We start from the raw sequence: 230,686 nt of genomic DNA, 5'->3' as shown, positions 1-230,686 counted from the left end.
CGGGCGCTTCTCCCATTACGCGGTCAGCGACCTGGTTGCCGGAATGGCGATGGACGTGATGATCCCACAGGGAACGTTTGGCTATCAGCCGCAGCCTGAAACCCAGGGCAATTATCTGGCCCTGGCGGTGGGCTCCGGCATAACGCCAATGCTGGCGATTATCAGCTCCACGCTCGCCACCGAGCCGCAAAGCACAGTGACGCTGGTCTACGGCAACCGCAGCAGCCGCAGCATGATGTTCCGCCAGGCGCTGGCCGACCTTAAAGACCGCTACCCGCAGCGTTTACAGCTTATCTGGCTGTTCAGCCAGGAAACTCAGGAGAGCGATCTGCTCAGCGGGCGGCTTGACGGCGCGAAGCTAAAAGCGCTGGGCGATCAGCTGCTGGATCTGAAAGGTTTCGACCGCACCTTTATCTGCGGCCCGCAAAGCATGATGCAGGAGTCCGAGGCAACGCTGCTGGCGCTGGGCGTTGCGCAGCAGAACATCTTCATCGAGCATTTCAATACGCCGGGCACCGCGCCGAGCCTGCGCCGTCGCGAACAGGCGGCGGGCAAAGTCGTCACGCTGCGCCAGGACGGACGCGACCGCAAAATCACCCTCGACGCCCACGACGAAAGCATTCTTGATGCGGCATTGCGGCAGGGCGCGGATCTGCCTTACGCCTGCAAAGGCGGCGTCTGCGCCACCTGCCGCTGTAAGGTGGTGAGCGGTGAGGTCGAGATGGGCATCAACTACAGTCTTGAACCCGATCAGCTGGCGGCGGGCTACGTCCTGAGCTGCCAGACGCTGCCGAAAGGCGATGACGTGGTGCTCGACTTTGACACGCAGGGGTTGTGATGAGCGAACTTCTTAGCAGCCGGAACGACCGGATTTTAACCCTGACGCTGAACCGTCCGCAGGCCCGCAATGCGCTGAATAACGCGCTGCTGGAGCAGCTTGCGGATGCGCTGGAAGCGGCACAAAACGATACCAGCACTGGCGCGGTGGTGATTACCGGCAGCGAGCGCTGCTTCGCAGCAGGCGCCGATCTTAATGAGATGGCGAGCCGCGATATGCCCGCCACGCTGAACGACCCGCGCCCGCAGCTGTGGGCACGCATCGAACGATTCCCCAAACCGCTGCTGACGGCGGTAAACGGCTATGCGCTGGGCGCAGGCTGTGAACTTGCCATGCTGAGCGACATCGTGCTGGCGGGGGACAACGCCCGCTTTGGCCTGCCGGAAATCACGCTGGGCATTATGCCCGGCGCGGGCGGCACCCAGCGGCTGATCCGAGCCGTCGGTAAAGCGCTGGCTTACCGCATGGTGCTGACGGGGGAGGCTATCACCGCAGACCAGGCGCTACAGGCGGGTCTGATTGCCGAAGTTTGTCCCTCAGCGCTGACGCTGGAATATGCGCAGAAGCTCGCAGCCCGCATTGCTCAACATGCTCCACTTGCGTTACAGGCCGCAAAAACTGCTCTGCGCCAGGCGCACGAACTTTCGCTGACTCAGGGGCTACAGCAGGAGCGCCAGCTGTTCACGCTGCTTGCCGCCACCTCCGACCGTCAGGAAGGCATCGCCGCGTTCCTGGAAAAACGCCCCGCCGCGTTCAAAGGACGATAGCCATGACTTTTATTCTCAGCGATGTGCAAAACGGCGTGATGACGCTGACCTTAAATCGCCCGGAACGCCTGAACAGTTTTAACGATGAAATGCACCGCCAGCTGGCAGAGGCGCTGACCCAGGCCGAGCGTGATGACGCTATCCGCTGCCTTTTGATTACCGGCGAGGGCCGTGCGTTTTGTGCCGGTCAGGATCTTAACGATCGTAATGTCGACCCAAGCGGGGCCGCGCCGGATCTTGGGGCCTCCGTCGAAAACTTCTATAACCCGCTGGTCAGGCGGCTGGCCAGGCTGCCGAAGCCGGTGATAGCTGCTGTAAACGGCGTTACCGCCGGAGCCGGAGCTACGCTGGCGCTGGGCTGCGATATGGTCATCGCCGCGCGCTCCGTTAATTTCATTATGTCTTTCAGCAGGCTGGGCCTGGTGCCCGACTGCGGCGGCACCTGGTTCCTGCCGCGAGTCGCCGGGCGTGCCCGTGCGATGGGCCTTGCGCTGCTGGGTGAGAAGCTCAGCGCGGAGCAGGCGCACCAGTGGGGAATGATCTGGCAGGTGGTGGATGACGAAGCGCTGATTGATACCGGCCGTGCGCTTGCCGCGCATTTCGCCAGCCAGCCTACGTTGGGCCTGGGGCTGGTGAAGAAGGCGCTGCTCGCCTCGGAAAACAACACGCTGGACGCACAGCTGGATCTGGAGCGGGACTACCAGCGCATTGCCGGACGCAGCGACGACTACCGCGAAGGCGTGGCGGCTTTCCTGGCCAAACGTCCGCCGGTCTTTAAGGGGAAATAATCATGCTGACTCCTCACTCCATTATTGCGGTCATCGGCAGCGGCACCATGGGCGCAGGTATTGCCCAGGTGGCGGCACAGGCCGGTCACGCCGTGAAGCTATACGATATTCAGCCCGATGCGGCCCGTCGGGCAATTGACGGCATCGCCACCGCCTTAAGCGCACGTGTCACGAAAGGTAAACTCAGTGAAGACGACAGAAACGCCGCCGTTGCCAGAATTTCCGTCGCACAAACGCTTAGCGAGCTGGCGCAGGCCGATCTGGTTATCGAAGCCGCTGCGGAACAAATATATATTAAGCAGGCCATTTTCCGCGAGCTGGCGGAGGCCTGCTCAGCAGAGGTGATTTTTGCCAGCAACACCTCATCGATTTCCATCACCGCGATTGCCAGCGGCATTCCGCACCCGGAGCGCGTGGTCGGGCTGCATTTCTTTAACCCGGCTCCGGTGATGAGGCTGGTTGAGGTGGTCAGCGGGCTGGAAACCGCGCCAGCCGTGCTGGACAGCCTGACCGGGCTGGCGATGCGCTGGGGGAAACAGCCGGTGCGCTGTCACTCAACGCCTGGTTTTATCGTTAACCGCGTTGCTCGTCCTTTCTATTCTGAAGCCTGGCGCGCGCTGGAAGAGCAGGTCGCTCCGGCCGCCGTGATTGATGCGGCGCTGCGCGACTGCGGAGGTTTCCCGATGGGGCCGCTGGCGCTGACCGACCTGATTGGCCAGGACGTGAACTTCGCCGTCACCTGTTCGGTGTTCAACGGCTTCTGGCAGGAGCGCCGCTTTTTACCTTCGCTGATTCAGCAGGAGCTGGTGCTCGGCAGGCGCCTTGGCAAGAAAACCGGGCAGGGGGTCTACCGCTGGCCGCTCGATGAATCACTGACTTACGAATTCGGTCAGATTTCTGACGCTGATAATGACGTTGTAACCTTTTCCGGCGTGGAACTTGACGATCTTCTGGTTCAGGTTACTCAAGGGGAAACCGCGTCGCAGCTGGCGCTTCGCCTTAAACGCCCTGTAGTGCTGGTCGATTTGATCAACGACTGGCGCAAAGCCGGGCTGGTCGTGCTGGCCGCTGCGGCTGGCAATACGGCTGAGCAAACCGCAAAGGCCGTCCGCTTCTTCCAGCGGCAGGGCAAGCAGGTTCTGCTGATTAAGGATTATCCGGGCATGCTGGTCTGGCGCACGGTGGCAATGCTGGCGAACGAAGCGCTGGACGCGCTGCAAAAGGGCGTTGCCAGCGAGCAGGACATCGATACCGCGATGCGCCTTGGCGTCAATTATCCCCACGGGCCGCTGGCCTGGGGCGCTGAGCTTGGCTGGCAGCGGGTGCTGACCCTGCTGGAAAATCTGCAACAACACTACGGCGAAGAACGCTATCGCCCGACATCGCTGCTGCGCCAGCGCGCGCTGCTGGAGACGCAACATGAACACTGATGCCTGGGCCAACGCCCGCGAGATGTACGCCCACGATAACTGCGCCCACCAGATGGGCATTGAGATTGTGGAGATGGGAGAAGGCTTCGCAAAGCTGACCATGACGGTGACCGAAGCGATGCTCAACGGCCATCAGACCTGCCACGGAGGGCAGCTTTTCACCCTGGCGGACACTGCTTTTGCCTACGCCTGCAACAGCCAGGGGCTGGCGGCGGTGGCTTCCGGTTGCAGCATTGACTTCGTTCGCCCGGCCCATGCGGGCGACACATTAACGGCCCTGGCGCAGGTGCGCACCCAGGGACGGCAGACCGGCGTTTACGACATTGAAATCATCAATCAGCACGAGAAAACCGTCGCCCTGTTCCGTGGGCGCTCTCACCGTATCGGCACCCCTGTCTCTGGAGCAAAGCTATGAATGACGCATTTATCTGTGACGGCGTGAGAACCCCCATTGGCCGCTACGGCGGGGCGCTGTCGTCCGTAAGGGCGGACGATCTCGCCGCCGTTCCTCTGAAAGAGCTGATGACGCGCTACCCGTCCGTGGACTGGAGCGCGGTGGACGACGTGATTATGGGCTGCGCCAACCAGGCGGGGGAAGATAACCGCAACGTGGCGCGCATGGCTACGCTGCTGGCAGGGCTGCCGCAGACGATTTCCGGCACGACAATCAACCGCCTTTGCGGCTCCGGGCTGGATGCGCTCGGCATGGCTGCCCGGGCTATTAAGGCGGGGGATGCGCAGCTGATGATGGCGGGCGGCGTGGAATCCATGTCCCGGGCGCCTTTTGTGATGGGTAAGGCGACCGCGCCTTTCCAGCGCCAGGCAGAGATGTTCGATACCACCATTGGCTGGCGTTTTGTGAACCCGCTCATGGCTGAGCATTTTGGTACTGACAGCATGCCCGAAACGGCAGAGAATGTAGCCGAGTTGTTAAATATAAGCCGTGAAGACCAGGATGCCTTCGCCTGGCGCAGCCAGCAGCGTACCGAAGAGGCGCAGAAAAATGGCGTGCTGGCGCAGGAAATCGTGTCGGTTATGGTGAAAGGTAAGAAGGGAACGCTGACAGAAGTTCGCGACGACGAACATCCTCGCCCTGAAACAACTCTGCAACAGCTTAACGCCCTGAAAGCGCCGTTCCGTAAAAACGGCGTCATTACGGCCGGGAACGCGTCCGGGGTAAACGACGGGGCGGCGGCGCTGATCGTGGCCAGCGCAGAAGCGGCTAAGCGCCACGGCCTGACGCCAAAGACCCGCATCGTCGCAATGGCTACCGCAGGTGTAGAACCGCGCTATATGGGCCTCGGCCCGGTACCCGCAACGCGCAGGGTGCTGGAGCTGGCGGGACTCTCCATCAACGACATGGACGTAATAGAACTGAATGAAGCCTTTGCCGCGCAGGCGCTGGGCGTATTACGACAGCTGGGGCTGCCTGACGATGCCCCCCATGTTAACCCCAACGGAGGCGCCATCGCTTTAGGCCATCCGCTGGGCATGAGTGGAGCCCGACTGGCGCTGGCCGCCAGCCACGAACTGCATCGCCGGAAGGGCCGCTATGCCCTTTGTACGATGTGTATCGGCGTTGGCCAGGGCATTGCCCTGATCCTTGAGCGTGTGAGCTAATCAAACCTGCGAGTACCTTATAATGATAACCTCTACTACAAAGCTGGAACCGATTGAAACCGCGTCAAAAGACGAGCTGCAGGCCCTGCAGACGCAGCGCCTGAAGTGGACGCTTAACCACGCCTACGCCAACGTGCCGATGTACAAACGCAAGTTTGACGCGGTGGGTGTACACCCTGACGATTTTAAAGAGCTGAAGGACATTCAGCTTTTCCCCTGCACCACCAAACAGGATCTGCGCGACAACTATCCGTTCGACACCTTCGCGGTGCCGATGGAGCAGATTGTACGTATTCATGCCTCATCGGGTACGACCGGCAAGCCAACGGTGGTGGGCTACACCCAAAAAGATATTGATACCTGGGCCGATATCGTTGCCCGTTCGCTGCGCGCCGCGGGCGGCACGCCAAAAGACAAAATCCACGTCGCTTACGGCTACGGTTTGTTTACCGGCGGGCTGGGCGCGCACTACGGTGCAGAACGCCTTGGCGCGACGGTTATCCCCATGTCCGGCGGCCAGACGGAGAAGCAGGCGCAGCTGATCCGCGACTTCCAGCCGGATATGATTATGGTGACGCCGTCCTGGTGCCTGAACCTGATTGAAGAGCTGGAGCGCCAGATGGGCGGTGATGCGCGCAACTGTTCGCTGCGCGTTGGCGTATTCGGTGCCGAGCCGTGGACGCACGCCATGCGTCGCGAAATCGAACGCCGCCTGGGCATTACCGCGCTGGATATCTACGGCCTGTCGGAGGTGATGGGGCCGGGAGTGGCGATGGAGTGTCTGGAAACCACCGACGGGCCAACCATCTGGGAAGATCATTTCTACCCGGAAATTGTTAACCCGATTAGCGGCACGCCGCTGGATGACGGTGAGCAGGGGGAGCTGCTGTTTACCACGCTGACCAAAGAGGCGCTGCCGGTGATCCGCTATCGCACCCGCGACCTGACGCGCCTGCTGCCGGGAACGGCGCGCACCATGCGCCGCATGGACAGAATCACCGGGCGCTCGGACGACATGCTGATCATCCGGGGCGTGAACGTCTTCCCGTCGCAGCTGGAAGAGGAGATCGTCAAGTTCGAGCACCTGGCCCCGCACTACCAGCTGGAGGTTCATCGCGACGGCCACCTGGACACGCTGTCGGTCAAGGTGGAGCTGAAAGAGAGCAGCCTCTATTTAAGCCACGAACAGCGCTGTTCCGTCTGTCACCAGCTGCGCCACCGCATTAAATCGATGGTCGGCATCTCCACGGACATCAGCATCGTCAACTGCGGCAGCCTGCCGCGTTCGGAAGGCAAAGCCATTCGCGTAAGCGATCTGCGCACGGCGGCGAACCAGTAAACAAACGGCGGATGACACTCCGTTTATTCGCCCTACGCTGCAACCTGTAGGGCGGGTAACGCAGTTTAACCTGTTGTTCAGGCGGCGTTGATGCGGGCTTCTAAGGCGCTGTCGATAATGATTTCAAAGTCAGTATACAACGCGATTGGTTTGACTTTCCGACCTGTTCGAACTAACTCAACAAAGCCGCGAGCGCTCAGCGTTTGTAAGGTAACTGACAGGTTACTGATCTGTCGGTTGGAAAGAGCAGCAAGCTCCGAGATGGTTTCCGGCTGGTGCTCAATAATAAGTCTCAACAGGACGAGATTTTCAGGGCTGAGTATCTGACCCAGGGCGTTAAGAGAAGTGAACCATATCTTCGGCTCGTTTGGTTCCCGTCTGTATTTACCGGACACAACGGCAAGCATATGTTTTCTTATTAACGCTTCTTCCATGATACCAATTCTGACCTTCATCGCTTTGTCCTTCTCTTGATGATCTCTTCGCTATTTTTAAAAAAGTCTTCCAGCAGCTGCGTTGTGGAGGAAAACTCATAGGGATGCCCCTTATCTGTAGAAGTCAGATGCACGTGATCCCTGACGATCCGGCCCGCAAATTTTCCTTTGCTGGCCGTTTTGATGCCGTGGGCATTGTCGTAGCCGAATATCCGCGTGTTGTGTTCATTGTGCAGCGTTAATGAATAACGAACACCGTGCGGGCAAAGCACTGAAGGAGGGACCAGCCAGGCTTCAGCCTTCCACCAGTAGCCATGATCCAGGTTGATGATGTAACCATGTAGTTCAAGCAGCCACTGCAATCCAAAATCTTCTCTTTCCATAGAGCGTCACCCTTACTTATGACCCAATCATAATGTTTGTTTGTTTTTAAAGCAAAGAAAGAATGGAGTGATAGATGCGGACAAACAATACAGCCGGCTAAAACCGTGGAAGCGTCTCGCAAAAGTAAAAATAATCAGCAAATTATGGCGAGCGCTTACTGCTGGAAAGCCTAAATACTTCAGTTATTTCAATTTTTATTATAATTGTGAATCGCATAGCTAATGAACTGATTTAAGGCATCTTTTTTGTGCTATGTTTTAGGCTGTTATGGACTTTAACGACATTTCTGGCGGCTAATGAGCAACAAACTGGAACAGTTTATCGGGCAGGCGGTGAGCGCGGTGCCCATCAGTGGGACGTCGCTGATTGTCTCTTTATACGGCGACGCGCTGGCGCACCGCGGCGGTGAAATCTGGCTGGGGAGCCTGGCGACCATGCTGGAGTCGTTGGGTTTTGGCGAACGCTTTGTTCGTACCTCTCTGTTCCGCCTGAATAAAGAAGGCTGGCTTGACGTGGAGCGCGTCGGACGGCGCAGTTTTTATCGCCTGACGGAGATGGGGCAGCGCATGACGCGGCGGGCGGAGGCCAAAATTTACCGGGCAGGGCAGCCGGAATGGGACGGGAAATGGCTGCTGCTGCTTTCCGAAGGGCTTGAGAAAAACACCCTCGCGCAGGTCAAGAAACAGCTGATCTGGCAGGGCTTTGGCACGTTAGCCCCCAGCCTGATGGCGTCGCCTTCCCAGAATCTCAACGATGTTCAGAATCTGCTGCACGAAGCGGGCGTGGCGGATAACGTGATGTGCTTCGAGGCGACTTCGCCGCTGCAAACCTCCCGAACCGCGCTCAAGGCGCGGGTGGAAGAGTGCTGGCTGCTGACGGACAAAAACGAGCGCTACGGCGAATTTATCCAGTCGTTCCGGCCTTTGCTGCCACTGCTGCGCGAAGCCGACGACAGCGAGCTTACCCCGCTGCGCTGCTTCCAGATCCAGCTGCTGCTCATTCATTTCTACCGCCGCGTGGTGCTTAAGGATCCGCTGCTGCCGGATGAGCTTTTACCGCCGCACTGGCAGGGGCAGAGCGCCCGCCAGCTGTGCATCAATATTTATCAACGCGTTGCTCCCGGCGCGCTGGCGTTCGTCAGCGAGCACGGTGAAACCTCGGTAGGGGAACTCCCGCAGCCGGGGAGCGGCTATTTCCAGCGCTTCGGGGGACTGACCCCGAACCTGTAAGGAGAAAATATGCCTGTATACCAGATAGACGGCCTGACCCCGGTCGTGCCGGAAGACAGCTATGTGCACCCGATGGCGGTGCTGATTGGCGATGTGATTATCGGCCATCGCGTCTATATCGGGCCGGGTGCTTGCCTGCGCGGGGATTTTGGGCGCATCATCGTCAAAGATGGCGCAAACGTGCAGGATAACTGCGTGATGCACGGTTTCCCGGAGCAGGATACCGTCGTTGAAGAAGACGGGCACATCGGCCACGGGGCGATACTTCACGGCTGTGTGGTGGGCAGAAACGCGCTGATCGGCATGAATGCGGTGATCCTCGACGGGGCGCAGATTGGCGAAAACAGCATAGTTGGCGCGGCGGCGTTTATTAAAGCCAAAGCGGAGTTTGCGGCCAATAAGCTCATCGTCGGCAGCCCGGCAAAGGCTATTCGTGAACTGAGTCCTGAAGAGATCGAATGGAAGAAGAAAGGGACGCGGGAGTATCAGGATTTAGTGATCCGCTGCCAGCAGACCATGCATCAGGTGGAGCCGCTGCGCGAGGTTGAGGAGCATCGCCGTAAGATAACGTTCGACGATGCCCATAAAGTGAAGCAGGGCGGATAATTTTGTAGGGTGGATAAGCGCAGGCGCCATCCACCTTTTAACCTTAAAGCTTAAGCGGTAACGATGCTGTCGATAGCGGCTTTAGCATCGGTCTGTGCTTTGGTCGCCACTTCCGGACCATAGGCGATACCTTCTGCGAACACGTAGTTCACGTCGGTAATACCGATGAAGCCCAGGAACAGGTTCAGGTAAGGCACCAGCAGATCGGTAGGGGTATCTTTATGGATACCGCCACGGCTGGTCAGTACCACGGCGCGCTTACCGGTGATCAGACCTTCAGGGCCTTTTTCGGTGTAGCGGAACGTGACGCCTGCGCGGGCAACCAGGTCAAAATAGTTCTTCAGCTGGGTTGGGATGTTGAAGTTGTACATTGGCGCAGCGATAACCACCACGTCATGAGCTTTCAGCTCGGCAATCAGTTCGTCGGACAGGGCCAGCGCTTCCTGCTGACGCGGGCTGAGCGGCGCATCGGATGGGCGCAGCGCGCCAACTAATTCTCCGTCCAGAACCGGAACCGGGTTGGCCGCCAGGTCGCGCACGGTGATCTGGTCCGCAGAGTGCTCTTCACGCCATTGTTCAACAAAATAGTCGGAAAGCTGATTAGACTGAGAGTAACCTGCCAGGATGCTGGACTTAAGAACTAATACTTTGCTCATGGGTGATTCCTTTGTTTTTGGTCATTCGGACAGATTGCCCGTTCGCTGAGACTTACTTTATTCACAATCCGATTGCAGTGATAGCGCAATATATCGAACCCTACGTTCATTTTTTTTGAACAAGGCGCGGATAACCGCGATGTGATAATCTAGCGAGAATTCTCGTACAAGACTTTTCCGGCAGTGCGCTGCCATGATGATGACGCTATGCAAAATACAAAACCTTCAGTCTCCTCGTTATCTTCCCGTTTAGAAGCCCTTATGCTGCGCGACCGCCAGCGCTTCTCCCGTCGTATCCACGGCGTGAAGAAGGTGAAAAATCCTGAATCCCAGCAGGCGGTGTTAGATGGCCTGGCACAGGAGATCGAAGCGGCAGCCGGTAAAGTCCTGCTGCGTGAAGCCTCACGTCCGGCGATTACCTATCCGGAAAACCTGCCGGTCAGCCAGAAAAAGCAGGACATTCTCGAAGCCATTCGCGACCACCAGGTTGTTATCGTGGCCGGGGAAACCGGCTCGGGCAAAACAACCCAGCTGCCAAAAATTTGTATGGAGCTGGGCCGCGGTGTGAAAGGGCTGATTGGCCACACGCAGCCTCGTCGCCTTGCGGCACGCACGGTGGCTAACCGTATTGCGGAAGAGCTGCAAACGGAGCCGGGCGGCTGCGTTGGCTACAAGGTGCGTTTCACCGACCACGTCGGCGATAACACCATGGTCAAGCTGATGACCGACGGTATTCTGCTGGCGGAGATCCAGCAGGACAGGCTGCTGATGCAGTACGACACCATCATTATCGATGAGGCCCACGAGCGCAGCCTGAACATCGACTTCCTGCTCGGCTACCTGCGCGAGCTGCTGCCGCGGCGTCCCGACCTGAAAATCATTATTACCTCGGCCACCATCGACCCGGAGCGCTTCTCGCGCCACTTTAACAACGCGCCAATTATTGAAGTCTCTGGCCGTACCTACCCGGTGGAAGTGCGCTATCGCCCGATTGTCGAAGACGCGGACGACACCGACCGCGACCAGCTGCAGGCGATTTTTGACGCGGTTGATGAGCTGGGCCACGAAAGCGCGGGGGATATTCTGATCTTTATGAGCGGCGAGCGCGAAATCCGCGATACCGCCGATGCGCTGAATAAGCTGAATCTGCCGCATACCGAGGTGCTGCCTTTATATGCGCGCCTGTCGAACAGCGAGCAGAACCGCGTGTTCCAGTCACACGCGGGCCGCCGCATCGTGCTGGCTACCAACGTGGCGGAAACCTCGCTGACCGTGCCGGGCATTAAATACGTTATCGATCCTGGTACGGCGCGTATCAGCCGCTACAGCTACCGCACCAAGGTCCAGCGCTTGCCGATTGAGCCGGTTTCCCAGGCTTCGGCCAACCAGCGTAAAGGGCGCTGCGGCCGCGTGTCGGAAGGGATCTGCATCCGGCTTTACTCTGAAGATGACTTCCTGTCGCGCCCGGAGTTTACCGACCCGGAAATTCTGCGCACCAACCTGGCGTCCGTTATCCTGCAAATGACCTCGCTGGGCCTCGGCGATATCGCCGCCTTCCCGTTTGTGGAAGCGCCGGATAAGCGCAATATCCAGGACGGCGTGCGCCTGCTCGAAGAGCTGGGAGCTATCACCAGCGAACAGGATCACAGCGTCTACAAATTAACGCCGTCCGGCCGCCAGCTTGCGCAGCTGCCGGTGGATCCGCGCCTGGCGCGCATGGTGCTCGAAGCGCAGAAGTTTGGCTGCGTGCGTGAAGTAATGATTATTACTTCCGCGCTTTCCATTCAGGATCCGCGTGAGCGCCCGATGGACAAACAGCAGGCGTCGGATGAAAAGCATCGTCGTTTCCACGATAAAGAGTCCGACTTCCTGGCCTATGTGAACCTGTGGAACTATTTGGGCGAACAGCAAAAAGAGCTGTCGTCTAACCAGTTCCGCCGCCAGTGCAAGGTGGACTACCTCAACTACCTGCGCGTGCGCGAGTGGCAGGATATCTACACCCAGCTGCGCCAGGTGGTCAAAGAGCTTGGCCTGTCGATTAACAGCGAGCCGTCGGATTTCCGCTCGGTTCACTGCGCGCTGCTGACGGGGCTGCTGTCGCATATCGGCCAGAAAGATGCCGATAAGCAGGAGTACACCGGGGCGCGCAACGCCCGTTTCTCCATCTTCCCCGGCTCCGGCCTGTTTAAAAAGCCGCCAAAGTGGACGATGGTCGCTGAACTGGTGGAAACCAGCCGCCTGTGGGGGCGCATTGCCGCCCGAATCGACCCGGAATGGGTGGAGCCGCTGGCCCAGCACCTGCTCAAACGCTCCTACAGCGAGCCGCACTGGGAGAAAGCACAGGGCGCGGTGATGGCAACCGAAAAAGTGACGCTGTACGGCCTGCCGATTGTTGCTGCCCGCAGCGTGAACTACAGCCAGATCGATCCGGCGCTGTGCCGCGAACTGTTCATCCGCCACGCGCTGGTTGAAGGGGACTGGCAGACGCGCCACGCGTTCTTCCGGGAAAACCTTAAATTACGCAACGAAATTGAAGAGCTTGAGCATAAGTCCCGCCGCCGCGACATCCTCGTCGACGACGACACGCTGTTCGAGTTTTACGACCAGCGCATTGCCCACGATGTGATCTCCGCCCGCCACTTCGACAACTGGTGGAAAAAGGTCGCTAAAGAGACGCCGGATCTGCTCAACTTCGAAAAGAGCATGCTCATAAAAGAAGGCGCGGAGCAGGTCAGCAAGCTGGACTACCCGAACTTCTGGCATCAGGGCAACCTCAAGCTGCGCCTGACGTATCAGTTTGAGCCGGGCGCGGACGCCGATGGCGTAACCGTCCACATCCCGCTGCCGCTGCTCAACCAGGTGGAAGACGCGGGCTTTGAATGGCAGATCCCGGGCGTGCGCCGGGAGCTGGTTATTGCGCTGATTAAATCGCTGCCCAAGCCGGTGCGCCGCAACTTTGTGCCCGCGCCGAACTACGCCGAGGCATTCCTGGGCCGCGCCACGCCGCTGGAACTGCCGCTGCTGGAAAGCTTAGAGCGCGAGTTCCGCCGCATGTCGGGCGTGACCATCGACCGGGAGGACTGGCACTGGGATCAGGTGCCCGATCACCTGAAAATGACCTTCCGGGTCGTGGATGAGAACAACAAAAAGCTCAAAGAAGGTAAGGATCTGAGCGAGCTGCGCGGCGGCCTGAAGGATAAAGTTCAGCAAACGCTTTCCGCCGTTGCCGATGACGGCATCGAGCAGAGCGGCCTGCACATCTGGAGCTTTGGCGCGCTGCCGGAAAGCTACGAGCAGAAACGCGGTAACTACCGCATGAAGGCTTTCCCGGCGCTGGTGGATGAAAAAGAGAGCGTGGGGATCAGGCTGTTTGATAACCAGCTTGAACAACAGCAGGCCATGTGGCGCGGCCTGCGCCGCCTGCTGCTGCTGAATATCCCGTCGCCGATTAAGTATCTGCACGAGAAGCTGCCGAACAAGGCCAAGCTGGGGCTCTACTTCAACCCGTACGGCAAGGTGATGGATTTAATCGACGACTGCATTTCCTGTGGCGTAGATAAGCTGATTGCCCAGGCGGGCGGCCCGGTATGGACGGAGGAGGGCTTTGCGAAGCTGCATGAGAAGGTGCGCGCAGAACTCAACGAAACCGTGGTGGAAATTGCGAAGCAGGTCGAACAAATTCTTACTGCCGTATTCAATATCAACAAGCGGCTGAAAGGGCGAGTGGATATGACCATGGCGCTGGGGCTGTCGGATGTGAAAGCGCAGATGGCGGGGCTGGTTTATCGCGGTTTCGTTACGGGCAACGGCTATAAGCGGCTGGGCGACACGCTGCGCTACCTGCAGGCTATTGAGAAACGCCTCGAGAAAATGGCTATCGATCCGCATCGTGACCGCGTGCAAATGCTGAAAGTGGAAAGCGTACAGCAGGCCTGGCAGCAGTGGCTCAACAAGCTGCCGCCAAAACGCCGTGAAGACGATGACGTGAAGGAGATCCGCTGGATGATCGAAGAGCTGCGCGTCAGCTTCTTCGCCCAGCAGCTCGGCACGCCTTATCCGATTTCCGACAAGCGCGTGTTGCAGGCGATGGAAGCCATCACCGGCTAATTACTGGAGGAAGAAACTTTTCCAGGCCGGTTTCGTAGGTCGGATAGGCGCCAGCGCCGTCCGACAAATCCAGTCCAAAACTAAAAATGCAATAATCTCCCGCCGGTACCATACTCCTGAGGCGGTCAATTTTTGACCGCCTCACCGGAGTTTCCTCATGAATCGTTTAGCTGACAAAGTTGCCATCGTTACGGGTGCCAGTTCCGGCATTGGTTATGCCACCGCGAAGCTGTTTGCGGCGCAGGGTGCAAAAGTGGTTGTGGGGGCAAGGCGTGAAGCGGAGCTTGCGCGGCTGGTGGATGAAATCAAAGCCGCCGGAGGCGAAGCCGTGTCGCTGGCGGGCGACGTGAGCGATGAGGCTTACGGTAAAGCGCTGGTTGCGAAGGCAGTGGACACCTGGGGGCGGCTGGATATCGCTTTCAACAATGCGGGCACGCTGGGGGAAGCAGGGCCAAGCACCGACGTTTCCGCCGAAGGGTTTGCTAATGCCGTTGCGGTGAATTTAACCGGCTCTTTCCTGGGCGCTAAACATCAGATTGCGGAGATGCTCAAGCACGGCGGCGGCTCGGTGATTTTTACCTCGACGCTGGTCGGCTACACGGTCGCCTTTCCCCAGATGGCCTCTTACGCGGCCAGCAAGGCGGGGCTGATCGGGCTGACCCAGGCGCTGGCCACCGAGTTTGGGCCGAAAAACATTCGCGTCAACGCGCTGCTGCCCGGCGCGGTGGAGACGGATATGTACCGCGAAGCGAATAATACCGCAGAGTCGCAGAACGCCATTGCCAGCCTGCATGCTCTCAAGCGCGTCGGCAAACCGGACGAGATTGCTTATGCCGCGCTGTGGCTCGCCTCGGACGAATCTTCGTTTGTGACGGGCACCGCCTCACTGGTGGATGGCGGCGCGTCGATTAACGGCGGCTGAGAGACAATTTCGGTGGATGACGCTGACGCTTATCCACCCTTTACTTCAATGGGTTACGTAGGTCGGGTACGCGTTGCGTCACCCGACATTCCAGGCCGCTACATTTTGTTTTAGCTCAGGCGGTAATAAGCGTTCGGCAGCATTTTTGCCGGCAGTTCGCTCTCGCCGTTCATATCCCGCAGATCGCGTTCGATGGTATTGCAGATGGCGTCCAGCGCCAGGTCGTTATCCTCCGTCCCAAAAGGATCTTCCAGCTCTTCGGCAAGGCAGTCCAGCGAAATAAAGGTGTAGGAGATAAACACCGACAGAAACGGCGTCATGTAATGCAGGTCGGTCACCAGCGCGAAGGGCAGCATGATGCAGAACAGATAAACCGTGCGGTGCAGGATCAGCGTGTAGGCAAACGGCAGCGGCGTGCTGGCAATGCGCTCGCATCCCCCGGCGATGGCGGAATATTCATTAAGATGGTTATCCAGGCTGCGCCACAGCACATCTGAGATCACGCCCTCCGCCCGCTGCTTCGCCAGCCAGTTCCCCATCAGCAGCAGGATACGGTTACAGGGCGCATGGCTCTGCATCACCCAGGCCAGTTCATCCTCACGCAGCCAGGGCTTCAGAACGGCGTCGATCGGCTTTTTACGCAGCGTCAGCCGCAGGCAGTTGCAGAACGCAACCTGAAGATTCACAAAATAATTGATGTCGTCATCCGTTGCGGCGGGCAGGCTTTTCACCTCGCGCAGCAGCGATCGTGAAGTTATCGCAAGTTGCCCCCACAGCAGGCGCGCCTCGTTGAAACGGGCGTAGCAGGCGCTGTTACGGAAGCCGAGGAAGATGGCAATCGCCACGCCCAGGATGCTGAAGGGTGCCATGGTGAGCTTAATACCCAGCGCTTCATACCACGGCAGGAAGAAGATCACGCAGATGGACAGGACAAGGTTAAGCAGCAGGCGGGAGTAGATCTTTTCCAGCACGGAGCCGTGCCAGACGAACAGGCGGGTAAACCAGTGTTGATGCGGACGAACAATCATAGTGAGGAAGCTCTGAAACAGGACGCCATATTTAACGGCAGAGTGTGAGCCAGATCAATATTTTGTTTCACATGATTTTAACAACATGAATTATTTTCAATAACCATGAATTTTCCTCGTTTGCCGCGCCGCCCGGCGCGTGGCATGCTCGCCTTACAAACAGACGTCCAGACGTCTAAAAATTCAAATAATGAACTATCACCCTGCTAAATTAGTTAGCCGGGCTATCAGGAGAATTCACATGCCGCACGCCACCCGTCACCACGCCCCGTTCCGCGCAGATATCGTCGGCAGCTTTTTACGCCCGGATGCCATTAAAGAAGCACGCCTGCAGTTTGCTGCGGGTGAAATTGATGCGCTTCAGCTGCGTAAAGTTGAAGATGAAGCGATACGCGCATCGGTTGAACAGCAGTGCGCATGCGGCCTGCATGTCGTGACGGACGGCGAATTCCGCCGCGCCTGGTGGCACTTCGATTTCTTCGACGGCCTGCAGGGCGTGGAGCGTTACGAATCAGAAAAGGGGATTCAGTTCAACGGCGTGCAGACTAAAACGCACAGCGTGCGCGTGGTGGGCGAAGTGGCATTTGGTGACCATCCGATGCTGGAGGATTTCCGCTACCTGAAAAGCATCAGCGGTAATGCGGTGCCGAAGATGACCATTCCAAGCCCGAGCGTGCTGCACTTCCGCGGCGGCCGTAACGCCATCGACAGTACAGTTTATCCCGATCTGAACGAGTATTTTGATGACCTGGCCACTACCTGGCGTGATGCGATTCAGGCGTTTTACGCTGCGGGTTGCCGCTATCTGCAGCTGGATGACACCGTATGGGCCTATTTATGTTCCGACGCCCAGCGTAAAGAGATCCGCGAGCGTGGCGATAACCCGGACGAGCTGGCAAAAATCTATGCCCGCGTGCTGAACAAAGCGCTGGAAGGCAAGCCGGAAGACCTGACTGTCGGGCTGCACGTGTGCCGTGGCAATTTCCGCTCCACATGGATCTCCGAAGGTGGCTACGAGCCGGTGGCTGAAGTGCTGTTCGGCAGCGTGAATGTCGATGCGTTCTTCCTGGAATACGACAACGATCGTTCCGGTGATTTCGCACCGCTGCGCTTTGTGCGTCCGGGCAAACAGCAGGTTGTGTTGGGCCTTATCACCACAAAAAATGGCGAGCTGGAGAACCCGGAGCAAATTCAGGCGCGTATTAAGGAAGCCGCGCAGTTTGTGGATATCAGCCAGATTTGCCTCAGCCCGCAGTGCGGTTTCGCCTCCACGGAAGAGGGCAACAGCCTGACGCCCGCGCAGCAGTGGGAGAAGGTGCGCCTGGTGACGGCTATTGCCGATAAGGTCTGGTAAAGGTGTCGGATGACGCTTCGCTTATCCGACCTACGAAAGAGCCAGGTAGGGCGGATAAGCGCGAGCGCCATCCGCCGTTTGTTTTACGAAAGCAGGGCGTTCAACGCTTCAATCTCCGCCCGCCACGCCTGTTGTAACGCTGGTTTCTGGTGCTTCTCCTTACGCGCCAGATCCTCTGCCAGCCTGTCTTCCAGCTCTATCAACCTTTCCAGCAGCGCGTCTGTCTCAGGAGCCACAGCTACGGTTGTGGAAACAGGTTTAACTCCTGTCTCGCCCGTTTCCTCCGCCGTCAGCAGCTCGTACATCCGATCCAGATCGTGCCATTCGCTCAGCTCACCGTTATCCACCAGCCAGAAGCGGTTGCAGCTTTTCGCGATCAGCGTTCTGTCGTGGGTGACCAGCAGCACGCCGCCCTCAAAGGTTTGCAGCGTTTCAGCCAGCGCCTCTTTGCCCTCCATATCAAGGTGGTTCGTTGGCTCATCGAGCATAAGCAGCGAGTAGCGTGCCAGCGTCAGGCCGACGAACAGCAGGCGAGAGCGTTCGCCGCCGCTTAAGGTACTGACCGTCTGCTGATGGCGCAGCCACGGGAAACCCGCGCCGATCAGCGCCATTTTCCTGTCCTGTTCGGTTAAAGGAGCAAAGGGTTCAAGCGCTTCCAGCAGGGAATCCTCATCCCGCAGCTGGTGCAGCGTCTGGTCGTAATAACCCATCTGCGCACGCGGATGAAGGCGGATACCTTCTTCCCGTTCCGGCTGCTGATATTGCTGCCACAGCAGGCGCAGCAGAGAGGATTTACCGCAGCCGTTGCGGCCAATAATCGCCACCCGGTCACCGCTCTTCACGCGCTGTAACGGCAGGCGGAAAAGCGGTTCGGCGTCTGGCGCAGGGCTGACGTACAGGTCTTCCATTTCCAGCAGCCGGTCAGCCTGGAGCCGCTCCCCTCGCAGGATAAGCTGCCACTGATTTCCGGCGCTCAGCTCGGTCTGCTCGTCCTTAAGCTTATCGACGCGTTTTTCCATCTGTTTGGCTTTGCGCGCCAGGTCTTCGTTGTCATACACGCGGCCCCAGACGGCCAGCCGTTTAGCGCTGGCCGCTATGCGGTCAATCTCTTTCTGCTCCGCCAGGTGGCGGTGGGCATCCGTTCGATCCCGCTCTTCTAAGGCCTGCCTGGCCTGTGAACAGGGAAGCTGGAAGAAGCTCAGAGTTTTATCACGCAGGATGCAGGTGCCGTTGGTGACGGCATCCAGCAGATGCTGGTCGTGGGACACCAGCACGAAGCTGCCGCTCCAGCTCTTCAGAAACTGTTCCAGCCACAGCAGGGTGGGCAGATCGAGGTGGTTGCTGGGTTCATCCAGCAGCATGAGATCCGGCTCACTTATCAGCGCACGCGCCAGCAGCAGTCGGGTATGCTGCCCGCCGCTCAGCGTACCGGCGGTGAGATGCCAGTCCTCTTCGCTAAAGCCCATGCCAGCCAGCAGCGCTTCGGCCCGCCAGCTTTCTTCGTGGTGTTCGCAGGCGGGTAGCTGCGCCAGAACCGCCTCGAGCATTGTCAGCGGATGGAGAGATTCCGGCAGATGCTGTTCGACGCGTGCCATCAGGCAGTGGTTTGCGCGGGTTACGCTGCCGCTGTTAGGCGCAAGGGTGCCGTCCAGCAGCTTCAGCAGGGTGCTTTTGCCGCAGCCGTTATGGCCGATAAGACCCAGGCGGTCGCCTTTTTTAAGCGTAAAAGTGATGTCAGCCAGCAGGGGGCCGAAGGCCGTGTCGAGGCTAAGGGATTGTGCGGTTAGTAATGTGCTCATTGTGCTTACTCAAGAGTTGGGCATAGGAATGCCTCGTCATACAAAACTGACGATAACTCAGTAAGCCTGAGGGAAGGATTTAGATTGGGGTGTCTTCGCTCAAGCCGAAGTTATCGCAGCACGGTATCGATAACGCTTGAGCAACGGCGATCGCCAAAAGTATGCAAAACGATAAGCGTTTTACAGTACAGCATGGGGATCCTCCTTATATTCAGCTGGTTGATGAGTGAGTGGATTGTAGCCATGAAACGCACGTTCTGCCAGCGATGAATGATTTGTTAATGATAATCGTTTACTTCTTGTTTTAGATAATGATAATCATTACCACATTCATCAGCCCATCAGGGAGAGTTATGTTTACCGTAACGGATTCAAAACGCCGCGTTTTACCAGTGCTTGCACTTTCAACCCTTCTGTTCTCATCGGCGCTTTTCGCCAACGACAATTTCACCCTTGAGCGCAAGCCGGTAGGCAAGGGCGCCTACGAAATGGCGTTGACCGGCGAGCCAGCCGCGCTGTATGTCGCCACTTCCCAGAGCCGCAAGCTCGATAAGGGCGGCATTGTTTATCGCCTGGATCCGGGCACGCTTGCGGTTAACCAGGTGATCCACAATAACCTTAAACCGTTTGGCGTGGCCGTCAATCACGCGACCGGGACGTTATTCCTGGGCAATACGGTCAACAGCGCGGTTACCGCTGTTGATGTGAAAACGGGTGAGGTGAAGAAGACGCTGGTTCTGGATGCCCGTAAGCGCACGGAAGATATCCGCCCGTTCGCGCCGCGTGAGCTGGTGGTCAACGAAGCGACCGATACCGTTTATGTTGGCGGGCTGGGTAAATCCAGCGTGCTGTGGGTTGTAGACGGCAAAGATTTAACGCTGCGCACCACCATTGAAGGGCTGGGCAAGTCCGCGACCGGTCTGGCCATCGATGCCAAAGCATCGCGCATCTATATGACCAACGCCGATAACGAATTTATCGTGATTGATACCACGACCAACAAGGTGATCGGCCGCACCAAGCTCGACCAGGACGGCGAACACTTTTATCTGAACGTGGCGCTGGATACGGCGAACCATCGAGCGTTTATTACCGATTCCAAATCCCCGCAGCTGCTGGTGGTGGATACCGAAACCAGCAAAGTGATTAAGAAAATCGACCTGCCGGTTTCCCTTGCCGTGCTGTACAACGAGAAGCGTAATGAAGTGTACGTTACGCATCGCGTTGCAGGTCAAGTCAGCGTGATTGACGCGAAAAACCTGAGCGTGGTGGACACCATCGATACGCCTACGCACCCGAACAGCATGGCGCTGTCTGCCGATGGGCAAACGCTGTTCGTGAGCGTCAAGCAGGCGGGTTCCCGTGAAAAAGAGCCGACCAGCCCGGATGAGGTGATCCGTATTAGTTTTAAATAGTCTGCCCGGGTAGGCTAACAAAGCGTCAGCGTCATCCAATGACACTGCCGGATGACGCTGCGCTTATCCGGCCTACGAAACCGTCTCGCCAAATCCCTGAGCGAAGGCGGCTTTCAGATCGTTCATAAATGCCTGCTCGTCCTGGCCTTCGCAGATAAGTTCAATCGTGGTGTTTCCCTTCACGCCCGCGCCGAGAATACTCATCATGCCTTTAATGGGGATCTCCTTGCCGTTATTAACCAGCGTAAGTGACGCCTGATATTGTTTAACGATCTTTGCAAGCGCAGCTGCCGGGCGGGCGTGTAAGCCGGTGCTGTTTACCACGCGTACGGATTGTTTAATCATCTTCTTCTCCTTAAGACGCCTGTCGCAATGCAGGATGCTGTTTATTCATCATCTGAATTTTGGCAAAAACATCCTCTTCCACGGCCTGCTTAGCATTAGCCATGACGCGCGCCAGATTCGCCTCGTTATTATTATTGACCCAGGCTTTGCCTACCGTGGTAATAAATGCTTTGCGCAGGTCGCTTGCGATATTAACTTTGGCTACCTTGTAATTAACGAAGCTGCGCAGTATTTCGGCGTCAATGCCTGAGCCGCCGTGAATAACCAGCGGAATATCAGAAACCTCAGCAATTCGTTGTAATAATGGAATATCAATGCGGGGAATATCTTCCAGGCCGTGCACGTTGCCGATAGAGACTGCCAGCATGTCGCATCCGGTTTCCGCCACGAAGCGGCGAACCTTTTCAGGTTCAGTTTTGCAGTCCGCTTCGCTAACGTGGTCATCCTCTTTGCCCAGAATAGCGCCCAGCTCGGCCTCCACGGGTACGCCAAAGGATTTACAGAAATCAACCGCTTCACGGGTGAAGGCGATGTTCTCTTCGAAGGGCAGCGCGGCACCGTCGATCATCACCGACGTGAAACCGGCCCGCACCGCCTGTTTAACATCCTCCAGCGTTTTACCGTGGTCCAGATGCAGGCTCACCGGCACGTCCATTTTGTCCGCGTGGCGTTTTACTATTTCAAAAATATAGTCATAGCCGGAGAGCTGGGCGTTGGTCGGCGCTATCTGAATAAAATTAGGTAATCCCGACCGTTCAATAGCATTCAGAATTGAAATTGTTGTTTCCAGGTTAGTGGTATTAAATGCGCCTGCGAGCACACGTTTCTCTTTAATACGATCGAGTAAGATCCTGCCGTTGACTAAGGGCATATAAACTCCTGGTAGTTAATTTAGGTTTAAAGGATTAACTGCTTAAACTTCAGCGTTTATGCATAAGGGCCTATACCCTCCTGTCGTAATTTAAAACGATAATATTCCAGCCAGCGCTGCTGATATTCCTTAAGCATTCTGAAGCGAGAAGGATCGGGAAGATACCGTTGCGAAACCACCGCTTCAGGTGGAGGGATGTCAGGGCACGCTATCAGTAACGCGCCCACCGAAACCGTTTCGTCGAAGGCTATCGCCTCAACGGGGCATTGCAGGGCATCCGCTTTGAGCTGTAGCCACAGCGGGTTATGGATTGCCGGACCAATGACCTTCATGGTGGTGCCCGCAGGAATATCAAAGCAGGCATGGCAGTGAAGCAGTTCCATTGTCAGCCCGATAAATACGCTTTCCAGCAGCGTTTCTGCGTCCAGCGTATCGCCAAGTCCGTACAGCAGGCCACGCGTGTTGCGGTTTTTATTGGGCGACCCCGATCCCCGCAGATGTGGAATAAATACGGGTACTTCATTCGGGGACCATTCCGGCTGCCGGTAACGCTGCCGGAGTATTTCCAGCGCCGTTTTAATCTCTCCCTCCGTCAGGCGGAAGGTTCGCTGTACCCATTCCAGCGCGTAGCCGCCCACGGGGAGAGAGGCGAAAAGGGTATAAAACTCCCTGTCCGAATAGCAGCCGTTAGCCAGCTTGTCCCGGCGGGCCTTCTCGTCGAGCTTTGGCTGCTGGTTGAGCAGCAAGATACCCTCGCTTGTACCGGTGGAGTTGAGCACTTCCCCTGGTTTCATCCCTAACGCTCTGGCCCCGACCATGTGATCGTGTCCGGCCAGCACAACGGCAACTTCCTCGGCCAGACCAAGCTCCTGCCTGAGTTCCGCCGTGACCCACCCTGCAACCTCACCGGGGCTAAGCAGGGGAGCCAGGGCGTCAAAGGGGATTTCAAGGATAGCCGCGGCTTCCCTCGACCAGGTCTGCGTGGTGATATCCAGGCACAGCGTCCTGCTTGCCAGCGTGATTTCGGTACGCTGCTGCCCGGTCAGCCACCACAACAGCACCTCGGGGGTATGCAGCCAGCAGATATCGCGTTTTCCACGCAGAGGATAGTTATCCAGCAGCCAGCGCATCTTGAAGGCCGAGTAGTTGCTGTGCGCGGGCAGCCCGGTAATCTCGTAAAGCTTACGGGACTCCGCCTCGCTTAAGCTGGCAAGATAAGCTTCGCCGCGCCGGTCGTACCAGGCCAGCATTGGCGTCAGTATTTCACCGCCGTTATCCACAAACACCCCGGACTCACCAAAGCTGGCAATGCTGATACGAGTAACCGGCAGGGGTGAGAGGGCGACAAGCTCCTGCATCGTGCTCTTTAATGCCTGCCACAGTGCCGCAATATCGAAATCGACATACCCTTCCTGCGACACCAGCTTAGGCGTCGGGAACTTGCGCACGTCCTGTACTGATACGTCACGACAGGCATAACTGCTGACTTTGCAATTGGTGGTGCCGATATCGATGACGAGCGCTGCGCCGTAATCAGGCATACACCGTTCCTTTTGTCAGACGAAACACACCGTAAATCACCAGCGCCATCACCGGTACCAGCCCAATGGCCAGCAGGTTGCCGTTGAAGATTTCCAGCAGCCAGTAGCGGAAGGGGTTGCCGCCGTCAAGGAAGCTGGAGACCTGGCCGCTCGACCCTTCGGCGAGCTTGAAATTGACGTCTTTAGCCATTCCCGTAATAAACGGCGCGATTTTGGAGGCGATCCACAGATCCGCGATAATTACCGGTATGGCCGTAATCACCGCCCGGAAAATGTTTCCCCGACAGGCAAGAACAATCATCGATGCCATCACCGCAAGATTAGCCAGATCCCCCAGCGGTAACACCTGGTTGCCAGGCAGAATGAAGGCGATGAACACGGAGATTGGCGTCAGGATCAGAGCTGTAGAGATGATTGCCGGATTACCGACCGCCACGGCGATATCGAGCCCGATATAGAGATCGTCGCGGCCCGGGTATTTCGCATTAAGGTACTTTTTAATCGCCTCGGATAGCGGAAGCAGCCCCTCCATCAGAATGCGCACCATGCGCGGCAGGATAAACATCACGCCGCCGATGCTGATCCCAAGCAGCAGGATATGCTTGAAGTCATAGCCCGCAATAATCCCCAGCAGCACGCCAAGAATAGTGCCGACCATCATCGGCTCGCCGAAGATGCCGAGCTTTTTCTGAACGTTTTCCGGATCGATATGAATGCGGTTGAGGCCCGGAATATTCTCGATGATTTTGTCGAACAGCAGGCCAATCGGGAAGAAGACCACGGATGACAGCGTGGGCAGGGAAATCCCCTCCAGGCCGAAGTATTTACTGACCAGCGGCGCGGACCAGTCTGCCAGCTTGAGCACAACAATTGCCGCCACTGCCGCCGCGGTCAGGCCCAGAACAAAGCTGCCCGTGCTGTAGTAGACCAGCGTTCCGGCCAGCGCAAAGTGCCAGTAGTTCCACATGTCCACGTCCACCGTGCGCGTTTTATTCAGCGCCAGCATCGCGACGTTAATCAGTATGGTGAGGGGGATCACGAAGGGAGCAATAGGCGATCCCCAGGTAATTGCCGCCAGCGGCGGCCAGCCGAGGTCAACCACCGGCAGGCTGATGCCGGTACGCTCAACCATCGCCTGCGCGGCCGGCCCGACGTTACTGGTGAGGATATCGAAAATCGCGTAGATACCCACGAAGCCAATCCCGACAATTAAAGAAGAGCGCAGCGCCTTCGCCGGTTTGACTTTGAAAAACAAAGCCAGAAAAAACAGCACCAGCGGCAATAAGACCGTCGGGCCAAAGCCCAGCACGTATTGCACTATGGTGTACAGGGTGTGTGCTAAATCATTCATGGCAGACCTCTTTTTCAGGTATAGCCAGACCTCGCGTTAGCGCCTGGATTACTGTGCTGAAGTTTTATTATTTATAGGGTTAAGCGTTTTCCCTGAGAATACTCACTATTTTCTCGAGGACTTTTTCCTCGCCAATACCGGTAATTATCGGCAGGCCGTTGACTACGGGAATATCGAGTTCATAGGGGACTTTGGTCGTTGAGACAATTAGCGTGGCGCCATCCGTATTATTAGGTAAAGAGGCGACGTTAGTTTGTGAATAATCAACTTTTAAACCGTGCTCTTTACAATATTCCATGACCTTTTCGGTAACGGCGGTGGATGTGGCAATACCCGTGGCGCAAACAAACAGGATCATCTGGCTCATACTTCACTCCTCGCTGAAATTTTGTCTAAAATGGACTGGTAGATTTCCTCGTCATTCATGACGAGAAGCTGCTGCATAAATTGCTCATCCTGAATGACATCCATGATCCAGCCCAGGACGTTGAGCTGTTTGTTACTTTCTCCCAGCGCCAGCATAAAGATGACCCGCACGGGGACAGGCTCTGGCTCGCCGCCCATCTCTTCAAACAGCACTGTCTCAGGCAGAATGCCAATACTTATCGCATTCTGACGCACGTGCTTGTGGTCGGTATGGGGGATAGCAACACCCACCGGCTCCACCGGCAGCCCTGTGGGAAACGTCTGCTCGCGGGTAATAACATGGTCGGCGAAATCAGCCGCTACCATTTCATCCCCAATCAGCGGTGCCGCAATTTTTCGAATGAGTTCATGCTGACTCAGCCCCGGCGGAGTGTGCTGCACATAATGACGACGGAAATTAATGCCCTGCATGCTTTATCCTCTTTATTAGTTAACGTCCCGGCGCTGTAATATTGTCCCAAGATAATATTTATTGCCTTTCAACCAGACGTTGCCAAATTCAACGGGCGATCCTCTTTTGAAAAATACCAGCTGTTCAAGATGTAAAACCGGTGCATCTTCACTGATATCGAGATAGTGGCCGCGATCGTTACCAATTAATCGTGCTGCGTAACGGCTTTCTGAATACTGAATTTTATTGTTCGATAATCTTTCTATCGTCGGGAATAAGTTTTCCTTTGTGAAATCGACCTCTGTAATACCGGGGCAGAGCTCAATATTAATTCTGTTCTCAATGAGCATGACTTTCTCGTCGCCAATGGAACGCAGGCGCTCAAGAAACAGGATGTCCTGACCGGGCTTGATCCCCAGCTTTTCTGCTACAAGCCTGTTGGCCGGTTCAATCCTTGAGGTAATCACGCTGGTGGAAAAGTTAATCTTCTGGCTTTGCAGCGCCTCAGCGAAAGATAACAGGCCTTCTCCAAGCGGGTAGGCCAGGTTCTCTTTCTTAACGAAGGTTCCTTTTCCCTGCACCTGCACCAGCAGGCCTTCGCGGACCAACTGGTTGACCGCCTTTTTCACCGTACCCCGGCTGACGTCCAGCATATCCATGATCTGGAATTCGGACGGAATGCGGTCGTCTTCGGCCAGATCGCCACTATAGATATTTTCCCTGATCCACTCCACTACCTGCTGGTAGAGGGGTATCTGTGAACTCTTACTCAACGTTTTCATGGTGCGCACCTGAACATTAAGAGTTGTCTATGGACAATCATGTACAACTTCGAGTTTATGATAGGGAATTCTTACGCGGAGGGGATGCGGGGGAGTCACAGTTTGGGGAACGCATTCGTGATCAATTTTCTGTGATGTATATCACGCCATGGTATTGGGCATTTCAACAAGCAGTGGCGAATAAACGAAAGCGCAAGTTTTCGGTTAGCTAAATTTCTGCATAGCTTTGCCAGGCGAAAAGTCTATTGATATAAATATCGATTCTTTTAAGTGTTAATTTTCTGTTTCTATACTGCGGATCCATTTCACAATAAGGGTCTGCCGCTATGACAACCATTTCTGTTGATACTGATTTTCCTGATCTGACCATTCGCCGCGTGGCCGGTAATATCGGCGCTGAAATTCTGGATATTAAAATTTCGCCGGATATCGACGCGGCTATCTTTGCCCAGATCGAAGCCGCGCTGGTGAAATATAAAGTTCTCTTTTTCCGTAACCAGACGCAGCTTACCGATGAAAGCCACCAGGCCTTTGGCGCGCGCTTCGGCAAAATTGTCGCGCATCCGACCGTTCCTGCACCGACCGGCACCAAACTCTTCGAGCTGGATGCTTCTAAAGGCGGCGGCAGGGCGGACTCCTGGCATACCGACGTTACGTTTGTGGAAGCCTTCCCCAAAATCTCCATTCTGCGCGGCGTAAAAATCCCCGAGTACGGCGGCGATACCGTCTGGGCGAATACCGCCACCGCCTACGAAAAACTGCCTGAAGAGTTGAAGCGTTTCGCCGAGAGCCTGCGTGCCGTGCACAGCAACGACTACGACTACGGCGCAGAGCGCATTGTCGCCGAACAGCAGCGATTGGATCACCATCGCAAAGTGTTTGTTTCCGCAGTGTATGAAGCCGAGCATCCGGTTGTTCACGTTCATCCAGTTAGCGGCGAAAAAGCTCTGCTGCTGGGCCATTTCTTTAAGCGCCTGTCCGGTTTCAGCAGCCGCGAGTCCGCACGCCTGTTCGAACTGCTGCAAAACCGCGTCATCCAGCTGGAAAATACCGTGCGCTGGCGCTGGCAGCAGGACGATGTGGTCATCTGGGATAACCGCGCAACCCAGCATTATGCGGTTAACGACTACGGCAATCAGCCGCGCCTGGTGCGCCGCGTAACCATTGAAGGCGATGCCGCCGTTGCCGTTGACGGCACGCGCAGCCGCACGGTTTCCCATCCTGCACAGCAGTCGCCGGTTAGCGCCGTAGCCTGACAGCCGATAATAAAAAGGATAATGATGATGCAACGTCGAGATTTATTGAAGGCGATGGCTGCCTTTGGGGTATACGCCATGGTGCCCGCGTTCGCCCGCGGGGCCAACGGCGCGAAAAAATACGAGGGCGTAACGCTGAATGTCTCGACGTTTAGCACCGCTTATCCAACCCTGCTGCGCCAGTGGCTGCCGGAGTTCGAGGCGCTGACCGGCGCAAAGGTCAACTTCGACACGCCGTCCTTCCCGGTGTACAACCAGCGGGCGGATCTGGAGCTGTCCACCCGAGGCTCGGCCTATGACGTGGTGAACGTCACCTTTATCTACACCAGCCGCTGGATTAACTCCGGCTGGCTGACGCCGCTCGACGAGTTTATCGCCAACCCGAACCTGACCAGCGCCGAGTGGGACGTGCATGACTTCCTGCAGGGCGGCCTGGTGCCGGAAACGGGGCGCGACGGCAAGCTGTATGGCATTCCGTGGGTGGTAGAAGGAATGCTGGCAGGCTCTTCGCGCTTTGACCTGGTGACCGAGGCGGGCTTCAAATTCCCGGATACCACTGACGATCTGCTTAAAGTTTTACAGGCGGTCAACAAGAAGCAGCGCGTGGCGGGTTACGTAACGGATAACCACTACGGCTGGACGTTTATTCCCTATCTACAGGCCTTCGGCGGCAACGTATTCCGCAATCCGCCTGACGATCTGTTCCCGACGCTGGATACGCCGGAAGCCGTTGCCGCCGCGGATTATTTTGCCCGTCTGATCCGCGAGTTCGGCCCGAACGGCGGCCTGACCTATACCGCCGATCAGTCCACCCAGGCGCTGAAACTTGGCCGGGTTAACTTCTCCGACTCCAGCCAGGCCTATCTGGCCCAGCTTGGCGATCCGGCGTCCTCGCGCACCCTGAAAACGGTGAACTTCGGCCAGATGGTGCAGGGACCAGCGGGGCGCTTCCCCGGCATGGCGGTTCATGCGCTGGGCATTCCGGCAGGTTCGAAGAACAAAGAGGCCGCGTGGGCGTTTATCCAGTGGGCGCTTTCGAAGCAGAACACCCAACGGGCGGTGGCGGCGGGCTACGGGTCGCCTACAAGGCGCAGCGATATCGATTCGCAGGCGTTCCGCAGCAGGCAGATCATCAACGGCGTTGACCTGGCGCAGCTCTCCCTGAGCGCGGTCGACCGCGCGGCCCAGGGCGGCTACATGAAATACCGCACGGTGGACGTATTCCCGCAGGTCGACCAGCAGCTCAATAAGGCTATCGCCCTGATTGTCTCCGGCCAGCTTTCGGCAAAACAGGCGATGCAGCAGGCACAGAGCGCGTCGATTGCCGATCTCAAACGCTCCGGCGCGAAGATCTGAGGAGCGACTATGCACGCGAAATCCAACTGGCAGCGCCAGCAAAAAATGGCGTATCTGGCGGGGCTGGTGCCGTCCATCGTCGTGCTGGCGATAATCACGCTGTTGCCCGCCGCGGCGCTGATTGTCACCAGCCTGACGCCGCTGAGCCTGACGAACCCGCAGGCGACGTTTACCTTCAGCGACCCGCTTATTAACTATCGCCAGCTGCTGGATGACCCAAGATTCCTGAATTCTGTGGTCACGCAGCTAAAGCTCTCGCTGGTTAGCGTGTTATTTCAGGTGATCATCGGGCTGGGGCTGGCCTTATTGCTCAACGGCGCATCGAAATGGCTGCACACCGCCCGGACGCTGTTTCTGATCCCGATGGTGCTGCCGCCGATTATCGTGGCGCTGATCTGGAAAATCATCTACACGCCGGATATCAGCCCGCTGCACCAGGTGCTGGACATGTGGGGGATCACGCTGCCGTCGCTGATTGCCAACCCGGCGACGGCGCTGTGGGCGATTGCCGTAGCGGATATCTGGCAGTGGTTTCCCTTCACCATGCTGATGGTGCTGGCGGCGCTACAGATGATCCCCAAAGATCCGCTGGAGGCGGCAAGCCTGGACGGCGCCAGCCCCGGTAAAATCTTCCGCTACATTGTGCTGCCGTATATCAAGCCGGTGCTGGTGGTTTGCGCGCTGTTCCGGCTTATCGACAGCTTCAAAGCCTTTCCGCTGATCTACGTGTTAACCGACGGCGGGCCGGGCTCGGTCACCGAAGTCACTAACTACTACGGCTTTATTCAGGCCTTTAACTTCTCGTACTGGGGCTACGGCAGCGCCATCGCCGTGGTGATCCTCGTCGGGGTCTTTGTGTTGAGCTATATCGTGGGCAAAGCGGGGTGGAGCGATGAGCGAAAAGCTGACGCTTGAAACTATTCATGCCTTACCGGCGCGCAGAGGCAGGCCGTTCCGGCTGCCGGGCGGGCGGGCCTTTGCAGCCTGGCTGATTCTGCTGGCGATGCTTGCGCCGTTCCTGTGGATGGTGATCATGGCGTTTCGCCCGGCCATGGAGGCCTTTGATTTAACGCTGTGGTTTACGCCAACGCTGGACGCGTTCCGTTCGCTGTGGCAGGGCAATTTCCTGCATTCGTTTGGTAACAGCCTGCTGGTCAGCACGCTCTCTACCGGCCTGTCGCTGATTATCGGGGTTCCGGCGGCGTGGGTATTAACGCGCTGGCAGTTTCCGGGGCGCAGGCACGTGGCGCTGTGGATCCTCGTGACCCGCATGGCTCCGCCGATTGCCTTCACCATCCCGTTTTATCTGGCCTGGCGCTGGCTCGGGCTGCAGGACACGGTGATCGGCCTTGCGATAGTGTATCTGACGTTTAACCTGGCGATCGTCATCTGGCTGATGCAGACCTTTTTTGCCGCCGTGCCGCCCGCGCTTGAGGAGGCGGCCTGGCTCGACGGCTGTTCCATCTGGCGGACCTTCTGGACGATTACGCTGCCGCTGGTGGCGCCGGGGCTGGCCGCAACAGCCATCCTCTGCTTTATCTTTTCGTGGAACGACTTCTTCTATGCCCTGATCCTGACGCGCACCCAGGCCGTCACGGCGCCAGTGGCGATCGTTAACTTTCTCCAGTACGAAGGGTGGGAGTGGAGCAAGATAGCGGCCAGCGGCACGCTGGTGATGCTGCCGGTAGTGGCGTTTACGCTGCTGGTGCGGCGCTATCTGGTCCACGGCCTGACCGCTGGCGGCCTGAAAGACTGAAGGATTGAATTATGGCGACTATTACCTTACGCAACATCCACAAGCGTTATGAAGATAACGTGATTATTAAAGGGCTGGATCTGACCATCCGCGAAGGGGAGTTTGTGGCGCTGGTCGGGCCGTCCGGCTGCGGAAAATCGACCCTGCTGCGCATGATTGCCGGGCTGGAGAGCATCACCGACGGGGAAATAGCGCTCGATGGCGAAGTCATCAACGACATTTCGCCTCAGGCGCGCAATATCGCGATGGTGTTCCAGAATTACGCGCTGTATCCGCATATGACGGTGGAGGATAACCTGGGCTTCTCGCTGAAAATGCAGAGCGTGAGGAAAGCTGAAATAGACGAGCGGGTAGCGAAAGTTGCCGCCACGCTCGGGCTGAGCAATCTGCTGAAACGCAAGCCGGGCCAGCTCTCCGGTGGGCAAAGGCAGCGCGTGGCGATGGGAAGGGCCATTCTGCGCAGCCCGCGCGTCTTTTTATTCGACGAGCCGCTCTCAAACCTGGATGCAAAACTGCGCGTTGAGATGCGTACCGAAATCAAAGCGCTGCACCAGCGGCTGAACGCCACCATGGTCTACGTCACCCACGACCAGGTGGAGGCGATGACCATGGCGGACAGAATAGTAGTGCTGAAAGACGGGGTTATCGAGCAGGTTGGTACGCCTCTGGAGCTGTACGATCGCCCGCGCAATGCCTTTGTCGCCGGGTTTATCGGCTCGCCGTCCATGAACCTGCTGAGCGGTACGCTCGACCGTGAATCGTTTATTACCGATGACGGCCTGCGCCTGCCGCTGAACAATGTCCCGGCGGCAAACCATGGCAAACGCGTGCTCTACGGCGTGCGCCCGGAGCACTTCACCCAGGTTAATCAGGGCGGGGTAGTCGCGGAGGTGAACGTGGTGGAGCCGACGGGAGCGGAAACGCAAATCGCCCTTAATATCGGCAAACAAAAGGCCATCGCCGTGTTTCGCGACAGGGTTCAGACGACGCCGGGCAGCGCCATGCACCTACAGCCGGACGTGCTGCAGACGCATCTGTTTGATGAGCAGAGCGGGGTGCGGATTAACTAGCTCAGGCTTCCCGCATGCCGTGACCGTGGCGCTGGCAGATAGGGCATAGGCTTGCGTCCTCGCGCCAGCTGGCGAATGGCTGCCGGCATGAAGAGCACGTTGCCCTGAAAACGACATGACGGACAGGGAAAGCAGAGGGCGAGGGCTGAATGGCTATCGCCTGCGGAAAGCAGACGTTTTCACAGGCTTTGCAGCCGTTGCAGCGGAGCGGGTCAAGCATCAGCTCGTTTTCCGTTAGCGAAATGGCCTGCTGCGGGCAAATTTTCACGCACGCGCCGCAAAGATAGCAGCGGCTGGTGTCCAGCCCGATAGCCAGGTTTGTTCCCGCAGGGGCGACAGCGGGTGACACCGCAGCGGTGCAGGCCATTGCCTGGCTGATTTGCAGCCAGCGGCGGCGTCCGCTATTAACGCTGTTTTGCGGCGGCGAAACTAACGTCCACGCAGGTTTACCAAGCCGGGCCAGGCGCAGGTTGAGTTCGGCAAGGGACAGCAGCCAGCCGGGATGCTCATCGGCATCCATCTCTACCGCGCGAATGCTGAACTCGTCATGCCAGAGCAGCAGCTCTTCCGGCGTGGGAGGGATATGGCTGAAAGGGGCGATCAGCACGCCGTCCCGATAAGCGCGCTGTGGGGGAGTCAGATCCGTTATAGCGGTGGTGGGACAAACGAACAGGCATCGCGCGCAGCTAACGCAGGTATCTGCATCAATATCCGCCAGCCCTTTACTGAAATTAATTGCCCCGAGCGGGCAGACATCCTGACAGGCCTGACACCGGCTGCGGCGAAGCTGGCTTCTTAAACAGGCCCGCCCCACGGAGGGGCGAGCCTTGAGGGACAGAAAATCCATCAGCTAAGCGTGAAGAACACGACGCGCAGCAGGACTTCCGCAGCTATCACCGCGCAGCCTCCCAGCACTACCATCGAGCGGCATTTGCAGGCGCGAACCGACCGGCCCATCAGCGCAATGCCCACCAGCAGCAGCACCCAGGAAGCGATATACAAGGTGCGCAGCTGGTCAAAAGCAGCGAGCGGCTGATGCGGGAAGGTCACAACCTGGCTGAGCTTTGCCTGGGTCAGGTAGCTGAAATAGCTCATCTGCTCCAGCAGGCGCAGCAGGACGCCGACCGCAATCACCGCCAGCGCAGAAGCCGCAACCTGCCTGCGAAGCTTGTCGCCCACTCCGGCAGAAAGCCAGATCCCCGCCGTTGCGCCGATGCTCAGCACGGCACCGAAGAACATGAACCAGGTGTTGATGTGGGTCCAGGTCGCGATGGTGGTATGGGTATAAATCGACCCCATACAGTACACGTCAATCAGGCCCAAAACGGAACCGAGCAGCAGCAGCGGCAGACAAACTTTGCGCAGGAACAGCGCCAGTACGGCTGCGATACCCACGGCTGCCAGGTAGAGGCTGGCAAAGATAATTTCCCTGCTCAGCCACGAGCTGCTGAAGTGACGAAGCGCGTTAAAAGCGTTGAGCGGATAGCCAAGGTGAAGGGTGGAGGCGATCAGCCCACAGCCCCCAGCCACAACGGCGACAATCAGCGGTGCCAGCAGGAACCGGCGGCGTTGTGCCCCGTCCAGCGAGTTACCGGCAAACAGCAGAATTAACGACAGCAGCACGGTCGTGCCAATGGAGCCCTGTACCAGCAGCGTAAAGACAATCAGCGGCCATTCTTGCACGATCATTTACCTCCCTGTTCTGCACCCTGGTGCGGTTTGATCACCAGATTAGGATGCGTAATGGACGAGTCCGGCAGGCCCTGAACGTCGCAGACGCTGCCGTACTTCGCGCGAAGCTCGTCAATCGGCCCAAATTTAATTGCCCCTAACGGGCAGGTTGCGACGCACATTGGCTGTTCGCCCTTTGACTGAAGATCGACACAAAAATCGCACTTCGACATTTGCCCCGTTTCTTTATTCATCTGCGGCGCGCCGTAAGGGCAGGACCAGGCGCAGTAGCCGCAGCCGACGCATTTGTTGGTATCAACCAGCACGATACCGTCACCGGGACGTTTATGCATCGCCGTGGTCGGGCAGTTTTTAGTGCAGATCGGATCGCTGCAGTGGTTGCAGGAGATAGAAAGCGTATAGGCGTAGACGTTGTTAAGCATCCCGCCGCTGCCGGTCGGCGTGAATCCGCCGCCTTTCACTTCATAAACGCGACGGAAGCGGCGGCCCACCTCAAGGTTATTTTTGTCCTTGCAGGCCACCTGGCACGCCTTGCAGCCGGAGCAGCGGGAAGAGTCGATAAAGAAACCGAGTTGCTTCGTGCTTACCGGCGGCAGTTCTGTAAATTTACTCATGCTTTTGCTACCTCAACCAGCATAGTCTGATGTGAATTCCCTTTTGCCAGGGCCGTGATGCGCGACGAGCTCAGCACGTTGGCGCAGCCGCCGTGGTCGACACCGTTGGCATCCGGCTGCCACCAGGCCCCGGCCTGCATGGCTACAACGCCCGGTAAAATGCGCTGGGTGACTTCCGCCGGGACCAGGCTGATACCGCGATCGTTGTGGATCTTCACCGTGTCGCCCTGGGCGATGCCGCGTTTTTCAGCATCCAGCGGGTTGATCCACAGCTTCTGGATCTGCACTTCCTGCAGCCACGGGTTGGCGTACTGCGTGGAGTTAGCGCGGTTTTTGCCTTTCCAGGTGATCAGCTGCAGAGGATATTTAGCGGCAAGAGCATCTTCCGGGCCTTCGTGGGCCGGAACGTAGTGGGAAAGCGCCGGGATTTCCGGGTGATGCATGTCGTAAAGACGCTTAGAGAAAATCTCGATTTTCCCCGACGGCGTGGCGAACGGATGGTTATCCGGGTCACGAATGTTGTCTTCGAATGCAACGTACGGCTTACTCTTAAACAGATGACGACGCTGGATCTGCAACTCCGCAAAGGTCGGCAGATTTTCATCCGGCATCGACAGCCTTGTGGCTTCCCAGATGTGTTCAATCCACTGCTTTTCGTCGCGGCCAAGGCTGAATTCCGCCTCAACGCCCAGCTTAGCGGCGACTTCACGCAGCCAGTTGTAGTCGGTGCGGGCCTCAAACGGCGGCTCGACAAGCTTGTCCGACAGCACCAGATAGTTGCCGGTGCCCCAGGTTTCGCCGATGTTCCAGCGTTCCATAAAGCTGGTTTCCGGCAGCAGCAGGTCGGCGTATTTTGCGCTCGGGGTAAGATAAAGATCGGTTGCCACGATGAATTCGATTTTTGATTCATCCTGCAGAACGCCGATGGTTTTGTTGATGTCCGGGTTCTGGTTTGCCAGGTAGTTACCGGCGTGCGAGAACAAAATACGAATATTGTTGCTGAGCTTCTCCGCCCCGGTCAGACCGTCCTGCGGCGTGACTTTGCTGGCATCGTCCGCCGCCTGAACCCAGTTCATGACGGAGATTTTTTCTTTCACCGGGTTGTCCGGCATTTCCGGCCCGGTGGTGAATTTACGGTTGCCGATGCCGCCGTAGCCCGCCGCCCAGCCGCCTTTCACGCCGACGTTTCCGGTCAGAGTAGCCAACAGCGTTGAGCCGCGCGCGGTACGTTCGCCGCAGTTATGTCTTTGCGGGCCCCAGCCCTGGATCAGCGCGGCAGGTTTGGTCGTCGCGTAGTCCCGTGCCAGCTGGCGAATAGTCTGTGCCGGAACGTGAGTTATCGGTTCCGCCCACTCGGGTGTTTTCGCGATGCCGTCTTTGGCGCCGGTAAGATAAGCCATTAGCGACTCGTTTTCCGGCACGCCTTCAGGCATTGAGCTTTCGTCGAAGCCGAGGGTATAGCGATCAATAAACGCTTTATCGTGCAGGTTTTCGGTGACGATGACGTACATCATCGCGTCCATCAGCGCGTTATCCGTGGAGGGACGCAGCGGGATCCATTCATCGGCAAGGGAGGAAGCGGTGTCCGAATAGCGAGGATCGACCACGACAAACCGCGTGCCGTTTTGCTTCATCTGCTGAAAATAGTGGTTGCTGTGGCCAAAGATCGTTTCGGTGGTGTTGTGGCCCCAGAGAATGACCAGCTTAGTATCGGCAAGCGTATCCAGGCTGCTGCCGCTGGCGGCGGCTCCGTAGGTGTAAGGCGTGGCGGCCGCGGTGTTACCCATGCTGACGGAGTGATAATACTGAAGATGGCCGCCGGTGAGGTTCAGCAGGCGGCGCACCATTGCATCGCCGCTGAAGGTGCCGCCGCTGACGGCGGTGCCAACGTGCACGTAGCGGGAGGAGGGGCCATATTTTTCCGTGATGCGCTTAAGGTTGTCGGCAATCAGCGTGGTTGCTTCATCCCAGCTGATACGCTCGAATTTGCCTTCACCGCGTTTACCTACGCGCTTCATCGGGTATTTCAGGCGGTCAGGGTGATAGACGAATTTGCGATAGCCGCGTCCGCGAACGCAGGCGCGCATGATCGGCATCTCTTCATCCAGCTCGTTATCGGGGCGCGTGGTGATGCGAGTTACCACACCATCTGCAACGTGTGCGCGAATGTCGCATTTCCCGCCGCAGTCGAAGGTGCTGCAGGTCGGGACTACGCGCTCTTCGGGTGCAGAAGAAACCGTGCCGGGGCTGGTCTGTGGATTGGCGGCAAAAGCGCTGCGGTTGATGAACAGCGGCGTTGCGGCAAGGGCAGAACTCGCTTTTACAAAATGTCGACGAGAGATCCCTGATAGCGTTTTATCTTTATCGGTCATGACATAGGCTCAAAAAAAGAAAGCCATGCTAACAGTATGGCTTTTAAGTTCGTTGCGTTATATCAATGCCCCGGAGGTATAAAATTACACTCCTTTAGGAGTAGGTGCTGTTTTACTCTTTCGCTACCGCATCCAGCACGCGAACCAGCTGCGTGACAAACCCGTATTCGTTGTCGTACCAGGCAACGGTCTTCACCAGCTGCAGATCGCCGACCTCGGTAACCTCGGTTTGCGTGGCATCGAACACCGAGCCGAAACTGGTGCCAACGATATCGGACGAGACGATCTCTTCATCCGTATAGCCGAACGATTCATTGCCCTCGGTGGCCTTTTTCAGCGCGGCGTTGATTTCATCGACCGTGACTTTTTTCTCTAAAATCGATACCAGTTCGGTGACCGAACCGGTCAGCGTCGGCACGCGCTGGGCATGACCTTTAAGCTTGCCCTGAAGTTCCGGAATAACCAGCCCGATGGCCTTGGCCGCCCCGGTAGTGTGGGGAATTATGTTCTGCGCTGCGGCGCGCGAAGCGCGTAAATCTTTACCGCGTGGACCATCGACCAAAGACTGCGTGCCGGTATAGGCGTGAATGGTAGTCATGGTGCCGAGCTTAATACCAAAGTTGTCGTGCAGGGCTTTCGCCATGGGGGCCAGGCAGTTGGTGGTGCAGGAGGCAACAGAGAGGATCTTATCTTCCGGCGTAATAGTGTTGCAGTTGACGTTAAAGACGATGGTTTTCATGTCGCCCGCCGGGGCGGAGATCAGCACTTTTTTAGCTCCCGCATCCAGGTGCGCGCTGGCTTTCTCTTCGGAGGTGTAGAACCCGGTGCATTCAATGACGATCTCCACGCCATCGTTACCCCAGGGGATATTCTTCGCGTCTTTCTCGGCGTAAACCTTAATCGTTTTGCCATTGACCACCAGCGAATCGTCGGTATGTTCCACGGTGCCGTCAAAGTTGCGGTAGCTGGAGTCGTGTTTCAGCAGGTAGGCCAGCACTTTCGGGGAGGTTAGGTCGTTAATAGCAACGATTTCCACGTCGCTTTTCGTTTCCAGAACACGGCGCAGCACCAGGCGTCCAATGCGGCCAAAGCCATTAATACCAATTTTTTTCATGACTGGATCCTCATTATTTACAGTTGGAAGTAGCAAAAACCGTAATCATCACTAGTGATAGCTCATAATGTGAGGAGCCGCAAACCGGGCAGGCGGAGGTTATTAGTAGGCTAATTTCGTCAGATGTTAATGATTTTTTAAGATGTTGCCGCTATCGTGGTGCCATTAGCGATTCGGGTCAGGGCTTTTTAATGCGCAGCAAATACACCTCGTTACAGATAACCCTCCACTGGCTGGTTTTTCTTTTGATCGTCACGGCCTACTGCGCCATGGAACTGAAAGGCTTCTTCCCGCGCAGCTATCGTCCGGCGATCAACGCCACCCACGTAACCTGTGGGCTAAGCGTGCTGGTGCTGATGGTTTTACGCCTGCTGGTCAGAATCAAATACCGCGCGCCGGCCATCACGCCAAAACCCCATCCTGCCATCATCGGCGTTTCCCATCTGGTGCACACCATCATCTACCTGATGTTTCTCGTGCTGCCGGTTATGGGGTTCCTCACCGTCTACTATAAGGGCAGCGACTGGTCGGTGCTGGGTATTCCCATGCCGCACGCGCCGGAACTGGATGAAGATCGCCAGTTCACCATGAAGGAAATCCATGAGCTGATTGCCAATACGGGCTATTTCGTGATTGGTATTCATGCCTTCGCGGCGCTGTTTCATCACTACGTCTGGAAGGACAACACGCTGGTGCGCATGCTGCCGGGTAAGCGGGAGTAATTTCTACGGCAGGCAGAAGTAGCACGATAGCCGCAACTGGCAACGTCAGCTGGTTGCCTGGCTTCGAGCCTGCAGGTGCACCTAAAGGTTTATCACTGAATTGGTTAAATAATGCCCGTTGAGTAGTATGGCAGCGGGTGCCTGATACTTTCTGTTTCAGGCATGTTAAGAAGCAGAAAGAGAAAAGCCCCGAGTAATTTTTTCAAATTAACCCGAGGCCCCTCGTATGCTCGACACATATAAGGTTAGCCTCTTACAGACCGCAAGGTCAAGGAGTAGCTGCCATGAAGCCGCAAAGGACTGTTATCTGGTGCCTGCTTATCGTCTGTATGACGATACTGGTATTCACCTTGTTGACCCGCCATTCGCTTTACGAACTGCGTTTTCGGGACGGTAACAGAGAGGTTGCGGCCGTAATGGCTTACGAATCCAATCGGTAAGGGCAACCGGCGGGGAGTCATCCCCGCCACCGTTGCGTTGAGCTGAGGCGTTCTCAGGCACCCAAACTTATGTATATCGCTATTCTTATCTGTCCTCACCGCCACGCATTTACTCACCGCGTAATAAAAAGTTAAAAGATAATTTTTACCTGAGCCCTAAATTACATGTACCATACCCCCCCATAGTATCAGGAGGCCGCTATGCCCCATTCACCGGAAGACAAAAAACGTATTCTGACCCGCGTGCGCCGCATTCGCGGTCAGACGGAGGCGATTGAGCGCGCGCTGGAAAACGGCGATCCCTGCATCGCTATTCTGCAGCAGATCGCCGCCGTTCGCGGTGCCGCTAACGGCCTGATGGGCGAGATGATGGAAATTCACCTGAAGGATGAGCTGGTCGCGGGCGAAACGTCCGAGGAGCAGCGCGCCGTGCGCATGGCGGAAGTCGGTAATCTGCTCCGCTCTTATCTAAAATAAATACATTCCCACCTGACGACGGAAGAAGACAATGAAATCACGTGCAGCAGTAGCATTCGGTCCGGGCAAGCCTCTGGAAATCGTAGAAATTGACGTCGCACCGCCGAAAAAAGGCGAAGTGCTGGTCAAAATTACCCATACCGGCGTGTGCCATACCGATGCTTTCACCTTGTCCGGCGACGATCCGGAAGGCGTATTCCCGGCGGTGCTGGGCCATGAAGGCGGCGGTATCGTGGTGGAAGTGGGCGCGGGCGTTACCAGCCTGAAGCCGGGCGACCATGTTATCCCGCTTTACACCGCTGAGTGCGGCGAGTGTAAATTCTGTAAATCTGGTAAAACCAACTTGTGCCAGGCCGTTCGCGCCACACAGGGGAAAGGCCTGATGCCAGACGGCACCACGCGTTTCTCATACAACGGCGAGCCGATCTACCACTATATGGGCACCAGCACCTTCAGTGAATACACCGTTGTGGCTGAAATCTCACTGGCTAAAGTAAACGAACAGGCTCCGCTGGATAAAGTCTGCCTGCTGGGCTGCGGCGTGACGACCGGCATCGGGGCGGTTCATAACACCGCAAAAGTTAAAGAAGGCGACACCGTAGCGGTATTTGGCTTAGGCGGTATTGGCCTGGCAGTTATTCAGGGGGCCGTTCAGGCGAAAGCCGGGCGTATCCTGGCCGTCGATACCAACCCGGAGAAGTTTAAGCTCGCCACGGAGATGGGCGCGACCGACTGCATCAACCCAAAAGATTACGATAAGCCGATTCAGGACGTCATCGTCGAGATGACCGACGGCGGGGTGGACTTCAGCTTTGAGTGTATCGGCAACGTGAACGTGATGCGCTCCGCGCTGGAATGCTGCCATAAAGGCTGGGGCGAAAGCGTGATTATCGGCGTGGCCGGTGCGGGCCAGGAGATCAAAACTCGTCCGTTCCAGCTGGTGACCGGCCGCGTATGGCGTGGCTCCGCATTCGGCGGCGTAAAAGGCCGTACGCAGTTACCGGGCATGGTAGAGGACGCGATGGCTGGAAAGATCAATCTCGATCCGTTTATCACCCACCGTCTGCCGCTGGAGCAGATTAACGAAGCGTTTGACCTGATGCACGAAGGGAAATCGATTCGTACCGTGATTCATTTCGGCGAGAAGTAAACTCATGCGGCGGATGGCATACGTGCTACTCCGCCCGTTTTTTAGCCAATGGTCGTTGGCGCTTTCTTTATTTGTACGTGGTGGTAACGCTCACGAAAATCGGCTGCGGCTTCCTCCGCGCTCTGGCGGATCTCATCGCTGTCGGCCTGATGGCGCAGCAGCATATCTGCACTTTTTACCACCAGAAACAGATGCCCGTGCGACTCCGCCATCGTCTGGCCGGAGAGGAGTGCGGCGCTCATCAGCAGCAAAATCATTCCCAGCCTTGCGCGCAGTTTATTAACCATTTTCCCAAACCTCATTAACGTGACGGCCACACTGTATAGATAATTCCGGTAAGTGACTATTTGAATATTCAAAAGAGCGTTAAAGATTTGTCAGCAGTGTAAAAGAGGAGGGAGACTGGGTTTTGTTGATGAAAGGTTAAGTATTTGTAGGGTGGATAAGCGCGAGCGTCATCCACCGCAGACAATCAGTGCGCGACAGATTTCGAAAATAGATTTATCACCAGCACGCCAATAATAATCAGCGCCATACCGGCGACTGCGGGCCAGTCCAGCTTTTGGCCTAAGAAAATCCAGCCGACTGCACCAATCAACACAATGCCCGCGCCGGACCAGATAGCGTAAATCACGCCCGTGGGGATGGTGCGCATGGTCAGCGACAGGCAATAAAAAGCCACGGCGTAAAACAGCACGGTGGCGACGCTCGGCCACAGGCGGCTGAAGCCTTCGGAGAGTTTCAGGGAAGTCGTGGCAATCACTTCCGCCACAATGGCAATAATCAGCCAGGTATAGGTCATTTCAGTTATCCGTTTCAGTCAGGTCCAGCATGGAGCCGGGGAATGTAGCGAGATTTGGTTTATCGGGCAAGCGCTGCCGCGCGATAAAGCGGTTTCTTCCCGGCATCCTAATATTCCGAAAGCCCCGCAAGGGCCCGCTCTCCGGCATCATCCACCGGCAGGTAAACCAGCAGGCGTGCGCCGTCTCGCGGGGTAGAAAACCAGTTGGCCTGCTGCATCTGAACGGTGCCTATCTGCGGGTGGATAAAATCTTTGAGATGGTTTTCAATTCCTTTCACTTCATAACGCTGTTGCCACAGGGTCTTAAACTCTGCAGAGACGCTGGTAAATTGCTCAAGCGCCTTAACTACTTTAGCTATAACAGTTGTTGGAAATGGCGTATTTTTAACAGACTGATATAGACACGGAGAGCGGCATCGACATGAAAAAGTATCAGCAGCTGGCGCAGCAGATAAAAGACCAGATAGCCCTTGGCGTCTGGCTGCCGGGGGACAGACTACCGTCTCTGCGCGAGCAGGTGTCCCACAGCGGAATGAGTTTTATGACCGTTGGCCATGCGTATCAGGTGCTGGAAAGCCAGGGCGTGATTGTGGCTCGTCCGCAGTCCGGCTACTACGTCGCGCCGCGGCAGGTCGCCCGGACAGCGCCAGCACCAGCACCAGCGAAGGTAATGAGCGACGAAACGGTGGATATCAACACCTATATTTTCGACGTTCTCCAGGCCAGCTGCGACGCTTCGGTGGTGCCGTTTGGCTCCGCTTTCCCCGATCCGCGCCTGTTTCCGCTTCAGCAGCTAAACCGCTCCCTTGCCACGGTGGGGCGAACCGTCGCGGCAATGAGCGTGATTGAAAATCTCCCACCAGGCAACGAGGCGCTGCGTCACGCCATCGCCCGGCGCTATGCCCAGCAGGGGATGCAGGTTTCGCCAGATGAAATCGTTATTACCGCGGGGGCGCTGGAGGCGCTGAATTTAAGCCTCCAGGCAGTCACCGAGCCGGGAGACTGGGTGATAGTCGAAAACCCCTGTTTTTACGGTGCGCTTCAGGCGCTGGAGCGTTTACGGCTCAAGGCGGTTTCTGTGGCAACCGATCCACAGCACGGCATCGATATGGCGGCGCTGAAACAGGCGCTGAACGACTATCCGGTTAAGGCCTGCTGGCTGATGACCAACAGCCAGAACCCGCTTGGTGTAACGCTGAGCCCTGAGAAAAAGCAGCAGCTGATCGCATTGCTGCAGGAGCATAACGTTAGCCTCATTGAGGACGACGTTTACAGCGAGCTTTATTTTGGTCGCGAACGCCCTCTGCCGGCACGAGCCTATGACGAACAGGGCATGACGCTCCATTGCTCGTCGTTTTCTAAATGTCTGGTGGCCGGTTTCCGTATTGGCTGGGTGGCGGCAGGGAAACATGCAAGGCGCATCCAGCAATTACAGTTAATGAGCACGTTATCCACCAGCACCCCGATGCAGCTGGCGCTGGTGGACTATCTGGCGACCAAACGTTACGACACGCACCTGCGCCGCCTGCGGCGGGTGCTTGCCGAACGCAAACAGCATGCCTGGCAGGCGCTGCATGCCGTCATGCCTGCGGACGTGAAAATTCATCACAGCGAGAGCGGTTATTTTTTATGGCTTGAGCTGCCGGAGGGAATGGATGCCGGCGAGCTTAGCAAACTGGCTATCGCCCAAAAAATCAGTATCGCGCCGGGGAAGATGTTCACAACAGGAAACGCGTGGGCCAACTATTTTCGCCTCAACGCTTCATGGTTATGGGGCGACAGAGAACAGCAGGCTATTGTGACGTTGTCACGTTTAATCTCACAGCTCAGGGAGTCTTAATGGTGTACGAGACAGAGCGTTTAATCCTCCGCCCATGGAGGCAAAGCGACAGACAGCCCTTTGCGGCGATGAACGCAAACCCTCAGGTGATGCGCTATTTCCCGTCACGGCTGACGGCAGAATTAAGCAATTTACTTGCCGATATCCTCGAAGAAAAAATGAAGGTGAACGGCTGGGGATTCTGGGCCGTGGAAGAGAAATACAGTGGAGCATTCACAGGATTCGTCGGGCTTAACATCCCGTCGTATCCACTGCCATTTTCCCCCTGCGTAGAGATCGGCTGGCGGCTTGATAACACCTTCTGGGGCAAGGGCTATGCGCCGGAAGCCGCCCGTAAAGCCCTGGAGATTGGCTTTCAAATGTATGGCATGTCGGAAATCGTCTCCTTCACGGCTCTGGTGAATACCCCTTCTCAGCGCGTGATGGAAAAAATCGGCATGGTGCGCGGTGAGGAGTTCGATCATCCAGCGCTTGAGGCAGGCCATCCGCTGCGGCGGCACGTGGTTTACCGGATAAAAAAGAGCTGAATCACAGCGGCGAAATTTAATTCTGGAAGACGTCTCGCATCTGTGCGACATTTTGTCGCGCATAGCGCTTTATTGCGCTTTACTCTTTTTAACTGAAGGTCACAAGGAGGTGATGGAGCATGAACATGGCTATTAGCATACGGTTAGATGACCAGTTTGTAGCGGATGTCAAAATTCACGCCGACGCCTGCAGCCGAAGCGTGCCGAAGCAGATCGAATACTGGGCAAAGATTGGGCAAATCGTTGAGGATAACCCGGATCTTCCGTTCAGCTTTATCAAAGAGACGATGCTGGCACAAAGCGAAATGGAAAATGGCAGAGTGCAGAAATATGTCCGCAGAACGAAAAAGCAGCCCCCTGAAAGTCTATGAAACAGCCCGCTTCGGCAAGGCGCTGGCAAAGTTGCCGTCCCCGCTGTTGACGCAAGTTGAAGATGAAATTGAGAAAGTCATTGCTCATCCTGAAATAGGTGAGCCTAAAAAAGGCGATCTAGCCTACCTGCGCGTCCATAAATTTCATCTGAACAACCAGCTCGCGCTGCTGGGCTACAGCTGGGTTGATACGCGCCTGGAGCTTTACCTGTTAAGCCTCGGCGCACATGAAAACTTCTACCAGATGCTAAAGCGTCAGCGTAAAGCCGATCTGCTGTTAATGAAAAAATAAAGGCGATGGCGGATGATGCTAAAACTTATCCACCCTACGGTTAGGTAGCCTATAGGGCGGATAAGCCTGCGTCATCCGCCAGCACTCAGGAGGTAATTTCAATTAAATTGCCATCCGGGTCTGCAATAACGGCTTCGTAAAAACCATCCCCGGTCTAGCGGGCGGCGTGTACCAGTGCGCCAGTCGGTTCCAGGGCAGCGACCATTTTGTCCACGGCCTCGACGGTTCCCAGACTGATTGCAATATGCGCCCAGCCGGTGCGGTTATCCTCGCGGGGAGGTTTATCTGCCAGGCCCGGCAGCGTCATCAGCTCCAGCGCCGGGCCGCTTTCCAGCGTCACAAAATGTGAAATAAAGCCCTCGCGTCGCTTCGAGTGGTATGCCTCACCGACGGAAGCACGGAAATGCTCGCGCCAGAAGGCCGCCGCCCGGTCAAGATCGTTGGTCCACAGTGCAATATGCGCAATCTGCATTCACCACCTCCATCCATATGAAATTTTGATAATTAGCAATAAGCGGGCTGCCCGGAAGCGCAGCGGTGACCCGCTGTCTACACTTAAAAAACGTCGGATTATGTTAACCCGCGTTGGCGATCCTGCGTGCGGGTTTACTGCGCGGTCTATCACAGGCTGACGAAATTTTTCACCTGGTGCATACAGGATATATTGGCTCAGGCTATGGTTTTTGGATGGGGAATAACTTCAGGGGTATCACTATGCAAAGCCAGCTGTTGATAGGCGGCCAGTTAGTGGATGGGCTGGGCGAGAAGCTGCCGGTTTATAATCCGGCGACCGGAAAAGTGCTGCTGGAGATAGCCGAGGCGACGGTTGAACAGGTTAACGAGGCGGTGCTGGCTGCAGAGGCTGCTTTTGCAACATGGGGCCAGACAACGCCTAAAGAACGTGCGGAGCATTTGCTCAGGCTGGCAGATGTTATCGAGCAAAACGGTGAGACTTTCGCTCGTCTGGAATCACAGAACTGCGGTAAGCCTTACCACTGCGTACTGAATGATGAAATTCCTGCCGTGGTAGATGTTTTCCGTTTCTTCGCCGGTGCGAGCCGCTGCCTGAATGGCTTGGCCGCCGGGGAGTACCTCAGCGGACACACCTCCATGATCCGCCGTGACCCGGTGGGCGTGGTGGCGTCGATTGCGCCGTGGAACTATCCACTGATGATGGCGGCCTGGAAGCTGGCCCCGGCGCTGGCGGCGGGGAACTGCGTCGTCATTAAGCCTTCGGAAATCACGCCTCTTACCGCGTTTAAACTTGCAGAGCTGGCAAAAGAGGTGTTCCCGGCCGGCGTGCTGAACGTGCTTTTTGGGCGTGGGCAAACGGTGGGAGATGCGCTGACCGGCCACAATAAAGTCAGGATGGTATCGCTGACTGGCTCTATCGCGACGGGGGAGCACATCATCAGCCATACTGCGCCTTCGATTAAGCGCACCCACATGGAGCTGGGCGGCAAAGCGCCGGTGATTGTGTTTGACGACGCGGATCTGGATGCCGTGGTGGAAGGTGTCCGTACCTTTGGCTACTACAATGCAGGGCAGGACTGCACCGCCGCATGCCGCATTTACGCGCAAAAGGGCATTTACGACAGGCTGGTCGAAAAGCTCGGGGAGGCGGTTGCCAGTCTGAAGTATGGCTCACCGGATGACGAATCCACCGAGCTCGGGCCGCTCAGCTCACAGGCGCATCTTGAAAGAGTGAGCAAAGCCGTCGAGGCCGCGAAAGCTTTGCCGCATGTGGAAGTGGTCACCGGTGGCTCAAAGGTCGATGGCCCGGGCTACTATTTCCAGCCAACGCTGCTCGCCGGGGCGAAGCAGGAAGATGACATCGTGCAGAAAGAGGTCTTTGGCCCGGTGGTGAGCGTGACGTCGTTCAGCGATGAAGCGGAAGTGCTGGGCTGGGCAAACGACTCCGACTACGGGCTGGCATCGTCCGTCTGGACGCAGGATGTAGGCCGCGCACACCGGATGAGCGCCCGGTTACAGTACGGCTGTACCTGGGTTAACACGCACTTTATGCTGGTCAGCGAAATGCCGCACGGCGGGCAGAAGCTGTCGGGCTACGGCAAGGATATGTCGCTGTTCGGGCTGGAGGATTACACGGTTGTCCGGCACGTAATGATAAAGCATTAGTGAGCGGGGGATGACGCTGCGTTTTTCCGCCTTAACCAGGCGGAGCGTCATCCAGCGATCTCAAAAACTTGATCTGCATCATACAAAAAGAGCATAATTTGCCAAATTTCTTTATCAATTATTAAAAATTAGAATGACGCTTTATCAACATATGTTGGTTTTTTACGCTGTAATGTCGGGCATCTCTGCGGTGATTACCTGGTTTTTGTCTCACGAATCTAAACGAATCAAACTGTTAAGTTCCGTGCTGGTTGGGGCGACCTGGCCGATGAGTTTCCCCGTGGCGCTGATGTTTTCCCTGTTCTGAGCGGCAAATAGCTCTCCAGGCCAAAAGTGTGAGTCAGGTTTTGTTTCTGCCTCGCGGGAAGGAGTATGTTGGTTCCAGTAACAGCGGAACGGAGGTAACTAATAGTTTGAAACGGACTCATACAAAGTAACTTCAGTTGAAACGCTAAAGGCCGGTCTTGATGATCGGCCTTTTTTATTCAGCAGCCCGCGGTGATGTAATCTCCGTTAGCGCTCACCGGTATCACCGTCAGAAACAGCACGCAGGCGAAGAGAACGAGTAAAATTCCGCCGACGACCTTAAGGGCGAGCGCCATAATGCGAAGGTGCTGCGGCGAGCGGGTCAGGTAAAGCTTACCAATACTGTCGCGAGCCCAGGTCACGGCTACAGACAGCGTCATAATCGACAGCGCGGTTCCCAGCGCCATCGTCATCACCGCCATTATTCCCCACGTGATAAACCCCAGGGCGTTGGAAAACAGCAGGATCATGATTGCGCCGCTGCACGGTCGTGCGCCAATGGCCAGAATCACTCCCAGGTGCGTCATCCAGCTACCGTCACGGCCGCTATAGCCCACGCCGTGATTATGTCCACAGCCGCACTGGTCATCATGCTGATGGCTGGCCCGCTCGGCGGGTACGAGGCTTTTTATCTGCATCTGCGCTGGCCGATAGCCACGGAATGCGCGCCAGATAACAAATGCACCGAAGGCCCCGATCAGCAGCGCGCTTAGCTTCTCAACGTACCAGCGGCTCTGGCTTAGATCGCCGCCAGAAAGATTAAGCACCACCGACAGCACAAAAACAAAGGCAATGGCGGTAACGCCCTGCATCAGGCTGCCCAAAAACGGCACCAGGCGGCTGACCAGCGGCGTTTCCTGATTAGTGCTCAGGTAAGTGGTGACGATAAATTTTCCGTGTCCCGGGCCTATGGCATGCAGCACGCCATAGATAAAACTGCCGGTCAGCAGCCAGATGCCGCCGCTGTACTGGGCGTTATTAATCTGCAACAGATAGAGCACCAGATAGCGATGCAGGGTGATCTGCACGCTCAGGCACCACTGAATAAAGGCGCTCCAGTGTTGGGAGGCGGTGATGATGGCAAGCGCGGCCAGCACCAGCAGGATCATCCCACCGGAGAGACTCATTGTGCGGTTCAGGGCTTTGGCTGTCATGGCAGATTCATTCTGGTAATAAACAGGCAAAGTATAAGTAGCGATCTATCGATAAAACAAATGAATAAGGTAACAGCATTTCATCTTGTTCCCCGCAGCGCGATCTTATAGTCTCGGAACTCCTTGTTTTCTCTGCCTCAGGAAGCCTATGTCTGGCCAGCCATCTCTGCTAACCGTTAATTCACTGGCGATTTCAACGTCGGATGACTCTCCGCTGGTAAAGGGCATTTCGTTTGCCGTTGAAAAGGGCGAAATCGTTGCGCTGGTTGGCGAGTCAGGGTCGGGAAAAACCCTGAGTTCGCTCGCGGTAATGGGCCTGCTGCCTGAGGGTGTCCGGCTAACGGGCGGAGAGGTTTGTTTTAACGGCGATGTTGTGGCAACCCCTGGAAAACCCTTTGTAAAAGGCCTGCGCGGCAGGCAAATCGGGATGATTTTTCAGGAGCCGATGAGCAGCATGAATCCGGTGCTGAAGGTGGGCGAGCAAATTGCCGAAGTACTGGTTCGCCACCGAAATATGGGCTGGAAGCAGGCCCACCGTGAGGCGGTCGCGCTGCTTGAACGGGTGGGCATTGTGGACCCGGCGGCACGGGCAAAGCAGTATATCCATCAGCTGTCCGGCGGAATGCGTCAGCGGGTGATGATTGCCAGCGCTATCTGCTGCCGGCCCTCATTGTTGATAGCCGATGAACCCACCACGGCGCTCGACGTCACGATTCAGGCGCAGATCCTGACGCTGTTACAGGAGCTCCAGCGCGATATGGGAATGGGGATACTGTTTATCACTCACGACCTGAGCGTGGTCGCTCGCTATGCTGACCGGGCGTACGTCATGCATCAGGGGAATATTGTTGAGCAGGGCGATGTGCCGGACCTGCTGACGGCGCCGCAGGCAGAATACACCCGCAAACTGATCGCCGCTTCTGAAGCCGTTATTGTACCCAATGAGCGCATCAGCCCGCAGCGCCTGCCGCTGATTCAGCTTTGCAGGGTGACAAAAAGTTACCCTGTCACGTCAAAACTGCCTTTTGTGCCCCGGAAACGCGATACGGTGCTCCATCCCACCACGCTTGATATAGGCAGAGGCGAAATCGTGGGGTTAATTGGGGAGTCCGGTTCGGGAAAAACCACGCTGGGCCGGACGACTATTGGGCTTGTTGCAGCAGACAGCGGCAGCGTTATTTTCGACGGGCTGGATTTAACGCGGGCCAGGCAAAGGGAGCTACAGCAAATGCGGCGCAGGGCGCAAATTATTTTTCAGGATCCCTACGCCAGTCTCGATCCGAAAATGCCCGTGGGCGAGCAAATTGCCGAGCCGCTGCGGGTGCACAAGCTGCGAACGGCTTCGCAAATTCCCGGGCGAGTAGCAGAATTACTTGAATTAGTTGGTCTGGATGCCGCTTGCGCGACACGCATGCCCGCGGCGTTTTCCGGCGGCCAGCGTCAGCGTATCGCTATCGCCCGGGCGTTAGCGCTGGAGCCGGATTTACTGGTGGCAGATGAAGCCGTTTCCGCGCTGGATCTTTCCGTGCGCGGGCAAATTCTGGCGCTGCTTGCGGAACTGCGGGATAAACTGAGCTTGACCGTGCTGTTTATCAGCCACGACTTAGGCGCGGTTCGTCAGGTCTGCGACCGGGTGGTGGTTCTGTACCGTGGTAATGTCGTTGAGAGTGGCGAGACAGACCGGGTGCTGAAAAGTCCACAGCACGATTACACCCGGCAACTCCTGGCCGCCGCGCCAGATATCAGCCAGGCGCTGCTGCTAAGAGAGGGCGAACTCAAGCGGTAACGCAGTACCGACGTCCTGTCGCTCTGCCTCCTGCGCCACGCGGGCGGCAAGGGCGATATCAAACACGTTCAGCCCAAACGAAGAGAAATAGACGCTGTCGCCAGGGGCGGCTCGCCAGTTATCTACCACCAGGTTTGCTAGATCTGCCGCCATTTTCGCCTGTGTAAATCCCCCGGCGCGGTACATCTGAAACAGGCTTTTGGCGCTCGTAGCGCAGTAATCGCCCCAGCCATCCACCACCACCTTGTCAGCCCTGGCAATCGCCTCAAAGCTCACCTCATGGTAGCCAATCTGCATCACCATTCGCCCAGGCTGGATAAACTGCGGGCCGATGAACGGCTGGCTGGCGCTGGTGCAGGTGATCAGTGTATCCCATGACTGGGCAAGGGCATGTTCGATGCTGGTTAGCTTCTGCGTTGGCCAGGGTAACGAGCCAGCCCGGTCGAGCATGGCCTCAAGATGTGAAGGCGTGCGGTTCCAGCAGTCAACCTGTTCAAGCTCCGGGAACTGAGCCGCAAGCATTTTAAGATGCGCGCAGGCCTGCACACCGGCACCAAGCAGCAAAATGCGCCGGGGCGGTACAGGACTGGCGTACTTCAGGGCCAGCGCGGAAACGGCGGCGGTGCGGGTGGCGGTAAGCGATCCGCTTTGCAGTAATGCGACGGGCAGACCGTTATCCGCCCGGTTAAGCAGCGTCATGGCCATCGCCATCGGATAGCCGTCCTGTGCCTGCGGACGGTGAGCCGTCCACTTCACGCCCGTTGCATTAAAGTCACCGCCAACACGTGCCTGCAGGGCGTAGACTTTCCCCTGCGGCGCGGCGAGGTTCACATGCGTTTCAGCGGGCATGCTCGCCTCTCCCTTGCGCATTAGCTTCACCGTTTCCACCACGTTATCGAAGGCCAGTTGCGGGTCGGTCCCCCCCAGGGCGGCAACCTGAGATTGCGTTAAGTAGCGCAGTGCAGACATGATAATTCCCTTTAAAAAGCCAGAAGCCAGTCGCGAATGGACTGCTGATAACGAGCCAAACCACGCAGCGTCACGAATTCGTTAATGCCGTGGGCGTTGCCGCCTTCACCAAGTCCGCCGATCAAAAAGGCCGGGGCGACGGGAGCGAAGGCGTAGGCAGGGGCGCAGCCTGGCGCCCACGGCCAAATCTGCGGTCTGGCCTGCTGCTGGTGGTAGCTGGTCATCAGCTCCAGCACGCCTGCGTCATGCAGATTGAAACGGTGTCCGGGATAGCTGTCGTCCAGCTGCAGCTCAACGCCCTCCAGGGAGGGATTTTGCAGCTGCTGACGGATGCGATTAAGCAGGGCATCGGCGTCGATACCGGGCGGGGTACGCAGCGCTAACTCCGCGCTGGCCTGCCAGGGGATCACGCCTCGTCCCCCCGTCGGGCTGCTGTTGATATCCGAAATGTTCAGCACGGCGCTGCCCAGCAGCCAGGAAAGGCAGCCAGAAGTATCGCCGGCGATCGACAGTTTTTCGCTGCGTCTGAAGCGCAGCTCATCCTGCAGGTTAAACGTCTGGGCCAGCTCGTCCAGCAGCTGGCCGGCTTCTTCATCCAGCGACTGAGTTTGCAGCACGCCGTTGGCCTGAGCGGGGGCAATAGTGCCAAGAGCCTGCACCAGCCGCCAGACAGGGTTTGCGATCCACGCCGCATTGCTGGCGTGAATGGCCGCCGTTGGGCCACCCCAGCTTCCACCTTTGGCGCACAGGCGTCCTGCACTCATCCCCGTAAAGCCCAGGTAGAGACGAGGCGCACCGCCGCCATATTCACAAAGTGAAGGAAACAGTACCGCCTCGGCGGGTTTAACAGGGCACGGTATGCGGGCGAGATAACGACGCAGATGGCCGCTACCTGTTTCTTCTTCGCCTTCGAGGAGGATGTCGATATTGGTATGCAGCCGCCCCGAATGGTAGAGATCCCTGACCACCATCAGCATGCCGGCCAGCGGGCCTTTATTGTTTTCCGCTCCGCGGGCGATAAAGACGTCGCCCTTATCCGGCCAGTGCGCAATATCACCGACGAAGGGATCGACTTCCCAGCCTTCTGACGTGGCGGGCATGACGTCGTACATGTTGTACAGCACAACGGTTTCAGGCGAGCCGATATCGACACGGACATGTACCAGCGGCGGGGCGCTTTCAGCCAGCTGTTGGCGCACCGGATAAATGACCGTGGCATCCACCTCGCTAACCAGCCACTCTTCCAGCCACAGAGCCAGCGCCTGAAGCTGTGCCGGATTGCCCGCCACGCTTTCAAACGGCGTGAGCTGCCGGAGCAGAGCCAGGGTAGCGTCGAGTTGAGTCATAACCTGATCCTCGGGTTCAGCACGACATAAAGTAAATCAATCAGCAAGTTAACCACCACAAAAACCAGGGCTGCCAGCAGGACGATGGCCTGCACCAGCGGGAAGTCGCGATTCTGAATGGCCTGCACGGCAAGCCGCCCGATGCCCGGCCAGGCAAAAATGATCTCGGTGACCAGCGCGCCGCCAAGCAGCGAGGCGAAATACATGCCCTGAACGGTCACCACAGGGATCAGCGCGTTGCGTAGCCCATGGCGGATCAGGATGCGCCACTGGCTCAACCCTTTGGCCTGTGCGGTGCGGATATAATCCAAGTGTAGCACATCAATCAGGCTTGCGCGGACCAGGCGGGCAATTGCGCTCATATAATAAGCGCCGAGGCTGATAGCCGGCATGATAAGCTGGCTGGCGCTGCCGTAGCCGCTGGAGGGCAGCCAGCGCAGCTGCAGGCTGAACAGTAATATCATCAGCAGACCAAGCCAGAACACCGGTATCGCCTGACCGCTGAAGGCGAGCAGACGAGCGAGTAAATCTATGAAGCTGTTACGCCAGATGGCGCTGACCAGCCCGAGTAAGACGCCCACAATGGTACTCCAGGCCAGCGCAGTCACGGCCAGCAGCAGGGTGGCGGGAACCCGCTGGGCGATGAGTTCAGTCACCGGCTGGTCATAGCGCAGGGACTGGCCTAAGTCGCCGTGTAGCACCGCATTCAGATAATGGCCATACTGCCACAGCAGCGGTTGGTCGAAGCCCATAGCCTGCCGGAAATGGTCTATTTCTGCCTGGCTTGAGCCGGGCGGCATCATCACCGCAGCCGGGTCGCCGGTGAGATGCAGGCTGTAGAAGATGAGGAGAGAGACGCCGAACATGACCAGCACGGACTGCCCGAGACGCGAGAGAATATAGCGCAGCATGTTAGTCGAGCCTCGTGTGGGTTTTGCGCAGCAGGCTGTCGCCAAGCAGGTTACAGCCGATAACCAGCGCGGCTATCACAAGCCCTGGGTAAAGCACCAGCCACTGCGCCAGCAGCATGTAAGAACGGCCTTCACCAATCAGGTTACCCAGGGTCGGCGTCGGCGGCTGGATCCCCATTCCCAGAAAGCCGATGGAGGCTTCCAGCACAATCAGCCGCGGAATGTCGAGCGTAAGCAGGACTATCAGCGGCGTCGCCAGATTCGGGAGGATGTGGCGCAGGAGGATGCGGGGGGTTGAGAAACCCATTGCCCGAACGGCCTCAACAAACTCCAGCTCCCGTAGCTCAAGGGTTTTAGCCCGGGCCACGCGGGCATAAATTGCCCAGCTGGTGACGCCCATGATAATAATGATGTTCTCAAGCGTGGTGCCAAACAGCGCCATCACCAGCAGGATCAGCAGGATAAACGGCACGGCGAGCTGAATATCCATCAGGCGCATGATGGTGGCATCCACCCAGCCGCCAGCGTAGCCTGCGACCATCCCCAGCAGCGTACCGATGACGGCGGCAATTGCCGCCGCCAGCAGGACGACCATCAGCGAGAGCCTTGTACCGGAAAGGATGCGGGCCAGCAGATCTCGTCCCAGCTGATCGGTTCCCAGCCAGTGGGTTCCGTCTGCTGTCGTCGTGCCCGGCGGCATGAAAATATCCGCCAGGCTATTGGTCAACGGGTCGGGAAGGGGCAGCCAGGGTGAAACCAACGCGATGAGTATGACTGCCGCCAGCAGCCCCCCCCCTACAACGCCGTCGCCGGAAAATCTTTTCCGCGGACGGCGGGATAACAGTTTTGTCGGGAAGATCATTTCACTCTCAGGTCAAACAGCGGAATACGCGCGTCGGCGCGCCCTTTAAAGGTCACGCTGTCGCCGTTCGCGTAAAGCGAATCTTCACGATACAGCGGGATAAGGGGCTGCTCTTTGGCGACGTCCTGCTGGATTTGCTGCAACAGCTTCTCGCGTTTTTTGCTGTCCACGGTGCTGCGGCTGGCGTTGAGGAGTTTATCCAGTTCAGGCGAGCTGACCGTGGAATACGGTTCGCCGGAATGCAGGATAGGGTACAGCGCGGCATCTGCGTCCAGCGTCTGGGTGGAACCCCAGGCCAGCATGTACATCTCTGCCTGCTTGCCGGAAGCCACCTGCTGAGTGTAAACGGACCATTCAGGCACTTCGAGCTGGGCTTTCACACCGATCGCCGCCAGATCCTGAACGATCGCCTGTGCCACTTCGGCGCTGGCAATGTAGCGGCGTGGTGCCTGGAACTTCAGGGTGAACCCGTCCGCATAGCCGGCCTCTTTCAGCAGTGCTTTCGCTTTGGCAATGTCCTGTGCCGGGGCGGGGACGTTCAGATAACCGAAATCTTTTGCGCCAGCCATGGTCCCCGTTGGCGTACCAAAACCATGCAGCAGCTGGCTGGTGTAAGCCTGACGGTTCAGGGCCAGCGATAACGCCTGCCGCACGCGGACGTCATTCAGCGGTTTTTGATTATTTTTAAGGCCCAGATAAATCGTCAGCCCGCCGCCTTTAACCTGCTCCAGCTGGATACCCGGTTTGTTTTTCAGGGCGCTGACCAGATCGGCCGGAACGCTGTCTACCAGCTGCACTTCACCGGTCAGCAGGGCGGTGATACGGGCCGTAGCTTCCGGGATGGGGCGCCAGGTCACGGTGTCGATTGACGGTTTGCCACGCCAGTAATCTGGATTAGCCTGCATCACCACGCGTTCGTCTGGTATAAATTCTTTTAATGTATAAGCGCCACTTCCGACAGGTTTTCGTGCAAATTCCGCAGCACCGACTTTACTTACATAGGCTGGTGGAACGATATAGGTCGGGTATCGGCTCATGCGGGTAGGTAAAAGCGGGTCCGGGCCATCTGTATGAATGCGGACCTGGTTCTCACCCGTTACTTCAACAGACTTAATGGTTCTGATGTAGGAGATGGTAGGGGCATGATTAGCCGGATCGAGAATACGGTCGATGGAAAATTTAACTGCCGCGGCGTTGACCGGCTCGCCGTTGGTAAATTTAACGCCGGGCCGAAGATCGAACTGCCAGGTGGTGTCATCCAGCGCTTTCCAGGAGGTAGCGAGGCCTGGCTGTAGCTTCATTGCGCTGTCGCGCAGGATCAGCGTATCGAAAATGTTGTCGACAAGCGTGGCGGCTTCCTTCAGAAAACCGGGATCCATGGCGGTTGCCGAAGCAGGCTGTGCGATTGTCAGTTCGCTTGCATAACTAACCGGGGAGGATAAAGCTAACAGGACAGCGAGTGCGGCAAATTTAAAGCCCAGTCGATTCATTTCTAGTCAATCCTATGCGTTATTGGCAGTTAAAAACAGAGGGAAAGTTATCATAAAAAGAGTACTCATTACTGAAAAGGGAAGGATAAAATTATTCTGTGTTTTACCATTGCTCTTTATGGCAAACCCGATATCAAACTACAATGACAAAATAATATTATTGCTATAGGAAATAAACATGTTCGATTTGGAAAAAGCGCAAAGAATGAGTTTAACCCTGCAGGTGGAAGCCCGGCTTAAAAGTGCATTAATTGTAGGGGCATTAAAACCCGGCGCCCGGCTGGTGACCAAAGACATTGCCGAACAATTAGGCACCAGTATTACCCCAGTGCGAGAGGCATTATTACGGCTGGTCTCTTCCGGTGCGCTGGACGCCACGCCGGCGCAGGCCTTCCTGGTACCGGAGATCTCATTGAGCCGTTATCACGAAATCATTACGATTCGTAAGAGTCTGGAGGTGATGGCGGTGACGGAAGCGGTACGCTACATGGACGAAGAAAAGCTCACGAGGCTGCATCAGCTCTACGATGAGTTCCGCGCAGCCAAGCTATCTGCCAACGTTGAACGTGCATTGCAGGCCAACCGTGCGTTTCGGTTCCAGCTGTATGATTACGCCGGGATGCCAACGCTTTGCGTGCTGATCGAACAGCTCTGGGTGCGGATTGGTCCCTGCTTCAATTATCTCTATCCGCAGTCGGAAGCGGCCGCACAGGGCCACCATAATTATGATGATTTACTGGAAGGCTTAGCCCAAAGAGATGAAAAGCGCTGCGTCAGAGCGATATTGAAATCTATTGATGATGGGGCGACGATTTTAATGAATCAATATTTTGGTTAGCCGCCTGCTGCGCATAAATTAATAACCCGCAATAATAAAGTGGCCTTTATTCTGCTCGGCGGAAGATTCTCGCGCGGCATGAAAGGCCATATTTGTACATAAAAACAGCTGGAATAGACATACTGTGATTCATTCATAATAAACCAGGTTAATTAATGGCCGTTTATTTAAGTGTGGGTGAATTCCATTTAAGTATCACTTAAATAAAATTCACTGGCGACGCTTATCCCGGATCCAGTCCTGCACTTCGACGACAAACTCATCCGGTGCTTTGCGGTAAACCCGGCGGGCTAAATCCAGAATGGTGTGCTGGGAGAGGGCTTCTTCCATTCGCTGCTGAGCGGTGTTCATCACGGCGCGAATACCGCAGATGCCTTCACAGGCCCAGGCTGGAGGAGCTTCATCAAATACCGCCATACGCTGGCGGATCTCTTTGCAGTCGAAAATGGATTTATCGCCATCAATGGCGCCCACGATATCCAGTACGCTTATTTGTTCCGGCAGACGGGCCAGCGTAAAGCCGCCGCCTTTGCCTTCGCTGCTTGTCACAAGGCCTGCGCGGGAGAGTTTGGTAAAGATTTTGGCGAGATAGTCATAGGGGACGCCCTGAAGCTCGGCGATTTCACGCACGCTCATCTCCACGCCGTTCCCTTTACTGTCTACCATACATACCAGGCTGTGAATGCCATATTCCACCCCTGCACTGTAAAAAGCCATGCAAACCCCCACCATAATTATTCCGAGTAATGTAGGCATATTTCAGACGTCCTGCAATCAAAAGCCACGTTTAACGGGAAATAAAATTTAACGACGAAACAACTTGTCGGCGTTAACTGCGACAAGTATAGTCGCAGTCAGTGGCCCGTCGGTGGCATTTACTTCTTGAAGGAAGATCCAATGAAACAAAAGATCCTGATTCTCGGTGCTGGTTTTGCAGGTATGTGGGCAGCCCTCAGCGCCGCTCGTCTGACGTCTATGCATCAGCGCAGCGACATTGACATCGTGGTGCTTGCTCCTCAGCCTGAACTGCGCGTTCGCCCACGTTTTTATGAGCAGAAAGTAGAAACGCTGGTGTCTCCGCTGCTGCCGCTGTTTAACGTCACCGGCGTAAAGTTTGTGCAGGGCGAGGCCCAGCGAATCGATGCGGAAGCGAAATGCGTCTGGTATCGCAATGCACAAAACGAAAGCACCGTCGAACATTACGATCGTCTGGTACTGGCAACGGGCAGCCATCTACGTCGTGATTTGGTGAAAGGGGCTGCAGAACACGCTTTCGATCTCGACCAGCTGGAAACTGCGCTGCGGCTTGAACAGCACATCAATCAGCTCGGCCAGCAGCCGGACGGCCCGGCTCGCGACACCGTGGTTGTCTGCGGCGGCGGTTTCACCGGCATAGAAGTGGCGACCGAGCTACCGCACCGCCTGCGCCAGATTCTGGGGGAAGGCAGTGCGCCTCGTGTGATTGTTGTTGAGCGCGGCGACGTGATTGGTGGGCGCTGGAGTGAAGAACTGCGCGATGTTATCCGACAGGCCTGTGATGAACTGGGCGTTGAATGGCGTCTGGGCGCCGAGATTGCTGAAGTTAACGAGCAGGGCATCCTGCTGGCCGAAGGGGAGCTCATTGAGTCGAACACGGTTATCTGGACGGTGGGCGTACAGGCAAACGGATTAACCGAGCAGCTTGCCGCGCAGCGTGACGCTCAGGGACGTCTGCACGTTAATGAGTTCCTGCAGGTGCCGGGGTATGACGATATTTTTGCCACTGGCGATGTTGCCCGCGCGGCAACGGATGACAAAGGTAACGTGGCGCTGATGACATGCCAGCATGCAATTATGCTGGGCCGCTTCGTCGGACATAACGCGGCCTGTTCGCTGCTGAACCTGGAGCCGCTGACCTACCGTCAGGTGAATTACGTCACCTGTCTGGACCTGGGCAACTGGGGCGCTGTCTATAGCGAAGGCTGGGAGCAGGAGGTCAAGCTGACGCGAGGGGAGGCGAAGAAGCTGAAGCTCTCTATCACCAGTGAACTTATCTATCCTCCAAAAGCGGACCGTCAGATTGCGTTTGAAACCGCAGATCCTCTTGCCGCATTTGTCTGAGTAAGCGTAGACGGTATGATGTGCGCCTTTGCCTGGTTACAGAGGATGCACATCATGAACGACATGACCTTCTTTGCGCGTTTTGAAACCGATATCGTCGCCGGACGTAAAACCATTACGCTGCGCGATGAAGCCGAATCCCACTTTCAGGTTGGGCAACGGCTGCGTGTCGGACGCTACGAAGATGATGTTTACTTTTGTACTATTGAGGTGAACAGCGTAGCGCCCGTGCGGCTGGATGCACTGTCGGAAGAGCATGCACGCCAGGAAAATATGACGCTGTCAGAGCTTAAGCAGGTGATTGGTGATATTTACCCGGGGCTGGAAGAACTGTACGTCATTTCTTTTAAATTAATCGAATAATGTCAGTAACATGAAGATTAAGAGCAAACGCTGCCGGATTAATTCCGGCAGCGCTGTTAAGAAGAAATGCGCGTTGATGTTTCGTAATGTGCGGCCCAGTATTGATTGGCCAGTCGTGAAATAGTCACGCCTTTTTTCCTTGAGGCATGCATAAATTTGCCGTTACCAATATAAATACCAACGTGGCGCTGATGGCGGGATGTTCTGAAGAATACCAGATCGCCGAACTGTAATTTGGCTTTAGGAATGCGCTTTCCACGAGCAAGCTGCCCACCCGTTGTTCTCGGAATGCGGATATTCATTTTTTTAAATGCGCGCTGCGTCAATGCGGAACAGTCAATGCCCTTTTTGGTTGTGCCGCCAAGACGATAGCGCACGCCTTTCCAGTTACTGTAAAAACGCGAGATACCCACTTCAGAAACCCGACGACTGGATTTAGCTATCTTGCCAAAGGAGTTAGACGTCTTACGGCTGGACTTAGCCATGTTGTGATGAGACCTGGTGGCCTTATGACTGGACTTAGCCGTCTGGTGATGAGACTTAGCTGTCTTGTGGTGAGGTTTTATCGCCTTGTGGCTGGACTTAGCTGTCTTGTGATGAGGTTTTGTCGCTTTGTGGCTGGACTTAGTGGTTTTGTGATGGGGCTTTGTCGCCTTGTGCTGGGACTTAGTGGTTTTGTGATGGGAATCGCTCGTGCGCGCCGCTGAGGCGTGGGGCGCAAAAAAAGGTGAAATGATAAAAGCAACCAGCAACAATATTTTCAGTAAGAACTTCGACACAATTAATACTCTGCTTCCCTGGCACTTCATCTCATTCGTCTGTGATTTCGATGAAATCCTGTATTACATTAGCCCTTGCGCTAGTGAGATAATTCACCGCAGAGGCACAAATCCTGAGTACGCATACTAACCATAAGGAGAATGAATTTCTATCCCTGTATATTCCTAAAATGCACAAATTTACGGTAACTAATTCATATTCATTTTCATCGTAATATGAATAACAGCGCGAAATACCTTTTACTGTGACATGTTAAATATTTGATCGCGTGAATTGAGTGCGATCTTTAGATTGATTTGAGCGTTTTTTACCGCTGGAGAAGGAAGGGGCTGGCCCTTCCTCGTTTAGAGATTACTGGCTGGCGTTTTTTAACATCTGATAAAGCTCATCTTTAAGCCGCAATTTCTCTTTCTTCAACTGCATGACCTTCTCGCAATAGCCATTACCCTGTGGGCCCTCCCTTCGCAGGATCTCATCATCGAGCTTATTGTGCTTATCGAACAGGCTGAGAAAACGTGGGTTTGCGGATTTTAACTCGGTGATAAGTTCGCGATATTCAGGAAACATATCAAACCTCCCTTAGACGTGTGTCGGTGAATGGGGTGTTACCGGGCATGAGTCTTAACTGCCAGAGTCAGTGTAGTGGCGAGACGGCCACTAAGGAAGCATGGAATCGTATGGGTTTGTCAATTTGCGATCGGCGTAGCGCACAACCCCTGTCAGCACGGCAAGGTGGGAGAAAATTAATGCCGTAAAATGCGAAAGACAGCCCTTTGGTGACGTGATAAAACAGCTCTATGATATATCTTACAGAACAAGAGAGCGCACGATGACCGTACAACACAACAAAGAAAAATTACCCAGCCGCCTAAAAAATGAGCTGAGATTTCGTGAGCTGATCGTTAAAGAAAAGCAACGCGTTGCTGGCTGTTTCGACCGCATTGTCTTTACCAGCGAACAGTTAAGCGGCTTTAACTCACAGGGCTTTGATGACCACATTAAACTCTTCTTCCCGGCTGAAAGCGGCGAGGTTCAGCTTCCACAAATCACCAACGAAGGAATTGTCTGGGGTGACGGGCCGCGTCCACAGGCACGAGATTACACTCCGCTGGCCTTTAATGCGGATAGTAATGAACTGACCATAGACTTCTATATTCACGATGCAGGGGTGGCCAGCGCATGGGCTGAAGGCGCGATGCCCGGAGATACCCTGATGATCGGTGGGCCGCGTGGCTCGCTGGTGTACCCAACTGATTATGCTTTTCAGCTGTATGTCTGCGACGAGACTGGTCTACCCGCAGTGCGTCGTCGTTTGTTGACGCTCCCGGAAAACGTAACCGTGCAGGTTTTGGTGAACAGTCATCATAGTGAGGTTCATCAGTACCTCAGCGATTTCACGCACGTGGCCCTTGAATATCTGGACGAGACAGCGCTTGCGGAGCGGTTAAAGGCGCTGAGTATCCCGGCCGAGGATTATTTTGTGTGGATCACTGGCGAAGGTGAGGCGGTGAAGCGCATGAGTGATGAGCTAAAGACATCCAGGAACCTTGATAGTGACTACGTTCGTGCCGTAGCTTACTGGCACCGTAAATAGAGGGCGCAACATGCGAATGCAAAATGACGGCCACGGTATCCCTGAAGGCAAGGCGCGTCATCGGCGTGAAAAACTGTTTGATGCTCAGGATATTCGCCTGCTGATTCTGAACTGTCTGGCTACCCGCCAGGCCCATGGCTATGAGCTGATCAAAACTATCGAGGCGCAGGCTTCGGGCGAGTATGTGCCCAGCCCGGGTATTATCTATCCGAACCTGACGTTACTTGAGGAAATGGGGGCTATCTCAGCCGCGGTGGAGCCTGGCGGCAAGAAAGTCTGGGCCTTGACCCCGGAAGGTACGGCCTCCCTTGAACAGCAGAGAGAAGAGGTGACTGCGATACTCAGACGTCTCGAAACGCTGGGCGTGCTGGGCGATAACCGTCGCATACCGGAAATGCAGTGCGCTATTCATAATTTTAAAATGGCGCTTAATACAAGGCTTGGGAAAGGAGATTTACCCCGGGAGACGCTCTATCGGATTATCGATACCCTCGATCAGGCGGCGAAAGATATCGAGCGCAGCTGAGCGTTTTTTTGAAAATTAAGATAATGTCGGTTGATTTACGATTAAGTATAAAGTTTTCCCCCAACGTGCCGAAACCCTATGCATCTGTTGGAATGAGAATGGGAAAGCATGTTAAATCGTATAAAAGTTGTCACCAGCCTGCTGATTGTGCTGGCGTTGTTCGGAATGCTGCAATTAACCTCTGGCGGGCTGTTCTTCAATGCCCTCAAAAGTGATAAGGAAAACTTCACCGTCCTGCAAACCATCCGTCAGCAGCAGTCTACGCTGAACGGAAGCTGGGTTGCACTGCTGCAAACCCGTAACACCCTTAACCGCGCCGGTATCCGTTACATGATGGATACCACCAGCACCGGCAGCGGTTCCACCGTGACTGAACTGATGCAAATCGCCAGCACTTCTCTGAAGCGTGCCGAAGAGCAGTGGGCGATTTATGAAGATCTGCCGCGGGATCCTCGCCAAAGCAGCGAAGCCAGCAGTGAGATTAAACGCAACTACGAGATTTACCATGGGGCGCTGGCACAGCTGATTCAGCTGCTGGGGTCAGGGAAGATCAATGAGTTCTTCGACCAGCCGACGCAGAAATATCAGGACGACTTTGAACAGCAGTATGTCCGCTACCTTGAACAAAATGACCGCCTGTATCAGCTGGCCGTGGAGGACAACAATAGCTCTTACCATCTGGCTATAGGGATCCTGATAACCATTCTGATCGCTGTTCTGGTGGTCATTATTTGCGTCTGGCTGGGTATTCAGCGTGCATTGATAGCGCCGCTGAACAGCCTGATCGCCAGCATTCGCCATATTGCCGGGGGTGATTTGGTGCGCAGAATCGAGGTTGAAGGCTCTAACGAGATGGGACAACTGGCCGACAGCCTGAGAAACATGCAGTCTGAGCTGGTCAGCACCGTTGGCAACGTGCGTAACGGCGCGAATGCGATTTACAGCGGTGCAAGTGAAATCTCAGCTGGAAATAACGACCTTTCTTCCCGCACCGAAGAGCAGGCGGCCTCCCTTGAGGAAACGGCTGCCAGCATGGAAGAGCTGACCGCTACCGTGAAGCAAAACGCGGAAAATGCCCGTCAGGCAAGCCAGCTGGCCCTTAGCGCATCGGAAACGGCCCAGCGCGGGGGCAAAGTGGTGGATAACGTGGTGCGTACCATGAACGACATCGCCGGCAGCTCCAAGAAAATTGCTGATATTACCAGCGTTATCGACGGCATTGCCTTCCAGACCAACATTCTGGCGCTGAACGCGGCGGTTGAAGCGGCTCGTGCAGGTGAGCAGGGGCGCGGATTTGCTGTGGTTGCAGGTGAAGTGCGTAACCTGGCGCAGCGTAGCGCCCAGGCGGCGAAAGAGATCAAAGGTCTGATTGAGGACTCGGTCAGCAAAGTGGATACCGGCTCGACCCTGGTAGAGAGCGCCGGCGAAACGATGGGGGAAATCGTCAGTGCCGTGACCCGAGTCACCGACATCATGGGCGAAATCGCCTCTGCTTCCGATGAGCAAAGTAAGGGGATTGACCAGGTAGGTCTTGCGGTGGCTGAAATGGACCGCGTCACCCAGCAAAATGCTGCGTTAGTGGAGGAATCCGCCGCTGCCGCCGCTGCGCTCGAAGAGCAGGCCAGCCGTCTGACCCATGCCGTTTCTGTTTTCCGCATCAGCCGAAATACGGTGAAAGAAACCACGGAGGCCAAAGAAGTGAGAGGCATGAAAGTCGTCAAGAGCGTGAAGGCTCCTAAACCTTCTGCTGCGCCTGCCGCAGCTCCGCGTAAAGCTGCCCCCGTGACTTCCCCGGATGAAAACTGGGAAACCTTCTGATTCTTTAAGACGGGATCAGCAACAAATAAGCGCTTCCGGCGAAGCGCTTAACCCAGATACATCGTTAAGGGCTCACGTCTGAGCCCTTCTTCCATTCAGTTTCCCTTACAGCACAAGCTTTACGAAAGCCTGAATATCATCCAGCACCTGCTCGCGTGCCAGCGGAGCGCTGTCGATGATCAGCTGATCGGAATAGCCGTTCAGCAGGGCGCTAATCTGCCTTGTCACGCGCGGAATGTTAATTTCGCGGAAGACGCCGCTGCGAACGCCTCTGTCAATAATCCCCGCCAGCAGGGCATCCCACTTTTCTGTCATTTCGAGAGCAAGGTCGGCATACGCTTTGTTATGCACCGCCAGCCGCCAGAGAGAGCCATAAAGCTCCCAAATGGCATCAGCGCGATCGGGCAGATAATCTTCAATGAATACGGTCATGGCCTGTTCAGGAGGAAGGGGGGCGGTTTTACGAGCGTAGGCTTCCAGCTCGGTACCCATAAAGCGGCTTAAAGCGTTGAGGCACAATGTCTGCCAGTCGGGGAAGTAGTGATAAATATGGCTGCGGGCAATGCCGACCAGCTCGGTCACATCGCGGGTCGTGACTTTCTCGATGCCTTTTTCGGTAAACAGCGTAATGGCCGCGTCGAGAATTTTGACTTTAAGTTCGGCACCTTTTTCTTTCATCCCGGCTTCTTCATAGACGTTGAGCAGACGCGAAAGATAACAATCTGGCGCGGCTTTGTCATTGTCGAAGAGAGCCGGGGAGTTCTGTGGTTGGCTTAGCCCACTTCCGGCAGTGCGCCTGCAGCAATCAGCGCCTGAATCACAATCACGGCAATTCCGCAGGCAAATACCAGGATCAGTAATGGTTTGCCACCCACCACGCGGTAGCCGGACAAGTTTTGATCCTGGCGGCTTTTCCAGACCAAAAGCGACGGAATAATCAGCGCGAGGATCGCCAGGGCTACACCCGCGTAGCCCAGCGCCATCACAAACCCCTGCGGATAAAAGAGCGCAAAAATAAGCGGCGGGACAAAGGTCATCAGGCCCGTCTGTAAACGGCCAGAGGCTTTGCGGCTGCGCTGACAAAGGTCGCCCAGATAATCAAACAGCCCGAGGGAGACGCCCAGGAAAGAGGTGGCCAGCGCGAGATCGGCAAACAGATGAACGGCCAGCTCAACGTGTGGTGTGGCAACAACCTGACGCACAGCCTGCAGCAGGCCGTTCAGGCCCGAGTGTTCGGCCAACAGCGTGCTAAATACGCCTGAATCAATAGCGCCGAGCGTCGCGAGCTGCCAGAAGAGATAAGCCACCAGCGGAATGGCACTGCCGATGATAAAGACCCAGCGCAGCTTGCGCATATCGCCGTTCAGATAGCTGACGATGCTTGGCACGCTGCCGTGAAAACCAAAAGAGGTAAAGATGACCGGAATAGCCGAAAGGGCTAGCCCTTGCTCAAGGGGAAGGGTGAGCAGATTGGTGTGGTGAATATGCGGCATCATCAGCGTCAGCATAACAACCAGCAGAATAATTTTGGCGCTGAACAATACGCGGTTGAACATATCCACCATGTGCGTGCCGACACAGACAATGCCCCCGGCAACGACGGTGAACAGCAGCACGCCCGTTGTGGCAGGCACATTGCTGGATAGCCACTGGCTCAGGCTTGCGGCCAGCAGTTCGCCCGCCCCGCTGATGTAAGCGGCCGTCAGGGCGTACATCAGGAAAAGCATACTGAATCCGGTCAGCCACTGGCCAGGGCGGCCAAGATAGCGGCGGGCAAGGGTGCCAAGCCCGGTATCAGCCGAGACATGCTGGTAAACCTCAACCAGCAGCAGTGCGGTATAACACATCAGCCCCCACAGCCCCAGCAGCAACAGCAGGGTCACACCAAACCCCACGCCGGCGGACGCCAGCGGCATAGCCAGCATTCCTGCGCCAATAGTGGTTCCGGCAACGATAAAAATACTACCAAGAGTGCGGTTCTTCACGCTTTCCTCTGCATTTATTCTTTTACTGGCGATATTGTGCCGCGCAGGGTAAGGGAAATTGCTTAATGCGTCAAATCAGGATTACGGTATGTGTAATGAAATAATTACACAGCGCCTGCGTGACTACCTGCTGAGGATGAAAAAGCGGCCTGACAATATCCAGCCGCACAGACTGATGACAAACCTAAAGCGAATGCGTTTCGCAAAGGACTCACCGAATAAATAACCAGGAAAATCAATTCATTGGTTTTCGCCTGTTTATCACAAAGAAGGAAAAATCACGCTTTTTCCTTCTTTGTCAGCAATCTAAGCGGCCTGACAATGTCAGGCCGCACCTTAGTAAAAGATCAGCCCGATAACCGGACCCTCGTAAAGGCTTTGCGATATTCGCCAGGCGGCAGGTTAAATCGGCGGGTAAAAACGCGGGTAAAAGTTTGCTGTGACTCATAGCCGTACTTCATGCCAATGTCGCAGACTCTTTCCTTTGTTTCTCGCAGATCCTGCGCAGCCCGAAAAATTTTCCTTTCACGAATATATCGTCCTAAGGTAACACCTGTGTGTTGAACAAACAGACGTTGCAGATGCCACTTTGAGTAGCCTGAGCGGCGAGCAATATCGTCTATGCGTAGCGGTTGGTGGAGGTTGTCATCAATCCATTCGACAACAACTTCTATAACTTGTACTGCTATCGTCATCGGTATCCCCCTTCTTTACACGACCCGGATACAGAAGAGGTCGCTGTAATACGGGTAAACTGACGCCAAAAAATTGCCAGATTCATTACTTAAAAAGCAACAAATACACAGGCATGAGCTATCACAGCACCAGTTCATGCGGTGTCGAATCTAATAAATGTCAGCATCGGCATTTATCTCTTTTGCCGTAAACAGGCAAATAAGAATGATTCTTATCTGTTTTATCGCATCCCTCTTTTTGATGCCACCGCGAAGGAACGTAAATGAGAACCTGCATTTCCTGAAATTAGGTCAAAAACAGTCCAAATACTTTCTAAAACAACTGATTAACAGTCCGCCTGCCAGAACAAACCATTCACCGTGTTTATGCATATATATTGATTTAGATCATTTTTTCTCTGGTTGCAGGTAGTTTAATAAACCGTTAAATGATGTTATTAACTGCGATTTTAGCGTGTTAACAAAATATTAAGGTGAATTATGCTGCTAATGGTTAGCGTCAGCATTACTCGCAGGCTTATAGACTTCAGCACCTTGCAGTGAATCATCTGTAGGATGGGGTAACAGACAACCAGGTTCCCATTGTTCACCATAAGAGGTCCTTATGACGCAGCTATGTTTTCTCTCTCATCAGTTTGGTAAATATCTGAGAAGAGTGACTTACCCGGTAGCCCTCACGGCTATGAAAATGCTGACGGGCCCAATCGACTTTGGGAGGTCAGAATTTGCACCGCGCTGTGAAAAATAACAATATCCATTTTATTCAACTAGTTATCTTGGAATGATAACCAGAACGGGTCGCCTAAACGTTTACCCACGCGACGGGCGGCATCCCGAACCGCCGTTCCCCAGCGGGTCACTAGCGTGTCGTTTAACTCTTCGCAGGGGATAGCCAGCCCAAACCCGTAACGCTGCCCATTGTTGGGATCTTTTACCGCGGCAGAAATACCGGCGATGCCGTTGACGTACTCGCCCCGGGACAATGCCCAGCCGGAAGTTTTTATCTGTGCAATGCGGGTCGTTAACTCCTCCAGTGATTGCGGTTCGGTGCCCAGAGGATCGCTAAAATTGACGGGCAGATAAGCCGCGCGTTCCTGCTCGGGCAAACTTGCCAGAACAGCCCTGCCTGCGGCGCTTGCCCAGGCGGGAGCACGGGAGCCGGGTGGAGTATAGACCTGTAGCGAACGGGTGCCCGTACGCATATGAATAACGATCACGTCAGACCCTTCCAGCACGTTCACGTAGCCGGTGTAACCGGAGCCACGCACCAGCAGCTCCAGCTCCTCTTCGACCAGAGACGCCGTTGTGTGGGCGGCCCGAAATTGCCAGGAGGCTTCCATGACAACCGGCCCCGGACGGTAGGCCCGCGTCGTGACATCCCGCTCAAGAAAACCGTATTCCGCCATCATGCTCAATGTGCGTGAGGCAGAGCTTTTCGCTAACCCCAATTCGATAGTCACATCCGTGACCGTGACGCCCCTCTGTAAGCGAGCAATCAACTGCAGAACATCTTTTGCATTTGCAAGCGTACTCATTATTTCCCCGTTTCAGCGCTTCCATCAGCCGGCGTACAGTGTGCTTGACAACGCTACATAAGGGCAACATATTAATGTTCCAAATATAACAACTAGGTTCCATAAAATGGAACCAAAACACAACAACAAACACAGCGCAGGGGGAAATGGAGTTTGACCTGTCTGCCGGAGCGATACCATGACTCATCCATTAACCACGCCTGCCGAAGAGAGTGGCGGGGCGGAAGTACGCTACACCCATCCCCGTGCGCTGGCACCCTCCAATCTGATACTGGTCATTTTGCTGAGTATTTTCGGGGCCATCGTCGGTATTCAGATGCTGGCAAGCCTTGGCATCACGCCGAGCACGTCGCTGATTGGCGCGCTGGCCGCTATGTCACTTTCACGTCTGCCGCTGCGTTTGTTTAAAGGATTCCGATCGATCCATGTTCAAAACCTCGCGCAGACCAGTATCTCTTCAGCCACCTTTGGCGCGGCAAACAGCCTGTTTTTGCCGATAGGTATTCCCTGGCTGTTCGGCCTGCCGGAGATGGTGGCGCCGATGCTGGTCGGCATCAGTCTGGCGATGCTACTCGACGGCTGGCTGCTCTACCGAATGTACGATACCCCCGCCTTTCCGGCGAGCAATCCCTGGCCTCCGGGCGTCGCGGCGGCAGAAGCCATTCGCGCCGGTGACAAGGGCGGCAAACAGGCGTGGACTCTGCTTGTTGGCTTGCTGACCGGCGCCGCCGGCGCGCTTCTCCATCTGCCAATGTCGGCGTTTGGTGTCGCGTTGATTGGTGGCTTCGGGGCGATGGCAGCCTTCGGGGTTGGCCTGGTTATTCGTGGCTATTCTGAGGCCTGGTTTGGTCTGAATATCTCCGCTATGTATCTGCCGCACGGCATGATGATCGGCGCAGGTTTGGTGGCGCTCTTTCAGGTATCACGCATCATTTTTCGTCAGGGTTCGCCACGACGAAGCTCAACAACCGCAGCGGATAAAGACAGCGCGCGCCTGAGTAAGGCGATGCGTCTGGGGGCGTTAGGGTATCTGGGAATAATGATTTTGCTGTGTATCGGCACAGGGCTGTATACGCAGATGACGCCGACCATGCTGCTGTGTTTTGTGCTGTACGGTGCTTTTGTTGCCTTTGTTCACGAGCTGATCGTCGGCATTGCGGCCATGCACTCCGGCTGGTTTCCCGCTTTTGCCGTTGCGCTTATTACCCTGTTGATTGGCATGCTGCTTGGATTCCCCCCCGTGGCGCTGGTTGTGCTGGCCGGATTTTCGACGGCGACAGGCCCGGCTTTTGCGGATATGGGGTTCGATTTAAAAACCGGTACGATTCTGCGCGCCGGAGAAGGTGAGGCTTTCGACCTCGCGGGACGTAAAGAGCAGCTTATCGCTGCGATGATCGGCTTCGCCGTGGCGATTGTCGTTGTCGCCCTCAGCTATCACCTCTATTTCAGCCGCGGTGAATTCGCGCCAATTAATGCGGCTTATGTCGCAACGATCAAAGCGGGGATCTCCACGGATGTCGCGTGGAAACTGGTCATGTGGGCCATTCCAGGGGCAATTCTGCAGTTTATTGGCGGCTCCCGCCAGCAGCTTGGCGTGCTGTTCGCCACCGGTTTACTCATCGCCAGCCCGCTTGCGGGATGGCTGGTATTGAGCGGCATTCTGGTTCGCATGCTGGTCAACCGCTTTGTCGCTCCAGCACGGCGTAAAGGCCTGGAAGTATTTGCGGGCGGAGTCATCGCTGGCGACGCGCTGCTCAGTTTCTTCAGCAGCGCCATTGGTGCGCTGCGTAAATAATCCTGTACCCGATAAAAGAGAAAATAAAATGAAACGCAAACTGACAACGGACGATATCCAGGCCGCCATTTACGGCGGGGCAATTCTTGGCGGCGGCGGCGGGGGCATGATCGCTGCCGGAGAAAAGGCGGCTACGCTTGCCCTGGCCGTCGGCGACGTCTCTCTGTGGAGCGCAGATGAATTTCCCTCCGACGGATTGACGGCTACCGTCGCGCTGGTGGGGGCACCTGCCGCACCGAACCCCTGCCTGAAACCAGCACATTTGATCAGAACCATCGATCTCCTGCGTGACGCGCTACCGAAAGACCAGCAGATAGTCGCGCTTAATACGAATGAAAATGGGGCGGAAACAACATCTAACGGCTGGTTCCACGCGGCCATGTGCGGCCTGCCAGTCATGGATTTAGCCTGTAACGGTCGGGCACACCCAACCGGAATGATGGGGGCGCTGGGGCTGCATCGTGAGAAAGATTACCGCTCGGTCCAGGCGTGGGCGGGCGGAGATGCCGGGCATTATGTTGAAGGTCTTACCCAGGGCGGGCTGGAACAGGCTTCCGGCGTCGTTCGTCGGGCATCCGTTGAAGCAGGCGGCATGGTCGCCGTGGCGCGTAACCCCGTAACCGTGGAATACGCCTGTCGCCACGGAGCACCTGGCGCGATTAGCCAGGCGATCGCGCTGGGTCATGCATGGCTGAACGAAGGCTACGAGGGCGCTCTGCGCTGCTTACAGGGTAAAGAAATTGCCCGTGGCATCGTTAAACATTACAGCTGCGAACAGGTTGGCGGCCTGGACGTGGGCAACGTTGAGCTGGCCGATCAGGCGGCGACCGTGCTGCGATTTGTTAATGAATACATGATCCTGGAACAGAACGATCGTTCCGTGGCTAACTTCCCGGACCTGCTGATGACCTTTACCGCCGAGGGGAAACCTGTGGTTTCGGCGCATGTGCGTGAGGGGATGGATATTCGGGTTGTGCTCGTCCCGGCGCAGCATTTGTTGCTGTCCAGAACCATGTTCATGCAGGAGCTGTATCAGCCGCTCGAAGCGCTGCTCGGTAAAACTTTTTCACCCGCATAACATTCTGCGGCAGGGAGATTTCATGTTGTTTGTACGTAAGTGCATGCTGGTGCCGGGCGTTTTGCCGGTTACCAGCATGGCAACAAATTCCATGGCCGAAGAGTTAGTCCGGGTTTTCCGGGCCGACATTAACTGCCCCAGCGGCTTCTGAGATAGCTAACCGCATCCTGCGTCTGTGGCTGATTGAGGTAATTCTCTCTGAACAGAATCGTGCCGCTAACGCCAGGCAATGACTCGTTCAAATCGAGCTGCTTTTTAAGCTCGGGCACGCCGCCGCTGACGGTCCAGTCAGGCTCATTTTTCGAAGGCTCACCGACTTTGTAGAGCGCAACACCGATATACAGGCGGGTGTGGGTGGGCTTCACGACATCCGCCCACCATTTTGCCAGCACGTCATAACGAGCGGCTTTGCGGGAGAAGGGCCAGTAAACCTGCGGAGCGATGTAATCCAGTAATCCCTGTTGCACCCAGCGCCGGGTATCCGCAAAGGCCTCATCGTAGGCTGCCGCACCGCGCGTATCGGAGCCTGCAGCATCCTGTGAGCGATTGCGCCAGACGCCTGCGGGACTCACCCCGAACTCAACGCCTGGTTTTAGCTGCTTAATAGCGCGGGAGACCTGTTCGATCAGCTGCTGGGTGTTATGGCGTCGCCAGTCTGCTTTCGAACTAAATCCCTGGCCATATTTTTTAAATGTCTGGCTGTCGTTAAGCGCGGAACCCGGGGATTCGGCATAGAAATAGTCATCAAACTGAACGCCATCTACCGGATAGTTGGCAACAACTTCAGCGACGATGCTGGTTATCCAGTCCCGCGCCTCGGGGATACCAGGGTCGAGTACAAAACGGTCGCTGGCAGTGCGGATCCAGTCGCGATGCAGAACAAAGACGCTGGCCGGGTCCAGCGATAGCGTGCGGTTTAGCTCATTCACCGTTGAAGGTCTGGTATTCAACGAAACGCGATAGGGGTTAAACCAGGCGTGAACTTTTATCCCGCGCTTGTGCGCTTCGTCGAGCATAAACTGGAGCGGGTCGTAACCGGGATACTCACCAATTTTTCCGGTCATCATATCTGACCACGGCAGGATTTTTGACGCCCAGAGGGCGGTGCCATCCGGTTTCACCTGGAAAAACACCGTGTTAATCCCGAGACTTTTGAGATTATCCAGCTTTAAGCGCAGAGCCTGCTGCTGCTGGCTGATTCGCTGCGCTGAACTGCTGGCGTTAACCGAGGCTATCGGCGGCCAGTCAAGACGCGAAACCGTCGTCAGCCAGACACCGCGCATTTCCGTATTTTGCTGAGGATGACCAGCTAAAGGCTGTTTTACCCCCGCCGGGGTGACCAGCGATTTCGGCGGCTCGGAAGAGCAGCTGGCGAGTAACAACGCTCCGGCAATAAGCGCACCAGATTTAGTGACAGAGTAAAGGCTGCGTGAACGGGCGATGGTGTGCTCCAGAGTGCTGGTCGTCGCTGATGGGATGCATCATTCTCATATGCTGCGGATTTAAGTCAATGGCTTAGCAGTTTAAAGATACATTCTTATGGTTCGTCCGGCAGGCCATACACTTTGAGTTTGTAGCCCCCGCGTTCAAAATTAATACATTTATCGGTTTTCAGCGAAGAGATAATATTCAAAATGCTACTGCGTGATAACCCCGTCCGCTCCTGGATATAGCTCAGGATGTTCACCCGTTCTTTAGTTGCCTCAGGTAAGCGGTCAAGCTCAAGCAGGTAGTAACAGACGATAGGGTAAGTCCGCTGGTTGACGATTTGCATATCGCGGTAAAGCATACTGTTGTTATGAAAAGAAAGTAATTCAGCGACGTCGCGCCACAGGCCGAAACGTTCTATGGTTTGCTCCGCTCTGGCATTATCCACGCTGAGCATCAGACAATTCGTTTCTGCCCGGAGAATATTGCCTCTCAAAGAGGAAAACATCTCGGAAAAGCCGAAAATGTGCGGTTCTGTCACTGTCGCGACCAGAATACCGTCGGTAATACGGGAGACGGAAATTTCGCCGTCAAGAAAAAGAAAGACCGAGGGTCTGCCGCCATTATCCCATGTCAGCCTTTTTCGGGGCCCGACATTAAGCGTTTGAGCATGAGGCGTTAATGCATTTAGCAGCCGATCAATAGCGGCGGCTGGTCTTGTCGGAGCTTGAACCATTGTTGACCTGATAATAAATAATCACTTGCAGCATTCTAGAATAAAAAGCCCTTCTCGCATAAAAAAAGAAGGGCTTAACACTCAGGGCAGTGACAGGAGATGACAGATAATGATTATTTCACCACTTCCAGAACAGGCATCGGGTACTTACCTTCGATAATTTGTTTGTCCGGCCCGTAGAGACGCATAATGATGTAGGTATCTTTTTCCGGGATCGGCAGCCAGTTAGGATTATTGGCATCCCCTTTGGTGCTTAAATCGATGGTGTACATACCGTCCGGGCCTGGCTTAAGGGTCCGATCGCCGCGGCTGTGGCGGTTGATTTCATTATGGGCCATTAGCATGTTATCCGTGCCGTAGACGGTAAAGGACCAGAACTGGCTGACGTTCGGTGCTTTGAAATGCATGCGGTATTTCTTCCCGTTGGAACCGTTAATATTTTGTCCGTCAGATCCTTTTAGAGCCTGAAGATACATAGATTCTTCCGGCGGCAGGCCCCATTGACCAATCAGCGTTCCTTCAGAAAACAGATCGCGCTTTTGATTCTGCAGCTCCGCGCGGGTGCCGAGCAGGCCGTTGGATGACTTTATTTTTTGAAGAAGCGCTTTCAGATGGGCAGCACCCAGCTCTTCACCTTTTTTAGCGGCGGTAAGTTGCTCGCTGGTGAAGTCGGTTTTACAAGGAACAACACCCACTTCTTTATATTGATCCAGCCACTTTTTGTCGGCCGTACCCATGTCACCTTCACACAGAACAAAGTTAACGCGCTGTAACCAGTTGGTTTTCGCCGGATCTGGCCACTGATGTTCGGTCGCTTTGGGACCTGGTTCACCCAGGTAGGCGGACAGCGTACGGATATTCCAGTCATCCATATAGTTCAGGGCAGTTTTGGTGTCTTCCTGACTGGTGGCCATAATCCGACCCATCAGCTTCAGGATGTCCGAGTCCACGCGAATGACTTCTGTCACGCTGGCCGGGACTTCACCTTTCCAGGTGCGGGAGGCAAACATAAAGTGGCCACCTTTGGTGCCACGTGTCCGTGAGCCAATCATCGAGGTGGTATAGTGGCCCATATCCATCGTGTGCAGGATCCAGTAACGACCTTTATCCATGTCAGGAACGCTGACGATCACCGGTTCTGCGCTAACGTCCAGCCAGCCCTGAAGGTGCAGGGTATCGTTATTGATAGTCGGGTGATCCGTATAAGTATCATCGGCAAGATGGCGGATGTTCTGAAAACGGTTCATCGGCGTGTTGGTTTTCACGGCCGTCTCATAAAAGAATTTATAAGCCTCATCCATGGAGTAGCCATAGACGTAGGCATCCTGCGCCATTTTATCGGTAATTTGTGCCATCGCAGGCAGCGCAACGGTAGTCAACACCGCGGCCAGTAAGAGTTTTTTCATAACAATCCTATTATTAGTGCTGCAGTTAAACTCGCTCGAAGTCTGCAAGTTTGAATGATTTGTGATTCAGGTCGTCGGTTGGGCCATAAAAACGCATTGCGGGAAGCGGCCGTTTGCCGCTGGTAGGGATCCAGTTATTTTCCAGGCCAGCTGGTGCCGTCGGGCCCACATACAGGGTGACGCCGCCGTCGGCGTTTTTGGTCATCGTGTCAAGATCGTAAGAGGAAAGGGTGGTACGCCCGGATTTGCTATAGATAAACGACATGGTATCGCGGTTATAGACCGTCAGCGCCCAGAACTGTTTGACAGGCATCTGCGGCGGGAGAGTGATTTTATAGAGCTGGCCTGCTTCTAGCAGCCTGCCTTTACTGTCAGCCATACTCATCAGATACTGCGTTGCTGGCTCATCGCTAAGCACCTTCGGCATATAGGTACACCAGAAGTACTCTGCAGCGCGATTAATCAGATCGATACGGTCTTCATAGATAAAAGTGAATTTCTTATTGTCATCCGCCTGAAGCAAGGATGCATAGTGGCGATCCGGCCAGTAAAGTTTCTCTTTAGGGAAATTGTCATACCAGTACTGCATATAAAACCAGGCGTCTATGGCAGCCTGGCGCATCGCTTTGGTGGTCTTCTCATCTGGCGTAAACGGTTTTCCTCTTTCAATCCCAAGTGATGCAAGCATTCCCATCATGACTTTGTCCTGCTCACGCACCGGCTCAATGCTGGCTACCGCATGCAGATCATGGAAATGGCGTTCGTCATAGTAGGGAAGAGTGGGATAACGGCTGGTGCCAGGATCCACAAAACGCTGCTCAGGAGGATTATTCGCGGCAGAGAGATAATACATCTGCAGGCGTCTGGAGTAATGGTAAGCATCTTCCGTCGTCTTGCCCGGCGCCTGAACGGAGCGGAAGGCAAACGCTACCCGGTAGTTAGGTGAAGGAACATGCAAATAGCCTTCGGGGATCGGGTCCGTGTAGCCTGGCGGGGTAAGCAGGAATTTGCCGCCTTTGCCTTTATCGAGACCGGCTGGCCCCACGTCGGCGATGGTGAACTGCCACGCATCAACGATCTGCCCATACAAACTGCCCTCGGCACCAGCAGCCGGAACCTCAAGCACCACCGGCCCTTTTTGTAGATCGGTGAAGGCGGTGATGTAGGGCGTCGTACTGTTGGCCGTGATGGCTTCAAGATGCGCCGTCGCCGGCTTTGAATAGGCAATGATATCGTTATCTTTCAGACCCAGATTTTCAAAAGCCGCGCGGCGGAAGCTGTAAATAGCGACCGCTGGCATATTCCACAATACCGCTTCAAAAGCACGCTGATATTTAATCTGGTAATCAAAATCTTCCACGGAGCTTGCAACGCCTGCTGGTGGCAGACCACCTGCGGTTTCACCTTGTTGTCCCGCGCCATGCTTCAAGACTGCTTTCGGTGATTTCTCCTGCGCGAAGGCCGGTGAAGATGTTTTAAGCACCGCAAGGCCAGCGGCTGAACCCAGCGCAAACTTATAGAACTCTCTGCGTGTCATTGACATAGCAAAACTCCATGAATATTTCGATTTAGTTATCTAATTGAACTATACAGTAAAATTGATATTTCGCTGATGATCGGCGGGTTATCTTCGAATACTGTTCGAGACGCTGGCAACGACGCAGATATTTATTAATGAACTTTGCGTTTCCCTTCATTTTCATTCAGAAAGTGGCGTGGCTGGCCTTCATCTTCTCTCCCCCCGTAGTCATCACCCGTGGATTTGTTAAAAACATTGAAGTTAATGTGGCTATGGCCGATAAGCCTTACGTCGTTTTTTGATGGACCCCATCGACAACTATCAATTGCTTAAAAATCATCAAGGATGACGTGTGGATTGCTGCCAACAACAAAAGATTCATTCCAATCATAAGGCTCCCGGCCTGCCTCATTCTTATTATCTCCGCCATTATTTTTTTCTGAGTAAATCACTATGAATACAGTATATCGTCTGGTCTGGAGCCATGCGGCCAATGGCTTCGTTGCGGTGCCAGAAACCGCCCGCGCCGGTAAGAAAAGAAAAACGCGTGGGCGTTCCATGCTTCTGGCTACGGCTTTGGCAGCTGGCGTGCTTCCAGCAAGCTCACTGGCCGACGAGGTAGACTGGTCGGAAAAATATCCGACCTACCTGTTTGCGGATGATAGTAGCGTTAATTATGACAGCGTGATTAACACCGGCACCGCATTTGCGATTGATGGCGGTGGCGGCAGCGATGGGACGACCCAGCATTTTGACTTTGGTACAACGTTAGACATTACCGGTGCCATGCCTGTGGTTGATGCCGGCAATGGCCCAACCAGCCGTGGTGTGAAAGCATCGAGGGCCCTGGGCGACTCCTTTGGGGCGGATAAAGGACGCCTTGTTTCTGCCTTTGCCAAAGATGCGCAGGGCAATCAGACAGCGATTACCTTAGACAATATCGACCAGTTCACCTATTCACCCAGCCCGGCCAACCCGCAGCAAAACCAGGAGATGAATCTTGAAGTGCCCGGGCTGGAAGGCTCATATCAGGTGATCAGCGTTTATGATTCCGGCACCTTTTCCTCTGCCTCCGACCAGGCCGTCGGGGAGATGGAAATGCCGGTTTATAATCCCGAATCCGTACACATCTATAACGAATTTGGTATTGCCAGCGTCGGCGGCGGCGGCGGCACGGTCAATGTGGACATTGGCGCAGACACCAACACGGCCGTTCCGATCCGATCCGCTGCGAATAACCTGGCGTTAATGGCGAAAAACTCCATTCTGATTAAAACCGACGGCACGGGTTCAGCTGGCAGTGACGCCAACTGGAAATCCGATAACTATATCCATTTCATGCCAGCGCCGGTTATCTCCAGAGATATTCAGAGTCTTTCTGCCCAAAGTACCCAGTTTGATTTCACGGTTAAAATCCCGCAGTACATGCAAACGGAGTCAGGCAGGATCATTGGCCTTGCGCCAAAACAGTTTCATATTACCTCGTCGGCGGATATTGCCGACGTGAATGACTATCTGCTGGGCCAGGGGAAATATGAAGGGCAGCCGCAGATGCAGTTCTGGCTGAGCAAAGGGGTAGAAGTGCGGGGGGAGGTCATTGACTCCACCGCAGAAGTGCAGGCGATTTATAACCTCATCATTTCTGAAATGATGAAGCAAAAAGAGACCACGACCATCGATTTCAGCTGGCACGTCTGGGAGGACATGGGCGCACATACCAACAACGCCACTCTGGGCACCGGCGATCTGAATGTGATTTACGCCACGGGGGCGAACGCTACCGGCACCGTGACCAGCGAAGGCAGTCTGGCGGTTGATGGGGCCTCCGCCGTGATGCGCGGCGACCGCGGCGCAATACTGACCAACGACGGAGCGATTAACGCCTGGCGAAGCAGCGGCAGCAGCCCGACGCCGGTCGGCATGCGCATCACTGACGGCACCGCCATCAACAACGGCACCCTGAATGCCGGTCTTTTCCTTGAAAAAGACGGGACCGATCAGAAGGAACATAACGCCGGGAGCATCGCTATTAAGGGCGATGGCGACAGCCATATCACCAATAACGGTCATATCAACGTCGCTATTACCGACGGTTCCACCCACAGCGCTGTTGGCATTGCGGCCAGCGATACCACGGAGGCGTTGAACAATGCGGGCGCCACCATTGCCCTGACGGGTAACGCAAACAATACTGACGGTCGCGCCGGGGGAAATGCGGTAGAGGTCAGCGATGCGGCCACCTTTAGTAACGACGGTGAAATTTATATTGGCACCACGCCAGTCACGGATACAGCAACCGCGTCCGCGGTAAATCTTGTGGGGAGCGGGGATTTAACCGCAGGCATTTACTCCACGGGTACCGGCGATATCACCAATAACGGCACCATTTCGCTACTGGACAAGACCCGTAACGCCGCGGGCATCCAGATTGACGGCGGCACCGGGACGGTGGTTAACAACGGCACCATAAACGTTCTCGGCAACTTAACCGCCAGCGCCGCTGCCGCTAACTATGGGCTGTATGTGAAAGACAGCGCAGGCCACGTCACCAACAACGGCGATATTAACGTTGACGGTGATAACAACATGGCGATTAACGTACAGGCTTACGGCAGCGACGCATCGATGAGCTCAACCGCCACCAGCACCATCACGGTGGGTACTACAGGCGACCAGGGAGGCAGCGATAACAACCCGTACACCTATCGTAACTATGCGGTGTATGCCGAGGGGTTGCAGAACAACGACGCTAATGTGGATCTGGATTCCACCATCAATCTGTTATCCGCCGGGGCGATCGGCGTCCACGCGCGTGGCAACGCGACCATCAATCTTGGTGACGATGCGGCCCTGAATTTCCAGAATGCCCAGCAGATAGGCTATTACGCCTGGGGGGAAAACGCCCGCATCAACGTCAGCAAAGCTGATATTACTGACAGCGGACAAAGCCAGTCCATTCTGTTCGCGGTCGATCATGGTGCAGAATTCAATGGCGACAACGGCAGTGGTACCGCCTATCAGCTGACGGTTGACGGAGAGGGGTCCGTAGGCGTCATGGCCAACGGCATTAACGACCAGAAAGACAGCGATCCGTCTAACGATAAAAGAACGTCGATGACGACCGGCAACGCGAAAATTAGCGTCAGCGGTAAGGACGCTATCGGCGTGAAAGTCACCGGCGGCGCGGCAGGGATCATTAACGATGGTGCTATCGCCCTGGAGGGGGATGACACCACCGCGGTAGCGGTTGATGGTCGTACTTTTTCTATCGATGGAACCAATGATGGCACGCCGGTGGCGACGCACGTGGATTCCAGCGCAAAAATTGGTTCTACCGCTGTGCAGACGGGGATCACCGGCTATGACGTAGGGCATGCCGGCGATATTGCTCTGGATAGCAATGCGGACATTGATTTGCAGGGCAATGACAGTACCGGGATTCGCCTGCACGACAACGGCTCGGCGGATGTCCTTTCCGGGGTGACGCTTGCTGGCTCCTACAACACCGGCGTCGATATCCAGAACGGCGGCTCGCTGAACATCAGCGGCGATATAACCAATAACGGCGGCACCAACAACACCGGCATCAACATCAACAACGGTGGGACGGTAAGCACTTCCGGCTCGATGGTAGTTAACGGCGATACGGGCAATATCGGGATCAACATCCAGAACGGCGGCACCGTCACCAATACCGGTGATTTGCTGATCAGCGGAAACAGCAACAATACCGGGATCAATATTCAGAGCGGCGGCAGCGTGACTAACTCTGGCGATATCACGGTTAACGCAGTGGCCGACAGTATCGGCGTTGATATCCACGATGGCGGCACGTTCAGCAACGGCAAGGCTATTACCATCAACGGCGCTGACGACAGCGGCAACATTGGTCTGCGTATCCAGGGCGGCGGGGCAACGGTCAGCCAGCTGGGCTCAGTCACCGCCAACGGCGGTCTGGCCGCCGTGCAGCTGACGGGGAACGGGGCAACGCTGGCGATTAAGGGCAGCGGTAACCATATTACCGCGGACGGCAGTGCGGACGGCGTGCTTATCGACAGCACAGGCGCATCATCGTTTAGCGCCAGCAACACGGTGATTGACGTTCTGGGCAGCGGAGCCGGGATCAACAACAACGCCGACGCCAGTAACGTCAATCTGAACAACGTTGAGATTAACGCGACGGATGGTCCGGCAATTCGCACCGCAAAAACCTTCAGCGCAGAAGGCAGCGGCAACGTGCTGAACGTTGACGGAAGCGGGATCGGTTTTGCCTTTATGGATGCGTCCGGCAATACCACCGGCGGCGACCTGACCATTGGGCGTGGTTATACGATCAACGGCACCGGTGCGGGCAGTACAGGTATTCTGGCGAAAACAACGGGATCGGTAAATTCCGGTACCGATATCACCATGAGCAAAGATGCCGGGGCCGCGATTGATGCCGCGCTGGCAAAGGCCGTCACCAACAGCGGTACGATAAAATACGGTAGCGATACGGGCAGCGCCATTCTTGCCGGTTCCTCGCTCGGTTTCACCAATACCGGCAGCGTGGTTTCTGACAGCACCTCAAATACCAGCGCCTTGATTGCATTGAATAATAGCGTTGGGAACAGAAGCATCAGCAATACCGGTACGCTGTCCACAAAGAGCGAAAATGCCATTCTGATTGACGCCACGGGCACGACAAACAACACCCTGACCAACAGCGGAAACCTGAGCGCAGCCAGCGCCGAAGCTGTAGCCGTTGCGATGGGCAGCGGTAACGACACCGTTACGCAGAGCGGCGGATCCATCAGCGGACAAATCAATCTTGCGGACGGTAATAACACCCTGAATCTGAACGGTGGCACACAGGCCGGACGGATGACGATGGGCGACGGCAACGATGCTGTCTCCATCCGGGGCGCAAGCAGCACCGGTGATATCCAGATGGGAAGCGGGGCGGATAGCTTCACCTGGGCTGGCGGAAGCTATAAAGGCAACGTGGACTTCACCGGCGGTGACGGGCAGGACAGCGCGACCTTTGGCGCGGTTAACATGGCTAACGTTGCCCATGTGCTCAGCGAAGGCGGCAGCAACAGCAGCCTGACCTTCAACAACACCACCGCAAAAATCGGTGAATTTAGCGCCGACGATCTGGCTAAAGGCACCAACATCGGCAGCGGCTGGAGCACGTTGACGCTGGACGGTGCGAATACCGATATTACCGTTGTCGACGATCTGCTGCTTTCCGGCACGCCGGAAATTAACGTTAACAACGGCGCGACGTTGCGCAGCGGCAACAGCGTCAGCGATGCTGGAGACGCCACCCTTCACGATTATGATATTTCCACTACCGGTAACAGCCTGATCTCCTTTGACGGCAGCAACACCCAGGAGTACGGCGGTGTTATCAGCGGTTCTGGCGGCATGGAGCGCATCGGCGGCGGCACGACTTATTTAGTCAAAGATAATACTTACACCGGCGACACGCTGATCGGCAGCGGCAGCACCCTGAGTCTTGGCCACGGCGGCGAGGCAGGTAGCCTGTCAGAGGTGACCAATATTACCGATAACGGCGTGCTGGCGGTGAATCGTTCCGCTTCGTCAGATGATGTGTCGCTTAACGGCGCGATCTCAGGCAGCGGGGCGTTCGAGCAAAACGGCGCGGGCACGACCCGTCTCGGCGCAAACAACACTTACACCGGGACGACTACCGTTAATGGCGGTACGCTATTGATTAACGGCAATCAGGTTGGGCGCGGTACAACCACCGTTCACAATTCTGGCGCGCTCGGCGGCTACGGTACGCTTGGCGGCGACGTCTGGTTTGACAACGGCACCACGCTGACCCCCGGTGATAACGGCGCAGGCACGCTGACCGTCAACGGTGATTTGCGTCTGGATGCCGGCACCAATAGCAGCTGGCAGCTTGGCCAGCACTATACTCCCGGCGGCTCGTTCAACGATCTGGTCATCGTGAAGGGCGATCTGACGCTGGACGGTGACCTGAACGTGGCGTTAAGCGAAGACGGCAGTTTCCTGCCGGGGGTTTATCGCCTGTTCAGCTATGACGGTAACCTGACCGATAACACTATGGATATCGTGACGTTACCGGACCACGACGCTGATTCAGCCTACCGCATCCAGACCGACGTCGACGGGCAGGTCAACCTGGTCCTTAATTTCGTCAACCCGGCGCAGGAGCTGCAGTGGTGGGACGGCGACGTTGCCCACGACAACAGCAAAATCGACGGCGGCGACGGCACATGGCGTTCGACCGAAGTCACGCCGTCCAACAACTGGACCAAATTTGTCGACGGGGGAAATGCCCCGTGGGCACCGACGGCCTTTGCGATATTTGCAGGGACGGGGGGCGAGGTCAACATTGATGGCAGCAGCGGGCGCGTCATTGAATCCGGCATGCAGTTCGCCGTCGATGGCTATAAATTCAGCACCGATAACGACTCTTCGCTCTACTTCATGGGGACGGTAACGGATGCCTATCCATCTTCCGTCCCTTTGCCAAAAAATAGCTGGGCGGCAGAAGGCGAAACCACCGCTGATACCTACCACGTAATCCGTGTTGGGCTGGGGGAATTAATCCCTGGGGAAAATATCACCGCCTCCATTGATGTCAACTTACTGCAGGACGAGCTGGACAGCCGCACCATCCGCTTACTGAAAGCAGACGGTGGCCGCCTGATCCTCAACGGCGACAACCACATCAGCGGCGGTATCGAGGTCTGGGATGGCACGCTCCAGGTGTCGAAAGACAGCAGCCTTGGCGACGCGGGAACCTCACTGACGCTGGCTAACGGCGCGGTGTTCCAGGCCGGGGACGATTTGGCCTTCAGTCGCAAGCTGTTCCTCGACGGCGAGCGGCAGGGAACGGAAGTCCCCGACGGCCCGGAGGCCAAATATGGCGGCGTGCTGGATGTGTTCGGCCATACGTTAAGGCTGGGCAACTCGCTCGCCCGGGCGAATGATTCGATCATCGGCGGTAACGGCCCGCTGACCATCGTCGACACCTCCACGGGAAGCGGCGTTGACGGCGATACGGGCGACGGTAACGGGGTTCTGGAGATGAACACCCGCAACACCTGGCTGGGCGATACGGGGATCTTTGGTAAAGACGGAAACGGGACTTTAACGGTTAACGCCAATGTGACCGGCGCGTTGGGGAAAGTGGATTCCGGCATTTATACCACTCAGGATGCGACCCTGAGCTTTAACAACAGCGCCAGTGCCGAACAGCACGAGCTGCTGGTGGACGGCGCGATGCTTAAATTCCGCAACGTTGCGGATGCGGCAGGCAGTACGATCAAGCTGGTTAACGCGGGCCAGGCGGAGTTTAGCGGCAACAGTCACGGCGGAAAGGCGGCAATTGATATTGCGGATAGCGATGCTGAACTGGCAATGCGCGAAAACGCCGATGCTGGCGCAGCAAATATTAACAACGGCGGGCTGGTTACTTTTGCCGATGATGCGCAGGCCCGTAGCGCTATTATTGCCAACAATGTCGATGCGCTTGTCGATCTCAGCGCTTCAGACGGGTATACCGCCATCGGTTCTCTCGCGGGCGCGGGTAACGTCGAGCTGGGTTCGGCGACGCTTGAAGAAGGCGCGCTCGGTCATATCGACGCTATCTCCGGTCTTATCAGCGGTAACGGCGGCAGCCTGGTGAAAACCGGCACCGGTTCGCTGATCCTCAGCGGCAACAACAGCTGGACGGGGACAACTTCGGTTAAGCAGGGTTCGCTGTTTATCAACGGCAATCAGCAGTCAGCCACCGGCAACGCGACGGTCGATGCTAACGCAACCCTGGGGGGAATGGGCGTGATTGGCGGCGATGTCCTCGTGGCGAACAACGGCCACATCACCGCCGGCGATAGCATGACCGGCGTCGGCGAGCTGACCATTAACGGCGATCTGACGCTGAATGACAATTCGCAGGTTGATTTCCAGCTCGGCCAGGCCTACCACGCCGGCGGCCTGATGAATGACCTGATCACCGTTAAAGGCGATCTGAATCTGGACGGCAAACTGAATATCACTGAAACCGACGGCGGCAATTTTGACGTCGGTATCTACCGCGTCTTTAACTACGAGGGCGAGTTGACCAATGGCCTGATGGATATTGGTGCAGCGCCGGAAGCGGCGGACGATCTTTATGTTCAGACCTCTATCGATAGCCAGGTCAACCTGATCAACCGCACCGGCTACACCCTGCGTTTCTGGGACGGTGCGGGTGGCGACAACGGCGAGCTGAAGAACAACAGCCAGATGGATGGCGGTGACGGTCTCTGGCAGAACAGCCACGGTAACGACAACTGGACAACCGACCAGACCGACCCGGACGGCCGAATAAACGCCCCGTACAGCGACGGTTCATACGCAATCTTTGGCGGCGAGGCGGGTAACGTCACCGTTGATAACAGCCTGGGCGAAGTCTTCATGGGCGGCGCGCAGTTCCTCGTTGACGGCTATGTGATCAACGATGGCGTGCTGACCATCCACAACGCGGATACGCAGCTGCGCGTCGGGGACGGCTCAAGCGAAGGTATTAATTACACCACCACCATCAATTCGGTTATCACCAGCGAAGGCGGCCTGCGCAAAACCGATGCCGGTACGCTCATCCTGAACGGTGATAATACCTACGCAGGCGGCACGGCGGTCAGCGGTGGCGTGCTGCAAGTTTCCAGCGATAAAAACCTGGGGGCGGCGGACAGCGCCATTACGCTGCGCGGCGGGGTGCTGCGTTACGCCGAAGCTTTTAATACCTCTCGTGAAGTGAAGCTGGCAGACGGCGGTGGGGCAATTGATACCTATGGCCACGATATTTCGCTTATCCATAGCGTCACCGGCGAGGGCGACCTGCACAAATTTGGCGACGGAAATCTGACGCTGACGCAGGACAGCACCTTTAGCGGAACCACCTGGATTGAACAAGGCGTATTGCAGCTGGGTAACGGCGGCACCGGCGGCAGCGTGACCGGTCATATTGTTGATGACTCGATGCTGGCGCTGGATCGCCGCGACAGCTTCACGCTGAACGGTGATATCTCCGGTGAAGGTCAGGTGTGGCAGAAAGGCACTGGCACCACTTATCTTAACGGGGAAAATAGCTGGAGCGGCATAACGTTAGTGGAGAACGGCACGCTAAAAGCGGCATCTGCAAACAGCTTCAGCGCCGCCTCAGACCATGTGGTGAGCATGAACGGCACGCTGGCAACCGGCGGCTTTAACCAGCACGTCGCGAACCTCAGCAACCAGGGCAACATCGACCTGCGCGGTGGGCAAATTGGCAACGCTCTGACCGTCCACGGTGACTATACCGGTCTGGATGGCACTATCGCCCTGAACGCACAGCGCCAGAGCGTGGGACTATCTGACCGCCTGGTGATCGATGGCGGCGAAGTTTCAGGTGTGACCTGGCTCGATATCGACGCCAGCCGCCTGGGCGAGCCCACCGTTGGCGACGGTATTAAGGTCGTTGAGGCGGAAAATGGCGCGACGACGACGGCGCAAACAACCAAAGACGGCTTCACCCTCGGGGCCGATGCGGTGGTCGCGGGCGCATGGGAATATCAGCTGTACGCGGGCGATGCGCAAGGCCTGGGAGAAGACTGGTATCTGCGTGCGGGCTACCGTCCCGACGTGCCAGGTTTTGACACCATCGCCACGACGATACGTCAGGCCGATCTCGCGGTTCTCGGCACCCTGCATCTGCGGGTGGGTGATGAACTGGATGCGGGTAAAACCAAACCTGTAAGCGATGAAGAACGCTTCTGGGCGCGTTACATTGTTAAGTCGGTGAATCAAAAGCTGGACGACGCAACGGGCACCACGACCAGCGCGAACTATAACGGCATGCAGATGGGCTTTGACCTGTGGCATAACGAAAAATGGCGCGCCGGTTTCTATACCACCTTTATGGATACGGATGCGCAGATGGACGGCTTTACCGGCATGCGCGGCGGGGCCGGTTACAACTCGACCTTCTCAACATATTTAGGGGGCTATGCCACCTGGACTGACGATAGCGGTCTTTACGTGGATAACGTGCTGCAATACGGCTACCACTCCGTTGATTTGCGTAATAACGCAGATAACGAAACCACCCATCCTGACGGCAGCAGCTTTACCGGCTCCGTTGAAGTGGGTAAACCGTGGTATCTCGGCAACAGTCGTTGGCTGCTGGAGCCGCAGGCGCAGCTGATTTATCAGTACAGTCAGTTCGATACGGTTACGCTTAGCGACAGCGCGAAATCCCGTGTGAAGCTCGACAGCGACCTGTCGTTGATCGGACGCGTGGGGGGCCGACTGGCCGTTGATGTTAAAACCGATCACGGCAACATCAGGCCTTATGCGAGAGTGAACTACTGGCAGGGACTTGGCGGCGGTCAGGACACCGTGACCTGGAGTAACGGAGCGAAGGGTTCCAGCAAAACAGAGATGAAAACCAGCCAAAACTACAGTGCGGTTGAAGCCGGTATGGGGGCGACCTGGGCGTTTACGCCGGATGTTTCAGCGTATACCGAAGTGAGCAAAACCTGGAGCACCGGCGGCGATATCGAACTTGATTCTGATATGTCTGCCTCTGTCGGCATGAAAATCCGCTTCTGATCCTGCAATCTAAGCAGGCGAAAATCAATAAATTGATTTTCCTTGTTATTTATTCGGTGAGACCTTTGCGAAATTCATTCGCTTTAGGTTTGTCATCTGTCTGAAGCGGCCTGTAAAACAGGCCGCTATTTTCACAAAATGGGCTATTTCGCCCGCTGCTTCAGCGCGTAAACCAACACCACGGCGAAACACACCATCGGCAGCGCGTAGGAAACCGCAGTGCTGTAGCGATCGGCAATCGCCCCCATCAGATACGGCATGATAGCGCCGCCAACAATCGCCATGATCATCACCGAACTGGCGCGTTTAGTTTGTTTACCCATGTTCTTGACGCCCATGGCGAAAAGGGTCGGAAACATGATCGACATGAAGAAGAAGATAGCGACCAGCGCAATCACCGAGACGTTATCAATCCCCGCAACGACCACGCCGCACAGCACGATATTAATGATGGCGTAGACCACCAACAGCGTGGCAGGGCGGACAAACCCCATCAGCCAGGTACTGAAGAAACGGCCAACCATGAAGCTTATCATACCGACGGACAGGAGATAGGACGCGTTCTGGTTCGACAGCGTATGCCAGTGCTCCGTAGTGTAGTTGATGAAGAAGGCCCCGACGCCTACCTGCGCCGCCACATAGAAGAACTGCGCAATGACGCCGCCGGTGAAATGGCCATGCTGCCACAATCCTTTCTCGATGCCGTGCTCCTCGGACGTGCTTTGCTCGCGAATGTCCGGCAGTTTTGTGCGCCCGAACAGGAAGGCAATCAGCAGCACTAAGACCGCGATGGCGACGTAGGTCGTTTTTACCGATGACAAGCCGTCAGCCGTGGTGCCCTGCGTGGCGGAGAAGAACAGCGAGCCGCCGATGATAGGGCCAATAAACTGGCCCAGGCCGTTAAAAGACTGTGAGAGATTCAGCCGACGCTCTGCACCAGCCGGATCGCCCAGCACGGTGGCGAACGGGTTAGCGGCAGTTTCCAGACATCCCAGACCGAGGGCGATGACAAACAGCGCGAACAGGAACATGGCAAAGCTGCCTGCGGAAGCGGCAGGGACGAACAGCAGCGCCCCAAGCGCATACAGACAAAGCCCGACCAGGATCCCGGCTTTATAGCCGAACCTGTCCATGAAGAAACCGGCGGGCAGGGCGATGATAAAATACGCCCCGAAATAGGCGGCCTGTAACAGGCCAGACTGGGCTTTATTGACGTGCAGCACTTCCTGGAAATGCTTATTCAGGACATCCAGCAACCCGTAGGATAAACCCCACAGGAAAAACAGCGTGGTGACCAGAACGAACGCCAGTCGGTAACCGGACGTTGTTTTGCGCTGCGCATAAGCAGGTGCGGCAGTTTTGTCGGCGAGCATAGTGTATTCCTCAGTATCTGGTAACGCATGTAGGGGGTCAGCTCAAACGGCTGATTTTTTTATGTCAGATAACATGAAAAACGCGATCGGCTCCCTCAATAGCAGGGAGCCGATCTATTTCTGGTCGGCAAGCGAAAAAATTTGCTCCATTGCCACCCACTTTTCACCGGCGGGCGTCCACGGCGTGGGGCGCTGATATTTCCACATCAGGGCTTCCCACTCACAGATTTTCGGATCGGCAAGACTGCGGCGTTCAAACAGCCCACTGTCGAACTCTTCCGTGGTTTCCATCACCATTATCAGCCGGTTACCCAGCCGGTAAATTTCCATCTCCGCGATGCCGTAACGGCGTAGATGCGCGGTGACTTCCGGCCAGATTTCACGGTGATAGCGCTGATATTCTTCGATAAGCGCCGGATCGTCCGCGAGATCCAGCGCCTGACAATAGCGGCGCTTCATGTCAGCGCCCGGTCGAGATGCCTATAGCCGCCGTCCACGGTCAACCACTGGCCGGTCGTGTGGGAGGCGCGGGAGGAGAGCAGAAACACGACCGTATTGGCAATTTCCTGCGGCGTGGTCATGCGCTGGCCCAGCGGAATATGCGAGGTAATTTGCTGCAGCTTTTCTTCGGGACGATCGAAGCTTTTTATCCAGCGTTCGTACAGCGGCGTCATGACTTCCGCCGGGATCACCGCGTTGACCCGGATACCGTCGCCGAGCAGCGCTGCCGCCCATTCGCGGGTCAGCGCCAGAATGCCGCCTTTCGCCGAAGCGTAACCGCTGGTATTGCCTTGCCCGGTCAACGCAGTTTTTGAACTGATATTAACGATGGCACCCCGGCTGGCGCGCAGGGCGCTCAGGCTCAGATGCGCCATCAGGTAATAGTGAACCAGGTTTTGCTCAAGCGATTGAACAAAGGCTTCCCGACCGGCGTCCAGCCCCACGCTGTCGTTGGCTCCGGCGTTATTGACCAGCCCGTCGATGCAGCCATAGCGCGCGAGAATATCTTCCACGCAGGCCTTGCAGCTGGCTTCGTCGCGAAGTTCGGTCAGCACAAAACCGGCCCGCGGTGAAAGCCGCTGCAGATTATCCATCAGTTCATTGGCGGGTTTGGTATTGCCGATAATCACCGGAATGGCACCTTCTTCGGCAAGCGTTAGCGAAATCGCCGCGCCAATGCCGGATCCGCCGCCGGTCACCATCACCACCTTATTTTGCAGATGCAGATTCATTACTCGTTTCCTGTAGTCGGTAAACTGTGTGGGCATTGCCGCCATAAATGGCGGCCTGTTCGTCGTCGCTTAGCGCTGCGGTAGCCTGTTCAATGAAAGCCCACGGATTTTCATCCTCGCCGGCCAGCAGGCACACCGGCCAGTCGGAGCCAAACATCAGACGCTCGCTGCCAAAGATGTCCAGCGCGGCGTCGAAATAGGGCAGCAAATCGCGGGGTGACATGCCCGGCGGTCGCGGCTCGGTCAGCAGCCCGGAGATTTTGCAGCTGACGTGTTTTAACGCGGCCAGAGGCGCAATCTGTTTCTTCCAGTGCGCGGCCCCCCGGCTTAAATCGGGCTTGCCGCAGTGATCGAGCACCAGAAAATAGTTGTCATGCCGCCCGGCAAACTGCACCGCCTCTGCCAGATGGCGGTGCGTGACCAGAATTTCATAGACATATTCCTGCTGCTGAAGCTGGCGGAGTCCGTTATTAATTGCCGTATCCGCCAGCCACTGCGCAGGGGATGGTTCGTCCTGAACCTGATGCCGAAAACCGCGCAGCAGCGGGTGCGAAGCTGCCTCCAGCTTTTTTGGCAGCGCCTGTGAAGAGAGATCCACCCAGCCGGTCACGGCGCGCACGAAGTCGGTCTTTTCTGCTATATCCAGCAGCCAGCGCGTTTCATTTGGGCAGGATCGGGCCTGAACGAGGATCGTGCCCTGAATAACGTGACGTTGTAACGATGGTCGTAACCTTTCCGGCAGTAAATCCTGCTTCAGTACCCCCATATCATCACTCATCCAGGGGTGATCCTGCGGCGTATAGCGCCAAAAATGCTGATGGCTGTCGATTCGCGTCATCGGCGTTCTCCTCGCTGCTTAGCCGTTAAGATCCGTCGCGATGGCGATACTTCTCCACCGAGGCCTGATGCATTTCGATGGAAAAGCCCGCGGCAAGCGGTGGCATATACGCCGCGTCACGAATGTCGCACGGGTGTACAAAATGCTCGTGAAGATGGTCAACGTATTCGATCACGCGGCCTTCATGCGTGCCGGCAATGCAGAGATAATCAATCATCGACAAATGCTGCACGTATTCACACAGCCCGACGCCGCCCGCATGAGGACAGACCGGCAGATTGTATTTTGCCGCCATCAGCATCACCGCCAGCACTTCATTCACACCGCCCATGCGGCAGGCGTCAATCTGTACCACGTCAATGGCTTCGCGCATGATGAACTGCTTAAACATGATGCGGTTCTGACACATTTCACCGGTGGCAACTTTAACCGGCGCGACGCCCTGGCGGATTTTTCGGTGGCCTTCAATGTCATCCGGGCTGGTGGGTTCTTCGATAAACCACGGGCTGGCAAAGGCGAGGGCGTTAACCCACGGAATCGCTTCGTTGGTTTCCCATACCTGATTGGCGTCAATCATCAGTTTGCGGTCCGGCCCGATAACTTCGCGGGCAATGCGCACGCGGCGGATGTCATCCTCCAGGTCGCGCCCGACTTTCAGCTTCAGATAATCGAATCCGGCATCGACGGCTTCCTGACACAAACGGCGTAATTTATCGTCGGGATAGCCCAGCCAGCCTGCCGACGTGGTGTAACAGGGATAGCCTTCCGCCAGCAGCTTCTCCATGCGCTGCGCCTTGTTATCGGCTCGCTGCTGCAATAAGGTCAGCGCTTCCTGCGGCGTTATACAGTCGGTGATGTAGCGGAAATCGATACAGCGCACCAGCTCTTCCGGTGACATGTCGGCAACCAGTTTCCACACGGGCTTTCCGGCGGCTTTGCTCCATAAATCCCATACCGCATTCACTACCGCACCGGTCGCCAGATGGATCGCTCCTTTGTCAGGGCCAATCCAGCGCAGCTGGCTGTCGCTGGTAAATTCGCGCCAGAACTTGCCCATATCGGCGGTGATGTCTGCCAGTACGCGACCGATAATCAGATGTTCCAGCGCCTTAATCGCCGCACAACAGATTTCGTTGCCGCGTCCGATAGTAAAAGTCAGGCCGTGCCCGCGCAGCGCCGGATCGTCAGTTTCCAGAATCACATAGGCGGCGGAGTAATCCGGGTCCGGGTTCATCGCATCCGAGCCGTCCAGCGCCTGCGAGGTCGGGAAGCGAACATCTTCAACACGTAAAGCCGTAATCGTTGTCATCGCAAAGTTCCTTCAGCTAAAAGCGCTATGCCTGTACCGTCTTCTGACGCTGCTCACCCAAACCTTCTATCCCCAGACGCATCACCTGGCCGGCCTTCAGGTAGACCGGCGGTTTTTGCCCAAGCCCGACGCCTGGCGGCGTACCGGTGGAGATAATGTCGCCCGGTTGCAGGCTCATGAAGCGACTGAGGTAACTGATGATCTCGGGGATTTGGAAAATCATCGTGCGCGTGTTGCCGTTCTGATAGCGCTTACCGTCCACCTCAAGCCACAGATTTAGCTGGTGAGGGTCGGGGATTTCATCGGCCGTGACCAGCCACGGGCCAGTTGGGCCGAACGTGTCGCAGCCTTTGCCTTTGTCCCAGGTGCCGCCGCGTTCAATCTGGAATTCGCGCTCGGAGACATCGTTAATCACGCAGTAACCGGCGACGTGCGACATGGCGTCGGCTTTGCTGATATAGCGTCCGCCGGTGCCGATGACCACGCCGAGTTCCACTTCCCAGTCGGTTTTGACCGAATCACGCGGAATTTCTACGTCATCGTTGGGGCCGACTATCGCGCTGGTCCATTTATTGAAGATCACCGGTTCTTTGGGGATCTCAGCGCCAGTTTCAGCCGCGTGATCGGCGTAATTAAGGCCGATACAGATAAATTTCCCCACCTTGCCAACGCATGCGCCAAGGCGCGGTTCGCCACTGACCAGCGGCAGGCTTTGCGGGTCGAGCTTGCGTAAAGCCTCCAGCGTTTCTGGCCGTAAAAATTCGCCGCTGATGTCATCGACATGCGCACTCAGATCGCGCAGTTTGCCATTGTTGTCCAGCAGGCCGGGGCGCTCCGAACCTGCGTTACCGTAACGGAGTAATTTCATGGGGCAGTGTCCTTGTTTGAAAATAAAATCTATGAAAATCAGATGGCTAAATTTACGGTGCGTCAGTTGCTCCAGCCGCCGTCAATTATTTGTACGGTGCCGGTCGTGTATGAGCTGGCATCCGAGGCCAGATACAGCGCCAGCTGGGCGATTTCTTCAGTTTTGCCGATGCGGCCGATCGGCTGGCGGGCAACAAACGCCGCGTAAACTTCGGCTTCGCTGCGGCCTTCAGCCTGCGCCTGGGCGGCAATGCGCTGATGCAGGGAGGGCGATTCCACCGTACCTGGACAGATGGCGTTGCAGCGGATCCCGCGGGTGACATAATCCGCCGCAACAGAGCGCGTCAGGCCAATAACGGCGGCTTTCGAGGCACTGTAGGCAAAGCGATTTGGCACGCCTTTGATACTTGAGGCGACCGACGACATATTGATAATCGACCCACGGTTGCGTTCAAGCATGGCGGGTAAAAAGGCGCGGATGGTGCGGAACATGGCCGTCACGTTGAGATCCAACGCAAACTGCCATTCGCGTTCCGTGCAGGTCAGGATATCACCGCTGTGAACCACGCCGGCACAGTTGAAAAGTACGTCGATCGCGCCAGTTTCTTCCGCTATGGCGGCAATGGCCTGAGAGTCGGTCACGTCCAACAGGCGAGGGGTAATCCCCTGAATACCGCGCAGCCCGTCGATGTTGATATCGGTAGCGATCACCTGTGCGCCTTCACGGGCAAACAGCGTGGCGGTAGTAAAGCCGATGCCTTGTCCAGCGGCGGTAATCAGAACTTTTTTCCCTGCCAGGTTCATAGCAACTCCTGTTAAAAGGTCAGTTAAAGGCCTAATGGTCAGGCCATTGAGGGTAAAAAAAATGCGTGATGAGCAGCGCTTTTTGTTAAGATGTCGGGCAAGTCTTTCCCTAAAACGCCATTTTGTTTAACTAATTTTTTACATGCATAAAACAAATCAGCAAGATTTTTGTCCGAGAAATGCTAGCTGAATCACTTAATAAGCGTTGACATCAGGTGCCCGATGCCGATAAAAAAATTAGAAAATCCCAGAATTTACAGACAGATAGCAGACCAGCTAAAGACGCTGATTGACAACAAAGAATTTCCGCCGGGCAGCCGCCTTCCCGCAGAGCGCGATCTGGCCAGTCAGTTTCAGGTTAGCAGGGCGTCCGTGCGAGAGGCGCTGATCGCGCTGGAAGTCATCGGGCTGGTGAGCGTTCGTGTGGGTAACGGCGTTATTGTCTGCCAGCCACCGGCGGCACCGGTGACGTTGTCACAGGAGCCGGTCATGTCCCAGGCGGGGCGCAATCAGTGGGCGGATGTGGATGATGAACTGAATATCGAGCTGGATTTCACCGCCGAGCTGCCGCCGTTCTCGCTGCTGCAAACCCGACGGCTGATAGAGCCTGAGACCGCTGCGCTGGCGGCAACAAACGCCACCGACGATGAGCTTGCGGCGATCAGGCAGGCGTATGAGCAAAACTGTCGCGATAACCGAAACGGCTCGGCAACGCATCCGGGTGACCGTTTATTTCATATCCGTATTGCTCAGGCCAGCGGGAATCCGGCCTATGCCTTTATCATTGCGCATCTGCTGGGGCACCGCTACGGCACCATGTTCCGCAATCTGCAGCTTCATTACACCCCGCAGGATATGCCGCACCGATCTGAAACAGAGCATCTCGAGATCCTGGCCGCGCTGGAAGCCCGCGACGGCCGTGCAGCAAAAAAAGCGATGAAGGCTCATCTGGATGCCGTGATTAAGATTTTCGGACAAGAGTGAGAATGGTTGCGGGGATAGTGTCAACGTTCAGAAATTAGAAATGCACCGCGCGCGGCACATCAGCCTCGGCATAAGTCGTGCGGTACGATTGACCAGCAAGAAGCAATCGGGTTGTCGCGCATGGGCATCAAAGCCTGACTGAATAACGAATCTCAAGCTTCATAATGAAACGCTCATCATTCACCCAATAAAATTTCAAAGATGTAGCTGAAACTATTATCAGCCAGGGTCATCAATAAACCCCTTCAATATGGCTAGTTAGTCATGACCAATTCAATTATTCAAAAAATACAATTCAATATTTTAGATATTATTTTTACCGTTGTTTTGAGGCGCCGGAAGGTTTAATGTGAAATTAAACTGTAGGATATTGTAGATTCTGCATTAAGTCGAACTAACAAAGCCGGAGTTAAAACATGACAAGAACGGTTGTTATTACAGGTGCTTTATCAGGAATTGGCACTGAGTGTGTCAGGTGTTTTGCAAGGGAAGGGTACAGAGTTATTTTCTCAGGCCGTAATCCAGAAAATGGCGCGAAATTATTAAATGAGTTTCATTCCATTCATACTGATATTTACTTTATCAAGGCCGATATAGCCATAGAAGAGCAGGTGTCCGAACTGGTTAATGAGGCGACAAAAATTTCGGGTAATATCGATGCCGTTCTGAATGTTGCCGGGACCGAAGGCAAACCCTCCCTCATTGAAAATACCACTGTCGAAGACTTCCACACTGTGTTCAATACGAATGTCCTTGGGACACAATTAGTTATGAAACATTTCCTGCCCGTTATGCTGCAGCAAGGGGCAGGGAGCTTTATTAATTTTTCATCGGTCGCGGGACTGGTAGGTATGCCTGGCGGCAGTATTTATGCTGCCAGCAAACATGCTGTCAATGGTTTAACCCGTTCAGCCGCGCTGGAAGTTGCTGGCTCAGGTGTACGGGTTAATGCTATTGCACCTGGACCTGTTGCAACAGAGATGTTCGATCGATTTGTTGGCCACGATGAAATGGCAAAAAAAGAGTTTCTCAGCAAACTACCTAGTGGGCGAATAGTCACGACGGAAGAAATCGCAGGAACAGCTCTGTTTCTGGCTTCTGATGCGGCTAAATCTATTGTCGGGCAGATAATAACGGTTGATGGTGGTTACGCTGCTGGCTAAATGTGGTTATAGCAGTCAGGGAGCCTAAAAATATCAACGCTAAGCTTTTTTAACTATCGCAGTATGAACGAGCTCCCGGCTGCCCATTAAATAAGGATATTCTATGAACGAAAATGAAGTTTATTCCGCGGGAAGATATCTCTGGCGCCTCATTTCTGTTTTGCTGGGCATCGTCATGATTTGGTTTGGCCTGATGCGGTTCTTGCCATTTATGGCCGACTCGATGGCGGCTTTACTGGTGCAGTATGCCTGGCTGCCTGCAGCCTCTATGGCCAGCACCGTGAGTATCATTGTTGGTACAGTTGAGGTGGTGATTGGTTTATTGCTGCTGTTCCCACAGGTAACGATCCGCCGCTATGCCGGGCTGGCGGCAGCGATATTCTGGTTTTTCGGGTTATTGTTGCTCATCGGCAAACCTATGTACCAGCATACCGATGTGTATTCCGGCTTCCCGGTGATTGGGGGTGGGCAAACACTGTTAAAACATTTAGGTATTGCCGCGTTAGGGCTGGGGATTTTTGCCTTCCAGCATCGTGAGCGTCTATATCGAGCTGCTGTGATCGGTCTGTGGTTAGGGCAACTACTGGTGCTTATCTGGATTGGGGGCATGAAGTTTACGATGGTGGAAGCGACGGGCATCAGCCATCTGATGAAAACGAGCCCGTTCTTCTCCTGGCTTTATGACTTCTGCACGATCCAACAGGCATCAATTGTTATCGGAGTGACAGAGCTCGGCACGGCGGCGCTGATGCTTTTCTGGCCATGGCATCAGAATATTGCACGCCTGGGTTTCCTTGCTGCGATTTGCACTTACTTGTTAACCAACTCTTTTTTGTTCAGCTTACCTGGCTGGCAATCAGGCTTCGGTTTTCCGTTTATTGGCCGTACCGGACAATTTCTTATCAAGGATGAGTTATTGCTGCTTGGAGCACTGGTATTGTTTCTCACGCCTTATACAAAAATATGCCACAAACAATTGCCACAGCGGACGTGATGAACTGATCTGATTGAGCTTTACTCTTCTCAGCATGAAGTGAAGCGCAGTACGTTGTCAACGAACGATACGACGCCGGGAAAGGAACGCCCAAAAAGGGCGTTCCTTTATTCATCATGCTGAAATGAAAATGTAAATCAGTTTATCAATGACAAATGAATAATCATCCTAAAAACCTGCCGGTTAATAGTCTGAAGATTGACCGCGCCTTTATCTCTGGTTTGCCACATGACCAGGTTGATGTGGCCATTATCAAAACGATTGTTAATTTAGGCCATGCATTGGGCTACAAACTAGTCGCTAGCCCGATGGAGCATCTGTTTTGGACTCGCCGGACTGACTATCGTCTAACATTTTATCGAAGATACCATCCTCGCTTAACTATCAGCTGTTGGCCCGTCGTCCGGACCTACAGGCTGATCACTGGTATGTGTAATCTTCGATGAAGCAAATAGATGCGGCAAAAGCGGCGTTCTATCCGAAGTTAGAATAAAGGTAGTTTTCGGGGAGTAAATTGTAGTTATTCTTCTTTAACAACCGTCATAGAGTTTTTTACTCGTGAAATGGTTGATCTGCCACAGTTTTCCATTTTTTGAATCTTACTGTAACTTTCCCCCGCTAATAACCGTAAGGAGATGCGATGATGCAAATCCTTATCAACAGGCCTGCCAGCAAGACTCCCCGTTGGGGTTTTTTTCTGTGCAAACAGAGGGTTTGTCTGTACATATTTAATGGCTTTCCCGGTCAACTCTAACAAGGTTGCCGTGGATGCGCGGCTTGCTATGCGCTCACTCTCATTGGAAATATGCAACCCCTGTAATGTCGAATTTAGGTTTAAAGCAACAACGTTCATTCCTTTCTCTGCGGTTTTACAAAGATTTATCCACTCCTCTTCCGGCATTCTTGCCAAAACAATGAGTTTCGCGACGACGAGCACATCACCAGAATTTGCTGTTGTAAGTATCTGTTTTAACACAGCAAGATCATCCTCTTTTTCCTCAAAAAAGTGCGTCATACCAGCATCCAACTGCTGGGTCGCAGCTACTAAAGCAGATTTCGATTCTGCGTATTCTTCATCAACAGGTAAGTAAACAAATATTTTTTTCATAGGGTGGCATTATGATTTTCAGGGAGTCCCAATATTATATATTGAGACTCCCTGCGTTTCAAATATTTTTCATATTTAATATCAATGCGTTACCTGTTCAGTCTCGTCAGCTCTTGATTGTTAAAGATAAGGAATGGCACGAATAGCTAATAATGTCAGGACTAGTCACGTTATTGTTCGTGTATTAACTGAGACCTAAGGTTGTTTTATTAAATCTGAATTTCAGTCACGTCATTAATTTTCTGTGATATATGATTTTATCGCAGATCTTAACTATTCCCGTCATTAATATCGCTAATTTTAGTGATATTTTGCGGCCTGTATTTTCAAATTACTGTTAAGCTGGTAAGGAAAACCTTCGCATGTTATTCAAAGAAAATCTTTCGCCAATTGCCAAATGTATTTTGGCAAGCATTTCTCCCATCCTTATTTTTTCATCTAGTGTCAGCGCCGGGGTGCAAGCAGCAGCATGTGGGTCGTCACCCACCACGACTTGTGGTGTCACGCCATATCAGAATAAAGATCTGTATTTTATTGACAGCACCGGAACTGCATTCATCAATGACCCTTCATCAAATGCAAACGTTTATATGAATAAGCGTAAACAGGATGATGTCCAGTCGCTAACAGTTTCAGGAACTGACATGTCTGGTAAGTATATTCAGGCGAGCTATACAGGCACTGCAAATATTACGTTAGAAAAGGGGGCTACCGCGGACATGATTGAAGTGGGAGCCACAGGCCGTACGACTAATACCAATATCGTCATTGATAATGCTAACCTGAATGGGGAGCAGGATAACGTTCAGTACAACAAATCGGTGGGTGATAAAGCCTATATGATGGGCGCTGCTATTTATATCGATCCATTAGATAATGGCGTTCACAGCGTAAGTGTTAAGAATAACAGCCAATTACATGGGAGTATTATTACCGGTGGTGCGGCCACGCAAACCATTAGCATGGATAAGAGTTCTCTCGAACACGGTGGCATTTATTCAGTGAGCCTGAAATCGGATAATATCGTTTCATTAAATAATGCCACACTGGATGCCTCACAAAGTGAAGTTGCCGGTAATATTGATCTTATCGCTCAACAGATTAGTCAGACTACAGGTAAGCCCATACCGCAGAATTTGAGTCAACTTGACGATATAGGTATTGCGCTTATAGGAACGACGAATAACCAACTTACCATGAATCAATCCACCGTTACCGGGGATATCGCGCTACAGAATGAGACAGGTACCAACCAGATCAATATGCAAGGCTCCACTGTAAATGGCAATGTCATCATGGAAAATAAGACGGGAGATACAGAATTCGCTGCAGTGAAGAGCACCGTCAATGGGAATGTGAACCTACAAAGCCAAAACGGAAAGATGGAAGCCTCCCTTGCCGATGATACGGTGATTGAGGGGGATTTGGTCCTCAATAATACAAATAGCCCAGCAGTTTTGAATAGTGTGGCAGGAGCCACCACCACCCAGCCGCTCACTCAGCTCTCGCTTTCTGCAAGTACCGTTCAGGGAGATGTGAATGTCTCAAACAGTAGCGGCCAGGTGAATGTCGTACTGGACAATAGTTCTGTTGAAGGCGGGCTTGCTATCGCTGCCGGGAGTGGTAATACCGATTTGACAGTGCAGAGTAATAGTCAGGTCGCTGGCGATGTTACATTGTCAGGTACGGGTAATGCACAAATTATGCTCACCAATAGCCAGATGAGCGGCAATATTGATACCTCTGCCAGTTCGGGAAATTCCTCCATTATTATCAGCGATGCAACCACGGTGGCGGGGGATGTGAAAACGGGTTCGGGTAATGACAGTATTGTCGTTGTGAGTGGATCTTCGGTGAACGGGAACATTGATGGCGGTGCTGGCAGCAACGCCATGGTTATGGACAGTAGCAGCGCATTCAATGGGCAATTAACAAATGTGAACGCGGTTTATGCCACCCAGGATAATGCAATAACCACCCCCGAGATAAATGGCAGTACTGTTTATAATCTGACGAGCAAATCGATGCTGGTTGGCCAAACTATGTCTGATGCAACGATAAATATGAGCACGGACAGTTCAGTTCTGGTGACAGGCGCAGTGACAGGTGTGAACTCGCTGACGATTAATCAGATGGCAAAAACGTCTCAGGAAGGGCAATCAATCATTGCTTCGTTTGATGATGTCAGCCAGGGAACGATTAATTACCAGTTTGCCAATGGCAAACACGATGTCGCTGCGCGTTCCGGGGCCTGGAACTATGATGTCACCGCCTCGTCGGTTCCAATGAATAACGGACTATCCGGCAGTGAGATCATGATTACGCAAACGCATTCAGGTTTAGCCAATGATGTTAAAGGTGCCATTGCCGGATTAGACGGTGCAAAACAGTCCGGACTAGCCGTGGTCGCTGATATTGCCAATCGCATGGACAATTTGCACAGTAGCTTCCTGATGAACGGGATTAGCGAAGGGGCGCATTTATGGGGGGATTACCTCTATCAAAACGGTGATTACACCGATGATGTCGATTATCACAGCAATTTGCAGGGCATGCAGGGTGGGGTGGACTGGAGTAAAAAACTGACCAACGGAGACAGCCTTACAGGTGGTATTGCGCTGGCGTATACACGCAACCGCGTCAACAATAGTGATGCTAACGGCAACTTCAACAATACCGTATACGGTAATTTCTACAGCCTGTATGGCGGTTGGCAGCAACATCTGCACGATAATCGTTGGGGTATGTTTGTTGATGGAAGTTTCAGCCTCGGCGATATTCGCTACTCCATGTCTGCCAATAATGTTCAGAGTTCCACCACGGGCATGCAGGAAGCGTTGAACGGTTCCTACGATGGCGATATGTACGACATTGAAACCCGGACCGGGGTCAATATTAAAGCCAGTCCTAATGTCTTGATCCAACCTTATGCCGTTTTAGGCTGGAATAAAGTCGACAGTGACGAATTTTCTGATGCTCAAATTAGCTTTGGAAAAAATCAGGTTTCTTCTTGGCACACTGGAGGGGGCTTACGAATTACCGGTAATATCAAGACCGCTAAACTGGATCTCATGCCGTGGATTGATGCGCGATACATTACCGAATTTAGCGATAACTCAGCTATTCAGGCAGCAGATTACCGGGAAAATTCTGGCCATAACCAGAAAATGGGGATTGTTGGAGCAGGGATAAATGCGGCCATTACAAAAAATCTGCATTTCACCAGTGGCATTTATGCCGGAATGGGTGATGTCGACAACAGCGTCAGCGTACAAGCCGGTTTAAATTATAACTTCTGAGCCGGTTCCTTCCTTACCTCGTGGGTAGGGAAGGCAACTCAAAAGTATGGAGAGTTGTTGTCCGCTGTAAGAAAAGTGTCCGTAGTGTAGATGAATCAGAAAGGGCTTAGATACTTTTTATCTAAGCCCTTGTTTTATTTGGTGGCACTGTTGGGTTTGAACCCACGATCAAGCTGAACGTATCGGTGTCGCTTCGGCCGTTTGAACTGTATTGATTTATCAGCTAGTGGGAGAGTCTTATGAACTTAGTTATCACTGTATGCGATTTAACATAATATACATTATGCGCACCAAAGTAAGATAAGGTAGAATTCAGCAATCCTTTGTCCAGATTGATGGTCGATCAGGCGATCTCTGCAACAATAACTGGAATGATTTCGGAAGAAACATCCTGTCATACCAGTCTGAGGGTTTCATGCGCCCTTCGTCATCAAATTCCTGCCACGCTTTCGGTACAGACGACTGTCAAGAAATAAGGACTGCAATGGCTCAGCATGATGTTCTGGAAAATCACGTCAAACATTTGCAGGATGAATGTTGTTCAATGATGGTGAAAATCGCTGACCGCCAATTACCCCGTCAAAAAATAACTATTCTCAAGGGAGCGCTTTGTGTCCCCTTGAGTTTTCCCGCCGGTAACGGTAAGTAACGGCGTCAGAAACATGCAAAAAAAAACCGCAAGTCTGAACCTGCGGCATTGTTAAGCAAACAGGAACATCAGAAGTTAGCTTTCACACCCAGGACACCAAGCGTATCGCTGTATCCTTTATCTCCCATCTGCTGGCTGATACTGGCCCACATATTAACCGTATTATTGACCCTGGCTTCCACTCCGGTTTTGAGTTCACCAATGTTACGCGTCCCGGACCGATCGATTCGCACCTCATCCAGCGATGCGCCAAAGTTGCGGGTGTTGTGCAGCCAGTTCGCTTCAACGAAAGGCTCAAAGGTGCGCCCTTTTCCGTCATCGAGAGCATGATGCCCTTTCAGAAAAGTACGTACGCCAAGGCGGCTCTGAATATTGCCATCCCCCTCGGAAATCACTTTCGTCCCGTTGCTTTCGCGGTGGTCATCTGCCCTGACCCCCATGTATGTGAGCTGTGCCTGAGGCTGAATATACCAGCTACTGCGTGCGCTTAACTGTGTCAGTTTCAGGGTATAACCCGTCTCAACCGAAGAAGTGATGCCTTTGGATTGATAATTCTCGGTCAGGTTGTCCTGCCCACTGACGCTGTTATCAAACCAGTTGTACAGTATCCAGCTGTCAACATAGGCACCTGTTTTCTCAACATTATCCTGAAACCAGGTGGCATAAAAGCCGGCGCTGTAGCCATCGATGCTGCTATCGGCACTGTATCCTGTATGTTGATTACGGGTATTGCCGTGTTGATTGGCATATCCACCCATGACTCCCAGGTGAAACCGATTAGCCCCGTCTGTGCTCAGAGAGGCCAGATCGCCACCAATCTGAATAACGTAACGATTCGACTGCGTTTTATTCTGACCGCTACTGTCTGTAGCACGGTTATGTCCACCCGCATTACGCATCCAGAGACTCGTTACCTGATCCTGCCCAAGAGCATCTACATAATGAGTTTCACCCATCCGGTCATGCAGCGAGGTAGAAAACAGCGTATTTGCTGCTGCGATATTCGCGCCGTACGCTGCCGCTTCTGGACGTATATTATTCTCTGCGGGGGCTGGAGTGGGATCTGGTTTTGGGTCCGGTGTGGGATCTGGTTGTGGATCCGGAGTGGGATCTGGTTCTGGTTCAGGATCCGGAGTTGGGGTCGGTTCTGGGGTGGTATCAGTGCTGGAAAGGTACCAGTTTGCAGTATTCTCACCGCTGCCACGAACCAGCTTGTAGTCATAAGCACCTGCTACAATTCGGCCATCCTGGGTAAACTCGCCGTCCGAAGCTGCTCCTACAGAAATCAATTCAATACCATTTAGCGTCTGCGCACCGCTTCCTCCGGCATTTTTCACGCGAACGGCCGTTGAACCGCTTGTCGATCCACTGATAGCAATGCGATCGGTTGCTGATTCATCACCATTCAGTTCTGTATCAAGAGCGATTGTGCCCCCATTCCCGATATAATCGCCGTCGATATAGAGTGCGTCGCCCGCAATATTATTGGCAAGGTTAAGGGTGCCACTGTTGTTCACTGTTGAAGCAGATAAACGAGAAGTGCCGTTAACCGAGAGGACTGCCGGAGTTTCAATCGTCACGGGACCCGTTGTAAGCAGCGTTGCATTATCGAGATTCAGTCCGCCCTGCTGCAGCGTGACACGATTAAATTCCCCTGCACTCTGCTTCCCCTGCAGTGTCCACATTGAATCACCTGACTTCACAAGGTCATCAAAGCCAATCAGATCAGTCCCTATACGTGTCAGATCGAGCGTGGAAGCCTTTGCGCCGGTCAGTTCAAGCGTATCGTTAGTTCCTGTGGTGGAAGCCAGGGCCTGGCCAGTTAACTGCCAGTTTTCTGAGAGCCGTAACGTGGCACCATTTTGGGCGTTGCGAACATCTACTGCCGTACCATTTCCACCGGATACCGCCCCCTGAACGTCAACGTTAGCCGTTCCCTGCGTGGCAACAATAATACCGGTGCCTGTTCGCGATTCAACGTTACCACTTGTCTGGATATCAAAATTACTTACCGTAGAATCAACTGTATCAATACCGACAACGGCAATACCCGCCCCGTCTGAAATAATGCTACCGGTATTTGATACGAGGGTATTACCTCCGCCGGCAGTGATTATGCCATAGTCATCGGCGGTGATAGTGCCACTGTTACTGATATTCACAGCACCGCTGCCCGCGATGGATAAGATCCCCCCGGACTCACTTAACGCATAGGAGGTTCCATCAGGGAGCTTAATAGAGTAGATGCTTGAACCGCTTGCGCTAATATCTCCGGTGTTATTTATTGTTATATCGCTACTGTGTAAACTGGCATCAGAATCCTGGGTGGTTGCAATAATACCGTAGGCTCCTTTCAATGAACCATTATTTGTTATACCAATCCCATCAGATTCATTACTAACCTGTTTAACCTGAATACCAATGTTGCCGGCACTAATTTCACCGTTGTTAATAATATTAACAGCGCCCCGGCCATAATTATCCACACGAAGGCCATATCCATAAGTATGCCCGACGCCAGCATTAACCACTCCGTTAAATTCCGCATTGAGATTTCCGGACGAATCCGCACCGCCATAGTAGAATAAGGCATTAGTTCGCTCTGAAGTTATGACTGAACCTTTTTCCTGAATGAGAGTGACATTACCTGTCCCCGTAGCCTCAATCTCGCCTGCATTGCCCAGGAATGAGTATTCAAAAGATTTATCAAACGTCACACTACCTGATGTATCGCCGATGCTGACTTGCACCCCTCCAGCTTCAGGTGTTCCCGAGCAGATCCAGTCGTTACTGCCTGTCTGTTTTTCGCATCCATCTGCCGCCTGCGCCGACATTGAGGCACCGCTGACAATAAATAATATATTAAGAGTGATTGTTTTCATTTTCATAGCTTTACTCTTTCCGGACACTTTACAAATTAATAAGCTAATGCATGTATTAACGCCGTAAACAATTAGCCTGAGAACTAACTAGCTCATTCGCGGCGATAAAAATAGATATTAAAGAAGCAACGTGTTTTTTAATTAAGTGTGATATGGATCATGTTTTCGCAACGTCTTGAATGACATAAATAAACGGTTCATGGATGGCTGTGCAAAATAATAAAATTGAATAAAGCAGAGTGCTTAGGCCCCTTCTCTTGCCGCAATGCATTTAACATACGTTAAAGTTTTTACAAACTCAAATATCAAAAACAAGATTATTCCTAAATTATTTTCATCCGTTAAATTCAATGACCAGCCTCACAGGCTTATCGGGGCACAGTCCAACACAGGCATGTTGTAGCGCTTGCTATAAATACTGTATAAAAATAGGCTGTCAAAGAGAATGTTTGTTAGATGAAATATCTATAGCAGCAAAGTACAATTATTCCATTTTAATTTGTTAAATTCACAAACTGGGAAAATAAAACATCCTCGAACAGCACCGTTTTCATTGGTCACTGAATTGCATTAATTAATGATGTCATTCATCCATACATCATTATCTTGTGGTTGATGATTGCTGAAAACGCTATATATTGTATGTGGTTTATTTGGTTGATGATAGCGCTCTATTTACAATAATGATGTATACCGTTGGTTTTCGTATTGTATTGTCTGTGATCAGAGTAAGCACAAAATTAACTGGTTGATATATTTAACAGTCTTGACGTAGGCTAATAACGTGACTGCCCACCAATATAACTGGAGAAAAATATGGATTTTCTTATAAATATATTTGCCCGCCTTGGTTTTCTGAAGCGCGATCTCGATTACCACCTGCTCCGTACCGCAATGATTGTCATATTTGTCTGGTTTGGTTACGACAAATGGTTTGAAGCTGAAATAAGAGGTTTGATCCCCCTTATCAAAAGTGGCCCTCTCATATTCTGGACAATTCCAGTCTTAGGTATAAAGGGGACCGGGATTTTTCTGGGAACGACAGAATGGACCTGCGCCACGCTCCTGTTTTTAGGATTCTGGAATAAAAAAATAGGTTTTCTTGGTGCACTTATCGCATGTGCCACCTTTGTAGGCACTTTCACCATCCTTCCCTTCGTCCCGGGCGCATGGGACCAGGAGGCCGGAGGCTTCCCGGCTATGACTATCGTATCGTCGTTTTTGTTAAAAGATCTTGTATTACTCACCGTCTCCTTCTACTTACTCAAGCAAGATGCTGGACGGGTAATTGAGGCTCGCAATTCCTCACCTGTTAGCCAATGAAGCTGTGCTGACCTCGCATGACTTGCGCTGGGTGAAGATCTCTGCGCATCTTATGTTGGCATTCTCAAACAGATAATCCCGGCTGTGGGATTATCTGTTATATCCAGGAGCCGTTCTCATCCCCTTCTCTGTCATCCCCCCAATCCTCCGATAATCACTAAAATTGATTAATAGGTAAAATTTATCTATTTGTCTCTGGCGCTGAGCAAGGTGACACTGAACGCCATTTTCTTCTGGAGAAACATTCATGCAACATTATTCTGCAACGGTTCACAACGAAGGTGCTGAGCTCGCTTATGACGTCGAAGGCCAGGGCCCGCTTCTGCTGCTGGTTGCCGGGGGAAATGGTGACAGCCGCCGTTTCGCCGCCCTGTCCGCACAGCTTTCAGACCGCTATACAGTGGTACGGTATGACCGCCGGGCTAACTTCCGCAGTACTGGCGATACTCAGGCTGAAATGGATATGGCGCAACAAGGCCGTGATGCAGCCGCCGTTATTCGTGCTTTCGGCACCGAAAAAGCGTTCGTGTTCGGCAACAGTGCCGGTGCGAACATTGCGCTTAAGCTGACGCAGGATCACCCGCAGCTCGTTCGGGGGCTGGTTGATCACGAGCCGCCGATCACTGACTTCTTGCCCGAGCCTGAATCCACGTCGTGGCGCAAATTTTTCGATCGCGTGTATGACACCTATAAAGCAGACGGCGGCGGCGAGGCGATGAAGCTGTTCAACACATCCTTCGTCGGGCTGGACCTGAACGGCGGGGCTCCGGGCGATCAGGGCAGTGCGTATGCGCGTTTTCTTGCTTATGAATTCAACACCATTAATCGCTTTGTCCCTGACCTGGCGGCGCTGCGTAAAGGTGCTGTGCCGATGGTGACCGCAAGGGGGCGTGAAAGCGGCGACGCGTTTTATGCCCTGACAGCCCGTGAGCTGGCGCGACAGTTGCCCTGCCCGTGTATTGAGGTTAGCGGCCATCATCTTAGCTATGCCACGGACCCGGCGTTGTTTGCCAGGGAACTGCATGAGATTCTGGTTTCTCTGAAAAAATAATTAATTAAAACAATAAGTTATTCAGATTGTAAATAAGCCATGTTGGCGTGTGTGGTGGAGGTAGGCAAGCACGGCGGCGCTGGGTTCGTTTCTTCGACTGACCATCATCAGGTTCGCCGCTAACGCCTTTGAATTAAGAACCCGATACACTACACCCGGGATCGTTACCTGCGCTAACGGTGCGGGAACCAGCGCAATCCCTAACCCGGCACCGGCCATCGCCAGGACACTCAGAGAGCTGGAGATGCGCAAGGCGATATTTAACGAATCGCCAAGCAGCTCCCGCAGCTGCGTGTCCAGCTGTGAATCTGCATCGTTGATGGAATACATAATCAAAGGTTCATTCGCCAGCATCTCGACCGTCAGACTTTCGTAATCCGCGAGAGGATGTTCGCTGGACATCACAACAACCCTTCCCCATTCCCCCACGGTTTCATAGGCCAGGGACGAGTTATGATCCGGACAATAATCAGGCATATAACCCACATCCAGCGTTCCGTTCTGGATAGCTTCATGTTGAAGCTGCGGAGCCAGTTCCTGACAAATTAATTCGGCATCCGGGAAGGCATGGTGAAAGGATCGGACATCCTGCATCAGCCTCCCGCTGAAGACAGCATTGCCGGCAAACCCTATCCGCACCCTCCCTGTTTCACCGCGAAGAGATCGTTCAACGGCAAGGCGGGTGTGCTCGACCTGCTCCAGCGTGCGCGAGGCTTCCGCCTGCAAAAGCTTCCCGGCTTCGGTTAGCTCGACACGGCGACTGGTACGTATCAGCAGGGGCCCACCCAGCTCAGCCTCAAGGGCTTTAATCTGCATGCTCAACGCGGGTTGAACAATGTTGAGTCGTTCTGCCGCCCGGCCAAAATGCCGTTCTTCGGCAACGGCCAAAAAATATTTCAGGTGACGAAGATCCATATACGCCCTATTAATCATTAAATTTGATTAATCAGTAAAATCAATATGTCTGAGTTTAGCTGTTTGCCGAGCTAAATTGAATGCTGTTGCCTGTTATTTCCGACGTTATTCGACGCCCTGCCCAATCACGTTCGCCAGCATGTCGACAATATTCGCAGGAAAAACGACATCATCCGTGACACTCAGCTCTTCAGCGCTCCACCAGCGACACTCGCTGATGATTTGTTTTTCACTGCAGCTCCAGCTCTCTCTGCTGAGCTCGTTATCGTCCACCCGAACGACGTAGTATCTTTCCTGTGCCTTAACGGTTTCGCCATCAGGCAGCTTCATCACAAACTTTCTTACTGCGACAGAGACGCCGACGTCTTCACGCACGATGCCGGTTTCTTCCTGTAACTCTCGGATGGCGGCCTGCTCGTATGACTCGTCTTTTTCAACGCCGCCACCCGGCGTTGCCCAATATGACCTGCCTGTCAGCGCATCTGCACTGTGCGTGTATCTAAATAACAGTAAGCGTCCTGCATTATCGACTATCAATAATCTTGCGGATGGCCGCGTCCTCATTGCTATCTCCCGTTTGTCTCAGCCTGCTGCTCGTTAACTTCTGATTCAGCATTGTCATTTAAATCAGGCGTATCGACCATCATTTCCTGAATCGCTTCTTCATCCAGCGTGGGATTCAGGGCGGCGGCAAGAGGAGACGTAGCGAGGCTGTCCGGCATGACCACATGCGGCAAGGGGGCGTCGACAACAATCTCCGGCTGTCTTTTTCTGATCCAGACGATCAGCGCGATGAGCGATCCGCAGAGGCTGAAGAAAAGGTAGAGCACATTGCCCCCGAATGGCTGCATCGCCGCCCCGGTAGCAAGCGGCCCGATGCTGGCCCCTACCCCAAATGCCATTAGCAAGCTGGCGGTGAGCGACACCCTACGCTCTGGCGCAACCACATCATTAGCGATTGCAACGCCTAACGGATACAGCGAGAACAGCGCCATGCTGGCGATGAAGGTCATCACCAGGATCCAGTTAAAAGCAAGATGGGGCAAAAGTGACAGCGGAAGCGAGGTCAGAGCCAGCAGGAGCGCAGTAAAGAACAGGAGTCGCTGACGATCGTAGCGGTCGGACAGCCAGCTTAATGGGAACTGAGAAACCATCCCGGCAAAAATCGAAATCCCCATATATATCCCGGTCTGGCTTGTTGTTAGCCCTTGCGAGCTGGCATAGACAGGGGCAAGACCGTAAAACGCCCCGACGGCCATCCCCATCACCAGCACGACCGCCAGCAGCTTCGGTATCGCCGTCATGAAGTACCCTAACCCCATGGGAGCCGGTGACATGGGCTGCGCCGTTGTACGCGTTGTCAGCGCAATCGGTACCAGACAAAGGGAAAAACAGAGGGCAACGATAAGCAGCATCGACACGTCAAGCCCGGCTGTCAGGACGAGTATCACCTGCCCGCCACATAAACCAAGATAGGTCGCCACCATATAGAAACCAAAGATCGTACCGCGCTGGGATGATTCCGCCCGGTCGTTGAGCCAGCTTTCCAGCACCATATACTGGCACATCATGCACAGCCCGATGATTAAGCGCAGAAATATCCACAGAGGAATCGCGCTGCTCAGCCCGTGACCGACTACGGATGCGGTAATGATGCCGGCGCACGCGACATAGGCGCGGATATGGCCAACGCGTGCAATAAGGTTATGGCCGACTTTTCCGCCAATCACCAGGCCTAAATAATTCGCCGCCGTTATTGCACCGATCAGCGTACCGCTAACCTGTTCACCGGCAAGGCGCAGTGAGATATAGGTGGTGAGCAGCCCGGAACCGAGCAGCATTAGCAACGTGGTGGTGTACAGAGGCAAAAAAGTGTTGAGGATTTTTTTCATTCGTTTCCCTACGCTAAGCGGTTATTACGATCCATACATCCTGATTATGAATAACCATCATAGAGAGATTGTTTTGCTTTAAACAATCTCTCTTGCTCTTAATTCTCAGTCGAACTGCGGATGGCGTGGTAAAACCGTGATTCATGCTGGTACGGAAGGGAAAGTCAGCCTTTGCTGTACCTTGCAAAGACTGGCCAGGGCGGGAGCCGCCCCAGCTAATCTGCTTAACGCATTTGCAGAATGATGACGTTACTGCTTGCCGGATCGGTACGCTCGCGAAGCTCAGTAACGCTCTCCTGCTTCACTTTTTCGCCCGTGTTGCCCCAGGAAGAGCGAACAAAGTTAAGCACATCGGTCATCTCTTTATCAGACAACTGTTTGCGGAAAGGAGGCATGCGATAAGCATCTGGTTTGCCTCCGGCCACTATGCGGTCGGAACCGTTAAGGGTAATGTTAATGGCTGAGGCCTCATTCACCAGCATTGATGTCGCGCCTGCAAGCGGCGGTATCCACGGTGCCTTGCCACGTCCATCAACGCCATGACAGCTGCTACAGCGCGCAATGAATGTTTGTGCGCCAGGGTGCTTTGACCTCTCCGAAACCGTAAGCTTGCTGGCCGTTGAGCTGTCATACTTCCAGCTATCATCGGTACTGTTAACGCCCGGAGGCAGCGATTTCAAATAGAGTGCAATGGCGCGCAGATCGTCATCACTCATGTATTGCGTCGAGTTATTGAACGCTTCGGTCATCGAGCCAAAGACAACGCTGTGCTGATTGCGGCCCGTTTTCAGGAAGCTATAAATATCCTCCTCGCTCCAGCGCCCTAAGCCAGTATTGGTATCCCCCCTCAGGCTCGGTGCATACCAACCATCAAGCAGTGCGCCAGCCAGGTAATACTTACTGTCGGCGCTAAGCCCCTTCTCATTAAACGCGAGTCCTCTTGGGGTGTGACAGCTGCCGCAGTGGCCCGGGCCTTCAACAATGTATGCGCCTCGGTTCCAGGCGGCATTCTCCCCAGGCCTGGATGTGCTCGGCGCAGGATCTACAAAGAACAGGTTCCAGAATGCCATTGGCCAGCGCATATTCAGCGGCCAGGGGATTTCGCTTTCCCGGTTAGGTTGTTTAACCGGTTTGACGCTATGCATGAAGTAAGCATACAGCGCCCGGACGTCATCATCATTGAGCTTGATATAGGACGGATACGGCATGGCCGGATAAAGCCGATGACCGTCTTTTGCAACTCCGTGGCGAACGGCTTTGTCAAAATCGGCCAGCGTGTAGTTTCCGATACCCGTCTCTTTATCGGGGGTGATATTAGTGGCATAAATATCCCCTACCGGCGTGGCAAACTTAAGTCCACCCGCGAACGGGGCACTGTCTGGCGTGCTGTGGCAGGCCACACAGTCACTGACCCGCGCTGCGTATTCACCTTTGCCAATCAGCTCTGCTGAGGCCGTATCCCCGGAGAAGGGCTGTTCAAACGCAGACTGAGGCGAACGCAGCACAAACCACATTACCGCCGCAGCTATCAGCATTATGAGCAGGACAGCGGCAGCGAATTTTCTCTTTGTCATTTAATATTCCCTTAAATTCGTTGCCTCAGGTGAAATCATGTCGCGACAGCGGCATGCTGCGAACGCGTTTGCCGGTCAGCCTTGCGACCGCGTTAGCCACGGCGGGAGGGATAGCAGGCAGCGGAGGTTCACCGATACCCCCCATCTTTGCTCCACTTTCAACGATGCGAACATGTACACGTGCCATGCGTGACGGCGGAAGGATTGGATACAAATCGTAATTACGGGCAACAGGTTGGCCTTTTTCATAAAGGCTTTCTTCAATCAGAACCTGAGAAAGCCCAAGCGCCACAGCGCTGTTCACCTGCGCTTCAATGATGGCCGGATTAACAATATTACCGGGGTCGATCGCTTCCCAGATCTGGTGCACCCTGACCTGCCCATTTTCAATAGAGACTTCTGCGATGGCCGCCGCCTGCGTGCCAAAAGGTGATGCCATGGCGACCCCACGCGCACGACGCGATCCGTCAGCGGCGGTATACGGGCCAGCTTTCCAGCCACCGGATAGCTCTTCGACGGCACGCAATAAGGTTGTCAGCCGCGAATTGCCTTTCAGCAACCGCATGCGCAGTTCGAACGGATCTTTGCCGCCCTTATCGGCGATTTCATCAAGGAACGATTCATACAAAAAATCATTCATTGAGTTGCCGACGGAACGCCAGTACCCGACCATGACCGGCCCTTTTTTATAAAGTTGGGCAATACGCACATTGGGGATGGCGTAAGCTTTACCCGCCAGGCCTTCCACCGAGGTTTCATCGATCTTGTCGTCTTTTTTACCCGCGATCCCTTCAGCCGCGCCTTCACAGGTGCTGATAGCCTGAATAGCGATGGGATATCCCTCAGCGTCAAGCCCTGCGCTGAACCGCACTGCCGCCATCGGACGATGCGTATCGCGCAAAAACTCTTCTTCTCTGCTCCAGATCAGTTTGACTGGACGCCCCACCGCCCGCGCCAGCTGGATAGCCTGAGGGTAAGCCATTGCAGAGCGATCATAGTTAAAGTGTCGCCCAAAGAACCCGCCCATCAGAGGCGAATGAATGAAGACCTTTGAGATATCCAGACCGGTCAGAGCGGCCACATCGGCCTGGAATAGTTCCGGCTCCTGGTTTGGGATCCAGAGTTCCAGCGTACCGTCATCGTTAAACCGCGCCAGCGCTGTAGGGGGCTCCAGCTGGGCATGGTTCAGATGCTGGCTATGATACTGTGCCGTCAGGGTGGTTTTCGCTTCCTTCATCGCCTGGGCGAAATGCCCTTTGACCTCTACGTCCTCCCCCTCACCCTGGGCGTTTGTCAGCTCTTCGACGAACGCTGCAGAAGAGAAATCTGCGGGCATATAACGGAATTTTTCTGATTCGTCAGGCTCCAGCCAGTCAATTTGCAGGGCTTCAGCGGCTTGTTTCGCATTCCACCAACGCTCGGCGACAACGGCAACGGCTCCGGGCAGCTTATGAACGGAATGTATACCTTTCATCGATTGCACCTGGGCTTCATTACGAATGGTGCCGACTTGCAGTCCCAATCTCGGCGCATGCTGGACGGCGGCGTGCAGCATGCCCTCAACGCTGCAGTCGATGGTGTATACCGCCTTGCCAGTTGATTTTTCATAAACATCGAGCCGCTTAACAGGTTTACCTATCCAGCGGAAATCTGAGGGATGTTTCAGTTTTACAGATGCAACGTCCGGGACGGGCATATCAAGCGCACGCGCGGCAAGCTGCCCGTATGGCAGGGACCGGCCGCTGGCCTCATGGATAACCTTTCCAGGTTCGGTTTTCAGCGACGCAACGGGGACCTGCAAAACTTCTGCCGCAGCCTGCAATAGCATTTGGCGCGCCAGGGCACCAAGGCGACGCATGGTGAAGTAGCTGGAACGTACCGACTCACTGCCGCCGGTGCTTCTGATACCGCCTTCCATAATCAGGTAGTCAGCGCCTGCGGGGGCATTTTCCACAAGGAAGGTCGACGGGTCCGCATCCAGTTCTTCACCCACAATTTGCGCCATGGCTGTAAAGATTCCCTGCCCGCCTTCAGCAAACGGACACTGGAAACGAATAACATTATCCGGGCGGATCTCAAGAAATGCCGGTACTCGCGTGCCGGGTGCTAAGGTTGCCGGGCTGCCCTTCGCGCGAGCCTGTTTGACTGGAAAGCCAAAGCCCAGCACGAGCGCGCCAGCTGTCACACCGGCTGTAGCCAGCAGCAGGCGTCGACGAGAGATATTGACGGGCTCTTCTTGTGTAGGGAATTTTTCATTTTTGCCATTCTGGCGTGGAGGATAATCAGTCATTTTTTACCTCCACGCCCGCCACTTCATGAATCGCTGCGCTGATGGCGTTGTAGGTACCACAGCGGCAAAGATTGATCATGGCCGCATGTATTTCTTCTTCAGAGGGATTAGGCGTCTGTTTCAGTAATGCGGTAGCAGCCATGACCTGTCCTGACTGGCAGTACCCGCATTGTGGAACCTGATGTCTGACCCAGGCTTCCACGAGCTGTTTACCGACGTCATCCGCTTCAATGGCTTCAATTGTCATTATCTTTTTGCCCGCGGCAGTTTCCACGGGGGTCACACAGGAACGGACGATCTGACCGTCAATCATGACGGAACATGCACCGCATTGCGCCAGACCACAGCCATACTTGGTTCCCGTCATGCCCAGATTGTCGCGGATAACCCATAACAGCGGGGTATCCCCCTCAACGTCCACTTCGAATGTTTCGTTATTAATTTGAATGTCCATAACTCTCCAGTACGCCGCCTAAATTATCCAACAACCATATTTTCTGTTGAAAAATGGCATAACAACATTCCGCAAAACTGAATTTAAAACAGCAGTGTTTATTGTCGTGATTGTGAAAATCATCAGGATAACATCGAAATTATCATAAATTCATGCTGATAAGATCTCATAAATTAGCAAATCGAAATTTTAATACTTTGACATTAATAGGAATTGAGCCTTCTTGCCATTTCAATGTATTAAAAACAATTTTCGAAAATATCATTATTCCTGCAAATCACCACGTAAACTTAATTTTCGTATAAAATTAGCGGAACACCTCCTGCGCGAAAACCTACCCGATTTAGCTTTTATTTCTTACCTGCGTACGGGAATGCTTTCAACAACATACGGGCGGCAATCTGGCATGACCAGAGACGACTACACCGTGCTGTGCTGAAGTGCATCTTTAAGGCTTGCAGACGGCGATAACGCACTCATTGTCATTTTATCTCTATGTATCAGTGCATTGATTAAGAGAATATAAACAAATTTCATTTTTTCCCTATTTTTTAGTTATCGCTAAAAAACATTTGCATCTGGTCACCCGCCAGGCTATATATTTTAGCGAGCACTAAACAATAGAGGAACCTGCCATGAAAAAAGTCTTATTTGCTGCTGTTCTTGCGCTGAGCGCTTTACCGCTAGTATCACAAGCTTCCACCGAGATCACACGCTCGCATCAATGCGAACTTATGAGAGTTGGTACCATCAGCGCCGGTGGTGGAACTATTAATGAACTTACAGAGCACCTCGCGAGTCAGGCGCAATTATCCGGGGCTGATTTCTTTCGCGTTACCCACCTGAGCACCGACAAATTAGGTTATGCGACCGCAACGCTGTATGACAATGCGGAGGGTAATTCATGACGAGTAAATAGGTCTGAAGCGTTAACGTGTGGCCACACATATTTATTGTTCGTTCTGTTGGACAGACGCTGAAAACTTACTGCGCTAATTATTGCTGATATGCCATTACCTTTAATGCGAAGGAGAAAAATATGTTCTTACACTCATGGAAACAAAACCTGCGTCGTCACGGCGTAAGCACGCTGATGGGTATGACTTTGACTGCGGTTTCAGGCCTCGCGTCTGCCGCCGGTATCGTGCCATTTACCCAAAATACCTACGACACGCTGATGAGCGAAGGCAAACCAGTGATTGTCGATGTTCATGCCACCTGGTGCCCGGTCTGTAAACAGCAGGGAAATATCATTGCGCCGCTGGTCAAACAGCCGAAATACCAGCAACTTACTGTACTGAAGCTGGATTTTGATGCGCAAAAAGCCGAATTACGTCAGTTCAATGTCAGCACCCAAAGCACGTTGATTGCTTTTAACAAGGGTAAAGAAGTGACCCGGACGATTGGCGATACCAGCCCGACGGGTATCACCGCCCTTTTTGACAAGGTAGCTGAATAATGGATCTTGGGTTGTCATCGTATGGTTTTGGCTTTATCGCCGGACTGCTGACAACGCTTTCCCCCTGCGTGCTGCCGATACTGCCGATCATCATTGGGTCGGCGAGTACCGCACACCGCAGAGCGCCGCTGGTACTTGCGTTGGGGTTAGCGTTGTCCTATGCGGTAATTGGCACCAGCATCGCCTGGCTAAGCGGCAGCCTGGGCATTGATGCCGCTATTTTCCGCAAGGCAGGCGCGGTGATTTTAGGCCTTCTGGGGCTGGTGATGATGTCCAGCTTTTTGCAACAGCGTTTCGCGAATGCCACCTCCGGGATTGGCAACGCCGGAAACTCATTTCTCGATCGCCTGAACCCGCAGGGTCTTAAAGGGCAATTTATTACCGGCCTGGTCCTGGGCGTCATCTGGAGCCCCTGCGTCGGACCAACGTTAGGCAGCGCAATCTTACTGGCCAGCCAGGGAACACATTTACCGCAGGTTATGCTGCTGATGGGAATTTTTGGTTTTGGCGCGGCACTGCCGGTTCTGGCCCTCTCCTGGATTTCGCGGCCTTTGTTTATGAAAATTCGCGATCGCCTGCTTAGCGCCGGCAAAACAGGAAAGATGATCCTCGGTAGCATGATGGTGTTGATTGCCGTCCTGATTCTGACGGGGCTGGATAAGGCACTGGAGACCTGGCTAATTCGTATTTCACCTGACTGGTTAACGTCGCTGACAACCGCATTTTAAGCGAGCGTGCGTCAGCCAATAACCCGGAGAAAGACTATGAAACTGAGCGCTCGAATACCTGCTATCACGATTCCAGATATCATGATCATAAGAATTACCGTGGTGTTGCTTTACCTCGTTTCCGGCAACCTGAAATGGTTTTCAGCAGAGATGCAGTGGGTCGATGCGTTGACCAGTGAGACATGGCTCGCTTTTCTGCCTTCCTGGCTGGGACATGACGGCGCGAGTTATTTTCTGGCTGTCATCGAGGCTGCGGTTGCTATCGCTTTACTGGCCGGGGTCATCTTTCCTGTCCTGGGTGTTGTCGCCGCCGCGGGATTGATTCTCTCTTCCACTGTTATGCTAACGCTGCTGCCGGAGATCATGAGCATCAGCCTCAGCGGACTTATCCTGAAAGAGATTGTGCTGCTGGTTGCGGGATTAGTTTTGCTCCGGCACGATATCCGGCGGGTAAAAAGACAGGCTCCCTGTCAGCGGCGCTTATCATAACCACGGGCGTCGCGCGCCGCCAGGAATGCGGCGCACCACGCTAATAACAGAGAGTTATGCAAATAACGGCGCGGTTTTGTTGCGCCCTTCACGCTTAGCCAGGTACAAGTTTTCATCAGCATGGCTAATTAACCGATCGATGGACTGGCGTACCGACGAACTCTTAGTGATTTCCGGATACATTCCGCTGGTAGCAAAGCCAATGCTGACAGTCACATCAAGATCGCGGTCGGCGGCGCGGAATGGCGTATTGCAGATTTGCAGTCGAATCTCTTCTGCCAGGCGATAACACTGCGCCTGAGTTTTTTCATTAAAGGAGACGATGAGGAACTCCTCGCCACCCGCACGACAAATAATATTTCTGTCGTTCATATAGTGCCTCAGGCGATCTGAAAACTCTCTTAACACCTCATCTCCTGCCAGGTGCCCATAGCTGTCATTAATATGCTTAAAATAATCCAAATCGAGCAGCATAATACTGATGCTATTTTTCGAACTGATTTCTTTATTCTTAAATTGTTCAAGGCGGGCAAATAATCCGCTTCGTGAATAAAGTTTGGTCAGGGTATCAAAATTTGCCCGAACGGTGACTTTTTCAAAACGCTCGGTCAGGCCCAGCAGTTTGCAGGCGCAGATTAACGGGCTAATTTCCATGGCGGCAACCGCCACGCGCGTGACGGTCATGCTATCAACAAAAGAAAGCAAATGAGAACTGTCTATAGAGAAGAGATCGACGCTGACTAAAATAATCTGTGACAACCCGAGCAGCCCTGAAATCAAAACCGTCATCAGCAGGCTGTAACTCATCGCACACCAGATAAGCGCCGGGAGCGTAAAGGTAAGGCTGGCACCTCCTCCGACATAAAACGCACAGGTTGCAGATAACAGCAGTGCCAACACGGGAAGACAGTTTTTCAGCTCGCGCAGCGAAAATTGACTGCCGGAGGCCAGAATGACGGGGATAATCAGCATTCCCGTCGATAATTGTTCGCTAAACCAGGCAAGCCAGGCAACGTGAAAAACATCGCCAAAATAATGGACGCTGGCAGGTGCGCCAGCGGTGGCACAGAGCAATGAGGCTAAAAACACGCCGGGGAACAGTCGTGTCATCATCGGAAGTGTCAGCCTTTCATCGTGTCGGTCATAAATATACCAGGCAGCAACGATGACAAATGAAATGTTGGCGACATTCATGAGCAGAGCACCTGAAATACTCAGCCCATTGTAGTGATCCAGTACGGCCATCGTCATCCAGGCAAGGAAGACATGACGGCCTGTAAACATATTACGATATCGGATAAAGATACCGGTTAATACGGCATTGACCGGCCAGAAAGAGGCCAGCATAAGATGTGGGCGCAGCAGTTCACCTACATAATAGAAGACTATTGTTATCAGAATGATAATTAAAGCTGCACGGATATTATTGTTCCGATCAAAACTGGAGAATAAATGTTTACCGATCATGAAAATACTTTTCTCTGTCCATCAATAAAAACGCTAACGTTATCTCTTTGAGAGTGCAGTCGATTTGCTTAATAAATTGTTCATGCCTGCACGGTGCAAATGGTATGCCCGTAAATACAACCTGACTTTTCATTGTCTCACAATGAAAAGCTCCAGTATGAAGGTTGTTGTTTTAAATTAAATTACGGCTTGCCTGCCGTACAGAATGTCGATCGGGCGCGAAAATTCAGGGCGGCGTGTCCCCCGGAGCCAGGTGGTGTATGACCTCGACTTCCGACTGCAGTTGGATCTCCGGGTCTGATGCTCAGTGGAACGGAAACTCACGTTAAGCGACGTTTTCTGCCTCTGACATTGCTTCATTAAACGCCGGGCCGCTGATGGTGACCGGGCCTTTCTTCAGTGATTCCAGCAAAGACAGACGGCCGGAATCAACGGGTCCCAGCAGCGTCTCAAGCTGTGAACGCTGCACGGCTGACGGTATCATTGCCAGCCTGTCCCACAGGCGCAGCGTTGCTTTTTCCCTTACCTCTGAAATCAACCGGGTCAGCGTGGTGGCACCGGGGAGAATAACCCTGTGCTGCATCAGCCACCCTGTCGCCAGATCGAAAAGCAGACCGGGACGTTCGTTGCTTACCCAGCTCCGGGTATATAAAAGACGGGTAAGGCGAAATGTCCAAGGCCAGGCAAATTCACGATACTGATAGTGCTGACGTATCAGTGCTGCATGCTCACGGCGGGTATTTTCCCTCTGACCGTATTCTGCAAGAACGGTGATATCACGAATCTCGAGCTGTCTGGCGGTAAAATGCTGGACGCCGGAAGGAATATGATTCATATCAGTAAGAAAAGTGCCCAGAAAACGCACGCACCCGATTTGCAGGGCAATACCAAGCCGATTGTGATCACCCCGGCTTTTCCCGATAAATTCTTTATCCGCTTCATCAAGATGAAAATAACGCGCCAGCTGAAGTTCATCCGGTTCGCCGGTGAATCTGCCATAACTCTCAGCCTGCTCATTGGTCAAAAAATCAACGGGCATATCGGCCTCCCTGCTTGACGGTTATTTATTAACAATTTTTCAACCGTCCGAAATATTATAAATTGTCAGACATGTGAAAACAGTGTCGTTTTTATGTCTATTAAATCGATTTTTTGTTATAACAGGCACCAGTTGTCCGATATTTGATTTAGGATACATTTTTATGCGACTTTTTGGTTACGCACGGGTCTCAACCAGTCAGCAGTCTCTCGATATTCAGATCAGAGCGCTCAAAGATGCAGGGGTAAAAGCTAACCGCATCTTTACCGACAAGGCATCCGGTAGTTCAACCGATCGGGAAGGACTGGATCTACTGCGTATGAAAGTGGAGGAAGGCGACGTCATTCTGGTGAAAAAACTGGACCGTCTTGGCCGGGATACCGCCGATATGATCCAGCTCATAAAGGAATTCGATGCCCAGGGAGTTGCCATTCGTTTCATTGACGATGGGATCAGCACCGTTGGAGATATGGGCAAACTGGTGGTCACTATACTGTCCGCTGTCGCTCAGGCTGAGCGAAGTAGAATTTTGGAACGGACCCAGGAAGCGAAGCTGAAAGGCATCAGGTTTGGCCGCAGGCGCACTATCGACAGAAACAGCGTGCTGGCGCTTCATCACGGCGGAACGGGGGCCACGGCGATAGCCCGGCAGCTCGGCATTGCCCGTTCCACGGTGTATAAAATTCTTGAGGACGGGAAGTCTGCTTAGAGCATCAGGAAGTCACCATTAAATTTTGGTTAAGTTATGCCATCTGGTTACTATAGGTAATTAACCACAGAAAACAGAGGGATTTGAGTACATGACCGCCGCGGCAGACAATACCACCGTGACCTGTCTCGGTCACAAAATGAAATACAAAGAAGTCGCCTGTGGTAAACAGCTGAAGCACTGGCTGGAGCTGCAGTTTGTGGACGAGGACAACAATGCGGTATCCGGCCTGAAGGTTCAGCTGGAATACCATCCGCTGGCCACAGCGGCGGAGCTGGCGCTGTGGGCCAGGGGCGGGCACACTCGGTTTGACCCCACGCCGCCGCCGAATCCGCCCGCCGGCGTCACCGACAGTCAGGGACTGGTACGGTTCGATGACCTGTACTGGATAGCGGTAGACGTGAAAACTGATGGACAGAAGCTGGCCGACATCATGGAACAGCGTCCGTTGGGCATCCGGCGTAACCCGAACAGCCAGCCGGTGAGTGGAAACGCCTTTCGCCGGGAGACGCGGGACAAAAACTGGCGCACAGACGTGCAGGAGAAAGCGGAAGCCGTCGGTTACCGGCATCACTATGTGACCATCGGGGAGCTGTGCGATCGGCTGCCTGATATGCCTGGATGGGACTCGCCTGAACCGCCGGTGTTTCATTTTCCGCCGGGAAAGGCGTTGAAAGGGACGGAAATCACGCGGGATGCACTGGAGCAGCGACACGTTATCGAAATCTGTCCGTTCCGGGCGTGGGTGCTGCCCCTGCACGACACCAGGGACTATGACCTGGCGAACGCACTGAACCTCGGCATCATGGCCGATCTGGTGTATGCCGCCGAGGCGAATAATCCTACCATCGATTATTTTTTCCGGCAGAAGTGTCAGGATCTGTCCTGCCTCCCGCAGCTTGCGGAATACCCGAATTATTTTCACACACTGGCGGTGGATGTGCCGTTCCGCGACCGCTACCAGCCACCTGTCTACATGAACACCGGAGAGGGGGACACGGGAGAAGGTGATACCCGCCTGTTTACGGTGGAATGTGCCTCGCACGTGCTGGTCGCCTGGTGTGGTACCGACAGTCTGCTGAATGTCCTGACTGATTTGTCCTTTGCTCCGAAGCAGTGTCTGCCGGAGCTGGCCGGAGCGGGAAGCGTTCACGGCGGTTTTCTGGAGGCCTATCAGCTGGCAAATAGGAAGTTTGGGGATAAGTTGGATGCAGTTAATAAATCTCTGGAAGAAAGTGGCGGCGCGAAAAAACTATTTGTCTGCGGCCACAGTCTGGGCGGGGCGCTGGCTCTGCTTTATTCCGCCGAAATGAAAGCCTTTAACCCCGTGCTGTACACCTACGGGATGCCCCGAACCTTCACCCGCGCGGCGATCGCATCTCTGGGTAGCATCACACACTATCGGCATGTCAACGACAATGACACGATCACGCAGATCCCGCCGGATGCCGATCTCGATAATGAGTTTTACAGAACGTGGGGGCCTCTGGGCGACAAGCTGGGATTTGACTGGTCACTGACCACTGCTGCAGGGCTCAGTGTGGCCGTGCGGGACCTGACGTACCAGTCAACCGGGCTTGCGGAGAAAAAAGCCCCGTACTGGCATCACGGCAGCACGGTGATATTTTTCCGGGCGCAGCAGTGCGCGCTGCGTACCGCCAGCCCGTACCAGAAAAGCCTGGTCGACGGGCAGGCCTACATCCGGCATTTTGTGGCCACCAAGCTGTATGTGGTGCCGTCCCTGAATGAGGAGTGCCTGAAAGCCACCGGTGAACATCAGGCCTCGTTTATCCAGTGCCTGAACCCGGCCAGCCTGGCAAATACCTTTCCGCAGAATACTAACCCGGCGCTGAACGGCATCGGAACTGACCCCCGCAGCCACTCGATGGCGCACCGCTACCTGCCTTATATTCACAATCAGGTGCTGGAACTGGCCGATCCGGCCCGCGATATGAACCGGAAAGAGATGCGGGTCATGTTCCGGGAAGAGGTTGAGAAAGGCGCAGCCTACAGCAACCAGGATGAGGTTGAGCGTAACCGTGAGTTTCTGGCGCTGCAGGACATGCTGCCGGTGGCGCTGAGGCGAACACAGGCGGAAGAAACAGGAAAAAATGCCCTGCTGCGTTTTGCGGCGGTAACGGAGGAAGAAGTTGAACTCTCTCAGTAAAACCGTCGTCATTGCATGTGCTGTGACGCTGCTTTTCGGGTGTGATAACCGCCCTGATAAGACACTTTCTCCTCCGGAGAGGGCAAAGTGGGTGGACGTCACTTTCCGTGTCCCTGAGGGGATCTCGCTGCAGCCCGCTGATCTGCTGTACCGTTCGGCGCAGTGCAAATCTGTCCGCTATAACTCAAGTAATGAACCGCATGATATACCGGGCTATAACGATGTTGAGCGGTCATTCGGTGTGCCTGATGGCAATAATGTCCGGCGTCTGCGAGTTGCAGTGGATGGCGGCGGTCCGTGCCAGTGGCAGCTGAATTCGCTGATGGTGAGCTTTAGGATCGCGGACGATATTCCTCTAGTGAAGGGGAAAGAGGTTATCGATACCAGTTATATCTTCGATTTCGGGGATTACGGCCTCAGTGACGGTTACGGGACTGGGCGAGCTAGGGCATTCAGCGGGGAGAGACTGGAACTTAAGACAGACTTTTTCCCTATGACATATATTAGTCACATGCTTAACAAGACTACGCTGAAACTTTTTGGTGGGGATACGGATTCCGAAAAGTGGAGTCGACGTTATCAACTCAAAAATACGGAATTTATAACAATAGATCCGATGTTTCATGCCCAAAAAAGCGTGTCAATTGAGGCTGATAAAAAAAGAGGGTTCGGGATGATTATAACCTATCCGGGAGGAGATGAAGAGCATGTTCGGAAGGTTAATCCCGATTATCAAAGATTATTGTTGTTGAAATAAACAATCAGCTGAAAGGATCTTCTTGAGATCCTTTTTTTGGCGCGTAGTCTTTTGTAATCGCATTACCAAAATCCCTTAACGTGAGTTTTCGTTCCACTGAGCATCAGACCCCATCTCCGGGTAATGTTCTCGCATACCCTGAAGGAGAACGGCGTCGGGCCATTCTGCGGTTTTACCGAGATAATTCGCCACCGCGTCCAGCGGCATAGTTTCGACTTTCGTCACCCATACGCTAAGCGTGTCAGATGCATCTTCCGCATTCACATACCTCATCAGGCCTGGGACAATGCTTCGCTCTCGCCAGCGGATGGTGTGACGCTTGCTTCCTGAACGGACTTCAGGAAGCAAGCGTGGAACAATCTCAAGACTCTGCACCGCTATTTATCCTTTTCCACAGGACGGTAAAGCAATCGGCCAACAACCCCGCCGCTGCTGCCGTCACTCGGATGATGAACACCATCGGTCACATCAACGCTCGCAAAATCAAAGGGCGAGATACCCTCGATACATGCCACGTTAACACCGTATTGTTCCGGGTTGGATCGCCGCTGGTGAAACGTATAGATCCCGCAAACGGAACAAAAGAAATGTACCGCCTGCTGCGTATTAAACCGATACTCCGTCAGGCGCTCTTGCCCTTCCAGCACCGTAATCCCCGTCAGAGGCGCAGAGACGACAACTGCACCTCTCATCCGACAAAATGAGCAGTTACAGCGCCTGATGGTATCAAAGCCGCCTTCACTCAGCTCAACCGTAAATTTGACGCTGCCGCAATGACAGCTCGCTGCTAATTTTTGACTCATTATTACCTCCGCACAACCAGTGATTCATATGTAGTGTGAGCAACAGAACTGCTCAGCGCGCGCTTTACTTTATCCTCGTCTTAATTAAAATAGCCCACTCACTCCCTCTTTAAAGGTATTCGTCCAATGCGCCATTGATGCTGCCGTCCGTCTGACGGCCACTGATTTGTCCCGACCCGCTCGGGCAGTTCTGGCATCTATGGAGTTAATTTATGACGAATACGCATATCGCGCTGGAAAGCGTTGCATTTATCCTGCCTGACGGCACACCGCTGTTCTCACAGCTTAATGAAACCTTCGACGCTCGCCCTACGGGCCTGGTTGGTCGCAATGGGGTGGGTAAAAGCATCCTTTCGCAAATCCTTGCAGGAAAATGCCCACCGACATTCGGGCATTGTTCACGTTCAGGAAGCGTGCATTACCTTGCGCAGCAGGTTATTCCCCAACCAGACGCTACCGTCGCTGAACTCGCCGGTGCCAAAACCATCATTGACGCGCTGAGCCGCATCGAGATGGGCAGCGTCTCAGCGCTGGATTTTGATACTGTCGGCAACCGGTGGGATATCCATCAACGGTTGCAGCTCGAACTCGACCATTGCGGGCTGGGTTATCTTGATGCCTCGACCCCCGCCAGACGGTTAAGCGGTGGAGAGGCAATGCGTGTGTCTCTCATTGGCGCTTCGTTGTCCGATGCGGATTTTTTGATCCTGGATGAACCCAGCAACCATCTCGATCGCGCCAGCCGCAAGGCGCTGATTGCACAGCTGACCCGCTGGACAGGCGGTTTGATTGTGGTGAGCCATGACCGGGATTTACTGGAATCCATGCAGCGTATTGTTGAACTGTCTTCACACGGTTTGAGAAACTACGGCGGGAACTATTCCTTTTACGCGCAGCTTAAAGAGCTGGAAACTCAGCACGCGTTGCAACTGCTCAGCCAGAGAAAACAGGAGCGCAGTCGGGAACAAAAAGCGCTTAGTACCCAGAAGGCGCGTCTCGAAAAGCGGCAGTCCCGGGGAAGCCGTCAGGGGAAAGAGGCCAATCAGGCCAACATTTTGCTCGGTGGGCAAAAGCAACGCAGCGAAGCGTCAGCAGGGAAACTAAACCAGCTCCATCAGGCAGCGCGGCAGGAGCTGGATCTACGCGTACGCGAAGCGGCCGGCAAAATCGATGAGAATGCGAAAATCGTCGTGCATACGCCTGTTCTCAGATCCCCTTCCAGACGTCAGGTAGCCGCAATGATTGACGTGCAGCTTCCCTTTGTTGCGGAATGCATCTCGCCGCTGAACCTGACAATAACGGCCAGCCAGCGTATCGGCGTGGTCGGTGATAACGGCTGTGGCAAGTCAACATTGTTAAACACGCTCGCCGGTAAGCACCAGCCATCGAGTGGAGAATGCCGGGTGGCCAGGCGTCCGTGCATGCTCGATCAGCATTTTTCCAGCCTTGATACCCGCCGTACTCTTCTTGAGCAGCTCCTTGAAGCAAACCGATCCGCGGGGGAAGCCGAACTACGCATGCTGCTGGCACAGCTCGGCCTTGACGCAGATAAAATCCAGATCCCCTGCGGATCGCTAAGCGGTGGTGAGCGTCTGAAAGCTGCCCTCGCCTGCGTGTTATATGCCGATCCCGTGCCGGAGCTGTTGTTGCTTGACGAACCCAGCAACCATCTTGATTTACCCTCTCTTCAGGCGCTGGAGATGATGCTTTGTGGTTATCAGGGCGCGCTGGTTGTCGTCTCACACGATGACGTGTTCCTCAACAGCCTGAATTTAACCGACAGGTTATCCGTTCGGGCTGGTGGCTGGCAACTTGATGCCTGGTAGCAAGGGAGCGTTACCAGGCCTCTGGCTCTCTTATCATATGAACAATATTACAGGGATTCATAATCCATCCACCTTTAAAGCCTTCCGGTAAAGGTTCGACGGCATCACAGCGCACAACGCCCTGCCCCGCGATATGCTGCTCAGTCAGCCTGAAATCAGGGGTAAACAGCTCGAGCCACACCTCCGCCTGGCTCAGCCCTGGTGCTTCATCGATCCATAACCGGTTAGGGCCAAGAATAAATCCAGTGGCCGGCGGTTTATCGGTGATTTCCGTGAGCTTTATGACATGGCGATAAAAATCAATCGTTTGTTGAAACTGGTGCGGAGGAACTTTCATTGCGATATCAATACCACCTGTGATTTTGGTATCCATTAGCGGTTTCCTTCTTCATGTTAGTGTGGGTTAGCCAAACACGTAGATAAATTCCGATCCCTTACAGTATGAAAGCTCCTGCAGAATTTACCTGTGAACTTAGCGCTTTCCTCCATTGTTAGAGCAAACCACAACACGTTCACGAATAGACAAAACCCACTACGCGACGAAGCCTCCTTATTTTTCCAGCGATTGCTATCGCTCGAATTCAGGTCATTAATAAAACGCAACCCCCTGTTTGTTTATAAAAAAACAAACACAAAATCGATGCGTGAATAATTATTATTGATCTATATCAATAGCTTGTGATTATTTTCAGCAAGGCAAGAGGTCGTTTGTCTAAATTTAAATGTGGTTGCACTTCAAACATATCTTTCGTTCAATTTTAATGATGCAAATCAATTTTCGGACTGATTTTTGTTGTACAGAACGGCAAAACAAGAGAGAAAAAAACAATGCGCACATTATTTGAACGGATCAGGGAAGACCATAAATCCTTCCTTGCGGGGATTAACCTCTCGAAATTTCATGAGCATGGTGAAACGGTGTACCTTAAAAAGGGACAGGTTATCTCCGACATGCAAGGTGAAATTATTATTGCAATAAATGGTGGGCTTAGCCTGACAATGGATCCTGAGTTAAAAACAACCCGCAGAGGCAGTATCACAACAGAATCATTGCTATTCTTTACGGTTATGCCTTAAACCATTCTTGGCTATACGGGCATTTATGCTACAAAAATACCACTCTATTATTATGTCGAGCAGGATATTGCGATAGTCAGAATGACCAGACGAGAATTTGAAGCGCACTTCCTGCACAAAGATATTCAAACCACGACAGAGACACTTACTATGCTGTCTTTTTCAACGGCTTATATGCTCGATATTATAAATGAAAGAACCGGAACACAAGGGTATGATATCGTTCGCTCACTGATTTACCGCTATAATGCTGTGGCACATGAAACCAGCATCAACAAACACAGTCTTTCGTCTTACATTATCAAGAGGTCAAAGCTGTCGCGGAGTTATGTGTTTAAAATTTTGTCAGAGCTCAAGATCGGTGGCTATATAAGTATGTTGAATGGTGCCCTCCTTTCAATTGATGTGGATCTTCCTATGAAGTTTTAAACCCTACAATATCAGTCAGACATTCAAGCAGGACAGCAAATACGTTAACCGCATTAATATTTAACGGGGATTGTTTTATTAATGCTCAACATTTTACCTTTATTAATGGTAATGTATCCACCGTCTCGCAGACCAGACAAGATCTGGAAAACATAGCTTCTTGATAATCCCGTTCTTTTTAGTATAAAAGCCGACACGCTTTCTGCGCTTTTCACCTCACCCGCATAGAGATACTGGTATCGGTACAACAGGCTTCTGATGGTGTAATATCTCTCGCCGGCATTGCGCTCGTGATTGATGTAAACCAAAGCTGAAATCATGTAAGCCATGACTTTATTCAGATACAAAGAACCGATTGAAGATGCATGAATAGCCTCATCGAAATCCTCATAGCTCAAGGATATGACCCGGGCCTCTTTCTGCACATCATATCTCAAAGGCACAGCGCTATTATAGCGTTCTATCAACCCTATTGGCATATACTCAAAAGCATGCCCCAGCGCACAACCGCCTTCGATATTCGGTGAAATCAAAATTTCGCCCGAGACGCATATCAGAATTTCATTACTGCTCAGTGTTATCGATGTCCCAGCCTTATAGCTTACGCTGACCCCTTTATCCATGAAACTCAACAGATCGTTAAGCTGGCTGGAATCGATAAAATATGAATCAATTTTTTTTAGAGTCGCTATGTTTTTGCCAGGCATATCAAACCACCAGATAAAATAACGTAAAAGAACCAGCGTGACTGATTTTGATATTAATACCGACCAATCATTTTAAAAAACTTACGCCTGAAGGTGTACGGCAGTAGCATCTTGTTTTTCTTTAACATTTCCCCGCAGCGTCCAAGCTTATACCTGAGCAACCTTCCATAGATGACATGGCCAACATCGCCATAGCTAGCCACCGAACCTTCAATGTCTGAAGTATAAAGAAGATCGCGTAACCCCTTAATTTCACTTTCATAGGCAATGCGCTCAATCGTCATTTGTTCGACGATTAATTTAATATATTCGTCAGCAGAGACCCCGCAATTCCATGTCTCACTCATTGCTGAGAATGGCCTACTCTTATTCATTAGCCGCCTTGTTATTTTTCTGAATATTAAGATTTTGCGAAGTATATATATGTTTTACTGGGGCTAACAGTCTATTAATGGACCACGCTGAAAGCGGCGTATATTATGCGAGTTCATTAAAAAGTATCAGTAAATGTAAGTATTTATATTTATCCTCCCACCGTGCTTTTTTTTGATTATCAGTCCAGTATCGGACTGGACGCTGTTTATTCACAAACGTAATATTCGCCAACTTTTCAAGTTAACCAAAAAATGATGTTCATCCATCCCGCTTGTTGAATACTTCACGAGCGGCATTTTTCATCGTTTTAAACTGATAAGTCTTACTATTCTTGTTTAATTTAATCTCCGGTAAGGGAAAGAAATGAAGTTCACCAAAGTTGGCGCAGCAATCTTCTTCACTATTTGTGGCGTTAACGCTGCCATGGCGTCTAATACCATCACCTTCAACGGCACTGTTCTTGATAAAGGCTGCGACATCACCGTCGACGGCGGCACCGCAACAGCAACGGTTGATTTGGGCTCCACGGCCGCAACTGACCTGGTAAAAATGGGTGACCTGGGTGCTCCGAAGCAGTTTGTTTTTGATCTCGCCAACTGTCCTACGGCCTCATCTGCAAATATTGTTTTCTCAGGCCAGGTCGACGCCGATGCGAATAACCCGTCCTATTTCAAAAACACCGCAGAGGTCGGCGCTGCGACTATGGTCGCCGTGCAGCTGAAACAAGGGGGCTCTAACGGCACCATCGTTGAAAATAACGCTGATAACGATGAAATTGATCTCAGCTCAGGTGCCGCCACTGAAACTTATACCGCCCAGATGATTGCCACTGGTCAAGCCGTGGCCGGTAGTGTGAAGTCAGTTCTGACTTATAACGTCCGCTACAATTAATCCTTATGGAGGGGAAACCCTCCATTTTTTGCGAGCAAAACATGAAACCAATTACTTCACTCCTCCTTTGTGCCAGCGCTGCAATGAGTATGAGTGCCTCAGCAAGTATTGTCGTCGGTGGAACACGAGTGATATTCGACGGCACCCATAACGCCGCCACTTTATCTGTACAAAATTCAGATAAGGTCACCAATCTGGTTCAGTCCTGGCTCAGCCCGGCTGAGAGTGGATCGATAAAAAAAGAAAGTATGATTATTACCCCCCCGCTGTTCCGTCTGGAGTCAGGAAAAAAAGCATCGATTCGAATTGTCCGCTCCGGCACGCCGCTGCCTGGCGATCGTGAATCTATGTTGTGGCTGAATGTTAAAGGGATCCCGGCAACCGACGGGCCAGATCAAAATAACACCATGCAAATCGCCATCAATTCAAAAATAAAACTCATTTATCGTCCAGAGGCGTTAAAAGGGGCGTTGCCAGAACAAAGCGCGCAGAAGCTGGAGTGGGCGTTTGCCGGTCATGGTATTCGGGTCACTAACCCTACCCCGTTTTATATGAACTTCTCACATATAAAAATTAATAACCACAGCCTGACATCGCAATACTTTGCTGCGCCCTTTTCGACTTTAGATATCTCTGAAACAGGAATCGCGCCTCACGGTAAAATCACCTGGTCCCTTATTAATGACTACGGCGTTAAAGGCCAGGACAAAGTCACATCATATTAATCAGCATTAAAAAGTATCTGCGTCAGATACAGGGTCAAAATGGAAAAAGTTAAGCATACCAACGTCCTTTTTTTAGGGCTGGGGTTAAGTATCGCCGCCAGTATCTCCTGTGCATCTGCAAAGGAATATTTCAACCCTCATCTTTTGGAAACGGACAACGCCAGCGCCCCGGGCATGGATTTAAGTCTGTTTGCCAAAGATGAGGTGCCGCCAGGTCATTACAACGTTGATATTTATATCAATGGCAATCTGGTCGATACAAAAACAATTTCATTTCGCCAACAGACTCATTATCGCAATGGCGCACCGCAGAAGGATGTTGGTGCATGCTTAAGTGCAGCGCAGCTTAAAATCTGGAATGTCCGGGTTGAGAACTACTTCTCGAAAAAAGATAAAGACGCCGAGTGTGTCGATCTCTATACCATTCCTGATTTACAACAGAAGATTGATATCAGCCAGCAGCGCTTTGATTTAAGTATCCCGCAAGTCTCGCTTTTTAATACGTCCCGTGGCTTTGTCTCCCCGGACCGCTGGGATGAAGGTATTACCGCCGGGCTCCTCAACTATACGGTTTCCGGCCAGCAGGATTTACATCAGCACAACGGCAACGACAGCAGTAACCAGTTTGTCTCTTTACAGCCAGGACTGAATATTGGCCCGTGGCGCCTGCGCAATTATTCAACTTACACCCACTCCCAGACGGAAAATGACTGGGACTCGGTATACACCTACGTCTCACGGGATATTAAGTCATTAAAAAGTCAGTTGATGCTGGGTCAGGGTACGACTCAAGGCGGCATTTTCGACAGCATTGGTTTTACCGGTCTGCAAATGTATACCGACAATGATATGAAGCCAGACAGCATGCAGGGCTTTGCTCCGGTTGTCAGAGGCGTGGCGAGGAGCAACGCCGAGGTGACCGTTTATCAGAATGGCCACAGCATTTATAAAACGACGGTTCCACCCGGTCCGTTTGAATTCACAGATATGTATCCCACGGGGAGTTCCGGGGATCTGCGCGTTGTCGTTAAAGAGTCTGATGGTTCGCAAACGAGTTTTATTATTCCCTATGCCACGCTGCCGGTACTCCAGCGTGAGGGTCAGGTGCAGTACGGCTTTGTTGCAGGTAAGACCCGCGAAGAGGGTTCGAAAAACAAAGACTTTAACTTTGTGCAGGGCTCTGCCGCCTGGGGCGTCGGCAACGGCGTCACGCTGTATGGCGGCTATATACAGGCCGAAGATAAATATACCAATGTGATCGTTGGTACGGGATTTAATATGGGAGAGGCAGGCGCCCTCTCCCTGGATGCCTCACAATCGAGCGCGGATGTGCCGCAGCCCAATAATTATCATCAGCAAGAACATCATAACGGCCAGTCTTATCGCGCCCGCTACAGTAAGACATTGCAGCAGACAAATACTGATATTTCCGTCTCGGGGTATAAATTCTCCACCAGCGGTTATCTGTCGTTTCAGGATTTTATGAATGACTGGGATGCGGGCAATAGTTCCATAGAAAACGGCCGGGAGCGTAACCGCTTCGATATCACTGTTTCTCAAAATGTTTCTTTCGGAACGTTGTCTTTGAGTATGTATGACCAATCGTACTGGAACAGCGAGCACGCCAGCTCTGTGAATGTTGGCTTCAGCTCTTCATGGGGGCCGGTTTCTTATTCGGTTAACTATGCCCACAGTAAAAATGCCTCAGGGTACAGTGAATCGGACGAATATGATGACGACCGAATTTTATCGGTCAATCTCAGCCTGCCGTTCAGCGCATTGAGCAACCATGAGGATGTACAGTCGATTTCAGCTAACTACTCGCTCAATAGCAGTAAAAACGGCGATACCACCCACACCGTTGGTCTGTCAGGCTCTGCACTCCAGGACCATCAACTTAACTGGCAGGTATCGGAAGGCTACGACGCCGATGCCAAAGCAACGAATGGTAACGTGACCGTGGGTTACCAAAGCAGCTATGCAGATGTCTCTGCCGGGTACAGTTACGATGATTACAGCCGTCGTCTGAACTATAGCTTGCGTGGCGGTATGGTGGCGCATAGCAACGGTGTGACTTTAACGCGCCAGTTAAATGACAGTGTGGCTCTGGTTGAAACCCCGGGAGTCGCAGGAATGCCCGTCAGCGGGCAGACGAACGTCAGTACGGATATATTTGGAAACGCCGTCGTTCCCTACGTGCGGCCCTATCATGCAAACCAGATTGCCTTAAACACGATAGATAGCAAAACAGAAAACGCGGCAATAGATAACGTCAATAAAACGGTTGTGCCGACGAAGGGCGCGGTGGTTCGCGTCAGGTATAACACGTGGATTGGTCGTAAGGCGATGATGACGATCGCCTTCAACGGTAAGCCAGTGCCTTTTGGTGCGGTAGTCACGCAGTCAAGTGACAATACTGACGTTAAACGTAACAGCATTGTCGGCGATGCCGGAGAAGTTTACCTCGTGGGGCTGGCAGATAAAGGGCAGCTGTCGGTCAAATGGGGTGATGCTAAAAATAAGCGCTGTACTGTGGATTACGCTCTCGACAATACCGATACACGTGCCGACATCGTATTTCTTAACGGCATCTGTAAACCTGCAATGCAATAACCAGGGTGTGTTTAATGAAGTGCTTAAAGAAAATCAACGTTCACTCTGTGCAGGCGTTATTGCTGTGCTTACTGATGCAGCCTGCCTTTATTGAGAGTGCTCAGGCCTATAGCGATCGGGACGTTATCCAGCTGAACGTGACGGGGAATATCATCGATGGCACCTGTAATGTGACGAAACCCGAATCGATAGATCTGGGTAAATACTACTGGAAGGATTTTGCGGTTGCCGGGGGGAATACGGCAAACGTTCCTGTCACCATCGCCTTCGAAGGTTGTACCGCAGGACTCACGCAGGCAAACGTCAATTTTTCAGGCTCCCCCTATTCGGAGGATCCGGCCTATGGCACCGTCATTTACGCTAACCAGATTGCGCCCGATGCCGGCGGCACGACAGATGTTGGGCTACAGCTGTTTATCAGGGACGCCGGTCACCCGATAAGCGGCATAGCTCTGGCCAACGGGACAAACTACCCGGTGGAGATAGACGAAAATCACAGTGGTTCCATGACATTTAATTCAAGAATGTACACGCCACACGGTACGCCCACGCCCGGTGCGTTCAGCAGTGTCATTACCTTAAATGTCACTTACAATTAATCTTGTTATTCAGGACAATACAGTGTCGAGATTTCTCTTTTTCATTATCCTGCTTGCGGGTGTGACCCCCTTGATATCACAGGCAACGTGCCATCGGGACAATAGCGATGACACGCCAACAATCAGTACTATTTCACTGCCGTCGCAAATTCTGGTGAGCAGCAAAAACTACAGCGGTGGCGAAGTGCTTTATGATTCAGGTTACATTGCTGGCAATGACAGCGAGCTGCAGATCAAAGGGTGCAGCAACGATTATTATGTCGGCTTTCATTATAAACCCAGCAGCCTGCAAAATGCCTCTCCCGTTCTTGATGGCGTCTATCCAACCGGAATACCAGGTATCGGTATCAGGACCTATACATTGAATCAGGCGGGCCCTTTTGATCAGGAGCGAGTGATTGATAACACCTGGCAACAAGGCAATGGAGATAACGACCATACATTACGCAACTCGTCATACCGCATTCAACTGATTGCTACCGGCGGGCAGATTTCCGGTGGATCCCTGAACGAAATAGGCCAAATCGCGACGGTAGAATTCCGCGAGGGTCAAAGCAGTAGCGACACGGGCGACAATGCATCCGAATTATTTCTGACGAGCAGCAACGTTGAGGTGGTCGCTATGGGATGCAGTGCCACTGTTTCAGAAGTGAATATCCCGATGGGAGATATCGATATTTCTGCCTTCGAGAGCTCCCCTGTTGTTGAAGGCCCTCCACAAAACGTCGGGCTAAACTGCGCGGCAGGAACGAATGTCACGCTGAATCTCTCTGCCGTAAACCCCGTCACCAGTGGCGACACCCAGGACGGGACGGTCATTAGCCTGACAAAGGATAGCTCCGGCACAACCGCGACGGGCGTTGGCGTTCAGTTCAGCGTTTCCACTGCGGCTTTACCCCGGACCTATATGAAACCCAATACGACCATTACGCTCTTTCAGTCAAACCGAATCGCCGCTGCCGACTGGTCTGATGGTGCGGCGGCCGACGGCAGCGCCATTAGCGACCAGGGTGACGCCAGCAGCTTTGCTGATGCCGCCAATCCCGGAGGGACGGCAGAGAGTGAGAACCTGACGTTCTATGCTAATTATTATAAAACTGATGCAACAGTGACGCCCGGCACGGCTAATGCATCGGGAACGCTGACCCTGCAATATAACTAACGCTCATACTTGATGTCTCTTGTTGCAGGGACAGGCCAGATACCCGGCTATGTCCCTGCTCTTTCACTACGAAAGGCCGATAAAGAATCCTGCAATAGTGGCGCTCATCAAGTTTGAAAGCGTAGCGGCTGCCAGCGCCCTCAATCCCAGCTGCGCAATTTCGGAGGCACGCTGCGGCGCGATAGCAGAAAATGCGCCGACTACCACGCCGATGGAACCAAAGTTGGCAAAGCCACACAGTGCAAATGAGATAATCGCGACGGTTTTTTGATCGAGCGTACCCGCCACCTGGAGATAAGGTGAAAAGTTGAGGTAGGCGACGAACTCGTTGATCGCAAGCTTCTGGCCAATCAGACTACCGGCAAGGCTGGCATCGCTCCAGTCCACGCCCATCAGCCAGGCTAACGGCGCCAGAAGATATCCGAAGATCCCCTCAAGGGTAGCGTGTCCGTAGCCAAACCAACCGCCAATGCCGCCAATAATCCCGTTAATCAACGCTATAATCGCCACAAAGGCCATGACGACAGTCGCCACCCCGACCGCTATTTTCAGCCCCGCCATCGCGCCGCTGGCCGTGGCTTCAATAACGCTTTTCGCGGGAACGTCAGAGAAAGACAATTTATCAAATGAGATTTGTGAGGCTTCCGTCGCGGGACTTAACATCCTCGCAAACAGAATGCCGCCGGGGATAGCCATTAACGAGGCGGCCAGAAGATAATCGATGGGCACGCCGAGGCCGGCATAGCCAATCATCGTTGAACCCGCGATCGACGCCATGCCGCTACAGATAGCGGTAAACAGTTCGTTGCGGTTCAGGCGGTCGATGAAAGGTTTTACGATGGCGGGGATTTCATTTTGCCCCAGGAAGATGGTGGTGACCGCGACAAAGGACTCGATCTTACTGATATTTAATGCTTTCTGGAAAATACCACCCAGAATGCGAATCAGCCCGCCCATGACGCCAACATAGTAAAGCAGGCTAACCAGCGCAGTGATAAAGATAATTGCCGGCAGAACCCGAAAGGCAAAAATAAATCCTGCGCCATCGAAGAGTACATCCATTTTTGGCCCGACTAAGGATCCAAAAATAAATGCGCTGCCGGCATCGCTATAAGTAATGACTTTATGTACGCCCTGCGCCACTTGTTCAGCAATCCATTTTCCCGGCGGTAAATAAAGCATGATGCCGCCGATAACTATCTGCAACGCCAGCGCTGCGCCAACGGTACGCAGGCTTATTTTTCTTTTGTTGACTGACAATATCAATGCGATTGCCAGTAATACCACAACACCCAGAACGCTTCTCATTATATCCATAATGATTTTTCCTTCAGGCCAGGTTTGGTATATCTGTGATTTATGGGCAACCGCAAAATACCCATTATGACAGGCAATGCGCTAATGATTAAATTAGCGCAGGCCATTAAACGTTAGCGGTACATTCGTACACACTCTTCCACCAGCCCCCAGAACCAGTCGGTATCAATAGTGATACCAACTTTTGTATTAGGAGGATTGCCGGTAACACCCAGTTCATCGCAAACGGTTCGCCCATAGCATGGACCGCTATTAACATCGATCTCAACATGCATGTGCTGAGTTTTAATCCCTTCAGGATGAATCAGATAGCCGATGCAGGTCGCGTCGTGAACCGGGCCACCCGCAAGGCCATAGTTTTCATATTGTGTTTTAAGCGTAAAGTTCATGATATCGCTGAACAGCTGGCCCGCAGGGCCACCCGCCTTTTCCATTCTGGCGATCACGTCAGCGGTGCAGACGGTCTGGTTAGTCAGATCAAGTCCCATCATGACCAGCGGCGCGCCTGAGGTAAACACGACGCGGGCCGCTTCGGGATCGGCATAGATATTAAACTCCGCCGACGGCGTAAAGTTTCCGGTGCCGTACGCGCCGCCCATTAACACAATTTCACGTATTTTTGGCACAATAGCCGGTTGCATGCGCATGGCCACGGCAATATTTGTAAGTGGCCCGACAGGAACCAGAGTAATATCGCCGTCGCTGTCCATTAACGTATCAATAATATACTGCACCGCATGTTTTTTCTCTGCGCTGCGTTTTAATGGCCCAAAGACAGGGCCATCAAGCCCTGTTTCACCATGAATATTATCTGCAACAATTTGTTGACGCATAATAGGTTTTGGCATGCCCGCATAGACAGGAATATTAATATCAAGGTGCTGGCAGACATTAAGACCGTTGACTAACGTTTTGTCCAGCGTCTGGTTGCCGGCAACAATGGTAATACCCAGTAAATCCAGCGATGGATGTTTTGCTGCCATCATCATTGCAATAGCATCATCGTGACCGGGATCGCAATCTAATATAATTTTTCTTCTTTCCATTATTTATTTCCTCTTGCAGGGACAGGTAAGATATTTATTTCTATGAAGGGTCATTAAGGCCTTCGCGCTTAATATTTGAATCATATCTTCGGGAAATGTATGCTGGGTATGAGAAATCTCACACCAAGAATCGATTATGAAAGAAATACACAATGAGCACCTCAAGCGGCAGCTCATGGATGATTCAGGTTATGAACGGCAGTTCTCTGGCACAGTGTTTAGCGATACGCGGTTATTCCACGTCATGGCCGGGGATTTTATCGTCCGCGAAGGCAGCCAGCCGCTGTATCTGTTTTACCTGGTTCGCGGCCGTGCCAAACTGTATGCCACCCAACCTAACGGCAGGGTTTCGCTGATCGATTTTTTCTCCGCGCCCTGCTTCGTGGGTGAGATAGAACTGGTGAATCAGGAGCATGAGCCAAGGGACGTGCAGGCAATTGAAGAGTGCTGGTGTCTGGCGCTACCGATGAAGTCATACAGGCCGCTGCTGTTAGGCGATACGCTGTTTCTGCGCAACCTTTGCGTGGCGCTGAGCCAGAAAAACTACCGCAATATCGTCTCTCTGACCCAGAACCAGTCTTTCCCTCTGGTTAATCGCCTCGCGGCGTTTATCCTGCTGACGCAAAGCGGTGACGTGTACGATGAAAAACACACTCAGGCGGCGGAGTATATGGGCGTTACCTATCGACACCTGCTGTTCGTCATCGCGCAGTTTACCCGTGAAGGGCTGCTGCAAAAGCAAAAGACGGGATACGGCATTCGTAACAGAAAGGCGCTGGTCGCGCTGGCAGAAGAGATGGAGCCTAAGCACTAGCGGCGGGCGAAAAAAAGCCCCGACGGACGCCAGGGCTTCGTAAACTGCGGGGGATTAGTCAAATACGCCGTTAATAATGGTGGTTACGATAGCCGTACCGAGCGCAACCAGCACCAGATCGTCCCCGATAGCCTGCCATTCATAGCCGGGATAATACGGCAGCTGGTCAAGCATCGAGCGAGGCACGGCCTTTTTGGCAATCCCTGGGGGAAGCGGCTTGCCTCTCGCAAGGTTTTTGGCGATGCCGGGAGGCAGAGACTTATAGCCGGTCAGGCCATAGTTAACCGCCAGGCTGCGTGCATCTTTAAAGCTGATGTCCGAATCCACGTGGTCCGGCTTGCCGTAGTTCTTACGGCTGCCGTGGTCGGCGGAAGAATTCCCCTTACCCTGCTCCCCTTTATTGCTATGGGCATTCCCCTTTCCATTTCCATGGTTTGCTCCCTTACTACTACCACCGTTTCCGTTTCCGTTTCCGGGATTAGCAAACACGGGTGCAGTAAACAGCGCCAGTGAAACAACAACGGTTACAGCTGAAAGTAATCCTCGACGCTTAAACATAAATCACTCCGTAACATATGGGCGTTCTGTTCAATCTATGTGCACACGATCCCTCCAGCAACCGTATTAATCTTATTTTGCAACGCTGCCGGTTACCGATCGCATCTTTGAGATCTTCCTGGCAGCATCGGTAGAAGCTTGTCTCCCGTAAACGGCAAAGCATTTTCCCTCATCATTCCTATACTGAGATGACTTCGCAGTCAGCCCGGCGAAATCATACAACAGGTAAGCTGACCCGGCGCTCCACAATCAGATCACACTCCTTTAAGGAATGCATTGATGAAATCCTGCCGCAAATTTTGGATAAAAGCCTGCTGCATGGGCATTGTTATTATCGCGTCGACAAACGTCAACGCAGCCGAACAAGCGTCACAGGTGAAATATGAGGCGGGAACGCTACCGGCCAAATGGCATACCGGCGGCCCGGAATGCGCCACTTTCCGCGATGATTTCCAGGTGCACCAATACAACGACAATTTTTATATTCTGCGTGAATCAGGCTGCGTACATACCGAGAAACCTTTCCTTTATCTTTTGTTCGGAAAAGACCGGGCGATTCTCTTTGATACAGGCGCGGGGAAAGACACCGACCCGGCTACCGGCCGGGTGCCTGACGTTGTGGGGGCCGTCGACGGCGTCATCAATCAATGGCTGAAAAAAAACCATCGCCAGTCTGTTCCTTTAGTCGTCACGCACCTGCATTCGCACTTTGATCATATCTGGGGCGACGCGCAGTTTATAAAGCGTCCTGATACCACCTTCGTTAAGCCGGGCGACGTAGAGACGCTGAAGCAATTCTTTGGCATTCATAAGTGGCCGGAGGAGACGGGACGTTACGATCTTGGCGGGCGAGTTCTGGATATTATTCCAACGCCGGGACATGACGCGACCAGCATCGCCGTTTATGACCGACAGACGGCGGTGCTGTTGACTGGCGATGTGCTGTATCCCGGACGGCTGTATATCAATGAACGCAACCCAGACCTGATGCAGGCAAGCGTACAGCGCCTGGTTGATTTTACCGCGACCCGTCCGGTTGCGCAGATACTTGGCACGCATGTTGAACGTCGCGCGCCCTACTATGATTACCCAAGGGGGACGCACTATGCCCCGGAAGAGTTCCCGCTGCAGATGGGCAGAGCCAGTTTACTGGAACTACTGGAAGCGACGAAGCTGCGTAGCGGGCAAGGCAGCCACAGCCACATCACCCAGAAGGCCTATCGCGATTTTACACTGTGCGGCGTTTACCCCGTCTGTGAGCCGGTAAACGCGCCGGCCAGTACGGAGCAGATAAACGATCTTAGCCAGCCGTTGCCCTGACCGAACATTTTTTGCCCTATCTCGTTGATAATTAAATTACCGCGATGAAATTGAGAGACAGAGATAGGGTAAACTACCCGATGACTGCGAGGCAAAGATGCCAAAAAATATGACCGACTCACCACTTCTGGAACAATGATGAGACTCAATCCACTTACTTTTTCGGCACTCTGTTCAGTGTTGTTACTTTCTGGCTATGCTCGCGCCGAAATCGATCTGGGCTCGATTGATCTATTCTCAAAGGACAGCGCGAGCAGCCCAATCCCTAAAGGGCTGGTCGTTGGTGGCGCCGCCGTGACGGGCACTCACCGCTATAAAGCGGAGGATACCAAAACCTATTTTATCCCCGGCGCGCTCTATTTCGGCGACCAGTTCATGTATCTCGGCGATCGCGGTCGCTACTATTTTGCGCTGAACGACACTTTCGCCGCCTATGGCTACGGCCGATATCGCTTTGGAAATCTGGACCCGGACGATCATCATGAATTTGCCGGTATGCACAAGCGCAGAGGCGAGTTTGAGGCAGGTGTCGGAGGCACGATTATTACTCCATACGCCCTGTTGAGCGCCCGAATCAGCTCCGATGTCACAGGACAGAGTAACGGTCAGGAGCTGTTGCTGTGGGCTGACTTTCCTGTCGTTCGCGGCAGGCTGCTGATTATGCCCGGCGTGGGCATGATGATCCGCAGTGATAAAATGGCTAATTATTACTTCGGCGGCGTCTCGTCCGGCGAAGCCACCGCGCAGCGTAAAGAGTGGGATACGGGGACGACGTTCTCACCTATGACGGCGATCATTACCAGCTACCGCTTCAACGATAAGTGGATGGCGATGTTTGCGGCAAACTACGAGTTTTACGACAAGAGTATTGCCGACAGCCCTCTCGTGCAGCATGACGGAGAGCTGTATACCATCGCCGCCGTCGGCTACACCTGGTAGAAATAGCTGTGAACGGGGAAGCCGTTACTTCCCTGTTTTCCCCCCGCCCAGCGCTTTATTCAGCACAATATCGCTGCTGACAATGCTGCTGTTCAGCGTCAGCTGCTTTATCTTCTCTGCCACTAACTGGCTGCCTGCCGTGGAGGCGGCCTCTTTGCTGATCAGGCCCCGTCTGAAACGTGCCGCGGCGTTGTTGGCGGTAAACGAAGCGGCCGTTATTTTCTGCTGTTGCAGCTCGGCTTCTTCATTCAGAGATTGCATCTCGCTGCCGACGACGGCGACATCCCTGACGGCGGTTAACACGGCCTGGTTATACTGCGAAATCATGATGTCACGCTGACGGCGCGTTTTATCCAGGTTTGCTTCCAGCTGGCCGCCGGAGAAGATGGGCAGATACAGACCCGGAACGATATTAATCTGCTGGCTGGCGTGGTTAAAGAGATCGTCAAGATGCAGCGCATCAAAGCCAAAGAACGCTTTGATATCAAACTTTGGATAAAAGGCGGCTTTTGCGGCATCGATCTGACTCATCGACGATTTTACGTACCAGTGTGCCGCCTGCAAATCGGGGCGTCGGGCCAGCAGCTGGTAGTTCAGCGACGCAGGCAGCCTGGTTGAAGGCACCGGCAGCGAAACCGGCTTCAGCTCGGGCAGTTCTCCCCCTCCGACAATCAGACGCAGCGATTCGCGATACTTCACCCGCTGCTGTTTAGCCGAAGAGATTTGCTGTTCAACCGTCAGCAAATGCGCCTTCGCCGCTTCGGCGTCAGCTCGCGATTCCAGCCCCCGGGCAGCACGGGCTTCGTGGGACTGCAAGGCGTATGATTCTATCGCTTTCTGCTCTTCCAGCAGCGCAATCAGCTGGCCTGCAGTCTGCATCGCGTAATAAAGCTGAGCCGTGTCGGCGGATATTTCCAGGCTAACCGCGGACGCCTCGAGCTTACGCGCATTCTGTACGCCCATCCCCGCTTCAAGCTGTGAACGGTGTTCCCCCCAGATATCGATATCCAGTGTGGCGCCTAGCCCCACGATGCCCTCGGTGTACCAGGGCCCCGTCAGCCCAAGAGCAGGACGGTCGTTGGCAAATGGCCCAAGGTAGCCATTCGATGAGACGTGCGCCCGATCGATACTGGCGGTACCGAAAATTTTAAGGTTTGATCCTGACTCAATCAGCTGTACATCCGATCTGGCCTGCTGCACTTTCGCATGGGCCAGCGCCATCGACGGCGAGTTTTTAATTGCCCGGTCGATTAACGCATCGAGCTGCGGATCGCGATAGGTTTTCCACCACTGCTCCTGCGGCCAGCTGGCGTTGGTTAGCTGTAAATCAGCCGGCAACACCACATCGCTTCCCTGAATTTGCTTAAGCGGCGTGTCGTCATTGTTCATTAAGGCGCAGGAAGTCAGAAGCATGCACAGCAGCACGCTCAGAGGTTTGTATTTATGCAGCATCATCGAATTTTTCATAGGTCAAACTCACGGTCCTCGGCCAGCCTTTTTTTCTGGCTCGCCAGTAACTCAGCAATTTCGTAAAAGAGGTGCTGCACTTTTCTGTCCAGCGCAGACTGCGGTTGAAAATCGGCAGGCGTCGTCTCACTCTGCCAGCCTGCCAGCACCGCAGGTTCGCTCACCGCCCTGGCGCTTAACGCCAGCAGCTCGCTCGCCCGTTCACGAAGTGGTGCATAGACAGCATCTGCCGTCTGGTCAGCTTCCACGGCCATGCTGTCCATGATGTACAGCACCTCCCGGACATGCCCAAGAACGGCCTGCGTCGTGTAGATATCGTATTCAGACTGATCGTCTCCCGGCGCTCCGCCCGGCTCAAGGGCCACGCGCGCGGCAATGTTTTCGCAGTTTGCCAGCTCCTGCCAGAGCTGTAGCGAAACCAGACTATTGCCCGCGTGCTGTTTAATTCGCTGCGAGGCATTCTGCAAAATACGTGAAATGCTTTTCCACAGCTGTTCCCCTTCGACTTCTGGCCATAACAGGACGTGGGTGAGCGTCGCTATGCCCACGCCGAGCAGGATGCCGATGATCCTGTCACGGATCTCAACCAGCTCGAAGGTCGGGCCAAATGCCTCAAGCAGCGCCAGGGCAAACGTAAACATCAGCTGAATGCCTGCATAGCTCATCTTCTCGCTGCCGGCGTACACCCATGCGCCCAGTGCCACCACGGGCAGCGTCATCAGCAGTAAGCCCACGATGGTGTCAATATGGGGCATCACCAGCACAACCATTAGCAGCGCGATCAGGCTACCGATCACCGCCCCGATAACACGCAGCAAAGCACGCTGGGTGGTCGTGCCAAGGCTCGACTGCGCCACGATAACGCAGCTGAGCATGATGGTGTGGATCCCCTGCCAGTCAGTTGCGACGTAGATGAGATAACAGATGAAGCTGGAAAGCGCCGTCTTTAAGGCGAATTTTAGATAGGTGGGATTGAGCTGAAAGGGCTTCTTCTCCGGTGCGGGCTGCGTCACCGGTGCCTGGACATCATGGTGATGGGAAAAGGCAACCAGCGTATCCAGCATTTTAAGCAGGACCGGGGATGTGCCTGACGAAGGCTGCCATTCAGGCCCCTCAGGCATCACAAACTGGCTGTCGTTTGCCATCGATGCTTGCAGCGCGAGACAGGCTTCACGTACCTGCAAAAGCAGTCCAGTGTCCGCCACGGGTTGCAGGTGCTGAGCCGCCAGATACAAGGTCGAAATCGTGTTCAGGCGCGCAAGCTGGAAGGCTTTGGTATTTTTGTACTGACGGTTATGCATCACCGCGAAAGCCAGCAAATGTTGCAGCGACAGGATTTTTCCCTGAAGAACCTCGGCGCTGACGGCTTCCGGCAGCGGCGTCTTATTTATCAGACATTCCAGGCGCTGCAGCGTCTCGTTGTTCTGCGCGAGCATGACCTGCCGGAACTGCTGCACGGGATCCTGAGGAATGAACAGCAGGTTGGTGATAAGCGTCAGCAGAATTGAATAATTGATCGCTACCCATAGCCACATCATCAGCCTGACGACCAAATCGGCATTGTCCGTGACGTCTGCAAAGGTGTGGGTGTAAATAATGATAACGCTGGTCAGAAAGAAGACGATCCCGGCTTTGCTGGCCCGCATCATATAAACGCTGCCAAAAAACAGGACGTAGGCCAGCAGGATACGCAGCATCGGATAGCTGTAGGTAAATTTCAGCGTCAGTATTGAAAGGCCAATCGCAAGCGTCGTGCCGGAAAAGAACAGTATCGCCGTCATTTTCGACAGCACGACGTTTTTCTGCGTGACGTAAAACACAGCAATCAGCGACAGGGCCAGGAAAGGGATTTGCAGGGTCATTGAAATCATGATGACCAGCGCACTGGTGATGAGGCAGCGCATCATCACGCTGCTTCGACCAGGATAATCCGACAGCATTTCGAGCAGCGCGCTCGTTTTCTCAGCCAGGGATCTTGTCGGCTTAATACTCATATCACCCCGTTATGGCCTGGTTTTCAAAGTCGCTACGGCAGATGCCCCTACGCGAAAGAGATTTTCATCAGGATTAGCGATGCGAATTTTGACCGGGAAGCGCTGGGAAACATGAACCCAGTTAATGGTGCGTTTGACGTTTGGCAACCCGGAACCGAGGGTGGCACCGTCGTCAGGCGTAATACCGTAGCTGATGGAGTCGACATGGCCGGAGAATTTAATCCCGGTATTGCTCATCAGATAAACCTGCGCCTGTGTCCCCTCTTTAATATCTTTCAGCTCAGTTTCCCGGAAGTTGGCAATCACGTACCAGTGCGAAGTGTCGATCAGCGTAAAGATAGGTTTTCCGGCGCTGGCAAACTGGCCAACGGCCGTTTTCAGCGAGGCGATGCGTCCGTCAAACGGCGCTCTGACTTCGGTAAATTCAAGATTGAGTTTCGCCAGCTGAATCAGCGCGCTGGCCTCAGCCCGCTGTGCCACCAGAGCTTCTACTCCGCTCACCCCTGCCTTTGCCTGTTTAGCCTGCAGTTTCAGGGTGTCCAGTTTTGAAATAGCGCTTAATTTCGCCGTACGGGCCTGATCCACCTCTTCAGCCGAAGCAAACCCCTGGGCCAGGAGCGGCTCCAGACGACGCAGCGTGGCGGTAGCTTGTTTTGCTGCTGCACTGGCGCTGGCAATCGAGGCCTGGGCTGAGTCAGCACTGAATTTTTGTGCATTGACCGAGCGCTGTGTTAATTCAATTTGCTGATTGAGTCCGTCGAGCTTCGCCTGGGCCTGCTGCAAAGCGGCCTCATAAGGACGCGGATCTATGCGGAACAGCAGGTCGCCTTTATGCACCCGCTGATTATCTTTCACCGGTTGGGCAATGATCCTGCCATTCACTTCCGGTGAAATCGCGATAGTATCGGCATACACATAGGCATCATCGGTGCGTGGGCTGGTCTGCATCCGCCAGATAACAACCAACAGCACTATCGCTGTCGCCATCAACAAGATGAGCAGTGAGAATGATTTTTTCGTTTTTAGCATGATAATCGTTCCGGTTGCCTGATTAAAAAATCAGTAGCCAGACCACCATCGCGATGAGAGCAGTCAGCAGCGGGTAACCAATAATATGGGGTGCAAAGTAACGCTTATTCTTTTTGACAAGAATAAGATGCAGACACCAGGTCGCCATCACCCCGGCAATCAGACAAAACAACCAGTCCGGGAATGAGGCTCCGAACACCGGTAACGAAGGCGAAACGGAACAGGCTGACAGTAAACATGCAGCAATTGCAGTCACCAGCTGAAAGATATATTTTTGCATATTATGATTCTTTTCAGGCAAATGCGTACTCTTTACTATAGTTCATCACTAAGCTGTACAGCTTGTCAGAACAATAAAAAAGAGCGGTGAAGATAAAGTTATCAAAGCTTAACACCTGAAAAAATGATTCCTTTAGTTATTGTTGCTCTGCTAAGCAGTTAGCTTGCTTTATTATAAATTATTGCCATCGTCGCCGATGTTTAAATTTAAAATTAAACTCACGTTGCTAAATATATTATTCTGTAAAATCGGCTACGATAGCATCTTTCGTAACCAAATTTTCTTTCTGAAATGCTATTTATAGCCATAACACGAGCATTTTTGATGCAAAACACACACTTCAATCCAGGGCATACATTAGCACAGACATGCTAATGTCAGCGTAATTCGTTAATAATAAATAGTTAAATGACCGTTCCCGCTTGCCCGGATTAAATTTATAAATAAATTTACCATGAATTTAAAATCTAATATTACCCGCTACCTCTATATCTCAACTGCCGGTACGCTCGCCCTCACCTCTCTTTTTTCATGGTGGCTGGCTTCTGATTCTATCGATGCCTGGAATAAGGCCCGAAATAATCTCGTGCAGTTTGACGACTTCAATAAAGTTTTACTGGTTTCCAATGACCTGGCCAGTGAACGGGCTTTTGCGAATGAGCTTATCCTGAGTCATGCGAACAATAAGCAAGAGGCCTGGGCTAATTTACTGAAAAGTCGACAGGTTACCGACACCGATCTCGGCAGGATACCGCATAAGTTCCTGACGTCCTCCCTGCTTAACGCCACGAAAATACAGCTCATCAACTCGCGCAAAACGGTAGACCGCTATAAAAACCTGGAGGCCAACAACCCTTTAGATGCGCAATATGCGATTGATGAAATGGTTGAGGCAACGAATTTCTATCACCAGGCTTTATTCCGTAAGACCTCTGAGTTTATCCGTCTGGAACCGGCGGAACTTGGACCGGTGCTGCGAGCCCAGGCGCTGGGGGAGCTGCGTGACGCCACGGGGTTGCTGGGTGCCGCCGTGCTGGTTCCTCTGCACAGCAAAAAACCTCTCTCAAAGGAACAGATGAATAAGCTAAGCAGAGGTTTTGAACGCATCAACATGCAGTGGTGGATCCTTGAAACGCATGGCAAGGAAATTGACCAGCGCTCAGAATTTAAAACCCTGCTGTCGCAAACACGCCGGCAATTCGAAAGAAATGGCATGACGCTGATTCAGCAGCTGCAGGAGCAAAGTGAGAACGGGGCTAATTACAGCATCGGCGCAGACACCTTCGCGGTGAGATACCATGACAGTCTGAAACTCTTCAATCACCTGCTGAACGTCTATCTTACCGATTTGAAAGCTAACTATACCGCAAATGAGAACAAGGCGATGGTTCACCTCGTGGCGGTGTTCTGCATTCTGCTGGCGCTTTATATTCTGGTGATCGGTGCCGTTTATTACATCCGCACGCGCGTACTGAAGCCTATCATCAAATTAAATGAGATCACCCACGGTTTAATTTCAGGCGATCGCAAAACCATCGAGCTACTGGCAAACAACAGCGCCGGAGAAGTGCAGCAGCTTTGGTCATCCCTTGGTGCCCTGGGGCATAAGCTGAGTGAACAGCAGCAGATGAGTGAGACATTTAAAAAACATTCAGAAGAAGACCCTTTGACGTCATTGCTTAACCGTCGGGCGTTCGAAAAGCTGGCGGGCGACCTTGCCGTTCAGGCAAATGAAACGCAGCCCCTCTGGGTTGTACTGATTGATATCGATCACTTCAAAAAGATCAACGATACCTGGGGCCATCCGGCCGGTGATGCCGTGCTGGTTGCCTTTTCTGCCATGCTGAAAAATGTCTGCCGCGGCGGAGATGTGGTCGCCAGGATCGGTGGAGAAGAGTTTGCCGTTGTCTTCCAGCATGGCGACAGCGATGCCGCACTGAAATATGCTTTCCGCATCATTGAGCAAATACGCCATCTGGACATTGCCATCGGGGGTCATGAGACGCTGCGTCTCACCGCAAGCCTGGGGATTGCCTCGGGCTTTCATAAGTCATTACCGGAGCTACTGTCGGAAGCCGACCTGGAACTTTACAAGGCAAAAAACAGCGGCAGAGATCGTATCTGCTACCAGACGACGCAGTGAGTTGCGCCCTGCTGCCCGTCATTCTGCATCTCTTTCCAGCTAGCGTATCTGTCACGGCCATTCCGCTTGGCGTAATAAAGCGCTTCATCCGCTCTGGAGATCAGGCTCAGTTCTTCATGATGATGGTGCGAGAAATACATCCCCAGGCTGACGGTCAATTGCTGAGAGAAGTCATGGTTTGATACCGGAGGCCGGTTGCGCACTTTTTCAAGAATACAGGCCGCCAGCTGTCTTGCTTCTTCTTCGCTGATTTCCGGTAGCATGACGGCAAACTCTTCCCCACCGATTCGTGCAGCGACGCCTCTGTCGCCGATGTGAGCGGTCAGTTCGCTGGCAATAAGCTTAATCACGTTATCACCCGTTCCGTGGCCAAAGTGATCGTTGATAGATTTGAAGTAATCGATATCGATGATAAATAAAGCCAGCGTTCTGTTCTTATACTCGCTGATAGACTCCCGTAGTTTTTCAATGAAGAACCCTCGGTTGTAGATCCCGGTTAAAGGGTCGGTGATGGATTTTTCATAAATTATCTCACTGTAATTAATGGACACCTTCAGGCGATCATAGACATTCTTCAGGAAGAACAGAATGGCGAAGAAATAGCCAATGGTCTGCACCGACAGCATCGTATTCCAGTAGCGATCTTCAAAATGGATGCCGTGGCTACCGTACTGCAGTGAGGTCAGCATCAGCAGGCTAAACAGCATCAATCCCGACCAGAAGCTATCATTAAAACCAATGTAATAACAGATTGATAATATAAATAACAAGCAACAAACATTTGCAACGTTGTAATAAATCACCCGCGGATGCAAATGGAGCGCATGGGCTATATCTGTACTCTGCCCATGAAATAAGAATACGGCGCAGATGACCAGGCCGGGTATAAAGGCCAGCAGGTGTTTAAATTTGAATACCCGGTAATGCTTAATTTTCAATGCCGCAGCAATCAGCATGAAGTAGCATAGCACTGCGATTCTGAACAGATACAAAATGACGATCATCTCTTTGTTTTCATAGATGAAATCATTGTTACCGTTGAAAACAGGATGGTAAAAAAGAATGACAACGTCAGTCATCGTCGAGAAAAGAAATCCGGCCAGTAAAAACAGCAGACACAGGGAATTTCTCCGGGTCAGATAGCGGAAGAAGCAAAATACGATGATGATCAGATCAAAGACCAGGTTAAAAAGGAACAAATACGTTGAATATAAAGGCGGGAAGTTTGCATATTTAAAGCTCAGCGTGGGGGCCGCAATAAATATAAGGCCTATAATTGGCATCAGCAGCAGGCAGAGCTTCCACCCTGTCGATGCGCTATTCCTTTTTTCAACTGATTCAAATTTCATCATGTATTGATATTTTGCACTGTCAGCCGTGCCTTTGTTTACTGTAAGAATTTATGCGGGCAATACTCTCAACTTGCGGCTGTGATGTCACACCGGAAATTATTAACAAATGCGTCTACGCACAAATCAACCCATATTTAAACACCAGCCCCATGTTATTTAACAACTCTGGCGGGCGCTAATTTAATATTAAACTAATTGTTTTTATAAGGCATCATATGTTACTTGCACCACTTTGTGGCTTTGGCAAAATAAGCGATTACCTTTAACCTGATTGCTGCCACTCTGCTAAAGTGTTGAGCGATCGCTGGAAGCCATGAAAAAACTAAAAAAATATCCAGTTTCATTGACCAAAGCGCTGGTCATACTGATGATTATCTCCTCAGTAGTTGTCGTCATGTCACTGAATAGCTACCTCGATCGGGCGGTAAAGAATATTTTTGCCGACATGAACGAAAAGCTGCTGAAAAATGACAGCGAGCTTCTCGCTCAGCGCATGCGCGCTTACCTCAACCAGCCACACGCGGCTGGCAAGTTAATGTCATTACTCGCTAAAGATCAAAACTCAGCGTCTTCAGAGGTTATCGAGCAGCAGCTTCAACAACTTGTGTCTCTGGATTTAACGCAAGGTCAGCCGCTCAGCAGTATCAGCTTTGCCTCCGCAAACGGGAGTTATACTGCCCTTCAGCGCGACCCTCAGGACGGGAAGTTTTACCCCATGACTTCCACCGTTCCGACGAGCCAGGACGTTTTGAAAAGACTGTGGTTTGTCCATGCCCGGGAAACCAGCCAGCCCTTCTGGACAGAACACGGCCACCATGCCTCTGCTGAAAAGGGTATGGCGATCACGTGGCGACAGCCCATTAGAGACCCGCAGGGTAATTTCGTGGGTGTTATCTCCGCCGGGATCCTTCCGGCAGATATGTCACAGTGGCTACATTCTCTGGATTCGACCCACTCCCATCGTTTGATGTTGCTGAATGAAAAAGGCCGCCTGATTGCCGCCTCTGCTCCCGTCTCGGCGGATGAAATGACTAATGCCAGCCAGCATATGCCCACGTCGGCTCAGGATGGCGGTATTCTGTACCCCGCAATCGGCCACAATCTGATGTTAAACAGACCCATCACCGATGAAGACGGCTTGCTGAAATGGACGTTGGTTATGCTGACGCCGGACAACCAGTGGCAGTCCAGCATCAGCCGATACCATCAGCATAATTTTATGGGCCTGAGTATTATTATTACGCTGTCCCTGCTGGTCATCACTTTCCTGATGATTCGCTTCTCTCGTCCGCTGGTGTCACTGATTGACCGCGTACATCTGCTCGGCACCCCACTGTGGACAACCGCCGCCCGCGGAACGCTTTTCCCGGAAGTAGCCAGTCTCGCCAACGCCCTGGACAATAAGTCCAGGCTGATAATGGATATGCTGGAAGCACGGCAGGATCAGATTGAGCGCGATAAGGAAACTGGGCTGCTGACGTTTGCCGGCCTGTGTAATCACCCAGAACTGTATCGTGGCCGAAACATGATCGCGTTGCTGCACCTGAGCAACCACTCTTCGCTGACCAACCTGCTGGGTAAAGAGTATGGTGAATCGCTGCTGGCCCACCTCCAGTCTTTGCTGAAAACCCTGCTGCCGGCGGATACGATTCTGTGCCGGGAACGCACGGACAAAATCCTGATGATCTTCCCTGAAATTGCCGATTCCGACCAGGCCGCCCTTATCCAGCAGCAGCTGGAAACGCTTTTTTTGAGCCATCAGGCTACCTCTGAGGGTCGCCACGAACTGCTTATTGCGGGTAACGCCGGGATCGTTGAAGAACCCCTGACGTCGGAGCGCCTGAAAGCTTTGGTGCTGAACGCGGGGATCGCGCTTCACCATGCCCGTAAAGAAGGCAACGGCGTCGTTACACGGTTCGCACCAGAGATGCATGAGCTTGGCCTGCGCAACGTCGAGCTGCATGAAGAGCTTAGTCACGCACTGGAGAGAAACGAATTTCATCTGGTCATGCAGCCCATTGTCAGTCTCGCCGCCGAAGGCGAATGTCTGGAGGGGGAATGTCTGGTGCGCTGGAACAGCCCGACGCTCGGCTTTGTGCCGCCGGATCGGTTTATCGCCCTCGCAGAGCAGACGGGACTTATCATCCCGCTCGGATACTGGATTATTGAAACGGCATGCGGCGAGCTGGCGGATTTTATTGCCCGCGGCGCACCGGCTAATTTCAAACTGCACATTAATATCTCCCCGCTGCAGCTGCAGCAGGATGATTTTGCGCAGGAGCTGCTTGGCTGCCTGCAACGCTATCATCTGCAAGGTGCCAACATCTGTATAGAGCTAACCGAAGGGGTATTGCTTGATGACGCAAACTCCGTCCTGCCCCAGCTCAACACGCTTCGCGAGGCAGGAGTGACAGTGTCACTTGATGATTTCGGATCGGGCTACTCCAGTCTCTCCTACCTCCACTCCCTGCCCTTTGACCAGCTCAAAATTGACAGGCAGTTCGTCAGCGATATTCTGGAAGATCGGCGCAGTGAGTCCGTTATCGCCTCGGTACTAAGCCTGGCAAACAGCTTTAAGGTGCCGCTGGTCGCAGAGGGAATCGAAGATGAGGAGACGGGTGAAAAGCTTCGTAACATGGGCTGCCTGCTTGCACAGGGTTATCATTATGGCCGGCCACAGCCCTTCAAAAACTGGACCGTCAAGCTCGGCGTTTTCAAACTGACCCTGATCTAGCGGCCTCGTGCCGCTTTTGCCATCCCTTTTCCTGCCAATGTGCAGCGTAGCCCTCTCTTTGTCTTAACGTGGCACCACAAACATCGATTTGCATTTTGGACAGAGCAGCGTCTGCCCCTGACGGATTTTACTGGCGGGATGTGATGATTTACTGCCACAGACGGGACAGGTCGCAGAGGTGTTGCCCGAACTGCCAAAGCGCTTCATTGCGTAATCTAAGAGAGACATGATGCTAACCTTTCCATGAGCGAGGTTCATCGTAACATGGCTCCGTTTGCTTAACGGTAAATATTATACGGAAAGGTGATTTTTTGTACTGGATGTATGAGTGTGGGGAATACTGAAAGTTCGTATCACGCCGTGATCGGGGGTATGAATACCCAGGATAAGTTTAACCAGCGTCGATTTTCCACAGCTGGACTTCCCTGTAATGGCAACTATTTCACCCTGATTCAGAGTCAGGGAAAGATCTTTGATAACCTGAACGTTTCCACCCTTATGACGGGGTTTGACGGCCAAAGATGTAAAAAACCATGATAAGAATTTAATTTATTGATATTTAACTATAAAACAATTAATTTCCTTTAGCGATGGTGATGATTCAGTTTTGTCAGTTTGTTACGTATACTCGTAATGAGGAATCTATAATTTTATGGATAAAAGGTGGAAACACTGTGAAAATAAGTGAATCGGCGCTATTCAAATCAGGATTAAACCGTGCAGAGCTACAAAAATTGAAGAACAAGTGTAAAATTGATTAGATAAGGAAGTTAAGGAAGTTGATGAAATGACAATGGATTTCAGTAAAAATCGTCTTCTGGCATCGGGTTTTACGGTGAAGGAATTACAGAAACTTCAGAATAATATCGATAACTTTGGCGGTACATTTGAGGAAGTTATCAGAGATTTAGCCAAAAGGTTTGAAATTTTTCTGTGGGTTTTTTGTTGTTGCATTACGTGTTTTTTATTTATTATTTATTCAAAGATTGATGACGTCGGATATATTTTTGGTGGTGGTATATCGTTACTTGTTGCTGTGTTTATAATTGGATTTTCTCAACCGCCAATCATTTCATTTAAATGCTGGCGGTTTTGTCGGATGAATAAAAATTAGTTATTATCTGTGCTGATAAGGTCAAATATCACTTTGGCCTTAACCCCATATCCGGCTATCTTCATGGTTAGTTTTGGTTTACTTATAGTATTTACTTTCCTGTAAAAGTCACCTGGCAGGTAACGGAAAAGCCTCCATGCCTCTTACTCTGCCCTGCACTCTTCACGCACAAGTCTCTCTCCTCGACGCCAGACCTGCATTATTTCCTGCTCCTGCTTGATCTTTACTATCGTAAGATATATACCTACAACAATCGTACGATACAGTCGTAAGATACAGTCACCTTATCAGGAGTCATTATGTTTCATTCTATGTTTAAAAATCCTCGCGGCAGCCACCACCGTCATCATGGCCATTGCGATGACCGCCGCAGCGAATGCTGCCACGAAGCCGACAGCCGCGAAGAAGGGCTGGAGATGATGTTTGCGCAGTGGCGTCGTGCCATGCGCGATGAACGCATGAGCCGTCACTTTGACCCACGCGGTGAGCATCATCACCACCATCATCATGCCGACCGTCGCGGTGGGCCGGGCGGTGGTCATCGCGGTCATTTTCGCGGTGGTGACGATGCGGGCCATCGCGATCGCCCTTCCTTCCTGCGCGGCCGTAAATTTAGTGCCGATGAGCTTCAGCTTTTGCTGCTCAGCCTGCTTAAGGATCAGGCCAGCTACGGCTATGAGCTGATCAAAATCCTCTCCGAGAAAAGCGGTGGTTTTTATACGCCAAGCCCAGGCGTTATCTACCCTGCGCTGACCTATATGGAAGATGTCGGTTATGTGAATGTTCAACAGGAAGGTAACCGCAAGCGCTACGCCATTAATGAGCAAGGCGAAGCCTACCTGGCTGAAAACAAGGCGACTGCCGATGCGCTACTGGCGAAGCTTGAAATGTTTGCGCGTCAGAGTGACTCCGTGAGCCAGGCCATGTTTGAACACCGCCAGCCATTCACGCTCGCGCTGACCACTGCTATTCATGAGCTGCGCAGCCAGCTGCATAACTATCACGGCAGCAGTGAAGAGACTCAGGCGCAGGTTGCGGAGATCGTCAACCAGGCCGTCAACCAGCTACGTTCCGTTAAATGAGCTTAACCACCGTGGGTGTGGCCACACCTGCGGTGCTTTTGTACCCCTCTGTATCAGCCTCCCGGCTTCATCATCTTCTGAGGCGGTGGGTTGAACTCACAGCCAGAAACGGACAGTCGAACAAAAAAATCCAACTGTTTTTGATACGCGCCTTAAAACTGATATTTACTAGCAAAAACTTCGGAAAACCAGTCTATGAATGCCCGCACGGTGGGTGAAAGATAGCGTCGATCAGGGTACAAAATAGAAACAGGCTTAGTAACCGTTACATAATCAGTCAGTAATTCCGTTAGCCTGCCTGAGTGAATATGCGGCTCCAGTGCCGTCCTTAATGCATGGAGTATGCCCATACCCGCCAACCCGCAAGATAGAAGCACGTCTGAATTATTTACCAGCATGTTGCTTCCAGGGCGGCGTGAGACGACTTTCCCGTCCATTACAAACTTCCAATCCATCACTTCACGACTATTTCCACTGAAGAAGTTAACGGCTTTGTGATGTGCGAGATCATCTGGCGTCAGCGGTATACCGTATTTTTCCAGATAGGACGGCGTTGCGCAGGTTGCCATCTGCACTTCACCAATACGGCGAGAGATAAAGTTTGAATCATTAAGTTCTCCCAGGCGAATAACACAATCAATGCCTTCTGAAATCAAATCTGTCAGCCGATCTGAAGCGGTAAGTACGATTTCGATTTGAGGATAGAGAGCCTGAAACTCACTCAATGAGGGAATCAGGATTGTATGCGAAAGTGCAAGTGGGACACTTATACGAAGACGCCCGTGAGGCGCCTGGCTTGGGGAAAACGCTGCTATCATATCGCTGACATCATTCAGTAGCGCTTTAGCTCGTTGATAAACTTCTTCCCCTTCGACAGTGATACTTAGGCTACGCGTCGTGCGGTGTAGCAATTTGACGCCTAAGTCATCTTCAAGTTGCTGTATAAATTTACTGACTGCAGGACGATGCAGTTGCAGGACATCTGCGGCCTTAGTGAAACTACGCTGCTCGACGACTTGAACAAAAATACTCATTAACTCAAGCAGGTTAGAGCGCATAGTTTTTCCTCCAGGATTAAATCAACCTTAAATGACTAACGTTGTGAATTATACCCTAATCGGATTGTTTCTCCTGCAATAACACTGAAGTCCTTTTCTATGCCTTTTTCCTACAACCTCAGCTGCTTATCATTGCCGTATCTTTTCCAGACAAAGTGGACGCAAGAGAAATGAAAGCATGGTTACTGAAAGATTTTGGCCTTGAAAATTTGCAGTTGGGAGAGGTTGAGACTCCTGCACCAGGGCCTGGTGAATTATTAGTGAAGGTGGGCGCGGTTTCTCTAAACTTCAGGGACAAAGCGATAGTTGAAGGTTTTTACGAACCTAATCTTGTTCCAAAGCCACTTATTCCTGTCTCTGACGCAGCAGGCACGATTATCGCCGTGGGTGAAGGTGTAACACGCTTTAACACAGGCGAACGCATTAACTCACACCTTTATTCGCGTTGGTTAGATGGTGAACCTGCTGCCGACGAACCCTCCTGGTGTATGGGTATGCCGCTTCCAGGTGGTCTGGCTGAATATATGATTATTCATGAAGACAGCGCGGTTAAAGCTCCTGAAAATATGACTGATGAAGAAGCATCTACACTACCTATCGCCGCACTAACGGCCTGGTATTCCCTGATGGATATCGGCAATCTACAACCGGGACAAACAGTTCTGGTGCAGGGAACAGGTGGCGTATCTGTCTTTGCTGCGCAAATTGCTCATGCACATGGTGCACGTGTCATTGCGACATCCAGTAGTGACACCAATCTGGAGCGTATTAAGGCACTGGGTGCCGACGAAGGGATCAACTATAAAAAATATCCTGACTGGGAAAACAAAGTTCTTGAATTAACTGGAGGTAAGGGAGCTGATATTACCGTTGAAGTTGCCGGGGGTAACGGTATTAACCAGTCGGTTACTGCAACAAAAGTTGCCGGGACTATTGCGCAGGTAGGATTTTTGACCGGCCAGACATCACAGCTCGATCTGATGCCGCTGATTTTCCGTCAAATGACTATTCGCGGTATTGCTGTTGCACCTCGCTCATCCTTTGATCGTATGAATCCTTTCCTCAGTAAGCATAATATCAAACCAGTCATTGAGCAGGTTTACAGCTTCAACGATGCAGTAGAAGCGTTTAAACACCTTTCCCGTGGCGCATTCGGTAAAATCGTCATCAAGATTGGCAGCTAATCATAAAGATGTGACCATATCGAAAATCTGGCAGATTATCTCTGACTGCCAGATTAATTCATTAACATCTAAACAAATAATTTATGCAATCCTGGAGAGTTACTCTCCAAAATTAACCTGAAATGTCCGTTTTTCGCTCACAGCGGACTTCATGATCGTGCTTCCAGTCCGCTCCGTGCCAGGAGCGGAGGTTCCTAACATCGCCGCATATTTTTGAGAACATCATAAGGAATTGGTAACCTTTTGGGACTTAATCTGTGATGAGTTATCCAGCAGCCTAATTGCAGGAACCATACTGGCAGCTATAGTGGCGATGACTACCGCCATCGCTGAAACTAAGAGCACATTGCTGCTCCCAAAATGTATTGCAAGCGGTCCGGCGACCAGCTCACCGAAAGGAATAGCCACAAACGAACCCACTGCATCATAGGCGTATACGCGAGCCAATTTCTCCTGCGGAATATGCGTTTGTAGCGAATGAGTCCAGGACACGCCGAACAGGCCAAAAGCGACACCGGCAATAAAAAAAGCGACTGTAAGCCACAATGCTGAAGCAAGCTGGCTGAGCATAAAAATCGGCACTGCGCAAAGTGATATCAACATGACGCCTATAAAGAGATCTCGCCGTGGACGCCATCGCAGGGCAAGGAACGAACCTGCAATCAGGCCAACACTTTGCGCAGCAACGATAATCCCCCAATTAGTTCGTCCAAAAGAGCTATCAGCAATCACTGGCCCGAGTACCATAACAACACCACTAAAAGCAGCATTAATAATAGTAAACTGGACAACAATCGACCAGACCCAAGCTCGACTGGCGAATTCTTTCCACCCCTCTTTTAAATCTTGCAAGATATTATCCTGGGGTGGACATGTGTCAATTGATGTAACGCGAATGAAGAAATAAAGTGGTGCAGAGACCGCGAAACCCAGCGCATCAATTGCGAGTCCCCAACCCGGACCGACTGTACTAGTCAACATTCCACCTAGCGAAGCGCCGATTACGGTACCGCTATAAATACCGAGCTGGATTAATGCGTTGGCTTCCCGCAAATTCTGTCCTGGAACAGTCTGAGGAACCAGCGCAGAGGACGCAGGTAATGCGATACCGGCAGCCGCTCCGTTCAACGCACCGAGTAATGCCAGACTCATCACAGTGGCTGAACCATCCAGCACCGACCATGCAACGATAGCTTGTGAAACGGCGGCTATTACTGAAGAAGAGACTAAAACGAGGCTACGTGAATAGCGGTCCGCCAGTACTCCACCAATTAACAAGAATGCAACGTTAAAAATGGAACGTGATGCGACGACGATACCTAAATCAGTGACGGCTCCGCCAATATCGAGGACTGCGAACGCAAGTGCGATCGGTGCAATACCATTACCCAGCACGGTAAACAGGCGTGCAACAAATAGATGACGAAAGGCTTTGAAGTGATAGGCTCGAACTCTTTTGTTACACGAATTCATTGGGGTAATGGCTTCCAGGATAGAGGATGTTTTTAGAATACCTGCATTTCAACAATATTTGAGCATAAACTGAATATTGCACAATAATATGTATTTTCAATATAGAAAGACATAGGGGCAGCTCTTCGCTCACAGCGGACTTCATGATCGAGCCTCCAGTCCGCTCCGTGCCAGGAGCGGACATGATAATCATCACAGCGAACAATTCGATGGGAATAAGTTACTTTACCCACTTTGTAAAGCCAAAACTACTCAAGTTTTTAGGTTATTCTGATCCGTATTATCTTGTTAAGGGTAGAGCTGATATGAAGGTATTTGAAAGTGGTATTCGTGATGTAGAACAAGGCAAAAATGTTAAAATAGTTATGCCTGTGAATCTTTATGAATGCTGGCTAGGTAATGATGTTTTTGTCGGACCATTTGTTGAGATACAGAAGGGATGCGTCATAGGCGACAGAACTAAAGTGCAATCCCATAGTTTTATCTGTGAGAACGTTACTTTAGGCGAGGACTGCTTTATTGGTCACGGCGTAACCTTTGCTAACGATCTTTTCAAAAGCGGAAAACCAGATGCCTCTGCAGAAAATTGGATAACTATTGTATTAGGTAACGCTGTATCGGTGGGCAGTGGAGCAACAATTTTAACAACGGAAATATGCAGTGGTTCTGTGATTGGTGCAGGCAGCGTGGTTACAAAGCCTGTGCTGATAAAAGGAGTGTATGCTGGCAACCCAGCCAAACTTTTGAGAAAACTTTAATCATTACCTTTTTCAAATTCGTGACCTAAATTAGGGTTCCCTCAGGCCATTCACGTCCGTTCCTCGCTCAAAGCTGACCGTCATCCCCGCTTAAGAAACTGGCTTGGCGCAGGATATTTTCTTTTTTTCAGGCGGACCCCAGTGCTGGCCCGCTCATTACTATTTTGATCTCCACGGTGAAGACAATTACGCGAAACAGGTGCGGGTTATTTACCTGAAATATCGCTGTACGCTTACCTGCGACCATTTTTCCCCGCTAACACCCTCCTCAATTGCCAGAAATGTGAATCCACCTGCGAAAATTTAACTGATTTCTGAAAATATTTGACGCTTCGTTCATACGCTGTACTTTTACCTTTGAGTTACATAAATGAAACATATATTCCACTATTATGAAACAAAGGTAACTGCACATGTCCCGTATCCTACGCTTTTCCCTTGCCGCAACTCTGGCGCTGAGCTTTACCAGCATGTCGGTTGCGCAAGCTGAACCAGAGAGAGGCGGCGTGATCAATGTCGCTATGATTGGCGAACCGCCTACCCTCGATCCTATGGTTTCCACTGCCGATATGGTGGGGACAATCACGCAGCATATTTTTGAAACGCTTTATACCTTCGATAGCAAATGGCAGCTCGTTCCGCTGCTTGCCAGCGCCATGCCCACGCTTTCCGCCGACGGGAAAACTTACGTGATCCCGTTGCGTCAGGACGTTACTTTTCAGAACGGGCAGCCGATGACCGCTAAAGATGTGCTGGCATCGCTGCAGCGCTGGGAAAAAGTGGCCAGCCGCGGTCGCCAGACGGCAGAGAAAATTGTTGAAATCTCTTCCCCAGATGAACACAGCATTAAGATCGTTCTCAACCAGCCTTACGTCCCTCTGCTGTCCCTGCTTTCGCTGAATAATTCTGCCGCCATCATCATGCCTGAGGCCCAGACGAAGCAGACACCGCTGACCGAGTTCGTCGGCACTGGCCCGTACCAGCTGAAGTCTCACCAGCCGGACCGTTTTATCCAGCTGACACGCTTTGCAGGATATAAAAGCCCTGAGGGTGACGCTAACGGCTACGGTGGCGCGCGGAAGCAATACCTGGATGAGATCCGTTTTGTTCCGGTTCCCGATCCGAATACCCGCGTTGAAGGAGCCGCTTCCGGGCAATTCGACTACGTGGATTCTTTACCGGTGGAATCCTATGAAAAAATCAAAAGCGGCAAAGACAAGCCGGTGATGATCAAATCGTTTGGCTGGCCGACTCTGGTCATGAACACCAGGCAGGGCATTGCATCCAACCCACTGATTCGAAAAGCCATTCAGGCTGCATTAGCGCCGCAGGATATGATGACCGCCGCTTTTGGATCCCCTGAGTTTTTCACCGTTGATGGGGCGATGTATCCGAAAGGCAGTATCTGGTACACGGAAGCGGGAACCAGCGCTTATAAACCGATGGGCGATACTGCTAAAGCCCAGCAGCTCCTGAAGCAGGCCAACTATCAGGGGCAGCCCATCCGCATCCTGACTAGCCGCCAGTATGAGTTCCATTACAAGATTGCCCAGGTTGCCGAGGCTTACCTTGAGGCCGCTGGTTTTAAAGTTACCCTCGATGTTCAGGAGCGTGCCTCCCTGACCAAAAACCGCACCGATCCAAAGCTGTGGGACATGTATGTCAGCCACAGCCCTTTCCTGCCGGAACCTACGCTGATTGGCGTGATGTCTGACACGCTGCCCGGCTGGTGGGTGTCCGATAAGAAGCATGCTGCCGTGCAGGCATTTAACAGCGAAACCGATCCACAGAAGCGTATCGCGCTGTGGGCCAACGTGCAGAAAGCCATTTATGAGGATGTGCCGCTGTACAAGATTGGCAACTTCAACGCACTCGCCGCCCAGTCGCCGAAACTGCAGGGGGTTGAACCCTCGCCGTGGCCTTATTTCTGGAATGCTTATCTCACCAAATAACCGCCGGAGTGGAGAATGTTACGTTCAACGTTAAATCGTCTGTTTGGCATGGTTGTGGTGATGGCGATTGTTATCACACTGGTTTTCCTGATTGTTCGTCTGACGCCAGGCGATCCCGCGGCGGTGATGCTCGGGCCGGATGCATCGGCAGGTGACATTGCCGCCCTGCGCGAACAGATGGGGCTGAACGCACCGCTCTGGCAGCAATTCTTTCACTATATCGGCAGCGTGCTGCGGGGAGATTTAGGGCGCTCCATTTTCCTGAACATTCCGGTGACGGAAGCGCTGTGGCAGCGTGCCGAGCCAACCTTTTTCCTGACGCTGATGGCGTTACTGGTAGCGACGCTGATTGCCCTGCCGGTCGGCATTTTGTCGGCTTACTACCGCGGATCGCTGTTTGATCAGGTTGCGACTGCGGTTGCCATGTTGTCAGCCAGTATTCCTTCTTTCTGGCTCGGCCTGCTGTTTATCCAGTTTTTCGCCGTCAGGCTCGGCTGGTTTGATACCTCAGGCTACGGCGGTCCGTCGGCAACTTTTGGTGAGCGCATGAGTCATCTTGTGCTGCCAGCCCTCTCGCTGGGCGCAGTCTGTTCCGCGCTGATCATGCGTTTTACCCGTGCCAGCATGCTGGATGTGCTCAATGACGACTATGTCCGTACCGCGCGGGCAAAAGGAATGACGGAATATCGCGTGGTGGTCAAGCATGCTTTCAAAAACGCGCTGATCCCGGTGGTGACCGTCATCGGCCTGACCGCGGCCCTGCTGATTTCCGGAGCCATTGTCACCGAGACGGTCTTTGGGATTCCCGGCGTGGGTAGCCTCACGGTATCAGCGGTGCTCCGCCGGGATTACCCGGTTATTCAGGGCACGCTGTTAGTGATTTCCGGGCTGTATGTGTTGATGAACTTTGCGGTGGATATGCTCTATCTGCTGGTCGATCCGAGGGTACGCTTCTGATGTCTATCTCACTCACTGTTCCTGTTCGCTCTCGCCAGGATTCCTTTTTCTGGCAGCTCATGTCGCGACCCACCACGGCAATGGCGGCAGCTGTGCTTGCCGTGGTGATTATCAGCGCGGCTCTCGCGCCGTGGCTGGCGCCTTTCTCCCCGAGCCAGCTGTCAATTATGCAGCGGCTACACGCCCCGGGCACCGTGCATTTTCTCGGTACGGACGAGCTGGGCCGCGACATCTTATCCCGCATGCTGTTTGCCGGTCAGACTTCGCTAAGCGTGGGTATCGCCGTAGTGCTCTTTACGTCGGTAACGGGGGTGTTGCTGGGCCTGCTGGCTGGGTATTTTCGCGCGCTGGATGCCCCGCTATCAAGGCTGATTGACGCGATGATGGCCTTCCCTGACATTCTGCTGGCCATTGCTTTGGTGGCCGCGCTTGGTCCGTCTGCCACTAACGTTGTGATTGCGCTGGGGATCGTCTACACGCCGCGCATGGCGAGGGTGATTCGCGCTTCAACGCTTGTCATCCGTGAATTGCCCTATGTTGAGGCCGCCAAAGCGCTGGCGGTGCCTACCCCGGTCATTTTGTATCGCCATATTCTGCGCAACCTGACTTCGCCGCTGCTGGTGCAATGCACATTTATCTTTGCCAACGCCATTCTCGCCGAGGCCGGCCTGTCGTTTCTTGGCGTCGGGATATCACCAGATATTCCAACCTGGGGAACCATGATTAGCCAGGGGCGGCAGTATATGGACCAGGCAAGCTGGATCATGCTGTTTCCCGGCATCGCCATTGTGATTACCGTTCTTTCCTTACAGTTGCTGGGCGATGGCCTGCGCGACTTACTCGATCCCAGACTAGCTAAAGGTGCCTGATGAATATGCAAACAAGCCAAACCACCGAAACCTTGTTGATTAAAACGGTGAAGCCTATCGGTTTTAACGCCGATCTGCCGCCAACGGCAAACGGCTGTGTGGATATTTTGATTGGCAGCGACGGGCTGGTTTTAGAGGTTGCCGCCGAGATCCGTCCCACTGCCGGGGTAAAAGTCATTGAAGGGAATCGATGCTGGCTGTCGCCTGGCTGGACGGATTTACACACCCATATCTGGTACGGCGGCACGGACATTTCGATCAAACCAGAGATTTGCGGCCTGTCGCGCGGAGTCACTACTCTGGTGGATGCTGGTTCCGCTGGCGAAGCGAATTTTCATGGTCTGCGCGAGTTGATTATCGACCACGCCAGGGAAGATATTTTCGCCTTCCTGAACCTTGGGTCGATTGGTCTGGTCGCCTGTAACCGGGTCAGTGAACTGACGGGGCTGGCCTCTGTCGATATCGACCGGATTGCCGCCACGGTAGAAGCGAACCGCGATCTCATCGTCGGGCTGAAAGTGCGTGCCAGCGGCACGATTACCGCCGGCTGGGACATTGCGCCGGTGAAGCTGGCCAAAAAGCTGGGCCGCATTTTCAAACTGCCGATCATGGTGCACGTGGGTGAACCGCTGCCGCTCTATGATGACGTGCTGAGAACGCTGGGCGAAGGCGACATTATTACCCACTGTTTTAACGGCAAGATCGGCGGCTCCATTCTTGAGGATGAAGAGCTTTATCAGCTTGTTGAAGAGTCGCAGCGGCGCGGGATCGTGCTGGATGTCGGCCACGGCGGCGCCTCGTTTTCATTTGATGTGGCCAGGGCTGCCTTAAGCAATAAGCTGCTGCCGGACACCATTTCTACGGATATCCACAAGCGTTCCATGCCGGGTTCCGTCTGGGATATGTCCACCACGATGTCCAAACTTCTTTCATTAGGCATGCCGCTGGAAGACGTTATTGCGGCCTCCAGCACCACGCCGCGCAGAGTGATAAACCGTCCTCATGCTGAAAAACTTCAGTCGGGCATTCGCGCTAACTTCACCGCTTTCGAACTTAACGACTCCGATCTGATCGTCAAAGATTCAAAAGGCATTCCAAGCGCGCTGAAGCAGGTCTTTGATCCACGCTTCACCGTTCTCGGCGCGCATTTTCAGGAGGCCTCTCGTTATCAACCAGCGCAAGCGACGCAGCGCTGCACCTGTGGAGCGCATCCATGAAGCCAAAGCTTGCAGAAGATGTCATTTTGTCGGTCAGAAATTTACAGACGCGGTTCACCAGCAAACGGCAGAGCGTCACCCCTGTTGATGGCGTGACCTTCGATCTGAAACGTGGGCAGACGCTGGCCGTGGTAGGTGAGTCTGGCTCGGGAAAATCGGTGACCAGCCTGTCAATTATGGGCCTGCTGGGAAAGAATGGTCATATTTCGGGCGGAGAGATCCTCTATCGCACCAGCCGGAACGATATTCAGCGCATTGACCAGTTTACGCCCTCTCAATATCAGAAAATCCGCGGCAAAGAGATTGCGATGATTTTTCAGGAGCCGATGACCAGCCTTAATCCGCTGTTTACCGTCGGCGAGCAGATTATGGAGATGATTCTGCTCCACGAGCCTATGTCTAAAGCCCAGGCGCGTCTGAAAGCTATTGAGATGCTGGAAAAGGTGGAAATCCCCGAGCCCGCCACACGGGTTGATGACTACCCGCACAGCATGTCAGGCGGCATGCGTCAACGCGTGATGATTGCTCTTGCCCTCTCCTGCAATCCCGCGCTGCTGATTGCCGATGAACCGACGACCGCGCTGGATGTCACCATCCAGGCACAAATTCTCGATCTGCTAAAGCGTCTGCAAAGTGAGATGGGGATGAGCATCATCTTCATTACGCATAATCTCGGCGTCGTGGCGGAGATAGCCCAGGATGTGGTGGTGATGTACGCCGGGCGGGTTGTGGAACATGCGCCTGTCGCCACGCTATTTGCCCATCCCAGCCATCCTTATACCAAAGGATTACTGGCCTGCACGCCTAATAATCACACCAGCACGGAGACGGAACGTGGGCAGTTATACGCCATTCCCGGCTCAGTACCGGCCCTGAGCGCGCTACCGGCAGGATGTGCCTTCTCGCCGCGCTGTAGCTTCGTCAATAACCAGTGCCTCACTACCCGCCCCGAGCTACGCGCCATCGGCAATAACACCTGGTCACGCTGCATCTGGAGTGAAAGATTATGAGCGAAATTACCGCCGCCCAGCCTGCGCCGCTGCTACAAATTGCCGGGCTGTGCCAGTACTTTAAAACCCAGGACGGACGTACGGTGCACGCCGTGGAAGACCTGACCTTTGATATTAAGCGTGGTCACACCGTCGGGCTGGTTGGCGAATCCGGCTCGGGTAAGACGACCGCAGGGCGCGCCATCTTGCGTCTGCTTGAACCGAGTAAGGGCAAGGTCTTTTTTGACGGCACCGACGTGCTTAGCCTGTCTGCGAAAGAGATGAAGCGCTATCGACAAAAAATGCAGATCATTTTCCAGGATCCTTTTTCCAGTCTGAATCCTCGCATGCGCGTCTCGCAAATCATCGGTGAGGCTCTGAATACCTGCGGCTTCCCAAAAGGCGAAGTCAGAAAAAAACGTATTGCAGAACTGCTGCATCAGGTTGGCTTACAGCCGGAACATGCAGATCGCTACCCTCACGAGTTTTCCGGCGGTCAGCGTCAGCGAATCGGCATTGCCAGAGCCATCGCCGTTGAGCCCAGCTTTATTGTTGCGGATGAGTCCGTATCGGCATTAGACGTTTCCGTGCAGGCCCAGGTTCTCAATCTGCTCGGTGAGCTGCAAAAGTCGCTGGGCTTAACGCTGCTGTTTATCGCCCACGATCTCAGCGTAGTGGAATACCTTTGCGATGAAGTCATCGTTATGTATCTGGGACGGGTTATGGAAAGCGGGCCATGCAGGGAGGTTTATTCAAATCCCCGTCATCCTTACACACAGGCACTTCTGTCAGCAGCCCCTGCTCCCGACCCGACCAGAAAGAAACGGCGCATCGTACTAAAAGGGGATATTCCCAGCCCAATCTCCCCACCGTCAGGCTGCGTCTTCCGCACCCGATGTCCCAGCGCCACCAGCGACTGTGCGAAGGATGTTCCCGCAGCCCGACAGGTCAGTGACGGGCACTGGGTCAGCTGCATTCGTCTTGCTGAACTCACTCACCAGGCTTAATCAGGTAAAGGAAAAAAGATGTCTGACACCACTTTGAACGAAACGCCCTATCACCGTCTTGCTGATTTGGGGATCACGCTGCCGGCCTCTCCCGCGCCCGTGGCCAATTTCAGCTCGCACGTTATTGCCGGCAACTTATTGTTCTTGTCAGGACAGGGGCCTGTACATCCCGATAATACGAAACACCGTGGCAAGGTCGGTCGAGAGGTCACCACTGAAGAGGCCTATCAACACGCAAGGTTAACCGGAATAAATCTTCTCGCCGTGATCCACGAAGCGCTGGGCGATTTAGGCCGCGTGAAGCAGGTGGTGAAACTGCTGGGGATGGTCAATGCGGATCATGAATTTAAAGATCACCCTAAGGTGATCAATGGCTGTTCGGATTTGATGGTCAACGTTTTTGGTAAACAGGGTGTGCATGCCCGCTCGGCCGTCGGGTTTTCCTCATTACCCGATCAGATCACCGTCGAAATAGAAGCGATTGTCGCGTTCGAATAACCCGGAGAAGCAATCAATGAGAGATACCGAACTTGCTCGTGATTTTCACCTCACGCCGGTTATCAACGTTGCAGGCACTATGACCTATCTGGGCGCGTCGATCGTCGTCCCCGAAGCGATTGCGGCAATGCAGCGCATTCTGCCTGAGTTTGTGAAAATGGAGGAGCTGCAACGCTACGCCAGCGGTGTTATCGCGCAGCTTACCGGTGCCGAAGCTGGCTTTATTACCGCATCGAGCGCATCTGCTATTTCTATGGTCGTTGCGGGCTGTCTCACTAAAGATAATCTTCTCGCGGTTGAGAAACTGCCTGATGATTCGCTTACCCGGAACGAAGTTCTTGTTCAGGCAGGCCATCTGGTCAGCTACGGAGCACCGGTTGAGCAGGCTATTCGCCTGACCGGCGCGAAATGCGTCAGCATCGGACAAGCCACGCAGTGTGCCCCCTATCATCTGGAAAACAGTATCAATGAGCGTACGGTGGCTGCGGTGTATGTGGTTTCCCACCACGTGGTGGATCATGGGCAAATTCCGTTAAGCCTTTTCTGCCAGATAGCCCACGCGCGCGGCGTGCCGGTCATCGTGGATGCCGCATCTGAATATGATTTGCAGCGCTTCCTGCGTGAAGGAGCCGATATCGTTATCTATTCGGGACATAAATTCCTCGGCGGTCCGACTTCCGGCATTGTGGCAGGGAGGAAATCGCTGATTCGCCACGCCTGGCTGCAGAACCGCGGTATCGCTCGCGGTATGAAAGTCGGAAAGGAAAGCATTTGCGGCGCAATTGCCGCTTTGCAGGCCTGGCAAACCCGGGATCATCATGCCGTCCGCGAGCGTGAAACCAACATCCTGCGTTTATGGGCCGAGGGGCTTCAGGATCTGCCGGGAATCCACGTCTCGCTCGAAGCCGACCCAACCGACAACCCTCTTGAACGCTGCAAAGTTACCGTTTACCCCGATCGCGCCAGAACTACAGCATGGGATTTAAGCCAGGCGCTTGGCGCCGGCACGCCGTCGGTGATTGTGCGTGACCATATGGCAGAAAAAGGCTACTTTTATCTCGATCCCTGTAATCTTCACCACGGACAGGAGGTTACGGTGCTGAAACGCATAATTGAAGAACTAAACGCTGCCCTGTCGGGGGACAAGCCAGCGATTACCCGGTTTGAGGATCGCCTGATGCAGCGCCAACAAGCGGCCCTGCTTTGGCCAGACTGAGTCACAGCCGCCAGAGAGAGAAGATGAATGAGCGAACAAATGGAAGACCTTTCGCCTAAAAAACGGCCACGCACCAGCGGCATCGATCGCGCGTTACAGGTGCTGGATCTCCTGCAGGAGAAGCAGCAGCCGTTAACCTGCTACGAAATGGCTAAGGCCGCCAAAGCCCCTCTGTCGACTATCTACTCCGTCGTCGAAGATATGGTCAGTAAGCTGATGCTTGAGCGCCAAAAGAATGGCCAGGTCTGGTTCGGGCCGCGCCTCTATTATTACGGCCTCTCCTACAGCCGCCATCTGGATTTACTGACCGTAGCGACGCGGGAGATGGAAAATTTGAGCGAACAGTGCGGAGAGATTATTCAGATCTGCGGGCGGGACGAAGATAAGATGGTGGTGCTGGCGATGGCGGAAGGTCATGACCATTTTCATGTCGCTTCCCGGGTTGGCACCCGGATTCCGTTAAACTGGTCGGCATCCGGACGGTTACTGGTGGGCCATCTCAGTGAGGCTGAGCGGCTGGCGCTGTTTACAGCTTTTGCGCCACCTTCACCAACCGGCCGGGCAGAAACGGACCCGCAGCTGCTGACGCAGAGTGCCAGAACGGCGCTGGAGCAGCGATTATCCATCCAGGCTGGCGAATCTGATTTCTCGGTCGCCTGCATCGCTTCCCCCATTTGTGATACCAGCGGGGCCTGTCAGGCTACGATTTCCATTGTCGTGCCGGCCAGTAAAGTCGATCAAACGGTGCCCGACCTGCGGGCACTGGTACAGCAAAGTGCGACAACCATCGAAATGCGTCTTGGCTGGCAGCCAAAGTGATGCCGCCAGCCCGTCGTGTTACTTGCCGTTCAGCTCGTCGTCCGGCCAGTATTTGTAGCCGTTAACCATGGCCTGGGCCGCAAGGCCTTTTTCGGTTAGCTCGTAAACGGTGACAGGTTTCGGTGCGGTAACGCTGCTCGGTGCCACTGCGCTTGCGGAAGCCCCAACCGCTGGCAGACCTTTATCATCATATTTCGCCGCGGCGTTTGCATCGGCGCCGACAATGTAGCCGTTAGTGATAAAGTCGCTCAACGCTTTGCTGTCGTTGAAGATCAGCACGGTACGCAACTGCTTAACGCCGATACCCAGGCCTGCACCGCCCTGCGCCATCTTCATGTAGGTATTTTTACCCGAACGGAAGTCTTTCACGATCCCGTAGCCGCTGCCAAAACCAAACACAAAAATTTTGCTGCTGTTGCTGGCGAAGACGGCATAGCCCTGAGATTTTTTAATTTCGGCCTGGGCTTCCGGGTGAACCTGATACAGCTTGCTGAGCGTGTCATTACGCATATGCTGAATAGAGGTACGTTGCTGGCTGGCTGTGTCACCTTCGGCACTACAACCAGAGATAGCCAGAACGGCTGCGGCAATAAGAAGTAATTTTTTTAAGCGCATGTGCATCCCATGTCAATAAAATAGCCCGAAAATAAAGCCGGGCTATGAATGATGTAAAAAAGAACGCGCATGCTAGTGGCAAAAGAATTTTGCCGCTGCGTTTATCGTGCTGACCAGGGGATTATTTCATTTAAAATTAAATCAGCGAGCGGTAAGGGACTGTTGGCACAGCCCCTTTTCAGATCAGACCCGCACGTCAATTGCGGAGGACTTTGTTTGCGTATTTACCGGGTCAACGCTATCGAGCTGCTGGGCACGCTGAGCCTCTCGCGCCTGCTTCTGTATCAGATCGGCAAGCTGCTGCTGAAGCATGGCCATTTGCTCCTGCACGCTCTGCTGCTCTTCCTTGCTCATACCTGCGGCATTTTTCTGAATATATTGCGACAGCTCAGCGATCTTGTTAGTGACGATCTTAATTTGTGCCGCAATATTTTCACCGCCGCCAGACGGCGCTGAGAGCTGCCCTATTTTCGCCACGGCGGCGGCGTTACCGGCTGAGCCTACATTCATTTTTTCTCCTTATGTACGGGTGTACGGATCGTTTCCCTGTCTTTATCGGCACGGGATGAGAAAAAATGAGTCTTTCTTCTTCGTCAGTTAGTCCGTTTTCTTACTGCGCCAGTTTGCCCATGGGCTGTCCGCTGATGCCTCCTGCTGCTTTGCGGCCTGCTCTTCTAACGAATCGAGATAAAGCTCTTCCACTTCTTTGCGGGCCCAGGGAGTACGACGCAAAAACTTGAGGCTCGATTTCACGCTTGGGTCGCTTTTGAAGCAGTTGATATTGATTCGCTTTGCCAGCTCCTCCCAGCCATATTGCGCCACCAAAGCATTCAGCAGGGCTTCCAGCGTAACGCCGTGGAGGGGGTCTTTTGAAGAGTGCGTGTTCATTGCGCAGGTCCTGAATTCAGTAAAAATGACGGGCGCCATAGTGAGCGAAATCAACTAACTCCGCAACCCATTCACCGCACTGTTGATTCAGCTGACAAACAGGCTTAGGGTAGCCTTCGGATTCAATTTAAGATAAATGCTGGCGTAAGCAGAGGAAAAGTAATGAAAGCGATAGTCCTTGAGCAGGTGGAAGGTCAAACCCAGGCGACGATAAAACAAGCCGACCTCCCTGCCGCCGCCGCGGGTGAAGTACTGGTTGATGTGGCCTGGTCGAGCCTGAACTATAAAGATGCGCTGGCCATCACCGGCAATGGCAAAATCATTCGCAATTTCCCGATGGTGCCCGGCATCGATTTTGCTGGCGTCGTGAAGCATAGCAACGATGCCCGCTACACCGCAGGACAGGAAGTTGTCTTGACCGGCTGGGGCGTTGGCGAGAACCATTGGGGCGGCCTTGCCGAACAGGCGCAGGTCAAAAGCGACTGGCTGGTTCCTCTGCCGGCAGGGATGAGCTCCCGCAGCGCGATGATTATCGGCACGGCTGGCCTGACCGCTATGCTTTGCGTCATGGCGCTTGAAGACGCGGGTATAACGCCGGAAAGCGGCGAAGTTGTTGTGACCGGAGCCAGCGGCGGCGTGGGGAGTACAGCGGTCGCCCTGCTACACGCCCTTGGCTACAAAGTTGCCGCAGTGACTGGTCGCGAAAGTACCCATGATTATCTGCTGAAACTCGGCGCGTCGCGCATTGTGCCACGCAGCGAGTTTGCCGAAACTCGCCCGCTGGAAAAGCAGATTTGGGCAGGCGCGATAGATACCGTAGGTGGAAACGTGCTGGCTAAGGTTCTTGCTCAAACTAACTATTCCGGCTGTGTCGCGGCCTGTGGCCTTGCCGGTGGTTTCGATCTGCCTACCACCGTGATGCCGTTTATCCTGCGCAATGTGCGTTTGCAGGGTGTGGATTCCGTCAACGCGCCATTCGCGCGCCGCACCGCAGCATGGGAGCGTCTGGCAAACGACCTGCCTGAAAGCTTCTATCAAACTGCCACTACCGAAATCGCGCTGGAAGAGGCTCCAAAAGTTGCCGCTGATTTTCTGAATAACGCCATTCAGGGCAGAACGCTGGTAAAAATTCGCTAAACCATAAAGGATGACAGATGAAAATTGCATCAAGCTGGCTCCTCTCGCTGTCGCTTATTGCCAGCGGCAGCGTGCTGGCCGCTGAGACGAAACTTCCCGCCCCGTTAGAGGCGCTGCAAAAGCAGGGTTTTGTGCTGAAAGGTGAGTTTAAAGCGCCGGGCGACCTTCAGGGCTATGCCATGGAGTACCAGGGGCAAGGGACCACCGTATATCTGACCCCGGACAAGCAGCATGCCATCATGGGGAATATGGTGGATGCGGGCGGCAAGAATCTTAGCGATGCTCAGGTCGAGAAGTGGGTCTACGCGCCGATGGCCAAAGAGATGTGGCAGAAGCTTGAGAAAAATCACTGGATAGCCGCCGGGAGAGCCGACGCACCGCGGATTGTTTATGCCTTTGCCGATCCCTACTGCCCGTACTGTACGCAGTTCTGGCAAAACGCCCAGCCGTGGCTTAAGTCCGGCAAGGTGCAGCTGCGGGTGCTGATGGTTGGAATGCTGCGCCCGGACAGCGCGCAGAAAGCAGCGGCGATCATGATGGCGAAAGATCCGGCCAAAACGCTGGCGGATTATGAAAACAGCCAGGGGAAGCTGGCGCTGAAAAAACCGGATGCCATCACGCCGGAAATCAATGAGGCGCTGAAAAGCAATCTGGCTCTGATGGATGAATTAGGAGGCAGCGCGACGCCATCTATCTATTATCTGAATGATAACGGCCGTCTTCAGCAGCATCAGGGGCTGCCTGACGCCGAAACGCTGCAAACGATTATGGGCGGCAAGCCGTAATTGTAGCTCTGATGACGCTGCGGACTTGTCGTATCGGGTGGATAAGCGCAGCGTCAGCCACTCTTTAGCTTCAGAGATTCAGAAGACGAAAACAGGTTTGCAGCGTCTGCCCGGCGCTGCAAACTCCCGCAAGGCTTCACGCCACTCCTCCAGCGCAAACAAACTGACTTCCGGCAGCTGACTTTTGGCTAGTAATGACCATAGCTCTACAAACCACCGTTGCCAGATTTCCGGGGCCGTCATCGCCAGAGTATCGCGTAGATGAAAGTGCTGGGGGTTAATGAGGCTGGTCTTCAGCTGATAAGGCTGCCCGCTCAGCAATCCATAGGAAATAAACGCAGCATTTACCGACAGATGCTGCAACAGCGTTGTCGCCAGCTCGCCGCCCACGGCATCAAAAATAACATCCGCATGACGCGCCGTCTCTTTCAGAACGGAAACCTCATTAATGCTTACTGGGGTAACGCCGTTCTGCTCCAGTGCTGCTATCTGATTTTGCGAGCGATGCACGCCAAAAATCCTTTGCGCCCCCTGCCCTCTGGCCCACTGTGCCAGCAGACCAGCACAGGAAGAATTTGCCGCGGTCAGCAGCACCGTTTTCCCCCGCACCGGCCACTTCTTTAACATGACGTAGGCAGCCAGCGGATTGATATAGCCACGAGCAGCAAGTAAATCAGGCGTTTCATCAGGCACGGGCACCGCTAACGCTGGCTCACAGTCTACAAACTGCTGCCAGGTTCCCTCTCCCCGCAAGGGCAAAACGCGTTGCCCAATAAGCGCTGGATTGTCGGCCTCGACTACGACGCCTACGCCTTCATATCCCGCAACCTTCGGTGGAACAACCCGATGTCGATAGGCACCGGTAACAGGGATAAGATCGGAAGGATTGACCGGGGAATAGCGCATTTTCACTCGCAGCATGCCCGGCTTACGCGCAGCTAGCGTGCGATGTTCCAGCGTCAAAACGTCTTCGGGGTGCCCAAACTGGCGAAACCAGAGCGCGGCGTTTTCCATGTGAAAGGGCCTGTCAGACAAAATGACAGGCACTATATCACGCGCGCTTAACGCGTTTTAACCGGCGATTCGTCATGATGTATCGGATGACGCTTCGCTTACCTGGCTACAGCACGATATTAAATCTTAGCCAGCGCTGCGCGCATGCCCAGGCTGCGGATCTGCTGGAGGTTTTCAGCCACCTTGGCGACCAGGCCCGGCACCTGCGTTAAGTCCAGTTCCCAATGCGCGCTGTCACTTAACACTTCCTGCACGAGCTGTTGTTCATCGATTTGCCGATCGTGGAGCCGTGTCCACAATTGCTGATAGCGCACGAGCCAGTGCTGCTCATCCTGTAAAGGGTAGCTTTCACTGCTGCGTTCGCCCTGATAAAAGGCAATCAACGCCGCCAGTGCAAAAGTCAGTCGTGGCGGCAGTTTCCCGGTTACCTGCTGCGCGGCCAGAAGCTGCGGCAAAATACGGGTGCGGAATTTGCTCATGCCGTTAAGGGAAATCGACAGCAGCTGATGCTGAATGTAAGGGTTGCGGAAACGGCTGGTGACCGCTTCGGCAAAGGAGAGCAGCTCCTCACGCGGCAGATCCAGCACCGGGATAATCTCCTCGGCGATCGTTTTCTCGACAAAGTTACAAATATCGCCGTCACTCATCGCTTCACCGACGGTGTTCAGCCCGGCAAGGTATGCCACCGGCACCAGCGCGGTATGGGCACCATTGAGAATGGCAACTTTGCGGGCTTTATAGGGCCTGATGTCGTCTACGATAGAGACATTGAGCGGCAGCTGGTCCAGACGCAGCTCTTTTGCAAGCCACTGCGGCCCCTGGATAACAAACAGATAGAAATGTTCGGCGGTGGCGATGAACGCATCTTTATAGCCAAGATCCTGCTCGATCGCTGCGGCTTCGTCACGCGGGTAGCCCGTTACGATGCGATCTACCAGCGTTGAGCAGAAAGTGTTTGCCTCATTTAACCAGTTGATAAAGGCCGCCGGCAGCGCCCACTCCTGCGCATATCGCAGCACCAGCTCTTGCAGCGCCGTGCCGTTATAATCAATAAGTTCGCAAGGGATGATGACCCAACCTTTGTCGGCCGCACCGTCGAAATGGTTAAAGCGCTCGAACAGCAGGCGCGTCAATTTAGCCGGGTAGCTTGCCGCTGGCGCATCGGTAAATTTGTCGCCCGCACGGTAACTGATACCCGCTTCGGTCGTGTTCGAAAATACAAAGCGAATGTCAGGATTGTGCGCCAGCTTCAGATAAGTTTCATAGTCCTGGTACACGTTAATTTCACGGTTAACGGAGCGAATCAAACGGGCGTCACTGATGGCCTCGCCCTGCTCATTCAGGCCGCGGATAACCGTGGTATATAACCCATCCTGTACAGAGAGCGACGGTGGGAACGCACTGTCAATTGGGCGAATGATTTCGATGCCGGCGTTAAGATCGGTATGTTCGTTAAGCAGGTCTATCTGCCAGTCTATAAAGGCCCGTAAAAAATTGCCTTCACCAAACTGAATGATACGGGTGGGATATTGCGGGCCTGGAAAATCATGGCGATTCAGCGTCTTCACTATGGGCTCCTTCGTTAGCAGCGGATAAGCGATCGGAAAGTTCGCCAAAGCTAACAGAAGCCATAAGCCCGAAACCTTGTTTTGATCAAAACAAAGTTATTATACCAATATTTTATTTCCGAAAGGAGATGTGTGACAGGTTTGAAAGTCTCCCGACGTGAACCATCGGGAGAAAGCGAACTTAGCCCAGCAGCTTACCTTTTAAAAGGTTTAAACCCGCAGAGACGAGATCGTTATCATGTGGCGTTTCGCCATCTGGCGTGAGCAGATCGACGATTTGCGGCAGTGACTGCGCCAGCAAGGTGGTCGCCATAGCAGGGGTAATCCCCGTCTCTGCTGCCAGCTTTTTTAGCTCCTCGAGGCCAAAGACCTGTTGTACCTGGTCCTCATTGATAGCGGCATTGGACTCCTTGCCCAGCCACGAGGAAAGGACATCGCCCAGGCCAGCCTGGCTAAATTTAGTCACCAGAGCGCTGATGCCACCCTGCTGTTCCAGCCAGGCCAAAACAGATTTAATATTTTCAGGTTTGAGAAGATTTTTACCAACCATTCCCATTACGTTATCAAATAAGCTCATAAACGTCCTTATTAGCGGTGGGTTAAAATCACTGTGCTGGAATAATCAAAACCTGACCTGGATAAATTTTATCAGGGTGAGAAAGCATTGGCTTATTCGCTTCAAAAATTTTCATATAGCTGCCGGCATGGCCATAAACATGTGCAGCGATGCTGCTGAGATTGTCCCCGGCTTTAACGGTATAAAACGTTGCGCTACCAGGGCCTTCCGCTGTGGCCATTTTGTCAATAACCGAGGACACACCGGCAATGTTACCTACGGCGACCAGAATTTTATCCTTCTGAGCGGCAGTGATGTTTTCACCTGATACAGTCGCTTCGCCCTCATCGGAAATTTGCACGGAAACACCTTCTGCCCCCTCAATCCCCAGGTCAGTAATATGTTTCTGAACGGCATCCTCACGTTCGCTTTTATCCGTAACCGAATTCCAGATTTTCGCGCCAGCGTCTTTAATTAATCCAAATAAATCCATTTTAATTTCCCTTATAATTTGTCGTGTTAAAGACGAGGGATTGTATCTACCCACAATGAATTTACCAGTGACGGGGTCTTTTTTAAGACATTACCTGCATTATCAGGTCAGAGATGCTTGTAATAAAAGGTGGTTGAGCAGAACGTCCCATCAGGCATCAGAGCGAATTTTGGCAGGTCACCTACTCGCAGCCACCCGAGATTTTGGTATAACAACTCGGCATGGCTGCCGGTTGCCGTATCAAGGACCAGTACGGTCTTACCAGCCTCCAGCGCGACAACTTCAAGCTGCTGCATCAGTTTTTGCGCAATTCCACGACGCCTGGCTCGCGGATGAACCAGCATTTTGGCTACGTCTGCTCTGTGCGGTTGGTTTTCTGGCTGGTCTGTCAGCAGCTGGACGGTTCCTGCTATCTGCTGGTGCTCATCTTCAGCAACCAGAACAATACGTTCGTTATTGCCCACGCTGTTCGCCACTTTCTGCCAGAACTCTGTGGCTTTTTGCACCGACAGTGGGTGCATAAAACTGACTGACGCTCCGCCCGCCACGCAGTCAATGAGCACCTCATTGAGCTGAGAGATACGGGCGTCAAACTCGGAGAAAGGCAGAGCACGAATGAGCAGATCGGTCATCAGAATAACTCTTTTAAACAAAGGTAATAAGTTATCTTAATGAGCAAAATACCGGCGTCAATCCCGCCACCTATAGGAAAAACTTATCGGCTGGCGACTACCGTAATTGATTAAATTTATCTCTCAAAACATTCAGTAGCGCATAACGCTTACGATATTCTGAACGTTTCTTACTGGCAATTATATTTATATCTTTCCGCTCAAGTGAAAGAGGCAAAAGAAAAAGATGCTCATTATATTTTACGCCACCAATAGATCCCCAAAACTCATTATAACTGGCGTGAAATTTTTTGCTTTTACTCATTCTGTAACGCAAACCGCGAAAAACATGACTGCGATCGCTGACGCCATAGATAATTTTAATATTCTGCCGTTCCGCCAATAGCCAAAGCGTCTCCATTAACAAACGTTTTGGGAAAAGACCATAACAGGCTTTAGTCGCCATTTTAATTGCTTCATGGGGTACGTTACGCCGTGCGCCTTGCAGGCCACCAATGACGATCGCCTGCTGCTGCTGGCTATGCGTGGCGCAAAAAGTGACGGAAGCCAGAGGCGTTCCCTCCACCTCTAACCAGAGCGTGCATTCGCCTTCTCGTTCGGCACCACCGGCGCTGCTGGCACTGACGATCACAGCCTCGCCGTCTTTGCCCGTCAGATGAATCAGAGGTGTTTTCTCCGCCGACAGCAGGGCCTGACCAAGATGCTGGCCACATAGTCTGTCGATAAATTCATAGTGGTAAGTGATAGCGTCAACCCGTGAAGCCGTATTCAGACCGAGATGTAAATAATGCCGGTGGATTTTGCTCGGCAATGTTTTTTGCGCTGACAGCAGCGTCGAAAAATACTGATGCCGCGTCAGAATGTTAAGATAACGCAGCGTCTGACGAGGAGCCAAAAAAGTGCGAAATAAATATTTAAGACGATATTTTTTTTGCTGCCAAATCGCAGCCGGAGCAATACCACCACTTATTAACGCCATTAACGTTGCAAGCCCTGCGTTATTTTTTCGCAGCACTTCATGATTTTCAAGAATGGTCATACGCTTCCGCCTCGCTTTAACACTGTTTATTCAACAGGCAAAGTGTAGGTTGGGAAATGTATACCAAATAACAACAAGAGATTAAAAACCCGCTAGCTCACGGGTTTTTAAATATGTCTATAAACGGAAGCTTAACGAATTTGTTTTAATTTGTGCTCGGCTTTTACCTGATACATCTGCTGGTCAGCATGCTGAATGATGTCTGCCATCGTGGCATGTTCCAGCTCATTGTATTGAACCAGGCCAACCGAGTAGTTAAGCGTCCATGGGTTGCCGGAGTGACGGTTAAAGTCGGCAACCTGCTCACTGAGATACTCCAGCGCAATGAACGCCCCAGCCTCTTCGGTATCAAGGAAGATAATCACGAATTCATCGCCCCCAGGGCGAGAGAGGACGTCAGTATCCCGGAACGCCGCCTTCATCAGGTTGGCCATGGCTATCAGCGCTCTGTCGCCCTCTTCGTGGCCCCAGGTGTCATTGATTTGCTTGAAACCATCAAGATCGATAAATGCCACGCTTAACGGCTCGCCCCGGCGCTGTGAAGAGACAAGGGAGTAATCCGCGAGCAGTTTGATACCCCGGCGATTCAGCAGGCCGGTCAGCTCATCCGATGAGGCCGCGTCGAGCACGGCAAACTCATCCTCAACAATGGCGGCCAGATCTTTAAGTGCCACTAATTCCTGGGGGGTAAACTCGCGGGGCTTATGATCAATAAGACAAAAGGTCCCGGCCGTAGCGCCATCAGGAAGCATGACCGGACAGCCCGCATAAAAGCGAACGTAAGGCTCTTGCGTCACGTTCGAATTGTCGTAAAAGCGTGCATCTTTTGACGCATCCTGAACAATAAGCGGATCCGGGCTGAGTATCGCATGGCCGCAAAAAGAGTCCTCACGCGGCACATATCGAGGTGGGGAGAAACCATCGCAGGATTTCACGTACAGCCGATCTTCGTCAGCCAGCGTGACCATGGCAATCGGTACGTCAAAGACCTGCCTTGCAAGGCGGGTCAGACGGTCAAAGCGCTCATCTTGCCCCGATCTTAATAAGCCGGAAGCATGTACGGAGCGTAAACGTGTTTCCTCATCTGGGGGGAATGTGGGGATTTTTTTCGCCATAACTGCATTTTCCCTGGGGATATTATTCATTCGAGACAGACTATACCCGAACTAGGGGGCAGACTGAAACGAGGAGGCCATTTCCGAAGCATCCGCAGCGGTAGCACTGGTCTGGTTACGGCCATTTCTCTTAGAAGTATAGAGATTTCTGTCCGCTTCATGGATGAGTTCATTAAAAATATCTACCACGGGTTTGTGCGTAAGTTTAGCCGTAGCAAGCCCAACACTGACGGTAATAAATAAACTTTCCTGCTGATAGCGAAATGAATTTAGCTCAATGCTTTTTCGCACCATTTCCGCCAGCCCATAGCCCTGAGCTTCATCCGCAACGCTTACCACCACGACAAATTCCTCGCCCCCCATTCTGGCGACTAATCCTTTTTGCCCCACGGCCTGCCTGAGTTTTAGCGCAAAGGAAGTCAGAACGATATCCCCGCATTCATGGCCATAGTTATCGTTAATTCGTTTGAAAAAGTCGATATCCAGCAGCATGACACAAAGGAGTGGCCGATCTTTCCCACCCAATAAGCGGCCTTCCTTTTTCAGCTTTTCAAACAAACCTGAACGGGAATAGACCCCGGTCAGGTAGTCGAAATCGGCACGCAGCGCAGTCTGTTTGATCAGCTGGTTAATGGCATCAACGCTGACAGAGACAATCAGCGGGCATATCACAATAGTGGCAATCCCCAACCTTGCTGAGAACATTTGGCCCACCAGCAGCGTGTGGTCAGCGTGGATATTAATCACCGAACTGGCGACCAGGATAATCTCGGTCGCGCCGGTAAGCAGCGTCACCAGGGCAGTAATGGCTAACGGGTAACGTATGGCACACCAGATCAGGGCCGGTAAGGGAAAGGCAAGGCTTCCAGCACCACCAATTATCACCGATGCAAACAAAGAGATCACAATCCCCAGCAGCGGATAGAGTCGGGATAACCTGAACGGCGGCAGCTTCTCCCAGTCCGGCCATTTTGCCGACAGCAGACAGGGAAGCATCAGGACGCCGGTCGAGAATTGTTCACTGACCCAGTCGGCATACAGGGGGATGAGTTTTGCGTAGTCATTGATGTTATCAATTGAACCTACCGCACCGACCAGCGAACATAATAACGCACCAATAAGGCTGAAATGAAATATATTAAAAGCATTTATTGCCCAGTTATTTTCACTTTGCTGAGAAGAATAGCGGAGCAATAATTTTGCTACAGTAATAATAAAGACCATATTTGAAAAGTTGATGACTATCGACATCCAGCCCCAGGACGCGGTGAAGGCATCATAAACAATCATCGCGCTATAGCATAAGAAGTAGTAAAGGGGCCGGTTAAGAAAGGGGTTGCGGACAAATACTGCCGCCAGCACTGCGTTCAGCGGCCAGAAGAGGGACAGCTCATCCACCAGGCGCAGGGCCGCACCAAAAAAATAAAAAAGTGTGGTGATGACAAATATACCAACAGCGTTGGCAAGGGTATTATTGTCGGAGAAAATCGCGATCTTTTTCTGACTAGCAAAGCGTTTCAGATTCATATGTCTGCATGCACAGGCCCGGTAAATAATACCAGTGGGTGAGAGGTGAAATATAAATTTATAGTAGCACGTTTTTTTCGAGCGATTTCCTGAGCGGTAATGAATACGTTACAATGAAATGTTGAAAAATTGTTAAAGGAAAAGCCATTGCCTAACTTCGATCTCCAGGATCTCTACGCGTTTCTTGCCCTCAGCGAGCACGGCAGCTTCCGCTATGCCGCGGAGGCGATTTGTATCTCGCAATCCGCGCTGAGCCGGCGGATTGAAAAGCTGGAGACGCTGTTAGGGGTGAGATTATTCGACCGGACGACCCGCCGTGTGACATTAACTCAAACTGGCAGAACCTTTGCGCCGCGCGCACGGCACCTCCTACTGGAGTTTGAAGAAGCAATAGAGGGGATCGGCGATGGGATAGCGCACAGCAACCGGCTTGTCACCGTCGCCTGTGTCCCCTCGGCCGCTAATTACTTTATGCCGCAGGTCATTAGCCACTTCAGAATGCAGTTTCCTGATGCCCGTATCAGAGTCATCGACACCAGCGCCGGTGAAGTCGCCTCTGCGGTGCAGAATCGTAAGGCAGATTTTGGACTGAGCTTTCTGTCCAGTATTGATGTCGGCCTGGTGTTTACACCGCTGGTTGATGAAACTTATCAGGCGGTGTGCCGCAGGGACGATCCTCGTGCCCAGCGTACCAGCCTGACCTGGGAAGAGTTTTTTGCTGGTGATTATATCTGGCTGGATAAATCATCGGGGAACCGGCTCTTACTCGATCAGGCGCTGGGTAAAGTCACCGCCCGCCGCCAGCCGGTTTGCGAAACCCTGCACGTCACCGCCATGCTCGGCATGGTTGATGCGGGCCTGGGGCTTGCGGCGGCGCCTGCCATGGCCGTGCCTGGTTACACTCATGCCGTATTGACAACCCTCCTCCTGACCAACCCCACCGTCAAAAGACAGGTCGGGTTAATCAAGAAGGCGGGCAGAGAACTTTCACCGCAGGCGGCCTTGCTTGAAGCTGCAATTACCTCTTATTTTCTGACCCGCGGTTAAGGCTGTCTTTTACGCAGGACAGTCAGCAACTGTGCTCGTAAGCGCATCAAGCCCTGTTTTCTCAACGTCGGCTTTCGCTTGCGCTGAGGCCAGATAGCACAATAGTTGTCGTGCATGCTGCTGATGGGAAGATTTCGCTACCACGGCCCCGGCAAAACGAGTGACGTATTGCAGAGAGTCAGGCACCGGGCCAATAAACTTCGCGCCCTTCACGGGTAAGAGCTCGCTCACCTGCTGAAAACCAATTTCATACTTTCCTTGCGCAACCACCGAGGCGACGGGGGTCTTTTCGACCATTTTCGCCTTCTGGTGCACCTCGTCGGCGATACCAAGTTTGTTGAACAGCTCGCTCTGCACGTACTGGCCGCTGGCACTGTCCGAGTAGGCAATAGATTTAGCTTCTAATAAGGTCTTTTTCAACGCGCTGGGGGTGCTGATATCCGGGACAGAAGTCCCGCTGCGCACCACGGCGCCAATTCGGGAATCCGCAAGCTCAATACGACTTCCAGGTGTCATTTTGCCCGCTTGTTGCAGTTTATCCAGCGCATAGCCCACCATAATAACCACGTCGGCGGCCTGCCCACTTTCCAGACGATGGGGTATCGCCTCGGGTGATTGCCCCATAGAAGGGCCGTGAATGATACGCAGCGTGTCACCACTCTTCTGCTGATACATGGGAGCCAGCTGGTCAAGCGCTGCGGAGAAACCACCGGAGATCATAACGGTTATCTCCTGTGCGCCAACAAATGAACTGTAGCTTCCGCCGAGCAACAGGACCGGAACAAACCAATTCTGATATTTCATAGTGCTCCCTTATCCAAAAGACTTATCCGTGCCGAAATGATGCTGAGAGACTCGGCGGTAGAGGTACAGCGTCGCAAACAATGCACATGCTGCGGCGAAGCTCATCCAGTAGCCCGGGGCCGCCTTATCGCCGGTGTACTGGATGAGCGCGGTAGAAATTGCCGGGGTAAAGCCGCCAAAAATGGCCGTTGCCAGGCTATAGGCCAGCGAGAATCCAGCCACCCTGACCTCCTCAGGCATGATTTCAGTCAGCGCAGCCACCATCGCACCGTTATACATGCCGTAAATAAATGACAGCCAGAGAAGTACGCCCAGCATCATGCTGAAATCAGGTGCATGCGTCAGCATTCTTAGCGCAGGCCAGGTAGTGACGATGGCAAGCGCCGTCATGGCGAGCAACACTGACTTACGCCCTATGCGGTCGGAGATCATTCCTCCAATCGGCAACCAGATGAAGTTTGAGATAGCCACCAGCAGGGTGACCAGAAGACTGTCTGAGGCGCTAAGATGCAGCACTTTCCTGCCGAACGTCGGGGCATAAACGGTAATCAGGTAGAAGGCAGTGGTGGTCATCGCGACCATAAACATACCGGCGATCACCACATTCCAGTTTGCCAACAGTATGCTGATGGACTGTTTCAGCGTCGGGTGACTCTGACGCTGCGCGTATTCAACTGTCTCATTGAGATTTTTACGCAGGAAGAAAATAAAAGGCACAATCAGGCAGCCGATGGCGAAAGGAATCCTCCATCCCCAGTCATGCAGGACCGGCTCACTAAGCGTCATATTCAGCATGTAACCCAGAGCCGCCGCCGCCATGATCGAGACCTGCTGGCTTCCTGACTGCCAGCTGGTGTAGAACCCTCTGCGATTCGGCGTGGCCATTTCGGCCAGATAGACAGATACCCCGCCCAGCTCCGCGCCGGCAGAGAACCCCTGCAGCAAACGCCCGCTTAACACCAGCAGCGGGGCCCAGATCCCAATAGTTTCATACCCGGGAACCAGGACGATCAGAAATGTTCCCGCCGCCATCAGGGACAATGTCCCAATCAGACCTTTGCGACGCCCTACTTTGTCGATCCATGCGCCAAGAACCACGGCGCCCAGAGGGCGCATCAGGAAACCCGCCCCGAAGACGCCGAAGGTCATCATTAGCGAAATGAATTCGTTCTTAGCCGGAAAAAAAGTATGGGCGATATAGGTGGCATAAAAGCCGAACAGGAAAAAATCGAACTGCTCAAGAAAGTTGCCCGACGTCACCTGAAGAATGACTTTTGCTTTCGCCCTGAACAGCGATGATGGGGTAGCTGATGGCATGCGACACTCCGTAATTAACAGTAATACTTATTGTTATTAACCATTCAATAACCTACAGAGTGCGCCAGCCCGCGGGCTTTCATAAGTGCATTTTTTGCATCTATTAACGCGATCCGCACATTAATAGCCTGCTATGTGTCTGTATCCGGCTTTGTTCTCAGGACAGGCAGGTGGAAAACGTCGCAACGTAGTGTGATGAACCACACATTTCCGACCATGTCATAGCTGGTCAATGGTCTACGCGAGGTTTACGGAACCGGGACTATATTGACCCGGCGACACATTACCTGGAGAAGATCGTGAGAAAGTCCATGCTTGCTGAAGCAGTGATGGTGACCGCTATTATGGGCGCAGTGCTGGTGCGGGACGATAAATCGTGATGGCTGGAATAACCTCATTTTCAAGGGCCAGTGGCTTCTGAAACGTGCCTGTCTGCGGCATTTCACTCAGTTTATTTACGATTGCAACCTTCATGCTTCTGCGATTAGAAAATGGAGCGCCCTATGCGCTGAGCCAGAATTTCCAATGCGGCGGTGCCCGCCAGAGAATTACCCGAGGCATCCAGTTCCGGGCACCAGACGGCAATCGACATCTCATGAGGGACAATAGCGATAATCCCCCCTCCAACACCTGATTTTCCCGGCATTCCCACGCGCCAGGCAAACTCCCCTGCACCATCGTACATACCGCTGGTGACCATGAGCGCATTGATCTGTCGCGTCTGCTGAGGGCTGAGTATCGCCTCACCCTGTTGTAAGGTCTCCCCCTGGTTTGCCAGAAACAGAAATGTCTTTGCCAGCTCCAGGCAGCTCATTTTCAGGGCGCAGTAGTGGAAATAGTTTTGCAGCACGGTAATGACGTCGTTCTCAAAATTACCAAATGACTTCATCAGCCAGGCAATAGCGGCATTGCGAGCGGAATGTTCGAATTCAGATTTTGCGATACGTGCATCGTAGGCCAGATCGGGCGTGTTCGCGAGCTGACGGACAAACTCCAGCATCCGTTGTCTTGGGGCGCTCAGCCGGGTTTGCAACATGTCACAAACCACCAGGGCACCTGCATTAATAAATGGGTTACGCGGTTTACCTTGCTCAAGTTCCAGCTGCACCAGGGAATTAAAAGGCTGCCCGGAAGGTTCTTTTCCCACCCGCTGCCAGATTTCAGCGCCTTCATAGCGCCCCATCGCCAGAACCAGACTCAGCACCTTGGAGATAGACTGGATGGAAAAGCGCTCCTGAGCATCGCCCGCGCTGAACACGTCACCGTTAACGGTGCAGATTGCAATGCCCAGCTTGTTGGCCGGAACCTCGGCCAACGCGGGAATATAATTCGCCACCTGGCCCTGGCCAATAAGCGGCTTTACCTGTGCCAGAATCTCTTCCAGCAAATGATTATTTAACTGACCTGGCACCCGAAGCTCCTGAACCGGCGGGAATTTTACGCCCGCCATTATATCAGAGCTTCTTGTGCGCAGCCCGCTCTTCGCGAGCGCGGCGAACCAGTAACCACACCCGTACCGTTCTGATTGCTGCACTACGGGCTGCAGTGGTGGAGTTGTCAATTTCACCAGGTTCACAATGTGCGCAGGCAGGATCCTTTTTACGATCGCCGCCGTTGAGTGCCAGATTGGAAATTATCGCCACCGCCGTACCGATGGTGATGCCGCTGTGCAGGAACATCGCAATCTCAGGCGGCAGGTTATGGAAAAGCTGCGGCACCAGAACGGGCATTAAGCCGATGCTTAACGTCAGCGCGACCACCATGCCGTTATTGTTATTACGATAATCCACCAGCCCCAGCGTGCGGATCCCGGCAACCGCCACCATACCGAACATGACAATCCCCGCTCCGCCTAAAACGGGTTTTGGGACGGCGACGACCAGCGCAGCCAGTACCGGGAACATCCCCATGACAATCAAAATACAGCCCGCCACACCGACAATAAAACGGCTGCGAATGCCTGTCATACTCACCAGCCCTACATTCTGCGCAAACGCGGAGTACGGAAACATATTGAAGACTCCCGCAACCAGCGTCGCCGCGCCCGTAGCGTACAGGCCGCGTTTGAGGACGTTTTTATCTGCGGTGCGCCCGACAATCTCCCCCATTGCCATCATTGAAGACATGGTTTCGACCATCACAACAATCATGACCATCGATAACAGCACCGCCGGGACAAAATGAAACTCCGGCGTGGCGAAGCGCATTATTTTCGGGAAGGTCAGCCAGCCCACCTCGTCCAGGGAGCCGATGTTCAGCTTTCCCTGGAAGAAGTCAATCAGCGTGCCGATGATAATCCCCAGCAGTACCGCCAGATTTTTCAGCATCCCCGTGGAGAAGGTGTAGAGGGTGAGGATCACGACCAGGGTAAAGCACGCCATGACCAGCGACCCCAGGTTGCCGAAGGTTGCCGCCTGAGCATCCCCGCCGCCAATCCAGCCGCCCGCCACCGGCAGGATGGAAAGCCCGATAAGCGTGACGATGGTTCCCATAACAACTTTCGGGAAAAACCGTACCAGCTTGCTTATCCAGGGGGCGCAGATAAGGGTAAAAATCCCGGCGACGATCACCGCGCCGGAGATACCGCCGATCCCGTACTGCTGTCCTATCAGCCCTAATGGGATAAGGGCCGCAAAGGTACAGCCCTGGACAATCGGCAGCCGGCTACCGATCCATTTGCCGATGCCGATAGACTGCAAAATCGTGCCGCAGCCGCAGATAAACAGGTCGGTACTGATGAGCAGGATTATCTGACTATCCGTAAAGCCAACCGCTTTGCCAATAATCAGCGGAACCGCAATTGCCCCGGCGTACATCACCAGCACATGCTGAAAGCCATACACAATCATTTGTCCGAGCGGCAAAATTTCATCTACCGGCTCCACATGCCGGGGAAGATCTACTTTCGTGATGGTGCTCATGACGATCCCTCCTCTTATAGCGCGTCCATTCTTGCCCAGAGTTTTTCAGCGCTGCGCGAAGCCTCGCGATAAAGCTGATCAACAGCCTGCGGGAACGCCCTCTCCTCGTACACCATGCGCCCCGCAACCATGACGCTGTCTACATGACTGCTGTTAATCGCGAACGCGAAATGTCCGGCGAGATTTTCAGCCTGCAAAGGCGTCGGCGGTCTGTAATCAAGAATGGTGAGGTCTGCGGTGTACCCTGCGGCAAGCACACCGAAACGGGCGCTGAAGTTTTCTTCGAGAATGCGGTTTCCCTGCTGCAGCATGGCCAGGAAGCCATCCGGCCACAGCGGTCCGCCCGCGTCACGGTGCTTGAAATAAGCAAACTTCAGCTCCTCGAACATATCCGCGCCGATGCCGTCCGTGCCCAGCGCTACCCGCTCTATCGCCGTAATCTGCTGGTTATAACCAACGTGGTTATTCATGTTAGAACGCGCGTTATGAGCAAGCGTTGCCCTACGCTGATTGATGATGTCAACTTCAGCCTCGCTGAGGTACAGCCCATGAGCGATAAGGGCTTTCTGGTTTATCAGGCCGTAGCTATCAAGACGTACCATCGGATCCATGCCGTATTTGTCGTGGCTGTGCGAAACATCGTAACGGTCTTCCGCAACGTGGATATGCAAGCCACGGCCCGTACTGTCGAGCGCATACTTAAGCATGCGCAGACCGCTATCAGGCAGGGTGAAAGGCGCATGTGCGCCGATGTGGGCCTCGACAAGACAGGGCGCTGACTTTTTACTTTTCTCTTTATCAATCAGGTGAGCAAAATCAACGTTTTCTTCAATGCTTTTTTCCAGCTCTGCGAGTCCGCCGTTGCGGTCTGTTGTTTCATAACAGGTCATCCCGCGCAGTCCCGCCTCCATGAACCCCTTGCGGAGTATATTCAGCGACCCGGCGATATAGCCCGGAGAAGCATGGTGGTCGATAACTGCCGTACAACCGTGACGGATAGCCTCCAGTGAGCAAATCAGACCGCTGTAATACAGGGACTCTTCATCCAGTGCACGGTCGAGTCGCCACCAGAGGTTTTTTAACGTGGAGATAAAGTCGGGGCAAGGGGCAATGGAGGCCAGGATCCCCCGCGACAGGCCAGAATAGAAATGGTTATGGGCACATACCAGTCCCGGCATGACGATGCGACCATGCATGTCTTTACGTGTTGCCTCGGGATATTTCGCCGACAGACTCCTGCCCACTTCCACAATACGCTCGCCGTCAATGGCGATATCAATCCCTTCCTGCACGCTTGCGGGAGAGAACTGCACTGCAGTTGCATTAATCAGAATTAACATGGTTACTCCTCAACTGCCCCAAGCAGGTAGCCGTGATGATTTTTAACGTAATTGATGATGGAGCAGACTTCCGTTAGCCCTTCCGGCGCGTTGTCTAAGGCTCCATCTGCTGCAACAGGTAATTTCCAGACTGCGCCCTCATGACGAACCAGGCATTCGTCGTGACGCCACAGGAAACCAGGATTGGTGCTGTTGAAGAAGTCATGTTCCAGGCTGAATACGGTGAGTTTGTCTTTGTAGGGTTTACCTTGCCATGGGCAGAACTGGGCACAGTTGCCACATTCATTACAGTAGGCATCGAGGTGCAGAGTCTGAAAACGGTCTTTAAAGCCGGGGACGGCAAGCGAAATATTGGCGCGGTTAGGACAGACGTCCACGCACTTGGCACAAACGTAGTTACATTCCAGGCAGCGTTGCGCTTCCTGGCGGGCAAAGTCGTCTCCGGCTTCGACACCCGCCTGCCGTATAGCAATGCGACCTTTGCGGGCGTAGGTGGCAACAGGATCGTTATTGAGCCAACGCTTGTCACCTTTGTCCGTTCTAATATTTTCGCGGGCCAGAATGGCATCCGTCGCTTTGCGGGCGCCGGCAATAGCCGCAACGATTGAAGACGGGCCGCTTTGCACATCGCCAATCAGAAATACGCCTGACGCTGTGGTTTCCAGAGTTTGCGAGTCGAGTTCCGGGAATCCCTTTTCGTTTAATGGAACGCCCATACGAGCCAGCAGATCGTAGTCCGGGCTTTCACCGATGGCGGAGATCAGGGCGTCAACGGGGAGTGTTTCTGTACGGTCCGTAGCGACCGGTCTGCGTCGACCTTTCGCATCAGCTTCGCCAAGCTTCATTTCTCTGACGAGAAGTTGTCCTCCGTTATCAAAACGTTCGGGGCTTGCGAGGAAGTGGAACTGTACGCCGTCATGCACGGCTTCTTCGACCTCTTCCGGCCACGCGGGCATTTCGTTGCGACTACGACGATAGACGATGGTGGCTGTTTCCACGCCGGGTACGCGAAGCGCGGCTCTGGCACAATCCATCGCGGTATTACCCGCGCCAATGATGGCAACATGCCGCCCCAGATTGACTGCTTCACCACGGTTGAAAGCGCGCAAAAACTCGAATGATTTGTGAACGTTGCGGTTGTTACCTGCCAGCGCCATACCACTATTGCTGTCGGCACCGATACCAATGCAGACATAATGGAAACCGTGCTGGCGTAGCTTGTCTGCCGTCAGCAACGGGTCGCAGCCAAAAACAAACTTCACGCCGTGTTCAGCAACAAAATCAATATCGTGGACAATCTTTTCAGCGGGAATGCGGAACTGAGGAACGATATTGCGCACAACCCCACCCGCATTAGCCTCACGTTCAAATAGCGTGACCGGATGCCCGGCACGAGCCAGGAAGTAGCCTGCCGCAAGTCCGGCAGGCCCGGCCCCAATCACCGCCACGGGATGTTTACTGCCAGACCCCGCAGGTTTATGCCAGCGCTTACGGTATTCAGCAGATCCTTTACTCACCACCAGATCTTTAATTGCTCTGATATTGAGTGAGTTTTCGTAATCCAGTCGGGTACAGTTGTACTGGCACTGATGATCGCAGATATGGCCCGTGATGGCGGGTAATGCATTGCGCTGGTAGATAAGCTCAAGAGCATCCACATAGCGACCCTCTCCAGCCAGGCGGAGGTACTCTGGAATATCTTGCTTGATGGCACAGGCCGTTACGCAGGGCGCAACATAGCAGTTGGTTAACGGCAGCGGGCCACCGGCATCAATGCTCTCTTTGCTCTTCCACTCTTTCTGCGCCCAATTCACCGTCAGCGCTTCGCTGGCAAGCTGTTCAAGTTTGGCGACGTTAACGGTCTTTTGCAGCCAGCCGTCAGCGGTGGAGAGCAGACCTGCGCACTGTGAGAGACGAAGATAGCCACCCGGTTTCAGGAGATCCGTCGCCATAGTGATGGGATGAATGCCGGTGGCAAAGATATCGACAATATTGAACTGACTTGCTCCGCCTGAATAGGAAATAGGTAGCTGCCCCTCAAAGGCGCGTGAGAGCGTGGCGGCCACATTAATGGATAATGGATACAGCGCTCTACCAGACATATACATTTCTTCGCCCGGCAAGCGGCCTTTATGATTAATGGCACCCAGAGTATTGGTCAGTTTTACGCCAAATTCACGACCGACAGCTTTTCCCTGAGCCATCAATCTTTGTAGCATTTCCAGCGCCGTTTCCAGCTTCAAATCGTGATCAAATGATGCCTCTTTAAGCCCAATATAATCAAAGCCGCAGCCATCAAGGATTTCACGAACCCGGGTATAACCCAGCAAGGTTGGATTAAGTTTGACGAAGGTATGTAATTTCTTCTCCGTTAGCATATAGCTGCAAATAGACTCTATTTCCTCCGGTGGGCAGCCATGCATAGTTGAGAGCGTCACGCCTTTTACCATTGTCGACGGAATACGTTCAGGTAACGTAATGAAATCGTTTCTGCGGGATTGGAGGCCCATCTGTGAAATAAATTCCTCGCTGGAAACCCATGCTTTCATCTCTTCACGATATAAAGCAAATTTGGGGTTGCCCGAAGCATCCATCATCTCATCAATAAACTTCTGCATTGGCGGCTGTGTAATGCCTTCGAGGTTATAACCCACGCTCATGTTGAAGATAAAGGAGCGTCCTGCCTGCTGGTGGCGGGGGGTAAATATCTCCTCCAGCAGCCAGAGTGCAAACCAGGCTTTAGCATACTCATCCCAGGCTTTGAGGAGGGTAAACTCGGTTGACCATTCGGTATTGAACGCCTCGTCTTCCGCATCAATACAAGGCTTTTCAAGTTCAAGCCGGTCAAGAATCTGTACTGTTTTCAGCTCAATGAAACTGCCCCCCGTCAACCAGGAAGTAATGATATTTTGTGCAAGCTGGGTATGCGGACCCGCCGCAGGACCAACGGGGGTATCACAGGTTTCACCGAAAATGGTTAATTGCCTGCTGGGATCGCGAAGATAAAATTCAGTTTCCGGAATGCCAAAAATAGAGCGATTCGCTGCATATTCAGCGAACATTCTGTGCAGAAGTTCGCTAAAAGGAATCGGGCGCATAATATCACTCATCGGTCATTGCTCCTTAAAGAAGAAAGAGTCGCCGCATCGGCGTTTTTCTCTAACAGAAGCAACAACTGCGCCATAATCTCTGCCAGACTGCATCAGTCAATAATTATGTGAGTGCGATCGCAAGGTTGGCCTTTCAGATCGCTATGGGATCCCCGCTGGCTCTATTTCAGAAAGCCTCATTTTCATATTAATAAAGTAATTATCGTAATGATAAGTCATCACGCTGTTCCGCCCGTATTCTGCCGTTTAAGCACGGGGCATGAAAATTGCAGGAACATGATAAGAAGTTATTAAAGCGAAGCAGAGGAACCGAAATGACGCTATTTCAACTTGCAGGCCAGTGTGAGATCCGAAATCAGAGTTTTGCGTTGATCCAACTAATTGAAAGCCGCGGCTCGACGCCGCGCCATTCGGCAAGCATGATTGTCAGCGAGGATGGCAAAATGGCCGGTACAATTGGTGGAGGTATGATGGAGCGGCTGGTACTGGAGAAGGCCCGTCAGGCCTTAAAAGACGGAAAGTCCCAGCTGTTTCATGGCCGTATGGCCCAACAGGGCGAACATGCTGTTGGCTCTGACTGTGGAGGCGCAATGACGGTGCATATTGCCGTCTATCCCCGGCGCCCTTCACTGTTTTTAATTGGCGGTGGCCACGTTAATCGCGCGATTGCACAACTGGCGATACCATTAAATTTTGAGGTACACGTCGTGGATACCTGGCAGGCGAATCTCGATCATCCGGAACTCCCGGAAAGCTGCCACCGCCGGTTCGGCGAAACCTTTACCAGCCTGATTGATAGTCTGCCTCTCGACGAAGATAGTCTGCTTATCATTGCCACCAATCATCAGGACAAAGAGTCCTTAAATGCCTTATCAGACCGCCCTTCACGCTTCCTGGGCCTGTTAGCCAGCCGTCGCAAAGCCCAGCATTTTCGACAGCAATTAGCAAAGGAAGGGGCAACGGAAGAGAGGATTGCGCATATCCGCTCACCTGTAGGCATGGATATTGGTGCGGAAACGCCAGAAGAAATTGCGATTAGCGTGATGGCCGAGCTGCTGCTGGTCACCAAAGGAAAGAAGCACAAGGCAAACATTAGCGAATCACTAGCCGAGCCGGAAAAGAAAGAAATGGCGGTCTGCGCCGCCATTTAAGCCGATAAGTACGGCGTCTCACATTGGTTCACAAATTACGCAGGCGGGTACCGGTTTTACCGGCAATCCCCTCGCTTGCCTTTTCAAGCAGGGTAATGAGCGTTTCACGTCCCGGGGCCGATGCGGCAAAGTGCATTGCCGCTTCCACCTTCGGCAACATTGATCCTTTGGCAAACTGCTCCTCGTTCACATAACGTCTGGCATCGTCCAGGGTCATGCTGTCGAGCCATTGTTGATTGGGGCGATTAAAGTTAATCGCCACTTTTTCTACGGCGGTAAGAATAATCAGCAGGTCTGCATCGATCATCTCTGCCAGTACGGCGCTGGCCCAGTCTTTGTCAATGACCGCACTGGCTCCTTTGAGATGATGGCCGATGGCAATCACAGGTATACCGCCCCCACCGACGGTGATCGCGACATGACCGGCCTCAAGCAACGCTTTGACCGACGCTTTCTCTATAATATCTTTAGGCTTAGGTGAAGCAACGACGCGCCGCCAGCCGCGACCGGAATCTTCACGGACGGCGATGCCCTGCGACATCAGTTTTTCCGCTTCGCTCTTGCTCAGGAAGGAACCGATTGGCTTACTTGGTTCAACAAACGCCGGGTCGTGTTTATCTACCCGAACCTGGGTAACAAGCGTCGTTACCGGCTTATCAATTCCGCGATTGAGCATCTCTTCCCGCAATGCATTTTGTAAATCATAACCAATGTAACCCTGGCTTAGTGCAACACACACTGACATGGGCAATACCTGTCCGTGATGCTGCATCGCAGCGGCTTCAAACGCCTGGTGGATCATCCCAACCTGCGGCCCGTTACCGTGGGTTATCACCAGTTCATGCCCTTCGGCAATCAGGTCTACTATAGCCTTTGCTGTAGTTTTAACCGCGTGCATTTGCTGTGCGAGGTCCTCACCGAGCGCATTTCCCCCGAGCGCCAGCACTATTCTTTTTTTCATGTCATGTCCCTTGTTGTAAATGGCAAACGATGTAAAAAACGTCCGTGTCCGGCTCGCCCGGTGAATAACCCATTACGCCAGACGATTTCTCCTCGGGATATTGTCATCACCGGCAGACCACGCAGCGCCATGCCTTCATACGGCGAGTAGTCGACGTTATCGTGCAGTGATTCGTGGCGAATGATGCCCGTTTTGTGCGGTGCAAACAGCACGATATCCGCATCAGCACCTACCTGGAGGGAGCCTTTTTGCGGCCATAACCCAAAGAGTTTGGCCGGGTTACTGCTGGTTAAAGCAACAAAACGTGACGGTGTCACCAATCCGGTTGCGACACCGGTGCTAAACAGCAGCGCCATACGGTTTTCCACCCCCGGGAGACCGTTCGGGCAGCGAGTAAAATTGCCATCGGAAAGTAAGAGGCGCTGCGACCATGGGAAGGTGCAGTGGTCGGTCGCAACTGTATCTATCGACCCGTCACAAATTCCCTCCCACAAAAGTGCCTGTTGCGCTTTTTCCCGCAGCGGCGGGCTAAGGATAAATTTCAGCGCATCGGGCTGTTCGTAGCTGCTTTCGTCGAGCAAAAGATATTGTGGACAGGTCTCTACCCACACAGGCTGCCCCTGCCGACGAGCACACCGGAGCGCGTCAAGGCCGGGGCCATTAGAGAGGTGCACAATATAAAGCGGCGCATTCCCTGCCAGCTGGGCAAGATGGATAACGCGTGAGATAGCTTCTGCCTCACAGGCTATGGGCCTGCTGCGAGCATGCCAGATTGCCGCCGTTTTCCCTTCCCGAACAAATTGTTCAACGCGGGAGCGGATGGCCGCATCATTTTCCGGGTGGACGGTAATTAAAGCCCCCACCCGTTTCAGCTCGGCAAAAGCTTGCAGGATGGCGGCGTCATCGAGTTTGTACTGGTAGGTTAGATAAATTTTAAAGCTGCTGATCCCCTCCTGCGTGACCATCGACGCCATTTCACTGAGGATCTCTTCATCAATATGCTGGATGACACCGTGGAAGCTGTAATCGATGACTGCTTTTCCGGCTGCGTATTCGTGATAGAGCGCCAGCTGGTGGTGCAGGCTACAACCTTGCGGGCCAAAACCCATGTGGTCAATGATGGTGGTTGTGCCGCCACAGGCTGCGGCTCGCGTACCGGAGTAAAAGTCATCACAGCTGCGGGCAAGCCCGACGTCGATGTTGAAATGCGTATGCACATCAATGCCTCCGGGCATCACCAGACAGCCTGATGCATCGATAATTTCTGTCTCTTCATCCGCAGAGATATGCTCTTCGCGGCTTGCGATCCTTTCGTTCTCGATAAGCAAGTCCTGCCGGTACTCGCCCCATTCATCGACAACGGTACCGCCCTGGATTAAGCGTTTCATCTTTTCGCCTTCCTCAGGCGGGTAAACAGAGCCTACCCGCCATGACCAGATATCTTATCCCTGGCGCTGTGCCAGGTAAGTCAGCGGAATGGCGGCGTACATGGCCGCACAGGTCACAAGATGAGCCTTCCAGGTTTTTTCGTTTGGCGCGTGAGCTTCCGGCTCTTTCCCCGGCCCGAAACCGATGACCGGAATGCCGTGACGGCCCATGATAGAAACGCCATTGGTGGAAAATGTCCACTTATCAACAACAGGATCTTTTTGGAACAGTCCCTGATACGCCTGACTTAGCGTTCTGACGGTGAAGTGGTCTTCCTCTACCTTCCAGGTCGGGAAGTAGCATTCCGTTGGATAGACCAGGCCTGTCCAGGCTGCACGCTCATAGTGATACATACTGACTTCTGCTTTCGCTGCTTTAACCGCAGGAAGAGAACGGATCTCTTCCAGTGCTCCTTCCCAGGTTTCTCCCCAGGTCAGGCGGCGATCTATAGAGACGGCGCAGCTGTCAGCTACCGCACAGCGACTCGGTGAAGTGAAGAAAATTTCCGAAACGGTGAGCGTTCCTTTACCCAGGAATTCGTCATGCTTAAGGTGATTATTCAGCTCCTGCAGCTCACCGAGAATGGGGCCCATTTTGAAAATCGCGTTATCGCCGCGTTCTGGTGCCGAGCCATGGCAACTGACGCCTTGCACATCAACGCGAATTTCCATACGCCCGCGCTGGCCACGGTAGATTTGGCAATCTGTAGGTTCCGTGCTGACAACAAACTCCGGACGAATTTTCGACTGTTCAATAATGTACTGCCAGCACAGGCCATCACAATCTTCTTCCTGAACGGTGCCTGTGACCAGCAGGGTGTAATCCCCCTCCAGCCCCAGATCTTTGATAATTTTACCCGCGTACACCATGGAGGCCATGCCGCCTTCCTGGTCAGACGAACCGCGACCGCCGATAATGTCGTCGTTTTCCATGCCCTTGTAGGGATCAAAATCCCAGTTTTTTATATTGCCAATCCCTACGGTATCTATGTGAGCGTCCATCGCAATGAGGTGTGGGCCGTGTCCGATATAGCCCAACACGTTTCCCATTGGGTCAATTTCAACCTTGTCGAAACCCACCTTTTCCATCTCTTCCTTGATGCGGTGGACAACGCGTTTTTCATCGCAGCTTTCGCTGGGAATGGCGATCATATCGCGTAAGAAGCGGGTCATATCTGCTTTGTAGCTTTCTGCTTTCGCGACAATTTCACTAAACGGAATTTTAGCCATGATAGTGCTCCTGATGTTAACAGCCTGAAATACTGTGTTTTCCTTCCCATACCACTTCACGGTAGTGCTGAACGTCGGTGTCACCTTCGGTGCTGATCAACAGCACCCGGGATTTTTCGTCCAGTCCCAGCTGTTGCATGAGATCTTCTTTTTGCGGATGGAACAAGACAGCAGCCAGCACGCCCATCGTGACGGCCCCTGACTCTCCCGACACGACCGGGGTATCACCCCGCAATGGGTTACCCAGCACGCGCATGCCAAGTGCTGCGACACGATCGTCACAGGAGATGAATTGGTGGGCGCAATTACGCAGCAGCGGCCAGCCCAGAGGATTAGGTTCCCCACAGGCTAATCCGGCCATGATGGTGTTCATTTCACCACCAACCGCAGTCATGTTGCCGCTGCGGCAAGAGCGGTAAAGACAGTCTGCGCGGTCAGGTTCGACAATCACGCTATGGAGTTTTTCAGCGCCATAAATATCTACCAGATAGCCCAGCACACCGGCAGCCATCGCACCGACCCCCGCCTGTAAAAATACATGTGTCGGCGCGTCGGACATTTGTTTTGCGGCTTCCACTGCAAGGGTCGCGTATCCTTGCATGATCCACGTTGGGATTTCCGTATAACCTTCCCAGGCGGTGTCCTGTACCACTTCCCAGCCATGCTCTGCCGCAGTACGTTCAGTCAGACGTACTGTATCGTCGTAGTTCATCTCAGTAACGATGCACTGTGCCCCCAAACGCGTAATGTGATCGACACGCTCCTGGGAAGAACCTTTGGGCATATAAATCACCGCATGTTGGCCTAACTCTTTTGCCGCCCATGCCACGCCGCGTCCGTGGTTGCCGTCTGTCGTCGTGGCAAAGGTCATTTTTTCGCGTGGAGAGTTTCGACACTGTGCGAAGGAGAAGTCTTTGATATTCAGCTGGTATTTTTCGCAATAAAGACGCGCAATGGCATAAGCGCCGCCAAGCATTTTGAAGGCATTCAGACCAAAGCGCTGAGACTCATCTTTGACCCACACCTGACTCACGCCAAGTGCTTTGGCAAACGCATTCATGGCGTACAGTGGCGTAGGCTGATACCCAGGAAGCTGCTGATGAAAAGCTCTGGCTTTGAGGGCTGGCTCCTGTGAGAAAAGCGCCATTCCCTCACCGTTAAACCAGGCGTTATCAGCAATGTTCATCGGAATCGTAAACCGGGACATGAAATCCTCCTTATGAGGGTCGCCCGCGGCGGGCGACAGGTCGCTTATTTGATTCGAGGTTGGGCTTCACGCAGCATTTGTGCCAGTACATCACCTGGGCGGGCGTATTTTCGGGCGAGGATCATGGCGGCAATGATGTAGGGTTTCCAGCTGGCCTCTTTGTAAGTCGCAATGCGATAACGTTCAAATACGCTCTCTTCGACTTCGCCAGCTTCACAAGACACGCCCGTGATATCTGCGGGCAGACAGTGCATATACAGCGCTTTGCCACCTTTGGTCCGTTTCATCAGCGCTTCAGTGCAGTGCCAGTTTTTATGTTGAGCATTTTGATTCAGGCAGGCTTTTTCAAGATCTTTAAGACCCTTGTCATCGTTGGCGTACAGAAGTTCTGTACGTTGTTGCATGACCTGCCAAGGTGCCCAGGATTTCGGGTAGACAATGTCGGCCCCCTCAAAAGCCTCTTCCATCGTGGCCACCTGACGGAAGCTTCCCCCGCTCTGGCTGGCATTATTTCGTGCGACGTCCAGCACGTCGGGAATCAAATCATAACCTTCCGGATGCGCCAACGTAACGTCCATGCCAAAGCGGGTCATCAGGCCGATAATCCCCTGCGGCACCGATAATGGCTTGCCGTAGCTGGGTGAGTAAGCCCAGGTCATAGCAATTTTTTTACCTTTTAGCTTGTCCAGCCCGCCAAAGTGCTCTTTCAGCCAGGCTAAATCCGCCATTGACTGTGTCGGGTGGTCTATATCGCACTGCAGGTTGATAAGCGCTGGACGTTGGGGCAGGACGCCCTGAGCAAAGCCGTCGTCAAGGGCCGCCCCGACCTCGCGCATATAAGCATTGCCAGCACCAAGGTACATATCATCGCGAATACCGATGGCATCAGCGCAAAACGAGATCATATTGGCTGTTTCGCGGACCGTTTCACCGTGGGCGATTTGCGATTTCCCCTCGTCCAAATCTTGCTGAGCAAGCCCCAGCAGGTTCAGTGCCGACGCGTAAGAGAATCGTGTGCGAGTAGAGTTATCACGGAAGACGGAGATCCCCAGGCCACTGTTGAAAACTCGCGTAGCGATATTTTCTGCACGTAAGCTTTTCAGCGTTTCTGCAATACCCAGCACCTGTTGTAGTTCACACTGGCTCTGTTCCCAGGTAAGAAGAAAGTCTTTGCTGTGTAGATCGGATGGTAATTGATTAATTGCTTCGATTAGCCTTGCAATTGAACTCATGACACTTGACCTCTGTGATTGAAAATAATCCGCGCATGGCAGCGCGCTCTGCTTATGGGTTAAGAAGTAACAAGTTTCGTGCCAGAACGTTTAGGTAGTAGAAAACAGGTTAATTTTTGTGAGGGGTGTCGGAATTCACTATGCAATTAAAAGTAACTGCCATTTCATTGATAACGATTCAGGTCACTTGAGTGGAAAAATGATGAATTAACTTCACGTATGCTAACGAGCAGCCAACAAACAGTGATTCAGAATGATAACGCGATTCTGATTTCTCATAATGAGATTCTCAATGTGCCAGATTACAGCAGGACAGAGTCAATAAAACGGCATTTGCAATTTGTATTAAGTTGAAAAATCTCCTGACGATTACAGGTACTTTTTATGTCTGATAAAAAAACCATGCACGACACCCCAGGAACGTTATTAAGAGTACAGGCGACGGTAGCGCATCTCACTCAATTATTGCACCGAGTTTTGCAACTTGAAGTAGAGGTGATTGATAATCAATTTGTTCGCGTCGCCGGCAGCGGGACATATAGTCAGGACTTAGGTAAAGTCCCTAACACAAATAATAGTTTGTTACGTTCTGTCATTGAATCAAAGAAAGAGAAAATTGTTTTGCACGCAAGGCTTGACCCTCTGTGTAAGGATTGCGATGGCCGGGATTGCTGCCATGAAATGGCTTTTATTGGCGTTCCCGTTGTCCACGAGGAGCAATGTCTGGGGGTCATTAGCTTAATTGCGGTTAATCCTGAACAGTATCAAAGACTGTGTGATAACAGTCTGGTCTTCACGCAGTATATCAAACATATTTCAGCGCTGGTGATCAGCAATCTGACCAGACATACCAATTCCAGCGTGCGCGACACGCAACTTTTTTCACGACTGATTGCCGCCATGGACCAGGGCGTTCTGGTGCTGGATGATTTGAATCGCGTTGTTTTATGCAATAAAAACTCACTAAAACTTCTTAATGTTACCGAAGAGAGCCTACTGGGCCAGACCATCGATTTACAGCCGCTCACCTTTTCTACCATTGCGGAAAACGGGTTTGTGCAGTACCTGCTGCAATGCAACGATATTAAGAAAACCCTTACCTGCCAGCTTCTTTTGGTGGATAACCATCGACTCTTGCTGTTTGCCTTTCACCAGTCACATTTACTGGATTATGAAGCGCTGCGCCACGCCGAAATAAAAATAGAACAAATTATCGGTGACTCTTACCAGATGCAGACGGTTAAACGCCTTATCACGCAAGTCGCCAGCAGCCCCTCAAGTATTATGATCACTGGCGAAAGCGGTACGGGGAAAGAAGTGGTGGCCAGAGCAGTACATCGACTGAGTGCTCGTCATACGAAACCCTTTATTGCTATTAACTGCGCGGCTATTCCAGAGAATTTGCTGGAAAGTGAACTCTTTGGCTACAGCAAAGGTGCTTTTACCGGTGCCGCACCCGGTGGAAAAATAGGTCTTATTCAGTCAGCGCAAGGTGGCACGCTTTTCCTTGATGAGATTGGTGATATGCCACTTATTTTACAGGCTAAGCTTTTGCGGGTTCTTGAAACCAGAGAATTACAACCCGTAGGTGCCAGTCATACGATAAAAGTTGATATTCGGGTTATTTCCGCGACCAACCAGAAACTGGATTCTAAAATTGCAGACGGACAGTTTCGCGAAGATCTATTCTATCGACTGAATGTTATCCCCATCCCACTGCCTCCCTTGTACGAACGGCAAGGTGATATTGAGCTGCTGATGCATTTTTTCCTTAACTTACATTCGCAAAGAATAGGTAAAGCATATCCTGGTGTTAACAACGAGGTGATTGTTGCTTTCGAACGCTACCGCTGGCCGGGCAACGTTCGCGAACTCAGTAATCTAATTGAATACCTCGTTAATATTGTCCCTACGGGGGAAGTTATAGATTGCGCAATGCTCCCCCCTTCTTTCCATGCCTCGCAGCAGGGGTATTCATCCCCCCTGACAAAGGAAACTGTGCTCAACAATAATGCGAATCTTAAGTCTATTGAGAAAACATTAATTGAGGAGGCACTCATTCGCCAGACTAATAAACGCATTATTGCGGCAGAACTGGGCATCGGTGTCGCCACGCTTTATCGTAAGATCAAAAAATATGGTCTGGAGTCTCTGGATGTAAAAAGTGAGACTTTGTAACTCTATTTTTTAAATCACAACCCTGGAAGCATTCATGGTACTGAGCGGGTGTATCGATGTCCTCATGGATCGCTTGCTCATCAACCGGAACACTTACCCGGCCAAAGCGCTGCATTAATGGCTTCAGTGTTGTTTCGCCAGGCGCTGCCAGAATAGTGCGGCGCATCGCGGTGGGAAGTAAAGCCGGGTGCCCCCTGTAACTGTTGTATTCCGGCACTATGCAGAATTTCCCACGTTGCGCCCACAATTTTGCGTAGACGGCGGGCGTGACGGCGGGCATGTCACCGAGTGCGAGGAAAAAATGCTCTCCGCGAGTTTGCATCACGCCACAAACCACCGATGAAAACATGCCATTTAGATAGTCAGCATTATAAGCCAGGGTGATTTGCGGATGCTCACCGTAGCGAACATGTAGCTCTGCTGCCCGGTGCCCGGTCACCAGAATGATGCGACTGCAAAAGCCCAGCGCATTTTCTATCGCGCTATCCAGTATGGTTGTGTCACCCCAGGGCAGCATCATTTTCCATGCCCCCATTCTGCTGGAAAGTCCCGCAGCCAGCATGACGCACTCAGGTCCGTTATTCATTTCTCTGTCCTTAAAAAAGGCCCCGTTAGCCGGGGCCAAAGAGTGACTACACCGTTTTAAGGACGGCCTTAATGGACTTAATCACTGGATGATAACCGGTACAACGACAAAGATTACCTTCGAGGGCTTCACAGATTTGTTCATCTGAAGGCTGCGGATGAGCATCCAGCAGCGCTTTGCTGCTCATCAACACACCCGGAGTACAGAACCCGCACTGCGTACCTCCGTGGCGCACGAACGCCTTTTGCAGCTTCACTCCTACTGGGTCATGATGTAACGCTTCGACAGTTGTGATTTCTGCTCCGGTACACTGCACAGCAAGAATCAGACAAGAACAAACAGCCTTGCCGTTCATGATGACGGTACAAGCACCACATTCCCCCACCGAGCAGCCTTCTTTCGTCCCGGTTAGCCGGAGATCTTCACGCAGGAAATCAACCAGTCTCCGGCTGTCATCCACTTCCCGCGACAGGCGAATACCATTTACTTTCAGCTCAATCGTTTTCATTTTTCGTCCTCTTTACTTCCTGCGTTCATCACATCGCGCAGCATCTGGCGGAACATATCGAGATAGACGGGTATCTTGTAAGGCGCGGACCAGCGCCCGCCGATAGCGCTCTCCATCTTGGTATTGAGTACTTCTCCGACCGCCTCGATGAGCTCGCCTGACAGCACCTGATTTGTCAGGCGCTCTTCGATGTCATGTAGCCGCTGCGGCTTGCTGAAGAGTGCCCCATCAACCAGACGACAAAAGACTAACTTGCCGTCCGCAGACAGGCTGAATTGTCCTGTAAGACTCTGACGGGTGATGTTCAGCGCGTTGCGACGCCCCAGCTGCAAGTAGCGATGCTGCTGGACTTGCGGGTGCGGCTCGGGAATAAGAACACGCGTCAGGAGTTCACCAGGTTTAAGCGCCGTACGGTAGCCCGCTTCGATAAAGTGGCTCAGCGGCAGGTAGCGCACACCAAAGGTAGACTGCAGTTCTACCTCTGCGTCCATGATGATCAGTGGTGGTACGGAGTCTGCGCAGGGCGCGGCGTTGACAATGTTGCCACCGATCGTCGCGCGGTTACGCAACTGGAGTGAGCCGATGGTCCGACAGGCGGTAATCAGCAGCGGGTATCGTTCTGCAACGCCCGGATGGGCAATTAAATCGCTGAAACAAACCGCCGCGCCAACGATCATTCCACCGCCAGCCTCAGCGATCTGGCTAAGCTCGTTAAGGCCTGAAATGTTGACCAGTTTCGTTATGCCGGACTGCATTCTTGCCTGCACTAACTGATCGGTACCGCCCGCAATCGCTGTTGCACCCGGTTCCTGCAGTGCCTCAAGCGCTTCCTCCAGCGTGGCAGGGTTGCAAACTTGCATATTATTAATGCGCAAAACTTGTTTCTTAACGCTCGACTCCCCCTGTAGCTCACTCTGCCGTTCAGGTTTTTTGAGGTTGTAACCCAGTCGCACTTGCTCAAGGGTCAGTGGAATTTGACGGTTCCAGCGATCGATGGCGAAGCTTACGGCATTGTTCAGCGCTGCTGCACCAAGCTCCAGCACCGGTTCACCAATGACTTTCGCCCCGTACGGCCCTGCTTTGTCATGATTTTCCACAGGGATGACCGTGATAGCTGGAACATCTTTAATGGTGGGCAAGAGATAGGTGTCGAAGTTTTCTGATTTTACTTCGCCGTGCACGGTGTTGAAGTCTTCCAGCATGCCGTAGCCAATCATACCCTGAACGACGCCACCGTAAATCTGCCCTTCTATCCCAACGCGGTTTATGACTTTACCGACGTCATGGACAGCGGTGACATGATTAAGCGTAATCTTTCCGGTGCGGGTATCGACAGCGACATCTGCAATCTGGCAGCCATAGACCCAGGTGAAATACGGGCTACCCGTTCCTTTGTGCTCGTCCCAGTGAATGTCCGGTGCAACGTGCCAGCCGTATGCGGAAAGATTCTCGCCGATGGCTTTCGTCTTGTTGACCACCTCTGTGAATGGCAAACGTAAATCTGACCGCTCGCGATTGAAGACTTCCCCATTTCGCCAAACCAGCTCTTCTAAGCTTTTCGCGTTAAGGAGCGGGCCTACAGCTTTTAGCATGCGATTTTTAAGCTTATTGGCTGCGCTCAGCACCGCTTGTCCGCCCATGAGCGTGCCGCGCGACGCAACCGTCGATCCGCCGTCAGCAATCATGGCGGTCGCCGGGTCGGTGAACATGACCTGTTCCAGCTCCAGCCCAAAGGCTTCCGCGGCAATGAGTGACATGGTGGTTTGCAGGCCCTGGCCGTTCTCGGAGACAGATGTGGAGACGTTGAGGCTGCTGTCGGCATTGATTTGAATCAGCGCTGAAGAAGCATCAAGCCCTTCAGCCCCTAGCGAACAGCCGCGGTGGCTTAGTGCCAGGCCAATGCCGTACTTGATGGGGCCATTTTTCGCGTTCAGCTTCTTATAATGGTCGCGCTTTGCGCAAAACTCCGAGCTGGCGAGCGCCCGATCAAGTACCTCTTCTGCCGAAACGGTGTGTTCACTGAATAGCTGACCGGCCATGCTGGTATCATTTTGTTTAAGCACGTTGCGACGACGCAGTTCTACGGGAGAGATGTTGAAAGCCGCTGCAACTTCATCCATCAGTGATTCATTGGCAAAGATGACCTGCGGCGCACCGTAACCGCGGTAGGCCGAGGTATAATTGTTATTGGTATAGACGCCGGTCACATCTACCCTTACGTTTGGGATGTTATAGGGCCCCGCCGCCTGCACAGAACTGCGCCAGGTGACAAATATAGTCTGCCCCGCGTAGCTCCCTCCGTCGGCAATAATGTCAATTTTTATTGCTTTGATCTTTGCTTCGTCATCCAGACCGATTTTATATTTCATCTTATAAGGATGGCGCTTATAACTTTCGCGCATAGACTGTTCGCGGTTATAGGTAAACTTTATCGGGCGACCAGTCATTTTCGTTAACAGGGATGCACGACAGGCAAGATGATCGATAATATCGTCTTTACCACCAAATGAGCCCCCTAATACCGAGCGTTTAACATTGACTTTTGATTGAGGCAAACCAAGATATTTTGCAACAATGCCCCGTACACGGTGCGCATTTTGAATAGAGCCGGCAACAGTGATGATATTTTCATTAGGATCGAGATAAGTGGTGATGGATTCAGGCTCTATATATGCATGCTCCTGGAACCCTACTTCATAATCACGCTCGAAAATATGCGTGGATGCTGAAAAGCCCGCGTCTATATCTCCTTTCACCGTATGATGTCGGTTAATCACGTTACTTTCTGTGTCGCTGTGGATTAACCTTGCGCCGGGCTTAAGCGCCTCTACTGGGTCGGTAATCGGTGTGTACGGTGTGTAAGTTGCCGTTATGCGGTCTGCCGCCTGACAGGCGGCCTCATAGCTTTCTGCCGCAATAATAGCGATGACGTCGCCACGGAAGGCGATTTCATCTTTGGCGATCGGCGGGTAATCGGAAATAATGACGCCGATGCGTTCTACACCCGGCACGTCTTTGGCGGTGGCGATACAGACGACGCCAGGCACCTTTTCCGCCTCGCTAATATCCAGCGTGTCCAGACGGCCAGCGGCGATATCTGCATAGCGACATACCCCATAGAGCATGCCGCTCATGACGATATCGTCACCATAAATAGCCGTGCCTTTAACCTTTGCTTCACCGTCAACGCGCGGAACTTCAGTGCCAACCAGCGTTGTTTCCATACTGTTCTCCATAAATAAAAATAGAGCTAAGAGTGAATTCATCGTTCAACTTCAAGCAAAGCCCGTGCCATATATGAGGAACCCTGTTTTTTAGAATTATTTTTGCGAGGGGGGTTATAAATTTACGCACAAAACGGCAGGAAATAATTTGGTGAATTGCCTGAGGCCTGTAAATCGAATTGAGAATAGTATCGAATTTATCAATTTGATAATTGCTGCCGCACGAGCGCCTTATCATCAGCAACCGACGCCGGGTTCAGTCAATAATTGTGAAACGGCTCGCATTAATAAATCAACGTTTCTTTTTTTGACTCTTTGAGCATCTATTTTGCATCAGCAGGTAAAACGCAACGTTGGGAGAAATCATGAATCGTTTTGTCATCGCTAACGCCCGTGACTGCATCGGCTGTAAAGCCTGTGAAATTGCCTGCATCCTTGCCCATAATCAGGAGCAGTACCCTGAACCCGGGCAAAATCTACTGCCCCGCGTAACCGTACTAACGACGCCTGATGCCTCAACGGCCATGATGTGCCATCAGTGTGATAACGCTCCCTGTGTCACCAGCTGTCCGACCGAAGCGTTGAGTTATCAAAACGATCGCGTGGAGCTGGACGCAAGGCGCTGTATAGGGTGTAAAAACTGCATTCTGGCCTGTCCGTTTGGCGTTATTGCCCTGACGCAGGCAGAAAATCCGGTCGTCCAGAAGTGTGATTTATGTGAGCACCGGGGCGCAGATGCAGGCCCGGCGTGCGTGCAGGTTTGCCCGACCAGCGCATTGAAGCTGGTGACGCAGGAGCAGCTTGGTCAGCTGCGGCGTAAACGTCAGCAGGAAACGCTGAATGGTAAACGCTCTCCTTCCTTATCCGCCCGGGAACGGCTGTTAAGCCACAGCCCGGAGAGGTGCGATCCGGCTAAATCGCCGGCGGCTGAGCGTCGCCTGAATTTTAATGAGATCTACCGGTCGTTCACGCCAGCCCAGGCCTGTGAGGCGGGTGAACGCTGTCTGATGTGCGCTAAACAGGCCAACTGCCGCTGGACATGCCCACTGCACAACGCCATTCCCGAATTGATACAGCTGGCGAAAGAGGATCGCATTGCCGAAGCCGTTGAACTATCCCACCAGACGAGCAGCATGCCCGAGGTCTGCGGCCGCGTCTGTCCGCAGGACAGACTCTGTGAAGGCTCCTGCACGCTAAAAAACAGCGGCGGCTCGGTCACCGTTGGCTGCATAGAAAAATATGTCACGGATACAGCATTGCAAGCTGGCTGGCGGCCTGACCTCAGTCACGTCAAACCGCGCCCGGAACGCGTGGCTATCATTGGCGCAGGCCCTGCCGGTTTGGCCTGCGCAGATGTTCTTGCCCGTCACGGGGTGAAGTCTGTGGTGTATGACCGTCACCCCGAAATAGGCGGCCTGCTTACCTTCGGCATCCCTTCTTTCAAGCTCGACAAGCAGGTACTGACGCTACGTCGTGAAATATTCAGCCAGATGGGTATCGAATTTGTCCTCAACTGCGAGGTCGGCGACGACATCAGTTTCAGCCAGCTTATCCGCGACAACGCCGCCGTGTTTATCGCGCCGGGTACCTATAAGTCGATGACGGCCGATCTGGAAAATGAACAGGCACCGGGTGTCCTTGAGGCCCTTCCTTATTTGATAGCCAATACCCGCCATGTGATGAAGCTGCCGGAAGACCCGGATAATCCTTTTATCTCATTGAAGGATAAGCAGGTTGTGGTGCTTGGCGGCGGCGATACGGCAATGGATTGTCTGCGTACGGCCGTTCGTCAGGGCGCAACGGCGGTGACCTGCGCCTATCGCCGGGACGAGGCCAATATGCCCGGCTCCCGCAAAGAGGTTAAGAATGCGCGTGAAGAAGGCGTAGAATTCCAGTTTAACGTCCAGCCTCAGCGCATTCTCACCAGCAAGAAAGGCCATGTGACAGGTATTGAAATGCTGCGCACGGAGCTGGGCGAGCCAGATGCCAGCGGGCGCCGGCGGCCTAAAATCATTAAAGGCTCGGAGTTTGTCCTACAGGCTGATGCCCTGATTGTTGCTTTTGGTTTCCAGGCGCACGTCATGCCCTGGCTGAAAGAAGGCCATGTGGAATGCGACAAGTGGGGGCAGATTCGCATTGGCCTGAACCCTGCTTATCCCGGACAAACGACCCACCCACGCGTTTTTGCGGGAGGGGATGCGGTTCGTGGTGCTGACCTGGTTGTGACGGCCATGGCCGATGGGCGTAGAGCAGCAAAAGATATTGTACATATGCTTGAGCATGCATCATCGTCGGTTGTTCAGGAGGTCTCATGAATACTTCGTTTATTCATGTCGATGCCGGGGCCTGTATTGGTTGCCGAACCTGTGAGGTCAGCTGTGCCGTTAACCATCAGTCAGACGAACAGCTCGGGTTTCATCCGCGCCTGCGCGTCTATAAAGCATCAAAGGACAGCGCACCTGCGGTTTGCCATCACTGCGAGGCCGCCTCCTGCCTCAGTGCCTGTCCCACTGGCGCGCTGCGGAAAAAAAACGGAATCGTCGAGCCGGTTCAGACGCTGTGTATTGGCTGTAAAAGCTGCGTGATGGCCTGCCCGTTTGGCGCTGTTGACATCGTAGCGGATATTGGGTCACACAACATGATGACCATAGTAAAATGCGATATGTGCCAGCACGATCCTGACGGGCCTGCCTGTGTTCGCACCTGCCCAACCGATGCGCTAAGCGTGATGACGTCAGAAAGGCTCCAGCAACTCAGCCAGCGCAAACGCAGCAGGCTGTTTTAATCTTTATTAGCGGGTGCGTCGGGCACCCGCCTTCTGTTGATTAACGACGGTCTTTCCAGACGGTTTGTGCGTTGCAAAACTCATGCAGGCCGAAGTGCGACAGCTCACGTCCGAAACCACTTTGCTTTACGCCGCCAAACGCCACGCGCGGGTCGCTGGCGCTATAACCATTGATAAACACGCCGCCGCACTCAAGCCGGGAGGCCATTTCTGCTGCCAGCCGCTCATCCGCGGTGAAAATGGTTGCGGACAGCCCAAAATCACTGTCGTTAGCGAGTTCCAGCGCATGCTGTGCATCCTCTGCAATGACGATCGCAGCCACCGGCCCAAACAATTCCTGGCGGAAAGCGGTCATTTCCCGGGTGACGTTACCCAGCACGGTGGGCGCGTAGAAATTCCCTTCGCTCGCCATTTTGTTGCCGCCAAGCAGCAGGGTCGCCCCCTCTTCAAGTGACGTTGTCACCTGCTCATGCAGTTCATCTCGCAGATCGTAACGTGCCATCGGCCCTGACTGCGTTGCTTCCTCCGTTGGGTCCCCTGTGATAAGCCCTGCTGCGGCGCTTACAAACTTCGCGGTAAAAGCCTCCGCGATCCCCGCTTCAACAATAAAGCGCTTTGCTGCCGCGCAGACCTGTCCGGTATTCTGGTAGCGGCCCGCGACCGCTGCTTTCACCGCGTCATCAAGACTGGCATCGTTCAGCACGATAAAAGGATCGGAACCTCCCAGCTCCAGAACGCATTTCTTCAGGGCGGCCCCTGCCTGCGCGCCGATAGCGGCTCCCGCTCGGCCGCTGCCCGTCACCGTAATCGCTACGATGCTAGGGTCTTTGATTGCTCTGCTTACGCCTTCGGGCGTCACGTTAATGACCGAAAACAAACGGGCCGGGAAGGCTGCTTTCGCAAACATTTCTTCTATCAGCAGCGCGCAGCCCATCACATTAGGCGCATGTTTTAACACATAGCTGTTGCCTGCCAGCAAAATTGGCACGGCACCCCGCAGCACCTGCCAGAGTGGGAAATTCCACGGCATCACGGCAAGTACAGGCCCCAGCGGACGGTATTCAATCACCGCTTTGTTCTCTTCTACCGGCGTAGATTCTGTGGCCAGCATTGCCGGGCCGTGCTCTGCGTACCAGTCGCACAAGTTAGCGGATTTCGCGACTTCCGCCCTGGCCTGGGTCAGCGGTTTACCCATCTCAGCGGTGATCATCTGAGCCATCACTTCCGTGTGGTCACGCAATACGGTGGCCAGATCGCGGAGTTTTTGTGCCCGATGGGCAACCGTCTGCTGTCGCCACAGCAAAAAAGCGTTGTGATTGCTGGCCAGCGCCGCGTCCAGCTGCTCGTCGGTATGAAAAGGATAAGCGGCTAGCCGTTTGCCGTTTGCCGGATTGAGCGAAATAGCGTGCGTATTCGAAGTCACGGGCTGCATAGAGGTTGCCTCATCGTTTGAAAGTTCCCCTACCTTAACCTTGAGGCAAGGTGATAAAAAATGAATAATACTTAGTCGATTACTCACGAAACGAGAACAACACATGGATCTGACCCAGCTGCAGATGTTCAATGCGGTCGCAGAAACCGGCAGCATTCAGGCAGCCGCACAGCTTGTTCATCGCGTCCCCTCCAATCTCACCACCCGCATTAAACAGCTGGAGGCGGATCTCGGCGTCCAGCTGTTTATCCGTGAAAGCCAGCGGCTGAAGCTGGCCCCAGCCGGATACAGCTTTCTGGAATACAGCAGACGTATTCTTGCGCTGGTCGATGAGGCCAGAATGGTGGTGGCGGGCGATGAGCCGCAGGGCGTGCTGGCGCTTGGTTCGCTGGAGAGTACGGCGGCCGTCCGCATCCCATCCCTGCTGGCTGCGTTCAACCAGCGCTATCCAAAAATTCAGCTATCGCTGTCAACCGGCCCTTCCGGGGACCAAATCGACGGCGTGCTTGAAGGCAGGCTCTCCGCTGCGTTTGTTGATGGCCCGCTCTTGCATCCCTCCCTTGAGGGACAAGCGGTTTATAAAGAGGAGATGGTCATCGTAGCCCCTGTCGACCATCCCCCGATTGAAACTCCCCGGCAGGTGAATGGCGCAAATATATATGCTTTTCGGGCCAACTGTTCTTATCGGCGGCATTTCGAAAACTGGTTTCACCAGGATGGCGCCCGGCCGGGTAAAATTCACGAAATGGAGTCTTATCATGGGATGCTGGCCTGCGTGGTCGCCGGAGCGGGGCTGGCGCTAATGCCGCGAAGCATGCTGGAAAGTATGCCCGCCAGCCACCAGGCAAGCGCGTGGCCGTTATCCTCAGACTGGCGCTATCTTAATACCTGGCTTATCTGGCGACGAGGTGCCAGGACGCGCCAGCTGGATGCCTTTATGGGGTTGCTTGCGCCTGAACTGTAAACGGTGAAGGCGCTGCTGCTGCGCGACGTAGTGAATGATCGGTGAAAGCAGCTACTCTGCTTTCATCGTCTCTTTCATGATTTCGCTAACCCGCGCCATCACTGGCCCCGCCTCCGTTAAGCCCTTGCTCTGCTGTTCTTTCACCCAGCTAGCCTGAACCTGCTGGTAGCGGGTGGCCTTCTCCCACTTCATGATTTCGGCATGGCGAACCAGCCTGACCTGAGCGCCCTGCTTTTTCATGTCGCGAATTTGCGTAACCATTTTGGCCCTCATAATACCGCCAAGCTTTTTATAAGAGGACAATGCGGCACGTCGGATTGCCTGCTGTTCAGCTTTAGTGAGCCGATCCCATGTCTGTTTGTTCATCACCACCAGATAGACATGACCCAGCCATAATTCCGGTGAAAGCAGCACATGGGGCGCGGCCTCATGGATTTCCAGCTGATAACCGCTGTCCACGTTAACCATCACTCCATCAAGCCTGCCGTCTGCCAGCGCTTTATAGATGCCGTCTCCCCAGGGCATGATCACCGGCGTGGCACCAGCATTGCGAAGAAAATCCTGATGCCAGAAGCTGGCAGTGCGCCATTTTGTCTCTTTGAGATCGTCGAGCTTTTTGATTTCATGGGTGCTGAAAAAAGCCACGGGATACCCTGTTGCAATAAACACGGGGACGACATTCTGGCGCAGCAGCTCCGCCTGAAATGCCGGGACTTCTCTATAGACGCGACGGAAGAAGGCGATTTGCTTGTCCGCGGAAGGCCCGACGGGGAAACTTTTAAACATCTGATGCAGCGGCAGTTCCTGAGCTGAATACTCCGGCACCACGATAGCCATATCCGCAGTCGCCCCTTTAGAGACCGTTTGTAAAGCCCGGTAGCTGGTCGATATTTTGCCATCCCAGTGGGGTTCTATTTTTAACCGTCCCTGGGACTCTCTTTCAACCGCCGGGAAAAAAACATCATTCAGAAACTGGGTTCGCATACCGCCCAACGCTTCATGATCGGTATAAATGATCGTCTTTACCGCGGTGGCAGCTTGTGGAAACAGCAGCGCTGCTACCGCAATGGCCAGAAGCCTTTTATTCAAATCCATATGCAATCTCTTCTGTTGTAGGTGACGGGCCGGTCACTCTTATTCCTGGGCGGACAACAGTATGACACCCGCCCAATAAAAACCGTCCTGCTATTATGCTTTTAGCGTAGCAGGACTTTGCCGACCAGATAGGTAGCGGCCTTTCCGCCGATACGCACCCGATCCCCCTCAAGCTGACAGCGCAGGTCGCCGCCGCGTTCGGAAACCTGACGGGCAAGCATTTGCGTTTTACCCAGCTTCTCTGCCCAGTAAGGGATGAGCATGCTGTGTGTTGATCCGGTAACCGGATCTTCCGGTACGGATTCGCCAGGGCAGAAGAAGCGGCTGACAAAATCGTACTCCCCCTCTCCTGGGGCCGTGATACAGACCATTTTTTCCAGTGGGATCATGGCGTTCACATCCGCTTTCACGGCTTCAACCTGCTGTTGGTTTTCCAGTACGACCATGTAATCCCGCGCCACGCGAACTTCCTTGCATTCGCTCAGGCCGAGCGTTTCTAGCAGCAGCGGCAGCGCCATGACCGGCTCGGTTGGCCATGCGGGGAAATCCATCGTCAGCCACTCGCCACTGCGGGATACGGTAAGCTGGCCAACATAGCGAGTATCGAAACGAATGACGGGATCGGGATAGTCGAGATATTCAAAAATGACGTGCGCCGCGGCTAACGTAGCATGGCCACAAAGATCAATTTCATGCTGCGTGGTGAACCAGCGCAGCTCAAACCCGGAATCTGTGGTGACAAAGAATGCCGTTTCTGACTGATTATGCTGCTTTGACATTTTTAGCAGCGTTTCATCGGGCAGCCATTCAGTCAGCGGACAGACGGCTGCGGCATTCCCTTCAAAGGTACTTTCAGCAAAGGCATCTACCAGATAAAAGTCGATGGGCTGCATAATCTTTCCCTCTCGTTGTTATTTGTGTTTGCATCGCGCTTACACTGCCATAAGCCTTTGACTATGCGTGCGGTTTTTTTATTAAGCGTCCGTTCGCATAAATAAATGAGACATAAATCACAAAATTGGTTGTCTGCCCGGGTTGATGGTTTTATGATCGCCTCCTCTCCCGTCTTGTACTCACCTACGCAAAATAAACTTATGACTCTAAATACAGTTTCACGCAAAACCGCGTGGCTGCGCGTTGTTACTCTTGCCGTTGCCGCATTTATCTTCAATACCACGGAGTTTGTGCCCGTCGGCTTACTGTCGGATATTGCGAACAGTTTCGGCATGGAGACCGCGCAGGTAGGGATTATGCTGACAATCTATGCCTGGGTGGTCGCGCTGATGTCGCTGCCCTTTATGCTGCTGACCAGCCTGGTTGAGCGACGTAAGCTGCTGATTGCTATTTTCGTGCTGTTTATCGGCAGCCACGTGCTCTCTTTCCTGGCGTGGAACTTTACCGTGTTGGTCATCAGCCGTATTGGCATCGCCTTCGCGCACGCTATTTTCTGGTCGATTACTGCCTCGCTGGCCATTCGTATGGCTCCGGCGGGTAAAAAAGCGCAGGCCCTGAGCCTGATTGCAACCGGTACGGCACTGGCGATGGTGCTGGGACTACCGCTTGGACGCATTGTCGGACAGTATTTTGGCTGGCGAAGCACGTTCTTCGCCATTGGGGTGGTTGCGGCCATCACGCTGGTTTGCCTGATTAAGCTTTTACCCAAATTACCCAGCGAGCATTCTGGATCCCTTGGCAGCGTCCCGCAGCTTTTCCGCCGGCCAGCGCTGGTCAGTATTTATGTTCTGACGGCGGTTGTTGTCACCGCCCATTACACCGCCTACAGCTACATTGAGCCTTTCGTACAGACGGTTGCGGGCCTGAGCGCTAACTTCGCAACGCTCCTGCTGTTGGTGCTCGGCGGCGCGGGGATTATTGGCAGCGTCCTGTTCGGTAAACTCGGCAACAGGCATGCGTCAACACTGATAAGCGGAGCGATTGCCTTGCTGGTGCTGTGTCTGGCACTATTATTGCCCGCTTCCCCCAGCCCCATTAACCTGACGGTTTTGTCCATGTTCTGGGGCATTGCCATTATGGTAATTGGTCTGGGGATGCAGGTAAAAGTGCTGGCTTTGGCACCGGACGCAACGGACGTTGCCATGTCGCTCTTTTCGGGGATCTTTAACATCGGGATTGGTGCCGGCGCGCTGCTGGGTAACCAGGTTAGCCTGCATTTTTCAATGTCCAGCATCGGCTGGATCGGCGCCATTCCGGCGCTGGCGGCGTTAATCTGGTCGATACTGATTTTCCGCCGCTGGCCGGTGGCGCTGGAAGAGCAGCCTCACCATAGCTGAGGTTTGCATTTGTAAGGTGGATGAGCGAAAGCCTCATCCACCTTATAGCTGTGCAAGTCTTTCCTAAACTTCCTTTTCTAAATCCAGCAGCTCTTCGAGCGTCAGCACGTTGCTCTGAATGACATCAAACGCCTTGTTCAGCCCCTGGTTATAAAAAAGCGGAGCGATTTTCTTTACCAGATCGTCAAGGAAGAATTCTGCTTCAAACTGACCCAGCTGCAGGTCGTGCTTGTCCTCCATGTAATCGACGATATGCCCAACAGCCGCGTTGTAATCGTCCTGGGAAAGCCTGAGATTTTTCATCGGTTGTTCCTTTGTTATGCCGGCCAGGTTTTAATGATTTCAATCACGCCATTGATGATGAACTGCACGCCCATGCAGACCAGCAGAAATCCCATCAGACGAGAAATGGCTTCGATACCGCTTTTCCCCACCAGACGCATAATAGCGCCGGAGCTGCGCAGGCTGGCCCACAGAATCACCCCCACCAGCGCGAAGATGATCGGTGGCGCTACCATGACCACCCAGGGCGTAAAATCGACGCCGTGCTGGATAGTTGAAGCGGAGCTGATGATCATCGCAATCGTACCCGGCCCTGCAGTACTTGGCATGGCCAGCGGGACAAAAGCGATATTCGCCTCAGGCTCTTCGCTGAGCTCTTCATGTTTGGTTCTGGATTCCGGGGATTCATGCGCCTTCTGCTGTGGGAACAGCATGCGGAAGCCAATTAGCCCTACGATGAGCCCCCCTGCGATCCTGAGGCCGGGAATGGAAATCCCGAACGTATTCATCACAACCTGTCCAGCGTAATAAGCCACCATCATGATGACAAACACGTTCATGGAGGCCATGACCGCCGTACGGTCGCGCGCCTGTTTATTCATATTCCCGGCAAGGCCGAGGAACAGCGCAACCGTCGTCAGTGGGTTTGCCAGAGGCAAAAGTACCACCAGCCCAAGTCCGATGGCCTTCATTAATTCCATCATGATTAATCTCTTATGTCCGTTAAGTACGTAGTAGCCAGGTATATTAAGCAAAAGTCTGTGCATGTTGTTAGGTCATTCATAGCAGTTTTGAGATTTTAACTTTCAGACTGATGCGTTTTAGCTATTTGTGGCATTTCCCTGCGCCGGATGACCATCACGTTGACATATACTTGCCATGGCAATAATATCTCGCGTGATTAATCTACTTGCCTGGGCAACCATAGTGAAAAGCACAAGCGATCTGTTCAATGAAATGATCCCACTCGGTCGGCTGATTCACATGGTTAATCAGCATAAAGACCGCCTGCTCAATGATTATCTCTCTCCGCTGGATATCACCGCGACGCAATTTAAGGTGCTCTGCTCCATTTATTGCCAGGTGTGTATTACGCCGGTGGAGTTAAAGAAAGTGCTGTCGGTGGATCTCGGCGCGTTAACCCGCATGCTCGATCGTCTGCTCTGCAAGGGATGGATTGAGCGTTTGCCTAACCCGAACGATAAACGCGGCGTTCTGGTGAGGCTGACGCCCGAAGGGAAAACGCTGTGCGAGAAATGCCACAGCCTTGTAGGCCAGGACCTGCACCAGGAACTAACTAAAAACCTGACGGCAGATGAAGTCGATGCGCTTTATCACCTGCTGACAAAGGTATTGCCGTAAAGCTGAAATGAGGTGAGACGATGTCCAGACGCAATAACGATGCAGTGACAGTACATAGCATTTTGGACTGGATAGAAGAGAACCTGGAAACCCCTTTATCGCTAGAGAAGGTTTCCCAGCGTTCGGGCTACTCTAAGTGGCACCTGCAAAGAATGTTTAAAAAAGAGACCGGGCATTCACTTGGTCAATATATTAGAAATCGCAAACTGACGGAGATCGCGCAGAAGCTCAAAGAGAGCGACGAGCCGATTCTCTACTTAGCGGAAAGGTACGGGTTTGAATCGCAACAAACGCTTACCCGCACGTTTAAGAACTATTTTTCCATACCGCCGCACAAGTACCGCATCACGCACCTTGCCGGCGACGGGAAATATCTTCTACCGCTAAATCACTAACTTAATACGCTATGCAAGCGCCTGTTCATTCAGGCGTAACCGAGGAAATCATGAAACGCTTTATCTCCGCTGCTGCCATAGTTCTGGCGCTGGTCTCTGGCAACGCGCTGGCGGAACAATCAGGAAGTTACAACGTCACTCAGGCCAGAAACGGTGGCATGATCATTCCCCCTTCAGATAATCACGCAAGCAACACCATTAGCGATAAATCTGAACATCTGGGAACGCCATATTACAACGGCAACGAGTAACGAGCAGCGTCGGGTGACGCAAAGCCACCCGACCTACGGCTAAGAGACACTTTTGTTGTAGGGTAAATAAGCACAGCGTCATCTCCCGCTTTTAACCGCTAACCGCCCTTCTTACTTTCAGCCCAAACACGTTGATATACAGCCCCGCCATAATCAGCACCGCGCCGATCATCTGGGTTGCCGAAAGGGTTTCATCCAGCAGCAACGCGGCGCTCGCCATACCCACCACCGGCACCAGCAGCGACAGCGGCGCAACACGCCAGGTTTCATAGCGGCCCAGCAGGCTGCCCCAGATGCCGTAGCCAACGATGGTGGCAACAAAGGCGAGATAGACCAGCGACGCGACGGTGACAAAATCGATAGCCACCAGGCTTTGCAGCATCACCGCCGGGCCGTCCATCAGCAGGCTTGCCACAAAGAACGGAATAACCGGGATAAGCGCGCTCCACACCACCAGCGACATAATCGGCGGACGTGACGCCAGCTGCATAATTTTTTTATTGAAGATGTTGCCGCACGCCCAGCTGAAGGACGCCGCCAGCGTAAGCATAAAGCCCAGCAGCGCGACGTGCTCCCCACCGAGGCTGCCCTCAATCAGGATCAGCACGCCGATGACCGCAAGCGCAATACCGGCAATCTGTTTCGTCTGTAAACGTTCCCGGAAGGCAAAGGCCCCCAGAATAATGGTGAAAAATGCCTGCGCCTGTAATACCAGCGAGGCCAGCCCGGCTGGCATACCGAATTTAATAGCGCTGAACAGAAAGGCGAACTGCCCAAAACTGATAGTCAGGGCGTAAGCCGCCAGCAAACGAAACGGGATTTTAGGACGAGCGACAAATAACAGCGCGGGGAACGCCACCAGTAAAAAACGCAGGCCTGCCAGCAGAAGCGGCGGCATATTATGCAGCCCCATCTTAATCACCACAAAATTCAGCCCCCACACCACGACGACCAGCATTGCCAGCAGCCCGTCTTTACGCGTCATACCTACCCCTGTTGATGATGAGTTTGTTAAAACCTAAGCCTAAAAATCTTTGCTGAACAGATACAGATCGCAAACAATCTCTGCCATACAGATCGGTTGTGACGGGCACCTGCCATAAGCATTCCCTATACAGGGCTGTTTCTTCATGATAAATCTGACGATCTCACCGATTGCACTCCCATGACAAAGATAACATGACGACCTTTAAGAAGTGGTTTACCGGCAGGCAGCGCCCGATAAGCGTGTTGCTGATTGCCTCCCTGCTGCTCACCGTTGGGCGCGGCCTGACCCTGCCGTTTATGACAATTTATCTGTCCCGCCAGTACGCCATGCCGCTAAAAGAGATCGGCCTTGCTCTGACGCTGGCCCTGACGGCAGGCGTTGTCTTCAGCCTGTGGTTCGGCATCCTCGCGGATAAATTCGATAAAAAAATCTACATGCTGCTGTCGATTGCTATTTTCCTCGGCGGTTTTATCGCTATTCCGCTGGTGAATAACGCCGTGCTGGTCGTCGTGTTTTATTCGCTGATCAACTGCGCCTATTCCGTCTTTGCCACGGTGCTGAAAGGTTATTTTTCCGACACGCTGGAAATCCACCAGAAGCCGAAAATCTTCTCGCTCAACTACACGTTTGCCAACATCGGCTGGACGGTCGGGCCGCCGATTGGCACGCTTGCGGTGCTCTACAGCACTAACCTGCCGTTCTGGCTCTCCGGCCTGACGGCGGTGATCCCGTTTATTCTTATCAGCCGCTATGTGCGCAGCGCCCCGGTTAGCGAAAACGCACAGCCGGGCACAACGGTGCTTTCACCGCGCACAATGTTGAAAGACCGGGCGTTGATGTATTTCACCCTGTCGGCGTTTCTTGGTTCGCTAGTCTACGGCTCCTTTGCCGCCTGCCTGTCGCAGTACGCGATTGCTATCTCAGACTCAGGCCTGGCTGAAAAAGTCGTGGGCGTTGTGCTGCCGGTGAACGCCTTTGTGGTGGTTGTTTTTCAGTACATGGTAGGCAAACGCATTCGCCCGGAAAACATCAGAAAACTGATGCTTTATGGCACGTTGTTTTTTATGGCCGGACTGGCTGGGTTTATGCTTTCTGGCAACAACCTGCTCTTCTGGGGGATTTCCGCCGCCGTGTTCACCGTCGGGGAACTTATTTACGCGCCGGGTGAGTATATGCTGGTGGATAACATCGCCCCGCCGGGCCTGAAGGCGAGCTACTTCGCGGCACAGCAGCTGGGATGGCTGGGGGGAGCCTGTAATCCGATGATCACCGGCCTGCTGCTGACGTGGTTTGCGCCGTCGGTGCTTTTCGTGGTGCTGATGGCGGCGATTGCGCTGGCTTATTTCATGATTGTGCGGGGAATGGCCGTGAAGTCACCGACCATTCCCTCCATGTTCTAAAGCTAATCTCGTGGGGTCTGCGCGGCCAGCTCTTCACGCAGGCTGGAAAGCGTGCGCTGCTGCTTGCCCGCTGGCAGATTGGCGTCAGACAGCCAGGCCTCAAATGCTTCCTTAACCAGCGGCCATTCGCCGTCGATAATGGAAAACCAGGCCGTGTCGCGCGTTCTGCCTTTATAGATCAGCAACTGGCGGAACACGCCTTCAAAGCGAAAGCCAAGACGCAGGGCGGCGCTGCGCGATGGGGCGTTCAGGCTGTCGCACTTCCACTCGTAGCGGCGATAGCCCAGCTCATCGAAAGCATATTTCATCAGCAGATAGTGTGCTTCCGTCGCCTGTACGGTGCGCTTCAGCTCCGGTGAAAAAGTCACAAAGCCCACTTCCATTACGCCGTTTGTCGGGTCGATACGCATCAGCGCAATCGTGCCCAGCGCGTGTCCGGTCGCATTGTCGATAATGGTGTAATGCAGCGGATCGTTGCTCGCGGCCGTAGTCATGATGTGCTCCGCAAACTGCGCTTCGCTGGTAAACGGCCCTATACCCAGATAGGTCCAGTCGCGACCGTCCTGCGCCTTGCCCCAGGCCTTGAGCAACGACTTTGTATGGGCTTCGGGATTCAGAGGTTCAAGGCGGCAGTATTTTCCCTCCAGCACCACGCGCTGGGGAAGAGGACGCGCCTGCCAGTCGGGCATCGCGTCGCCAATGGGTTGCAGGTATTCATTTACAGAGCCAGTCAAAACAAACCTCCGGGAACGGTGAGCAGTGACACTGACTATAATGCTAAAGTGGCCTTAGCAATAGGGCCAGAAAGGCGTCATTCTGTAAGACCACTTTTTAGATTGCCACCAGCCCGCGAACGCCCTCCGTTTCCATATCCCTTCCCGCTCCGCGCTGCACAATCGAACCGCGTGACATCACCAGATAGCTGTCCGCCAGCCCGGCGGCAAAATCGTAGAACTGCTCCACCAGCAGAATGGCCATATCGCCCCTTGCGGCAAGCTGGCTGATGACCAGGCCTATCTCCTTGATCACCGACGGCTGAATGCCCTCGGTAGGCTCATCAAGAATTAACAGCTGCGGCCTGCACGCCAGCGCGCGGCCAATCGCCAGCTGCTGCTGTTGCCCACCGGAGAGATCGCCGCCGCGGCGCAGCTTCATCTCTTTCAAGACCGGGAATAGTTGATAAATCTCTTCCGGCACCTGCTTAGCGTCCCGGCCGGCAAACCGGGAAAGCCCCATCAGCAGGTTTTCCTCTACCGTCAGGCGCGGAAAGATTTCGCGTCCCTGGGGCACGTAGGCAATGCCCGCCTGAACCCGCTGATGCGGTTTACGGGAGGTGATATTTTTCTGCTGCCAGCTGACGCTGCCCGATTTCGCCGGGATCAGCCCCATCAGGCATTTAAGCAGCGTGCTTTTTCCCACGCCGTTACGCCCCAGCAGACAGGTAACCTCGCCGATTTTTGCTTCAAACGATACGCCGCGCAGGATGTGGCTGCCGCCGTAAAACTGGTTTAGATCATCGACTATTAACATTGATTACTCCTTTCGGCGGATGACGCTGCGCTTATCCGCCCTGCAATAAAACCAGCGCCATCCGCCATAATTTTTATCGCCCCAGATAAACTTCTATCACCCGATCGTTGGCCTGCACTTCGCGCAGCGATCCCTCCGCCAGCACCTGACCCTGGTGTAATACCGTTACGTGGTCGGCGATGGTTTCAACGAAGCCCATGTCATGCTCCACCACCATCAGGGAATGCTTGCCCGCGAGGTTTTTGAATAATTCTGCGGTGTATTCCGTTTCCGCGTCGGTCATCCCCGCTGCGGGTTCGTCCAGCAGCAGCAAATGAGGCTCCTGCACCAGCAGCATGCCGATTTCCAGAAACTGTTTCTGCCCGTGGGACAGCAGCCCCGCCTGGCGGTTACGTTCGGCGCTCAGGCGCAGCGTGGTGAGCATTTCGTCAATGCGGTCGCGCTGCTCTGAACTGAGCTTTGCCTTCAGGCTTGCCCAGACGGATTTATCCGCTTTCTGCGCAATCTCCAGGTTTTCGAACACCGTCAGCGCTTCAAAAACCGTTGGCTTCTGAAACTTGCGCCCTATTCCGCACCTGGCAATATCGGCAGGCTCCAGGCGCATTAAATCCGTAGACTGGTCGTAAAATGCCTTACCCGTCTGCGGCTTCGTTTTACCGGTGATGACGTCCATCAGCGTGGTTTTCCCCGCGCCGTTCGGGCCAATCACGCAGCGCAGCTCGCCCACGCCAATGTTCAGCGACAGGTTCGTCAGCGCCTGGAAACCATCAAAATTCACGTTGATGTTTTCAAGCATCAGGATCGGATCCGTCTGGTCGCGGTAGCGGTCCGTCAGGTGCTGACGGGTAAACAGCGGTTCGCCTGGCTGCATTATTTATCCCTCCTGCGCAGTAATCCGATGACGCCGCGCGGCAGGAACAGCGTAACGACGATAAAAATCAGCCCGAGGAACAGCTGCCAGTATTCCGGCACCGCCATGGTGAAGTAGCTTTTCGCGCCGTTGACCAGCCCCGCACCGAGAATGGGGCCAATCAGCGTGCCGCGCCCGCCCAGCGCCACCCAGATTGCCGCCTCGATGGAATTAGTCGGCGACATTTCGCCAGGGTTGATGATCCCCACCTGCGGCACGTACAGCGCGCCAGCCAGGCCACAAAGCACGGCGGATAACGTCCAGACAAGCAGTTTGAAACCTCGCGGATCGTATCCGCAGAACACCAGCCGGTTTTCCGCATCGCGCACGGCCGTCAGCACGCGGCCAAACTTGCTGCGTGCAAGGGCAAAACCAATGCCCAACGAGGCGATCAGCAGGATCACCGTGGCGATGAACAGCCCGATGCGCGTGCTGGTCGCGGTGATCGGCATCCCCAGCAGCGTGGTAAACCCGGTAAAGCCGTTGTTGCCGCCAAAGCCGGTTTCGTTACGAAAGAACAGCAGCATCCCCGCATAGGTCAGCGCCTGGGTCATGATTGAGAAATACACGCCTTTGATTTTCGAGCGGAAGGCAAAGAAGCCGAATACCAGCGCCAGCAGCCCCGGCGCCAGCACGACCAGCGCCATTGCCCAGGCGAAGTGCTGTGTTCCCCACCAGAACCACGGCAGTTCGCTCCAGGAGAGAAACGACATAAACGCGGGCAGCCCGTCGCCTGCGGCCTGCCGCATCAGGTACATCCCCATCGCGTAGCCGCCCAGGGCGAAGAAAATGCCGTGCCCGAGCGAAAGCAGCCCGGCGTAGCCCCAGACCAGATCCAGCGCCACGGCCACCGTGGCGTAGCAGAGTATTTTGCCCACCAGCGTTAACGTGTATGTCGATAAGCTCAGCGGATGCCCGGCGGGCAGCAGCGTTAAAAACGGCAGCGTCAGCAGTAGCGCCACCAGCAGCGTTCCCAGCACCAGGCTAAAACGAGGCGCGCGGCGGGTCACGGTTAAAGTCAGCGGCAGGCTCATCAGTCAGCTACCCTCCCTTTCAGCGCGAACAGGCCCTGCGGACGCTTCTGGATAAACAGAATAATCAGCACAAGGATGAGGATTTTCCCCAGCACCGCGCCAATCTGCGGCTCGAGGATTTTGTTGAAGATGCCCAGACCAAAGGCGGCGGCAACGCTGCCGGCAAGCTGCCCGACACCGCCGAGCACCACCACCAGGAAAGAGTCGATGATATAGCCCTGGCCCAGCTCCGGCCCGACGTTGCCGAGCTGCGAAAGCGCCACGCCGCCCAGCCCGGCAATCCCGGAGCCGAGGCCAAACGCCAGCATATCGACGCGCCCGGTAGGCACGCCGCAGCAGGCCGCCATGGCGCGGTTTTGCGTCACGGCCCGCACGTTCATGCCCAGCCGGGTTTTATTGAGCAGCAGCCAAGTGAACAGCAGCACCAGCATCACAAAGCCCAGCACCACTAAACGGTTCCACGGCAGGATAAGATTCGGCAATACCTCTACGCCGCCGGAAAGCCACGCCGGGTTAGCCACCTCCATGTTCTGCGCGCCGAACACCATCCGCACAATCTGAATCAGCATCAGGCTGATGCCCCACGTCGCCAGCAGCGTCTCCAGCGGGCGGCCATATAAATGGCGGATAACCGTGCGCTCCAGTGCCATACCTATCCCGCCGGTAATCGCAAAGGCGACCGGCAGCGCCACAACCGGGTAGAAGGTCAGCCAGGCGGGCGCGTAGTGCTGGAAGGCGGTCTGTACCAGCCATGCAGAATAGGCGCCCAGCATCAGCATTTCGCCGTGGGCCATATTGATAACGCCCAGCAGGCCGTAGGTAATCGCCAGGCCCAGCGCCGCCAGCAGTAGAATCGAGCCGAGGGATAAGCCCATGAACGCCTGCCCCATGATGTCACCCAGCATCAGCCGGTGCTGGATTTTTTGCAGCCCCTCATCCGCCGCCTTTCGGACCTGTTCGTCAGGCTCAGCCTGCGGGTTTGTTAGCGGCTTGAGCAACGCCTGGGTATCCGGGTCAGCGGAATGCCCCAGCAGCTCAACGGCGCTGAGCCTGGTCTTTGCCTCCGGGCTTGCCAGCTGGAGCCGGGCTATGGCTCCCTCGAGAGCAGCTCGAACATCGCCTTCCTCTTCGACCTTAAGTCTTTGTTCCAGCAGTGGAAGAAGGTCGAGGTCGGCATCGCGCTGAAGTGCCTTTGCCGCCTTTAACCTTTCCGTTACGTTGTCACTTACTAAGCGATGACTGGCCAGCGCGCTGCCCGCCAGAACGCGAAGGCGGTTGGTGAGGCGGAGTTTTTTTACCTCTCCGACCGGGGATTTGACGTCACCCAACGGCGACAGCGCGGCGTCATTCTGCGCAAACGCGTGGTGCTGCTCGTCAGTGACCAGATTCTCCTGCGCAAGTGCGCTAAGCAGCGGCAGACGAGCGGCGTCAGGTGCGGCGGCCCAGCTTTGCAGCAGCTTAGCCTGCTGGCTGCGGTTAGCCGCCGCAAAATCTTCGGCATCCCCCGCGCGGGCGAAACACGGCAGCAGCCAGGCTACGATAAGCAGCCAGCGGACTAGTTTCATGGTCGTCTCCTGTTTTTTTGGTGGATGGCGCTGCGCTTATTCACCCTACACGGCGCAGCGCCTCCCGTCGGGTCTGACTCAGTTGCTCGCGGTCTTCACGGGCGCGTCAGATTTCTTGTCGTTGCCGGTGATAAACGGGCTCCACGGCTGGGCGCGAACCGGGCCTTCGGTCTGCCACACCACGTTGAACTGGCCGTTATTTTCGATTTCGCCAATCATCACCGGTTTGTGCAGGTGATGGTTGGTGGCATCCATGGTCAGCGTGAAGCCGGAAGGTGCCTTAAAGGTCTGTCCAGCCATCGCTTCGCGGACTTTATCCACGTCCGTCGTGCCCGCTTTTTCTACCGCCTGCACCCACATATGAATGCCGACGTAGGTTGCTTCCATCGGATCGTTGGTCACCACGGTGTCGGCGTTCGGCAGCTTGTGGGCTTTGGCGTAGGCCTTCCACTCGGCGACAAACTGCTTGTTGGTTGGGTTATCCACGGACTCGAAGTAGTTCCACGCGGCAAGGTTGCCCACCAGCGGTTTGGTGTCGATGCCGCGCAGCTCCTCTTCCCCTACGGAGAACGCCACGACGGGCACGTCCGTTGCTTTAAGGCCCTGGTTAGCCAGCTCTTTATAGAACGGCACGTTGGAGTCACCGTTGATGGTGGAGATCACCGCGGTTTTGCCACCGGCGGAGAATTTTTTGATATTGGATACGATGGTCTGGTAATCGCTGTAGCCAAACGGCGTGTAGACCTCTTCGATATCCTTGTCCTGAACGCCTTTGGAATGCAGGAACGCGCGCAGAATTTTGTTGGTGGTGCGTGGATAAACGTAGTCAGTGCCCAGCAGGAAGAAGCGTTTCGCCTCCCCGCCGTCCTCGCTCATCAGGTATTCCACCGCCGGAATAGCCTGCTGGTTAGGTGCCGCGCCGGTGTAGAACACGTTTGGCGACATCTCTTCCCCTTCGTACTGCACCGGGTAGAACAGCAGGCCGTTCAGCTCCTCAAATACCGGCAGCACGGATTTGCGCGACACCGACGTCCAGCAGCCAAAGACCACCGCCGCCTTATCCTGGCTCAGCAGCTGGCGCGCTTTTTCTGCAAACAGCGGCCAGTTAGAGGCCGGATCGACCACTACCGGCTCCAGCTGTTTTCCCAGCACGCCGCCCTTCGCGTTAATGTCCGCGATGGTCATCAGCGCCACGTCCTTCAGCGGCGTTTCAGAGATGGCCATGGTGCCGGACAGCGAGTGCATAATGCCGACTTTGATGGTGTCGGCGGCCTGCGCGCTGAACGCCAGCCCCATGCTGATAACGGAGGCAGAGAGCGCAAAAGCTTTAACAAAGGTACGACGGTGCATAGTTGTCACTCCAAAAGTATTAAGGAAAAACCCCACGCTTCGCCTGCTGAAGCATATGGAGAGTAATCTGACGAACCTCTTTCTGACTTGCGGCAATGTGGTCGTGTAAACGGCTCTGCGCCTCCTGAAAATGACGGCCTAAAATGGCGAGCAAAATCTGCCCGTGCTCGTGATACGTCGCGCTGACGCGTGGCCGCTGGGTAAAATCCAGCCGTCGCACGATACGAATTTTTTCGGTGATGTCCCGGTGAACCCGCGCCATTTCAGGGTTCCCCGCTGCATCTACCAGCGTCATGTGAAACGCCTCGTCGTGACTGGCAACCTCGCCGCCGTCCGCCAGCTGCGGAGAGTCAATCCAGAAGTGCTTCAGCATCTGCAGCGGCAGCGGCTTCACCTCCGGCGGCAGCGCACACAGCCGCTTCACCGCTTCAAGCTCCAGCACAATCCGCAGGTCGTAGAGCGATTCCAGGTAGTCAAAATCCACCGCTTTGATCTGCCAGCCGCTGCGGGGCTGCACTCCGACGTATCCTTCCTGCTCCAGGGCGTACAGCGCCTGGCGCACCGGGGTACGGCTGGCGTCCAGCCGCCTTGCGATATCGTTTTCGCTGAAGCGATCCCCCGGCAGCAGCTGGAAATCGAAGATCTCCTGTTTCAGCTGGCGGTAGATGCGCTCTGCGATGCCTTCTGGTTTTTTAGTGATTTGCATAGTTTCCCCGTGCGGAAGACGCGCACTTTTCCGCCAGCCGTAGGGTGGATAAGCGCAGCGTCATCCACCGTTAAGCTTCAAGCCAAAGCAGCGCGTCCCCAGGCCCCACGGGGCGGCCCTGCTGGCAGCTGATGCGCGTTACCGTCCCGTCGCACGGCGCGGCGACCAGCAGCTCCATCTTCATGGCTTCCACCACGATCAGCGCTTCGCCCTGTTTTACCCTCTGGCCCGGCTCCACCAGGATCTTCCAGATGTTGCCGTTCAGATCGGCGCTGACAAGATGCCCCTCCTGATCCTCCAGAATATCCTGCTCCGCCTGCATTGCGCTTTCTACGGCGGCGCTTTCCTGCTCTTTCCAGTGGGCGACCTCGCTGTTAAAGGCAAGCTGCTGACGACTGCGGAAATCAGCGATATCCTCGGCGTTGTCCTCCAGGAACTGGCTGTACTGCGCAAAATCAAACTCGACCTCTTCAACGCGAACCTGCGCACGCCCCTCCCTGAAGGCCGAGCGGAATGCCGTCAGTTCGTCTTCGCTTACCGGGTAGAAGCGCACCTGGTCAAAGAATTTCAGCAGCCACGGCTCGTCGCCAAACTGCTCGTTTTTGAGGAACTTGTTCCAGATTGGCACCGTGCGTCCGACCAGCTGATAGCCGCCCGGCGAATCCATCCCGTAGATGCACATGTACATGCCGCCGATCCCGACCGTGCCTTCTGCGGTCCAGGTGCGGGCCGGGTTGTATTTAGAACTGAGTAAACGGTGGCGCGGATCCAGCGGCACGGCACAAGGCGCGCCGAGATAAACATCGCCCAGGCCCAGCACCAGATAGCTGGCGTCGAAGAGGATCTGCTTCACTTCGTCGCGGCTCGCCAGCCCGTTGGTGCGCTGGATAAAATCGACGTTGTTGGGCAGCCACGGCGCATCTGCGCGAACGGTTTCTTTGTAGCGCTCAACGGCTGCCAGCGTGGCGCTGTCTTCGAAGGCCATCGGCAAATGCACAATCCGCGACGGAATTTTGAGTTTTGTGACGTCGCCGAGCTGTTTCTCCAGCCCTAACAACAGCGTCAAAAGCTGCGTCTGGGAGATGTGCTGGCTGTCATAGCGCACCTGCAGCGACCGCACGCCGGGCGAAAGTTCTTCAACGCCGTTCACGTCGGCCTGCTTAATCGCCTTCATCAGCAGGTAGATGCGCAGGCGCAGGGCCAGATCCAGTACCTGATCGCCGTACTCAATCAGCACGTAATTATCACCAGCCTGGCGGTAAACCACGGCGGGGAAGCCGCTCTGCGCGGGCAGTTCAGCCAGGATCGCCGCGCTGGATGTGGTATCGGGCAAAATTCCCGGATGCAGGTCCGGCAGCGTGGCAACGTGAAGTAGATTGGTGACCGCCACCTCCTGCGCGATTTCCAGCGACTGCGCGTGTTCAAAAGTGATGGCGTGGAAGCGAATGCGGTCGCCCGGCTTCACCTGCCCGACCTTCCACAGCTCCGCTTTAGCAATGGTGACCGGACAGACAAATCCCCCGAGGCTCGGCCCGTCCCGCGTCAGGATCACCGGGAAGTCGCCGGTGAAGTTCACCGCGCCAATGGCGTATTCGCAGTCATGAACGTTGGAAGGATGCAGCCCGGCCTCGCCGCCGTCGGCCCGCGTCCATTCTGGCTTAGGCCCGACCAGCCGCACGCCGAGGCGGTTGGAGTTGTAATGCACCTGCCATTCCGCATCAAAGAACGTTCGCATGGATTCAGGGGTGAAGAAGTCCGGCGCACCATGCGGGCCGTAGAGCACGCCGATTTCCCAGACTTCATCGTACTGCGGGATAACAGCCGGTTCCGGCGTCTGCGGCAAAGCGATAGGCGCAGGCGTGGTGCAGGCTGGCAGGTTAGGCTGCGAAATTGCCAGCACGTCCGCGACGCGCAAAGTGCGCCCGGCGTGGCCGCCAAACTGCCCGAGCGCAAAGGTGGAGCGGCTGCCGAGGTAAACCGGCACGTCCAGCCCGTTGCGAACGGCCAGGTAGGTACGGCAGCCCGTGGTGGCGCGGCCAAGCCTGAGCGTTTGTCCGGCCTTGATAATTACCGGCTGCCAGTACGGAACAGGTTCATCGTCCAGCGTCGCCGGGCAGTCTGCTCCGGTCAGGGCAATAGTCGCATCGCTATGGAAGCGCAGCGTTGGGCCTTGCAGGGTGAACTCCAGCCCGGCGGCAGAAGGATGGTTACCAACGATGCGGTTTGCCAGACGGAAGGCGAAGTCGTCCATCGGGCCGGACGGCGGCACGCCGATGTCCCAGTAGCCGAGGCGGCCAGGGCTGTCCTGCACGCTGCTCCAGGTGCCCGGCTCCAGCACTTCTATCGCATGGGCTTCGTAGACAACCGTATCCAGCAGGCGCGTCCACATCACGCCGGCCTTGAATTCTGCCAGCTGAACAATCTGGCGCAGGTAGTCCAGATTGGTGGCGATGCCGTGCAGACGGGTCGCCGCCAGCGCCTCGTTCAGTTTACTTAACGCCTGCTGGCGATCGTCACCGTGGACGATCACTTTGGCGATCATCGGGTCATAGAAGGCGCTGACTTCGCTGCCGGTGCTCACCCAGCCGTCCACGCGAACATCCTCGGGGAAGCAAACGTCCGTCAGCACGCCCGGAGCTGGCTGGAAGTTTTTCAGCGCGTCCTCGGCGTAGATCCGCACTTCAATCGCTGCGCCCTTTGGCGGCAGCGCGAGGCGTTGCCAGTCCAGCGTAACGCCAGCGGCAACGTTTACCATGCACTCAATCAGATCCAGGCCGGTGACCATTTCGGTAACCGGATGCTCAACCTGTAAACGCGTGTTCACTTCCAGGAAATAGAACGCATCGCGAGCCGCATCGTAGATAAACTCCACGGTGCCCGCGCTGCGGTAGTTAACGGATTCACCCAGGGCAACTGCGGCGGCATGAATTGCCTCGCGTGTGGCCTGCGGCAGATTTGGCGCGGGGGTTTCTTCCACCACTTTCTGGTTGCGGCGCTGCAGCGAGCAGTCGCGCTCGCCAAGCGCCACCACTTTGCCTTTGCCATCGCCGAAGATCTGCACTTCAAGATGGCGCGCCCGGTCGACAAACCGCTCGATAAAGACGCCATCGTCGCTGAAAAACTGCTGTCCCATGCGCTTTACGCTGGCCCAGGCTTCCGTCAGCCCTGCCTCATCGTCACAGCGGGTAAGGCCGATGCCGCCTCCGCCAGCGGTAGTTTTCAGCATCACCGGATAGCCAATTTCTGCCGCCGCCAGCTGCGCTTCCTGCATAGTGAGCAGCAGCCCGGTGCCCGGCGTCATAGGTACATCGGCTTTGAAGGCCAGATCCCGGGCGCAGTGCTTCAGGCCAAAATCACGGATCTGCGCCGCCGTCGGGCCGATAAAGACAATCCCGGCCTCTTCGCAGGCCTGTGCGAACTCGGCTCGTTCAGAAAGGAAGCCGTAGCCGGGAAAGATGGCCTGCGCGCCGCTCTGTTTTGCCGCTGCGAGAATTTTGTCGATATCCAGGTAGCTCTCCGCCGCCTTTTCACCACCAAGAGCGACGGCAACGTCAGCATCCATCACGTGCTGCGCGTTTGCATCCGGGTCGGAATAGACCGCTACGCTGGTAATCCCCATTTTCTTCAGCGTTCTGATAGCGCGAACGGCGATTTCGCCACGGTTGGCAATTAAGACTGTGCTGAACATATTTCCTCCTCAGGCGCTGTGGTGACGGGCAAGCCAGGCTTTCCAGCCGCCCCACGCGGTGATATCCGTGGCGTCAGCAAGGGCCGACGATTCGCAAATAAACCCTTTCACGGTGGTGCCGTCATCAAGCGTCAGGGTGCCAATGCCGAGCGGCGCGGGAATTTCCGCCACAAACTCGCCAAAGCGCGCCAGCGGGATGTCCCACAGTTCAAGGGCAATCGGCTGCCCTTGCTGGCTGCGGGCCAGGCCCGGCTTTGCGGGCTGGGTATTGGCTAAGGCGTAAAGGCGGTAGTTGTCGGCGGTACGGGCTTCTTTGATGAAAACCGCGCTGCGCGTGGTGAGCTGATGATTCAGCGGCATGCCGCGCAGGTGCGCGCCAACCACGGCCACACGGACGTGATCCGCCGACGGTTTTTCCGCCGCCGCATCCGGCAAGGCTATGTTCGTGGCGCCTAAAGGTAGATTTATCGCGGACTGCCATGCGCTGCCAAAGTGGCTCAGCGCCTGGTCGTGCCATGCTGGGGCAATCAGCGTGATCCCGGCAGGCAGGCCGTCTTCCCTAAAATCCCCCGGCAGCGCAAGCGCGCAGAGATCGGCAAGGTTGGTAAAGTTGGTGTAGGTGCCAAACTGCGAGTTATACCGCACCGGCTCCTGCGCCATCTCCGCGATGGTGTGAATAGTTGGCGAGGTTGGCACGACCAGCGCATCAAACTCCGCCAGCCGGGCGTTAATTTTCCGGGAAAGCTCGGCGCGGGTATATTCCGCCTGCCAGGCATCGCAGGCGCTGAAATTCAGGCCGTTAGCGACGATGCCGCGCACGGTCGTATCCATCTCTTCCGGCTGATTTTTGAAGATTCCACCCACCGCTACGGTGCGTTCGGCAACCCAGGCAGCGTTATAAAGCTGCTCCGCCAGCGCGTTAAAATCGCCGAAGTCGATGGCAACGAGCTCTGCGCCCTGCTCCCGCAGCCGTGCCAGCGTTTTAGCAAACGCTGCTTCGCTTTGCCTGTCGCCGAAAAATTCCAGCTTGTCCGGGATGGCAAAGCGGGGTTTATCGCTGAAGCGAGCCGGGGCCGTTTTCGGATTTGCACGGGAATAGGGATCCTGTGGATCGTATCCGCCCGCAACCGCAGCCACGGTTTGCGCATCGGCAACCGTTAGGGCAAATACGGACACGCAGTCGTTCAGGCGGCAGGCGGGAACCACGCCGTGGGCAGAGAGCCAGCCTTTGGTCGGTTTAAGGCCCACGATGTTATTGAACCCTGCTGGCACGCGGCCCGAACCGGCGGTATCCGTCCCCAGCGCAAAGCAAACCAGCCCGCGGGCGACCGCTGATGCGGAACCGGAGCTGGAGCCGCCGCTGACATACTCAGGATTAAAAGCGTTCTGCACCGCGCCAAACGGCGAGCGCGTGCCGACCAGGCCCGTGGCAAACTGATCGAGATTTGTTTTGCCAACGGCAACTGCTCCCGCCGCTTTCAGCCGGGCGACGACCGTTGCGTCCTGCTCCGGCAGATAAGTAAAGGCCGGACAGCCCGCGCTGGTGGGCATGCCGGCGACATCGATATTATCTTTCACGGCAAAAGGCACGCCTAATAGCGGGAAGTCATTAACTTGCTTTTCGCCAGAATTAATCAGCTGGAATATCGAGGTTAACTGAGAATATATTTCGTCATGCGAGGCGATATATATCCACGCGCTGTCTTCGCGGGATAAATTAGCATCCAGGCTCTGATAAGCCGCCACCAGCTGCTGCGGCTGCTGGCGATAAAACGCGCCCCATTCGGATATGGTGGAAACTGACATAAGCTGGCATCCCATCTGGTATACAAGATGAGATTGTTAAAGCATTAAGCGTGCCAGTTATTTATTATGCTTTTAATTCAGTGGGATAGATCAAATATAAGATTTTCTTATTTTATATTCGCACTATTATGGAGCGGATTTCTGATTAATTAATGTTTAAATGGTGCAGGCGGTGAATGACGCTGGTGCTTATTCTCCCGATAAAATAAAAAAGCGTAAGCGTCATCCACCGTAAAATCTGCTAAATAATCTTGCCGCCTTTGATCAATTCCTCACGGCGATGTTCTGCCTCTTCGCGGGTTTGATGCCCTTTATGAGCAATTGCCGTACGCAGGCGCTGCTGTTGGGTATAGCGATCTTCACGAGTTAACGCCGCGTCGTCGCTCAGCTCAATGAGCAGTTCGTTCATATGTTCAATGCTGCATTCAGCAATTTGGGCGTCTACGCGCGCGATCACTTCTTCCAGATGTGCCATGGTTTCTCCTCTTCGTGATGGATGGCGCTATCGCTTATCCACCCTACCAATACGCATTCCGTAGGGTGGACCGTTAGTCTCAATAACTGCCTTTCAGACTGACACTATACCCACTCACAAGAGAGAAAAACAAAATGATTACTTCAGGCTTTCCGGCAGCTTAATGACCCAAAGCTCATTGAGCGACTGCGGCTTCTCCAGCGGCTTCAGGCCGATTTTAGTCTCCACCGTTTTGCCGTCGCGGGTCAGGTGCCCTTTGCCGTCCACCTCATAGTCGTCCGGGTTATCCAGCACCGGCTGCAGGCCAAAGTCGTTATCGTTGATGACCGCAATAGTCTGGCTATCGACAAGCGTCATCCCCTCCGCTTTTTCCTGCTGCCAGCCAAGCTTGCGCAGATCCAGCACTTCTTTCTTTTCCGCCAGCCTGATACCGCGCGATTTCAGCTGCTGCGCATCGTTAAACTCCGCGGGCTGCTCTTTGTCGAACTGACTCAGGTCGGTGGCCTGAGAAAGATCCACCGTGTAGACCAGATTGCGCATGGCTTTGTTTTTATCGCCGCCCTGCTCGAGCAGCAGAATACGGTTGTTATCCAGCGCCACGATATCGCCGATTTTGGCATCTTTGGCTTTCCTGTAGACATCGGCGTCGATTGGGTAGCCATACATCGCCGTTTTGCCGGTAGCCGGGTCGATGCTCACCAGGCGGGTGAACAGCGCGCTGTTTTTGCTCTTGCCGTCGATATCGAGCGTACTTTGCACGGCGGCGATAATGCGTCCGTCCGGCATCCGCGTTATCCCTTCGAACCCACGGTTGGCCTGGCGCCATTTGAGGATGTTAGGTAATCCTCCGGCCACGCCCTGTTCGCCGTGTTCAGCCTGGGGTCCAAATTTTTTGAGGATTTTACCGCTGGCGTCGATATTGACGATAAACGGGCCGTACTCATCGCACAGCCAGTAGCCGCCCTTGCCGTCCGGCGTGATGCCTTCGGTGTCCAGCCCGCGTTTGTCGCCCGTCAGCTGCTGCAATTGATCGTCCAGAGCAACTTCATTGGTTGCGCCTATCAGGCCTTCCGGCAGCGGCAGGCCGCTGACAGGCCCCTGGTCGTCATGCAGCGGATGCGCATCGGTCGCCAGCGCTTTGCCTTCCCCCACGCGGAGGGTCATCAGTAGCGGCGTAAATTTCGGGTTAGCGAAAATTTTTGAATCTTTTTTGCCCGCCTTTGGCGAGTCGGCGTTTGGTCCACGGTCCGTTACCGTGGCGAATATCAGATCGTTCCCTTCTTTACGCAGGAACTGTAGCCCGGAGCCAACGCCCACCGGCAGGCCGTCCGGGAACTGGCTGGCGTATGTCCCGGTATAGTCGACACGATCGCTTTGCGGAAACGTGACAACGTAACGATTAACCTGCGGTTCTGCGGCGTGGCTTAACAGAGGAAGAAGACAAAGCGATAACAACGTAAGGGGTTTTAATTTCATTGTTTTAGGGATCCGTGGTTTTGGTGTCACGGAGTTATAAAACAGGCTGATGACAAAATTATGACGGCTGAAGGCTGTCTCCCCCTGTACGGGGGAGACAAAGAAGTTTACAGACCCCGTGCACCGATTAAACGCGCCAGCGCGCTATCGTTTTGCAGCATCTGCCAGGCATCCATCACCTGCGCGGGGATTTCAACGTGGACGATATAATCGCGGCCTTGCGGCCCGTAACCCTGCAAGTCGTCACGAATACGCGGGATTTCACCGAGGATAAGCGAGATGTAGCGCGCAACGGGCCAAAGACCTTTTTGTGAAGGAGAAAACTGGCTGCTGCACTCATCGGCTGTCATGAAGGGAACAATCCCCGGCCAGCTTCGCCACTGCGGCCGTTTGTTTTCCCCCTGCCACGCCCGCTCAAACGTCGCCATAGTACGACGCTGCATCGTCGGGTCCTGAATGACGATAACGCTTTCCGGCGTCAGGGCTTTTCCGGCCAGCAGCTGCCTGGTGAACGTTGCGTTCTCGCCACAGTTAGTGGACTTCTCTTCGGTGATGATTCTTTCTGCGGGGATTTTCCAGAACTCCGTGGCGATGTCTTTGATAATCGCCGCCTCCGCACGTCCGGTTGTCGGAATGGTGTTATAGCGTGGATGAACGGCAATAGCGCCGTACAGAAACGTGGTCGAATGGCCGATGCCGCCGGTCATCAACAAAGGTTGTTCACCCGCTGCAGCAAGCTGACATGCGGCGTCAATGGTGGGGATCACGGCGTTGCCCGCCAGCACGATGAGTTCAGCATCAACGGCCTGGGGTGATTCAACAAAATCATTGCGGGCAAGCCACTGCCCCAGGGTGTTAATCGCGCTGATGGTTGATGCCTGTAAGGCCGGGAAAGTTGTCGTCAACATTACCCCTCCGTGTCAAAAAACCAGTATGCATGATATACCGGCCGAATGAAGCCCGGTATCAGATGGTGCTGAAAGGAGAGTGCTGTCTTTACAGGAACGTGCCCGGGAGCGGGCACGCTGCAATTGTT

At 53.7% G+C, this 230,686-nt stretch carries 205 protein-coding genes and 5 pseudogenes (2 of these 210 only partly in view); 93 read left to right on the top strand and 117 right to left on the bottom strand.

Annotation, left to right across the window (positions count from 1 at the left end; all coding sequences use genetic code 11):
- The 7 genes in view from paaE to paaK are tightly spaced (at most 22 nt apart) and all read left to right on the top strand, a layout consistent with a single transcriptional unit that may run on beyond the window.
- Positions 1-838: the 3' portion of a 1,2-phenylacetyl-CoA epoxidase subunit PaaE gene (gene paaE, locus HYQ67_RS04825; RefSeq protein WP_202301910.1), read on the top strand. Its footprint begins 230 nt before the window's first position; 838 of the gene's 1,068 nt are visible here — the last part of the coding sequence; its start codon lies off the left edge, out of view; it ends in the stop codon at positions 836-838.
- Positions 838-1,605 carry a 2,3-dehydroadipyl-CoA hydratase PaaF gene (gene paaF / locus HYQ67_RS04820; protein ID WP_202301908.1) on the top strand — a complete coding sequence of 256 codons (768 nt, stop codon included), beginning with the start codon at positions 838-840 and terminating at the stop codon, positions 1,603-1,605. The genes paaE and paaF overlap by 1 nt, the downstream gene beginning before the upstream one ends.
- A gap of 2 nt (positions 1,606-1,607) precedes the next feature.
- On the top strand, positions 1,608-2,393 hold the full coding sequence (gene paaG, locus HYQ67_RS04815; protein WP_202301906.1) for a 2-(1,2-epoxy-1,2-dihydrophenyl)acetyl-CoA isomerase PaaG: 786 nt from the start codon (positions 1,608-1,610) through the stop codon (positions 2,391-2,393).
- A 2-nt stretch (positions 2,394-2,395) separates the two neighbouring features.
- Positions 2,396-3,823 (top strand): 3-hydroxyacyl-CoA dehydrogenase, encoded by a 1,428-nt coding sequence (locus HYQ67_RS04810; RefSeq protein ID WP_202301905.1) that lies wholly within the window; start codon positions 2,396-2,398, stop codon positions 3,821-3,823.
- Complete coding sequence (gene paaI / locus HYQ67_RS04805) at positions 3,813-4,238, top strand: hydroxyphenylacetyl-CoA thioesterase PaaI (RefSeq protein WP_202301904.1); 426 nt, start codon at positions 3,813-3,815, stop codon at positions 4,236-4,238. Before HYQ67_RS04810 ends, paaI begins: the two co-directional genes overlap by 11 nt.
- Positions 4,235-5,443 (top strand): 3-oxoadipyl-CoA thiolase, encoded by a 1,209-nt coding sequence (pcaF, locus tag HYQ67_RS04800; RefSeq protein WP_202301903.1) that lies wholly within the window; start codon positions 4,235-4,237, stop codon positions 5,441-5,443. Before paaI ends, pcaF begins: the two co-directional genes overlap by 4 nt.
- A 22-nt stretch (positions 5,444-5,465) precedes the next feature.
- Positions 5,466-6,782 carry a phenylacetate--CoA ligase PaaK gene (paaK, locus tag HYQ67_RS04795; protein WP_202301902.1) on the top strand — a complete coding sequence of 439 codons (1,317 nt, stop codon included), beginning with the start codon at positions 5,466-5,468 and terminating at the stop codon, positions 6,780-6,782.
- A gap of 77 nt (positions 6,783-6,859) precedes the next feature.
- On the opposite strand, the gene HYQ67_RS04790 is transcribed toward paaK, so the two are convergent.
- On the bottom strand, positions 6,860-7,237 hold the full coding sequence (locus tag HYQ67_RS04790) for an HVO_A0114 family putative DNA-binding protein (RefSeq protein ID WP_202301900.1): 378 nt from the start codon (positions 7,235-7,237) through the stop codon (positions 6,860-6,862).
- Positions 7,234-7,599, bottom strand: coding sequence for a toxin-antitoxin system TumE family protein (locus HYQ67_RS04785; RefSeq protein WP_202301899.1), 366 nt, complete (start codon positions 7,597-7,599; stop codon positions 7,234-7,236). Before HYQ67_RS04785 ends, HYQ67_RS04790 begins: the two co-directional genes overlap by 4 nt.
- A gap of 297 nt (positions 7,600-7,896) precedes the next feature.
- Between HYQ67_RS04785 and paaX the strand changes: the two genes are divergently transcribed.
- Together paaX and paaY are read left to right on the top strand one after the other, a co-directional pair.
- A complete protein-coding gene (gene paaX, locus HYQ67_RS04780) occupies positions 7,897-8,829 on the top strand; it encodes a phenylacetic acid degradation operon negative regulatory protein PaaX (protein WP_202301898.1) in 933 nt (310 codons plus the stop codon).
- Positions 8,830-8,838: 9 nt separating this feature from the next.
- Complete coding sequence (gene paaY / locus HYQ67_RS04775; protein ID WP_202301897.1) at positions 8,839-9,435, top strand: phenylacetic acid degradation protein PaaY; 597 nt, start codon at positions 8,839-8,841, stop codon at positions 9,433-9,435.
- A gap of 50 nt (positions 9,436-9,485) precedes the next feature.
- On the opposite strand, the gene azoR is transcribed toward paaY, so the two are convergent.
- Positions 9,486-10,091: an FMN-dependent NADH-azoreductase gene (azoR, locus tag HYQ67_RS04770; RefSeq protein ID WP_202301896.1), complete on the bottom strand. Its 606-nt coding sequence runs from the start codon at positions 10,089-10,091 to the stop codon at positions 9,486-9,488.
- A 207-nt stretch (positions 10,092-10,298) separates the two neighbouring features.
- Here azoR and hrpA point away from each other — a divergent pair, with 207 nt between their 5' ends.
- Positions 10,299-14,198, top strand: a complete 3,900-nt coding sequence (hrpA, locus tag HYQ67_RS04765; protein ID WP_202301895.1) for an ATP-dependent RNA helicase HrpA — start codon at positions 10,299-10,301, stop codon at positions 14,196-14,198.
- Between the two features lie 157 nt (positions 14,199-14,355).
- Positions 14,356-15,120: an SDR family oxidoreductase gene (locus tag HYQ67_RS04760; RefSeq protein ID WP_202301894.1), complete on the top strand. Its 765-nt coding sequence runs from the start codon at positions 14,356-14,358 to the stop codon at positions 15,118-15,120.
- A 110-nt stretch (positions 15,121-15,230) separates the two neighbouring features.
- Here HYQ67_RS04760 and HYQ67_RS04755 read toward each other — a convergent pair whose 3' ends face one another.
- A complete protein-coding gene (locus tag HYQ67_RS04755; protein WP_202301892.1) occupies positions 15,231-16,148 on the bottom strand; it encodes a bestrophin family protein in 918 nt (305 codons plus the stop codon).
- Between the two features lie 241 nt (positions 16,149-16,389).
- On the opposite strand from HYQ67_RS04755, the gene HYQ67_RS04750 reads away from it, so the two are divergent.
- Complete coding sequence (locus tag HYQ67_RS04750) at positions 16,390-17,502, top strand: cobalamin-independent methionine synthase II family protein (protein WP_202301890.1); 1,113 nt, start codon at positions 16,390-16,392, stop codon at positions 17,500-17,502.
- 83 nt (positions 17,503-17,585) lie between these two features.
- Here HYQ67_RS04750 and HYQ67_RS04745 read toward each other — a convergent pair whose 3' ends face one another.
- Entirely contained in the window at positions 17,586-19,301 is a 1,716-nt protein-coding gene (locus HYQ67_RS04745) for an ABC-F family ATP-binding cassette domain-containing protein (protein WP_202301888.1), read from the bottom strand.
- 353 nt (positions 19,302-19,654) lie between these two features.
- Here HYQ67_RS04745 and yncE point away from each other — a divergent pair, with 353 nt between their 5' ends.
- Complete coding sequence (gene yncE, locus HYQ67_RS04740; protein ID WP_202301886.1) at positions 19,655-20,716, top strand: 7-bladed beta-propeller protein YncE; 1,062 nt, start codon at positions 19,655-19,657, stop codon at positions 20,714-20,716.
- Between the two features lie 72 nt (positions 20,717-20,788).
- Here yncE and HYQ67_RS04735 read toward each other — a convergent pair whose 3' ends face one another.
- The 7 genes from HYQ67_RS04735 to HYQ67_RS04705 form a co-directional block, all read right to left on the bottom strand.
- A complete protein-coding gene (locus tag HYQ67_RS04735) occupies positions 20,789-21,061 on the bottom strand; it encodes an HPr family phosphocarrier protein (protein WP_202301884.1) in 273 nt (90 codons plus the stop codon).
- A 10-nt stretch (positions 21,062-21,071) separates the two neighbouring features.
- On the bottom strand, positions 21,072-21,932 hold the full coding sequence (locus HYQ67_RS04730) for a class II aldolase (protein ID WP_202301882.1): 861 nt from the start codon (positions 21,930-21,932) through the stop codon (positions 21,072-21,074).
- Positions 21,933-21,988: 56 nt separating this feature from the next.
- Entirely contained in the window at positions 21,989-23,473 is a 1,485-nt protein-coding gene (locus HYQ67_RS04725; RefSeq protein ID WP_202301880.1) for an FGGY-family carbohydrate kinase, read from the bottom strand.
- Entirely contained in the window at positions 23,466-24,824 is a 1,359-nt protein-coding gene (locus HYQ67_RS04720; RefSeq protein ID WP_202301878.1) for a PTS galactitol transporter subunit IIC, read from the bottom strand. The genes HYQ67_RS04725 and HYQ67_RS04720 overlap by 8 nt, the downstream gene beginning before the upstream one ends.
- A 79-nt stretch (positions 24,825-24,903) precedes the next feature.
- The gene (locus tag HYQ67_RS04715; RefSeq protein WP_202301876.1) at positions 24,904-25,191 is read right to left on the bottom strand and encodes a PTS sugar transporter subunit IIB; all 288 of its coding nucleotides are present in this window, start codon (positions 25,189-25,191) and stop codon (positions 24,904-24,906) included.
- A complete protein-coding gene (locus HYQ67_RS04710; protein WP_202301874.1) occupies positions 25,188-25,661 on the bottom strand; it encodes a PTS sugar transporter subunit IIA in 474 nt (157 codons plus the stop codon). The genes HYQ67_RS04715 and HYQ67_RS04710 overlap by 4 nt, the downstream gene beginning before the upstream one ends.
- Positions 25,662-25,676: 15 nt before the next feature.
- Positions 25,677-26,423, bottom strand: coding sequence for a GntR family transcriptional regulator (locus HYQ67_RS04705; protein WP_202301872.1), 747 nt, complete (start codon positions 26,421-26,423; stop codon positions 25,677-25,679).
- A 326-nt stretch (positions 26,424-26,749) separates the two neighbouring features.
- Here HYQ67_RS04705 and HYQ67_RS04700 point away from each other — a divergent pair, with 326 nt between their 5' ends.
- Genes HYQ67_RS04700 through HYQ67_RS04680 form a run of 5 tightly spaced genes read left to right on the top strand, consistent with a single transcriptional unit; the run spans position 26,750 to position 31,861 of the window.
- Complete coding sequence (locus tag HYQ67_RS04700) at positions 26,750-27,679, top strand: TauD/TfdA dioxygenase family protein (RefSeq protein WP_202301870.1); 930 nt, start codon at positions 26,750-26,752, stop codon at positions 27,677-27,679.
- 24 nt (positions 27,680-27,703) lie between these two features.
- A complete protein-coding gene (locus HYQ67_RS04695; RefSeq protein WP_202301868.1) occupies positions 27,704-29,035 on the top strand; it encodes an ABC transporter substrate-binding protein in 1,332 nt (443 codons plus the stop codon).
- Between the two features lie 9 nt (positions 29,036-29,044).
- Positions 29,045-29,950 carry a carbohydrate ABC transporter permease gene (locus HYQ67_RS04690; protein WP_202301866.1) on the top strand — a complete coding sequence of 302 codons (906 nt, stop codon included), beginning with the start codon at positions 29,045-29,047 and terminating at the stop codon, positions 29,948-29,950.
- Complete coding sequence (locus HYQ67_RS04685; RefSeq protein WP_202301863.1) at positions 29,928-30,791, top strand: carbohydrate ABC transporter permease; 864 nt, start codon at positions 29,928-29,930, stop codon at positions 30,789-30,791. The genes HYQ67_RS04690 and HYQ67_RS04685 overlap by 23 nt, the downstream gene beginning before the upstream one ends.
- A gap of 11 nt (positions 30,792-30,802) precedes the next feature.
- Positions 30,803-31,861: an ABC transporter ATP-binding protein gene (locus HYQ67_RS04680; RefSeq protein ID WP_202301861.1), complete on the top strand. Its 1,059-nt coding sequence runs from the start codon at positions 30,803-30,805 to the stop codon at positions 31,859-31,861.
- A gap of 1 nt (position 31,862) precedes the next feature.
- On the opposite strand, the gene HYQ67_RS04675 is transcribed toward HYQ67_RS04680, so the two are convergent.
- The 5 genes from HYQ67_RS04675 to gap all read right to left on the bottom strand — a co-directional run bounded on the left by HYQ67_RS04675 (position 31,863) and on the right by gap (position 37,653).
- Positions 31,863-32,708 carry a 4Fe-4S binding protein gene (locus HYQ67_RS04675; protein WP_202301859.1) on the bottom strand — a complete coding sequence of 282 codons (846 nt, stop codon included), beginning with the start codon at positions 32,706-32,708 and terminating at the stop codon, positions 31,863-31,865.
- Entirely contained in the window at positions 32,708-33,550 is an 843-nt protein-coding gene (locus HYQ67_RS04670) for a dimethyl sulfoxide reductase anchor subunit family protein (RefSeq protein ID WP_237391087.1), read from the bottom strand. Before HYQ67_RS04670 ends, HYQ67_RS04675 begins: the two co-directional genes overlap by 1 nt.
- Positions 33,547-34,167, bottom strand: coding sequence for a DMSO/selenate family reductase complex B subunit (locus HYQ67_RS04665; protein ID WP_159762043.1), 621 nt, complete (start codon positions 34,165-34,167; stop codon positions 33,547-33,549). The genes HYQ67_RS04670 and HYQ67_RS04665 overlap by 4 nt, the downstream gene beginning before the upstream one ends.
- Positions 34,164-36,539 carry a DMSO/selenate family reductase complex A subunit gene (locus HYQ67_RS04660; RefSeq protein ID WP_202301857.1) on the bottom strand — a complete coding sequence of 792 codons (2,376 nt, stop codon included), beginning with the start codon at positions 36,537-36,539 and terminating at the stop codon, positions 34,164-34,166. The genes HYQ67_RS04665 and HYQ67_RS04660 overlap by 4 nt, the downstream gene beginning before the upstream one ends.
- A gap of 112 nt (positions 36,540-36,651) precedes the next feature.
- On the bottom strand, positions 36,652-37,653 hold the full coding sequence (gap, locus tag HYQ67_RS04655) for a type I glyceraldehyde-3-phosphate dehydrogenase (RefSeq protein ID WP_202301856.1): 1,002 nt from the start codon (positions 37,651-37,653) through the stop codon (positions 36,652-36,654).
- A 191-nt stretch (positions 37,654-37,844) separates the two neighbouring features.
- On the opposite strand from gap, the gene cybB reads away from it, so the two are divergent.
- The 5 genes and pseudogenes from cybB (at position 37,845) to HYQ67_RS04635 (ending at position 40,442) form a co-directional block, all read left to right on the top strand.
- On the top strand, positions 37,845-38,375 hold the full coding sequence (gene cybB, locus HYQ67_RS04650; RefSeq protein WP_202301854.1) for a cytochrome b561: 531 nt from the start codon (positions 37,845-37,847) through the stop codon (positions 38,373-38,375).
- 226 nt (positions 38,376-38,601) lie between these two features.
- Positions 38,602-38,709, top strand: a pseudogene (locus HYQ67_RS24355) (hypothetical protein); the annotation flags it as partial.
- Positions 38,660-38,815 carry a type I toxin-antitoxin system Hok/Gef family toxin gene (locus HYQ67_RS04645; protein WP_202301852.1) on the top strand — a complete coding sequence of 52 codons (156 nt, stop codon included), beginning with the start codon at positions 38,660-38,662 and terminating at the stop codon, positions 38,813-38,815. The pseudogene HYQ67_RS24355 and the gene HYQ67_RS04645, both read left to right, overlap by 50 nt.
- Before the next feature lie 201 nt (positions 38,816-39,016).
- Positions 39,017-39,292, top strand: a complete 276-nt coding sequence (locus HYQ67_RS04640; protein WP_202301850.1) for a metal/formaldehyde-sensitive transcriptional repressor — start codon at positions 39,017-39,019, stop codon at positions 39,290-39,292.
- 31 nt (positions 39,293-39,323) lie between these two features.
- On the top strand, positions 39,324-40,442 hold the full coding sequence (locus HYQ67_RS04635; protein WP_202301848.1) for an S-(hydroxymethyl)glutathione dehydrogenase/class III alcohol dehydrogenase: 1,119 nt from the start codon (positions 39,324-39,326) through the stop codon (positions 40,440-40,442).
- A 41-nt stretch (positions 40,443-40,483) separates the two neighbouring features.
- Here HYQ67_RS04635 and HYQ67_RS04630 read toward each other — a convergent pair whose 3' ends face one another.
- The 3 genes from HYQ67_RS04630 to HYQ67_RS04620 form a co-directional block, all read right to left on the bottom strand.
- Positions 40,484-40,729 (bottom strand): DUF2554 family protein, encoded by a 246-nt coding sequence (locus tag HYQ67_RS04630; RefSeq protein ID WP_202301847.1) that lies wholly within the window; start codon positions 40,727-40,729, stop codon positions 40,484-40,486.
- Positions 40,730-40,914: 185 nt separating this feature from the next.
- Positions 40,915-41,244, bottom strand: coding sequence for an SMR family transporter (locus HYQ67_RS04625; RefSeq protein WP_202301846.1), 330 nt, complete (start codon positions 41,242-41,244; stop codon positions 40,915-40,917).
- A 107-nt stretch (positions 41,245-41,351) separates the two neighbouring features.
- Complete coding sequence (locus HYQ67_RS04620) at positions 41,352-41,603, bottom strand: MmyB family transcriptional regulator (RefSeq protein WP_202301956.1); 252 nt, start codon at positions 41,601-41,603, stop codon at positions 41,352-41,354.
- 62 nt (positions 41,604-41,665) lie between these two features.
- Between HYQ67_RS04620 and HYQ67_RS04615 the strand changes: the two genes are divergently transcribed.
- From HYQ67_RS04615 to HYQ67_RS04600, 4 genes are all read left to right on the top strand, one after another.
- A complete protein-coding gene (locus tag HYQ67_RS04615) occupies positions 41,666-43,084 on the top strand; it encodes an aminotransferase-like domain-containing protein (protein ID WP_202301845.1) in 1,419 nt (472 codons plus the stop codon).
- The gene (locus HYQ67_RS04610; RefSeq protein ID WP_202301844.1) at positions 43,084-43,611 is read left to right on the top strand and encodes a GNAT family N-acetyltransferase; all 528 of its coding nucleotides are present in this window, start codon (positions 43,084-43,086) and stop codon (positions 43,609-43,611) included. Before HYQ67_RS04615 ends, HYQ67_RS04610 begins: the two co-directional genes overlap by 1 nt.
- Before the next feature lie 125 nt (positions 43,612-43,736).
- Positions 43,737-43,982, top strand: coding sequence for a TA system antitoxin ParD family protein (locus HYQ67_RS04605; RefSeq protein WP_202301843.1), 246 nt, complete (start codon positions 43,737-43,739; stop codon positions 43,980-43,982).
- Entirely contained in the window at positions 43,942-44,274 is a 333-nt protein-coding gene (locus HYQ67_RS04600; RefSeq protein ID WP_202301842.1) for a type II toxin-antitoxin system RelE/ParE family toxin, read from the top strand. Before HYQ67_RS04605 ends, HYQ67_RS04600 begins: the two co-directional genes overlap by 41 nt.
- 85 nt (positions 44,275-44,359) lie before the next feature.
- Here the strand turns inward: HYQ67_RS04600 and HYQ67_RS04595 are convergent.
- A pseudogene (locus HYQ67_RS04595) lies at positions 44,360-44,746 on the bottom strand (VOC family protein).
- Positions 44,747-44,988: 242 nt separating this feature from the next.
- Here HYQ67_RS04595 and patD point away from each other — a divergent pair.
- Together patD and HYQ67_RS04585 are read left to right on the top strand one after the other, a co-directional pair.
- Positions 44,989-46,413 (top strand): aminobutyraldehyde dehydrogenase, encoded by a 1,425-nt coding sequence (gene patD / locus HYQ67_RS04590; RefSeq protein ID WP_202301841.1) that lies wholly within the window; start codon positions 44,989-44,991, stop codon positions 46,411-46,413.
- A 133-nt stretch (positions 46,414-46,546) separates the two neighbouring features.
- Positions 46,547-46,720 carry a GhoT/OrtT family toxin gene (locus tag HYQ67_RS04585; RefSeq protein WP_202301840.1) on the top strand — a complete coding sequence of 58 codons (174 nt, stop codon included), beginning with the start codon at positions 46,547-46,549 and terminating at the stop codon, positions 46,718-46,720.
- Between the two features lie 178 nt (positions 46,721-46,898).
- Here the strand turns inward: HYQ67_RS04585 and HYQ67_RS04580 are convergent, their stop codons facing one another.
- Positions 46,899-47,873 carry a nickel/cobalt transporter gene (locus HYQ67_RS04580; protein ID WP_202301838.1) on the bottom strand — a complete coding sequence of 325 codons (975 nt, stop codon included), beginning with the start codon at positions 47,871-47,873 and terminating at the stop codon, positions 46,899-46,901.
- A gap of 148 nt (positions 47,874-48,021) precedes the next feature.
- On the opposite strand from HYQ67_RS04580, the gene HYQ67_RS04575 reads away from it, so the two are divergent.
- Positions 48,022-49,659, top strand: a complete 1,638-nt coding sequence (locus HYQ67_RS04575) for a dipeptide ABC transporter ATP-binding protein (protein WP_202301836.1) — start codon at positions 48,022-48,024, stop codon at positions 49,657-49,659.
- Here the strand turns inward: HYQ67_RS04575 and HYQ67_RS04570 are convergent.
- Genes HYQ67_RS04570 through HYQ67_RS04550 form a run of 5 tightly spaced genes read right to left on the bottom strand, consistent with a single transcriptional unit; the run spans position 49,633 to position 55,237 of the window.
- The gene (locus tag HYQ67_RS04570) at positions 49,633-50,628 is read right to left on the bottom strand and encodes an ornithine cyclodeaminase (protein ID WP_202301834.1); all 996 of its coding nucleotides are present in this window, start codon (positions 50,626-50,628) and stop codon (positions 49,633-49,635) included. The two genes, HYQ67_RS04575 and HYQ67_RS04570, sit on opposite strands and share 27 nt — an antisense overlap.
- An 11-nt stretch (positions 50,629-50,639) precedes the next feature.
- Positions 50,640-51,974, bottom strand: a complete 1,335-nt coding sequence (locus tag HYQ67_RS04565; protein ID WP_202301832.1) for a M20 family metallopeptidase — start codon at positions 51,972-51,974, stop codon at positions 50,640-50,642.
- Complete coding sequence (locus HYQ67_RS04560; protein ID WP_202301830.1) at positions 51,971-52,885, bottom strand: ABC transporter permease; 915 nt, start codon at positions 52,883-52,885, stop codon at positions 51,971-51,973. The genes HYQ67_RS04565 and HYQ67_RS04560 overlap by 4 nt, the downstream gene beginning before the upstream one ends.
- A gap of 1 nt (position 52,886) precedes the next feature.
- Positions 52,887-53,747 carry an ABC transporter permease gene (locus HYQ67_RS04555; protein WP_202301829.1) on the bottom strand — a complete coding sequence of 287 codons (861 nt, stop codon included), beginning with the start codon at positions 53,745-53,747 and terminating at the stop codon, positions 52,887-52,889.
- Positions 53,744-55,237, bottom strand: a complete 1,494-nt coding sequence (locus HYQ67_RS04550) for an ABC transporter substrate-binding protein (protein ID WP_202301828.1) — start codon at positions 55,235-55,237, stop codon at positions 53,744-53,746. Before HYQ67_RS04550 ends, HYQ67_RS04555 begins: the two co-directional genes overlap by 4 nt.
- A 178-nt stretch (positions 55,238-55,415) precedes the next feature.
- Here HYQ67_RS04550 and HYQ67_RS04545 point away from each other — a divergent pair, with 178 nt between their 5' ends.
- Positions 55,416-56,075 carry a GntR family transcriptional regulator gene (locus HYQ67_RS04545; RefSeq protein ID WP_202301827.1) on the top strand — a complete coding sequence of 220 codons (660 nt, stop codon included), beginning with the start codon at positions 55,416-55,418 and terminating at the stop codon, positions 56,073-56,075.
- Positions 56,076-56,285: 210 nt separating this feature from the next.
- On the opposite strand, the gene HYQ67_RS04540 is transcribed toward HYQ67_RS04545, so the two are convergent.
- Positions 56,286-56,792 carry an RrF2 family transcriptional regulator gene (locus tag HYQ67_RS04540; protein WP_202301826.1) on the bottom strand — a complete coding sequence of 169 codons (507 nt, stop codon included), beginning with the start codon at positions 56,790-56,792 and terminating at the stop codon, positions 56,286-56,288.
- Between the two features lie 180 nt (positions 56,793-56,972).
- Here HYQ67_RS04540 and HYQ67_RS04535 point away from each other — a divergent pair, with 180 nt between their 5' ends.
- The gene (locus tag HYQ67_RS04535; protein WP_202301825.1) at positions 56,973-58,175 is read left to right on the top strand and encodes an NAD(P)/FAD-dependent oxidoreductase; all 1,203 of its coding nucleotides are present in this window, start codon (positions 56,973-56,975) and stop codon (positions 58,173-58,175) included.
- Between the two features lie 54 nt (positions 58,176-58,229).
- Entirely contained in the window at positions 58,230-58,538 is a 309-nt protein-coding gene (gene yqfB, locus HYQ67_RS04530; protein ID WP_408626184.1) for a N(4)-acetylcytidine aminohydrolase, read from the top strand.
- 56 nt (positions 58,539-58,594) lie between these two features.
- Here yqfB and HYQ67_RS24290 read toward each other — a convergent pair whose 3' ends face one another.
- Together HYQ67_RS24290 and HYQ67_RS04520 are read right to left on the bottom strand one after the other, a co-directional pair.
- Complete coding sequence (locus HYQ67_RS24290; protein WP_202301824.1) at positions 58,595-59,317, bottom strand: NlpC/P60 family protein; 723 nt, start codon at positions 59,315-59,317, stop codon at positions 58,595-58,597.
- A 352-nt stretch (positions 59,318-59,669) separates the two neighbouring features.
- Entirely contained in the window at positions 59,670-59,885 is a 216-nt protein-coding gene (locus HYQ67_RS04520) for an HP1242/YdcH family protein (RefSeq protein ID WP_202301823.1), read from the bottom strand.
- A gap of 262 nt (positions 59,886-60,147) precedes the next feature.
- Here HYQ67_RS04520 and HYQ67_RS04515 point away from each other — a divergent pair, with 262 nt between their 5' ends.
- From HYQ67_RS04515 to tsr, 3 genes are all read left to right on the top strand, one after another.
- Positions 60,148-60,912: a siderophore-interacting protein gene (locus tag HYQ67_RS04515; RefSeq protein ID WP_202301822.1), complete on the top strand. Its 765-nt coding sequence runs from the start codon at positions 60,148-60,150 to the stop codon at positions 60,910-60,912.
- 10 nt (positions 60,913-60,922) lie between these two features.
- Entirely contained in the window at positions 60,923-61,438 is a 516-nt protein-coding gene (locus tag HYQ67_RS04510; protein ID WP_202301821.1) for a PadR family transcriptional regulator, read from the top strand.
- A 108-nt stretch (positions 61,439-61,546) separates the two neighbouring features.
- Positions 61,547-63,256: a methyl-accepting chemotaxis protein gene (gene tsr / locus HYQ67_RS04505; RefSeq protein ID WP_202301820.1), complete on the top strand. Its 1,710-nt coding sequence runs from the start codon at positions 61,547-61,549 to the stop codon at positions 63,254-63,256.
- Between the two features lie 105 nt (positions 63,257-63,361).
- Here tsr and HYQ67_RS04500 read toward each other — a convergent pair whose 3' ends face one another.
- From HYQ67_RS04500 to HYQ67_RS04485, 4 genes are all read right to left on the bottom strand, one after another.
- Positions 63,362-63,934 (bottom strand): TetR/AcrR family transcriptional regulator, encoded by a 573-nt coding sequence (locus HYQ67_RS04500; RefSeq protein ID WP_202301818.1) that lies wholly within the window; start codon positions 63,932-63,934, stop codon positions 63,362-63,364.
- Positions 63,935-64,029: 95 nt separating this feature from the next.
- Positions 64,030-65,241, bottom strand: a complete 1,212-nt coding sequence (gene tyrP, locus HYQ67_RS04495; protein ID WP_202301816.1) for a tyrosine transporter TyrP — start codon at positions 65,239-65,241, stop codon at positions 64,030-64,032.
- Between the two features lie 347 nt (positions 65,242-65,588).
- Positions 65,589-65,936 (bottom strand): RamA family antibiotic efflux transcriptional regulator, encoded by a 348-nt coding sequence (locus HYQ67_RS04490; RefSeq protein WP_202301814.1) that lies wholly within the window; start codon positions 65,934-65,936, stop codon positions 65,589-65,591.
- A gap of 767 nt (positions 65,937-66,703) precedes the next feature.
- Positions 66,704-67,471, bottom strand: coding sequence for an IclR family transcriptional regulator (locus HYQ67_RS04485; RefSeq protein ID WP_202301812.1), 768 nt, complete (start codon positions 67,469-67,471; stop codon positions 66,704-66,706).
- 178 nt (positions 67,472-67,649) lie between these two features.
- On the opposite strand from HYQ67_RS04485, the gene HYQ67_RS04480 reads away from it, so the two are divergent.
- From HYQ67_RS04480 to HYQ67_RS24185, 3 genes are read left to right on the top strand one after another with little or no spacing between them, the layout of a single operon-like run.
- Positions 67,650-69,266, top strand: coding sequence for an OPT/YSL family transporter (locus tag HYQ67_RS04480; RefSeq protein ID WP_202301810.1), 1,617 nt, complete (start codon positions 67,650-67,652; stop codon positions 69,264-69,266).
- A gap of 28 nt (positions 69,267-69,294) precedes the next feature.
- Entirely contained in the window at positions 69,295-70,344 is a 1,050-nt protein-coding gene (locus HYQ67_RS04475) for an S-methyl thiohydantoin desulfurase domain-containing protein (protein WP_202301809.1), read from the top strand.
- 22 nt (positions 70,345-70,366) lie between these two features.
- A complete protein-coding gene (locus HYQ67_RS24185) occupies positions 70,367-70,495 on the top strand; it encodes a hypothetical protein (RefSeq protein ID WP_272929751.1) in 129 nt (42 codons plus the stop codon).
- On the opposite strand, the gene HYQ67_RS04470 is transcribed toward HYQ67_RS24185, so the two are convergent.
- The 4 genes from HYQ67_RS04470 to HYQ67_RS04455 form a co-directional block, all read right to left on the bottom strand.
- On the bottom strand, positions 70,473-71,798 hold the full coding sequence (locus tag HYQ67_RS04470; protein ID WP_237391095.1) for a glycoside hydrolase family 10-like protein: 1,326 nt from the start codon (positions 71,796-71,798) through the stop codon (positions 70,473-70,475). The two genes, HYQ67_RS24185 and HYQ67_RS04470, sit on opposite strands and share 23 nt — an antisense overlap.
- Before the next feature lie 83 nt (positions 71,799-71,881).
- Positions 71,882-72,229 carry a helix-turn-helix domain-containing protein gene (locus HYQ67_RS04465; RefSeq protein ID WP_202301807.1) on the bottom strand — a complete coding sequence of 116 codons (348 nt, stop codon included), beginning with the start codon at positions 72,227-72,229 and terminating at the stop codon, positions 71,882-71,884.
- A 392-nt stretch (positions 72,230-72,621) separates the two neighbouring features.
- Complete coding sequence (locus HYQ67_RS04460) at positions 72,622-73,914, bottom strand: DUF1254 domain-containing protein (RefSeq protein WP_202301806.1); 1,293 nt, start codon at positions 73,912-73,914, stop codon at positions 72,622-72,624.
- A gap of 25 nt (positions 73,915-73,939) precedes the next feature.
- On the bottom strand, positions 73,940-75,457 hold the full coding sequence (locus tag HYQ67_RS04455; RefSeq protein ID WP_202301805.1) for a DUF1254 domain-containing protein: 1,518 nt from the start codon (positions 75,455-75,457) through the stop codon (positions 73,940-73,942).
- Positions 75,458-75,886: 429 nt separating this feature from the next.
- Here HYQ67_RS04455 and HYQ67_RS04450 point away from each other — a divergent pair, with 429 nt between their 5' ends.
- Entirely contained in the window at positions 75,887-86,044 is a 10,158-nt protein-coding gene (locus HYQ67_RS04450; RefSeq protein WP_202301804.1) for an autotransporter-associated beta strand repeat-containing protein, read from the top strand.
- Between the two features lie 143 nt (positions 86,045-86,187).
- On the opposite strand, the gene fucP is transcribed toward HYQ67_RS04450, so the two are convergent.
- From fucP to HYQ67_RS04415, 7 genes are all read right to left on the bottom strand, one after another.
- Positions 86,188-87,417 carry an L-fucose:H+ symporter permease gene (fucP, locus tag HYQ67_RS04445; RefSeq protein WP_202301803.1) on the bottom strand — a complete coding sequence of 410 codons (1,230 nt, stop codon included), beginning with the start codon at positions 87,415-87,417 and terminating at the stop codon, positions 86,188-86,190.
- Between the two features lie 114 nt (positions 87,418-87,531).
- Positions 87,532-87,876 (bottom strand): L-rhamnose mutarotase, encoded by a 345-nt coding sequence (locus tag HYQ67_RS04440; RefSeq protein WP_202301802.1) that lies wholly within the window; start codon positions 87,874-87,876, stop codon positions 87,532-87,534.
- Positions 87,873-88,649, bottom strand: a complete 777-nt coding sequence (locus tag HYQ67_RS04435; RefSeq protein WP_202301801.1) for an L-fucose dehydrogenase — start codon at positions 88,647-88,649, stop codon at positions 87,873-87,875. Before HYQ67_RS04435 ends, HYQ67_RS04440 begins: the two co-directional genes overlap by 4 nt.
- Complete coding sequence (locus HYQ67_RS04430; RefSeq protein WP_202301800.1) at positions 88,627-89,487, bottom strand: amidohydrolase family protein; 861 nt, start codon at positions 89,485-89,487, stop codon at positions 88,627-88,629. The genes HYQ67_RS04435 and HYQ67_RS04430 overlap by 23 nt, the downstream gene beginning before the upstream one ends.
- Positions 89,488-89,512: 25 nt before the next feature.
- A complete protein-coding gene (locus tag HYQ67_RS04425; protein WP_202301799.1) occupies positions 89,513-90,796 on the bottom strand; it encodes an L-fuconate dehydratase in 1,284 nt (427 codons plus the stop codon).
- 25 nt (positions 90,797-90,821) lie between these two features.
- Positions 90,822-91,664, bottom strand: coding sequence for a fumarylacetoacetate hydrolase family protein (locus tag HYQ67_RS04420; RefSeq protein ID WP_202301797.1), 843 nt, complete (start codon positions 91,662-91,664; stop codon positions 90,822-90,824).
- A 62-nt stretch (positions 91,665-91,726) separates the two neighbouring features.
- A complete protein-coding gene (locus HYQ67_RS04415) occupies positions 91,727-92,467 on the bottom strand; it encodes an SDR family oxidoreductase (RefSeq protein WP_202301796.1) in 741 nt (246 codons plus the stop codon).
- A gap of 222 nt (positions 92,468-92,689) precedes the next feature.
- Between HYQ67_RS04415 and HYQ67_RS04410 the strand changes: the two genes are divergently transcribed.
- From HYQ67_RS04410 to HYQ67_RS24350, 4 genes and pseudogenes are all read left to right on the top strand, one after another.
- Complete coding sequence (locus HYQ67_RS04410) at positions 92,690-93,451, top strand: FadR/GntR family transcriptional regulator (RefSeq protein WP_202301795.1); 762 nt, start codon at positions 92,690-92,692, stop codon at positions 93,449-93,451.
- Between the two features lie 416 nt (positions 93,452-93,867).
- The gene (locus HYQ67_RS04405) at positions 93,868-94,614 is read left to right on the top strand and encodes an SDR family NAD(P)-dependent oxidoreductase (RefSeq protein ID WP_202301794.1); all 747 of its coding nucleotides are present in this window, start codon (positions 93,868-93,870) and stop codon (positions 94,612-94,614) included.
- A 103-nt stretch (positions 94,615-94,717) separates the two neighbouring features.
- Complete coding sequence (locus HYQ67_RS04400; protein ID WP_202301793.1) at positions 94,718-95,608, top strand: DUF417 family protein; 891 nt, start codon at positions 94,718-94,720, stop codon at positions 95,606-95,608.
- Positions 95,609-95,763: 155 nt separating this feature from the next.
- Positions 95,764-95,910: pseudogene (locus HYQ67_RS24350) on the top strand (EAL domain-containing protein); the annotation flags it as partial.
- A 218-nt stretch (positions 95,911-96,128) separates the two neighbouring features.
- Here HYQ67_RS24350 and HYQ67_RS04390 read toward each other — a convergent pair.
- Positions 96,129-96,716, bottom strand: coding sequence for a recombinase family protein (locus HYQ67_RS04390; RefSeq protein WP_202301791.1), 588 nt, complete (start codon positions 96,714-96,716; stop codon positions 96,129-96,131).
- A gap of 362 nt (positions 96,717-97,078) precedes the next feature.
- Here HYQ67_RS04390 and HYQ67_RS04385 point away from each other — a divergent pair, with 362 nt between their 5' ends.
- The gene (locus HYQ67_RS04385) at positions 97,079-100,015 is read left to right on the top strand and encodes an autotransporter outer membrane beta-barrel domain-containing protein (protein ID WP_202301790.1); all 2,937 of its coding nucleotides are present in this window, start codon (positions 97,079-97,081) and stop codon (positions 100,013-100,015) included.
- 484 nt (positions 100,016-100,499) lie between these two features.
- Positions 100,500-100,664 carry a hypothetical protein gene (locus HYQ67_RS04375; RefSeq protein WP_202301788.1) on the top strand — a complete coding sequence of 55 codons (165 nt, stop codon included), beginning with the start codon at positions 100,500-100,502 and terminating at the stop codon, positions 100,662-100,664.
- Between the two features lie 68 nt (positions 100,665-100,732).
- Here the strand turns inward: HYQ67_RS04375 and HYQ67_RS04370 are convergent, their stop codons facing one another.
- Positions 100,733-103,552, bottom strand: coding sequence for an autotransporter outer membrane beta-barrel domain-containing protein (locus tag HYQ67_RS04370; protein WP_202301787.1), 2,820 nt, complete (start codon positions 103,550-103,552; stop codon positions 100,733-100,735).
- Positions 103,553-104,362: 810 nt separating this feature from the next.
- On the opposite strand from HYQ67_RS04370, the gene HYQ67_RS04365 reads away from it, so the two are divergent.
- Positions 104,363-104,869 (top strand): YkgB family protein, encoded by a 507-nt coding sequence (locus HYQ67_RS04365; RefSeq protein WP_202301786.1) that lies wholly within the window; start codon positions 104,363-104,365, stop codon positions 104,867-104,869.
- Between the two features lie 247 nt (positions 104,870-105,116).
- A complete protein-coding gene (locus tag HYQ67_RS04360) occupies positions 105,117-105,920 on the top strand; it encodes an alpha/beta fold hydrolase (protein WP_202301785.1) in 804 nt (267 codons plus the stop codon).
- Positions 105,921-105,941: 21 nt separating this feature from the next.
- Here HYQ67_RS04360 and HYQ67_RS04355 read toward each other — a convergent pair whose 3' ends face one another.
- The 6 genes from HYQ67_RS04355 to HYQ67_RS04330 form a co-directional block, all read right to left on the bottom strand.
- Positions 105,942-106,835, bottom strand: coding sequence for a LysR substrate-binding domain-containing protein (locus HYQ67_RS04355; protein WP_202301784.1), 894 nt, complete (start codon positions 106,833-106,835; stop codon positions 105,942-105,944).
- Positions 106,836-106,940: 105 nt separating this feature from the next.
- Positions 106,941-107,399, bottom strand: a complete 459-nt coding sequence (locus tag HYQ67_RS04350; protein WP_202301783.1) for an NUDIX hydrolase — start codon at positions 107,397-107,399, stop codon at positions 106,941-106,943.
- A 2-nt stretch (positions 107,400-107,401) separates the two neighbouring features.
- Positions 107,402-108,727 (bottom strand): MFS transporter, encoded by a 1,326-nt coding sequence (locus HYQ67_RS04345; RefSeq protein ID WP_202301782.1) that lies wholly within the window; start codon positions 108,725-108,727, stop codon positions 107,402-107,404.
- A gap of 224 nt (positions 108,728-108,951) precedes the next feature.
- The gene (locus HYQ67_RS04340; RefSeq protein WP_202301781.1) at positions 108,952-110,301 is read right to left on the bottom strand and encodes a c-type cytochrome; all 1,350 of its coding nucleotides are present in this window, start codon (positions 110,299-110,301) and stop codon (positions 108,952-108,954) included.
- A gap of 25 nt (positions 110,302-110,326) precedes the next feature.
- Positions 110,327-112,591 (bottom strand): xanthine dehydrogenase family protein molybdopterin-binding subunit, encoded by a 2,265-nt coding sequence (locus HYQ67_RS04335; RefSeq protein WP_202301780.1) that lies wholly within the window; start codon positions 112,589-112,591, stop codon positions 110,327-110,329.
- A complete protein-coding gene (locus HYQ67_RS04330; RefSeq protein ID WP_202301778.1) occupies positions 112,584-113,045 on the bottom strand; it encodes a (2Fe-2S)-binding protein in 462 nt (153 codons plus the stop codon). Before HYQ67_RS04330 ends, HYQ67_RS04335 begins: the two co-directional genes overlap by 8 nt.
- A 635-nt stretch (positions 113,046-113,680) precedes the next feature.
- Here HYQ67_RS04330 and HYQ67_RS04325 point away from each other — a divergent pair.
- From HYQ67_RS04325 to HYQ67_RS04310, 4 genes are all read left to right on the top strand, one after another.
- Positions 113,681-113,953: a YdgH/BhsA/McbA-like domain containing protein gene (locus HYQ67_RS04325; RefSeq protein WP_202301776.1), complete on the top strand. Its 273-nt coding sequence runs from the start codon at positions 113,681-113,683 to the stop codon at positions 113,951-113,953.
- A 131-nt stretch (positions 113,954-114,084) separates the two neighbouring features.
- Positions 114,085-114,504 (top strand): thioredoxin family protein, encoded by a 420-nt coding sequence (locus HYQ67_RS04320; RefSeq protein WP_202301774.1) that lies wholly within the window; start codon positions 114,085-114,087, stop codon positions 114,502-114,504.
- Complete coding sequence (locus HYQ67_RS04315; RefSeq protein WP_202301772.1) at positions 114,504-115,232, top strand: cytochrome c biogenesis CcdA family protein; 729 nt, start codon at positions 114,504-114,506, stop codon at positions 115,230-115,232. The genes HYQ67_RS04320 and HYQ67_RS04315 overlap by 1 nt, the downstream gene beginning before the upstream one ends.
- A 36-nt stretch (positions 115,233-115,268) precedes the next feature.
- Positions 115,269-115,721 carry a hypothetical protein gene (locus tag HYQ67_RS04310; RefSeq protein WP_202301770.1) on the top strand — a complete coding sequence of 151 codons (453 nt, stop codon included), beginning with the start codon at positions 115,269-115,271 and terminating at the stop codon, positions 115,719-115,721.
- A gap of 54 nt (positions 115,722-115,775) precedes the next feature.
- Here HYQ67_RS04310 and HYQ67_RS04305 read toward each other — a convergent pair whose 3' ends face one another.
- Positions 115,776-117,188: a GGDEF domain-containing protein gene (locus HYQ67_RS04305; protein ID WP_202301768.1), complete on the bottom strand. Its 1,413-nt coding sequence runs from the start codon at positions 117,186-117,188 to the stop codon at positions 115,776-115,778.
- Between the two features lie 349 nt (positions 117,189-117,537).
- A pseudogene (locus HYQ67_RS04300) lies at positions 117,538-118,227 on the bottom strand (DUF4158 domain-containing protein); the annotation flags it as partial.
- A 163-nt stretch (positions 118,228-118,390) separates the two neighbouring features.
- Here HYQ67_RS04300 and HYQ67_RS04295 point away from each other — a divergent pair.
- The 3 genes from HYQ67_RS04295 (at position 118,391) to HYQ67_RS04285 (ending at position 121,860) form a co-directional block, all read left to right on the top strand.
- Complete coding sequence (locus HYQ67_RS04295) at positions 118,391-118,936, top strand: recombinase family protein (protein ID WP_202301766.1); 546 nt, start codon at positions 118,391-118,393, stop codon at positions 118,934-118,936.
- Positions 118,937-119,027: 91 nt separating this feature from the next.
- Entirely contained in the window at positions 119,028-121,103 is a 2,076-nt protein-coding gene (locus HYQ67_RS04290) for a lipase family protein (RefSeq protein WP_237391085.1), read from the top strand.
- A complete protein-coding gene (locus tag HYQ67_RS04285; RefSeq protein ID WP_202301765.1) occupies positions 121,087-121,860 on the top strand; it encodes a hypothetical protein in 774 nt (257 codons plus the stop codon). The genes HYQ67_RS04290 and HYQ67_RS04285 overlap by 17 nt, the downstream gene beginning before the upstream one ends.
- A 75-nt stretch (positions 121,861-121,935) precedes the next feature.
- Here HYQ67_RS04285 and HYQ67_RS04280 read toward each other — a convergent pair whose 3' ends face one another.
- Together HYQ67_RS04280 and HYQ67_RS04275 are read right to left on the bottom strand one after the other, a co-directional pair.
- Entirely contained in the window at positions 121,936-122,235 is a 300-nt protein-coding gene (locus HYQ67_RS04280; RefSeq protein WP_202301763.1) for an ASCH domain-containing protein, read from the bottom strand.
- A gap of 2 nt (positions 122,236-122,237) precedes the next feature.
- The gene (locus HYQ67_RS04275) at positions 122,238-122,666 is read right to left on the bottom strand and encodes a GFA family protein (RefSeq protein WP_202301949.1); all 429 of its coding nucleotides are present in this window, start codon (positions 122,664-122,666) and stop codon (positions 122,238-122,240) included.
- A gap of 209 nt (positions 122,667-122,875) precedes the next feature.
- On the opposite strand from HYQ67_RS04275, the gene HYQ67_RS04270 reads away from it, so the two are divergent.
- Complete coding sequence (locus tag HYQ67_RS04270) at positions 122,876-124,489, top strand: ABC-F family ATP-binding cassette domain-containing protein (RefSeq protein WP_202301761.1); 1,614 nt, start codon at positions 122,876-122,878, stop codon at positions 124,487-124,489.
- Between the two features lie 10 nt (positions 124,490-124,499).
- Here the strand turns inward: HYQ67_RS04270 and HYQ67_RS04265 are convergent, their stop codons facing one another.
- A complete protein-coding gene (locus tag HYQ67_RS04265; protein ID WP_202301759.1) occupies positions 124,500-124,862 on the bottom strand; it encodes a hypothetical protein in 363 nt (120 codons plus the stop codon).
- A gap of 455 nt (positions 124,863-125,317) precedes the next feature.
- On the opposite strand from HYQ67_RS04265, the gene HYQ67_RS04260 reads away from it, so the two are divergent.
- Together HYQ67_RS04260 and HYQ67_RS04255 are read left to right on the top strand one after the other, a co-directional pair.
- Positions 125,318-125,566, top strand: coding sequence for a hypothetical protein (locus HYQ67_RS04260; RefSeq protein WP_202301757.1), 249 nt, complete (start codon positions 125,318-125,320; stop codon positions 125,564-125,566).
- 81 nt (positions 125,567-125,647) lie between these two features.
- Positions 125,648-125,995: a helix-turn-helix domain-containing protein gene (locus HYQ67_RS04255; protein WP_202301755.1), complete on the top strand. Its 348-nt coding sequence runs from the start codon at positions 125,648-125,650 to the stop codon at positions 125,993-125,995.
- Positions 125,996-126,048: 53 nt separating this feature from the next.
- Here HYQ67_RS04255 and HYQ67_RS04250 read toward each other — a convergent pair whose 3' ends face one another.
- Both HYQ67_RS04250 and HYQ67_RS04245 read right to left on the bottom strand, forming a co-directional pair.
- The gene (locus tag HYQ67_RS04250) at positions 126,049-126,702 is read right to left on the bottom strand and encodes a helix-turn-helix domain-containing protein (RefSeq protein WP_202301753.1); all 654 of its coding nucleotides are present in this window, start codon (positions 126,700-126,702) and stop codon (positions 126,049-126,051) included.
- A 53-nt stretch (positions 126,703-126,755) separates the two neighbouring features.
- On the bottom strand, positions 126,756-127,076 hold the full coding sequence (locus tag HYQ67_RS04245) for a hypothetical protein (protein WP_202301752.1): 321 nt from the start codon (positions 127,074-127,076) through the stop codon (positions 126,756-126,758).
- Positions 127,077-127,440: 364 nt separating this feature from the next.
- Here HYQ67_RS04245 and HYQ67_RS04240 point away from each other — a divergent pair, with 364 nt between their 5' ends.
- The 5 genes from HYQ67_RS04240 to HYQ67_RS04220 are packed head-to-tail and all read left to right on the top strand — an operon-like array spanning position 127,441 to position 133,067.
- The gene (locus HYQ67_RS04240) at positions 127,441-127,968 is read left to right on the top strand and encodes a fimbrial protein (RefSeq protein WP_202301751.1); all 528 of its coding nucleotides are present in this window, start codon (positions 127,441-127,443) and stop codon (positions 127,966-127,968) included.
- 41 nt (positions 127,969-128,009) lie between these two features.
- Positions 128,010-128,693, top strand: coding sequence for a fimbrial assembly chaperone (locus HYQ67_RS04235; RefSeq protein WP_202301750.1), 684 nt, complete (start codon positions 128,010-128,012; stop codon positions 128,691-128,693).
- Between the two features lie 39 nt (positions 128,694-128,732).
- Complete coding sequence (locus HYQ67_RS04230; protein ID WP_202301749.1) at positions 128,733-131,306, top strand: fimbria/pilus outer membrane usher protein; 2,574 nt, start codon at positions 128,733-128,735, stop codon at positions 131,304-131,306.
- 14 nt (positions 131,307-131,320) lie between these two features.
- Positions 131,321-131,905 carry a fimbrial protein gene (locus HYQ67_RS04225; protein WP_237391083.1) on the top strand — a complete coding sequence of 195 codons (585 nt, stop codon included), beginning with the start codon at positions 131,321-131,323 and terminating at the stop codon, positions 131,903-131,905.
- 22 nt (positions 131,906-131,927) lie between these two features.
- Positions 131,928-133,067 carry a type 1 fimbrial protein gene (locus tag HYQ67_RS04220; RefSeq protein ID WP_202301748.1) on the top strand — a complete coding sequence of 380 codons (1,140 nt, stop codon included), beginning with the start codon at positions 131,928-131,930 and terminating at the stop codon, positions 133,065-133,067.
- A gap of 66 nt (positions 133,068-133,133) precedes the next feature.
- On the opposite strand, the gene HYQ67_RS04215 is transcribed toward HYQ67_RS04220, so the two are convergent.
- A complete protein-coding gene (locus HYQ67_RS04215) occupies positions 133,134-134,384 on the bottom strand; it encodes a NupC/NupG family nucleoside CNT transporter (RefSeq protein WP_202301747.1) in 1,251 nt (416 codons plus the stop codon).
- Positions 134,385-134,497: 113 nt separating this feature from the next.
- On the bottom strand, positions 134,498-135,430 hold the full coding sequence (gene rihB, locus HYQ67_RS04210; RefSeq protein ID WP_202301746.1) for a ribosylpyrimidine nucleosidase: 933 nt from the start codon (positions 135,428-135,430) through the stop codon (positions 134,498-134,500).
- 136 nt (positions 135,431-135,566) lie between these two features.
- On the opposite strand from rihB, the gene HYQ67_RS04205 reads away from it, so the two are divergent.
- Positions 135,567-136,244: a transcriptional regulator YeiL gene (locus HYQ67_RS04205; protein ID WP_202301745.1), complete on the top strand. Its 678-nt coding sequence runs from the start codon at positions 135,567-135,569 to the stop codon at positions 136,242-136,244.
- 54 nt (positions 136,245-136,298) lie between these two features.
- On the opposite strand, the gene HYQ67_RS04200 is transcribed toward HYQ67_RS04205, so the two are convergent.
- Entirely contained in the window at positions 136,299-136,802 is a 504-nt protein-coding gene (locus tag HYQ67_RS04200; protein ID WP_202301744.1) for an anti-virulence regulator CigR family protein, read from the bottom strand.
- 279 nt (positions 136,803-137,081) lie between these two features.
- On the opposite strand from HYQ67_RS04200, the gene HYQ67_RS04195 reads away from it, so the two are divergent.
- Entirely contained in the window at positions 137,082-138,122 is a 1,041-nt protein-coding gene (locus tag HYQ67_RS04195) for an MBL fold metallo-hydrolase (RefSeq protein ID WP_202301743.1), read from the top strand.
- Between the two features lie 138 nt (positions 138,123-138,260).
- A complete protein-coding gene (locus HYQ67_RS04190; RefSeq protein WP_202301741.1) occupies positions 138,261-139,061 on the top strand; it encodes a MipA/OmpV family protein in 801 nt (266 codons plus the stop codon).
- A gap of 24 nt (positions 139,062-139,085) precedes the next feature.
- On the opposite strand, the gene HYQ67_RS04185 is transcribed toward HYQ67_RS04190, so the two are convergent.
- Genes HYQ67_RS04185 through HYQ67_RS04170 form a run of 4 tightly spaced genes read right to left on the bottom strand, consistent with a single transcriptional unit; the run spans position 139,086 to position 143,831 of the window.
- Positions 139,086-140,528 carry an efflux transporter outer membrane subunit gene (locus tag HYQ67_RS04185; protein WP_202301739.1) on the bottom strand — a complete coding sequence of 481 codons (1,443 nt, stop codon included), beginning with the start codon at positions 140,526-140,528 and terminating at the stop codon, positions 139,086-139,088.
- On the bottom strand, positions 140,525-142,522 hold the full coding sequence (locus HYQ67_RS04180; protein WP_202301737.1) for an FUSC family protein: 1,998 nt from the start codon (positions 142,520-142,522) through the stop codon (positions 140,525-140,527). The genes HYQ67_RS04185 and HYQ67_RS04180 overlap by 4 nt, the downstream gene beginning before the upstream one ends.
- Before the next feature lie 9 nt (positions 142,523-142,531).
- On the bottom strand, positions 142,532-143,551 hold the full coding sequence (gene mdtN, locus HYQ67_RS04175) for a multidrug transporter subunit MdtN (protein WP_202301735.1): 1,020 nt from the start codon (positions 143,549-143,551) through the stop codon (positions 142,532-142,534).
- Between the two features lie 22 nt (positions 143,552-143,573).
- Entirely contained in the window at positions 143,574-143,831 is a 258-nt protein-coding gene (locus HYQ67_RS04170) for a YtcA family lipoprotein (RefSeq protein WP_202301734.1), read from the bottom strand.
- A gap of 454 nt (positions 143,832-144,285) precedes the next feature.
- On the opposite strand from HYQ67_RS04170, the gene HYQ67_RS04165 reads away from it, so the two are divergent.
- Positions 144,286-145,974 (top strand): GGDEF domain-containing protein, encoded by a 1,689-nt coding sequence (locus tag HYQ67_RS04165; RefSeq protein WP_202301733.1) that lies wholly within the window; start codon positions 144,286-144,288, stop codon positions 145,972-145,974.
- On the opposite strand, the gene HYQ67_RS04160 is transcribed toward HYQ67_RS04165, so the two are convergent.
- Complete coding sequence (locus HYQ67_RS04160) at positions 145,956-146,681, bottom strand: GGDEF domain-containing protein (RefSeq protein WP_202301732.1); 726 nt, start codon at positions 146,679-146,681, stop codon at positions 145,956-145,958. The genes HYQ67_RS04165 and HYQ67_RS04160 overlap by 19 nt on opposite strands.
- Positions 146,682-147,639: 958 nt before the next feature.
- On the opposite strand from HYQ67_RS04160, the gene HYQ67_RS04155 reads away from it, so the two are divergent.
- Positions 147,640-150,060 (top strand): bifunctional diguanylate cyclase/phosphodiesterase, encoded by a 2,421-nt coding sequence (locus HYQ67_RS04155; RefSeq protein ID WP_202301731.1) that lies wholly within the window; start codon positions 147,640-147,642, stop codon positions 150,058-150,060.
- A 63-nt stretch (positions 150,061-150,123) separates the two neighbouring features.
- On the opposite strand, the gene HYQ67_RS04150 is transcribed toward HYQ67_RS04155, so the two are convergent.
- From HYQ67_RS04150 to HYQ67_RS24345, 3 genes and pseudogenes are all read right to left on the bottom strand, one after another.
- Positions 150,124-150,288, bottom strand: coding sequence for a YnfU family zinc-binding protein (locus tag HYQ67_RS04150; protein ID WP_202301730.1), 165 nt, complete (start codon positions 150,286-150,288; stop codon positions 150,124-150,126).
- Positions 150,289-150,351: 63 nt separating this feature from the next.
- Positions 150,352-150,579, bottom strand: coding sequence for an ATP-binding cassette domain-containing protein (locus HYQ67_RS24180; protein WP_489146059.1), 228 nt, complete (start codon positions 150,577-150,579; stop codon positions 150,352-150,354).
- A gap of 591 nt (positions 150,580-151,170) precedes the next feature.
- A pseudogene (locus HYQ67_RS24345) lies at positions 151,171-151,314 on the bottom strand (DUF4225 domain-containing protein); the annotation flags it as partial.
- Between the two features lie 159 nt (positions 151,315-151,473).
- Here HYQ67_RS24345 and HYQ67_RS04140 point away from each other — a divergent pair.
- Positions 151,474-152,256 (top strand): PadR family transcriptional regulator, encoded by a 783-nt coding sequence (locus tag HYQ67_RS04140; protein ID WP_202301729.1) that lies wholly within the window; start codon positions 151,474-151,476, stop codon positions 152,254-152,256.
- A 152-nt stretch (positions 152,257-152,408) separates the two neighbouring features.
- Here the strand turns inward: HYQ67_RS04140 and HYQ67_RS04135 are convergent, their stop codons facing one another.
- Entirely contained in the window at positions 152,409-153,314 is a 906-nt protein-coding gene (locus HYQ67_RS04135; RefSeq protein WP_202301728.1) for a LysR family transcriptional regulator, read from the bottom strand.
- Between the two features lie 170 nt (positions 153,315-153,484).
- Between HYQ67_RS04135 and HYQ67_RS04130 the strand changes: the two genes are divergently transcribed.
- Complete coding sequence (locus tag HYQ67_RS04130) at positions 153,485-154,498, top strand: zinc-dependent alcohol dehydrogenase family protein (RefSeq protein ID WP_202301726.1); 1,014 nt, start codon at positions 153,485-153,487, stop codon at positions 154,496-154,498.
- 222 nt (positions 154,499-154,720) lie between these two features.
- Here the strand turns inward: HYQ67_RS04130 and HYQ67_RS04125 are convergent, their stop codons facing one another.
- Positions 154,721-155,971 (bottom strand): MFS transporter, encoded by a 1,251-nt coding sequence (locus tag HYQ67_RS04125; protein WP_202301724.1) that lies wholly within the window; start codon positions 155,969-155,971, stop codon positions 154,721-154,723.
- 305 nt (positions 155,972-156,276) lie between these two features.
- Between HYQ67_RS04125 and HYQ67_RS04120 the strand changes: the two genes are divergently transcribed.
- The 10 genes from HYQ67_RS04120 (at position 156,277) to HYQ67_RS04075 (ending at position 166,253) form a co-directional block, all read left to right on the top strand.
- Positions 156,277-156,729 (top strand): acyltransferase, encoded by a 453-nt coding sequence (locus HYQ67_RS04120; RefSeq protein WP_202301943.1) that lies wholly within the window; start codon positions 156,277-156,279, stop codon positions 156,727-156,729.
- A gap of 413 nt (positions 156,730-157,142) precedes the next feature.
- Complete coding sequence (locus HYQ67_RS04115) at positions 157,143-158,681, top strand: ABC transporter substrate-binding protein (protein ID WP_202301723.1); 1,539 nt, start codon at positions 157,143-157,145, stop codon at positions 158,679-158,681.
- Between the two features lie 15 nt (positions 158,682-158,696).
- Positions 158,697-159,638, top strand: a complete 942-nt coding sequence (locus HYQ67_RS04110; protein ID WP_202301722.1) for an ABC transporter permease — start codon at positions 158,697-158,699, stop codon at positions 159,636-159,638.
- Positions 159,638-160,507, top strand: coding sequence for an ABC transporter permease (locus HYQ67_RS04105; protein ID WP_202301721.1), 870 nt, complete (start codon positions 159,638-159,640; stop codon positions 160,505-160,507). Before HYQ67_RS04110 ends, HYQ67_RS04105 begins: the two co-directional genes overlap by 1 nt.
- 5 nt (positions 160,508-160,512) lie before the next feature.
- A complete protein-coding gene (locus HYQ67_RS04100) occupies positions 160,513-161,724 on the top strand; it encodes an amidohydrolase/deacetylase family metallohydrolase (protein ID WP_202301720.1) in 1,212 nt (403 codons plus the stop codon).
- On the top strand, positions 161,721-162,734 hold the full coding sequence (locus HYQ67_RS04095; protein WP_237391082.1) for an ABC transporter ATP-binding protein: 1,014 nt from the start codon (positions 161,721-161,723) through the stop codon (positions 162,732-162,734). The genes HYQ67_RS04100 and HYQ67_RS04095 overlap by 4 nt, the downstream gene beginning before the upstream one ends.
- Positions 162,731-163,720 (top strand): ABC transporter ATP-binding protein, encoded by a 990-nt coding sequence (locus tag HYQ67_RS04090; protein WP_202301719.1) that lies wholly within the window; start codon positions 162,731-162,733, stop codon positions 163,718-163,720. The genes HYQ67_RS04095 and HYQ67_RS04090 overlap by 4 nt, the downstream gene beginning before the upstream one ends.
- Positions 163,721-163,738: 18 nt before the next feature.
- Positions 163,739-164,218 carry a RidA family protein gene (locus tag HYQ67_RS04085; RefSeq protein ID WP_202301718.1) on the top strand — a complete coding sequence of 160 codons (480 nt, stop codon included), beginning with the start codon at positions 163,739-163,741 and terminating at the stop codon, positions 164,216-164,218.
- 16 nt (positions 164,219-164,234) lie between these two features.
- Entirely contained in the window at positions 164,235-165,434 is a 1,200-nt protein-coding gene (locus HYQ67_RS04080; protein ID WP_202301717.1) for an aminotransferase class V-fold PLP-dependent enzyme, read from the top strand.
- Between the two features lie 27 nt (positions 165,435-165,461).
- Positions 165,462-166,253: an IclR family transcriptional regulator gene (locus HYQ67_RS04075; RefSeq protein ID WP_202301716.1), complete on the top strand. Its 792-nt coding sequence runs from the start codon at positions 165,462-165,464 to the stop codon at positions 166,251-166,253.
- A gap of 18 nt (positions 166,254-166,271) precedes the next feature.
- On the opposite strand, the gene HYQ67_RS04070 is transcribed toward HYQ67_RS04075, so the two are convergent.
- The 3 genes from HYQ67_RS04070 to HYQ67_RS04060 form a co-directional block, all read right to left on the bottom strand.
- Positions 166,272-166,868 carry a lipid-binding SYLF domain-containing protein gene (locus HYQ67_RS04070; RefSeq protein WP_202301714.1) on the bottom strand — a complete coding sequence of 199 codons (597 nt, stop codon included), beginning with the start codon at positions 166,866-166,868 and terminating at the stop codon, positions 166,272-166,274.
- Between the two features lie 183 nt (positions 166,869-167,051).
- Positions 167,052-167,378 carry a hypothetical protein gene (locus HYQ67_RS04065; protein WP_202301712.1) on the bottom strand — a complete coding sequence of 109 codons (327 nt, stop codon included), beginning with the start codon at positions 167,376-167,378 and terminating at the stop codon, positions 167,052-167,054.
- An 87-nt stretch (positions 167,379-167,465) separates the two neighbouring features.
- Complete coding sequence (locus HYQ67_RS04060; protein WP_202301710.1) at positions 167,466-167,756, bottom strand: VF530 family protein; 291 nt, start codon at positions 167,754-167,756, stop codon at positions 167,466-167,468.
- A gap of 162 nt (positions 167,757-167,918) precedes the next feature.
- On the opposite strand from HYQ67_RS04060, the gene acuI reads away from it, so the two are divergent.
- Together acuI and dsbG are read left to right on the top strand one after the other, a co-directional pair.
- Positions 167,919-168,893, top strand: coding sequence for an acrylyl-CoA reductase (NADPH) (acuI, locus tag HYQ67_RS04055; RefSeq protein WP_202301708.1), 975 nt, complete (start codon positions 167,919-167,921; stop codon positions 168,891-168,893).
- A gap of 17 nt (positions 168,894-168,910) precedes the next feature.
- Positions 168,911-169,678, top strand: coding sequence for a thiol:disulfide interchange protein DsbG (gene dsbG / locus HYQ67_RS04050; protein ID WP_202301706.1), 768 nt, complete (start codon positions 168,911-168,913; stop codon positions 169,676-169,678).
- A gap of 78 nt (positions 169,679-169,756) precedes the next feature.
- Here dsbG and HYQ67_RS04045 read toward each other — a convergent pair whose 3' ends face one another.
- The 8 genes from HYQ67_RS04045 to HYQ67_RS04010 form a co-directional block, all read right to left on the bottom strand.
- Complete coding sequence (locus HYQ67_RS04045; protein WP_202301704.1) at positions 169,757-170,692, bottom strand: zinc-dependent alcohol dehydrogenase family protein; 936 nt, start codon at positions 170,690-170,692, stop codon at positions 169,757-169,759.
- 119 nt (positions 170,693-170,811) lie between these two features.
- Positions 170,812-172,260, bottom strand: a complete 1,449-nt coding sequence (locus HYQ67_RS04040) for a tagaturonate reductase (RefSeq protein WP_202301702.1) — start codon at positions 172,258-172,260, stop codon at positions 170,812-170,814.
- A gap of 181 nt (positions 172,261-172,441) precedes the next feature.
- Positions 172,442-172,837, bottom strand: a complete 396-nt coding sequence (locus HYQ67_RS04035; RefSeq protein ID WP_202301700.1) for a YidB family protein — start codon at positions 172,835-172,837, stop codon at positions 172,442-172,444.
- Positions 172,838-172,865: 28 nt separating this feature from the next.
- Positions 172,866-173,309: a peptidoglycan-binding protein LysM gene (gene lysM / locus HYQ67_RS04030; protein WP_202301698.1), complete on the bottom strand. Its 444-nt coding sequence runs from the start codon at positions 173,307-173,309 to the stop codon at positions 172,866-172,868.
- Between the two features lie 107 nt (positions 173,310-173,416).
- Positions 173,417-173,941, bottom strand: a complete 525-nt coding sequence (locus tag HYQ67_RS04025; RefSeq protein WP_202301696.1) for a GNAT family N-acetyltransferase — start codon at positions 173,939-173,941, stop codon at positions 173,417-173,419.
- 97 nt (positions 173,942-174,038) lie between these two features.
- Positions 174,039-174,980: a VirK/YbjX family protein gene (locus HYQ67_RS04020; RefSeq protein ID WP_202301694.1), complete on the bottom strand. Its 942-nt coding sequence runs from the start codon at positions 174,978-174,980 to the stop codon at positions 174,039-174,041.
- Between the two features lie 131 nt (positions 174,981-175,111).
- On the bottom strand, positions 175,112-176,095 hold the full coding sequence (locus HYQ67_RS04015; RefSeq protein WP_202301692.1) for a sensor domain-containing diguanylate cyclase: 984 nt from the start codon (positions 176,093-176,095) through the stop codon (positions 175,112-175,114).
- 51 nt (positions 176,096-176,146) lie between these two features.
- The gene (locus HYQ67_RS04010) at positions 176,147-177,622 is read right to left on the bottom strand and encodes a GGDEF domain-containing protein (RefSeq protein ID WP_202301690.1); all 1,476 of its coding nucleotides are present in this window, start codon (positions 177,620-177,622) and stop codon (positions 176,147-176,149) included.
- A gap of 147 nt (positions 177,623-177,769) precedes the next feature.
- On the opposite strand from HYQ67_RS04010, the gene HYQ67_RS04005 reads away from it, so the two are divergent.
- Complete coding sequence (locus HYQ67_RS04005) at positions 177,770-178,669, top strand: LysR family transcriptional regulator (RefSeq protein WP_202301681.1); 900 nt, start codon at positions 177,770-177,772, stop codon at positions 178,667-178,669.
- Positions 178,670-178,678: 9 nt separating this feature from the next.
- Here the strand turns inward: HYQ67_RS04005 and HYQ67_RS04000 are convergent, their stop codons facing one another.
- The 6 genes from HYQ67_RS04000 to ygfK all read right to left on the bottom strand — a co-directional run bounded on the left by HYQ67_RS04000 (position 178,679) and on the right by ygfK (position 188,161).
- The gene (locus HYQ67_RS04000; RefSeq protein WP_202301679.1) at positions 178,679-179,473 is read right to left on the bottom strand and encodes a substrate-binding domain-containing protein; all 795 of its coding nucleotides are present in this window, start codon (positions 179,471-179,473) and stop codon (positions 178,679-178,681) included.
- A gap of 9 nt (positions 179,474-179,482) precedes the next feature.
- Positions 179,483-180,790 carry an MFS transporter gene (locus tag HYQ67_RS03995; RefSeq protein WP_202301677.1) on the bottom strand — a complete coding sequence of 436 codons (1,308 nt, stop codon included), beginning with the start codon at positions 180,788-180,790 and terminating at the stop codon, positions 179,483-179,485.
- Positions 180,791-181,274: 484 nt separating this feature from the next.
- Positions 181,275-182,240, bottom strand: a complete 966-nt coding sequence (gene glsB, locus HYQ67_RS03990) for a glutaminase B (protein ID WP_237391081.1) — start codon at positions 182,238-182,240, stop codon at positions 181,275-181,277.
- A 4-nt stretch (positions 182,241-182,244) separates the two neighbouring features.
- Positions 182,245-183,711 carry a nucleobase:cation symporter-2 family protein gene (locus HYQ67_RS03985; protein WP_202301674.1) on the bottom strand — a complete coding sequence of 489 codons (1,467 nt, stop codon included), beginning with the start codon at positions 183,709-183,711 and terminating at the stop codon, positions 182,245-182,247.
- Between the two features lie 14 nt (positions 183,712-183,725).
- Positions 183,726-185,051: a putative aminohydrolase SsnA gene (ssnA, locus tag HYQ67_RS03980; protein WP_202301672.1), complete on the bottom strand. Its 1,326-nt coding sequence runs from the start codon at positions 185,049-185,051 to the stop codon at positions 183,726-183,728.
- Positions 185,052-185,053: 2 nt separating this feature from the next.
- Positions 185,054-188,161 (bottom strand): putative selenate reductase subunit YgfK, encoded by a 3,108-nt coding sequence (gene ygfK, locus HYQ67_RS03975; protein ID WP_202301670.1) that lies wholly within the window; start codon positions 188,159-188,161, stop codon positions 185,054-185,056.
- Between the two features lie 314 nt (positions 188,162-188,475).
- On the opposite strand from ygfK, the gene HYQ67_RS03970 reads away from it, so the two are divergent.
- A complete protein-coding gene (locus HYQ67_RS03970; RefSeq protein ID WP_202301668.1) occupies positions 188,476-189,312 on the top strand; it encodes an XdhC family protein in 837 nt (278 codons plus the stop codon).
- 28 nt (positions 189,313-189,340) lie between these two features.
- Here the strand turns inward: HYQ67_RS03970 and arcC are convergent, their stop codons facing one another.
- The 5 genes from arcC to ygeW are packed head-to-tail and all read right to left on the bottom strand — an operon-like array spanning position 189,341 to position 195,369.
- A complete protein-coding gene (gene arcC / locus HYQ67_RS03965; protein ID WP_202301666.1) occupies positions 189,341-190,273 on the bottom strand; it encodes a carbamate kinase in 933 nt (310 codons plus the stop codon).
- Positions 190,270-191,661: a dihydropyrimidinase gene (gene hydA, locus HYQ67_RS03960; RefSeq protein WP_202301664.1), complete on the bottom strand. Its 1,392-nt coding sequence runs from the start codon at positions 191,659-191,661 to the stop codon at positions 190,270-190,272. Before hydA ends, arcC begins: the two co-directional genes overlap by 4 nt.
- Before the next feature lie 54 nt (positions 191,662-191,715).
- Positions 191,716-192,930 carry a YgeY family selenium metabolism-linked hydrolase gene (locus HYQ67_RS03955; protein WP_202301662.1) on the bottom strand — a complete coding sequence of 405 codons (1,215 nt, stop codon included), beginning with the start codon at positions 192,928-192,930 and terminating at the stop codon, positions 191,716-191,718.
- Positions 192,931-192,946: 16 nt separating this feature from the next.
- Complete coding sequence (gene dpaL, locus HYQ67_RS03950) at positions 192,947-194,137, bottom strand: diaminopropionate ammonia-lyase (protein WP_202301661.1); 1,191 nt, start codon at positions 194,135-194,137, stop codon at positions 192,947-192,949.
- A 44-nt stretch (positions 194,138-194,181) separates the two neighbouring features.
- Positions 194,182-195,369: a knotted carbamoyltransferase YgeW gene (gene ygeW / locus HYQ67_RS03945; protein ID WP_202301660.1), complete on the bottom strand. Its 1,188-nt coding sequence runs from the start codon at positions 195,367-195,369 to the stop codon at positions 194,182-194,184.
- Positions 195,370-195,753: 384 nt separating this feature from the next.
- Between ygeW and HYQ67_RS03940 the strand changes: the two genes are divergently transcribed.
- Entirely contained in the window at positions 195,754-197,547 is a 1,794-nt protein-coding gene (locus HYQ67_RS03940) for a sigma 54-interacting transcriptional regulator (RefSeq protein ID WP_237391080.1), read from the top strand.
- Here HYQ67_RS03940 and HYQ67_RS03935 read toward each other — a convergent pair.
- The 3 genes from HYQ67_RS03935 to HYQ67_RS03925 are packed head-to-tail and all read right to left on the bottom strand — an operon-like array spanning position 197,498 to position 201,865.
- The gene (locus HYQ67_RS03935; RefSeq protein WP_237391079.1) at positions 197,498-198,133 is read right to left on the bottom strand and encodes an NTP transferase domain-containing protein; all 636 of its coding nucleotides are present in this window, start codon (positions 198,131-198,133) and stop codon (positions 197,498-197,500) included. The genes HYQ67_RS03940 and HYQ67_RS03935 overlap by 50 nt on opposite strands.
- A gap of 46 nt (positions 198,134-198,179) precedes the next feature.
- Positions 198,180-198,641, bottom strand: a complete 462-nt coding sequence (locus HYQ67_RS03930) for a (2Fe-2S)-binding protein (protein WP_202301659.1) — start codon at positions 198,639-198,641, stop codon at positions 198,180-198,182.
- On the bottom strand, positions 198,638-201,865 hold the full coding sequence (locus tag HYQ67_RS03925; protein ID WP_202301658.1) for a molybdopterin cofactor-binding domain-containing protein: 3,228 nt from the start codon (positions 201,863-201,865) through the stop codon (positions 198,638-198,640). The genes HYQ67_RS03930 and HYQ67_RS03925 overlap by 4 nt, the downstream gene beginning before the upstream one ends.
- A 365-nt stretch (positions 201,866-202,230) precedes the next feature.
- Here HYQ67_RS03925 and HYQ67_RS03920 point away from each other — a divergent pair, with 365 nt between their 5' ends.
- Positions 202,231-204,180 (top strand): FAD-dependent oxidoreductase, encoded by a 1,950-nt coding sequence (locus HYQ67_RS03920; RefSeq protein WP_202301657.1) that lies wholly within the window; start codon positions 202,231-202,233, stop codon positions 204,178-204,180.
- Positions 204,177-204,650, top strand: a complete 474-nt coding sequence (locus HYQ67_RS03915; protein WP_202301656.1) for a 4Fe-4S dicluster domain-containing protein — start codon at positions 204,177-204,179, stop codon at positions 204,648-204,650. Before HYQ67_RS03920 ends, HYQ67_RS03915 begins: the two co-directional genes overlap by 4 nt.
- A 40-nt stretch (positions 204,651-204,690) precedes the next feature.
- On the opposite strand, the gene HYQ67_RS03910 is transcribed toward HYQ67_RS03915, so the two are convergent.
- The gene (locus tag HYQ67_RS03910) at positions 204,691-206,082 is read right to left on the bottom strand and encodes an aldehyde dehydrogenase family protein (RefSeq protein ID WP_202301655.1); all 1,392 of its coding nucleotides are present in this window, start codon (positions 206,080-206,082) and stop codon (positions 204,691-204,693) included.
- Between the two features lie 103 nt (positions 206,083-206,185).
- Here HYQ67_RS03910 and ptrR point away from each other — a divergent pair, with 103 nt between their 5' ends.
- Positions 206,186-207,046, top strand: coding sequence for a putrescine utilization regulator PtrR (gene ptrR / locus HYQ67_RS03905; RefSeq protein ID WP_202301654.1), 861 nt, complete (start codon positions 206,186-206,188; stop codon positions 207,044-207,046).
- Between the two features lie 51 nt (positions 207,047-207,097).
- On the opposite strand, the gene dctP is transcribed toward ptrR, so the two are convergent.
- Positions 207,098-208,141 (bottom strand): TRAP transporter substrate-binding protein DctP, encoded by a 1,044-nt coding sequence (gene dctP, locus HYQ67_RS03900; protein WP_202301653.1) that lies wholly within the window; start codon positions 208,139-208,141, stop codon positions 207,098-207,100.
- Positions 208,142-208,242: 101 nt separating this feature from the next.
- Positions 208,243-209,034, bottom strand: coding sequence for a PhzF family phenazine biosynthesis protein (locus HYQ67_RS03895; RefSeq protein ID WP_202301651.1), 792 nt, complete (start codon positions 209,032-209,034; stop codon positions 208,243-208,245).
- A 201-nt stretch (positions 209,035-209,235) separates the two neighbouring features.
- On the opposite strand from HYQ67_RS03895, the gene HYQ67_RS03890 reads away from it, so the two are divergent.
- Complete coding sequence (locus tag HYQ67_RS03890; protein ID WP_202301649.1) at positions 209,236-210,432, top strand: sugar transporter; 1,197 nt, start codon at positions 209,236-209,238, stop codon at positions 210,430-210,432.
- A gap of 63 nt (positions 210,433-210,495) precedes the next feature.
- Here the strand turns inward: HYQ67_RS03890 and HYQ67_RS03885 are convergent, their stop codons facing one another.
- Together HYQ67_RS03885 and HYQ67_RS03880 are read right to left on the bottom strand one after the other, a co-directional pair.
- Complete coding sequence (locus tag HYQ67_RS03885; RefSeq protein ID WP_202301647.1) at positions 210,496-210,735, bottom strand: DUF2164 family protein; 240 nt, start codon at positions 210,733-210,735, stop codon at positions 210,496-210,498.
- Between the two features lie 14 nt (positions 210,736-210,749).
- On the bottom strand, positions 210,750-211,418 hold the full coding sequence (locus HYQ67_RS03880) for a MarC family NAAT transporter (RefSeq protein ID WP_202301645.1): 669 nt from the start codon (positions 211,416-211,418) through the stop codon (positions 210,750-210,752).
- Positions 211,419-211,641: 223 nt separating this feature from the next.
- Here HYQ67_RS03880 and marR point away from each other — a divergent pair, with 223 nt between their 5' ends.
- The 3 genes from marR to marB are packed head-to-tail and all read left to right on the top strand — an operon-like array spanning position 211,642 to position 212,722.
- Positions 211,642-212,076, top strand: a complete 435-nt coding sequence (gene marR / locus HYQ67_RS03875; RefSeq protein WP_202301643.1) for a multiple antibiotic resistance transcriptional regulator MarR — start codon at positions 211,642-211,644, stop codon at positions 212,074-212,076.
- 20 nt (positions 212,077-212,096) lie between these two features.
- Positions 212,097-212,471: an MDR efflux pump AcrAB transcriptional activator MarA gene (marA, locus tag HYQ67_RS03870; protein WP_202301642.1), complete on the top strand. Its 375-nt coding sequence runs from the start codon at positions 212,097-212,099 to the stop codon at positions 212,469-212,471.
- A 50-nt stretch (positions 212,472-212,521) separates the two neighbouring features.
- Positions 212,522-212,722, top strand: coding sequence for a multiple antibiotic resistance regulatory protein MarB (marB, locus tag HYQ67_RS03865; protein ID WP_202301640.1), 201 nt, complete (start codon positions 212,522-212,524; stop codon positions 212,720-212,722).
- Positions 212,723-212,813: 91 nt separating this feature from the next.
- On the opposite strand, the gene eamA is transcribed toward marB, so the two are convergent.
- Positions 212,814-213,707, bottom strand: coding sequence for an O-acetylserine/cysteine exporter (gene eamA / locus HYQ67_RS03860; protein ID WP_202301638.1), 894 nt, complete (start codon positions 213,705-213,707; stop codon positions 212,814-212,816).
- Positions 213,708-213,901: 194 nt separating this feature from the next.
- Here eamA and ydeE point away from each other — a divergent pair, with 194 nt between their 5' ends.
- A complete protein-coding gene (gene ydeE, locus HYQ67_RS03855; protein WP_202301636.1) occupies positions 213,902-215,110 on the top strand; it encodes an efflux MFS transporter YdeE in 1,209 nt (402 codons plus the stop codon).
- Between the two features lie 2 nt (positions 215,111-215,112).
- On the opposite strand, the gene HYQ67_RS03850 is transcribed toward ydeE, so the two are convergent.
- From HYQ67_RS03850 to HYQ67_RS03790, 13 genes are all read right to left on the bottom strand, one after another.
- Complete coding sequence (locus HYQ67_RS03850; RefSeq protein WP_202301935.1) at positions 215,113-215,799, bottom strand: GNAT family N-acetyltransferase; 687 nt, start codon at positions 215,797-215,799, stop codon at positions 215,113-215,115.
- A gap of 142 nt (positions 215,800-215,941) precedes the next feature.
- Positions 215,942-216,640, bottom strand: a complete 699-nt coding sequence (urtE, locus tag HYQ67_RS03845; protein WP_202301634.1) for an urea ABC transporter ATP-binding subunit UrtE — start codon at positions 216,638-216,640, stop codon at positions 215,942-215,944.
- A gap of 73 nt (positions 216,641-216,713) precedes the next feature.
- Complete coding sequence (gene urtD, locus HYQ67_RS03840) at positions 216,714-217,511, bottom strand: urea ABC transporter ATP-binding protein UrtD (protein ID WP_202301632.1); 798 nt, start codon at positions 217,509-217,511, stop codon at positions 216,714-216,716.
- The gene (gene urtC, locus HYQ67_RS03835) at positions 217,511-218,584 is read right to left on the bottom strand and encodes an urea ABC transporter permease subunit UrtC (protein WP_202301630.1); all 1,074 of its coding nucleotides are present in this window, start codon (positions 218,582-218,584) and stop codon (positions 217,511-217,513) included. Before urtC ends, urtD begins: the two co-directional genes overlap by 1 nt.
- The gene (gene urtB / locus HYQ67_RS03830) at positions 218,584-220,149 is read right to left on the bottom strand and encodes an urea ABC transporter permease subunit UrtB (RefSeq protein ID WP_202301629.1); all 1,566 of its coding nucleotides are present in this window, start codon (positions 220,147-220,149) and stop codon (positions 218,584-218,586) included. Before urtB ends, urtC begins: the two co-directional genes overlap by 1 nt.
- 78 nt (positions 220,150-220,227) lie before the next feature.
- On the bottom strand, positions 220,228-221,499 hold the full coding sequence (urtA, locus tag HYQ67_RS03825; protein ID WP_202301628.1) for an urea ABC transporter substrate-binding protein: 1,272 nt from the start codon (positions 221,497-221,499) through the stop codon (positions 220,228-220,230).
- Between the two features lie 19 nt (positions 221,500-221,518).
- Positions 221,519-222,205 carry a GntR family transcriptional regulator gene (locus HYQ67_RS03820; protein WP_202301627.1) on the bottom strand — a complete coding sequence of 229 codons (687 nt, stop codon included), beginning with the start codon at positions 222,203-222,205 and terminating at the stop codon, positions 221,519-221,521.
- 70 nt (positions 222,206-222,275) lie between these two features.
- The gene (uca, locus tag HYQ67_RS03815) at positions 222,276-225,893 is read right to left on the bottom strand and encodes an urea carboxylase (protein WP_202301626.1); all 3,618 of its coding nucleotides are present in this window, start codon (positions 225,891-225,893) and stop codon (positions 222,276-222,278) included.
- A 9-nt stretch (positions 225,894-225,902) separates the two neighbouring features.
- Positions 225,903-227,699 (bottom strand): allophanate hydrolase, encoded by a 1,797-nt coding sequence (atzF, locus tag HYQ67_RS03810; RefSeq protein WP_202301625.1) that lies wholly within the window; start codon positions 227,697-227,699, stop codon positions 225,903-225,905.
- A gap of 241 nt (positions 227,700-227,940) precedes the next feature.
- A complete protein-coding gene (locus HYQ67_RS03805; protein ID WP_202301624.1) occupies positions 227,941-228,174 on the bottom strand; it encodes a DUF2526 family protein in 234 nt (77 codons plus the stop codon).
- Positions 228,175-228,312: 138 nt separating this feature from the next.
- The gene (locus tag HYQ67_RS03800; protein WP_202301623.1) at positions 228,313-229,650 is read right to left on the bottom strand and encodes an esterase-like activity of phytase family protein; all 1,338 of its coding nucleotides are present in this window, start codon (positions 229,648-229,650) and stop codon (positions 228,313-228,315) included.
- A 107-nt stretch (positions 229,651-229,757) separates the two neighbouring features.
- Entirely contained in the window at positions 229,758-230,558 is an 801-nt protein-coding gene (locus HYQ67_RS03795; protein ID WP_202301621.1) for a YdcF family protein, read from the bottom strand.
- A 126-nt stretch (positions 230,559-230,684) separates the two neighbouring features.
- On the bottom strand, positions 230,685-230,686 hold a 2-nt sliver of the coding sequence (locus HYQ67_RS03790; RefSeq protein ID WP_202301619.1) for a hypothetical protein. 412 nt of this gene lie beyond the right edge of the window; a 2-nt sliver of its 414-nt coding sequence is all that appears in the window; its start codon lies off the right edge, out of view — the gene reads right to left on this strand; the stop codon is cut by the window's right edge — 2 of its three bases fall inside, at positions 230,685-230,686.

Origin of the sequence: Dryocola clanedunensis subsp. sulfonylureivorans, assembly GCF_016756775.1 — a bacterium.
In the GTDB taxonomy this organism is placed as follows: domain Bacteria; phylum Pseudomonadota; class Gammaproteobacteria; order Enterobacterales; family Enterobacteriaceae; genus Dryocola; species Dryocola clanedunensis.
Note: the sequence above shows the minus strand (reverse complement) of the source record. Positions and strands in the feature narration are given on the sequence as shown.

Excerpts from the sequence above, each read along its gene's own strand:
- HYQ67_RS04760 (WP_202301894.1), top strand. The coding sequence starts at position 14,356 with ATGAATCGTTTAGCTGACAAAGTTGCCATCGTTACGGGTGCCAGTTCC.
- HYQ67_RS04090 (WP_202301719.1), top strand. The coding sequence starts at position 162,731 with ATGAGCGAAATTACCGCCGCCCAGCCTGCGCCGCTGCTACAAATTGCC.
- yncE (WP_202301886.1), top strand. The coding sequence starts at position 19,655 with ATGTTTACCGTAACGGATTCAAAACGCCGCGTTTTACCAGTGCTTGCA.
- HYQ67_RS04570 (WP_202301834.1), bottom strand. The coding sequence starts at position 50,628 with ATGTCTGCACTGCGCTACTTAACGCAATCTCAGGTTGCCGCCCTGGGG.
- HYQ67_RS04415 (WP_202301796.1), bottom strand. The coding sequence starts at position 92,467 with ATGAACCTGGCAGGGAAAAAAGTTCTGATTACCGCCGCTGGACAAGGC.
- HYQ67_RS04715 (WP_202301876.1), bottom strand. The coding sequence starts at position 25,191 with ATGAGCCAGATGATCCTGTTTGTTTGCGCCACGGGTATTGCCACATCC.
- HYQ67_RS04485 (WP_202301812.1), bottom strand. The coding sequence starts at position 67,471 with ATGAGTACGCTTGCAAATGCAAAAGATGTTCTGCAGTTGATTGCTCGC.
- HYQ67_RS03955 (WP_202301662.1), bottom strand. The coding sequence starts at position 192,930 with ATGGCTAAAATTCCGTTTAGTGAAATTGTCGCGAAAGCAGAAAGCTAC.
- HYQ67_RS04355 (WP_202301784.1), bottom strand. The coding sequence starts at position 106,835 with ATGGATCTTCGTCACCTGAAATATTTTTTGGCCGTTGCCGAAGAACGG.
- HYQ67_RS04580 (WP_202301838.1), bottom strand. The coding sequence starts at position 47,873 with ATGACAGCCAAAGCCCTGAACCGCACAATGAGTCTCTCCGGTGGGATG.
- HYQ67_RS04345 (WP_202301782.1), bottom strand. The coding sequence starts at position 108,727 with ATGAAAAAAATCCTCAACACTTTTTTGCCTCTGTACACCACCACGTTG.
- HYQ67_RS04015 (WP_202301692.1), bottom strand. The coding sequence starts at position 176,095 with ATGGCGAAAAAAATCCCCACATTCCCCCCAGATGAGGAAACACGTTTA.
- pcaF (WP_202301903.1), top strand. The coding sequence starts at position 4,235 with ATGAATGACGCATTTATCTGTGACGGCGTGAGAACCCCCATTGGCCGC.
- HYQ67_RS04100 (WP_202301720.1), top strand. The coding sequence starts at position 160,513 with ATGCAAACAAGCCAAACCACCGAAACCTTGTTGATTAAAACGGTGAAG.
- arcC (WP_202301666.1), bottom strand. The coding sequence starts at position 190,273 with ATGAAAAAAAGAATAGTGCTGGCGCTCGGGGGAAATGCGCTCGGTGAG.
- HYQ67_RS04180 (WP_202301737.1), bottom strand. The coding sequence starts at position 142,522 with ATGAGTATTAAGCCGACAAGATCCCTGGCTGAGAAAACGAGCGCGCTG.
- cybB (WP_202301854.1), top strand. The coding sequence starts at position 37,845 with ATGCGCAGCAAATACACCTCGTTACAGATAACCCTCCACTGGCTGGTT.
- HYQ67_RS04685 (WP_202301863.1), top strand. The coding sequence starts at position 29,928 with ATGAGCGAAAAGCTGACGCTTGAAACTATTCATGCCTTACCGGCGCGC.
- urtD (WP_202301632.1), bottom strand. The coding sequence starts at position 217,511 with ATGCAGCCAGGCGAACCGCTGTTTACCCGTCAGCACCTGACGGACCGC.
- azoR (WP_202301896.1), bottom strand. The coding sequence starts at position 10,091 with ATGAGCAAAGTATTAGTTCTTAAGTCCAGCATCCTGGCAGGTTACTCT.
- HYQ67_RS04475 (WP_202301809.1), top strand. The coding sequence starts at position 69,295 with ATGAAACGCAAACTGACAACGGACGATATCCAGGCCGCCATTTACGGC.
- HYQ67_RS04245 (WP_202301752.1), bottom strand. The coding sequence starts at position 127,076 with ATGAATAAGAGTAGGCCATTCTCAGCAATGAGTGAGACATGGAATTGC.
- HYQ67_RS04010 (WP_202301690.1), bottom strand. The coding sequence starts at position 177,622 with ATGAATCTGAAACGCTTTGCTAGTCAGAAAAAGATCGCGATTTTCTCC.
- HYQ67_RS04080 (WP_202301717.1), top strand. The coding sequence starts at position 164,235 with ATGAGAGATACCGAACTTGCTCGTGATTTTCACCTCACGCCGGTTATC.
- HYQ67_RS04635 (WP_202301848.1), top strand. The coding sequence starts at position 39,324 with ATGAAATCACGTGCAGCAGTAGCATTCGGTCCGGGCAAGCCTCTGGAA.
- ssnA (WP_202301672.1), bottom strand. The coding sequence starts at position 185,051 with ATGTTAATTCTGATTAATGCAACTGCAGTGCAGTTCTCTCCCGCAAGC.
- HYQ67_RS04435 (WP_202301801.1), bottom strand. The coding sequence starts at position 88,649 with ATGAATCTGCATCTGCAAAATAAGGTGGTGATGGTGACCGGCGGCGGA.
- yqfB (WP_408626184.1), top strand. The coding sequence starts at position 58,230 with ATGAACGACATGACCTTCTTTGCGCGTTTTGAAACCGATATCGTCGCC.
- HYQ67_RS04450 (WP_202301804.1), top strand. The coding sequence starts at position 75,887 with ATGAATACAGTATATCGTCTGGTCTGGAGCCATGCGGCCAATGGCTTC.
- dsbG (WP_202301706.1), top strand. The coding sequence starts at position 168,911 with ATGAAAATTGCATCAAGCTGGCTCCTCTCGCTGTCGCTTATTGCCAGC.
- HYQ67_RS04390 (WP_202301791.1), bottom strand. The coding sequence starts at position 96,716 with ATGAAAAAAATATTTGTTTACTTACCTGTTGATGAAGAATACGCAGAA.
- HYQ67_RS04385 (WP_202301790.1), top strand. The coding sequence starts at position 97,079 with ATGTTATTCAAAGAAAATCTTTCGCCAATTGCCAAATGTATTTTGGCA.
- HYQ67_RS04325 (WP_202301776.1), top strand. The coding sequence starts at position 113,681 with ATGAAAAAAGTCTTATTTGCTGCTGTTCTTGCGCTGAGCGCTTTACCG.
- HYQ67_RS04240 (WP_202301751.1), top strand. The coding sequence starts at position 127,441 with ATGAAGTTCACCAAAGTTGGCGCAGCAATCTTCTTCACTATTTGTGGC.
- HYQ67_RS04500 (WP_202301818.1), bottom strand. The coding sequence starts at position 63,934 with ATGAAAGAAAAAGGTGCCGAACTTAAAGTCAAAATTCTCGACGCGGCC.
- HYQ67_RS04230 (WP_202301749.1), top strand. The coding sequence starts at position 128,733 with ATGGAAAAAGTTAAGCATACCAACGTCCTTTTTTTAGGGCTGGGGTTA.
- marB (WP_202301640.1), top strand. The coding sequence starts at position 212,522 with ATGAAACGCTTTATCTCCGCTGCTGCCATAGTTCTGGCGCTGGTCTCT.
- HYQ67_RS04515 (WP_202301822.1), top strand. The coding sequence starts at position 60,148 with ATGACCGTACAACACAACAAAGAAAAATTACCCAGCCGCCTAAAAAAT.
- HYQ67_RS04130 (WP_202301726.1), top strand. The coding sequence starts at position 153,485 with ATGAAAGCATGGTTACTGAAAGATTTTGGCCTTGAAAATTTGCAGTTG.
- paaX (WP_202301898.1), top strand. The coding sequence starts at position 7,897 with ATGAGCAACAAACTGGAACAGTTTATCGGGCAGGCGGTGAGCGCGGTG.
- HYQ67_RS04425 (WP_202301799.1), bottom strand. The coding sequence starts at position 90,796 with ATGACAACGATTACGGCTTTACGTGTTGAAGATGTTCGCTTCCCGACC.
- HYQ67_RS04555 (WP_202301829.1), bottom strand. The coding sequence starts at position 53,747 with ATGATCTTCCCGACAAAACTGTTATCCCGCCGTCCGCGGAAAAGATTT.
- HYQ67_RS04640 (WP_202301850.1), top strand. The coding sequence starts at position 39,017 with ATGCCCCATTCACCGGAAGACAAAAAACGTATTCTGACCCGCGTGCGC.
- paaI (WP_202301904.1), top strand. The coding sequence starts at position 3,813 with ATGAACACTGATGCCTGGGCCAACGCCCGCGAGATGTACGCCCACGAT.
- mdtN (WP_202301735.1), bottom strand. The coding sequence starts at position 143,551 with ATGCTAAAAACGAAAAAATCATTCTCACTGCTCATCTTGTTGATGGCG.
- HYQ67_RS03995 (WP_202301677.1), bottom strand. The coding sequence starts at position 180,790 with ATGCCATCAGCTACCCCATCATCGCTGTTCAGGGCGAAAGCAAAAGTC.
- HYQ67_RS04215 (WP_202301747.1), bottom strand. The coding sequence starts at position 134,384 with ATGGATATAATGAGAAGCGTTCTGGGTGTTGTGGTATTACTGGCAATC.
- acuI (WP_202301708.1), top strand. The coding sequence starts at position 167,919 with ATGAAAGCGATAGTCCTTGAGCAGGTGGAAGGTCAAACCCAGGCGACG.
- HYQ67_RS04480 (WP_202301810.1), top strand. The coding sequence starts at position 67,650 with ATGACTCATCCATTAACCACGCCTGCCGAAGAGAGTGGCGGGGCGGAA.
- HYQ67_RS03895 (WP_202301651.1), bottom strand. The coding sequence starts at position 209,034 with ATGCAGCCCATCGACTTTTATCTGGTAGATGCCTTTGCTGAAAGTACC.
- hrpA (WP_202301895.1), top strand. The coding sequence starts at position 10,299 with ATGCAAAATACAAAACCTTCAGTCTCCTCGTTATCTTCCCGTTTAGAA.
- HYQ67_RS04695 (WP_202301868.1), top strand. The coding sequence starts at position 27,704 with ATGATGCAACGTCGAGATTTATTGAAGGCGATGGCTGCCTTTGGGGTA.
- HYQ67_RS04315 (WP_202301772.1), top strand. The coding sequence starts at position 114,504 with ATGGATCTTGGGTTGTCATCGTATGGTTTTGGCTTTATCGCCGGACTG.
- HYQ67_RS04705 (WP_202301872.1), bottom strand. The coding sequence starts at position 26,423 with ATGAAAACGTTGAGTAAGAGTTCACAGATACCCCTCTACCAGCAGGTA.
- HYQ67_RS03795 (WP_202301621.1), bottom strand. The coding sequence starts at position 230,558 with ATGTTGACGACAACTTTCCCGGCCTTACAGGCATCAACCATCAGCGCG.
- HYQ67_RS04290 (WP_237391085.1), top strand. The coding sequence starts at position 119,028 with ATGACCGCCGCGGCAGACAATACCACCGTGACCTGTCTCGGTCACAAA.
- HYQ67_RS04785 (WP_202301899.1), bottom strand. The coding sequence starts at position 7,599 with ATGGAAAGAGAAGATTTTGGATTGCAGTGGCTGCTTGAACTACATGGT.
- HYQ67_RS04510 (WP_202301821.1), top strand. The coding sequence starts at position 60,923 with ATGCGAATGCAAAATGACGGCCACGGTATCCCTGAAGGCAAGGCGCGT.
- HYQ67_RS03800 (WP_202301623.1), bottom strand. The coding sequence starts at position 229,650 with ATGAAATTAAAACCCCTTACGTTGTTATCGCTTTGTCTTCTTCCTCTG.
- HYQ67_RS04105 (WP_202301721.1), top strand. The coding sequence starts at position 159,638 with ATGTCTATCTCACTCACTGTTCCTGTTCGCTCTCGCCAGGATTCCTTT.
- dctP (WP_202301653.1), bottom strand. The coding sequence starts at position 208,141 with ATGGATTTGAATAAAAGGCTTCTGGCCATTGCGGTAGCAGCGCTGCTG.
- uca (WP_202301626.1), bottom strand. The coding sequence starts at position 225,893 with ATGTTCAGCACAGTCTTAATTGCCAACCGTGGCGAAATCGCCGTTCGC.
- HYQ67_RS04310 (WP_202301770.1), top strand. The coding sequence starts at position 115,269 with ATGAAACTGAGCGCTCGAATACCTGCTATCACGATTCCAGATATCATG.
- hydA (WP_202301664.1), bottom strand. The coding sequence starts at position 191,661 with ATGAAACGCTTAATCCAGGGCGGTACCGTTGTCGATGAATGGGGCGAG.
- patD (WP_202301841.1), top strand. The coding sequence starts at position 44,989 with ATGCAAAGCCAGCTGTTGATAGGCGGCCAGTTAGTGGATGGGCTGGGC.
- HYQ67_RS04295 (WP_202301766.1), top strand. The coding sequence starts at position 118,391 with ATGCGACTTTTTGGTTACGCACGGGTCTCAACCAGTCAGCAGTCTCTC.
- HYQ67_RS04160 (WP_202301732.1), bottom strand. The coding sequence starts at position 146,681 with ATGCTGTTTAGCCTGCTGATGCTGACCTCACTGCAGTACGGTAGCCAC.
- HYQ67_RS04545 (WP_202301827.1), top strand. The coding sequence starts at position 55,416 with ATGTTCGATTTGGAAAAAGCGCAAAGAATGAGTTTAACCCTGCAGGTG.
- HYQ67_RS04625 (WP_202301846.1), bottom strand. The coding sequence starts at position 41,244 with ATGACCTATACCTGGCTGATTATTGCCATTGTGGCGGAAGTGATTGCC.
- HYQ67_RS04490 (WP_202301814.1), bottom strand. The coding sequence starts at position 65,936 with ATGACGATAGCAGTACAAGTTATAGAAGTTGTTGTCGAATGGATTGAT.
- HYQ67_RS04060 (WP_202301710.1), bottom strand. The coding sequence starts at position 167,756 with ATGAACACGCACTCTTCAAAAGACCCCCTCCACGGCGTTACGCTGGAA.
- rihB (WP_202301746.1), bottom strand. The coding sequence starts at position 135,430 with ATGGAAAGAAGAAAAATTATATTAGATTGCGATCCCGGTCACGATGAT.
- HYQ67_RS03910 (WP_202301655.1), bottom strand. The coding sequence starts at position 206,082 with ATGCAGCCCGTGACTTCGAATACGCACGCTATTTCGCTCAATCCGGCA.
- HYQ67_RS04710 (WP_202301874.1), bottom strand. The coding sequence starts at position 25,661 with ATGCAGGGCATTAATTTCCGTCGTCATTATGTGCAGCACACTCCGCCG.
- HYQ67_RS04420 (WP_202301797.1), bottom strand. The coding sequence starts at position 91,664 with ATGAAATTACTCCGTTACGGTAACGCAGGTTCGGAGCGCCCCGGCCTG.
- HYQ67_RS03930 (WP_202301659.1), bottom strand. The coding sequence starts at position 198,641 with ATGAAAACGATTGAGCTGAAAGTAAATGGTATTCGCCTGTCGCGGGAA.
- ygeW (WP_202301660.1), bottom strand. The coding sequence starts at position 195,369 with ATGAGTTCAATTGCAAGGCTAATCGAAGCAATTAATCAATTACCATCC.
- lysM (WP_202301698.1), bottom strand. The coding sequence starts at position 173,309 with ATGGATTTATTTGGATTAATTAAAGACGCTGGCGCGAAAATCTGGAAT.
- HYQ67_RS03915 (WP_202301656.1), top strand. The coding sequence starts at position 204,177 with ATGAATACTTCGTTTATTCATGTCGATGCCGGGGCCTGTATTGGTTGC.
- HYQ67_RS04730 (WP_202301882.1), bottom strand. The coding sequence starts at position 21,932 with ATGCCCTTAGTCAACGGCAGGATCTTACTCGATCGTATTAAAGAGAAA.
- paaF (WP_202301908.1), top strand. The coding sequence starts at position 838 with ATGAGCGAACTTCTTAGCAGCCGGAACGACCGGATTTTAACCCTGACG.
- HYQ67_RS04170 (WP_202301734.1), bottom strand. The coding sequence starts at position 143,831 with ATGCAAAAATATATCTTTCAGCTGGTGACTGCAATTGCTGCATGTTTA.
- HYQ67_RS04645 (WP_202301852.1), top strand. The coding sequence starts at position 38,660 with ATGAAGCCGCAAAGGACTGTTATCTGGTGCCTGCTTATCGTCTGTATG.
- HYQ67_RS04610 (WP_202301844.1), top strand. The coding sequence starts at position 43,084 with ATGGTGTACGAGACAGAGCGTTTAATCCTCCGCCCATGGAGGCAAAGC.
- HYQ67_RS04680 (WP_202301861.1), top strand. The coding sequence starts at position 30,803 with ATGGCGACTATTACCTTACGCAACATCCACAAGCGTTATGAAGATAAC.
- HYQ67_RS04400 (WP_202301793.1), top strand. The coding sequence starts at position 94,718 with ATGAACGAAAATGAAGTTTATTCCGCGGGAAGATATCTCTGGCGCCTC.
- HYQ67_RS04455 (WP_202301805.1), bottom strand. The coding sequence starts at position 75,457 with ATGTCAATGACACGCAGAGAGTTCTATAAGTTTGCGCTGGGTTCAGCC.
- HYQ67_RS04540 (WP_202301826.1), bottom strand. The coding sequence starts at position 56,792 with ATGGCTTTTTACAGTGCAGGGGTGGAATATGGCATTCACAGCCTGGTA.
- HYQ67_RS04615 (WP_202301845.1), top strand. The coding sequence starts at position 41,666 with ATGAAAAAGTATCAGCAGCTGGCGCAGCAGATAAAAGACCAGATAGCC.
- HYQ67_RS04630 (WP_202301847.1), bottom strand. The coding sequence starts at position 40,729 with ATGGTTAATAAACTGCGCGCAAGGCTGGGAATGATTTTGCTGCTGATG.
- HYQ67_RS04195 (WP_202301743.1), top strand. The coding sequence starts at position 137,082 with ATGAAATCCTGCCGCAAATTTTGGATAAAAGCCTGCTGCATGGGCATT.
- HYQ67_RS04095 (WP_237391082.1), top strand. The coding sequence starts at position 161,721 with ATGAAGCCAAAGCTTGCAGAAGATGTCATTTTGTCGGTCAGAAATTTA.
- fucP (WP_202301803.1), bottom strand. The coding sequence starts at position 87,417 with ATGCTCGCCGACAAAACTGCCGCACCTGCTTATGCGCAGCGCAAAACA.
- HYQ67_RS04135 (WP_202301728.1), bottom strand. The coding sequence starts at position 153,314 with ATGCGCTCTAACCTGCTTGAGTTAATGAGTATTTTTGTTCAAGTCGTC.
- HYQ67_RS04330 (WP_202301778.1), bottom strand. The coding sequence starts at position 113,045 with ATGGACATTCAAATTAATAACGAAACATTCGAAGTGGACGTTGAGGGG.
- HYQ67_RS04250 (WP_202301753.1), bottom strand. The coding sequence starts at position 126,702 with ATGCCTGGCAAAAACATAGCGACTCTAAAAAAAATTGATTCATATTTT.
- HYQ67_RS04405 (WP_202301794.1), top strand. The coding sequence starts at position 93,868 with ATGACAAGAACGGTTGTTATTACAGGTGCTTTATCAGGAATTGGCACT.
- HYQ67_RS04725 (WP_202301880.1), bottom strand. The coding sequence starts at position 23,473 with ATGCCTGATTACGGCGCAGCGCTCGTCATCGATATCGGCACCACCAAT.
- HYQ67_RS04265 (WP_202301759.1), bottom strand. The coding sequence starts at position 124,862 with ATGGATACCAAAATCACAGGTGGTATTGATATCGCAATGAAAGTTCCT.
- HYQ67_RS04205 (WP_202301745.1), top strand. The coding sequence starts at position 135,567 with ATGAAAGAAATACACAATGAGCACCTCAAGCGGCAGCTCATGGATGAT.
- HYQ67_RS03920 (WP_202301657.1), top strand. The coding sequence starts at position 202,231 with ATGAATCGTTTTGTCATCGCTAACGCCCGTGACTGCATCGGCTGTAAA.
- HYQ67_RS04745 (WP_202301888.1), bottom strand. The coding sequence starts at position 19,301 with ATGAGCACATTACTAACCGCACAATCCCTTAGCCTCGACACGGCCTTC.
- HYQ67_RS04035 (WP_202301700.1), bottom strand. The coding sequence starts at position 172,837 with ATGAGCTTATTTGATAACGTAATGGGAATGGTTGGTAAAAATCTTCTC.
- HYQ67_RS04075 (WP_202301716.1), top strand. The coding sequence starts at position 165,462 with ATGAGCGAACAAATGGAAGACCTTTCGCCTAAAAAACGGCCACGCACC.
- HYQ67_RS04365 (WP_202301786.1), top strand. The coding sequence starts at position 104,363 with ATGGATTTTCTTATAAATATATTTGCCCGCCTTGGTTTTCTGAAGCGC.
- HYQ67_RS04235 (WP_202301750.1), top strand. The coding sequence starts at position 128,010 with ATGAAACCAATTACTTCACTCCTCCTTTGTGCCAGCGCTGCAATGAGT.
- HYQ67_RS04370 (WP_202301787.1), bottom strand. The coding sequence starts at position 103,552 with ATGAAAATGAAAACAATCACTCTTAATATATTATTTATTGTCAGCGGT.
- HYQ67_RS04000 (WP_202301679.1), bottom strand. The coding sequence starts at position 179,473 with ATGAAATATCAGAATTGGTTTGTTCCGGTCCTGTTGCTCGGCGGAAGC.
- HYQ67_RS04700 (WP_202301870.1), top strand. The coding sequence starts at position 26,750 with ATGACAACCATTTCTGTTGATACTGATTTTCCTGATCTGACCATTCGC.
- marA (WP_202301642.1), top strand. The coding sequence starts at position 212,097 with ATGTCCAGACGCAATAACGATGCAGTGACAGTACATAGCATTTTGGAC.
- HYQ67_RS04585 (WP_202301840.1), top strand. The coding sequence starts at position 46,547 with ATGACGCTTTATCAACATATGTTGGTTTTTTACGCTGTAATGTCGGGC.
- HYQ67_RS04790 (WP_202301900.1), bottom strand. The coding sequence starts at position 7,237 with ATGAAGGTCAGAATTGGTATCATGGAAGAAGCGTTAATAAGAAAACAT.
- HYQ67_RS03880 (WP_202301645.1), bottom strand. The coding sequence starts at position 211,418 with ATGATGGAATTAATGAAGGCCATCGGACTTGGGCTGGTGGTACTTTTG.
- HYQ67_RS04375 (WP_202301788.1), top strand. The coding sequence starts at position 100,500 with ATGGCTCAGCATGATGTTCTGGAAAATCACGTCAAACATTTGCAGGAT.
- HYQ67_RS04410 (WP_202301795.1), top strand. The coding sequence starts at position 92,690 with ATGCCGATAAAAAAATTAGAAAATCCCAGAATTTACAGACAGATAGCA.
- HYQ67_RS04465 (WP_202301807.1), bottom strand. The coding sequence starts at position 72,229 with ATGCTCAGCGTGGATAATGCCAGAGCGGAGCAAACCATAGAACGTTTC.
- HYQ67_RS04340 (WP_202301781.1), bottom strand. The coding sequence starts at position 110,301 with ATGACAAAGAGAAAATTCGCTGCCGCTGTCCTGCTCATAATGCTGATA.
- HYQ67_RS04305 (WP_202301768.1), bottom strand. The coding sequence starts at position 117,188 with ATGATCGGTAAACATTTATTCTCCAGTTTTGATCGGAACAATAATATC.
- gap (WP_202301856.1), bottom strand. The coding sequence starts at position 37,653 with ATGAAAAAAATTGGTATTAATGGCTTTGGCCGCATTGGACGCCTGGTG.
- HYQ67_RS04200 (WP_202301744.1), bottom strand. The coding sequence starts at position 136,802 with ATGTTTAAGCGTCGAGGATTACTTTCAGCTGTAACCGTTGTTGTTTCA.
- HYQ67_RS04720 (WP_202301878.1), bottom strand. The coding sequence starts at position 24,824 with ATGAATGATTTAGCACACACCCTGTACACCATAGTGCAATACGTGCTG.
- HYQ67_RS04155 (WP_202301731.1), top strand. The coding sequence starts at position 147,640 with ATGAAAAAACTAAAAAAATATCCAGTTTCATTGACCAAAGCGCTGGTC.
- HYQ67_RS04085 (WP_202301718.1), top strand. The coding sequence starts at position 163,739 with ATGTCTGACACCACTTTGAACGAAACGCCCTATCACCGTCTTGCTGAT.
- HYQ67_RS04430 (WP_202301800.1), bottom strand. The coding sequence starts at position 89,487 with ATGACGCGAATCGACAGCCATCAGCATTTTTGGCGCTATACGCCGCAG.
- HYQ67_RS04360 (WP_202301785.1), top strand. The coding sequence starts at position 105,117 with ATGCAACATTATTCTGCAACGGTTCACAACGAAGGTGCTGAGCTCGCT.
- glsB (WP_237391081.1), bottom strand. The coding sequence starts at position 182,240 with ATGGCGGGCGTAAAATTCCCGCCGGTTCAGGAGCTTCGGGTGCCAGGT.
- HYQ67_RS04605 (WP_202301843.1), top strand. The coding sequence starts at position 43,737 with ATGGCTATTAGCATACGGTTAGATGACCAGTTTGTAGCGGATGTCAAA.
- HYQ67_RS04025 (WP_202301696.1), bottom strand. The coding sequence starts at position 173,941 with ATGACCGATCTGCTCATTCGTGCTCTGCCTTTCTCCGAGTTTGACGCC.
- urtC (WP_202301630.1), bottom strand. The coding sequence starts at position 218,584 with ATGAGCCTGCCGCTGACTTTAACCGTGACCCGCCGCGCGCCTCGTTTT.
- paaK (WP_202301902.1), top strand. The coding sequence starts at position 5,466 with ATGATAACCTCTACTACAAAGCTGGAACCGATTGAAACCGCGTCAAAA.
- HYQ67_RS03805 (WP_202301624.1), bottom strand. The coding sequence starts at position 228,174 with ATGGCACATCTGGAAGAAGTGATCGCGCGCGTAGACGCCCAAATTGCT.
- ydeE (WP_202301636.1), top strand. The coding sequence starts at position 213,902 with ATGACGACCTTTAAGAAGTGGTTTACCGGCAGGCAGCGCCCGATAAGC.
- HYQ67_RS04270 (WP_202301761.1), top strand. The coding sequence starts at position 122,876 with ATGACGAATACGCATATCGCGCTGGAAAGCGTTGCATTTATCCTGCCT.
- HYQ67_RS04190 (WP_202301741.1), top strand. The coding sequence starts at position 138,261 with ATGAGACTCAATCCACTTACTTTTTCGGCACTCTGTTCAGTGTTGTTA.
- HYQ67_RS04810 (WP_202301905.1), top strand. The coding sequence starts at position 2,396 with ATGCTGACTCCTCACTCCATTATTGCGGTCATCGGCAGCGGCACCATG.
- HYQ67_RS04350 (WP_202301783.1), bottom strand. The coding sequence starts at position 107,399 with ATGAGGACGCGGCCATCCGCAAGATTATTGATAGTCGATAATGCAGGA.
- HYQ67_RS04550 (WP_202301828.1), bottom strand. The coding sequence starts at position 55,237 with ATGAATCGACTGGGCTTTAAATTTGCCGCACTCGCTGTCCTGTTAGCT.
- HYQ67_RS04115 (WP_202301723.1), top strand. The coding sequence starts at position 157,143 with ATGTCCCGTATCCTACGCTTTTCCCTTGCCGCAACTCTGGCGCTGAGC.
- HYQ67_RS03890 (WP_202301649.1), top strand. The coding sequence starts at position 209,236 with ATGACTCTAAATACAGTTTCACGCAAAACCGCGTGGCTGCGCGTTGTT.
- urtE (WP_202301634.1), bottom strand. The coding sequence starts at position 216,640 with ATGTTAATAGTCGATGATCTAAACCAGTTTTACGGCGGCAGCCACATC.
- HYQ67_RS04750 (WP_202301890.1), top strand. The coding sequence starts at position 16,390 with ATGCCGCACGCCACCCGTCACCACGCCCCGTTCCGCGCAGATATCGTC.
- HYQ67_RS04675 (WP_202301859.1), bottom strand. The coding sequence starts at position 32,708 with ATGGATTTTCTGTCCCTCAAGGCTCGCCCCTCCGTGGGGCGGGCCTGT.
- HYQ67_RS04320 (WP_202301774.1), top strand. The coding sequence starts at position 114,085 with ATGTTCTTACACTCATGGAAACAAAACCTGCGTCGTCACGGCGTAAGC.
- HYQ67_RS04660 (WP_202301857.1), bottom strand. The coding sequence starts at position 36,539 with ATGACCGATAAAGATAAAACGCTATCAGGGATCTCTCGTCGACATTTT.
- HYQ67_RS04110 (WP_202301722.1), top strand. The coding sequence starts at position 158,697 with ATGTTACGTTCAACGTTAAATCGTCTGTTTGGCATGGTTGTGGTGATG.
- HYQ67_RS03940 (WP_237391080.1), top strand. The coding sequence starts at position 195,754 with ATGTCTGATAAAAAAACCATGCACGACACCCCAGGAACGTTATTAAGA.
- HYQ67_RS04520 (WP_202301823.1), bottom strand. The coding sequence starts at position 59,885 with ATGTTTCCTGAATATCGCGAACTTATCACCGAGTTAAAATCCGCAAAC.
- urtA (WP_202301628.1), bottom strand. The coding sequence starts at position 221,499 with ATGCACCGTCGTACCTTTGTTAAAGCTTTTGCGCTCTCTGCCTCCGTT.
- HYQ67_RS04690 (WP_202301866.1), top strand. The coding sequence starts at position 29,045 with ATGCACGCGAAATCCAACTGGCAGCGCCAGCAAAAAATGGCGTATCTG.
- HYQ67_RS04460 (WP_202301806.1), bottom strand. The coding sequence starts at position 73,914 with ATGAAAAAACTCTTACTGGCCGCGGTGTTGACTACCGTTGCGCTGCCT.
- HYQ67_RS04225 (WP_237391083.1), top strand. The coding sequence starts at position 131,321 with ATGAAGTGCTTAAAGAAAATCAACGTTCACTCTGTGCAGGCGTTATTG.
- HYQ67_RS04575 (WP_202301836.1), top strand. The coding sequence starts at position 48,022 with ATGTCTGGCCAGCCATCTCTGCTAACCGTTAATTCACTGGCGATTTCA.
- HYQ67_RS04535 (WP_202301825.1), top strand. The coding sequence starts at position 56,973 with ATGAAACAAAAGATCCTGATTCTCGGTGCTGGTTTTGCAGGTATGTGG.
- HYQ67_RS04735 (WP_202301884.1), bottom strand. The coding sequence starts at position 21,061 with ATGATTAAACAATCCGTACGCGTGGTAAACAGCACCGGCTTACACGCC.
- HYQ67_RS04665 (WP_159762043.1), bottom strand. The coding sequence starts at position 34,167 with ATGAGTAAATTTACAGAACTGCCGCCGGTAAGCACGAAGCAACTCGGT.
- HYQ67_RS04440 (WP_202301802.1), bottom strand. The coding sequence starts at position 87,876 with ATGAAGCGCCGCTATTGTCAGGCGCTGGATCTCGCGGACGATCCGGCG.
- paaY (WP_202301897.1), top strand. The coding sequence starts at position 8,839 with ATGCCTGTATACCAGATAGACGGCCTGACCCCGGTCGTGCCGGAAGAC.
- HYQ67_RS04165 (WP_202301733.1), top strand. The coding sequence starts at position 144,286 with ATGAATTTAAAATCTAATATTACCCGCTACCTCTATATCTCAACTGCC.
- HYQ67_RS04560 (WP_202301830.1), bottom strand. The coding sequence starts at position 52,885 with ATGCTGCGCTATATTCTCTCGCGTCTCGGGCAGTCCGTGCTGGTCATG.
- dpaL (WP_202301661.1), bottom strand. The coding sequence starts at position 194,137 with ATGTCCCGGTTTACGATTCCGATGAACATTGCTGATAACGCCTGGTTT.
- HYQ67_RS04070 (WP_202301714.1), bottom strand. The coding sequence starts at position 166,868 with ATGCGCTTAAAAAAATTACTTCTTATTGCCGCAGCCGTTCTGGCTATC.
- HYQ67_RS04065 (WP_202301712.1), bottom strand. The coding sequence starts at position 167,378 with ATGAATGTAGGCTCAGCCGGTAACGCCGCCGCCGTGGCGAAAATAGGG.
- HYQ67_RS04140 (WP_202301729.1), top strand. The coding sequence starts at position 151,474 with ATGTTTCATTCTATGTTTAAAAATCCTCGCGGCAGCCACCACCGTCAT.
- HYQ67_RS03985 (WP_202301674.1), bottom strand. The coding sequence starts at position 183,711 with ATGAGCACCATCACGAAAGTAGATCTTCCCCGGCATGTGGAGCCGGTA.
- HYQ67_RS24185 (WP_272929751.1), top strand. The coding sequence starts at position 70,367 with ATGTTGTTTGTACGTAAGTGCATGCTGGTGCCGGGCGTTTTGCCGGTT.
- HYQ67_RS04045 (WP_202301704.1), bottom strand. The coding sequence starts at position 170,692 with ATGGAAAACGCCGCGCTCTGGTTTCGCCAGTTTGGGCACCCCGAAGAC.
- HYQ67_RS04260 (WP_202301757.1), top strand. The coding sequence starts at position 125,318 with ATGCGCACATTATTTGAACGGATCAGGGAAGACCATAAATCCTTCCTT.
- eamA (WP_202301638.1), bottom strand. The coding sequence starts at position 213,707 with ATGACGCGTAAAGACGGGCTGCTGGCAATGCTGGTCGTCGTGGTGTGG.
- HYQ67_RS03820 (WP_202301627.1), bottom strand. The coding sequence starts at position 222,205 with ATGCAAATCACTAAAAAACCAGAAGGCATCGCAGAGCGCATCTACCGC.
- HYQ67_RS04120 (WP_202301943.1), top strand. The coding sequence starts at position 156,277 with ATGAAGGTATTTGAAAGTGGTATTCGTGATGTAGAACAAGGCAAAAAT.
- HYQ67_RS04670 (WP_237391087.1), bottom strand. The coding sequence starts at position 33,550 with ATGATCGTGCAAGAATGGCCGCTGATTGTCTTTACGCTGCTGGTACAG.
- ptrR (WP_202301654.1), top strand. The coding sequence starts at position 206,186 with ATGGATCTGACCCAGCTGCAGATGTTCAATGCGGTCGCAGAAACCGGC.
- HYQ67_RS04335 (WP_202301780.1), bottom strand. The coding sequence starts at position 112,591 with ATGACTGATTATCCTCCACGCCAGAATGGCAAAAATGAAAAATTCCCT.
- HYQ67_RS03935 (WP_237391079.1), bottom strand. The coding sequence starts at position 198,133 with ATGAATAACGGACCTGAGTGCGTCATGCTGGCTGCGGGACTTTCCAGC.
- HYQ67_RS04150 (WP_202301730.1), bottom strand. The coding sequence starts at position 150,288 with ATGTCTCTCTTAGATTACGCAATGAAGCGCTTTGGCAGTTCGGGCAAC.
- ygfK (WP_202301670.1), bottom strand. The coding sequence starts at position 188,161 with ATGAGTGATATTATGCGCCCGATTCCTTTTAGCGAACTTCTGCACAGA.
- HYQ67_RS03885 (WP_202301647.1), bottom strand. The coding sequence starts at position 210,735 with ATGAAAAATCTCAGGCTTTCCCAGGACGATTACAACGCGGCTGTTGGG.
- HYQ67_RS03970 (WP_202301668.1), top strand. The coding sequence starts at position 188,476 with ATGACGCTATTTCAACTTGCAGGCCAGTGTGAGATCCGAAATCAGAGT.
- HYQ67_RS04755 (WP_202301892.1), bottom strand. The coding sequence starts at position 16,148 with ATGATTGTTCGTCCGCATCAACACTGGTTTACCCGCCTGTTCGTCTGG.
- HYQ67_RS04125 (WP_202301724.1), bottom strand. The coding sequence starts at position 155,971 with ATGAATTCGTGTAACAAAAGAGTTCGAGCCTATCACTTCAAAGCCTTT.
- HYQ67_RS03925 (WP_202301658.1), bottom strand. The coding sequence starts at position 201,865 with ATGGAAACAACGCTGGTTGGCACTGAAGTTCCGCGCGTTGACGGTGAA.
- HYQ67_RS04255 (WP_202301755.1), top strand. The coding sequence starts at position 125,648 with ATGACCAGACGAGAATTTGAAGCGCACTTCCTGCACAAAGATATTCAA.
- HYQ67_RS04020 (WP_202301694.1), bottom strand. The coding sequence starts at position 174,980 with ATGACCATTCTTGAAAATCATGAAGTGCTGCGAAAAAATAACGCAGGG.
- HYQ67_RS04565 (WP_202301832.1), bottom strand. The coding sequence starts at position 51,974 with ATGACTCAACTCGACGCTACCCTGGCTCTGCTCCGGCAGCTCACGCCG.
- tsr (WP_202301820.1), top strand. The coding sequence starts at position 61,547 with ATGTTAAATCGTATAAAAGTTGTCACCAGCCTGCTGATTGTGCTGGCG.
- HYQ67_RS04185 (WP_202301739.1), bottom strand. The coding sequence starts at position 140,528 with ATGAAAAATTCGATGATGCTGCATAAATACAAACCTCTGAGCGTGCTG.
- HYQ67_RS03850 (WP_202301935.1), bottom strand. The coding sequence starts at position 215,799 with ATGCCCGACTGGCAGGCGCGTCCTCTTCCCCAGCGCGTGGTGCTGGAG.
- HYQ67_RS04600 (WP_202301842.1), top strand. The coding sequence starts at position 43,942 with ATGTCCGCAGAACGAAAAAGCAGCCCCCTGAAAGTCTATGAAACAGCC.
- atzF (WP_202301625.1), bottom strand. The coding sequence starts at position 227,699 with ATGTCAGTTTCCACCATATCCGAATGGGGCGCGTTTTATCGCCAGCAG.
- urtB (WP_202301629.1), bottom strand. The coding sequence starts at position 220,149 with ATGAAACTAGTCCGCTGGCTGCTTATCGTAGCCTGGCTGCTGCCGTGT.
- paaG (WP_202301906.1), top strand. The coding sequence starts at position 1,608 with ATGACTTTTATTCTCAGCGATGTGCAAAACGGCGTGATGACGCTGACC.